Raw genomic sequence first — 227794 nt, forward strand, 5'->3', positions numbered from 1 at the left:
AGTAAACTGCTTCTCGGGACTCGCAGCGAGCCTACGGACGTCCGTGGCGCCCTCGGCGGCCCTGCATGAGCAAGTGTCCCTCGCGCCATGACGCCTTCGGGGCACGGAAGCCGCCTGCTTCGCGCGCATCATTCGCTCCACCTGCGATGAAGTGACGCCTCTTGGAATGGTTCTCCTCCCGCCATCGAGCCAGGAGAGGGAAGCATCGGCCGAGAAGTCCAGTACAAGTCCAGACGACACTGTTGGCTGAATTCTCGGCCGATTTCTTAGTGCATGACGTTCATGTAAATGCCGGCCAGGAACAGCAAGATCGCGGCAGCCGTGACGAGTTTCGACGTCGTCGACGTGCGATAGCTCCCTTCGCGGGCCCCGGCATAAATGCCGCGCATGGTGCTACGCACCGGTGGCCCGGGCGTAAACGCCATGTTCCATGCTAGTAGCAGCATTGACGCCATAAGCAGGAAGTTGGCAGGTGCCGGTCGCCACAACGCGTAACCGACACCCCCCACAGCGAACACAAGGGCCCAAACAACCGTGCTTCGTGATCCGGACATTGTCATGTCGCCTCTTCCGTCACCAACCGCAACCACCGCCGGCATCGTAGTAATCCTGCATCGGCTCCGCGACGTTCCAGTCCGCGTCAAACTGCACCGTCGCGCCTCCCGTGTTCGTGACAGGGTAGCCGAACAAGGCATCGTAGGCGGACTGGTAATGGCCACGCTCGACTTCCGTGATTGCCGCCTGCGCGGCCCCGATACTGCCGGCGATTGTGCCGCCGATCGCGTCACCCAGGCTCGGATCGTAGTTTTCAATCAGATAATTGATGCCCGTTCCGATCGCGGTGCCTGCAGCGGCCGCGGGCAGCACGCGTTGGGAGGCAAAAAGCGTCGTCTCCGACAATGCGCTTGCGGGGCTCAGACTGCCCACGGGCGCGGTGCGGAAATCGAGGTAGATTTCCTCCAGGGTCATGTCGGTGGTCGGCGCGGCAGCCGCGCCACCGCCCGCGCTTCCGCCGCCACCTGACCCGCCACCGCCGCCCTCGCCGGGGCCTCCAGGGAGCAGGGCAGGCCGCACCGTGGATACTTGCGCGGCGAACGACGCACGCACTTCACTGCCCGAGTACTTGGTGACGGCTGCACTCACGGCCGTCTTGTCGAACGCGTCGGCGACACGCAACAGGGCCTTATCACTCAACCGCTTCGCGAAGATCGCCAGCAGTGGGGTGTCCTGGGTGCCGCGTGTGCGCTGATAGTGCTTCGCGATCGCGGCGAGTTCTTTGTCCGAGAGTCGGCTGATCAACTGTTCGGTGGAGGCTGCGGCGAAATTCGCCTCAATGACGTCGCCAAAGTACGGCCCTCTCGTCCGCTCCAATCACCGCCACTGTCGCGCCTGTCGGCGCATGCGTGGTTATGGCTTGCCGGGCGCTCGCCGTGAGATTCAACGACTTCGAGTTCCGGGTTGTGCGAAGGTCCTGCCACGGGTCGCCGCCGCCATCGTCACCACCGCATGTCGGCATTAAGTCGGGTCTTACGGTGACTGGCACGCTTGATCCGGCGAACGCTGGGATGCTTACGACGCTCGTGGCAAGAGTAATGGCGACGGTCAGAGCAATATGACTCTTCATGAATTCACTTCCTTGAAATTCCCCTGCAGCGACGACCGTAGGCCGAGCCTACTTGCGCGCCAAGCCGGCACGAAAATGCGAATTCGTGAGACCGTGCGGTGCTCTGGATTTGTTTGCCAGGCAAGTGCCTGGAAATCGCCGACGTCCAGCGCGTCCGGTAGGAATGCGCCTACAAGAAACCTTGCGATGGGCACCTTTTTGGCCAGCTCTTTCTGAGACGGCGGTCACATCGAGATTGTGGGAGCCGCTATAGCGGCGAGAAGCCCACGGAGCATGGAAGCGGCGAGGCGACTACCCGTTGCCGCGATAGCAGGTTGACGAGAGCACAACCATGCACCCAACTCACCAAGCACGCAGCCACGATGAGAAAAGACGCCCATCCGCCGCCATCGGCTCCGCGGAAGCGGGCCGCGATAGCATCGACGCCAGCGCCTCGGGCACCGGCACCGTGCCGCCGATCAGCGGCTCCACGACGGTATCGAATTTCGCGGGATGCGCGGTCGCGGCGAGGGTCCAGGGCCGGCGATCGCCTGCGAGGCGGCGCCGTTCGAAGACGCGAAGGGCGGTGGCCGTGTGGGGGCACACGATCGTGCCGTCGCTGGCGGCATGGCGGCGAATGGTGTCGCGGATCTCCGCATCGTCCACGCTTTCGGCCTGGCCGTTCCGTCGCGTTTCGTCATCGCTGCCGAAAAGATGGCGCAGGCGTTCGAAGTTGCTCGGCGCGCCCACGTCCATGGCATTGGCGATGGTGGGTACGGCATCGCGCGCGTGATACGGCCGGCCGGCGAAGAATTCGGGCAGCGTGGCATTGGCGTTGCAGGCGAAGATCACCTCACCGATCGGCAGGCCCACTGTGCGGGCCCAGAGGCACGCCACGGCGTTGCCCAGGTTGCCGGTGGGCACGATCGTGTGCATCGGCTCGTCTGCCTGAAGCGAGGCGTGAGCGAAATAGGCCATCTGCGGCAGCAGACGTCCGAGGCTGATGCTGTTCGCCGATGACATCGGCACGTCGGCCTGCAGGGCGACATCGGCCAGCGCGCCTTTGACCAGTCGCTGGCAGTCGTCGAAGCTGCCTTCGATACGCAGCGCGCGCACGTTGCCGCCGAAACTTCCGAGTTGATGCGCCTGGCGCGGGGACACGCGGCGATCCGGATAGAGAATCGCCACGCGGACGCCGGGCAGGCCATGAAAGGCCGCACCCACGGCGGCACCGGTGTCGCCGGAGGTGGCAACGAGGATCGTCAGATGACGGTCGTCGCGTCGAGCGAGCCGGCTCAGGCAGGCCGCAAGAAATCGCGCACCGAAGTCCTTGAAGGCAGCCGTTGGCCCGTGGAAAAGCTCCAGCAGGTGCGCGCCTTCGATCGGCAGCGCAACGCGCGGGGCAGGAAAGGCAAAGGCGTCGGCGCAGATAGCGGGTAGATCGTCCGCGAGCGCATCGCCCTCGAAGAACGGCGCGAGCAGGTGCGTCGCCGTGTCGGCGAGGCTTCCGTCCGCGGCTGGCGTGTCCACGTGGGGCATGCGTTCGGGAACGTACAGCGCTCCGTCAGGGGCCAGCCCCGCGGCGATGGCATCCGACAGACCGACCGGCGGCGCGATGCCGCGCGTACTCACATAGCGCATGTCAGAGCACCCGTGCGGCGGGGCCGTCGATCGGCGCGACCAGTACGTCGCTGTCGTGGCCTGCCGCGGCGAACGCGGCGCGCATATCGCGCGAGGCGGCCTCGGCGGACGCACGATCCTCGAACCAGCCGAACACGCTGGGGCCGGCACCGGAAATGCTGGCGCCCATGGCGCCGTGATCGAGCGCGGCCTGCTTGACCTGCGCAAAGCCTGGAATCAGCGGCGCACGGCGTGGCTCCACCAGTACGTCCGCCAGTCCTTCCCGTACCAGAGCGGCTTCGCCGCGGTAGCAGCCTGCCAGCACCAGGGCGAGGTTGGCGCTTTGCGCGACGAATTCGCCGAGAGCATAGGCGCCGGCCAGCGCGGCGCGCGCGCGGCGGGTCTCCAGCACCACGTGCGGATGCACCAGTGCGCAATGCCATTCACCGGGGACGGGGATGCGCACGAGGCGCGTATCCGTCGCGAGCACCAGGCCGCCGATGAGCATCGGCCCCAGGTTGTCGCCGTGCCGGCTGCCGCTGGCGACCAACTCGCCGTCGAGGGCGAAATCGTAGAGCGCCTCGCGCATTAGCGGTTCATCGAGCAAGGCATTGGCGGCGACGACGGCCGCCACACAGGATGCCGCCGAACCGCCCATGCCCGAGCCAAGCGCGATGCCCTTGTGCAGGACGAGTTCGAATCCGTAGGGCAGGTCCAGCCCGCGCTGCATCGACAGCAATGCGGCGCCAGCCGTGTTGGACGGCGCATCCAGCGGCAGGTCGGTCACCACCCCGTCGATGGACGCGATGCGTACCTCGCGCTCCGGAATGCGGCGCACCTGCGCGCGATCTCCCGCGCCCGCCACGGTGTGGCCGAGGATGTCGAAGCCGATGCCGACATTGCCGACACTGGCGTATGCCTCGGCCTCAGCGATGTCCGCACGGGCCTGTGGCGAGGAGGGGTCTTTCAGCATGCGCATCGTTTTACTCCCATCGCGCCCGCCACGCGCAGCAGATCGGCGAACACCGCTGCCGCCGTGACCTCGGGGCCGGCACCCGGCCCTTGGACGACCAGCGCATTGTCGCAGTAACGGCGCGTCGCGAAGCGGACCACGTTGTCGGTAAGGCGCGCATGCGCAAACGCGTGGCCGGGTTCGACGACCTGGATGCCCACGGAAGCGCGCGCCCCGTCGAGTCGCGCCACGTGGCGGAGCACGCCACCCGCCTGCCGCGCTTCCGCCAGTCGGCTCGCCATCGGGGCGTCCATTTCCCCGAGGCGTTCCATGAACTCGTCGCGCGAGCAGTCCGCAAGGTCGGGCGGAATCAGGCTGGCGACGGAGACGTCGTCCAGCGACAGCGCCAGGCCGGCCTCGCGGGCAAGGATCACCAGCTTGCGCGCCACGTCCATGCCGGACAGATCGTCACGCGGGTCCGGCTCCGTATAGCCCATCGCGTGCGCCTCGCGCACAAGCGCCGAGAACGGCACGGACCCGTCGAAGCGGTTGAACAGCCAGGCCAGCGTGCCGGACAGCATGCCCTCCACGGCGGCGAGTTCGTCACCCGTGTCCACGAGATCGCGCAACGTCTGCACGACGGGCAGCCCGGCGCCGACGGTGCCTTCGTAGCCAAGGTGGGCGCCGCTGGACTGGGCGGCGGCGCCGATGCGCCGCCACCGCTCGAGCGAGCCGCTGGCCGCCCGCTTGTTGGGCGTGACGACGTGGATGCCGGCGGCCAGCCATGCGGCGTACCAGTCGGCGACGACGTCGCTGGCGCTGCAATCGGCGAGTACCGCCATTTCACCGTGATGGCCCGCCACGTGAGCAGCGAACGCGTCCAGAGCCGCCGGCCGCCAGGTCTGCGCCCCGTGGGTGCGGCCGTTCAGCGCTTCATCGTCGCAATCGAGCCACATGTGCCGGCTGTCGCTCACCCCGCGGACGCGAAGTTCGAGCCCGCAATCGCGGAGGAGACGCGGTGCGGCGAGGCGAAGCTGGCTGAGCAGGGCGCTGCCGACCTTACCGGGTCCGACCACGCCGACGTTGACGACGAGAGGCCCCGACACCGCGCGCACGGGTGCCGCCGGCCGCGGTGACAGAGGGGGAACGATGGCGATGGACACGATGAAAGCCTCCGATGAGAGGCCCTTCAAGTCACGTCAGGCGGGAGTGGGGCTGTCGTTCGGCACCGTCCCGTTCTGCGGGAGGTCGGGGCCGGTAGCGACAAGGAACTAGGCGCGCACGGACTCCGATCCTCCGACCGGGGTAGTGGTCGTGGTGGTAGTCGTGGCGACAGTGAGGAACGCAAGCGCGCCGACCGCAGGGGTCGGGGTGGAACGCGGCGCTGGCGAATGAGGATGCATGGGCCGACGTTATGCCGGCCGAAACCGGCTTGTCAATGGGCGCGTACCTCGGCCGTTCGGCCGAGGCACGCATGACACCCGTTATGACGCTGGCTCAGCGCGCCGAAAGATCGATGGCGTACACAGCCGTGCCGTCGCCGTTGTCGCGCACCTGGCGGATGGGCAGGTTGAGGTCTTTCGCCACGTCTTCCTTGCCGCTGGCCGAGGTGAAGGTGATCGCGCCGCGGGTCTTCAACGGTGCGAACGACCACGAGCGCTTTTCCACGTCCTTCTGCGTCAGCGTCTTCTTCGCCTCCAGCCAGTGGATCACGACTTCGCGGTTGCCGTCCGGCGCGCTCAGCACGATGTTGTCGCCGGTCAGGCCGGGGAACTCACCGCCGCCGCTGGCGCGGTAGTTGTTGGTGACCACGATGAACGGCTGCGAGGGCTTGATCGGCTTGCCCTTGTAGCGGAGGTTGGTGATCCGCTCGCCCTCGGGCTTCGACAGGTCGATGACGTAGCTGATGCCGCCCTGCATCTGGTCGAAGTTGTAGCCCGTGAGCTTGCCGATCAGCGGTTGCTCGCCGTCCTTCGAAGGATCGATGCGATTGAAGCGGGTGGCCGTCTTTTCCAGCCAGGCCTTGACGCCCGCACCATCGATCTTCACTGCCGCGAGCGTGTTCGGATAGAAGTACAGGTCCGCTGCGTTGCGGATGGTCATCGGGCCCTTGGGCACATCGGTGAAGTCTTCCGGTCCGCCGAAGCCGGTGCGGAATGCCGACGCGGCCGAGAGCACCGGCACGTCGCGCCATTCGGGATGCGTGCGCGCCAGTTCCTCGCGTGCGTAGTCACGCTGCGCGGCGTTCACCACCGCGATCGCCGACATGTTGCCTTCGTCGGCGAAGTAGCTGGTGAGCGCATGATCGGTGGCACCGATCGGCGTGTTCACGTAGGCCATGGCGGCCTCGTGCGCCTCGCGAACGATTGGCGCGATGCTCGGGTCCGGCGCCACGCATTCGTTCTTCTTCGGGCAGATGGGGCGCACTTCGCTGCGGCTCTCGTCCTTCTGCACGACCCAGCGGCCGCCGTCACGCTTGAGCGCCATGCGGATGACGCCGAGATCCTTGCCGAAGAAGCCGCCCATGACCGCCGGGACGCCACGCACAATGCCGCGCTTCGCATCGACGTCCTTCATGCCGGCGTAGCGAGGGCCAGGGAATTCAGTATGCGAGTGACCAAGGAGCAGGGCGTCGATGCCCGGCACGCCAGCGAGATACCACCCGCCGTTCTCCATCTGCGGCGTGTAGGGCGCGGTATTGAGGCCGCCATGCAGAATCGCGACGACGAGATCCGGCTTCTGCGCCAGCACCTCGGGCATGTAGCGGTTGGCGGCTTCGACCACGCCGTCCACCGTAACCTTGCCGGCGAGATTGCGCTTGTCCCAATCGAGAATCGGCGGCGGTGTAAATCCGATGATGCCGATGCGCAGCGTGGTGGTGACCGGCTTACCGTCAGTGCCGGTGGCCTGCACGGTCTTGGTGACGATGGTCCACGGCTTGAAGATCGGCTTGCCGTCGAGCGCGCTGTAGACGTTGGACAGTACGAGCGGGAAGGCCGGGCCGGCGCACTGCCGCGCTTCGACGCCATCGACGTTCATCGCCGTGTTGGTCACCTGGGCGAGGAACGGCAGGCCATAGTTGAACTCATGGTTGCCGGCGGTGCCGCCGTCGTAGCCGACGGCATCCATCGCTTTGTAGATGGCGAGTTCGCTGTCGCAGCCCAGCGGCTTGACCAGTGCCTGGTAGTCGGCGAGCACGGTGCCCTGGATGGTGTCGCCGCTGTCGAACAGCACCGTGTTGGGGAACTCGTGGCGTGCTTGCCGAATCAGCGTGGCGACGCGCTCGTAGCCGAGCGTCGGGTCGTCCTTCTGCTTGTAGTAGTCGTACGAGAGGATGTTCGAATGAACATCGGTGGTTTCGAGGATCGCAAGATCCAACGTCGCGCCGTCCCGTACGGTGGCGGGCGCGGCCGTCTTACCGGCAGGGGCGCTCGCGCAGGCGGCGAGCAGGGCGGCCGATAAGGTGGCCAGGGCGAGGTGCTTGAGCATCGTGGGATCCGTTGGACGCGGGTTCGGGGCGGAAAACTAGCAGAAATGCGTGCGGCGGCGGGAATTACTCCCGCTCTGCCTTGGCTTCGTCGAAATAGGTGTAGCTCCGGCTTCCGTCCTCAAGGCGCTTGGTCTTGAGCACGAAACGGTAAGTGCTGCCGGTCATGGGCGAACCGTCCACGCGGCGCAGCGTCAGGTCGGTGGCGGCGTCGGTGGTCACGTCGACCGGTTTAACGGTGAGGCCACGATCGTCGTGCCCGGAAAGCGCCTCGCGCAACACACGCCCATCGGCCTCGTGCAGGTCGAGTTTCAGTATCGCCGCCAGTGTCGGCGCCAGGTCGACGTTGCCGCTCGGCAGCTCGTTGCGCCATGCCTGGCGGAAGTCGGGACCGCTCGCAATCAAGGTGTTGTGCACATCGATGGGGCTGAAGCTTCCATGCATGCCACGCTCGTTCGACATGCTGGTGTACACCGTGCCCTTGAAGCCCTGCACCACGGCGTTCGCATCGAAATCGTAGCTGGCGACGATATCCGGCGCACGCTTGTTCGCAAGATGCACCGTCGCCAGCGGCAACGTGCCGGGCACCTTGCCGTAGCGCGCATCGACGAAGATCGCACCGAACGCCTCCTGCGATTGCAGAAAGCGCACGGCTTTCAGCAGCGCGGCCTTGTCGTGCGACGGCAGATACAGATATTCGCTGCCGCCGTTAGGAGCGATGACGAAGGCGTCCTTTGGCAACGTCTCCGGCACCTTGTATGCGGGTGTCGTATAGGGGCCCGGCTTGCCGCACAGCTTTCCGTCATCGTCGTAACGGGTGGGGCGCACCTGTGTGCCATCGCTGCGTATGCCGGACATCACCGGCGCATAGATGCAACCGAAGCCGTCGTAAGCGGTGAAGCCTGCGCGGGTCATTTCATCCGCCAGGCGAATGGCGCCGGAGGTGGCAAAGCCCCATTCTGGATCGACCCGTCCCACGCGCCCGTCGGCAATCGTCCGCAACGGAAACAGATCGGTGGGGCCGGACACGGTGCTGTGCGCGTGATCGGAGACGATGATGAGATCGGTATCGCCGTCCATGCCCAGGGCCGATAGCTTCGCCTGCAGTTTGCCGAGCAGTTCGTCCTGCGCGCGTAGTGCCAGATGGAAGTTCGGTGAGCCCACGCCGTAGGCGTGTTCCGTGGAGTCGGGGTTGCGCAGCCAGACGAAGCTGATGTCCGGCTTCTCCACCGGCAAGACGTATTCGAGGAACACGTGCATGAGATACGCGTTGCCTGCGGTGGACGCCGTGCCGCTGGCGTCGGACGCGTCCGAGGTGTTGCCGTCCTTCAACGTCGCCAGCGGCAGCGCCGCCGTGGGGGTGCCGTTGTCGGGTTCCAGGTGGAAACGGTCGGCGTCGTACGCATGAACGGTATTGGCCGGCAGCGGGAATCCCGCGCCGATCAGCTTCTTGGCGAACGTGAGCGGCAAAGCCACGTTTTCATCGAGGATGGCGCCGCCCTCGTGGAGGTCCTGCAGGAACGCCGGGCCGGACTTGCCGATGACTGCCGTCTTGAGTCCGGCCTTCCGCGCCCGTTGCAACAGGGTCGGGGCCTGGAGAAGGTCATGATTCCAGTGATCGTCCAGTGCGCGCAGTACCGCATAGTCTTCCGTGTAGATCGGCGCGGCGAAGTCGCTAGGCACACCCTTGGCATCGAAGCCCTTGGCGCCCGGCGCCCAGAACCGATTGCCGAAGAACCCGATCGTGCCCGGGAACGAACCCGTGGCGAGACTGGACGCATTGACCATGGTGAAGGTCGGGTAGGTCGCATGATGATCCGCGAAGAACGTGCCGCGCTTCGCCAGCGCCGCAAGATTTGGCGTGTCGTCCTCGCTGATGGCGTCGGGCCGCATGCCGTCCCATACGAAGACGATGACGCGACGGGCATGCGCGCCCGTGGCGACGGTCAGCATCAGCAGGACGGCCAGGCAGGCTATGCGACGCATCGAGTGCTCCATGAAACGATCAAAGGGAAGGCATGGTGGGCGGAGGATGTTTCAGTTCGGGGACGAAGCGTGCCGTGGATCACGGGCTGCAGAGATCGTCCCCTGATCGTAAGAAAACCTAAACATGCGGACGTCACCCTCGTCGTTTCTTTCGATGAGCTTCCCGCCCATGATCCATGCACGCCGCCGCCTGTTCCTCGCCCTTGCCGCCGCGCTTTGCCTCCCGGCCCATGCCGAGGACGCGCCCCCGCCGAAGGCCCAGGATCTGGAAGCGGTTTCCGTGATCGGCCAGGGCGAAACGCGTCAGGTGCAGCGTATCGTGCCGGAAGACCAGAAAGTGCTGCCGCCCGGCACGAGCCCGCAGAAAATCCTCAACCGACTGCCCGGCGTGTCGGTGCAGTCGAACGACGCCTTCGGCGCGAACGAGGAATCGCAGTCGATCACGCTGCGCGGCTTCAATACCACGCGCCTCGGCTACACGCTGGACGGCCTGCCCTTGGGCGACAACGCCTATGGCAATTACAACGGCCTCAACATCTCGCGCGCCCTGATCGCGGAGAACATGGCGACCGTGGAATTGTCAGAGGGCATCGGCGCCCTCGGCACGGCATCCACCAGCAATCTCGGCGGCGCCATCCAGTATTTTTCGGCCGATCCCGCGGCTACCTTCGGTGGCAAGGTCGCGCAGACCTTCGGCAGCGACCACAACCGGCGCACCTATGCACGCATCGATACGGGCGATTACAAGGGTTTCTCGATGTACCTGTCCGGGGTGCATGCGGATGCCGACATGTGGGCACGTCCCAACTCGCCCACCAATACCAAGCAATTCAACGGTAAGGCGGTCTACGAGTTCGGCGACGGCAATCGGATCACCGGCTTCGCCGATACCTCGCGCACCAGCCAGGCCGATTACGCTTATCTGTCCAAGAGCGGTTTGAAGCGTGGCCTTGGCTGGGACTGGAATCTCTACGCGCCGGACTGGAACCGCGCTCTGGCGGCGGCCTACTGCGCGCCCGCGTATACCAAGGGCGGTGTTAGCGATCCGCGCTGCGGCTTCTCCGGTGGCGTGGACAATATCGACGACGCGTACTACCAGAGCCGGGCGCTGCGCCGCGATGACCTGTATTACCTGGCCGGCGATTTCACCGTCGCCGACGCGACCACGCTGCACACGCAGGTCTATCACCACGAGAACGCAGGGCAGGGGCACTGGTGGTCGCCGGGGCAGAAGTCCTATCCAGGCACGCCTGAGGAGCTGCCGATATCGATCCGCAGCACCAACTACACGATCAATCGCAATGGCGCGATCGCGTCGCTGTCGTGGGAGTGGAGCGGCCACCGCATCGAAGGCGGCGTGTGGTACGAAAAGAATGACCACCACGTGGAACGCAATTTCTATTACATCGACGGTCCGGTCAGCGACTACCGTTATCTTTCCGATCCGGACCGCCGCCTGTTCTCGCAGAACTATACGATCACTACCAAGCAGGCCTATCTGCAGGACAGCTTCAAGGCGCTGGACGATCGCCTCAGCGTGGACATCGGCGTGAAGAGCCCGCACACCACCATGACCGCGCGCGAATTGCCTGGCGTCGAGAGCCCCTATGCGAACGGCACGCTCAAGGCGGAGAAGTCGTTGCTGCCGCAAGCTGGCCTCGCTTACCAGCTCGCACCGGGCCAGGAGCTGTTCCTGTCCTACGCGAAGAACATCGCCGCGTTCCAGGGCGGCGGTGCAGGTGGCCCGCTGTCGGTTTCGCAGAGCGCATTCGACGGTACCCGATCGCGTCTGAAACCCGAGGAATCGCGCAGCATCGACGGCGGGTTCCGCAGCGTCGGCGAAGCGTACGAGGCCTCCGTCGCGGTCTACGACGTGACCTTCAACAATCGCCTGCTCTCGCTCAACCCTTGCCCGAGCATCGAGGTCGGCACGCGGCCGGAATGCAATACCGCCTTCGTCAACGTGGGCTCGGTGAGCAGCCACGGTGCGGAAGTCACCTTCATCTGGAAGCCCGTGCGCGGGTTCCAGTGGTACAACTCGGCGTCGTTCAACCGCTCGACCTACGACGACAACTACGTTGCCAGCGGCAAGGTCGTGCCGGTGAAGGGCAAGGCTACCGTGGACACGCCGAAGCGCATGTTTGCCAGCGAAATCAGCTGGACCTCGGGTCCGTGGTCGGCCAGCCTGCGCGGCAAGTACACGGGGCGTCGTTACTACACCTATACCAACGACCAGTCGGTGGCCGGGGCAACGTCTTTCGACGCGGGCGCGAGCTACGACTTTGGTGCGCTGGGTGGCTTGAAGGGTCTCGTGCTCGCGCTCAACGTCACCAACCTCACCGATCATCGCTACGCCACCAACCTCACCGCGTTCGCCGCCACCGACCCGCAGGGCCGCGCCCTCGCCTTCCACGCCAGCGCACCGCGGCAGACCTTCGTGACCCTGACGGCGGACTTCTGAGCATGCGACATGCCCTATCCTCATGCGCCCTGGCCCTGATTCTGGGAGCACTGCCCATGTCCACGCCCGCCTCGCCCGCCAAACCGATCGCTGCCAAAGTCCTGGTGATCGGCCATCGTGGCGCCAGCGCGCTGCGCCCGGAACACACGCTGGCCTCGTATGCGGTGGCGATCGCCGATGGCGCGGACTTCGTGGAACCTGACCTGGTTTCCACGAAAGATGGCGTGCTGGTGATTCGCCACGAGAACGAAATCAGCGGCACCACCGACGTCGCCGCCCACCCTGAATTCGCGGCGCGTCGTACCACGAAGACGGTGGATGGCATCACCCTCACCGGGTGGTTCACGGAAGACTTCACACTCGCCGAGCTGAAGACGCTGCGCGCACGGGAGCGTCTGGCCGACGTGCGCAAGGCGAACACGGCGTACGACGGTCAATTCAGCGTGCCCACCTTCGACGAGATGATCGAGTTCGTCGCCGCCGAGGCCTCGGCGCGGCATCGGGTGATCGGCATCATTCCCGAGATCAAGCACGGTACGTATTTCCGCGGCATTGGCCTGCCGATGGAAGATTCGGTGCTGGCAACGCTCGCGGAGCATGCGTATACGCGCACGGCGCCGGTGGAGATCCAGTCCTTCGAAGTGGGCAACCTGAAATACCTGCACGACAAGCTGGGCAAGAATCATCCGAATGTGCGGCTACTTCAGTTGATGGACGATCCGGAGCAGCACCCGGCGGACGACTCGTCCGTCACGTATCGCCAGATGATGACGCCGGCAGGTCTCAAGGCCATCGCCGCTTACGCTGACGCGATCGGGCCCTCCACGCGCAGCATCATCCCGCTGGGCAAGGACGGCCGGTTGGCGCCCGTGACGCCCCTGGTCCATGACGCGCACGCAGTCGGGCTGGAGGTCCATCCGTATACCTTCCGCCCCGAAAACCGCTTCCTCGCTGCGGACTTTCGTAACGCGAGCGGCGACGACGCGCGGAACGAGGCCGGTTCCGTGGCTGAAATCCGTGCGTATCTCGCCACGGGTATCGATGCGTTCTTCACCGACGATCCGGCGCTCGGACGCCAGGCGCTGGACGGTGGCCTACACGCTCGCTAGGGCGTGACGGGTCCGCGGTGTCGGCCGGTGACGGACGACACCGCCAGTCCTGCCCGCTATGATCCCGGCTCAGCCAGCCCCAGGGATCGCCCATGTCGTTAGCCAAGTTCCTCCGCCACAAGTCCGTGGAGCAGTTGCAGGCCGAGGTCGGCCAGCGCAAGGACTTCCGGCGGGTCCTGGGCCTCTGGCAGCTCACGGCCATCGGTATCGGCGGCATCATCGGGGTGGGCATCTTCGTGCTCGCGGGCCAGCAGGCGGCACTCAATGCCGGCCCTGCCGTGGCACTCAGCTTCATCATCGCTGGCTTCGGCAGCGCCTGCGCCGCGCTTTGCTACGCGGAATTCGCGGGGCTGATTCCAGTGACCGGTAGCGCCTATACCTACGGTTATGCAGTGCTCGGCGAGGGCGCGGCGTGGATCATCGGCTGGGATCTGCTGCTGGAATACGCACTGGTCGTGGCGGTGGTCGCGATCGGTTGGTCGGGATACGTGCAGGTGCTGCTCGCCAGTGCTGGCGTGCATCTGCCGGAGTGGGCGCAGAAGAGCATGAGCGCCGACACCATGAAGTACTACTGGCAGCACGCGCTCGGTTCGCTGGGCATCGGCTTCGCCAACCCGGTGCCTGCGCCGACGGATGCGCATCGCTTCAACGTCATCGCTGCCGCCGTGTCGTTGCTGGTCGCCGTCCTTCTCTCCGTGAAGACGGAGTGGGGGGCACGCCTCAACACGATCATCGTCGCGATCAAGGTGATCGGCGTGGCGCTGGTGATCGGCGTGGGCGCGTTTTTCATCGACACGACGCACTGGCAGCCGTTCATTCCCGCGCGCGTCTTCGATGACAAGGGCGTGGGCCACTTCGGCTGGCAGGGTGTGCTGACCGGCGCGAGCGTCGTCTTCTTCGCGGTGTTCGGCTACGACACGCTCACCACCGCTGCCGAGGAAGCGCGCGATCCGCAACGCGACCTGCCGCGCGCCGTGCTGCTCTCGTTGGCCGTCGCGATGGTGCTCTACATCGCCGTGTCGCTCGTGCTGACGGGCATCGTGCCGTACGCGAGCCTGAGCGGCGAAGCTTCCGTGTCGGACGCTTTCAACGCCATCGGCCTGCCGTGGCTCAGCAACGTGATTGCCGTCGCCGCCGTGATCGGTGTGATCAGCGTCTTGTTCGCCTTCATGCTCGGTGCGGCGCGCATCTGGTTCGCGCTCTCGCGCGACGGGTTGTTGCCGGCGTGGTTCTCCCGCGTGCATCCGCGCTTCGGCACGCCGGCCCGCCCCACCATGATTCTCGGCATCTTTACCGCGGTCGTCGCGGGCTTGCTGCCGATCGGTGAAGTGGCGGAGCTGGTGAACATCGGCACGCTCAGCGCCTTCATTCTGATCTGCGCGTCCGTGCTCGTGCTGCGCGTGCGCAAGCCGGCACTGGAAAGGAAGTTCCGTACCCCCGCCGTGTGGTTCGTGGCGCCGCTGGGCATCCTGTTCTCGCTGGCGCTGATCTGGGGCCTGCCGTGGATCACCTTCGAGCGCTTCGCAATCTGGATGGGTATCGGCCTCATCGTCTACTTCGCCTACGGCGTGCGGCACAGCAAGCTCAACGGTGACAGCCGTCACTGACTGCCGTTCGCTTCCGTTTTTGCGCCTCCCCTGGGAATAATGCGATTGCCGACGCTCGGTCGGCAGGAACACGTCAAGGAGACGGCAGTGGGGAAGTGGATCTATCTGGGGGCAATCATGCTGGCCGCCGCGCCGGCAGCATTCGCAGCCGACGCGGTGACGGTGCAGAAGCCGGCCACCTTCAACGAAGACGCGGATATTCCTAAGGCCGTGCTCGATGAATGCAAGCTGGAAAACGAGCTGCCCGATGCGGTGGCTGCCAAGGCAAAGGAATCCGGTATCGCTATTACCTTCGCCGACAAGGTCAGCGGAAGCGAAGCGGGGAAGACGTTGCAGATGCAGATCAGCGACGTCGTCGCCGACGGCAACGCCTTCATGGGTCATCACAAGGCGATGACTGTCAGAGGCAAGCTCTACGAGAACGGCGCGGTGATCGGCAGCTTCAAGGATCGGCGCACGTCCATGGGCGGCGCCTTCGGCGGATTCAAGGGCAACTGCGCCGTGCTGGTGCGCACGGCCAAGGCCATTGGCGAAGACATCGGTCAGTGGCTGACCGCGCCAAAGGTGGACGCGAAGCTGGGCGACCTCGAGTAACGTGTCTTTCGATTCGTGGACCGCGGGCCGCCGGGCCCGCGGTCCACGGCCAGCGCATTGAATCCTCGCCCTGCGCGCCTTACTTTCGATCCTTTCCGATCCGAACAAGGTGCGTCATGTCCGATCTCTCCGCGTTTCCGATCACCCGGCGTTGGCCGGCTGCCCACCCGGATCGCATTCAGCTTTATTCGCTGCCAACGCCCAATGGGGTGAAGGTCTCGATCATGCTGGAAGAACTGGGCTTGCCCTATGAGCCGCATCTCGTCGACATCACCAAGAACGAAAGCAAGCTGCCCGAGTTCGAATCGCTCAATCCGAACGGCAAGATTCCCGCGCTGATCGACCCGAGTGGCCCCGACGGGAAGCCGATCGGCTTGTTCGAGTCCGGCGCGATCCTTCTCTATCTTGCCGAGAAAACGGGCCGTTTCCTGCCCTCCGATCCGGCGAAGCGCTGGGCGGCGATCCAGTGGCTGTTCTTCCAGATGGGCGGCATTGGCCCGATGTTCGGCCAGGTGGGGTTCTTCCACAAATTCGCTGGCAAGGAATACGAAGACAAGCGCCCGCTGGAACGTTACGTCGCCGAATCGAAGCGCCTGCTCGGCGTACTGGATCGCCAGCTTGATGGGCGTGACTGGATCATTGGCGACGAGTACACCATCGCTGACATCGCCACGCTCGGCTGGGTCAACAACCTCGTGACCTTCTACGGCGCGCGCGAACTCGTCGGCTTCGACGACTTCCCGAACGTCATCGCCTGGCTGGAACGCGGCATGTCGCGGCCCGGTGTGGAGCGCGGGCTCAAGATCCCGGCGCGCTCCTGACACGCATAGCGGACGGGGAGCCATCGCGGCTCCCCGTATCGCTCAATAGAAACGATATTCCGCGGTGAGGCCGAGAACGCCTATTTGAGCGTTGTGCCCCGTATCGCGAGGGCCGTCGGCCTTGAAGCTGTAGCGGTCGTAGCTCAGCGTCAGGCCCATGTTTTCGTCGTAGTCGTAGCCGAAGCCGACCCCGCCATAGAAGCGGTTGCCGCTCCAGTCGTGGTGAACTCGCGTCGTTGACGCAGGAGTGCTGGTCCCGCCGCTGGAGCCCGTGAAGTCGCCCTTGCTGCGCACATGAGCCAATCCTGCGTGTGCCGTGATCGTCAGATCGTAGGGCAGGTCCCACTTGCCATTGATGCCGGCAAGGAAGGCGTCGACCTTGTTCTTGTCGCGGACGTCGTATGGCTCGCTCAGGCCGCCGTCGCGGGCCTTCCATGTCGTGCTACCGAGATGCGCATAGCCGGCTTCCACGCCCAGCGCGAACGGGCGGGCCACCACCCAGCGGTAACCGCCCAAGACGGTGATGCCCGTGCTGTTCCGGTCTTCGCTTCCGGAAAACGTCGTGCCGCTGACGTCTCGATCTACATTGAAGTGCGACTTCCCGCCTGTGATCGAAATGAAAGGGCTGGTCTGCGTCACGGACGCAGAGTCGGCGGAAGCGGCAAGCGGCGTAAGGAGCGCAGCGCCTGTGGCTGCGGTGAGTGCCAGTAGTTTCATTGAAGTATCCCTGTATCCCTTTGTTCCTGGAGTGGCGTACGCCAATGACGGCGATCAAGGCCGGGCGCGATTATAGGGGCGGCGCTCGTCTCCACCCTAACGCAAAGACGTACGGCATCACGCTTTGAAGGCTCGCCATCCGAAAAGTCTTGCGTGGTGTGGCGAGGGTGGGGCAAGCCACCCGTGACCTCTGGCATAGGGCACCCCGGACCCCGGCGTTTAGGATCGAGAGCTTGCGCGGACCAAAGGGGACCGTGCCGAACCGCTCGCAGGGATGGCCGGGCGCCTTACCGCTTCTCGGAGACCCATCAGTGAAATCCACCCTTCTTGCCTCCGCGCTGTTGGCCGCCCTGGCCGGCGTCGGCGCTTCCGCTGCCGTTCGCGCGGACGACACCCCGAGCGTGCCCGCACCGCAGGACGTCGCCTATAACGGCACGTTGAAGATCGCCGTCGACGCCACCGATCTCGATCACCGCATCTTCCGCGTCAAGGAAACCATTCCCGCACAGCCGGGTCCGCTGACCCTGCTGTTCCCCGAATGGATCCCGGGCCACCATTCGCCGAGTGGTCCGATCGACCAGTTCGCGGGCCTCGTGGTCAAGGCGGGCGGCCAGCGCGTCGAGTGGACCCGCGACGAGTACAACGTCTACGCGTTCCACGTGAACGTCCCGGCTGGCGCCTCGTCGGTAGACGTGGAGTTCCAGACGCTCACGCCGCAGGACTCGCGCCAGGGCCGCATCGTGATGACGCCCGACATCGTCAACGTGCAGTGGAACCAGGTGTCGTTGTACCCGGCCGGCTATCGCGCTGACCGCATCCAGGTCGAAGCGTCGGTGAAGCTGCCCACGGGCTTCCAGTTCGGCACTGCGCTCGAGCAGGCGGGCAAGGACGGCGACACGGTGACCTTCAAGGCGATCGACTACAACGACCTCGTGGACTCGCCGATCTTCGCCGGCCGTTATTTCAAGCGCGTGGACCTCGACCCGAACGGCCGCTCGCCGGTGCATCTCAACATCGTGGCCGACAACGCGAAGGCGCTGGAAATCAAGCCGGAGGCGCTGGACATTCACCGCAAGCTCGTCCAGCAGATGGACAAGCTCTACGGTGCGCGTCACTACAATCACTACGACTTCCTGCTCGCGCTGACCGACAAGCTCGGCGGCATCGGCCTCGAGCATCATCGCTCGTCCGAGAACAGCGCGTCGCCCAACTACTTCACCGAGTGGGACAAGAGCTGGCTGGGTCGGGATCTGCTCGCGCACGAGTACAACCACTCCTGGGACGGCAAGTACCGTCGCGGCGCCGATCTCGCCACGCCGAACTTCAACGTACCGATGGGCGACAGCCTGCTGTGGGTTTACGAAGGCCAGACGCAGTTCTGGGGCAACGTCGTCGCCGCGCGCGCCGGGCTGCTCTCGCAGGACCAGGCCCGCGACATGCTCGCGCTGGTTGCAGCCACGTACGACAAGGGCCGTCCGGGCCTGTCCTGGCGCAACATCCAGGACACCACCAACGATCCGACGATCGCGCAGCGTCGCCCGCTCTCGTACCGCAACTACCAGATGAGCGAGGACTACTATTCGGGCGGCCAGATGATCTGGCTCGACGTGGACACCAAGCTGCGTGAGCTGACCAAGAACAAGCGCTCGCTCGACGATTTCGCCAAGGCCTTCTTCGGCATGAAGGACGGCGACTGGAAGGTCAATCCGTATACGTTCGAGGACGTGGCATCCACGCTCAACGGCATTGCGCCGTACGACTGGGCGAAGTACCTGCGCGAACGCGTCGATGGTCACAAGGGCGACCTCGAAGGCATCGAGCGTGGCGGCTGGAAGCTCGTCTACAACGACAAGCCGTCGGACGCGGTGAAGGGTATCGAGTCCCGTCGCCACTACACCGACCTGACCTACTCGGCCGGTTTCGCCGTATCGTCGAAGGGCGACATCGCCGACGTGCGCTGGGACGGTCCCGCGTTCAACGCCGGCCTCTCGCCGGGCATGCACATCGTCGCGGTCAACAACAAGGAATTCGACGGCGATGCGCTGAAGGATGCCGTGACTGCCGCGAAGACCGACAAGGCCCCGATCGAATTGCTGGTGAAGAACTTCGACCAGTACAAGACGATCAAGATCGACTACCACGAAGGCCTCAAGTACCCGCACCTCGAGCGGGTAAGCGGCAAGCCGGATTGGATCGGCGAGCTGTACAAGGCCAAGTAAGATCGCAGTAAACGCCCGTGCGCGGCGGTGGCAGACGAGGCCCTCAGGGGCCGGATCACGCCGCCGCGCGCGGGACGCAGACCACCTGTCGCGACCCGTTCCGGGGCGCCGGCCCCGAGACTAGGCCGCGCCGGGCATTCCCGCTACAATGCCGATCCGCTGTTACGCGCCCGTAGCTCAGCCGGATAGAGTAGTGGCTTCCGAAGCCATTGGTCGGGGGTTCGAATCCCTCCGGGCGCGCCATCTTTTCTATGTCGCGGTCTGCGCGTGTGCGTTAAAACACAACTCTGCCGAAACGGCGCGTTTAGGTTTAGCGTTAAGCCTATGCTTTGTCGGCCTATGGCTAGGGCGGGCCCGCCGGCCCTAGCGAGATGTACTCGGGAGGCGGCGCTGGCAAGAAATAGGTCATCCGCCGCTGCTCGAAAGTGGCCCTTACTCGCTTTTCTTTCTCATTTCTGGTCGCTGACGTACCGAAGTTGGCTTCCGGCCAGGAGCAGACGTTCAACGCTGAAATTTAACGGCGCGCCAAGCGCGTCCAATGCGATGAATGGTTGGGCGTGCCCGCCGAGTGACCGCCACACCACGGATACCGTATTTGTGAAGCGTTGAAGAGAACGGAACGATGTTGTCAGGAGATTGGCTGGAGCCGGAGTGTTCGCTGCGGCTATAGGCAGTTCAGTGCAACATCGTGTTGCAGCAGTGTTCCGATACTTGGATCTTAACGCTGCAGTTAAGCAGCGGCGGAACCGTCCGCGTCAAAAGAGTTGTTAGGCAGCGAGATCATGATGGTTAGTTATCTGAAGCCACCAGTGCAATAGCTTGGAGTACAGCGGCAATCGATGCTGCTAGTGCTGCGCGCTTATTCCTCTTGGTCTGAAGTTCGGCGGTGCGAATTACATCCCAGCGATGGTCCCCGTTGTAGAAGACAACGGCCGATTTGTCGCCCGGACGGTTCGGCTCATAAGGCACTTCAGATGCACTAGCCTTGTACCAAAGAAGTGCAGCTATGACTGCTGACAGCGCAGCAAGAGAAGTCAAAATTGTCTTCATGATCCCGACCATCATTGTGGATGCCTAACGTTGGAGTTAAGCGACCCGCGGTACGCCCGTCCGTTTGGACGAGTAGTTAAGCTACTGCCGAAGCTAAAGTCCGATTTGCGATTTCGGTAGGAACGATCCGGAGAGCTCAGCGCGTGGAGCATCACCAGCTTGTGGCGGCGATGAAACAATGATTACAAAGAGCTCACCCTCCGGTGCAAGTTGCGGCTTCGCCGCGAATTCGTCGCGAACGTGCTGCGGAGCCTCAATGAGCAAGTGTTCCGCGCGCTTGGACACGATGAAGTATGCGCAGTTCGAGCAATGGTAGTACTTGCTATTGCCCATCTTTAGCCAGTAGTACTCGGCCGTTGTGCCACACAAAGGGCAGTTTTGTTTGATGTATTCAGTCATTTTGAGTCGCGCCTCGATGAGCTTTAACTATCGAGTGCAGGAACAAGTTTGCCCGGTTATACATCCTCAGTCGCACAAAGACCTCTTTGGGTAATCCCTTGTTCTTGAGGAGCTTATCTTTGCCGCGTCCGGCTAACAACCGAGTGCAAAGCCGGACGGCGGCGTCCAACTGTAGAACGGCGGCCTCGGGTCGACCTCTACCCGTTGAGCTTACCCCGGGCGAGCCAGCATGGGCCGGGACCGGCCAGAAGCGGACATTCAATGCGCGCGTCAAGGATTTGCGTATCGATTACCTACTGAAGGCGCCAATGCTGTTTGACGAGACATCGCTTTCGTGCGATGACGTTATTGCGAAGATCGCAATCCTTTAAGAGGCGATCGACAGCTTCTCAAGGCAGCTTGCAGGGGAGGGGGATCCATCAACTCGGTTCGATCCATTGACCTACGTTTAATTGACGATCTCGTCGACTTCGTCCGAGGTCCGGGCTTCGTGTTGGATTTTTCCGACAGAAGTTTCTCGGACTTCTTCGCCTCCGAACTCAAGGTCAACATCGACGATCCGAAATACGCGGTCAATGGAGGATCGAAGGGCAAGCGCCTCCGCCACTTCCTTCAGACCTGCGATGACGGGACCGCCATTCGCACACTCGAAGCACTCTGGGAGCATCGCAGCGAGTATCTGGCCCGCTCCGGCAGTGTCGACCCCGTCGCTAATGCCAAGACCCGCTATCAAGGCCTGATCAGCCGCCTAGCGGGCGGCTCCAAGCCGTTGCGTCCGTCAGTAACCCCCCAGTCTGTTCCTATTGACCGCGAGGCCATTGCAAAAATCAAGGCCGATCTGTTGCAGGTAGAGGCATTGGCGCCGCATGCGCGCGGCTATGCATTCGAGGGCTTCCTCAAAGGCTTGTTCGACGCCTTCGGTCTGGCCGCCCAGGAGCCGTTCCGGCTGCGCGGCGAACAGATCGACGGCAGCTTCCAGCTCGCAAGCGAGATTTATCTGCTTGAGGCCAAGTGGCAGGGGCCGCCGATCGGTGCGGCCGAGCTGCACACCTTCCATGGCAAGATCGAGCAAAAGGCTGCCTGGACCCGCGGCCTGTTCGTCAGCAATAGCGGCTTCACCGAAGATGGCCTCGCCGCTTTTGGGCGCGGAAAGCGAGTCATTTGTATGGATGGACTCGACTTATACGACATGCTTAACCGGGAAATTTCACTCACTCAGGTCCTCGAGCACAAAGTCCGCCGCGCCGCGGAAACTGGCGCACCCTTCGTGCGCATACGCGACCTTTTTCCTTACTGACAGGAAGGAACGTAGATTGCGCGGTTCGATGATTGGTGCATTTCTGTCGACGTGCCGATGGGGGAGCCTCCATCGGCGTGTGATGACCGGTCAGGTCGCTAACCTAGGGGTCGGCATCCAGTCGACGGCGGCTATCGTGCCTTCGCATTACGTATCCGAGGAGCATATGGCGCGCGCACTCGCGCGGCTCGGCAAGCCGGCAGCCGCCGCCCTCATCGAGAGCAAATGCGCCTAAGCGCACGGAGCGCCACCTTCTACATCGTCACACCCACTACAATCCCCGCCCCAATCCACTCCGCCAGCAGCGTGCCGGCGCGGGCGATGCCGCGTTCCTCCGCCAGTCGTTCGACCAGTACGTCGCACCACGCGGCGAAGCGACCATCGTTCCGGAGTGCGAGAAGCGCAGCGTAGTCGGTGGCATCGACGCGTTTCAGTTGAGAGCGGAAGCCCTTGCGCCAGACGACGAAGCCGCCCGGCTGATCGAGCATTTCGCCTTCGGGCACCGTAGCCTCGGCGTCGAGCGCGAACCACAGGTCGTCAGCGTTGGTCGTGGCCTCGTGCATTCGCAGGCTGGGTGTGAGCGTTAGCGTCGCTGCATCCCAATTCACATTCGCGAGCGATTCCGTCGTCAACGGCGTCGAATCAGTGGCAACGAAGGCTTCGGCCAGTGCCCATTCAATCCACGCGAGTTCGCGCAGGTCGGGGCTGCGCGGGTAGAGGGCGAACACCGTATCCGGGAAATCGACGCCGTACTGGTCGAGTGTCCAGGAGCGTGGCGGATGGATTCCGATGTGGTGAATGGCGGCCTCGCGGAATGCATCGGCACCGATCCAGCGAGCGACCTGGGGATAGCTCGCCTCCAGGCAACCGATCAACTGCGCGCGGTAGTTGTTGCGGTAGACAGCAAAGCCCGCACTCGCCTGGCTGGCGATGGCAGGCTTGCCGTCTTCCCCCGTTGTATCCGTCAGCCAGTCACTGAAACCACGTTGCACCTCGGCGAGGTTCATGCGACCTCCCGATGATCCGCGGAGCGCGTACCGATCGATCTCGCCGTGTCGAGTTCCGCCAGGAGTTCGGGCAGCGGGGGGATGTCGTCGTCGCGCTCGATCATCGTCGCGACCGGCCCGAGGACGGACATCGCCGTCGCGTACAGTGCCCACACGTCGTCGCATACGGGCTTATCGTGCGTGTCGATGAGCAGGCCGGGACCCTGCGTGTGACCTGCCAGATGGACCTGGCGCACACGATTGGCCGGAATACCTCGAAGGAACGCGTGTGCGTCGAAGCCGTGATTGCTGGCGCTGACGTAGATGTTGTTCACGTCGAGTAGCAAGCCGCAGCCCGTGCGTTGCGACATCTCGGCGAGAAAGTCCCACTCGCTCATCGTCGCGCCGTCGAAAGCCACGTAGCTGGAGGGGTTCTCGAACAACATGGCGCGCCCGAGCACGTCCTGTGCGGTTTCGATGTTGCGGCATACGAGCGCGAGCGCTTCCTCGGTATACGGTAGGGGTAGCAGGTCATGCGAATTGAAGCCGGCAATGCGCGACCAGCTGAGATGATCGGAGACGAACAGCGGTTGTACGTCGTCGGCGAGTGACTTGAGCCGACGCAGGTACGCCATGTCCAGTCCGTCCGATGAGCCAATGGACAGCGACACGCCATGCAGTGCGACAGGATGCTTCTCGCGAATGCGGCGAAGGATGTCGCGTGGCTGGCCGCCATCGACCATGAAGTTCTCCGAGATGACCTCGACGAAATCGACGGGTACGTCGGTGTCGAGGAAGTCGCGGTAATGCTCCTTGCGCAGGCCGAGGCCATAGCCGGAGAACGACGGGGGTGGCGTGCGCATGGTGCGGGTCTCCACTGGGAAAAGGGCCGTCGATGTCGACGGCCCTTGATGAATCACTTCGGCTCGGTCAGCGTGCCGCCGGCAGCCTTGCATTCGCTGGGCGTCTTCACCAGCACGCCCTGGCCCTTGCAGGTGTTGAGGCCCTTGCAATCGTTCTTGGCCGTGGCGCAGAGGCTGGTGCCCTTGCAGGTGTTGATGCCGTAGCAGCGACCGGGTTCTTCCTTCGGTGCGGTACCGTCGGCGGCGCGCACAGGCGAGCCGATCGAGGCGACGGCAAGGGCGACGAGTGCTGCGGCAGCAGCGAAGCGGGGGCGGGACGAGGTGGCGAGTGTGCTCATGGGGTTCTCCTGGGAAGAGGTCCGTCGGGACCGTGGGTTGCAACCGGTTGTCAGTGCGCGTTGCGCGCGGCGTCTTCGATCACGTTCGCCACCGCTTCCGGCTGCGAGATGTAGACGACATGGCTGGCTTTGATTTCGGTGACCTTGGCGTTGGCGCGCTTGTACATCCAACGTTCCAGGTCCGGGCTCAAGGCGCGATCCTGCGTGGCGACGACGGCCCACGTGGGCTTGTCGTGCCATGCGGCGACCTGCATCGTGGCGCCGAACGCCGCGGCAGTCGCTGGCACCTGCGACACCGCCATGAAGGCCGTGCGGTTCGTGGTCAGATCGCCCGCGAAGTCGGCACCGAACTTGTCCTGCGCGAAGAAAAGATGACCGTCACGCGTGGGGGCGACGTCGTTGCTTGGCGCAGGCATCGAGCCGACCAGCTGCGAAACGCTCTCGCCCACGTCCGGGACAAGTGCGGCCACGTAGACCAAGGCTTTTACCTTGTCGCGGTTACCGGCCTGAGTGATCACGGCGCCGCCGTAGCTATGTCCGACGAGTACGACGGGGCCATCCTGCTTGCGGATCTGTTCGCGGGTCTGCTCGATGTCGTTGGCGAGCGTCTCGATCTTCGGTTGCACGACACTCACCGTGTAGCCCTTGTGGACAAGGATGTCGTGCACGACGCGCCAGCCCGAGCCATCGACGAACGCGCCGGGCACGATGACGATGTTCTTCACACCAGGCGGCGCATCGGCGGCGAACCCGGCCGTAGCCGTACCGAGAGCCATCGTGGTGATGGCGAGAGTCAGTAATTTGCGCATGGGATTCCCTGCGTTATTGGTGAATGGAGACATCAGCGGTGAACGAGACGGTCGATCGACCACTTGCCGGCACCGCGAGCGATCAGCGGAAGCAGCAAACCCGCCCAGGTGAGGTGCGTGGGCCAGGCATCGGGGTAGACGAACACCTCGATCACCGTAGTCATCGCCAGCAACGCGAAGGCCGCGCTGCGCGTGAACAGGCCGAGCACCAGGAGTACGGGGAACAGGTGCTCCGCGTAGGTCGCCAGATGCGCGGCTACGTGTGGCGAGAGCAGTGGCAACGCGTATTCCGAGGCGAAGAGGTCATAAGTCGATGGCTTGATGCTCAGGAAGCCTTCCACCTTCGTCCGCCCCGAAAGAAAGAACACGGCGGCGATGCCCAGTCGGGCGACGAGCAGGAGCAGATCGTCAGGCAGCCGCGAACACCATGCCGCGATCGGCGACAGCGTGCGCCGCACCCGCGGCGCAGCGCCCACGGTCACGCCTGCGCTCACGCCTGCGGCTCCAGCGTGCCGTGGCCCTTGGGCGTCTTGATGCTGGTGCAGGTGCCTTTCTCCACCAGTACCCAGGCGTTGCCCTGGTAGTCCTTCTTCGCCGTAGCGGCACAACTCGTGCCCGGGCCAGCAGCGCAGTCGTTCTGCCCAGCCTTTGCCACGCCGTAGCACTTCTCCATCGGCTTCTTGGCATCGTCCGCGTGCGCCACGGAGGCGAGCGAGACGAGGCTCAGGGCGAGGGTGGCGGCGAGTGCGGTGTGCTTGCGGATCATGAGATGAGTCCTTGGTGTGGTAAGTGGTGGGTGTGCAAAGGAGACCGCAGCGGCGTATCCCGCCTGTGTCGAGGCAAGCGTCAAAACGCATCGCAATGTGTCGGATGCGGCGCTCGATACATTTCGATACAAAGCGGACCGGTGTGCCCTTGGACGAGCTGTTTCCGGTTTGTACAAAGCGATACAAAAAGCCGCCCCGGCGGACACGAGCGGGACAAGCGGCGGGCTTTTCATAGGCATCCTGCGCGGTAGCCACCATCGCGCCTCCCTGCTTCCCGAGGTGCCCCATGAAATCCTTTCGTCTTGTCGCCGACGCCCCTGTGCGGGCCGCCATCCATCGCTACGGCCTCACCTGGCCCATCGCGACGGACAACGGGCTGCAGACCTGGGGCGCTTATGGCAATCGCTTCCGGCCCGCGCTCTACCTTATCGACCGCAACGGGCGGGTGGTTTATCGCTGCGTCGGTGAGGGAAACTACGAGGAAGCCGACCAGCGCATCCGCCAACTTCTGGGGAAGGCATGATGTGGGCCGGAAGCGATAACCAAAGTGAGCGCGCGGGCGACGCGGCCAGCGGGGAGGCGACACACATGGACCACATCGATCACATTCTCGTCGTCGACGACGATCACGGCATCCGCACGGGCGTCGTCGACTACCTGCGCAAGAACGGGCTGCGCGCCACGGCAGCCGTCGATGGGCGGGACATGCTGGCGCAGCTCGACGCGTCGGCGTTCGATCTCGTGGTGCTGGACATCATGATGCCGGGGGAAGATGGCCTCGCGCTCTGCCGCAACCTGCGCAGCGGCAAGCATCGCGCGCTGCCCGTACTTTTGCTGACGGCGCGCGACGACGAGACCGACCGCATCGTCGGCCTGGAGATGGGTGCGGACGATTACGTCACCAAGCCCTTCTCACCACGCGAGTTGCTCGCGCGGATCAAGGCAGTGATCCGGCGCACGCGGATGCTGCCGCCGAACCTGCGCATCACGGAAGCCAGCGACACGATCTCGTTCGGTCAATGGAAGCTCGACACGACGGCGCGCCATCTGCTGGATGCCGAGGGCACCGTCGTTGCGCTCAGCGGTGCCGAGTTCCGCTTGCTGCGTGTCTTTCTCGATCATCCGCAGCGCGTGCTGTCGCGCGACCAGTTGCTCAACCTCACCCAGGGTCGCGATGCCGAACTCTTCGATCGGTCCATCGACCTGATGGTGAGCCGGTTGCGCCAACGGCTGCGCGACGACGCGAAAGAGCCGGCATACATCAAGACGGTGCGCAGCGAAGGCTATGTCTTCGCCATGTCGGTGACGGTCCATGGAGACGTGTCGTGACCGAGCCGCCGCGCAGCCGTGGCTGGCGCCTGTGGCCGCGCAGCATGGCCGCGCGGCTCTACCTCATCCTCTTCGCCGGACTGTTGCTTGCCCAAGCCCTGTCCGTTGGGCTGATGTACTACGAGCGCTACACGACGGCCGTCTCGGTCATGCTGGACACCATCGAGCGCGAGGTCGGCACGTCGGTGGCGATTCTCGATCGCCTGCCCGCCACGGAGCGGCCGGCATGGCTGGAGCGCCTGCAACGCGACAACTATCGCTTCATCATTGGCCCGGGACAGCAGGGCGTCCCGCTCGTCTCGAGCCGGTCGCGCGAGCTTACGGCGATGATCGCTAAGGAAGTCGGTGAGGCCTACCGCGTCCATGGCGATACCGTGTCGGTGACTCCGGAGCGCTACCAGATCCATCTGACATTGCACGATGGCAGTCCCATCACGATGGAGGTGACGCCGCAGGGCATACCTGTCGCGGATTGGCTTCCGCTCGTTCTCGTGCTCCAGGTGGCCTTGCTGCTTGCCTGCGGATGGATCGCTGTGCGCCTGGCCACGCGACCGTTGAAGACATTGGCCCAGGCGGTCGAAGCAGTGAATCCTGCCGGGGAGGCGCTGCGTCTGCCTCAGGATGGCCCCATCGAGGTGGCTAACGCGGCCTTGGCTTTCAATGCCATGCAGGAGCGCATTGCGCGGCACCTCAGGGAGCGCCTGCATATTCTGGCTTCGATCTCGCATGATCTGCAGACGCCCATCACGCGCATGCGTCTGCGGGCGGAGTCGTTGGATGACGGCATCGAGCGCGAGCGCTTGCTGGCGGATCTCGGAGAAATGGAGCATCTCGTCCGCGAGGGCGTTGCATACGCGCGCAGTGCTCACGGTGGCGACGAGGCGCCCGTACGTATCGACCCGACGGCCTTCGTCGAAAGCCTTGTCTTCGATTACCAGGACGTGGGTCAGCCGGTGAGCCTGACGGGCATCGTGGAGGGCGTGGCAACGGTACGGCCGCGCGCGCTTCGCCGCGTGCTGGTGAACCTCATCGACAACGCCGTGAAATACGGTGGCGCAGCCGAGGTAGCGGCATGCCGTACCGAGGGTGGTGGTCTGTGCATCACGGTGTCCGATCGCGGTCCGGGTATTCCGGAAACCGAGCTTGAAGAGGTGCTGCAACCGTTCTATCGGATGGAAGCCTCCCGCAGCCGCGATACCGGCGGCGCGGGCCTGGGCCTCGCGATCGCCACGCAGCTGATGCTTTCGATCGGCGGCAATCTCACGCTCGCTAATCGCGATGGGGGCGGGTTGGTCGCGACCGTCGTTCTGCCCTGATGTCTCCTTAGCCGAGGTCAAAAAAAGCCCCGGTCTGGGGCCGGGGCTTTGGTAACGCTCTGACTGCGAGGAACTTATATCCGGGGACCGCGACGCAGACCGCCGAACAGCAGGGAAAGAATGAACAGGATCAGGAAGACCACGAAAAGGATCTTCGCGATGCTGGCGGCGCCGGCAGCGATGCCGGTGAAGCCGAAGACCGCAGCGATAAGCGCGATCACGAAAAAGATGACAGCCCAATGCAGCATGATGTTCTCCTCTGGCGAGTCGATGAGTTGGATTAGTAGTTCCGATCGATGCGGTCGCGGAAATCCTTGACCTGCCGTTCCGCTTCGTCCCTCGCCACGCCATAGCGCTCCTGGACTTTACCTGCGAGGTATTCGCTGTTGCCTTCGGCGACCTTGAAGTCGTCGTCAGTCAGCTTGCCCCACTGTTCCTTGATCTTGCCCTCGAGCTGTTTCCATTTTCCCTTGAGGGTGTCTTCGTTCATGGCGGTACCTCGATCGGTGTGTGATGCCTGGGGACGGCCATCGCCCCCAGGGTCGGACGCTATTCGACCATCGGAAGGTTGAATGCCATGTCTGTGACCGGTGAGGTCTCGACTCACCCCACGTATGCATGTCCTACACGGTCGGGATCGTCCCCGACCGCTCCCGATCAAGGCGCCGGTCAGGGCAATGGCCCGGGACGGCTATACGGCCCATCACCCCTAAGTCTCTAGCCGGGGACGGGCATGGTGGCGTACGCGGGACGTTGATGCGGGAAATCTCACACGCCGTCCGCCGCCAAAATCGCAATCGATAAGTGGTCCACATGGCAAGAGTGAGCTGCGTAGCGGTTCTGCGGCGAGCGCGCAGCTGGACGGTCTACGTAGCGCTTGCGCTCTGGCATGATCGCCGCGCCGCCGGATGGGGCTGACCATGGAGGACGTGCGTGCGTTGGATGAGAACTAAGGAAGAAACTCATGGGTGAGTTCAGCAAAGCGTTTGACTGGATCGATTTCGCGCGTGGGCGAGTCCGGAATGCAGGTGGCCGCCGAGGTAGGGACGAGCCACCGATTCATACGTTCGCTGTCGAAATGGGTGGTGGCATTTACTACGGCCAAGTCGGTAGACGTTACCTCGCGGGCCATCAGAATGCTTACAACCTTGAAGTCGTCTCCTTTGGTTGGGTGAAGCAGGACTGGCTGGGTACCGACCCCAATCCTCGCTTCTGTGCGGCCTTCACTAGCGAGGAGCTTTCCGATGTCCAATCGCTGATTTGCGCGGCGGTGCCCGTGTGGCGGACGCTGACTCACAGGCCGGCGTTCTTGTACGAATCGGATCAGACGCACTTCATGGGTGAGGTCGTCTTTAGAGATGGATGGGCCTTGCTCAAGGATGATGGGGGCGGCGTTAGATGAGTATCGAACGCGACCTTGACCGCATTATCAAAGCACGTACGCTGGAGGAAATCCGGGTTGTGGTGCGTGAATATTCGGCTAAAGCATCCGGAAACGGTGCTGCACTCTACAGTGGTGCGGTGGGTGATCTCTCTGCCAATAGCCACGCGGCCGAGTATGCCCAGATAACGCGGTCATCCATCATCGATACGACGCCACGCGGCCGATTCCTTATGCATGATGATGTCCGGCAAGCGATTGAGAATTCATCGGAACGGATCTTCGAATCCCAAGGCGCAGGCGGCGACCTCGCCGAAAAGCTCCGCGACGACTTCCTCTACGGCGACGCCAAAGCACCTCGCGACAGCCACATCAGCATCTTCAACTGTCTTTGGTGCGAGGCGTCGCACGACTTCGCCTCGTCGCTAAGCGGCGACGTGAAGGTGATTGCCGTGAGCGCGAATCCGCATCGCGTGTTTGCGCAGGTGGAGATTCCCACGGCGTTGCATAACCCGAAGGTACGCAGTCTGGGTGGGGTGCCGGTAGAAAGCTTGCGCGCCACCTACGCGGAGCGTGGGGTCGACGGTGTGCTCGCGCGCGTGCAGGCGGCGTATGCGGAGGAAGCGATCCGCGCGGGCATGCTGCCTGCGCCCGTGGCCGATCCCGTCGCGGCCGTCCGTCGTGCGCCGGGCATGCGTTTCAATGTAGGCCAGGCAGCCGCCAAGGGGCTTGGCGTCGCGAGTGCCGCCGTATCGCTGCATGACGGCGTGACCACGGTCCGTCACGCCGCGCAGCTTCACGACCAGGGCAACGACGCCGGTGCGCAGTCGCGCATCGTCGGTGCCGTTTCGCGCAATGTCGGTGGCTGGGGCGGAGTGGCCTTGGGCGCCAAGATGGGTGCCGCCGTCACAGCGGAGAGCGGACCCGGCGCGCTCGTTGGCGCGGCGCTCGGTGGCATCGCGGGCGCTGTCGTAGGCGACCGGTTGGCTGCCTGGATCGACCACCGCCGTATCCACCAGCAGACCGACAGCGACGGTCGGCGCTGGCAGTTCGACCCCGCGCAACCCGCGCAGGGTTGGACCCGTACGGTGACCGGCGACCTCGATCGACAGGCCACGGTCGAGCGAGGCGTTCCCGTCTATACGAGGCACACCGTGGTCGCCTCACCCGATGTAGCCGACCGGCTCAATTACCTCGCGGCCAGCAAAGCGGCGGAACTGGCCCTCGCAGCGCCACCTGCGATTCGCGATCCCTTCGTGCTGCCGTCCACGCCGGAGACCCATCGGCCCGACAACGTCTATGAAGGCGACTGGCAGCGCGAGCCCGTGAGTGGGCAATGGTCACGACAGGTCACGGACAGTCGCGTCGGTCTCAGCATGCAGCGCTTCGACGTGGAAACCGCGACACACGAGGAAGCCGTCGCGCTGGATCGACAAGCGCAGGCCATCGTGACGGCCAACATCCAAGCGATGCCTGCGAGCACGGCCGCCCACTACAAGGCGGCGTACGACCAGTTCGGCTGGTCGCGCCATGGCGAGATGCCGGCGGCGGTGGACGACGCACTGGCGCACCCCGAGCGCATGGTGGCATCGGACGGCCACGTCTACACGCGCGGCGACGACGCGCGCTGGACCACACCGGATCTGCTGCATGGTCACCGTGTTGCGGAGGGCAATCGTCACGTGGAACTGGAAGCGACCTATCGACGTCACGCGGAGGCGGTGACGGCGGCTGTCGAACCCTTGGCGGCCACACCGCGCACGCAACGGGAAATCTACAGCGATGCGATGATCGAGCAGTTCTGCGAAGCGTCCAGAGCGGGCGATCGCGATGCGATGCGGTCGATCGCCAAGACGTTCGCCACGTCGGACGTCGGCAAGGAAGTGCGCGCCGGGGTTTCTCAAAACATGCTGGATCGACAGCAGGCATTGCCCGGCCGAGACCACCCACTGTTCCAGCAGGCGCTGCATCATCTGGATGCCGTAGACCCGGACGTGGCGAGATATCGCGACGAAGCCGGTAGGGAGCGTCTCGCGGGTGCCATCGCCTTCGAGGCGACCTGCCGTCGCATGCGCAGCATCGACGCCATCGTGCCGAATGCCAACGGCGAACTGGTCGCGACCTGCACGAATCGAGGCGCTGACCCGTTTTCTCCTGCGGCCACGGTCGATCCCACGCTGGCCGCGGTGCAGCCGCTTGACCGAAGCTTCCAGCAACTCGCCGACGAAACCCAGGCGCAGGTCCAAGAGCAGGCATTACAACAGGAGCGCGCGCAGAGCCAAAGCCATGGTATGGCGCGCTGACAGGAGTCAGGACATGAACGACGTAAGGAACGCGAGCGAGCATCTGCTAATGCTCACGGCGCAGGTGGAAGAACTGCTGGTCGATATCAGGAAAGAGACGAAGGAAAGCGAGCGCGTCCTGCGCGCCACGCGCGAGCGCGAGGTGGCGACGTTCCGCGAGCAGATGACGTCGATCCTGGAGCACCATGACACGCGCATCGGTGATGCATTGCGGCCACGCGTCGTACGGGCCTGGCAATTCGTGACGATCGTGAGCGTGCTCGGCATCGTGCTGCTGGGCGCAGCGGTATGGCTTTCCGCTCACTACATGCGTGTGATCGAGCAGAACCAGCTATCGGCTGACCTGCTCAAGGCCTATAACCGCGCCGACGTCACGCTCTGCGACGGTAGCCTGTGCGCCCGTGTCGACACCAAGGGCAAGCGCTGGGGAGCGAAAGGCGAATACATGCCGGTGCAGCCGCGCTGACGCACATCCGCGCAAGGCACGGATGCTTTCGACAGATAAAAAAAGAGCGCGACTCTCGTCGCGCTCTTTGGGGCACCCTTGGAAAGGTGCTTACTTCTTCTTGATCTCGAAGGCTTCGTTGCCCACGGCCTGGCCGTTGAGCGAGACGGTGACCTTGTACTTGCCTTCCGGCCATTCGTTCGGATTCTGGATCTTGAACGTGGTGACCGCCGGACCTTCGGTGCTGATCGACTGGCTGATGTCGCTGACCGTCGTGGTGGTCTCGCCGTCCTGGTAGGTCCACTTGGCGTTGAGCGTGGCGCCTGCCGTGGTGCCGTCCGTTGCGACCGACGCGTAGATGGTCTTGTCGTTCGGTGCGAACGTGTTCTTGGCCTTGGCGACCTTCTTGTCGCTGCCCACGGCATTGCCGAGGGTGACCGAGCTGACCTTCAGCGATTCGGTGACGGCGGGCGCAGCAGGGGCGGGAGCCGGCTGGGCTGCCGGGGCGGGCGCCTGCGCGGCGGTGGTGGCAGCGGCCGGAGCGCTTGCCGACGGGGCCGGGGTCGGCGCAGGCGCCGCCGGGGCGGTAGCGGCCGGAGCTGGCGCGTTCTGCTGCTCTTCCTTCTTGCCGCAAGCGGTGAGGACCAGCAGGCCGGCGACGGTGGCCGTGCCGAGAACGGACGAGCGGAACGAAAGCTTCATGTCTGGATTCCGAGAATGGCTATCAGGTTCGAAAACGAATGGGCGTCAGGGCAGAGCCGTAGCCGCCGCAGGGTACAGGCTACACAACTAAAGGCAAGTCCAATGAAGAGCGCATGAATGATGCGTTCATCATTGGCGGGCACCGCGCGGATTTCCCGGCACGGCAGTCGGATCGGTGCTGCGGAATGGGTTGATGTCGAGCCCGCCGCGGCGCGTGTAACGCGCGTAAACCGACAGCTCGCGCGGCGCGCAACGCGCCTGGATGTCTGTAAAAATCCGCTCCACGCACTGCTCGTGAAACTCGGTGTGGCTGCGGAACGAGACGAGGTAGCGCAGCAGCCCGGCGTGATCGATGGGCGCACCTGCATAGGCGATCTGGACGCTGCCCCAGTCGGGCTGGCCGGTCACCGGGCAGTTCGAGCGCAGCAGGTGCGAGACGAGCGTCTCGCGGACGTCGCCCGCGGTGGCGGTGAGGTAGTCGGGGCGCGGCGGACCGTAACAGTCGAAATCCAGCGCCTGATCGTCGAGCAGCGTGCCCTCCGGCTCGCCCAGCGGCGTGCCGTCGAGTTCGTTCGGCGCGCGCAGCACCACGTTCACCGGGCCGCCCGAGGCCGCCGACAGATCGCGTACCAGGCGCTCGCGCACCTCGGCCGCGTCCGGGAGCCGCTCCTGGGCGAAGCTGTTGAGATACAGCTTGAAGGACTTCGATTCGACGATATTCGGCGTGGTAGCCGGGAACCGGAACTCCGCCACCGCTACCATCGGCTTGCCGCGCGCATCCAGCCACGACAGCTCGTACCCGTTCCAGAGGTCCACGCCATGGAACGGCAGATCGGCGCCGGAGACGCCGATCTCGTCGCGCTTGCCCTGGCGCGGGATGGGAAAGAGCAGGCTGGCGTCGTAGCGGTCGGCGTAGACGGTGGCCTTGCCCAGCGGCGAGTGTTCGGGGGACGACATGGCGGTTTGCTGCGGAAACAAACCGCCATTATAGGGGCTCGGGCCGAGCCCCACCGTTACCGCTCGGCCCGGCGTTCAGGCGTTGATGGAGCCCATCATGTTGGACGCGTAGCGATCGCCGGCTGCCGTGTCCGGCGGGAACACCGCATCGATCTCGGCCACCTCGGCAGTGCTCAGCGTCACCTGTACCGCTCCGGCGTTCTCTTCCAGGTACTTCACGCGCTTGGTGCCCGGGATCGGCACGATGTCGTCGCCCTTGGCGAGCACCCATGCCAGGGCAAGCTGGCCCGGCGTGCAGCCCTTGGTCGCGGCGAACTTGCGCACCCTTTCCACGATTGCCAGGTTTTTGGCGAAGTTGTCGCCCGTGAAACGCGGATTGATGCGGCGGTAGTCGTCCTCGGCGAAATCGTCCGGCTTGGTGATCGCCCCAGTGAGGAAGCCACGACCGAGCGGGCTATACGCCACCAGCGCGATCCCGTGCTCGCGGCAGGCAGCCAGCGTACCGGTGGTCTCCGGATCGCGCGTCCATAGCGAGTATTCGCTCTGCAGCGCCGCGATGGGATGGACCGCTGCTGCCTTGCGGATCGATGCGGCCGAGGCTTCCGACAGGCCCAGGTAACGCACCTTGCCTTCCTCCACCAGCCGCGCCATGGCGCCGACGGTTTCTTCGATCGGTACGTTGCGATCGACGCGGTGCTGGTAATAGAGGTCGATGTGATCCGTCTTCAGGCGGCGCAGGCTACCTTCTACCGACAGCCGCACGTACTCGGGCCGGCCGTCGATGCCGCGCTTGTTCGGGTCGTTCGGGTCGCGGACGATGCCGAACTTGGTGGCGAGAAATACCTTGTCGCGACGTCCGGCAAGCGTGCGACCGATCAGTTCCTCGTTGGTGTGCGGGCCGTAGGCGTCGGAGGTGTCCCAGAAGGTGATGCCGAGGTCCAGGGCGCGTTCCAGGGTGGCGATCGATTCTTTTTCGTCGCCAGCGCCGTAGAACTCGCTCATGCCCATGCAGCCGAGGCCGAGGGTCGAGACGTCGGGGCCGTGCTTGCCGAGCTTGCGGGTGATCATGCGTGTCTCCTTCGATGCGAGGGGATGCCCGGCGTCGCCGCGTCGAGCGGCGGCTCCGTGGGGAGGGCTTCCTGGGGATAAAGCGAGCGATACAGCGCGATCTTCTCGTCGAGGCGCGCGATGGTCTCGGTCAATTCGACCAGTTCGCTGCGCAGCTTTGTGGCATGCCGCGCGAGGAGGTCGCCGCGCTCGCGGATGCTTTCCTCGGTTTCGCCGAGGCGGCGCAGCCGCACGTATTCCTGGATGTCCCGCATGGACATGCCGGTGGAGCGGAGTTTGAGTACGAACTGGATGAAGCGCATCTCGGGCTCGCCGTAGACGCGCTGCCCGTTGCGCCGCGGCACTGGATCGATGAGACCGATCTGCTCGTAGTAGCGCAGCGTGTGGACGGTGAGACCGGTGGCCTGGGCGGCCTCGGCGATGGTCAGGGATTGAGGCATTCGAGAAGCCTACGCCTTCGAGTGCGCTCTAGGTCAAGCCCCGACGGGCCGCCCTTCGGCGGCCGATTGGGTTATGCCGGGCTATCGACCGGCGTGGGCTTCAGGTCGCTGTCGAGCGCGATCATCGTGAAGGTGCCGCGCGTGCACAGCTCGCGTTCGCCGGTGATCAGGTCTTCCGTGTACATAGCCACGTCCACCTTCATCGAGGTGCGGCCGACCGAGACGATGGTGGCGATCAGTTCCACCATCTGGCCCTTGCGCACGGGCACGTGGAAGTCCACCTGCTCCGATCGTGCCGTGACCACCACCTTACGGGCGTAGCGCGAGGCGGCGATGAACGCTGCCTTGTCCATCCAGGCCAGCGCCTGGCCGCCGAACAGCGTGCCCAGGTGGTTGGTGTGATCCGGGAAGACGATCTCCAGGAGGCGAGCCTCCGTGGGTCGGGCGATGGGAATCATGGCGGCACCGTCATTCATGGTGCCGCCATTGTAGGGCCTGTTTACGCTATTCGCGTGGCAGGCTACGCGACTGAGTCGCCAAGCCCCGGCGCTTAGAACGACTGATCGAAGGCCACTTCGCCCTGCACGCCGACCTGGTACGACGACACGCGGCGCTCGAAGAAGTTGGTCAGCTCCTGCACGTCCTGCAGGTCCATGAAGTCGAACGGGTTCTTTGCGCCATACTTCTTCGGCATGTCGAGCTGGGCCAGGCGCTGGTCGGCGCAGTACTCGAGGTACTGACGCATGTCGTTTACCGACAGCCCGGCCACACCGCCGGAGAGCACGTCCTGGGCGAACTGCGTCTCGCAGGCGATGGCGTCTTCCAGCATCGTTTCCACCTGCTCGCGCATCTCGTCGTCGAAAAGGTCCGGTTCCTGCTCGCGTACGGTGCGCACCACTTCGAAGGCGAAAGCCATGTGGCCCGACTCGTCGCGGAAGACCCAGTTGGTACCCGACGCCAGGCCGTGCAGCAGACCGCGCGAACGCAGGTAGTACACGTAGGCGAAAGCGGCAAAGAAGAACAGTCCTTCGATGCAGGCGGCGAAGCAGATCAGGTTGAGCAGGAACTGCCGGCGGTGCTCGCGCGTCTCCAGGCGATTCAGGTTCTGGATCGACTCGATCCACTTGAAGCAGAACTCGCCCTTCTGCCGGATCGACGGGATGCTCTCGATCGCGGCGAACGCCTTGTTCCGTTCCGCAGGTTCGGGGATATAGGTGTCCAGCAACGTGAGATAGAACTGCACGTGCAGCGCTTCCTCGTACAACTGGCGCGACAGGAACATGCGCGCTTCGGGCGAGTTCACGTGCTGGTAGAGGTTCAGCACGAGGTTGTTCGACACGATCGTGTCGCCCGTGGCGAAGAAGGCGACCAGGCGATGGATGAGGTGCCGGTCGGCATCGGACATCTTCGACTTGAGGTCGGTGACGTCGAGCGAGAAATCCACTTCCTCCACGGTCCACGTATTGCGGATGGCGGCGCGGTACATCTCATAGAACTGCGGGTACTTCATCGGCCGCAGGGTGAGCTCGAAGCCGGGGTCGAGGATGTGGGAGTCGCGAGTGATCGGGGTGGCGGACATCAGGTGCCTCAATGTGGACGAGCGGCGCGCCGTGGCGCGCCAGCGTCGAGAAGGGGTGCGGAGCGGCAGGTGCCGCTCCGCGGGCCGGTTACTGGCAGGCTTCGCAGTATTCGGGGTTTTCGAGCGAGCAGAACACGGCAGCCGTTGCCTGTTCCTGCGCATCGATGGCCGGTGCAGCAGGTGCCGTAGCAGTCGCGCTGACAGTGGTCTTGGCAATGCGGGTGGCCGGACGTGAGCGCAGGTAGTAGGTCGTCTTGATGCCCGCCTTCCAGGCGTACATGTACATCGACGAAAGCTGTCCGATGTTCGGGTTCTCCATGAACAGGTTCAATGACTGGCTCTGGTCGATGTAGGCACCGCGCGCGGCGGCGAGATCGATCAGTGCCTTCTGCGGCAGTTCCCAGGTGGTGCGGTAGACCGCGCGCAGTTCGGCCGGAATGGCGGCGATGCCCTGCACCGAACCCTCGGCGAGCTTGATCTGGTCGCGCACTTCGGCGGTCCACAGTCCAAGAGTCTTCAATTCCTCGACGAGGTAGCGATTCACGACGAGGAAATCGCCGGACAGCGTCTCGCGCTTGAAGAGGTTCGACACCTGCGGCTCGATGCACTCGTAGCAACCGGCGATAGAGGCGATGGTTGCCGTCGGTGCGATGGCGATCAGCAGGGAGTTGCGCAGGCCGGTGGCCTTGATCTTCTCGCGCAGTTCCGCCCAGCGCGCATCGCGCCCGGTCGGCGTGGCCGCCGGCCAGTAGTCGAACTGCAGCTCACCGTTGGCGGCACGCGTTTCCGCAAAGCCCGGATGTGCCCCGTCACGCTCGGCGATCTCGTTGGACATCGACAGGGCGTGGAAATAGATCTCTTCCGCGATGCGCGTGGATATCTCGCGCGCGGCGTCGGAGTCGAACGGGAGACGCAGCTTGAAGAAGACGTCCTGCAGACCCATCACGCCCAGGCCCACCGGGCGCCACTTCATGTTGGCCGTCCGGGCCGTGGCGATCGGATAGAAGTTGAGGTCGATGACGCGGTTCAACTGGCGCACGGCCGTGCGTACGGTGGTGGCCAGCTTGTCGAAATCGAACGCACCGTCGACCACGTGCCGCGCGAGGTTGATCGAGCCGAGGTTGCAGACGGCCGTCTCGTTCGCGTTGGTGACCTCGAGGATTTCCGTGCAGAGGTTCGACAGGTGGATGACGTTCTCGGGGCGCGCCGTCTGGTTGCTGGTGGCGTTCGAGCGGTCCTTGAAGGTCATCCAGCCGTTGCCGGTCTGTGCCAGCGAACGCAGCATGCGTGCGTACAGCTCGCGGGCCTTGATCGTCTTCGCGGCCAGGCCGTCGGCCTCGGCTTTTTCATAGGCGGCGTCGAACGCGGCGCCCCAGGTGTCGACGAAGTGCGGCACGATCTTCGGGTCGAACAGCGACCAGTCGCCGTCGGCTTCGACCCGGCGCATGAACAGATCGGGCACCCAGTTGGCGAGGTTGAGGTTGTGTGTGCGGCGTGCGTCGTCGCCGGTGTTCTCGCGCAATTCGAGGAATTCCTCGATGTCCGCGTGCCACGATTCCAGATACACGCAGGCCGCGCCCTTGCGCTTGCCGCCCTGGTTCACGGCGGCGACGGAGGCGTCCAGCGTCTTCAGCCACGGCACAAGGCCGTTCGAGTGGCCGTTGGTGCCGCGGATCAGCGAGCCGCGCGAGCGGATGCGCGAATAGGCGAGGCCGATGCCGCCCGCGAACTTCGACAACTGGGCCACGTCACCGTACTTGGCGTAGATCGACTCGAGCGCGTCCTGCGGCGAATCCAGCAGAAAGCACGACGACAGCTGCTCGTGCGCGGTGCCGGCGTTGAACAGGGTCGGCGAGCTGGCGAGGTACTCCAGCGAGGAGAGCATGCGGTACAGCTCCAGCGTCTCGGCCACGTCGTTGCCGCCGAGCGCGCAGGCGATGCGCATGAAGAAATATTGCGGCGTCTCGATGACGAAGCGCTTCGTCGGATGACGCAGCAGGTAGCGGTCGTAAACCGTGCGCAGGCCGAAGTACTCGAAGCGTCGCGAGGCGCTGGTGTCCACGGCATCGTTGAGCTTGCGCGCGTTCACCTGCACGAAGTCACGGAGGCGCTCGTTGAGAATGCCCAGCTCGAAGCCGGTGGAGATCGACTGCGAGAACGACTGGATGTCCTGCCCGGACACTTCCTTGTCGATGAAGGCGGCGAGCAGGCGCGCGGCGAGCTGGCCGTATTCCGGCTCCTCGGCAGTCAGCGCGGCGGCCGTGCGGATCGACAGCTGGTCGAGTTCCTGTGTGGTGGCGCCGTCATAGAGGCCGCCGATCGTCTTCAGCGCGACGCGCATCGGGTCCACGGCGTAAAGGCCGTCGGCGCTGCGGGTGACCGCGCGCACGATCTTGTTCACGTCGACGACTTCCTGGCCGCCGTTGCGCTTCGTCACGCGCATCTGGCCGGGGTTGTGCGGCGGGGTCAGGGCAAAGGCCGGTGGCGGCTCGTTGCGATAGCCAGCGGCGGGCGCGTTGCCGGTCGCGGGCGGGGTGGTGGTGACGGCGTCGGCCGTCTCGGTGCGCTCGTGCGCGGCGGAATCCATCGTGGTCATGTGTGGCGTGCCCCAGGGCCAGGTTCAAACTCCCGTTCCCTCGGACGGGGCTCGAAGCGGTTCAGGCCAACGGGAAAAAAGCCGGGACGGAGCCTGCCCAGGGCGGCTCCGGTCCGCGACGCGCTTCCCCGCGGAAGCCGTCACCACAATCGGCACCGATGAGGCACCGACCGCTGGCAGGTCTTCGGACTCGTGGACGAGGGCCCGGAGGCCCGCCTACCCATCGCTTCCCAGTCGCTGAGGACCAGTGCATTCAGACGGGGTCGTTTCCACTTACCGCTGCGGGGCAGTTCCGGATTTGCACCGGATTCCCTATTAAGTCCGACGGGCAGTCGCGCCTCTCCGGACACCAGCGGGCACACGATATAGCCGGCGGGGCGAGGGGTCAACACAAGATGTTGGGTCTGGCGCAGGTATCTGATCGGATTCGTAATCGAGCGCGAAGAGGATGTGAAGATCGTCTACACAATCGGATCTTGCGAGCAACGATAAACTCCCGTCTTTCCTCCCTCACGCACCCGCCAGGCTCGATGCCATCTTCCTTTGCGCTGCAGGATCATGCACTGATCTCCCGGTCGTTCGATGCCGTTCCCTACGGCATCGTCGCCCTTTCCACCGCCGGGGAGCTCCTGTACGCGAATGCGTGGGCGGCCGCTCGGTTGCCCTCGGACGATTTCCTCGCCGTATGGGGTGACGAGACCCGGAAACGGATCGTCGATGCCTTTTCGCGATCCGTAGATGAGGGCCTCGCCACGCTGGAGGTCGCCTCGGCCGACGGCACGCCCTGGCGCCTGTCCGTGGAGCCGTGGCGCGGCGGTACGGACGCCGAGCCGGTGCTGATGGTGTCGCTGCTGCCGACCCGGAGCGACGGCGAGCCCGTGGACTTCGCGCTCGGTCTGACCCAGGACCAGCTACGCCAAGCGCAGAAGATGGACGCGATCGGCAAGCTGACCGGTGGCGTGGCGCACGATTTCAATAACCTGCTCCAGGTGATCAGCGGCAACCTGCAGCTGCTGAGCGCCGACGTGGCGGGCAACGCCCGCGCGGAACGCCGCGTGGCGAACGCCATGGCCGGCGTCACCCGCGGCACCAAGCTCGCCGCTCAGTTGCTCGCTTTCGGTCGGCGCCAGCCGCTGGCCCCGAAGGTGGTGAACATCGGCCGCTTCGTCCGCGACATGGACGAACTCCTTCGCCGCGCGCTGGGTGAGGCGATCGAGGTGGAGACCGTGGTGGCCGGCGGCCTGTGGAACACGCTGGTCGATCCGGGCAACGTCGAGAACGCGCTGCTCAATCTCGCGCTCAATGCACGCGACGCGATGGAAGGGCGCGGCAAGCTGACCATCGAGGCCGGCAACGCGCTGCTCGACGCTACCTACGCCGCGGCACACGGCGACCTGCGTCCGGGCCAGTACGTCATGATCGCGGTCACCGATACCGGCACCGGCATTCCCGCCGAGATCATCGACCAGGTATTCGAGCCGTTCTTCACGACCAAGCCGGAAGGCCGCGGCACCGGCCTTGGCCTGTCGATGGTCTATGGCTTCGTGAAGCAGTCCGGCGGCCACGTGAAGATCTACAGCGAGCCGGGTCATGGCACGACGGTGAAGATCTACCTGCCGCGCTCGACGCAGAGCGAGGACCGGGTGGTCGACATTGAGGAGGAAGGCGTGCGCGGTGGCGACGAGACCATCCTGGTGGTGGAGGACGACGACGCCGTGCGCGAGACCGTCGTCGCCATGCTGGGCGACCTCGGCTATCGCGTGCTCAAGGCACGTGACGCGGAAAGTGCATTGTCGATCATCGAGAGCGGCATCGCGATCGATCTGCTGTTCACCGACGTGGTGATGCCCGGTCCGTTGCGCAGCCCCGAGCTGGCGCGCAAGGCCGCCGAACGGCAGCCAGGTATCGGCGTCCTGTTCACCTCGGGCTACACGGAAAACGCCATCGTGCATGGCGGCCGCCTCGATGAGGGCGTGGAGCTGCTGAGCAAGCCTTACACCCGCGACCAACTCGCGCGACGCGTGCGCAACGTGCTGGCGACGCGCCTGCGGCGTACGCAGGATGCGCTGCCGATGGCGTCGGCTACCGCGACGCCGGTGCCGCCGCCGATGCGAGTGCTGGTGGTCGAAGACGATGCGCTGATCCGCATGTCGATCTGCGAAATGCTGGAAAGTCGCGGACACATGGCCTTCGAAGCTGGCGACGGCCATGAAGCGCTGCGTGTGTATAACGCGCAGCCAATCGACGTGCTACTGGCCGACGTCGGCTTGCCAGGCATGAACGGCGTGGAAGTCGCGGATCGGTTGCGGGAGCAACAGCCTGAGCTTCCGGTGCTGTATGCCACCGGCGATCACACCGCCAATGGCATACAGCGCGACGAACGCACCGCGATCCTGGTGAAGCCCTACGGTGTCGCCGACCTGATGGATGCGATCGGGCGGATTACGCGGGCCACCTAGCCCTTCGTCTGGCGCGGGTCAGGGAAGCATGTTGCCGCCGGTGACGCCGTAGGTTTCACCGGTGATGAAGCTCGCTTCCTGGCTCGCCAGCAGCACGTAGAGCGGTGCGCACTCCACCGGCTGGCCCGGCCGGCCGAGCGGTACGTTCTTGCCGAACTCCACCACCTTCTCCTGCGGCTGGCCGCCGCTCGGCTGCAGTGGCGTCCATACCGGACCCGGTGCCACCGCGTTCACACGAATGCCCTTGTCGGCGGCCTGCTTCGCCAACGCCTTGGTGAAGGCGACGATAGCCGCCTTGGTCGGCGCGTAGTCGAGCAGGATGTCCGACGGCTGATAGGCCTGGATCGACGCCGTGTTGACGATGGCGGCGCCCGGCGGCATGTGCGGCATGGCGGCCTTGGTCAGCCAGAACAACGCGAAGACGTTGGTGCGGAAGGTGGCCTGGAACGATTCGCTGTCCAGTTCGTCGATCGACTTCGAATACTGCTGGCGTCCCGCGACATTGGCGAGGATGTCGAGGCCGCCCAACTCCTTCACGGTCTTGGCGACCAGCTCGTTGCAGAACGCCTCGTTCTGGAGATCGCCCGGTATGCCGACGATCTTGCTGCCTTCGGCGCGGAGGAGCGCGATGACTTCGTCGGCGTCCTTCTGCTCCGAGGGCAGATAGTTGATGACCACCTCGGCACCTTCGCGCGCGAACGCGATCGCGGCAGCACGTCCGATGCCGGAGTCACCGCCGGTCACCAGCGCCTTGCGGCCATGCAGGCGGCCGTTGCCGTGATAGCTGGTCTCGCCGTGATCTGGCCTCGGTACCATCTCCTTCGCCAGGCCGGGTGCCGGCTGCGGCTGCTTCGAGAAGTCCGGTTGCGGATACTGCGTGCGGGGATCTTGCATGGCGTACGGATCGTGGTTGGCGGCGTGAGCCATGGGGGCGGTCTCTCGTGGGAAGGGTCTCTCCTGTTTACGCAGCGAAACGTCCATGTCCCGTCCACGCGATGTCATGCCCCGTACGCATGACAGTCAGATTTCATGCGTGTCATGCCGGCGTTCTTGCGCGCTATGCTCGGCTATCTGGCTCGCACCGAGGTCGTCACGTTGCTCCTGCGTCTCTTTGCCGCCTGCGCTTGGCTCGCCGTCGTCCCTGTTGCGAACGCCGCGATAACGCTCGCCACGCCACGGGTGGAGCGCGCCGAATCACCCACGTATGTGGATGTGAAGCAGCCGCGATTTTCGTGGGTGGTCCGGAGCGATGCGCCGGGTACCGTGCAGATCGGTTACCGCCTGGTCGTGTCACGTAACGGAAGCACGGTGTGGGACAGCGGCGAGGTGAACGACCCGCGTCCATTCGACATCGCCTACGCCGGGGCACCCCTGTCGCCTGGCGAACGTTACGACTGGCGCGTCGACGTTCGCACCTCGGACGGAAGCGCCGAGGTCTCCTCGCACTTCGATACGGCGCTCGATGAGGCCGCGTGGCACGACGTCCGCTGGATCGGCAAGCGTGACGACACGCTTCCTGCGCCGCTGTTGCGCAAGACGTTCCGGATCGACGGGCCCGTGAAACGCGCGACGCTCTACGTTGCCGCAGGCGGCTACGCGGACATGGCGATCGATGGGCGCCCGGTGAGCGACGCCGTGCTCTCGCCGGGCTTCACCGACTACGACAAACGTGTCGAGGTCGTGGCGACGGATGTCTCGTTGTCGCCTGGCACGCACGTGCTCGGTGCCGAACTCGGCCGCGGCTTCTACGGCCTGACCAATCCGAACGTCTGGCATTGGGAACGTGCACCGTGGCACGGCAAGCCGCGCCTGCGTGCGTTGCTGCGCATCCGCTACGCCGATGGCCGTGTGTCCGACATGGTCAGCGACGCGAGCTGGCAGGTGGCCGACGGGCCGACGCGGCTCGACGATCTCTATGGTGGCGAAATCTACGACGCACGCTTTGTGCGTCCGGATGCGTGGGCACCGGCCAGCGAACTGCCCGCGCCGCGCGGCAAACTCGTCGCGCAGACAGAACAGCCAGTCCGCGTTATCGATACGCTCGCGGCCACGGAAGTGACCGAGCCCGTACCGGGCACCTATGTGTTCGCCTTCCCACGCGTGATCGCCGGCTGGGCCACGTTCGATGTGAGTGGGCCGTCGGGGACGACCGTCGTTGCACGCTATGGCGAAAAGCTGCTTGCCGACGGTACCGTCGATGCGCGCGATGAACACCATTACTTCAAGAACGGCTTCCAGACCGATCGAATGATCCTCGCGGGGGAGCGCATTCGCTGGCATCCGCGCTTCTCGTACAAAGGCTTTCGCTACGTGCAGGTGGATGGATGGCCGGGAGGCAAGCCCCGCCTCGATGCGGTGACCGCGCAAGTGGTGCATACGGACATCGCCATCACCGGCCAGTTCGACAGCGACCAGCCCTTGCTCAACTGGATTCACCACGCCACGGTCGACACCATCCTCAACAACCTGCACAGCATTCCCACCGATACGCCGATGTACGAGAAGAACGGTTGGACGGGCGACGGCATGCTGGGCACGGAAATGTTCCTGCGCAATCTGGACGCGGATCGCCTGCTCGCGAAATGGCTGCGCGACATCGCCGATACGCGCGGTACCGACGGTGCACCCTTGCTCATTGCGCCGAACCCTGGCTGGGGTCATGTGCGCGCACCTACCTGGCATGCCGCCTACGTCTTCATTCCATGGTGGTTGTGGTTGTACGAAGGCGATCGACGTCCCATGGAAGAACATATCGAAGGGATCGCTCGTTACGTTGCGATGGAAGACGCGCGTTCGCCCGCCGGTATCGCGGACACGGAGCTTGGCGATTGGGTGAGCCCGGAGACCGACCCGGCTGGTGAGAATGCACCCGAGGACAAGCGCGTGGCGGCGACCGCGTATCTCTATGGCATGCAGCGGCGCACCGCGGACATGCTGCGCGTGCTCGGCGACGACGCCAGGGCGACGACGTTCGATGCACGCGCGGAGGTCGTCAAGAAGGCTTTCAATGCACGCTTTCTCGATCGAAGCCAGGCCCGCTACCGGGGCGAAGGCGACCGAGGGTATCGCCAGGCGCACAACCTGCTGGCGCTGTCATTCGGTCTGGTGCCGGATGATCTCATCACGCGTGTAGCGGCAGGCGTCGCGGCAGATGCGAGGGGGCGCGGCGATCACCTGGACACCGGCGCGCTGGCGACCAAGGTGCTCCTGCCCTTCCTCACGGCGACCGGCCACGCCGACGAAGCCTGGGCGATTGCCACGCAGACTACGTTTCCCAGTTGGGGATTCTGGCGTGCGAACGGCGCCACCAGCCTTTGGGAGCACTGGAAGCTTGCCTCGCGCTCGCGAGGGCACTACTTCCTCGGCACGATCGACGACTGGCTTTATGCCGACGTGGCCGGATTGCGCCCGCTGGCGCCGGGCTGGCAGCGCTTCGAAGTGCGGCCGAAGCTCACTGCCTTTCTGGGGCGCGCGTCGGCGTCGGTCGTGACGCCCTACGGCGAGGCATCCGTGGCCTGGCGCAAAGTGGCCGGCAGGATCGAGGCGGACGTCGTCGTGCCGGTGGGTGCGGAAGCGGTGGTCGGCTTGCCTGGCGGTCCGGACACCGTGATGGGCTCCGGTCGCCACCACCTAAGCCTTCACTAAGAAAGATCAAGGTAAGTCCCCGGTTCACAAGGCTTTCGTAAAGTCCTGCGTGTCACGGCCGTTACAACGCCTACGGGGTACTCACGGGGTAGCGGCAATGTCGGCGATAGAAAACTGGTTCGGGCGCACGCGGCTGAATACGCGGGTGTGGATGGTCATGGCGGTCGTCGTGCTGGGGCTCTTGTCGCAGACGATCATGTCGGCCGTCGACAGCCGTAAGGTGCAGATGCGCGAACTGCAGGACACACTCGAACAGCACGTGACGAGCGCCATCTCGATCGCCGATGCCTATCGAGTTCGGGCAGAGAAGGGCGAAATGAGCGATCTGGAAGCGCGGCTCGAAGCGCTGAAGATGATCGACGCCATGCGCTGGTCGGATAACTCCGGCTATATCTTCGCCTTCGATTCGTCGCTGACGATGCGCCTGCATCCGCTGCGTCATGGCGATATCGGCAAGGTCATTCGCGACGATACCGACGGCAAGGGCTTCCGGCATTACGAGGCCATGCTCAATGCGGATACGAAGGATGGCCACGGCCTGACGCGTTACACGCAGATCATGCCCAAGACGAAGGAGCTGCGGGACAAGATCAGCTATTCATCCTGGTACAAGCCCTGGGATCTGCATTTCATCACGGGCGCCTATTTCAACGACATCGATGCCGCTTTTACGGCGCAGCTCACGAGCGGCCTCATCAAGTCGGGCCTGATCGCGTTGCTGGCGCTGACGATCGTGTGGTTTTCGATGAGCAGCATCCGCGCCAGCGTGGGTGGCGAACCGCGTGACGCGGTAGACATCGCTGGCCGCATCGCAGGCGGCGATTTGCGCACGTCCTCGGCCGCGGACTATGCACCGGCCAGCCTGCTGGGTGCATTGGAGCGCATGCGCGGCACGCTCGCGTCCATCGTCACGCAGGTGCAGGACAGCGCGCACGTCGTGTCCACCACATCGGGACAGATTGCGCGTGGCAACGACGACCTGTCGCAGCGCACGCAGGAGCAGGCATCGAGCCTCGAAGAAACCGCGGCGTCGATGGAAGAAATGACCGCCACGGTCAAGCAGAACGCGGAGAACGCCGTAGCCGCCGATCGCCTCTCGCGACATGCGCGTGGCGAAGCGGAGAAGGGCGGCGCCGTGGTGAACGAGGCCATGAGCGCCATGCAACAGATCGGCGATTCCAGCCGTCGCATTGGCGACATCGTCGGCCTGATCGACGACATCGCGTTCCAGACCAACCTTCTCGCACTCAACGCCGCGGTGGAAGCGGCGCGGGCCGGCGAACAGGGCCGTGGCTTCGCGGTCGTGGCAGCGGAAGTGCGTCGCCTGGCGCAGTCCAGCGCGGCCGCGTCGCGCGACATCAAGCACCTCATCGCGGAAAGCAGCGAGCGGGTGGACGCAGGTACGACACTGGTCGAACAGTCGTCGGCCGCCCTGCGCGGTATCGTCGACAGCGTAAAGAAGGTGACGGACATCGTCGCCGAGATCGCTGCGGCGAGTGCCGAACAGTCCTCGGGCGTGGATCAGGTGAACCTCGCGATTGCGCAGATCGACCAGGTGACTCAGGAAAACGCCGCGCTGGTGGAAGAGGCCGCCGCGGCCGCCAAGTCCATGCAGGACCAGGCGAAGGCGTTGCACGAGCAGGTGGCGTTCTTCACCGTTGACGGCGGTCAGCGTCACGCGCCCGAACGCGCGCCGTCGCCGGACCGTGCCGCGCACGATCTTCGCTTCGGCCAGCGCACCGGTAGCACCGCGGATGCCGACGCCTGGGCCGAGTTCGCCTAAGGCGTCGTCCCTGGTTCAAAACGTGCGCGGCGCATTTTCTTGCGCCGCGCACGTCGCCTGAGTGGCGCCCCTCCACCTGCGATTCACGCCTGAACGGTCACCCTAAGAGGTACGGGGGAGGCCTTATGTCAGGAGAGTGGCCGCAGTGAAACGAGTCAGGAGATTCCACCCAGCGACGCTGATAACAGCGATCGTCTTCGCGCTGTTCGGCGGCGCTACCTTGCTGGGAGGCATATGGCTGGTCCATTTGGGCGGCTCTCCCTATTACCTCGCCGCCGGTGTGATCACGCTGCTGGTGGCGTTTTTGCTGCTGTTCCATTCGCGCGCCGCGGTACCGCTCTACGCCTTGCTGCTGATCGGCACGGCGGCGTGGTCGGTGTGGGAAGTGCATCTCGACTGGTGGCAACTGCTACCGCGCCTCGACATCTGGTTCGCCCTCGGTCTTTGGCTGTTGCTGCCGTGGCCGCGGCGTGGCTTGAACCGCCGCTACCTCCACGAGACCGCGCGCGGTACAGGCGGCGGCTTCCTGTTCGTGGCGTTGTTGATCGTCGCTGCGGTCGGTGTCGCCGGCGCCTTGCACAAGGACCATGACGTCCGAGGCGATCTGCCGATGGACGAAGTGGCGGGCCCGCAGGGCGATCGCGCGCTTCGCCCCGATGCCGACTGGACCGACTACGGCGGTTCGCCCTATGGGCAGCGCTACTCGCCGCTCAAGCAGATCACGCCCGACAACGTGGGCCAGTTGAAGGTCGCGTGGAAGATTCAGACAGGCGACCTGCCCGGACCGGACGATCCGACCGAGACGACTGACGAGAACACGCCGCTCAAGATCGGCGACACCGTGTACCTGTGCACGCCGCACAGCCGTGTGATCGCCGTGGATGCGGCGACCGGACAGAAGCGCTGGGAGTTCGATCCGAAGCTGCAGAGCCCGGTCGGTTTCAAGCATTGGGAACACATGACCTGCCGTGGCGTGTCGTATCACGACGATGCGAAATACGCAGCCGCCACGCCTGCCGCGGCAGCGACGACTGCTCTGCCGGCAGCATCCGCCACCGTCGCGCCGACGCCCACCGCGATCGCCGCCACGACATGCCCGCGGCGCCTGTTCCTGCCCACGGCGGATGCGCGCCTGATCGCCCTCGACGCCGATACGGGCAAGCCGTGCGATGACTTCGGCGATCACGGCACGGTCAACCTGCGGACGAACATCGGTCCGTTCACGCCGGGTGGCTACTACTCCACCTCGCCTCCGGCGGTGACGAAGGATCTCGTCATCATCGGCGGCCACGTCACCGACAACGAATCGACGAACGAGCCGTCCGGCGTCATCCGAGCCTACGACGTGCACGACGGTCACCTCGTGTGGAACTGGGACCCCGGCAAGCCGGATGACACCGCACCGATCGGACCGGATGGCGTGTACACGCGCAACTCGCCCAACGTGTGGTCGGTCTTCAGCGTGGACGAGAACCTCGGCATCCTCTACCTGCCGATGGGCAACCAGACGCCCGATCAGTTCGGTGGCGGACGCACGCCCACGTCGGAGAAATATGGCGCGGGCATCGTGGCGCTCGATATCGCCACCGGCAAGGTGAAGTGGAACTACCAGTTCACCCACCACGATCTGTGGGACATGGACGTGGGTGGCCAGCCGACGCTCATGGATCTGCAGACTGCCGACGGCATGAAGCCCGCGGTCATCGCTTCCACCAAGCAGGGCAGCATCTACGTGCTCGATCGCCGCGATGGCACACCGATCGTGCCGATCCGCGAGGTGCCGCGTCCGCAGGGTGCCGTGCCGGGCGACCACACCGCGCCGACTCAGCCGCTGTCCGATCTCAATTTCGCGCCGCCGGACGTGCGCGAAAAGGACATGTGGGGCACCACACCGCTCGACCAGCTCTGGTGCCGCGTGCGCTTCCGCTCGCTGCGCTACGACGGCATGTTCACCCCGCCGTCGGAGCAGGGCTCGCTGGTGTTCCCGGGCAATTTCGGCGTGTTCGACTGGGGCGGTGTGTCGGTGGACCCGAGTCGCCAGTTGATGCTCATCAACCCGAGCTACATGGCGTTCCAGTCGCGGCTGATTCCGAAGGACGTGCTTGCGAAGATGGAAGTCGGGCCCGCGAAGAGCGAGACCGAAGGCGTGAAGAAGGCCGAAGGTATTCCTTACGGCATCGAGCTTTCGCCGTTCCTCTCGCCGCTGGGCATTCCCTGCCAGGCGCCACCGTGGGGCTATGTGGCCGGTGTGGACCTGCGCACCGGCAAGATGATGTGGCGGCACAAGAACGGCACGATCGTGGATAGTGCGCCGTTGCCGATCCCGATGCCGCTGGGCGTACCCAGCCTCGGCGGCATGCTCACCACGGCAGGCGGTGTCACCTTCCTCTCGGGCACCCTGGACTACTACCTGCGTGGCTACGACGTGCGCACCGGCAAGAAGCTGTTCGAAGCGCGTCTTCCGGCGGGTGGTCAGGCGACGCCGATGAGTTACGCCGACAGCACCGGTCGTCAGTACATCCTGGTGACAGCTGGCGGCCACGGTTCGCTGGGCACGAAGCAAGGCGACTGGGTTATCGCCTACACGCTGCCCTAGGGCAGGGTCACGACGCGGCGCCTACGAGCGCCGCGTCGTGTTCGGAAGCAAGGCGGCCAGCAGGCCGATCAATGGCAGGAAGGCGCATATCTGGTAGACCGCCTCGATACCGATGTGATCGGCCAGTTCACCGAGCACGGCGGCGCCAAGGCCGCCCATACCGAACGAAAAGCCAAAGAACAGACCGGAGATCATGCCAACCTTGCCCGGTACCAGTTCCTGCGCGAACACGACGATCGCGGGAAACGCGGAGGCCAGGATCAAGCCGATGGCGATGGTGAGGGGCGCGGTCCAGAACAGACTCGCGTGCGGCAGCATCAGGGTGAACGGCAGCGTGCCGAGAATCGAGAACCAGATGACGCGCTTGCGACCGAAGCGGTCGCCGACCGGCCCGCCGAGTACCGTGCCCACGGCAACGGCGCCGAGAAACAGGAACAAGTGGTACTGCGCGTTCTCCACCGACACGCCGAAGCGGTGGATGAGATAGAAAGTGAAGTAACTCGTCAGACTGGCGAGATAGACGTACTTCGAGAAGATCAGGGCCAGCAGTACGGCGATGCCGCGACGTGCCTCGGCACTCGCGGGTGGGGTGTCGCGCTGCTTTGCCCCGGACTGGGCGAGACGCGGTAGCCCATAGTGCCGATACCACTGACCGACCTGCCACAGAATTGCGCACGAGAGCAGCGCGAGCAGCGCGAAGAACGCGAGGCTCGACTGGCCCCAACGCACGACGACGAGTGCCGCGGCAAGCGGACCCAGCGCCTGCCCTGCGTTGCCGCCGACCTGGAACAGCGACTGGGCGAGACCATGCCGGCCGCCCGATGCCATGCGCGCCACGCGCGATGATTCCGGGTGAAAAACCGACGAACCCATGCCCAACAAAGCCGCACCGGCAAGCAGAACGGGATAGGCGTGCGCTCGCGACAGCACGAGCAGCCCGGCGAGCGAGAACAGCGTGCCGCCCGGCAAGGCCAGCGGTGTGGGGCGGCGGTCCGCGTAAAGACCGACCAGTGGTTGCAGAATCGAGGCGGTGATCTGGTAGGTGAGGGTGATGAGACCCACCTGACCGAAGTCGAGCTGGAAGTCCGCCTTGAGCCCCGGATAGATCGCCGGAAGCAGCGACTGCATCATGTCGTTGAGCAGGTGGCAAAAGCTGATCGCGAAGAGCACGCTGAACACGGTCGTGTCCGCGCGACGGCCGTCCAACGCCGCGTCGACGGGGGCTTGCATGGGCGTTCCTGAAAGCTCGGGGGAGCGAATATGAGAACACGGTGTGAGCGGCGGGGCCACCCACACCGCTCACCGTGGCCTCAGGCCGAGCAGTTCGCGCGAATGATCGATGCCACCGCTTCAGCCGGCGGCAGTGCCACGTCGACCCGCAGGGCTTCGTCCTCGGTAGGTTCCTCGAGGGTCGCCAACTGGCTGTCGAGGAGACGCGGGTCGAAGAAGTGGCCACTACGATGGCCTAGGCGTTCGGCCAGGAGTTCGCGTGGCGCACGCAGATAGACGAAACGTACGTCGTCGTGCCCGCTCCGCAAGAAATCGCGATAACGCCGCTTCAACGCCGAGCAGGCCAGCACCAACGAGTCACCGGCTTCGCGATGGCGATCCATTTCCGCCACGATGGCTTCAAGCCACGGCTGTCGGTCTGCGTCATCCAACGGCACGCCCGCGGCCATCTTCGCGCGGTTGGCTTCCGGATGCAGGCTGTCGCCGTCGACGAACGGGATGCCGAGGCGCGTGGCCAGACCTTCGCCGATCGTGCTTTTGCCGCTGCCGGAGACGCCCATGACGATGGTAATCATGCGGGAGAGCATGCCGCGAAAAAGGGCATGGAATCGTGAACGGCGTAGCGGCATCGCGAGCGGGCGGGCGTGTCGCGTACCATGCCTCGTCCTCTTTCAAGCGATGCGATGCGACCATGCAGACGATCGACCTGCGCAGCGATACCGTGACCCGGCCCACCGATGCCATGCGCGAAGCGATGCTGCGTGCGCCGGTAGGCGATGACGTGTACGGCGAAGACCCGACGGTCAATGCCTTGCAGGAACGCCTGGCCGCCGACCTCGGTTTCGCGGCGGCGCTGTTCGTCCCCACGGGCACGCAGAGCAACCTGCTGGCGCTGATGAGTCACTGCGAGCGCGGCGACGAATACATCGTAGGTGCCGACGCACACACGTACCGCTTCGAGGGCGGTGGCGCGGCGGTGCTCGGTTCCATCCAGCCGCAGCCGATTCCGCAGGAGGCGGACGGTACGCTGCCGTTGGACAAGGTCGAAGCCGCGATCAAGCCGATCGATCCGCATTTCGCGCGATCCCGCCTGCTCGCCCTGGAGAACACCTGGCACGGTCGTCCCTTGCCGTTCGATTACCTGGGTAAGGCGCGCGAACTCGCGAGCCGCCGTGGTCTCGGGTTCCATCTGGATGGCGCGCGCCTGTTCAACGCCGCGGTGGCCTATGGACGGCCGGCACGCGACGTCGTGGCCGGGTTCGACAGCGTGTCGGTCTGCTTCTCCAAGGGCCTTGGCGCACCGGTGGGCTCCGTCCTGTTGGGCAGCACGGACCTGATCGAGCGGGCCAAGCGCTGGCGCAAGGTGGCCGGCGGCGGCTGGCGTCAGGCGGGCATGCTCGCCGCGGCAGCGCTGCATGCGCTGGATCACCACGTGGCGCGCCTCGCCGAAGACCATGCGCGTGCGGCCCGTCTCGCGGAGGGGCTGGGCACCATCGACGGTCTCACCGTGAAGGGCTGCCATACGAACATGGTGTTCGTGGACGTACCGGCGGCGCGGCTGGCCGATCTTGCCACGCACACGGCGGCGCACGGCGTGCGCCTGAGCATCGGTTACCTGCCGTCGATCCGGCTGGTGACGCACCTCGACGTGGACGATGCGGCGATCGAGCGCACGATCGCCGCGTTCGCGTCGTTTGCCTACTGACGCGGCGCCATCAGCTTGCGCTGCAGCGAATAGAGGATCGCGGCGTCGGTGTTGTCGAGCGTGTCGGTTTCCATGGCCCGGTAATGGCGATGGAAGGCGATGATGGCGCTGCGCGGATTGGAGACGTCATAGCCCACCAGGCGCATCGCCGCGAGGCTGTCGAAACCGGGCGGGGCGGGGATCAGCGTGGCGTCGGGCCAGAGGCCGAAACCGTAGCGAGCGAGGGTGGCCCAAGGAAACTTGACGCTCGGGTCGTTCTTGCGACCCGGCGCAATGTCGCCATGACCGACCACCGCTTCGCGGGGTATGCCAAGTCGTGAGGTCAGATCGGCGAGCAGCCGCACCAGCGCCTGGATCTGCGGCTCGGTGAAAGGCGACTCGCCATCGTTATCGATCTCGATGCCGATCGACGACGAGTTGAGATCCGAGATGCCGGCCCAGTGCGACGCGCCTGCGTGCCACGCGCGATCGCCGTCGTCCACGAGCTGATCGATGCGGCCATCGGCTTCCACGAGATAGTGCGCGCTCACCTGGCCTTCGCTGTTGCGTGTGCGCAGCACGTGCAGCGCCTCTGCCGCATTGCCGATGGACGTGTGGTGCAACACGATGATCTGCGCCTTGCGCGCGTTGTAGTTCGGCGAGGGCGTCCAGTGCGCGAGCGAGCTGCGTTGCGGCGGCACGCGCGGTGCAGTGGCGCATGCCGCCAGCAGAACCATGGCAACCGCGCCGGTCACGATGCCGGCGCGGCGGGCAGCCCTGCCGAGGTGCGTGATCATTCGACGCGGAAGTCGCTGCTGGTGCTGACCCATGCGATCTCGTTCCCGACTTCGCCGATATCGTCCTGCGATGCCACCACGATCTGCAGATCGACGCAATCGTGGCCTTCGGAGAGCCATTCGGTTTTTTCCAGCGCCATGCCCTTGCGCGTCAGTTCGGCACGCAAGGTATCCATGTCGGTGTCGCGCAGTTCGATGCCGTCGTGGACCAGCTTGCCCCTCAACACTTCGATGTCGCAGAGCTTGTCGTCTAGAAAGCGCAGGCGCAGCCACTCGGCACCTTCGGCATCGGCGTATTCGTCTTCGTCGTCCCACATCGAATCGCCGCCGGGCTTCCAGTCGAGCTGGTTGCGCAGCTTGGCGCGTGGCATGCCGAAGAAGATGTCGGTATGACCGCGGCGGATGCCGCGACCCGGGACCAGCTCGAATTGTTCCATGGCGTAACCTCGTCTGATGGCGCGGGAAGCCCGCTCGATTAGCTTGCGGGGCGGCGGAAAAAGCGGCAGCCGGCTCCCTCCACCGTCTGTTCAGGGTTTATGGTCACGGCCGAGGTAGTCCTCGCTCTGCATCTCGATGAGTCGCGACTCGGTGCGACCGAACTCGGCGCGTACCTTGGCGCCGTCGTAAAGCTCGGTGATCGGCGCGGCGGCCGATATCACGAGCTTCACCTGGCGATCGTAGAACTCGTCCACGAGGAGCACGAAGCGCTTGGCCTCGTTCTCGGAGTAGACAGTGAATTGGGGCACGTTGGACAGGATGACCGCCGGATAGGCCTTGGCCAGTTCGATGTAGTCGGCGACAGCGCGCGGCCCTTCGCACAGGGCCGGGAAATCGAACCAGACAATGTTCTCTGCCCGCTTGCGCACCGCGACCTCGCGGCCGCTGAGATCCATGGTGCCGCCTTCCACGACGTCGCCCTGCGCTTGCGCGACGAAGATCTTCGCCAGCGAGCGCTCCGCTTCCGCGCCGGGTGGTACGAGGTATACCGAAGCCTGGCTCAGCGCGCGCAGGCGCCAATCGCGCGGCGAGATCATTTCGTGAACCACGCAGTGCTTCTCGATCGCGGCGATCGCGGGCAGGAAGCGGGCGCGCTGGAGGCCGTCCTTGTAGAGGCCCTGCGGCGGCGTGTTGGAGGTGGTCACGAGGGTGACGCCGCGTGCGAACAGCCCGTCGAGCAAGCCGGCGAGAATCATTGCGTCGCCGATGTCCGAGACCAGAAATTCGTCCAGGCAGAGCACGCGGCACTTCGCCGCCAGTCGTTCCGCCACTTCGTCCAGGGGGTTCTGACGCTCGCCCAGTTCGCGCAGCATCGCGTGCACTTCGAGCATGAAGCGGTGGAAGTGACGGCGCAGCGCGAGGCCGGGCGCCAGGCTCGAGACGAACAGGTCCATCAGGAAGGTCTTGCCGCGGCCGACGCTACCCCACAGGTAGAGGCCGGGTACTGCGGTGCGCGGCTCGTTGCCGAGCATGCTGCGCAGGCGACCGAACAGGCCACCGACCTGGGCTGGTTGTGGTGCGCACAATGCGGCGTGCAGGCGGTCGAACTCTGCGATTACCGGCAACTGGGCCGGGTCGGACTCCCAGCGGTGGCCCGCGATGCCGTCCCGGTAGCGTTCGCCGGGCGTCGATTCCGAACAGTTCATGCCGTGCGCGGTCCCGGCAGCCAATCCTTGACGGCGTTCTTGATCGCCCCGCGCAGATCCATGAGCCGGCGATGGAAGAAATGGCTGGTGTCTTCCATCCGGACCAGTTGCGGCTTGCGGCCTTCCGGAAGGCCATCGATCCAGTCGTAGACGGCCTGCGGCTCTACGATCTCGTCCGCGTCGCCCATCACGACGAGCCAGTGGCACGACGGCAGCTCGATCGGTCCGAAATCCCAGCCGCGACCGGCCGCTGGCGGCGCAATGCTGATGAGCGCGGCGGCATCCAGGCGCACGGCGTTGCGCAGGGTGACGTAGCTGCCGAAGGAGAAGCCGGCCAGCCACAGTGCGGCGGTGGGGCTTGTCTTGCGTGCCCAGGCCACCACGGCGGCGAGGTCGTCGCTTTCACCCTGCCCGTGGTCGAAGGTGCCTTCAGAGTGGCCAACGCCGCGGAAGTTGAAGATGACCGTGTCGACGCCCGACTCGCGCAGCGAGCGCTCGATCATCGTCACCACCTTGTTGCGCATGCTGCCGCCGTCGGTGGAGAGTGGGTGGCAGATCACGGCGATGGCGTTGCGGGCCACGTCAGGCGCGGCGGCGTGCGCTTCGCATTCGAGCTTGCCCGCGGGGCCGTCGAGCGCGAAGCTCATGCTCTCGTCCGGAAAGCTTTCCGGCGCTGTAGGTAGAAGATCGTTCATGTCCGTCATGATACCCGCTGGCCGTATGCCTCGCGGCGGGGCCGCGCGATGAACGTCCTCGCGCATGCCTTGCTGGCCGGCCACGATCCGGCGTTGCGCCTGGGTGGTGTGATGGGCGATTTCGTCAGGGGAACGCCCGATCCCTCGTTGCCGTCGCGGGTGCGCGACGGCATCCGCCTGCATCGCGCCATCGACGTTTTCACTGACGCGCATCCGGAGGTGGCTGCGGCGCGAGAGCGGCTGCCAGCCCCGTTCCGCCGCTATGCCGGCATCCTGCTCGACGTTTGGTTCGATCATCTGCTGGCGCGCGATTTTCCGGCATGGAGCGACGTGCCGCTGGCGACCTTCTCCAACGGACTGCGCGGCGAGATGCACTCGGCAGCGCCCTTGTTGCCCGACGGCCTGAAGCGTTTTCTTGCCTACATGGAGAGGCACGACCTGCCGGCGGGCTATGCCCGGATCGAGCGCGTGGAAGGGGCATTCGCGGGGATATCGCAGCGGTTGTCGCGAGCGAACCCCGTCGCGGACGGGGTACCGGTGCTGGTCGCGCAGGCCAGCGCGCTCGAAGATGCCTTTGCCCGATTCTTTCCCGACCTGCGCGCGTTCGCGGCAGGCTGGGTGGCGGAGCGCGACGCGCTTACTTGACCTGATCGGCCATCCACTTGACGGTGTTGCTCACCTGCTCGTCGGTCAGGGCAGGATTGCCGCCCTTGGCCGGCATGTGGTTGCCGTCCGGACCGTTATAGCCTTCGATCGCGTGCTTGGTCAGGGTGGCAATGCCCTGAGCGATGCGCGCCGACCATGCTGCCTTGTCGCCCAGCTTGGGCGCCCCGGCCACGCCTGCCGTGTGGCAGCTATGGCAGAGGTTGTCGTAGATCGTCTTGCCGTCGGTGCTGCCGCCGTAGGCGACCTGCGAGGCGGCGGCCTTGGCGGCGGCTTCCTGGGCGGCCAGCATGGCTGCGCGGCCGGTGTCGCCGGCATAGACGCCGCCCACCGGCGCGATGCGCGCCTCGGTCCGCTTGGCTACGGCCGGGTCCTGCTCCTTCGGAATGTGGCTGTAGATGGTGTATGCGATCACCATCAACATCACGGCCAACACGCTCAGGCCGGCGGTCAGCCACGAGAACTGACGCATGAAGTTCTGGTCGGACTTGCTCGGAGAACCGCTCACGCATTGACTCCACTGATTTTGGGTGGGCCGTCCCCCTCCCCGGGTTCCGGCTGCCTGCCGGCCGTCAGGGAGTCTCCCCAAGCGGCGTCGAACTTCAGGAGTATAACGGAACCTCCGCGCGAGTCAGCGGTCTGCCGTCCGCTCCAAAACGGGCGGTCCGCAGGCGGGAGACATGCCGTCAGTCATGCTGTACCCCTGTCAACCGGCATTGTTCAATGCCGTTCCCCTACACCTATATTGGCGCCGTCCTAAGGTTCATGTCGGCGAGGTATAACCCCTCGCGGCGCAAGGCGCATCGGTCGGACCCGGTCTCCGGCCGTTATTCATCTGGGAGTGTTGCATGTCGCGTTTTTGGAAGATCGCGCTGGCCGTCATCGTTGTTGTGGTGATCGCGGGCATTTTCATCGTTCCCCGTCTGGGCGGCCATGGCGGCGCCAACGGGCAGGCCGGCAAGGCCAATGGCGATGGGCAGGGTACGGACCAGCCACCGGTGCCCGTCACGGTCGTGCCTGTGGTCGCCCAGGATGTCCCCGTCTACCTCACGGCCACCGGTACCGCGCAGGCGCGTAATTCGGTGGTCGTACGACCCCAGGTCGGCGGCCAGCTCATGAAGCTCAACTTCCAGGAAGGCCAGGAAGTGAAGGCCGGTGACGTGATCGCGGAGATCGACCCGCGCACGATCCAGTCGCAGTACGACCAGGCCGTGGCGAAGCTGCGCCAGGACCAGGCGGCTGTCGCCACGGCGAAGAACAACCTCGAGCGTTCGCAGAACCTGGTCAGCAAGGGCGGCCAGCAGTATGTGTCCAAGCAGGATCTGGACAACCTCAAGAACACGCTCGATCAGGCTAACGCCGCAGTGGCCGCGGACCAGGGTTCGATCCGCGCCTCGCAGGTGCAGTTGGGCTTTACCAAGGTGATCGCACCGATCACCGGTCTTGCCGGCATCCGCGCCGTCGACGTCGGCAACATCGTGGCCACGGGCGACACGATCGTGACGTTGACCGAGGTCCACCCGATCTACGTGACGTTCAACCTGCCCGAGAAGAACCTCGATCTCGTCCGCACCTCCATCCGCGAGCAGGGCGACACGCCCCTGCTGGTCGATGCGCTGGACCGCATCGATGCGCATGTGGTGTCCACCGGCCACCTCGACGTCATCGACAACACGATCGACACCACCACGGGCACGTTCCGCCTGCGTGCGCTGTTCGACAACCAGAACACCGAGCTGTGGCCCGGCCAGTTCGTCAATGCGCGCCTCAAGGTCCGTACCGTGAAGAACGGCCTCGTGGTTCCCGCGCAGGCGGTGCAACGTGGCCCGGATGGCGACTACGTGTACCTCGTGCAGGGCGACAACACGGTCAAGATGCAGCCCGTGGAAACCGCGACCGAAGTCGGCGACAGCCACGTGCTGATCGGCAAGGGCCTCAAGCTGGGCGAAAAGGTCGTCACCGAAGGCCAGTTCCGCCTGAAGCCGGGTTCCAAGGTGCAGCCGCTGGCCCCGGGCCAGGTACCGGCCGCGCCGACGGCGGAAGAATTGCAGAAGGCCAAGCAGGGCCAGCAGGGCAAGGGCGGACGCCGGGGCGGCTGACGATGCACGGCGCGCCCACGACGGGCGCGCCGGCCACGGACCGCAAGGTCCCGACACCAGGACTAGAACGTGGGTTTCTCGACACTCTTCATTCGCCGACCGATCGCAACCTCGCTGCTGATGGTGGCAGTGCTGTTGCTCGGCATTCTCGGCTACCGCCAGTTGCCGGTGTCGGCGCTGCCGGAGATCGACGCGCCGAGCCTGGTCGTCACTACCCAGTATCCGGGCGCCAGTGCGAGCACCATGGCGGCGCTGGTGACCACGCCACTCGAACGCAATTTCGGTCAGATCTCCGGCCTCAACATGATGAGCTCGGACTCGTCGGCGGGTCTGTCGACGATCATCCTGCAGTTCAACATGGACCGCGACATCGACATTGCGGCCCAGGACGTGCAGGCGGCCATCAACCAGGCCCGCGGCACGCTGCCGAACAATCTGCCGTATCCGCCGGTGTACAACCGCGTGAATCCGGCGGATGCCCCGATCATGACGCTGATGCTCACCTCGGACTCGCGTCCGCTGCGTGACGTCAACAACTACGCCGACTCCATCCTCGCGCAGAAGCTCGCGCAGGTGCAGGGCGTGGGTCTCGTGTCCATCGCCGGCAACGTGCGCCCGGCCGTGCGCATCCAGGTGAATCCGGCGCAGCTCGCGAACCTCGGGCTCACGATGGAGGACGTGCGCGCCTCGCTCACCCAGGCCAACGTCAACGCGCCCAAGGGCACGCTCAACGGCAAGACGCAGTCGTACAGCATCGGCACAAACGATCAGCTCGTGGATGCGGCCGACTATCAGAGCACGATCATCAGCTACAAGAACGGCGCGCCGGTGCGGCTCTCCGACGTGGCGAACGTGGTCGACGGCGTGGAGAACGACCAGCTCGCCGCGTGGGCCAACGGCAAGCCCGCAGTGCTGCTCGATATCCGTCGTCAGCCCGGCGCGAACATCGTGCAGACGGTGCAGCAGATCCGCCAGACGATCCCGGATCTGCAGAAGGTGCTGCCCGCGGACGTGCACCTCAAGGTGTTCTCCGATCGCACCATCACCATCCGCGCCTCGGTGGAGGACGTGCAGTTCACGCTCATCCTCACCATCTGCCTCGTGGTGGCGGTGATCTTCGTCTTCCTGCGCCGCTTGTGGGCAACGATCATTCCGTCGGTAGCGGTACCGCTGTCGCTGATGGGCACCTTCGGCGTGATGGCGTTCGCCGGGATGTCGCTGGACAACCTATCGCTCATGGCGCTCGCCGTCGCGACGGGCTTCGTGGTGGACGATGCGATCGTGATGATCGAGAACATCGTCCGTTACATCGAGCAGGGGCAGGACGCCAAGACGGCGGCCGAGGTCGGCGCAAAGGAAATCGGCTTCACGGTGCTCTCGCTGACCGTCTCGCTGATCGCCGTGTTCCTGCCGCTGTTGTTGATGCCGGGCGTCACCGGTCGCCTGTTCCACGAGTTCGCCTGGGTGCTGACGATCGCGGTGGCGATCTCCATGCTGGTGTCGCTGACGCTCACACCGATGATGTGCGCCTACCTGCTCAAGGCGGACCAGCTTCCGGACGCCGAAGACGCGCACGAGCACGCTGCGGCATCGGGCAAGCACAACGCGTGGTCGCGCATCGTCGATGGCTACGGTCGCAGTCTCGACTGGGTACTTGCCCATCGCCCGCTGACCATGATCGTGGCGGCGTTGACCGTGGCACTGACCGTGGTGCTGTACATCGTGATCCCGAAGGGACTGCTGCCCGAGCAGGACACCGGCCTGATCACGGCCGTGGTGCAGGCCGATCAGAACGTCGCCTTCCCGCAGATGGAGCGGCGCACGAAGGCCGTGGCGGACGCGCTGGCGAAGGACCCGGCCGTCGCGGGCGTCGCGGCGTTCATCGGTGCCGGCTCGGTCAATCCGACGCTCAACCAGGGTCAGATCTCGCTGGTGCTGAAGGAGCGCGGCGAACGCGGCGGTCTCGACGAGGTGCTGCCGCGCCTGCAACGCGCGGCGTCGCAGATCGCTGGCGTGGCGCTCTATCTGAAACCCGTGCAGGACGTGACGCTGGACAGCCAGGTCTCCGCGACGGAGTACCAGTACTCGCTGTCCGACGTGAACTCGACCGAGTTGGCCGGCTACGCGCAGCAGATGACGTCGGCGTTGCGCAAGCGGCCCGAACTGGCTGACGTGGACAACAATCTCGCCGACCAGGGCAACGCCTTGAAGCTCACCATCGACCGCGACAGCGCCAGCCGCCTCGGTGTGCCGGTGCAGACGATCGACGACACGCTGTACGACGCGTACGGGCAGCGGCAGATCTCCACGATCTTCACGCAGTTGAACCAGTACCGTGTGGTGCTGGAGGTCTCGCCGGAGTACCGCACCAGCACGGACCTGCTCAACAAGCTGACCGTGCGCGGCAACGGCAACGGTGCGCTGACCGGCTCGAATGCCACCAGCTTCGGCCAGTTGGCGTCCAGCAATTCGGCCACGCCGGCAGGCATTGGCAACACCGGCAACGTGGGCTTCCAGGTGGGCGCGGGCGGCACCATTCCGCTCGCGGCGCTCGCCAGTGCGCAGGTCACCAGCGCACCGCTCGTGGTCAGCCATCTGCAGCAGCTGCCCGCCGTCACCGTCTCGTTCAACCTCGCGCCGGGGTATTCGCTGTCCTCCGCCGTGGACGCCATTCACGAAGTGGAGAAGGAACTGAACTTCCCGCCGCAGGTGCGCGGACAGTTCATCGGCAAGGCTGCCGAGTTCTCGTCCTCGGTAGGCGACGAAGTGCTTCTGCTGCTGGCGTCGATCATCGTCATCTACATCGTGCTGGGCGTGCTCTACGAGAGCTACATCCATCCGCTGACGATCATCTCGACCTTGCCGCCCGCAGGCGTCGGCGCGCTGCTCGCCTTGTTGCTGTGTGGCATGAGCCTTTCCGTCGATGGCATCGTCGGTATCGTGCTACTGATCGGTATCGTGAAGAAGAACGCGATCATGATGATCGACTTCGCGATCGAGGCGAAGCGCACGGGCATGAATGCGGCAGACGCCATCCGCCGTGCCTGTCTGCTGCGTTTCCGCCCGATCATGATGACCACGGCGGCGGCGCTGCTCGGTGCGTTGCCGCTGGCACTCGGCAACGGCATCGGCTCGGAGCTGCGCAAGCCGCTCGGCGTGTCGATTGTCGGCGGTCTGCTGCTCTCGCAGCTGGTCACGCTGTACACCACGCCGGTGATCTACCTGTACATGGAACGCTTCTCCGAATGGTTGGCCGAGCGCAAGCGACGACGCGCACTGGCTCACGGCGGCGAGCCCCACGTCGCGAGCTGATGGCGCAGCCAGGCATCCAAGCCACCCCCTTCTTCGCCGGACGGTTCACCGTCCGGCGAAACCTTTTTCCGGCTGGCGCGTTAGGCATGGGATGCCCTGCGCTGCCGCGCTCACCTTAAGTCACTGCGCACCATGAATATCTCCGGTCCGTTCATCCGTCGCCCCATCGGTACGTCGCTGTTGGCGATCGGCGTGTTCGTGATTGGCATCATCTGCTACGCGTTGCTCGGCGTGTCGGCGCTGCCGAACATTCAGTTCCCGGCGATCTTCGTGCAGGCGCAGCAGTCGGGTGCGGACGCCAGCACCATGGCCTCCACCGTGGCCGCACCGCTGGAACGCCATCTCGGCCAGGTGCCTGGCGTCGAGTCCATGCGCTCGAACAGTTCGGAAGGCAGCACCTTCGTGCTGCTGTTCTTCCAGAACGGCACGAACATCGACGCCGCGGCGCGCGACGTGCAGTCGGCCATCAATGCGGCGCAGCCTGACCTGCCGTCCGGCCTGCTCAATGCACCTTCGTATACCAAGGCCAATCCCAACGACGATCCGGTGATCGTGCTGGCGCTGACGTCGGACACCGTCGCGCCCACCGCGCTCTACAACCTCGCGGATTCCATCCTTGCCCAGCGCCTGCGCCAGCAGGAAGGCATTGCCACGGTGGACATCGCCGGCAGCGCCACGCCGGCCATCCGCGTGGATGTGAACCTGCGCGCGCTCAACTCGATGGGGCTGTCGCCCGACCAGTTGCGCAATGCGCTCACCGCCGCCAACGTCACCTCGCCGCAGGGTTTCCTGAGCGACGGGCAGACGACCATGGCGGTGACGGCGACCGACTCTCTGCACACGGCCGAGGAGTTCGCCAAACTCATCATCGGCGTGAAGGACGGCGTGCCGATTCGCCTGTCCGACATCGCCAAGGTGTACGACGGCCAGCAGGATGCCTTCCAGGCGGCCTGGTTCAACGGTCGCCCCGGCATCCTGATGTACGTCTACAAGAAGTCCGACGCCAACGTCATCGAGACGGTGGATCGGGTGAAGGCGCAGATTCCGGTCATGCAGACCTGGCTGCCTGCGGGTGTGAAGCTGCACTCGTTCTTCGACGGCACGCCGACCATTCGTGCCTCGTTGCACGAAGTGCAGGCGACGCTGTTGATCAGCCTCGCCATGGTCATCATGACGATGGCGCTGTTCCTTCGTCGCCTGGCACCCACCGTGATCGCCGGCCTCGCCGTTCCGCTGTCACTCGCCGGCGCGTTCGTGGTCATGTATGCCTTCGGCTATACGCTCAATAACCTGACGCTGCTTGCGCTGGTGATCGCGATCGGCTTCGTGGTCGACGATGCCATCGTCGTCATCGAGAACGTCATCCGCCACATGGACGAGGGTGTGCCTCGATTCGAGGCGGCCTTGCTCGGCGCTCGCGAGATCGGCTTCACCATCGTCTCGATCACCGGCTCGCTGGTGGCGGTGTTCATTCCGTTGCTGCTCGCGCCTGGCATCTTCGGCATGTTCTTCAAGGAATTCACCGTCACGCTGGTGGCGGCGATCATCGTTTCCGCGCTGGTCTCGCTCACGTTGACGCCTTCGCTGTGCGCGCATTTCCTCACGGCGCACAAGGACGACACACCGGAGTCGCGCCTCGGGCGCGCTCTGGAGCGGATGCACGAACGCATGCTGGGCATGTACCGCCGTGCGCTCGACTGGACCTTGCGCCACGCCTTGCTCATGGCGCTCACGCCCTTGGTCCTGGTCGGCATCACCATCGCACTCGCAGGCATGGTGAAGAGCGGCTTCTTCCCGCCGCAGGACACCGGCCTGATCGGCGCGCGAGCCACCTCCAGTTCCACGGTGTCGTTCGGTGAGATGAAGGTGCGCCAGGCCCGACTGACGCAGATGCTGCTTGACGATCCCGACGTGAAAGCAGTGGGTTCGCGCCTTGGCACGAGCCGTACCGGATCGAGCGGCTTCTTCAACATCGAACTCAAGACGATGGCGGAAGGCCGCAAGGACAGCACCTTCGTCGCGCTGGATCGACTGTCCGCCAAGGCGAACAAATATCCCGACCTCAATCTGCGCCTGCGCCCGATCCAGGACCTGCCGACCGGTGGCGGTGGTGGCAACACGCAGGGCGGACAGTATTCGGTCTCGCTGAAGGGCAACGACAGCGGCGAGTTGCAGACCTGGCTGCCCAAGCTGGTCGATGCGTTGAAGAAGAATCCGATGTTGAAGGACGTCGGCAGCGACATCGATGCCGCGGGCTTGCGCCAGAACATCGTGATCGACCGCGACACTGCAGCGCGTCTCGGCGTTGCCATCGGCGATATCGACGGTGCGCTCTACAACGCCTTCGGTCAGCGCGCGGTGTCCACGATCTATTCCGACATCAACCAGTACCGCGTCATCGTGAATTCATTGCCGCAGATGGCGGCGACGCCGGAATCGTTGAATCAGATCTACATACGTTCCAGTTCCGGCGCCATGGTGCCCATCACCGCCGTGACCCGACAGGAGCCCGGGTTGGCGCCGACCCAGATCGTGCACGAGGACCAGTACACGAGCATGAGCGTCAGCTTCAATCTCGCCCCGGGCGTCAGCATGGGTGAGGCGATGGAGATCATTCAGAAGACCAAGGACGGCATGCGCATGCCCGGCGACATCCGCCTCGAAGCCGGCAGCGACTTCCGTCGTTTCCAGCAGTCTCAGAGCGACATGCCGCTGCTGATCCTCGCCTCGATCGTCACCGTATACCTGCTGATGGGTATGCTCTACGAGAGCCTGATCCACCCGGTGACCATTCTTTCCACGCTGCCGGCAGCCGGCGTGGGCGCGCTCGCCGCGCTCGTCATTACCGATACCGAGCTGTCCGTCATCGCCATGATTGCACTGGTGTTGCTGATTGGCATCGTGAAAAAGAACGCAATCATGATGATCGACTTCGCCCTGGTGGCGGAGCGCGAGCACGGGCTGTCGTACAAGGAGGCGATCCGCGAGGCGTGTCTCGTCCGCTTCCGGCCGATCATGATGACGACGATGGTGGCGATCCTCGCCGCGACGCCGTTGGCGATCGGTCTCGGCGAGGGTTCCGAACTGCGTCGGCCGCTGGGTATCGCCATGATCGGCGGCCTGGTGATCTCACAGAGCCTTACCCTGCTGTCGACGCCCGCGCTGTACGTGATCTTTGCCTGCCTGTCGGAGCGCTGGAAGACCCGCAAGGCACGGCGGCGGGAGCGCCGCGCGCTCGCCCGCGCCTCTTGAGCCGCCTGAGCCGCCAGCCTACTGAGGTGGGAGCCTACTGAGGTGGGAGCCTACTGCGGCGGCGCCTACTGAGGTGGGAGCCAGCCTGCTGGCGATGGGTGCTTGCCGCGAGCACCCATCGCCAGCAGGCTGCCTCCCACCAAGGCTTGCTCTCTCCCGGGGCTGGCTCCCACCGAGGCAAGCTAGCCCCACCACAGCAAGCTAGCCTCACCGAAGCAAGCTGGCCCACCACAGCAAGCTAGCCCCACCGAAGCAAGCTAGCCCCACACTCGGCCCCCAAGGCTGGCTCCCAGCGGCTGCCCTGCGCCACAATGGGAGGGTTTCCGTCCGACACGAGCCCCGCCGGGGATCGCACCACGGACGTCCCGACAGGCCAAACTCACGTACGAGGCACGCGACATGTCCAGCTCGCCCAAGATCATCTACACGCTCACCGACGAAGCGCCGTTCCTCGCCACTGCCTCGTTCCTGCCGATTGTCGAGGCCTTCGCAGGCACCGCGGGGGTGTCCGTCGAAACGCGTGACATCTCGCTCGCGGGTCGCATCCTGGCGCAGTTCCCGGATCGCCTCACCGACGCGCAGAAGATCGGTGACGACCTCGCCGAACTCGGCGAGCTGGCGACCAAGCCCGAAGCCAACATCATCAAGCTGCCGAACATCAGCGCCTCCGTGCCGCAGATGAAGGCCGCCATCCGCGAACTGCAGGCGCAGGGCTATGCCTTGCCCGACTACGTAGACGTGCCCGCCACGGATGAGGAGAAGGACACCAACGCGCGCTATGGCAAGGCGATGGGCAGCGCCGTGAACCCGGTGCTGCGCGAAGGCAATTCCGATCGACGCGCGCCGCTCTCGGTCAAGAACTACGCACGCAAGCATCCGCATCGCATGGGCAAGTGGTCGCCCGAGTCGAAGTCGCACGTCGCGCACATGGCGGATGGCGATTTCTACGGCAGCGAGCGTTCCGCCACGCTCGACAGCGCGGGCAGCCTGCGCATCGAGTTCGTCGGCAAGGATGGCGCGACCAAGGTGCTCAAGGAAAAGGTCGCCGTGAAGGCGGGTGAGATCGTCGACGCCGCCGTGATGAGCCGCAAGGCGCTTGCCGCGTTTATCGCCGAGCAGATCGCCGATGCCAAGATCAAGGGCGTGCTGTTCTCGCTCCACCTCAAGGCCACGATGATGAAGGTCTCCGACCCGATCATGTTCGGCATCGCCGTACGCGAGTTCTATAAGGACGTGCTCGCGAAGCACGCCGATACGCTCAAGCAGGTCGGTTTCGATGCCAACAACGGCATCGGCGACCTGTACGCACGTCTCGATCGTCTCGACGCCGCGAAGCGCGCCGAGATCGAAGCCGATCTCAAGGCCGAGTACGCGCAGCGTCCCGCGCTCGCCATGGTGAACTCCGACAAGGGCATCACCAACCTGCACGTGCCCAGCGACGTGATCGTCGATGCATCGATGCCGGCCATGATCCGCGACTCGGGTGGCATGTGGAACGCTGAAGGCAAGCTGCAGGACGCCAAGGCCGTGATCCCCGATCGTTCCTATGCCGGCGTGTATCAGGCCGTGATCGAGGATTGCATTGCCCACGGCGCGTTCGATCCCGCCACCATGGGTAGCGTGCCGAACGTCGGCCTCATGGCGCAGAAAGCCGAGGAATACGGCTCGCACGACAAGACCTTCCAGATGACCGCGGACGGCACGGTGCGCGTGGTGGCCGACAACGGTGCCTTGGTGTTCGAGCACGCCGTGGAGCAGGGCGACATCTGGCGCATGTGCCAGACCAAGGATGCGCCGATTCAGGATTGGGTGAAGCTCGCCGTGCAGCGCGCGCGCCTCTCGGCCACGCCGGCCGTGTTCTGGCTCGACCGGAATCGCGCGCACGATGCGCAGGTGATTGCCAAGGTGGAGCGCTACCTCAAGGATCACGACACGTCGGGTCTCGACATCCGCGTGCTGTCGCCGGTGGAAGCCACGACGTTCTCGCTGGAGCGCATCCGCAAGGGTCAGGACACCATCTCGGTGACCGGCAACGTGCTGCGCGACTACCTCACTGACCTGTTCCCCATCATGGAACTGGGTACCTCGGCGAAGATGCTTTCCATCGTGCCATTGATGGCCGGTGGCGGCCTGTTCGAGACGGGTGCGGGCGGTTCGGCACCCAAGCACGTGCAGCAGTTCGTGGAAGAGGGCTACCTGCGCTGGGATTCGCTCGGCGAATTCCTCGCACTGGCTGCGTCGCTGGAACATCTGGCCGAGCGCTACGACAACGCCCATGCGCGCGTGCTGGCGAAGACGCTCGACCAGGCCAACGGCCGCTTCCTCGACAGCAACAAGTCGCCCGCTCGCAAGGTCGGCGAGATCGACAACCGCGGCAGCCACTTCTACCTCGCCATGTACTGGGCGGAGGCGTTGGCCGCACAGAACGACGATGCCGATCTGAAGGCGAAGTTCGCCAACGTGGCGAAGGCTCTCGCCGAGAACGAAGCGACGATCAACGCCGAGCTGATCGGTGCGCAGGGCAAGCCGGTAGATATCGGCGGTTACTACCACCCGGACATGCGCCGCGTGAGCGCCGCCATGCGTCCGAGCGCGACGCTCAACGCGGCGATCGACACACTCCGCGCCGCGCACTAAGCGCAAACCCACGCAGGTACACACGCGGCGCGTGTGTACCTGCGTGCGGTTCTCAGATGTCGCTGGCGGCCTTGAGTTTCGCCACGTCGTCCGCCCTCAGCACGAGCGTCGCCGCCTTCGCGATCTCGCCCAATTGTTCCACCGTCGTCGCGCTCGCAATGGCAGCGGCAATCGCCGGCTGTGCCATCACCCAGGCCAGCGCGACTTGGGCTGGCGTGGCGCCATACGCCTGCGCGACCTCGTCGAGCGCTCCGAGCACGCGATAACCGCGTTCGTTGAGGTAGGTCTTTACCCGGCCACCGCGTGCCTTACTCTTGTCCAGGTCGGCTTCGCTGCGGTACTTGCCGCTCAGGAATCCGCTGGCGAGCGAGTAGTAGCTGATGACACTGACTTGTTCGCGCTCGCAGAGCGGTTGCAGACCGTTCTCGAAGCCCGCGCGGTCCATCAGGTTGTATTCGGGCTGCAGCGATTCGTAACGGGCGAGGCCTTTGTCGCGGCTGGTGTGCAGTGCATCTTCCAATCGCGAGGCGTCGTAGTTCGACGCGCCGATGACGCGCACCTTGCCGGCCTGCACCAGGTCGTCGAACGCGCGCAGCGTTTCTTCCAGCGGCACCTTCGGATCGTCCTCGTGCGACTGGTAGAGATCGATGCGATCGGTCTGCAGGCGACGCAGCGAATCGTCCACCGCTTCGCGGATGTTGGTGGGCGACAGACCGGGGTAGCGCGCCCACTTGCCGACCTTGGTGGCAATGAGGACGCTGTCGCGCTTGCCCGAGGCCTTCAGCCATTTGCCGATGATCGTTTCCGATTCGCCGCCTTCGTTGCCCGGCACCCAGGCCTCGTAGACGTCGGCGGTGTCGATCAGGTTGAACCCATGGTCGACGAAGGCGTCGAGCAGTTCGAACGAGCGTCGCTCATCGACGCTCCATCCGAACACGTTGCCGCCGAAGGCGAGTGGGGCCACCTGCAAGGGTGAGCGGCCAAGTGGACGAAGCTTCATGCGTCATCTCCGTGAGGCGGGAAACCCCCATGATGGCGCACGCAAAGTTCAGGCAGTGTGTCGATCAGCAGGTGGCGCAGGCCGGCGCCGCTATCGGCGGCAGGGCGCGTTGGCGGTCGTCCGGGCGGATGGTCGTCGCGGGTGCCCCGGCGCCCTGCGCAGGGTTCTCTTGGCGTCCCAGGCGCAACACGAGTTCGCGATCGACGATGTGGCCGTGCATGAAGGCAAGGCCGGTGAAGATCGATGCCATGACACCCTCCCGAATGATGGATCGCAATGTCTTGCGACTACAGGTGGATTAAAGGGTGCCTGTTCCTCAGGCCCGTAAAAAGCGATATGTTTGCAACCCGGCCTTGAGGTCAATTCACATGTCCCGCCTCCCGCTCGGTCTTCTTCAGGGGTTCGTCCTGGTCGCGCGCACCGGCAAGCTGTCGCGTGCGGCGGAACAGTTGAACCTCACCGTCAGTGCGCTGAGTCATCAGGTGCGCAACCTGGAAGAGCGCCTTGGCCGATCGCTGTTCGATCGCGGTCCCCGCGGCGTGACCCTGACCGCCGACGGCGCCAATCTCCTCGAGGCCATCGGCCACCATTTCGAAGGTATCGAGCACGCGCTGGGTCGCTACCAGGGGCGTCACCACGACACGGTGACGCTGAGCGTCCTGCCCTCGGTGGCGTCGAGCTGGCTCGTGCCGCGCCTGCCGCGCCTGGTCGGCAAGCATCCCGAGCTGGAACTGAGTCTGCATTCCTCCGTCTCGGTGGTCGATTTCGACCGCGAGCCGACCGTGGACGTGGCGTTCCGTTATGGCCTGGGTGCCTGGCCGCGCACGAAGGCGGAACGTCTCTTCGACGAATACATAGTCCCCATCGCCAGCCCGTCGCTGGTCCGGCGGATGGGCGGCCTGCCCGATACGTCCCTGGCCGGCTGGCCCTTGCTGGGCGACCCGTCGGGCCGCTGGAACGACTGGGCGGAAGCGTTCGGGATGCCCTTGCCCTCGCGCTACGTCGCGCGATTCGACAACACCGAACACCTCCAGCGTGCGGTCCTGGAAGGCATGGGCGTGGCCCTCGGCCGCCTGGTCATGGCGCGCTCGCTGATCGAATGCGGCGCGCTCACCGTACTGTGCAAGGAGCGCCTGCGCGTCACCGAGGCCTATTACCTCGTCTATCCCAAGCGTTCGGAAACCCACCACGGCGTGGCCCGCTTCCGCGAATGGCTGCTGGGTGAGGCGAAGGAATACGAGGCGGGCATCGCCGCCGGCCTGCCGCTGTCGGCCTGATTCCATTTTGATACACGCCGTGCTTGACCCTGCCACGCTGCGGCGCGACAATCCTCAGGCTGCACCGCAACGTCTCGCGGGGCGGCACCCTCCTTCGCTTATTCAGGCATATGGACGTCTACCCTAGTCGACGCGCCGGCTCCCGCACGCATCGGGTCCCGGCGCTGGCAAAACTCAACGCCTGCGGCGACCGCACCCGGTCGGCCGGCGCTTTCCTCCGCTAGGGAAAGTCCGGCTCACCTCGTCGGAAGCCGTGAGCTTCCGTTATTCGAGGATTGAGCCATGAACCTTCAGCTCGAAAAGACCGGCCCGCGCATGTTCGGTCGCCGTCTCGCCTTTGCTCTCGCCCGTCGTCGCGCTACCGGCTCCGTACCGGCCAAGCGCACGATCACCGTGCCGCGCTCGCTCGACACCACCGAAAGCTCGATGAAACCGGCGGAAGGCAAGCTTTCGCAGTCATGAACTGCGACATAGACACTACGGCGCGGCCTACGCCGTCCGCCGTCCATCTCCATAGCGACACCGAACGTCGACTCTGCGTCGGCGCGCCTGCCATCGGCTGATCGCCGTAGGCCGCTCGCGCCCGTCCGGACGATGTCCGGAAAGGTAGCGGGCCATGAAGATCCAGACCTCGCAGGCCGGTACGGCCGCCAAGACCCTCAACCACATCACTGCGGAAGCCTATCGCCCCGCGGCCGATCTCCTGCGCTCGCTGGACTCCCGCCCCGACGGTCTCGACGAAACCGCGATCGCGGAGCGTCTCGACCGCGACGGTATCAACGAAGTCGGCCACGAGAAGCCGCCGCACTGGTCGATCCAGTTGCTGCACGCGTTCCGCAACCCTTTCATCATCGTGCTGCTCGTGTTGTCCGTCGTGCAGCTGGTGACCGAGCCCGACGACTACACCGGACCGACGATCATCGCGGTGATGGTCGGCATCAGCGTGCTGCTGTCGTTCACCCAGGAATTCCGTTCGTCGCGCGCGGCGGAGAAGCTGAAGGCGATGGTCCGCAATACGGCCACCGTCACGCGCCGCGCAGAGGATGGTCACGCCGAGCGCATCGAGGTGCCGGTCGAGGAACTGGTGGTAGGCGACATCGTTCACCTCGGCGCGGGCGACATGGTGCCCGCCGACCTGCGTCTGATGGCGGCGAAGGATCTCTTCATCAGCCAGGCGATCCTCACGGGTGAGTCGCTCCCCGTGGAGAAGGCGGCGCCCAGCGGCTCGGCCGTAGGCGATACGAGCAGCGGCCCGCTGGACCTTCCGACGGTCTGCTACATGGGCACCAACGTCGTGTCCGGTACCGCCACCGCCGTGGTACTCGCCACGGGCGCGCGCACCTATCTGGGCTCGCTCGCGCACACGCTGTCCGGCGAACGCGTGCAGACGAGCTTCGACCGCGGCATCGCCTCGGTGAGCTGGCTGCTGATCCGCTTCATGGCGGTGATGGTGCCGATCGTTTTCTTCATCAACGGTTTCGACAAGCACGACTGGCTCGAAGCCTTCATGTTCGGGCTGTCGGTCGCGGTCGGTCTCACGCCCGAGATGTTGCCGCTGATCGTCACGGCCAATCTCGGCAAGGGCGCCATCGCCATGTCGAAGCGCAAGGTCGTGGTGAAGCGCCTCAACGCGATCCAGAACTTCGGCGCGATGGACGTGCTCTGCACCGACAAGACGGGCACGCTCACCCTGGACAAGATCGTGCTGGAACGGCACGTGGATCTGGCGGGCGGCGATTCCGACGAAGCGCTCGAATTCGGTTACCTCAACAGCCGTTTCCAGACGGGCCTGCGCAACCTCATGGACAAGGCGGTGCTGGAGCATCGCGACCTCGAACCCGTCGCGCGACGCTTCCGCATCGTCGACGAGATCCCGTTCGACTTCCAGCGTCGGCGCATGTCGGTCGTGGTGAGCGACGGGCAGGGCGAGCAACTGCTGGTATGCAAGGGCGCAGTGGAGGAAATGCTCGCGATCTGCACGCAGGCGCGCACAGGCGACGTGATCGAGGACATGACCGACGAGAAACGCGCCGAGATCCGCGCGATGACGCGGCGGCTCAACGAGGACGGTCTGCGCGTGCTGATCGTGGCCATGCGCCGCGATCCATCGGCGGAGCGTGCCTATGGCGTGGCCGACGAGGCAGGCCTCACCGCCGTGGGTTGCCTTGCCTTCCTCGATCCTCCGAAGGATTCCGCGGCCACGGCGATCCGCGCGCTGCACCACCATGGCGTCGCGGTGAAGGTCATCACCGGCGATAACGAGGCGGTCACGCGGAAGATCTGTGCGGAGGTCGGACTCGACGTGAGCGCTTCGGCGCAGGGGCGCGACATCGAACAGCTCGACGACGAAGCGCTGGACGCGATGGTCGAGAGGACCACCGTGTTCGCGAAGATGTCGCCCGTGCAGAAGGCGCGCGTGGTGAAGGCCTTGCAGCGCCGCGGACACACCGTGGGCTTCCTGGGCGACGGCATCAACGACGCCCCGGCGCTGCGCGAGGCCGACGTCGGCATTTCGGTGGATACCGCCACCGACATTGCCAAAGAGTCCGCCGACATCATCCTGCTCGAAAAGAACCTGATGGTGCTTGAGGAAGGTGTGGTCGAAGGCCGCGTCACCTTCGGCAACATCATGAAGTACATCAAGATGACGGCCAGCTCGAACTTCGGCAACGTGTTCAGCGTGCTGGTGGCGAGCGCGTTCCTTCCGTTCTTGCCGATGCTGCCCTTGCAGATCCTCGTGCAGAACCTGCTTTACGATCTGTCGCAGCTCTCGATTCCATTCGACCGCATGGACGACGAATATCTGCGCCAGCCGCGCAAGTGGGACGCGGGCGACATCGGTCGCTTCATGGTGTGGATCGGCCCGGTCAGTTCGGTGTTCGACATCACCACGTTCTGGCTGATGTGGCACGTGTTCGGCGCCAACGGCCCTGAGCACCAGTCGCTGTTCCAATCGGGCTGGTTCATCGAAGGCCTGCTCTCGCAGACCCTCGTGGTGCACATGATCCGCACGCGGCGCATTCCGTTCCTGCGCAGCATGGCGTCGGCGCCGGTGCTGGCGCTCACGGGCGCGATCATGGTGGTGGGCATGCTCATTCCGTTCAGCACGCTGGGTGCGCGCATCGGCATGCAGCCGTTGCCGGGCATCTATTTCGCCTGGCTGGCGCTGACGCTGGTGAGCTACTGCATCCTGACCCAGGTAATGAAGACGATCTACATCCGGCGTTACGGCCGCTGGCTGTAACGCGGGAAGGTGCGACATTCGGGCAGGGACGGCGACGACGCGTTGCCGTTCCTACCCCTCGCCAGGCGCGATCGCCACAGGCCCGAACGGGCAGCGCGGGACATACGCGCTGAGGCCACGAGCGTTTCATAGGTGCTCCCCAACCACGGAGTCACCACGATGCTTCGATCCACCTTGGCCGCTGCGCTTTTCGTTCTCCCGGCCGCTGCTTTCGCACAACCGACCACCACCACCGATCCGGCCCCGGCGCCCGTGCGCTACGTGGATGCCCTCGACTGGCCGACCCGTGACGCCGGCACGGCGTCGTTCGGCGAGGCCGAAGACCGTCTCAACATGGCCTTCGATCGCCTCTGCGGCGACACATTCTGCGAAGGCGATTACTCCAACCTGACGCCGCTGCAGCTCAGCTGCTCGGTGGACGCTACCAAGGCCACGCTGAAGCAGTGCCTGTGGGTGTTTGCCGGCAGCCATGCCTCCGTGAACCCGAAGTCGGGCGCCGTGCAGGCCACGGCCAAGCTGTTCAAGTGCAAGCTGCTGCTGGCGAAGGACACGCCGGTGGATGCGTTCTATGAGGTCATGACCGGCGGCGATCCGCTCAACGACAAGCTGCCCATGACCAATCACTCGGTCTACGACGGTCTGCTCGGCTGCCTGTGGTGATGTGAGTAAGGTGGCTTCCGCATTGCGCGGGAGCCACCATTTCACGGGGATCAGGGGCTCGCCATCCGGACAGGTGTCGCATGGTCCACGGCATCGATCTGTTCCGCTTCCTGCGGTCGTTCCTGCGGCGCTTCCTCGGGCATGGCGATCACGACGCGATCGCGACCGTTGGCCTTGCCCCGATAAAGCGCTTCGTCCGCCACGATCAACAGGCGGTCCAGGTCCGCGCCGTGCCGCAACGTGCAGGCGACGCCGAAGCTCGCCGTGACACGTGCTGTCGAAGGACCGCCGGCCGGTGGTGCAGCGATGGCCGAACGGATCATCTCGGCGCGCTTGGCACCGCTCGCCTCATCGGTGAAGGGCAGCAGGATCGCGAATTCCTCACCGCCGAGGCGGCCGAAGACGTCGTGCTGGAGCAGGTGATCGCGGCATTCCGCCACCACACGAAGAAGGACCCAGTCGCCTTCCGAATGCCCGTAGGTGTCGTTGACGAGCTTGAAGTGGTCGAGGTCGAACAGGATGAGGCACGAGGGTGTCCCGTTCCTTCCCGCCGCCTGCAAGGCTTGCGTGGCTTCATCGACGAAGTGCTGGCGGTTGCAGATGCCGGTGAGGCTGTCGCGCCGGGCCATGCGCATGAATCGAAGCTGCGCGCGCTTGGTACGAACCAGCCATAGCGCAATGGCGGCAAGAACGGTGAGCAGCAGTGCGATATACAGGCGACTGGTCTCCATGGCGCGCCGATCGACTTCGCGCTGCAGGTGCAGGATCTGGTTCTGCCGGTCCAGTGCATCGGCTTCCATGCGGCTGGACGCCACCTGTTGCTTCACCACCTGGTAGGCGATGGCGCGTGCGGTCACGTCATTCAGATAGCCCTTGTCGACCTGCATGTAGCGTTCGAGCCACTGCGTGGCCATCTGGAAGTCGCCGTGGCGTCGCGCCACGAGGTACAGCGTATGCAGGGCACTTGCGAGAGGCTCGGAGTACTCGCCCGGCACCGCGCTGTCGACAGCCGCATGCGCGTACTTCTCTGCGGCTTCCACCTCGCCCAGTTCCCAGTGTCCGCGCGCGAGTAGCGACTCGACCTGCGACGTCAGACTTGGATATTGATCGTGCAATACCGACGCGTAGTGCTTCTCCAGCAGCGACACCGCGTCCTGTGGTCGGCCGTCGGCGATCGCGCTCTCTGCCACGTCGGTGCGCAAGGCATTGGCGATGAGCTTCTCGCCAGCCGCCTCGCAGTCGGCGACGCCCTGCACGTAGCGCGGATCGCTGCCGACGATACGCTTGCCACGATACAGCGCATGCAACTTGATATACGTGCCCTTGCACGCACTCGCGTTGGCGGGCGTGTTCTGGATCATCCGTTCGGCATAGTCGGCGGCCAGGTCGTACTGGCCGGCCGTGGTCAACATCTGCGCCGCCTCGCCAAGCCCTTGCAGCAACGCCTGCGGGTCATTCACGTCCGGCAGTGTGTCCGTCAGTTCGCTGAGGCGCGAGAACGCATCCTGATAGCGATGGCCGATGCCCAGGATGTTGATCAGCGTGGCCGTGGCGCGGAAACGCAGGGTCTTGTCCGACGAACTGCCGACGACGGATTCCAGCAAGGGAATGGCCGCCTCGTAATCGCCGGCATAGGCCACCTGCCACGCTTCGAGATAGTGCAGATGCTCCCGTTGCTTTTCCGTCAGCGACGCCGCGTCCTGGCTCAACCGTGCCAGTGTCGTGACAAAAGCCGAATGGTCCGAGGTCTTGGTCGCATCCGCCTGGGCGAGGGTGGTCGTCGCATCCTCGCCCGGCTTCAACTGGGCCACAGCCATGCTGGCGTACGACGCCAGCAACAACGCCACCGCACACAGCGAGAGCCGGTGGCGAATGTGGCCCACGAACCTCATCTCACGCCTAGGCGCTGTGCGCGAGCGCGGACTTTTCCGCACCGTCGTTGTCCGGCGCTTCTTTCTTCTCCTTCTCCTGCTCCTGGTTCGGATCTTCCTTCTCACGGTCGAGCTGGATGCTGTAGTAAGTGCCCGGCGCCACGCGTTCGCGCAGCGTGTCTTCGTCAGCCGCGAGAATGGCGGCGGCGAGTTCACCGTCGACGTTCGCCTCGGCAAGTTCGCGTGCCAGTGCTTCGGTCCCCGCGTCGCGGAGGTCGGCCTCGGCGCCCATGCGCGCCAGGAAATCGATTACGTTCGACATGTCTTCCCCTATTGGATGACGCCGGAACACCTCCCCAGGTGACCATGCGCGCGCCGATCATAGCGCGCCCGCGGGCTCGGTCCGTTAAGGCGCTTCCGATGCTGCAAATTCGGCCAGACGCGCGCGTATGGCGAGGTCGGGTTCCAGCGGCGTGCAGGGGGGGATCGCCAGCGTATCCGGCATGCCGAGCGAGGCGTCCTGCACACTGCCGAGTGGCATGCGTTCGATCCGCGGCGTCTGGAAGGGCAGGGTGGCGGCGCGGTAGATCACCACCTCGTGGGTGGGCGGGTAATGGCGACTCAGGACCTCGACCAGCACGGCGAGACGACGGGGCTCGGTGTCGAAGCGTCCGCCGCTCAGGTCGCCGGCAATGCCGACCTGCCAGAGCACCAGCCATGCGGAGGTATCGACCGAGCGCCGATACAACATGAACTGGGTGGCTTCGAAGTGCTGGCAGCCCGTTCGGCCGGGGTCCAGGCCAAGGTCCGCGTAGAGGCAGTCCTCGGACGAGATGCCCGGCTCCATCCGCGCCACATAGCCCTCCGCGCGTGCTCGCGCTACCGCCTCGTGCGGTGCCTGCGCGAAGACGCCGGGATGACCATAGAACACGCCGCACACGCGTCGTCCTGCACGCACCTCGGTCAGCATCGCCTCGACCATGTCCCGGTATGTCGCCTGCCGTGGCTTCGCCTCGGCGTAGAACGGCTGAAGACTGCGAACGTCGGGGTGCAGACGGCGTACCCACTGCTCCACGACGCCATCGGATACTCCGGCGAAGACCACGTCTGCCGCCGTGATCTGGCTCCGCGCGATCGGCGTCAGGTGCGAGCCGAGCATCATGCCCAGGCCCACGCATGTCAGCGTGCCGGCGGTCGCTGCCGTCATGGTGTTCTCCCCCTTGGTTCTCAGCCGCGATGGTAGCGCTCGCCGGAGGCCGCCGCCCGGAAAACGCCATGCCTCGGTCACGGATGGCGCAGGGGATGAGCGCAGCATGGCCCGACCGTTCACAGGGGAGCAGGTTCGATCATGCAGCGTACGCCCGGTCTCGATACCTTGCGCGCCATCGCCATCGTCTGGGTGATGCTATTCCACAGCTATCTGCTCGGCGGCCTGGGTACCGGCTTTGCGACGCTCGAACACGCCGGGTGGATGGGCGTCGATCTCTTCTTCGTGCTCAGCGGTTACCTGATCGGCTCGCAGGTGCTGCGTTCGCTGCATGCCACCGGCACGCTGGACCTTGGCGACTTCTATCGGCGTCGCGCCGTACGCATTCTACCGGCGTTCTTTGTCGTACTCGCCATCTATGTGGCCTTGCCGGGATGGCGCGAGACGCCGGGCATGCAACCGCTGTGGCAGTTCCCGACCTTCACCTTCAACCTGCTGTTCGACAACCCGGAAAACTACGCCTTCTCGCACGTGTGGTCGCTGTGCGTGGAAGAGCATTTCTACCTCGTGTTCCCTCTGCTTGCCCTGGCGCTCGCACGCCGTGCGTCGGTCGGCGCGTTCGTGGCGATCTGTCTCGCCGTTGTGGTGGGTGGCATGCTCCTGCGTGCCTGGCTCTGGTCGAGCCAACTGGCCCCCGCGCTGGTGGGTGACGGCGACGGTGCCGGCCTGCCTTACCTGCGTTATCTCTACTACCCGACATGGTCGCGCCTCGATGGGCTCGTGGCCGGTGTGGCACTCGCAGCGACGGGTGTCTTCCGGCCCGCCATGATCGCGCGCCTTCGCGCGCACGCGACGGCGCTGCTTGCGTGCGGTCTGCTGGTGCTCGGCGCCATGCTCGTTCTGTTCGACGGCGCGCGCATGGACTTCTGGCCGTGCGTGGTCGGCTATCCCGCACTCGCCCTTGGCATGGCGTTGCTTGTGGCAGCGGCCAGTGGCGATACGTGGCTGGCGCGCCTGGAGGTGCCGGGTGCCGGGTGGCTTGCACGCGCCTCGTACAGCCTCTACCTGTGCCACAAGCTTGTCTTCACGCTCGTCCAGACGGCTTTGGACGGCCATCTGGCGGACTATCGCTTCCTGCGTTTCGCCATCTATGCCGTCGCGACACTCGCCGGAGGCGCCTTGCTGCACTACGCGATAGAGCGCCCGTTCCTGCGCTGGCGTGACCGTTTCGCGAAACGTTCCGCTACACTGTCGCCGCCCAAGGTGATCCGAGGCGGCAGCGCCGCGGATTGAAACGGGAATCCGGTGACGCGCGGTTCGACACATCGCGCCATTCCGGAGCTGCCCCCGCAACGGTAGGCGAGTAAACGGTCGGCATCGAAGCCACTGTGCCCTTGAGGCATGGGAAGGCGCCGCCCCGCAGGCATGGCCTGCGCTCGTGAGCCCGGAGACCGGCCTCGTGGTACACCGGACAGGCGGAGGGCCATGTCGTGGGTGGCCGTCGAGTTCTGCCGCCGGCAATCCCCACCTATCCCTGCACTTGTCCCCGCCATCATGCCGCGCGGGTTGGCGCGGTTCGCAGGGAGTCATCACGTGTCGTTTCGTTTCCGCCGCCTCGCGCTTGCCATCGCGGTAGCTTTCGTCGTGCCTGCCGTCGCCGTTGCCGACGAGGCCTCCACCGATCTCGACCAGGTCGTCGTCACCGCCAGCCGCACCGATCAGGGACTCACCCAGGTGCTTGCTGCGTCGACCGTCATCGACCGTGCGGAGATCGAGCAGCGCCAGCCGCGCTCGCTCGCCGATCTGTTGCGCGGCACGCCCGGCGTCTCCATCGCCAACAACGGCGGTCCCGGCAAGGCCACATCGGTGTTCATGCGCGGCACCGAAGCCGATCACGTGCTCGTGCTGGTGGATGGCGTGCGGGTGGGCTCGGTCACGTCCGGCACGGCTGCCTTCCAGGACATTCCCGTCGATCAGATCGAGCGGATCGAAATCGTGCGCGGCCCTTACTCCAGTCTCTACGGCTCCGATGCGCTCGGTGGCGTCATCCAGATCTTCACCCGTCACCCGCAAGGCAGCTTCGTACCGCAGGCATCGATTGGCGTGGGCAGCGACAACACGTTGCGTGGCGCGGTCGGCTTTGCCGGTCGCGGTGCCAACGGCTGGTATGCAGTCGAGGCCAATCACGACCAGACCGATGGCATCAATGCATGCCGCGGCAGGCCCAGCCCCGGCGGTGGCGGTTGCTTCACCTACGAGCCGGATCGCGACGGTTATCGCAACAATGCGCTGTCGCTCAAGGGCGGCTGGCGCTTCGACGAACAATGGGATGCGGACGCCAATGCCACGCGCAGTGAAGGCCGCAATCACTACGACGGCACCAACAGCAACTTCGCCGCGTCGGCCACGCAGGTGCTCGGCAGCCGCGTGCGCTACAAGCCCGCGCAGGACGTGCTGTTGACGGCAAGCCTCGGGCGCAGCGAAGACCTTTCCACCGACGAGAAGGACGGTGTCTACGCCGATACCTTCAACACGCACCGCGATCTCGCCTCGATCCAGGCCGATCTCGGCCGCATCGGCGGTGCCATGGGCCTTACGACGGTGGGCTTCGACTGGCAGCGCGACCGCGTCGTTGGCAGCACCGACTATCTCGTCGATGCGCGGCGCAACCATGCTCTGTTCGCGCAGTGGCAACAGGAGTTCGGCGCAAACTCGATCCAGGCGAGCCTCCGCCGCGACGAGAACAGCCAGTTCGGCGGCAAGACCACGGGCAGTTTGCAATACGGCTACGCGCTGACGAACACCTTGCAGGTGACCGGCAGCTACGGCACGGCATTCAAGGCCCCCACGTTCAACGATCTCTACTATCCCGACTACGGCAACCCCGATCTGCGTCCCGAAACCTCGCGCAACGTCGAATTGGGCCTGCGCGGCACGCCGGGCTGGGGGCATTGGTCGATCAACGCGTTCCAGAACCGCATCGATCACCTCATCGTGTTCGACGCGAGCCTTACGGGGCCGCTGTTCCCCTTCGGTGGTGCGAACAACGTCGATCGCTCGCGCATCCGTGGCGTGGAACTCGCTGGCGACACGACGCTGGGCGACTGGCGGCTCGCGGGCAATGCCACGTGGTTGCAGCCCGAGGACGATAGCGATGATGCGAATCACGGCAACCTTCTGCCGCGTCGCGCGCGCCGCACGGCACGGGTGGACGTCGATCGCTCGGTCGGTGCGCTGAGCGTCGGGGCGAGCGTGTTCACCTCCGGGTATCGCTACGACGACACGAGCAACCTGCACCGGCTCGGCGGCTACACGCTCACCGATCTTCGCCTGGCGTATGCGTTTGCGACGGCCTGGAAGGTCGAGCTGTCCGCAAACAACGTGTTCGATCGCCATTACGAGACCGCCCGCTACTTCAACCAGCCTGGCCGTAACTGGCTGCTCACGCTGCGCTACCAACCCCGTTCGTAATCCTCCATGCCACTGCGAGGTTCCACCATGAAACCGCTGTCCCGCCCGATGTTCGCGGCCGTTGCCGCTCTGTTCGCCGTGGTCATGATCGGCACGCGCTTCCATCACTTCGGCGATGCGTTGCACTTGCCCGACGCATCGATGGCACTGTTCTTTCTCGGTGGCATCTATCTGCGCAAGCACCTGGCCTTCGTCGCCTTCGTCGTGCTTTCCGTTTTGGTGGACTGGTATTCGGTGAGCTATGCAGGTGTCAGCGACTTCTGCATTACCGTGGCCTATGCATTCATGCCGCTGGCCTACGCGGTGCTCTGGTACGCAGGCCGCCTGCTGGCGCCTCGCTACGACGGTTCGCTGCGCTCGCACGCGCTGGTGTTCGCTGGGCTGCTGGTGAGTGCAACGCTGTCTTATGCAGTCTCCAACGGTGCCTTCTACTGGCTCGGTGGGCGCTATACGGCACCGCACATGGCGGAGTACGTCCAGCGCTTCGCTCAGTGGGCACCGCTGTTCGTGCGTGCGGCAGCCGGGTACGTGCTGGTGGCCCAGGTGATCCAGGCACTCGTGTTCCGCTTCGTGCCCGGTCAGCGTGGGCAGCGTACGGCGCAGGCATGAACGAGACGACGCCCTGGGCCGCCATGGACGACGAGGCGCGCCACCGCGACCGCATGCGCCGCAAGAAGGAGCTGATCGATCGCCGCATCGCACGTGCGACGATCGATCGCGGCGTCCTTGTGGTGAACACCGGCAATGGCAAAGGCAAGAGCTCGTCGGGCTTCGGCATGCTGGCGCGATCGCTCGGGCACGGGTTCCGCTGCGGCGTGGTGCAATTCATCAAGGGCAGTTTTTCGACGGGCGAGGAAGCCTTCTTCCGCGTGTTCGAAGATGGCCCCTTGAGCTATCACGTGATGGGCGAGGGCTATACGTGGGAGACCCAGGACAAGGCGCGCGACATCGCCGCCGCTATGGCGGCCTGGGAAGTCGCGGAGGGCATGTTGAGCGATGCGAGCATGGATTTCGTGCTGCTGGACGAGTTGAACATCGCCTTGGTGAAGGGCTATGTCCCGCTCGATCGCGTGCTGGCGGTACTCCTCGCGAGACCGTCGCAGCAGCACGTGGTCATCACGGGGCGCGGTGCGCCGGATGAACTGATCGCGCTGGCCGATACCGTGACGGAGATGCGCGTGATCAAGCACGCGTATCAAGCGGGTATCCGTGCGCAGAAGGGGATCGAGCTATGAGTCGCCACTGCCCCGCGCTGTTCGTGTCCGCGCCGGCCTCCGGGCAGGGCAAGACCAGCGTCACTGCTGCCCTGGCACGCGCGCATGCACGTCAGGGCAAGCGGGTGCGGGTGTTCAAGACGGGCCCCGACTTCCTCGATCCCACCATCCTGGCGCGCGCCAGTGGCGAGCCCGTGTATCAATTGGACCCCTGGATGGGCGGGGACGATGACGTGCGTGCGCGCCTGTACGAGGCCGCCGGTGATGCCGACCTGATTCTGGTCGAAGGCGTGATGGGTCTCTTCGACGGTTCGCCGTCGAGCGCGGATCTCGCCATCGCGTTCGGTCTGCCAGTTCTCGCGGTGATCGACGGTAGCGCCATGGCGCAGACCTTCGGGGCGCTGGCACACGGACTGGCGACGTATCGACCGTCACTTCGCCTGAGCGGCGTGCTCGCCAATCGCGTCGGCAGTCCGTATCACGCCGGCTTGCTGCGGGACAGCTTGCCTGCCGATATCGACTGGTACGGCGCGTTGCCGCGTGATGCCGCGTTGACCTTGCCGGAACGTCACCTCGGCCTCGTGGCTGCCGCGGAGCTGGACGACCTCGACGCCCGGCTGGATGCGTTGGCCGATGTCTGGGAGGCGCAGGATCGTGTCGCGCTTCCGCCACCCGTGACCTTCGATGACGTCGCGCTGCCGGCATCGCGCGTGCGTCTCGATGGGGTGCGCATCGCGGTCGCGCAGGATGCGGCGTTTGCCTTTCTGTATCCGGCGAACATCGATTTGCTCCGCGAGGCCGGTGCGGAGCTGCTCTTCTTCTCGCCGCTCGCGGGCGATCCGTTGCCGGCGTGCGACGCGGTCTGGTTGCCGGGCGGCTACCCGGAACTGCACATCGACACATTGGCGGCACGCGACGATCTTCGACGCGATCTTCGCGCACACGTGGACGCCGGCCGGCCACTGCTCGCCGAATGCGGCGGTCTGCTCTACGCGTTGGATCGGCTTGCGGATCGCGAGGGGCATACCGGCACGATGGCCGGACTGCTCGAAGGACACGCGACGATGCAGCCCCGGCTCGCCGCACTGGGCATGCAGGAGGCAGCGCTTCCGGAGGGAGTTCTGCGCGGACACTCGTTCCACTATGCGCAGGCGAGCATCGGCAGCGATGCGTTGGCAACCGCACACAACCCGCATGGTGGGCCCACGGCGGAGCGCATTTATCGACGCGGCCGCATGACCGCGAGTTTCGTGCATTTCTGTTTCCCGTCGCAGCCGGACGCGGCGGTGCGCCTGTTCCTGCCATGACGTTCGCGCTCACGCTGTTCGCGGCCTGCCTGCTGGATGCGTCGCTCGGCGAGCCGCGGCGCTATCACCCGTTGGTTGGGTTCGGTCGGTGGGCGAGTGCCGTGGAACGGTGGCTGCATGCGGACAACCGCTGGGCCGGCATCGTCGCCTGGGCGGTGGCGGTACTTCCGGCGGTCGTGCTGTTGTGGAGCGTTCGCCGAGTTGTTCCGTTCCCGGTGACGTGTGCCATCGACGTCCTCGTGCTCTACTTCGCGCTCGGCCGCCGCAGCCTCGGCGAGCATGCGCGACCCGTTGCCGATGCCCTGGACGAGGGCGATCTCACGACGGCGCGCCTCGCCGTCGGGCGGATGGTCAGTCGCGATACCGAGGTGCTCGACGCGTCACAAGTCGCCGCGGCAGCCACGGAATCGGTGCTCGAAAACGGGCATGACGCCGTGTTCGGTGCCTTGTTCTGGTTCGTGCTGCTCGGTGCGCCCGGCGCCTTGTTGTTTCGTCTCGCGAATACGCTCGATGCCATGTGGGGCTACCGCACGCCGCGCTACGGGCGTTTTGGCAGCGCGGCGGCACGCATCGACGACGTGCTCGGGTTTGTCCCCGCGCGGCTGACCGCATTCACTTATGCCTCCCTTGGCCATTTCGTCACGGCATGGCGTTGCTGGCGCACGCAGGCCCCCATCTGGGACAGCCCGAATGCGGGCCCCGTGATGGCGGCGGGGGCGGGCGCCTTGCGCACGCAGCTTGGCGGCGCGGCGCCCTATCACGGCCAGTGGGAAGAGCGCCCGATCCTTGGCGAGGGCGATGCACCGGATGCGCAGACGATTCGCCGCGCATTGCGCCTCGTGGATCGCGGCACGATCGCCTGGCTCGTGGTCGCGTCGCTGGGCGGGATGGCTGCGCATGCTTGAGCACGGTGGTCGACTCGAACGCGCCGCGCGCGACTACGGCATCGCTCGCGACGCGTGGCTCGACCTCTCCACGGGCGTGAGTCCCTACGGTTGGCCCGTACCGCCGATCCCTCCGCGTGTCTGGCAGCGTCTTCCCGAAGATGACGATGGGCTGCTTGATGCTGCACGCGCGTACTACGGTGTTCACGACCTGCTGCCCGTGGCGGGATCGCAAGCGGCCATCGCCGCGTTGCCGCGGCTGCGTGCGCGATCGCGCGTCGCCGTGATCGAACCCACCTACGCCGAGCATGCCCATGCCTGGCGGCAGGCCGGGCACGAGGTGACATCGCTGACGCTGGCCGATCTGCTCGCTCGCGTCGCTGACTTCGATGTCGTGATCGTCGTTCGTCCGAACAATCCGACCGGTGAGTGCGCATCGCGCGAGCAGTTGGTCGATGCGATGAGACGTCGCTCGGCAGATACCGGAGCGTCGATGTGTGACATGCCCTGGCTCATCGTGGATGAGGCATTCGTCGATACGCGTCCGCAGGAGAGTCTTCTTGCGGATCGGTGCGAAGGGCTCGTCGTGCTTCGCTCGGTCGGCAAGTTTTTCGGCCTCGCCGGTGCACGTGCGGGCTTCGTTGCGGCATGGCCCGCCTTGCTCGATGCGCTGGCGGAGGCATTGGGGCCCTGGACGTTGAGCGGACCGACGCGGTACGCGCTGACCCATGCGCTTGCCGATACGGCATGGCAGGCCACGGCGCGTGACTGGCTGCAGCGTACGTCGTCGCGCCTCGCCACGTTGTTGAGCGGTCACGGCTTGCCGCCCTCCGGTGGCTGCGAGTTCTTCCAGTACGTTCGGCACGACCGCGCGGGGGCGTTGCACGACGCGCTGGCGCGACGCGCTGTGCTGGTCCGTCACTTCGCGACTCCGCAGGCACTCCGATTCGGCCTTCCCGCTGACGACGCGGCGTTCGCGCAACTCGATCGAGCGCTGGCCGAGGTGCTGGCATGAGCGCGAAGGTGCTCATGGTGCAGGGCTGCACGTCGGACGCCGGCAAAAGCACCGTCGTGGCCGCCCTGTGCCGCTGGTTGCATCGTCGTGGTGTCGCCGTCGCGCCGTTCAAACCGCAGAACATGGCGTTGAATTCGGCGGTCACGGTGGACGGAGGCGAAATCGGCCGTGCCCAAGCCGTGCAGGCGCAGGCAGCCGGCGTCGCCCCGCATACGGATTTCAATCCAGTGCTGCTCAAGCCGAACAGCGATACGGGCGCCCAGGTGATCGTGCACGGACATCCGGTGGGCAACATGGATGCCGTCGGTTACCACGCCTATAAGCAGGTGGCGATGGACGCCGTGCTCGCGTCGCACGCGCGGCTCGTCGATACCTACGAGGCCGTGGTGGTGGAGGGCGCGGGCAGTCCCGCGGAGATTAACCTGCGCGATCGCGATATCGCGAACATGGGCTACGCCGAAGCCGTCGATTGCCCGGTGCTGCTCGTCGCCGACATCGATCGCGGCGGCGTCTTCGCGCACCTGGTTGGTACGCTTGCGCTGCTGTCGGAAAGCGAACGCGCGCGCGTGGTCGGCTTCGCCATCAACCGTTTCCGCGGCGACCCGGCGTTGCTCCAGTCCGGGCTCGAGTGGCTTGAACAACATACCGGCAAACCTGTGCTCGGCGTGCTGCCCTATCTGCACGGGCTGGTGCTGGAAGCGGAAGACGCGCTCCCTCGCGAGAGCGAGCCGCGAAGTGGCGCACGCCTGCGCGTCGTCGTACCGGTGTTGCCACGGATCAGCAACCATACCGATCTCGACGCGTTGCGCCTGCATCCGGACGTTGCCGTGACGTTCATCGGCCCGGGCCACGCCTTTCCGCCCTGCGATCTCGTCGTGCTGCCGGGCTCCAAATCCACGCGCGCCGACCTGGCCTGGTTGCGTGCGCAGGGCTGGGACGAGGCGATCCTGCGCCATGTTCGCTACGGTGGCCGCGTGCTCGGCATCTGCGGTGGCATGCAGATCCTTGGGCGTACCGTGCACGATCCCGAGGGCATTGAAGGTCCGCCGGGGTCGAGCGACGGTCTTGGCCTGCTCGACCTCGAAACCACGCTGGCGCCAACCAAACAACTTCGCCTCGTGACCGGAAGGCTCGTATCCGGCGACGCCGCAGTAAGCGGTTACGAGATCCACTGCGGGGTAAGCGTCGGGCCGGCCATGGCGCGGCCTGCCTTGTGGCGAGACGACGGTCTGCCGGAAGGTGCTCGCTCGGATGATGGACGCGTCGTCGGTACCTACCTCCACGGCGTGTTCGATCATCCCGAAGCGCTGGCCTACTGGCTCGGCGAAGCGGGACTGACGGCGAGCGCGCCTCTCGACGTGATGGCACTGCGCGAAGCCAGCCTGGATCGCCTCGCCGATACCATCGATGCACATATGGATGTCTCCATGCTCGTGCGCTTGTTCGGCCTTGGCTCATGCTGACGCTCATTCTCGGCGGCGCGCGTTCCGGCAAGAGTGCGCTGGCGGAACGCCTCGCGATCGACAGTGGACAGGAGGTCGTCTACATCGCCACAGCGCAGGCGCTCGACGACGAAATGTCCGAGCGGATCGCGCATCACCGCGCTCGCCGTCCTGCCGAATGGATATCGATCGAACAGCCGCTCGCACTCGGTGCGACCCTGCGCGAGCACGCGCGTGACCATCGGCTGTTGCTCGTCGATTGCCTCACGCTGTGGCTGTCGAACCTGCTTGGCACAGGCGACACGCAGCGCTTCGTCACGGAGCGCGACGCGCTGCTCGATGCGCTGGTTGCCGTACCCGGCGACGTCGTTTTCGTAAGTAACGAGGTCGGACTCGGCATTACGCCGCTGGGCGAACTCACCCGCCGCTTCGTCGACGAAGCCGGCCGTCTCCACCAGGCGCTTGCGCAACGTTGTGACCGCGTGGTCTTCGTCGCCGCGGGCCTGCCCCTCACTTTGAAAGGACCGTCGCCATGACCGACTGGCTCACCGTGCCCTGTCGCATTCCGGATCGTGCCGCCGTCGCCGCCGCCACGGCGCGGCAGGGCACGCTGACGAAACCTCCAGGCTCGCTCGGCGCGCTCGAAGCTCTGGCCGTGCGGCTCGCGGGATTGCAGAGAAACGAGCGCCCCCGCGCCGACCGCGTTTGGATCGCCGTCTTCGCGGGCGATCACGGCGTGGCTGCAGAAGGCGTCTCCGCGTTTCCGCAGGCCGTCACGGGCGAGATGCTGCGCAACTTCGCGGGTGGCGGCGCGGCCATCGCCGTCCTCGCACGCGAACTCGGCGCCACCTTGGAAGTGGTGAATCTCGGTACGGTGAACGATCCCGGCGAGATCGATGGGGTTACCCGGCAGGTGATCGCGCCATCCACGGCGAATCTGCGTATCGAACCCGCCATGACCGACGCGCAACTCGATGCGGCGCTCGATGCAGGGCTTGCCAGCGTCCGCCATGCGGTCGCTGCCGGTGCCGAGATCTACATCGGCGGCGATATGGGCATCGGCAATACCACGGTGGCGAGTGCGCTTGCGTGCGCGCTGCTGGACGAACGACCGGAACGACTCGCTGGCGCGGGTACCGGACTCGATGCCGATGGCATCGCGCGCAAGGTTGCGGTCATAACGCAGGCGCTTCAGGGGCATGCGCTGGCGACCTCGCCACGCGAACGGTTGCGCCGCCTGGGTGGCTTCGAGATCGCAGCGCTGTCCGGCGCCTATGTGGCGGCCGCGCAACATGGCGTGCCCGTGCTGGTGGACGGATTCATCAGCAGCGTGGCGGCGCTTGCTGCGACGGCGCTGCATCCCGGCGTACGTCCATGGCTTATCTTCGGCCACCGTTCGCATGAGCAAGGCCACGCGCGGGTGCTCGCTGCGCTGGATGCCGAACCATTGCTCGATCTTGGCCTGCGTCTGGGCGAAGCCAGTGGCGCGGCACTGGCCGTGCCATTGCTGCGCCTGGCCTGCGCATTGCACGGTTCGATGGCGACATTTGCCGAAGCCGGAGTGTCGGAAGGATGAGCATCGATCTGCTTCGACACGGCGACACGGGTCAGCGCAGTTATCGCGGACAACTCGACGATCCGCTGTCCGAGCTTGGCTGGCAGCAACTGAGGGCGGCGGTGCGCGAACGGACCTGGGATCGCATCGTCTCCTCATCGCTGTCGCGTTGCGCCGCGTTTGCCGGGGAGCTTGCTGCGGAGCGCGGCGTGCCGCTGCGTATCGATGCGCGACTGGCCGAGTATCACTTTGGTGCATGGCAGGGCGTGCCCATCGAGACGCTCGCCGAACGCGATGGCGATGCGCTGGGGCGCTTCTGGGCGGATCCCGTTGCGTGTCCGCCACCGGAGGCGGAGACCTTCGATACGTTTCGTGCGCGCCTCGTTGCCGCACTCGATGAGGTGGCGGCCGAAGCGACCGATGCGCGCGTGCTGGTAGTGACGCATGGGGGCGCGATTCGTCTCCTCCGCTGCATCGCCGAGGGAAGAGGCTTCGGCGACATGGCGGGCATCGACGTTCCGCACGCGTCGTTGCATCCGCTCACCTGGGGGTGCTGATGCGCGGGCTGGCCGTCGCGTTTGCCTTTCTCACCCGATTGCCCGTGCCCGTGCAACGCGTCGATCCTGCGGCACAGGCGGCTTCGTTGAAGTGGTATCCGCTGGTCGGCGGCATCGTCGGTTTGCTGCTGGCCGGGCTCGTGGCGGTCATGCACGCGTGGCCGATGCTGCCGTTGGCCGCGGTGGTCGTGATCGCGTGGGTGGCTTTGACCGGGGCGCTGCATCTGGACGGCCTGGCGGACAGCGCCGACGCATGGATTGGCGGCATGGGCGACCGGGAGCGCACGCTGGCCATCATGAAAGACCCTTGCAGCGGCCCGGCGGGTGTCGTCGCGCTGGTGTCGGTGTTGCTGCTGAAGTTCTCGGCGCTGGCCACGCTGGGCGATACGTGGTTGCTCGTGTTGCCGCCTTTGCTGGCGCGCGGAGCGGTCGTGGCGTGGTTTCTCACCACTCCTTACGTGCGCAGCGGCGGGCTCGGCGAACCGCTGCGCGGCGCGCCCGCGAACGGGTGCTGGATCGCGCTCGCACTGAGCGCGGCGGTGTCGCTGGCGTTCGGTACGGCGGGCGTCTGGGCCCTCATCGCCGCCGTGACGACGGGCGCCCTATGGCGGCGTGCGGTCGTGCATCGGCTAGGCGGGTTCACCGGCGATACGGCCGGCGCGCTCGTCGAAATGATCGAGGGTGTGACGGTCGTCGTGCTGGTCGTCGCACGCTAGGTGATCGCGGCCGTGTCGACACTGTCATGGGTACTTCCAGGTTGTAGTCGACCAGCCTTCACTCGAACCTCGCTAGGGAATGCTGGGTGATTCAGGCCCGCGCCTGGAGGAAACTAAAAAGGCAGTTACCGTAACTGTTAAGCCAATCAAAACAGAATTTGCTATTAGTAATGCGAGGAGCGTTTCTCCACTCGACCGCGAGCCATCGTGCTCAAAAAGGCGAAGAAAATCGAAAACCGGAAAGCCCACGATGAAGTCCGCCCAGTTAATCCAGTCATCGCACGTATTCGAAGCCCCACAACCAATAGCTCCGGAAAGCCAATATAGAGAGAGGCCGAAATGTATGGTCGTGGACACGAGGAAAATCGACAATCTACGTTTTCTAACCATCACCTCAGCAATAAGCCTTTCAACGTGTCCTGATTCCAATCAGACGGCCTCCGTATATCGCTTGCCATAAATTATGGCTCCATTTGGTCTATAAATCTTTGAGCGGTACAGGATAGATGTTGACGTCTACTGCATCGCAAGTTTTGAGGTATGGCTTTTGCCGAATGGTGGTCGCGTGCGGTGTCGTCAGGGCAGTCCAAGCGGGTCTGGACATGGAACATTGACCGGTGCCGCGCCGATACGGTCGAGGGCAACACGCATCGCATCGGCCGATGCACCCGGCTGCTTCGTGCACGGTCGCTCACGAAGCGCCTGAAGCAGTGCTGGGGCCGCCGATATCGCCCGGGGTCCAACAAAACCAATCGCTCCCGCTGCCTCCCCGCGAATGACATCATCGTCGTCCCGCAAGAGCGCGATGAGGATGGCTATATCGGATTCGCTGACTTGCGTTGGGTTGCGCCTAACCCATTGGGTCAGGCGCACGGCTTCCTTTGCCCTGATATCCCGTGTCTTGCCGTGTTGGATGATGGCCGCTGCATCCTCAACCTGGGAGCTGCTGGCGCCCATTGCATCCGTAGGTGGCGGCGTCATCTGGCGCTCTGCCCTGCATGCTATGGAAAATAGCCCCCCTGTAATCAGGGCGCCGAGAAACAAGGTAGTACGGAGCATCACGCGTGACCTCTATTCATATCAGGGCTTGACGTTTGAAGGTGGTACAAATTCCCTTTGTACGGTATTTGAGCCGCGGCATCCTGTGATGTCCGCGCCGCCTGGCTTACTGAGGAGATCGTAAGCGTACTTTCCGCCACCGTACGTGTACGAGTCAGGCAATGTGAGTCCGTCGTAGTAGGTCGCTTCAGCACGAAGTGACTTCCACCCAGCAAAAGTATCGTCGACCTGACGTGTCTGCGAGATCATTGTGTTGACGTCGCCTGTCCCAACTTCCCACGCTTCCGAGTAAACCACGGTTTGCCCGTCCGGCGTGACGCCTGTAACGGTCTGGACAACATAGCCAGGGTTCTGGGACGGCTCAGAGAGTTGCCACTGGATTTGCCAGATCGCTGACCTGCTTCCGCCCTTGATCGTGCGATATCCGAGACGTTGATCAAGTCCCAGCACATCAGCCCAGGTCAAGGGCCTTCCACTGACGTATGCATAAGTGCTTATTCCGCCAGCTAGACCAATAGGGTCACTCTGGATATACCGCCCCGTTGCTGCATCAAAGGTGCGGTTGACGTTGTACTTCAACCCAGCCTCATTGTCCTGATACTGACCCGGAAACCTCAGGTTCAGCACATACCCCGTCGCCGACACCGGCTCGGCCTCACCGAACGGATTGGCTGCATAGTGCCACGTCCAAAGCACATCGCGGGCCGCTGACGTGACAACGCGGGGCGATCCCAAGCCATCGGCCGTGATGAAGCCAAGGGATGCACCATCCGCGACCGCCATCGGCACGCCGCCCACCGCAATGTAGTCGCGGGCATGGGTACCGCCAAGTTCTGAAAGCAGTTGGCTGCCCTCATCGTAGACGAAGCGCGTCGACGCAGAGCCGACGGTCTTCAGCACCCGCTCGCCGTTCGCGTTGTAGACGTAGCTGCCGACTGTGGCGCCGTTCTGCTGGACCACCGTCATCCGGTTGCGGCCGTTGTAGCCATAGCCCCACACTTGCCCTGCCGCCGCATTGCCGGTGGTGTTGCCATTGGCGTCGTAGGTCCGCGAGGCCGTGTCGATCGACGTCAGCCAGTGGGTGCCGGACTGGTAGCCGTACGTGCCAGTTGCGAGACCCGGGGCAGATTTACTGAGACGATCGCCGGTTGGGTTATAGGTGTATACCTCCAGTGGTGTGCCGCTCGCATCCAGGACGGCAGTCAGACGACCAAACGTGTCGTAAAGGTACTTTGCCGTGCTGCCGCCCGACTCGCTGACACCCGTGATATTGCCCATTTCGTCGAGTGAAAAGTGCAGTTCCAGCGCAGGAGCGACAATGTCAGTGACTCGGTAGGGTTTTTCAGCTAGCGCAATAGCTTATCGTTGAAGTGACGATGGGGCGTTTGCGTCTGGGCTATATGTCGCGCAGTTACGAATTTGCGAGACCGGTCACAGTCGTATGTGTCTCGGGCCGCTCTGTCTACATTCGATAAGCGCGGGGGATTCGCAAGGCTTGGCCGAAAAAGTGTAGGTCATGAAACGACAAAGGTCGCAACTTTCCTGACGCATTGACCGGCAGGTGCCGAGCTGCGTCCAGCATCGAAGGCTCGAAGATATCAAGGTCTGCGGCCCATGCCCTCGCAGCCTCCCTCTTTCCGTGCCTACTTTTTGACGTCCCGTAGGTGGACGGGTTCGTGGGCTTCAAGGACACACGAATCTGACGGGCATGGTTGCTCACCGCGCCCGGTGCCCTCCCCATCTCGCGGCAGGGTTGCCCCTGCCGCGGATTGCCGCTACAGCGGCTGTTACAAGGATGCGGCAGGCTTAGCCGCCGATCTCACGCATCCAGGCGTCCATGCCGCCTTCGACATTGAACACCTGCGTGAAGCCGTGCGCGGCGAAGCGCTCGGCGGCGGCGCGGCTGGAAACGCCGACGTTGCAGATGAAGGCGATCGGCGTGTCCTTCGGGAGCTGGCCCAGTGCCTCGTAGCCTTCGTTTTCGAGAATGCGCGCGCCCGCGATCGGTTCGACCATCGCGCGGTTGTGCGCCGGGCGCGTATCGACCAGCACCACGTCGCCCGCGTCGAGCTTCGCCTTCAGCTCCTGCACGCCGATCGATGTGATCTCGGCGGCGCCCGGGAACTTGAGGCTCAGGCCTTCGCCCTGCACGGTGGAAACCCAGTCGATCACGATGCCGTTGGCGCGTGCAGCGCTGCCCGGATCGAAGTGGACTTCGATGCCGCTGGCGACCGTCACGATGTCGTGGTCGCCTGCCGGCGCCAACTGGAATCCGGCGCTATGGTCCGGGCCGATCTCCAGGTGCAGCGCCATGCCTTGTGCGTTGGCCATGCCGCCGCGAATGGCTTCCGCTGCCTTCTCGGTGATGGTGATTTCCGGCGGCGTGCGGTCCGGTGCGGCCTGGCCGAACAGCGTGTGCAGTTCGCCGCTCGTGTACATCTGACGAATGATGTCCGATCCGCCGACCAGTTCGCCCTTCACATAGAGCTGCGGAATCGTGGGCCACTGGCCGAATTCCTTGATGCCCTCGCGGATCTCCGGGTCTTCGAGCACGTTCACCGTGTGGTAGCTCGGGATCACGTCGTTGAGGGTATTGATTGCCGCGGCGGAGAAACCGCACATCGGCTGCTGGCGCGTGCCCTTCATGAACAGCACGACGTCGTGCTGGCCGAGCAGGGTTTCGATGCGCTCGCGGGTGGGAGTATCAAGGGCCATGGGGGTCACCGCGGAGGAAAGGGGGCCATTTTACCGGCATCCACCGCACATGGGCCCGTTCCGCCCCGTTTCAACCGGCCAGGCGCCTGGGCGCCCGGCCTCAGCGCACCAGCGACGCCAGATCGTCCAGGGCGGGAGCCGCCCCGCGCAGGGCCGAGAGGTTGGCCCGGCAGTCGGCCAGCGGAGCGAAACCCAGCACGGCTTCCGGCGAAGGCAGCACGGTTTCCCGGCTGACCCGGCCCAGCGGCGTGACCTGTTCGGTCCAGTGGATGAGTTCCATGGCGCCGGTGAAGTCCTCCACGAGCGCGGTGCAGTGCTCGACCCAGTCGCCGTCGTTCAGGTAGAGCACGCCGTCCATCGGGCGGACGTGACCGAAGTGGATGTGTCCGCAGATGTGCCCGTCGAAGCCGCGCTCGCGCGCGTCGTTCGCCACGCGTTGTTCGTAGCCGCGGATGTATTCCAGCGCCGCGCCGACATGCGACTTCAGGATGATCGACAGCGGCAGATAGGGCAGTTCGAGGCGCGAGCGCACCGCATGCACGCGACGGTTTGCCCAGCAGATGAAGCGGTGCAGCGTGTCGCCGAGCCACGAGATCCAGCGCCGGCCGACGTGCTCGGGATCGAATTCGTCGCCGTGGCTCACACGATAGCGCCGACCGTCCGCGCCCTCGTGGATGGCGTCCAGTTCCACTCGGATGCCCGCGAGGCTGGAGCCGGCCAGGCCGCGTAACTGGTAGTCGTGGTTGCCGGGCAGGTAGATCACCTCCACCCCACGCGCGGCGATGGCGACCAGTTCGGCGATCACTGCGGTGTGATCCGCATGCCACCAGTGGCGCTTACCGAGCGCTTCCAGATCGACGATGTCGCCGACGAGGTAGAGGCGCTCGCAGTCGAGGCTGCGAAGGAAATCGAGCAGATAGGCCGCCTTGCAGTCAGGCGTACCGAGGTGCACGTCGGAGATGAAGGCGCTGCGGCAGGTGAGCTTCGCCATGGAAGGTTCCCGGGAGTGGTCCCGGGTCCCCAGTCTCGGGCCATGAGGTAACCGCCGCGTGGCGAAGGTGTTGCAGCGAGGTTGCGGTGATCGCTACGCCGCGTTCGGTGTACCGCGTTCGCGCAGTGCCGCCTCGGCCGCGGGAGCGATCAGCGTGACCCACCTGGCGTACTGCGCAGCGGACGGATGCAGCCCGTCATCCACGAGCATGCCGGGGTTTGCCGCGGCGTCGCGCGAGGTCGGCGTGACGTCCACCCAGCGCGCATGCGCCCGCAGCGTTTCGTCGCGGGCGATGGCGTTGAAGGTGTCGATCTCGTTCGCGATGGCGGTGCGGTCGCGCCCTTCGGCGAACGACGTGACGCCCCAGTCGGGAATGGAAACGACCACGACACGGCGCACATCGCCGGCCAGATCGACGGCACGTCGGAGCAAACCAAGGAACCGCTCCCGGTAGCCCGCCGCGGGGCGTCCGCGATACTGGTCGTTCACGCCGATCAGCAGCGTGACCAGGGCCCAGCCGGGTTTCAGTGCGGCATCATCCATGGCGGCCGACAACTCGTCGGTGGTCCAGCCGGTGGTTGCGACGATGCGTGGCGCGTCGACCGCGATGCCGTGTTCGCGCAGGCGAGCGACCAGTTGCACAGGCCAACGGCCGGCTTCCGTTACGCCTTCACCGATCGTGTAGGAATCGCCGAGGGCGAGAAAACGAACTGGCGCCACCTCAGGCCACCGCGCTCGCCGCAGGTTGCGCCTCGTCCGCCATGCGCGCCAGCACGCGCCCCATTCGCACGAAGACTTCGGCCAGTTGTGCCGGCTCCGGAAGAAGCGTGAGGCGCAGGTGCCGGCTTGCGGCGAGATTGAAGCTGGTGCCGGGCACTACGAGCACCCCTTCGTCTTCCAGCAGGCGCAGCGCGAAGGCCGTGTCGTCGAATGGGGGCAGGGCGTCGGCGCGAATCCGCGGGAACGCGTAGATCGCGCCACCCGGTGCGACGACGTCGAGGAACGGACTGGCTGCCACGCTTTCCAGCACGACCCGGCGGGCCTCGTGCAGGCGGCCACCCGGCGAGGTCAAGGCACCGATGGTGGGGGCGTCGAGCAGTGCCGGGCGGACGGCCCACTGTGCCGTGACGTTAGCGCAGAGGCGCAGTGCCGCGAGCAGTTGCAAGGCATCGCGATAGGCGGCGGTGCGCTTCGGATCGCCCGACAGGCTCATCCAGCCGACCCGATAGCCGCAGGCGCGATGCACCTTGGACAGGCCGCCGAAGCTGACACAGGGGTGGTCGCCCGCGACCGCCGCGAGGGGCTGAAATGGCGTGCCGTCGTACAGAATCTCGTCGTAGATCTCGTCGCAGAGCAGCAGCAGGCCGTGTCGCCGCGCCACCTCCACGATGCGCTCCAGCAGCGCCTTCGGATAGACGGCACCCGTGGGATTGTTCGGATTGATCAGCACGAGCGCACGCGTGCGCGGCCCGATCAGCGCGTCGATCTCGTCTGGATCGGGCAGGTGGCCGTTCTCGGCGAGGCAGCGGTAATAGCGCGGGTTGCCATCGTTGAGGATGGTGGCCGCGCTCCACAGCGGGTAGTCGGGGCTCGGCAGCAACACTTCATCGCCCGGCTGGAGCAGGGCACGCAGCGAAATGTCGATGAGTTCGCTGACGCCATTGCCGATGAACACGCGTTCCATTTCGACACCGATCGCACCGCGCGCACGCTGCTGGTCGACGATGGCCTCGCGTGCCTCTTCGAGACCCTGCTCGTGCCCGTAGGCCTCGCTGTCCACGAGGTGCGCGCCGATGGCCTCGCGCAGGTGTGGCGGCACGGAAAAGCCGTAGCGACCGGGGTTGCCGATGTTGAGCTTGATGATCGGCAGTCCTGCCGCTTCCATCTCGCGCGCGCGCCGGGTCAGGGCGCCACGGATCTCGTAACGCACTTCCGCCAGGTGCGCGCTGGGCTTGATCGAGGACACGTAGACGTCTTCCGAAGGTGCGGCCGGGCCCTTTCCCGGCCGCCGTCACCGGATCGTAACAGCGTCCTTGCGCGCCCGCGAGGCGGAAAACGGGCGCCGAGAGGGCATAATCGCGCCCATGGAACACTTCTCGGACCTGGCGCGCCTGCGCCATATCGGCTGGCGCGATCCCGCCCTGCCTGACGATCCACGCCGCCTCGCGCGCGTGGTCGCGCAGCATCGGGCCGGTTACGAACTGCACGACGGCTCGTCCGCCTTCAATGCGCAGCCCGCGGGGCCCTTCCTGAAACGCGGTCTCGATCCGTCGCTGCGCCCGGCCGTGGGGGACTTCGTTTTCCTCGACCACGCGAGCCATCCAGTGATCGAAGCGGTGCTGCCGCGACGCTCGGTGCTCACGCGTGCCGCGGCCGGCGAACGCTACGAACGGCAGATCATCGCCACCAACATCGACTACGTGCTGGTGCTGACCGGCCTCGACGGCGACTTCAACCCCGCCCGCATCGAACGCTACCTCACGCTCGTCGAAGGGTCGGGTGCACGGCCTGTCGTGCTGTTGAGCAAGGCCGACACGGCGGTGGACGTCGAAGGTGCGGTGGCCGCGCTTACCGAACGCTTGCCCGCCGAAGCGGCTGTGCATGCCATCAATGCCAAGGACCCGGCGACGGTGGGCCTCCTGGCGGCCTATCTTGGACCGGGCATGAGTGCGGTGCTCGTCGGTTCCTCCGGTGCCGGCAAGTCCACGCTCACGAACACGCTGCTGGGTGAGGAGCGCATGGCCACCGGCGCCGTGCGCTCGCACGACAGCCGCGGTCGGCATACCACGACGCATCGCGCGCTGCTTCGTCTGCCGACCGGCGGTTGCCTCATCGACACGCCCGGCATGCGCGAGCTGAAACTCACGGGCGAGGAAAACCTCGATCTCTTCGCGGACATCGAGGCTCTTGCCGCGCAGTGCCGCTTCGCCGATTGCAGCCACGGCAACGAACCGGGTTGCGCGATCCAGGCGGCGCTTGCCTCGGGCGAACTGTCGCCCCAGCGCTGGCGCAACTACCTCAAGCTGCACGACGAGCGCGAAGAGCAGGCGGCCACGCTCGAAGCGCGCCTGAAGCGCAAGGCCGGGCCGCGGCATACCGGTCGGCCACGCCGCGGGGATTGGTCGCGCGACCCCGATTGAACGTTTTCATCGTGGAGCGGTCGCTGGGCATTCCTACGCCCAAAGCGTCGTGCGCCGACATACACGGTGAGCGATGGTGACTAGTTTTCCTGCCTCATTCGTAGAGCAGGGAAATCGTCATGGACATGAAGTCGTATGGGCGCCGCGCGTTGGCCGTCGCGCTTGCGGGGGCACTTGCCGCACCAGCGGTCGCCGCGCCGAGAGCACAGGAGCTGCTCGTCGAAAACGGCATGGCGCTACTGCTCGACAGCGGTGACGTGGTGCGTACCTCCGGACCACGCACGACGGCGGTGACCGTGGGAGAGCGCGCAACGCTGGACGCGGAAGGTGTCAGGATCGCCAACGATGGCGCTGGCGTGCGTGGACATCGAAATTACGGCGTGCTTGCGTCGCACGGGGCTGATGTATCGCTGCTGGACAGCGATGTCGATCTGCCCGGCACGTGGGGTGTAGGGCTTCAGGCGCAGCGCAACGCGATGTTGAACCTGCGCCGCACCCGCGTGAACCTCTCGGCCGACAACGGTCTGGGCGTCGCCACGACGTCGGGAAGCTTCGCGCTGCTCGACGAGGTACGGATTCACTCGGCAAGTGGCGGAACGGGCTTGTTGGTCAGCGACGACGCGTCGCGTCTCATCGCGCAGCGGAGCCGTGTGACGATGCAGGGCGCCGAGGCCATGGCCCTGTCGATCTCCGGTGGCGAGGCGCAGGTTCGCGAGACGGTGCTGGATGCGCGTGATGGTCGTGCCATCGATACGCGTGCGGGCACGGGCGGTACAGCGCGTGTCGTGCTCGATCGCTCGACGGTGCGTGGTCGCGTCCAAAGCGGCGATACCGGTCTCTCGTTGGACGCCCGCCGAGGCACGCTCGAAGGCGACATCGTGCGCAGCGGTCCGGCGCCGCTGGACGTCGCGTTGGCCGAGGGCACGTGGCGAGGCGCCGCAAGTCGCGTGAGTTCGCTGTCCGTCGTGGACGGCACCTGGACGCTCACCCGCGACAGCGACGTCGAGGCGGTGCGCCTGGAGCAGGCCGGCCAGATCGTTTTCGATCGCTCGGGGGCCGAGTTCCACACCTTGCGCGTGGGTTCGTGGCAGGCCTCGCCGGATGCTGTCGGCGTCACGCTCGGCGTGCGGCTCGATGCCGGTGGCCCGCTGCAGCGGCAGGCCACCGATCGTCTGCTGGTCCATGGCGATGCCTCAGGTCAGACGCTTCTTCACGTCACCAACGTCGGCGGCACGGGTGCTTCGACGGCAGGCTGGAATGGCCGCAACGGACCCAAGGACGGCATCAGTCTGGCTCAGGTCTCGGGCAGCGCGCGCGCCGATACGTTCCGCCTCGCGGGTGGCTATGTCGCGGTCGGTCCGTGGCAGTACCGTCTGCAGGCCTATGAACCGGGGCGCAGCGACGCGGCGCAGCGTGTGGTCGAGGGCGAGGGGAAGGGTTACTGGGATTACCGCCTGCAGAGTGCGCATGTCGAAGCACGTAGCCGAAGTGGCGGCTCGCGTGCGGCGCTCGCGCCGCAGGTGCCGACGTATCTGGTACTCCCGCATGCACTGTTCGGTTACGGCCAGGCGTCGCTTGACGCAGTGCAGGCGGAACGGACGAATGGATCGCGCGATCCCGCATGGCATGTTCGCGCATTCGGCGGCGACGTCGCCTACCGCAGCAATCTGCCGTTCGCATCGTATGGCTTCGATTACGAGCGTCGTGATAGCGGCTTGCAGGTCGGCGGCGATCTTCTGGTGCTTGGCTCTGCCGACGCGACGCTACGCATGGGTATGACGGCCTCGCTCGGCAACACGCACGTATCGCCCCGTGCGCAAGACGGCACGAGCACCGCTCACGCCAATGCACGCGGCCTGGCTTGGCATTCGGTGCTGGCGACGGAAAGCGGCTGGTCGTTCGCATCGAGCTACGCGCTTACCCACTACCGCATCGACGTACGTACGCCATCGCGGGGCGAGGTGTTGCCGCGCCTGCGCGCGAACGCCAGCGATGCGAGCCTCGCCATGGCCTATGGCTGGCAACCGACCAAGCGAATGCGCGTCGAACCCGGGGCTGCGTTGCTCTGGCAGCGTCTGCGTTTCACGCGCGCCATGGATCACGACGGCATCGACGTGATGGCGGGTTCGCCGGAGCGTCTGACGGCACGCTTCGGTGCGCGGGTGTCCCTGGCATTCGAACCGAAGGGAAACACGTTGCACGCGTGGTCGCCGTATGCGGACCTGCGCTACGCGACCACGCACGATGCACGACGCACGCTGCGGCTTTCGGACGAGCCCCTTAGCACCGGGCGCTCGGGGCGCAGCATCGACCTCGCCGTCGGCGCTCACTTCGAACTCGGGGCGCGAGTCACGGCGACCGTGGACACGACGGCCCGCATGCGCCGAACCCGCGGCGGGGAGTCCGGGAGCACGGCTCGGCTTGGCGTGACCGTCGCGCTGTGACATCGCTGGCACAGGAGACCGGTACAAGCCGCTTGTAAAGGGTGCTTGACATGACCCCGCGAACGGCCTCAGGATGTGTCAAGCGTACTTGACTCCACCCTCCTGAGGTCGTTCGCATGCGTGCTGTCCACAAGCGTTATCTGCGTGAGTTCTTTCCCGCGATGTTCGCCTACGTGATCCTGCTGTTGGTTTCCGTCACCTGGCTGAAGACGCTGGAAGGTACCTGGGCCCGAGCCCTCGTCACGATGTTGCCCGTCGTGCCGATTGCCTTCGTCATTCGCGCCATGGTGCGCGTGATCCGCGATCAGGACGAATTCGAACGGCGTATCGATCTGGAAGCCATCGCGATCGGCGGTGGTATCGGCGGCTTCGGCTTTTTCACCTACGGCATGCTGCTGAACGCAAAGGTGCTCCCGCCCCCCTCCGCGGAGTCCGTGGCAATCTGGGTGTTGCCGGTGCTGATGGGTTGCTTCGGCGTGGCGAAGTGCGCGGTGCGCCGGCATTACCACGCGCAATGAACAACCGGCTACGCGAATTGCGCACGATGCGTGGCTGGTCGCAAGCGGACCTCGGCGAACAGCTCGACGTGTCACGACAAACGGTCAACGCGGTGGAAACGGGCAAGTACGATCCCAGCCTGCCGCTTGCCTTCAAGATCGCCAGGCTCTTCGACCTGCCTATCGAAGCCATCTTCATCCCAGGGGAATGACGGCATGAAATCAGCGCCACGGTTCGCCATCGTAGTGGCGATCGCCGTAGCCGTCCTGGCTGGACGGCACGCCATGCAATCGCGCGACGGCGGTTCACCCGAGCCACCCACAACGCCCGCCGCGACAAAGCCGGCGCCGCCGCGCGTCTGGCAGGTCGGTTCCTTGGAACTGAAGCCCTGCGAGTTGGCGCAGCCGCACACGGGTCTGTCCACCGCGGCGTGGTGTACACGGTTCAACGTGCCTGAGGATCGTGCGCACCCCGAGGGTCGCAAGATCGCGCTCCGCCTCGCCATCGTGCGCAGCAGCGCGCAGGTACCCGCGGCGGACATGGTGGCGTTCATTGCCGGCGGTCCGGGTCAATCCGCGGCCGAAAGCTATCCGGTGATCGCACCGGCCATGGCACCGTTGCTGGCGCATCGCAACCTGCTTCTGCTCGACCAGCGCGGCACGGGCGATTCGCATCCGTTGAGCTGCCGCAACGACGAGCCGGGCGTTCCCGGTGGCGCGGAGGACACGAGCAACTTTGACGCGGCGGCTGTGCGCAAGGAAACGCGCGCGTGTCTCGATCAGCTTTCGCGCGATGCAGACGTGCGCTTCTACACCACGACGGATGCCGTCGCTGACCTGGAAGACGTGCGCCGTGCGCTGGGCTCCCCGCAGTTCGACCTGTTCGGTGTCTCCTACGGCACCCGCGTCGCCCAGCAGTACGCCATGCGCCATCCCGAGGGTCTGCGCACGTTGATCCTGGACGGCATCGCGCCGAACAGTCTCGTGCTCGGCGAGGACTTCGCGGTGAACCTCGATGCGGCACTCAAGGCGCAGTTCGCACGCTGTTCGGCCAACGCCGCATGTCGCGAGCGTTTCGGGGATCCCTACCAGACGCTTTACCAGCTGCGCGACGCGCTACGCGCCAATCCGCACAAGGTGAGTTTCCGCGATCCGCAGAACTACGCGTCGGTGCAGCGCGTGCTCAGCGAATACTCGCTTGCCACGGTGGTGCGCATGTTTGCCTATTCGCCGGAAACGGCGGCGCTGCTCCCGCTGTCGATCGATGCCGCCGCGCGCGGCGACGTCGGTCCGCTGCTCGGCCAGGCCAAGCTGCTCACCGGCGACCTCGGCGACACGATGGACGGCGGCATGCAGTACTCGGTGATCTGTTCGGAGGATGCCGACCTGCTGAGCCCGCGACCGCAGGACAAGGACACGATTCTCGGTGAGGGCATGATCGAGGCATTTCGCGCCGCCTGCTCGGTCTGGCCGCATGGCGTGCGGCCGGCCAACTTCCACGAGCCGCTCAAAAGCAACGTGCCCGCTCTGCTGATGTCCGGCGAATTCGATCCTGTCACCCCACCGCGCTATGGCGACGAGGTGCTCAAGGGTCTGCCCAATGGCCGTCATCTCGTCCTGAAGGGGCAGGGCCACAGCGTCGTCACGCGCGGCTGCATGCCGCGGTTGCTCGATCGCTTCATCGACAAGGCCGACGCCAAGACACTCGATGCGAGTTGCCTGGATCGCCTTGCCCCGCTGCCCGTCTTCGTCGGTTTCAACGGAGCCACGCCATGATCGAAGTAAAGGATCTGCACAAGGCCTTTGGTGATGTGCGCGCCGTGAACGGTGTGAGCTTCACCGCGCGCGATGGCGAAATCACCGGTTTGCTCGGTCCCAACGGCGCCGGCAAGACGACCACGCTGCGCATGCTCTATACGTTGATGACGCCAGATTCCGGGCAAGTGCTCGTCGACGGCATCGATGCCTCGACCGACCCGCTCGCGGTGCGGCGCCAGCTCGGCGTGCTTCCCGATGCGCGGGGCTTGTACAAGCGCCTTACGGCCGTCGAGAACATCGATTACTTCGGTCGCCTGCACGGCATGCCCGCCGCTCTGCTCGCACAGCGTCGCGAAGCGCTGATCGACGCGCTGGAAATGCGCGACATCGCGGCGCGACGCACCGAAGGCTTTTCGCAGGGACAGCGCGTCAAGACCGCCATCGCTCGTGCGCTGGTGCACGACCCACGCAACGTCCTGCTCGACGAACCCACCAACGGCCTCGACGTCATGGCTACCCGCGCCATGCGCCGGTTCATGCGCCAGCTTCGTGATGAGGGGCGTTGCGTGCTGTTCTCCAGCCACATCATGCAGGAGGTGGCTGCGCTGTGCGATCGCATCGTGGTGATCGCGCACGGCCGGGTCGTTGCCGACGAATCACCTGATGCGCTGCTGGCGCAGACGGGCGAGACCAGCCTCGAGGATGCCTTCGTGAAGATCATTGGTACCGACGAGGGGCTTGCCGCATGAGCGCATTCACCGCCGTCTACTGGAAAGAAGTTCGCGAGAACCTGCGCGATCGTCGCACGTTGATCAATGCCTTGATCACGGGCCCACTGTTGGGGCCGGTCATGTTCATCATGCTGATGAACGTCATGGTCAATCGCGAGCTGGCGAAGACCGATCGACCGCTGGCCGTCCCCATCGTCGGCGCGGATCTCGCGCCCAATCTCGTCGCGGCGCTGAAAAGCGCCGGGATCGACGCCGCCGCGCCGCTCTCCGACCCCGAGAACGCCGTGCGCGAGCAGCGGACGGATATCGTGGTGCGCATTTCGCCGAGCTATCCCGCGGCCTGGAAAAACGGGCAACCGGTGCAGGTGGAGCTCATCTACGATTCCTCGCGACGCGACGCTTCAACGCCGGTGATGCGCGTGCGCAGCGTGGTGGAAGGCTACGGAAAGCGCGAAGGCGCGATGCGCTTGATCGCCCGTGGACTGTCACCGACGACGGCCTGGCCGGTACAGGTAGCCGATCGCGACCAGGCGACGTCGCAGTCGCGCTCCGCGCTGATGTTTTCTTTCCTTCCGTACTTCTTCGTGCTGACGGTGTTCCTTGGCGGCATGTACCTCGCCATCGATCTCACCGCGGGCGAACGCGAGCGTCAGTCGCTGGAGCCGCTGTTCGTCAATCCGGTTGCGCGCTGGAAGATCCTCGCCGGCAAACTCGGGGCGATCTGCAGCTTTTCCGTCGTGAGCCTGCTGCTGAGCGTGGCCGCGTTCGCCACGGCGCCGTGGTTCATTCCCACCGAGAAGCTGGGTATTGCGCTGGATCTCGGGTGGCGTTTCGGATCGCAGGTCGTCTTGCTGATGCTGCCCCTGATCCTGCTGCTCGCCGCACTGCAATCGCTGGTCTCGGCGTTCGCAAAGAGCTATCGCGAGGCGCAGACGTACCTGTCGATCCTCATGATCATCCCCGTGCTGCCGAGCGCCTTGCTTTCGGTGATCCCGGTGCGCGCGGAGCCATGGATGTATGCGGTGCCGCTGCTCGGTCAGAACCTCGGCATCGTGCAACTGCTGCGCGGCGACGGCATGCCTGCGTGGCAGATGGGCCTTTGCCTTGCCGGTGGTTTCGTCACCGCGGCGCTGGCGGTATGGGGGACCGCACAGCTTTACCGTTCGGACCGCCTCGCCATCTCGGGCTGACGCCTCAGCGCCAGCGCACGTCCACGCCGACCAGGAAGGTTCTACCCGGCGCCGGCTCGTCGTAGCGTCCGTTGCCGTCGTTGACGATGACCGAGCCGACCACATACCGATCGGCGAGGTTGTCTACGCGGGCGAAGGTGTTTACGCGCCAGGGTCCGTTGTCGAATACGTAGCCGCCGGACAGGCCGAACAAGGCGTAGCCCGCCGCGGAGGCGGTGCCGAGATCGTTGGCCGACGTGGCGCCCATCGCATTCATGTCGAGCCCCGCCTGCCAGCCCACCTCGCCTCCGAGTTTCAGCGCGGCGTAACCTGTCGCGCGCGGCACGCCAGGAATGCGCGTGCCCGCCTGCACCGGGGTGTCGGGCGCCGCGCAGCCGGCGGAGACACAGGTCAGGAAGGGCGTGCGGAAGCTCGCCTGCAACCGCGTGTACGCAGCGACGAGATGCACGTCGTGAGCAAGCTCGGCGTTGAACGACGCCTCGATGCCTTGCCGTCGCGACCGCGCAATGTTCTGGTACGTGGTACGACCACCGAGATTGGTGGCGACCGCCAACTCGTCGTCGCTGTCGGCACGGAAGAGCGCCAGGCCTGCCTCCACGCGCACGGACGGCCGCAGTTTCAGACCCACTTCCGCATTGCGCGAGCGCGAGGGTTTAAGGTCGAAGGCGAGACCGGCACCCCGATCGGCGCGATAACCCAGTTCGGAAAACGTCGGCGTCTCGAATCCGCGGCCCCAGTTCGCATAGGCGTGCAGCCATGGCGTCGCGCGCCAAAGCACCCCGAACACCGGCGTGGTCGCGGCATAGCGCACCGTACCGCTGTCGTCCGGGTTCCCCGGCGCGATGTATCGATCGCTCGAACGGAAGCGGACTTCGCTGTGGCGTACGCCGCCCATCAACGTCCAATCGTCCGCCACCCGCCACGTCGCCTGAGCATACTGATCGAAGTCGAATACGCGGTCGATCTCGTCGCGCCGCTTTGCGCCGCGCACGCCGAGTTGATTGCCCACGAAGTTCTCGTAGCCCTGGCGATGCTGTTCCTGGTTGTCGTAGGCCACGCCGGCCGCCAGTTCGAACGGCCGACCGGCGAGCGTGTCGCGCCAGGTCCAACGCACGTCGCCACCTCCGTATTCGTTGTCGAGGTCCACCACGCCGCCCGAGTTACCCCGCTGGGCGACCTGCGTGGCGACCGGAATGGAAAGGTATTGCGTCACGCCGCGCTGGCCGTAGTAGCTCATCACGCGCAGGCTGTTCGATGCGTCGATCCGCTGGTCGTAGATGAGGCCGACCTGCTGCTGGTCCACCGACTTGCGCGTGTCGTACGTGTCCGCCACGGCAGCAACCTGGCGCGGATCGGCCTTGAACTGCGCATGCGTCAGACCGAGCGGGTCTTGCGCGTCGGGAACGTCGAGTGCGTTGAGCACGAGCGTGAGCTTCGCGTCCTCGTTGAGCTTCCAGCCGATCTTCGCGTTACCCGACTCGCGCCGCGCCGCGCTGTGATCGCGGTAGCCGCTGGTGCGGAAGTGGGTGAAATCGATGTTGTAGTCGACGGGTCCGTCCACGCCGCGGGCGTTCACCGAAGTGCGCAGATTGCCGTTACTGCCCCCGGCCACGCCGAAGCGGAGTTCCGGCGGATCGCTACCGTCGGCAGTGAAGACCTGCACCACGCCGCCGGACGCATTGCCGTACAGCGCCGAGAACGGGCCTCGCAATACTTCGATGCGTTCGGCCGAATCGAGATTGAAATGCGAGACCTGCCCCTGGCCGTCGGGCATGCTCGCGGGGATGCCATCGGTATAGAGCCTGACGCCGCGAATGCCGAACGTGGATCGCGCGCCGAAGCCGCGAATGGAGACCTGTGCATCCTGCGCGTAGTTCTGGCGGTCGCGTACGACGAGCCCGGGAATAGTCTGCACGCGCTCGGACAGGTTGACGTCCAGCGAGCCATCTTCCGGCGTCGTGACGACGTCGATGGCGGCAGGAATGTCGTACGGCGATTGCGCGCTCCGCGTGGCGGTCACGACGATCGGTGCCAGCCGGGCATCCTGCGCGGTCGCCACCGTAGACAGCGCGATGAGGATGCCGCCGGCCAAGGGGCGGAGAGTGGGCAAGGGCATGGGTATTCCGACGCGGTAGGACCGTCATGATGGGCGAGAAAGTGTATGCGTTATCTCAAAACCCACCGCGAGTCCCGTCCGGGGTGGCTTCGCCGATTCGCGGCTCCCTGTCTTATGGCTTGCGCCGCGGCGGACCCGGGCGTCCGGTCGGGGGCTCGCAGCGCTACAGTCTGCGGCTCTCCCAACACGCGACCTCAGTCATCGTGGGAGTCTTCGGTGTCCCCCCTCGAGGCGAGTTCCGCACAAGAGAGCGGCCGAAGGCCACTAGGTACATGGGCCGCGCCAGCGGCCATCCTTTTCGAACGCGGAGGACCTGTTTGAAGCAGCGAGGGGGGGCACCGAAGGCTCTGGCCTCACCGCACGAGCCAGCGGTAGCTCCAGCCGCTGGACACATGCCGCCACGCGGCAATGAACCGAAGTATCCAGACAGCGCCCCGGACTCGCACGATGAACCTTATCTTGCCGCCTGGTGTCGTCGTGCTAGCCTTCCCGCCTCCATCCCTGCCTGCGGTGCCGACATGACGAAGTTCACTAAGAGGTTCCTCATTGCCAACGGAATCGCCCTTGCTGCGTCCTTCGGCGCCCAGGCCTTCCAGAACGACCAGCCGGCCAATGCCACCCCGCCCGCCAGCGCCGGGCAGGTGAGCGCGGCACAACTGGATCAGGCCATCGCCGGCAGCTGGCGCTCGCCGCAGAACAAGGCGCGCGACGTGTATCGCCATCCTCGCGAGATGCTGACGTTCTTCGGCATTCGCCCGGACATGACCGTGATCGAGATCTGGCCGTCGGGCGGCTGGTTCACGGAGATCCTCGCGCCGTTCCTGCACGACAACGGCCATTACATCGGTGCTGTCGAAGCCGGCTCGAAGAGCACCGACGCGCTGCGCAAGAAGTTCTCGTTCGCACCGGCTCAGTACGGCAAGGCCACCTTGCTGGAGTTCAACCACAAGGCGCCGGTGCTGGGCGCGCCCGGTTCGGCGGACATGGTGCTGACCTTCCGCAACGTGCACAACTGGGCTGCCGACGGCAGTGCGGAAGCGATGTTCAAAGCGTTCTATGCGGTGCTCAAGCCCGGCGGCGTGCTGGGTGTCGAGGATCACCGTGCCGATGCGGGCAAGAAGCTCGACGAGGTCGTCAATTCCGGCTATCTGCCGACCGACTACGTGATCAAGCTCGCCACCGACGCCGGCTTCAAGCTGGATGGGCAGAGCGAGATCAACGCGAATCCGAAGGACGACCACCAGCATCCGAAGGGCGTGTGGACGCTTCCGCCCACGTTCGAACTCGGCGACAAGGACAAGGCGAAATATCAGGCGATCGGTGAGTCCGACCGCATGACGCTGCGCTTCGTGAAGCCCGCTACCTCGAAGTAAGTGCTGCTGGCGCTCAACAAGCCCTTCGGGGTGCTCTGCCAGTTCACAGGCGAAGCCGGCCGACGCACGCTGGCCGACTTCGTGCCGCAGAAGGGCGTGTATGCCGCAGGAAGGCTCGACCAGGACAGCGAAGGGCTGCTACTCCTGACCGACGACGGACGGCTGCAACACCGGCTGGCCGATCCGAGGCACAAGCAACCGAAGACGTATTTGGTACAGGTCGAAGGCGTGCCGACGGAAGACGCGCTCGACCGCCTGCGCCATGGCGTGACCTTGAACGACGGACCGACGCTGCCGGCCGGCGCCGAAGCAATCGATGCGCCCGACTGGCTATGGCCTCGCGATCCGCCCGTGCGCTTTCGCAAGACGGTGCCCGATGCGTGGCTGCGCATCGTGTTGCGCGAAGGTCGTAACCGCCAGGTGCGCCGCATGACGGCAGCCGTGGGACTGCCCACGCTGCGCCTGATTCGCGAAGCCGTGGGGTCTTATCGTCTGGACGGGCTCAAGCCCGGCGAGCTGCGCGTCATCGATCCCTAGCGCGACGCCCTTACCACTCGGCCACCGAGCCGTCCGGGTGGCGCCACAGCGGATTGCGCCAGTCGGGGGCTTCGCGGCTGCGCTCCACGATCAGTTCTTCGTTGACGTCGATGCCGAGACCGGGGCCGGTAAACGGGCGCGCATAGCCGCCTTCGTCGAGCGCCAGGGCCTCCGTGTTGCGCACGTAGTCGAGCACTTCGCCGCCGCGGTTGTAGTGGATGCCCATGCTCTGTTCCTGCAACGTGGCGTTCCAACTCACGAAGTCCACGTGCAGACACGCCGCCAGGGCGATCGGACCCAATGGGCAGTGCGGCGCAAGCGCCACGTCGTACGCCTCGGCCATGGCCGCGATCTTGACGCATTCGGTAATGCCACCGGCATGAGAGAGATCGGGTTGGAGAATGGCGATGCCGCCGCGTTCCAGCACGTGCTTGAACTCGAAGCGCGAGTACATGCGCTCCCCCGCCGCGATCGGAATCGCGGTCTGTGCCGCGATGCGCGGATAGTATTCGGCTTGTTCGGCCAGCACGGGTTCTTCAATGAAGAGCGGGCGGAACGGCTCCAGTTCTTTCACCAGAACCTTTGCCATCGGCGCGGAAACGCGGCCATGGAAGTCGAGACCGAACTCGATCGTGTTGCCGAAGGCTTCGCGGATTTCCGCCACTCGCGCGACGGCAGCATCCACGGCCTTGCTCGAACCGATCATGCCCATTTCCTCGCACCCGTTCATCTTGAACGTGTCGAAGCCGTGCGCCATGCGTTCGCGAATCTGCGCGATGATGTCAGCCGGTCGATCGCCGCCCACCCAGCAATAGGTTTTCATGCGGTCGCGCACGCGGCCGCCCAGCAGTTCGAAGACCGGCGCGCCGAGTACCTTGCCCTTGATGTCCCACAGGGCCTGGTCGATCCCCGCGATGGCGCTCATGAACACCGCGCCGCCTCGATAGAACCCACCGCGGTACATCGCCTGCCAGAGATCGTTGATGCGCGAGGGGTCCTTGCCGATGACGAACTCGGAGAGTTCATGCACCGCCGCTTCCACCGTGCGTGCGCGACCTTCCACGACGGGTTCGCCCCAGCCGACGACGCCGTCGTCGGTTTCCATCTTGAGGAACATCCAGCGTGGCGGCACGCGGTAGGTAGTGATGCGGGTGATCTTCATGCTTATACCGCGCGATAGGCTTTGACGAAGGCTTGCGCACGTTCGCGTGTGCGCGAGATGGGCTGGCCTGCTTTGTACAGATCGCTGCCGAGGCCCGCACCGATGCAACCGGCATCGAGGAACTGCCCGATGTTTTCGGGCGTGACGCCGCCCACGGCCAGCAAGGGGATGTCCGGCGGCAGTACCGCGCGGATCGCCTTGACGTAGCCAGGCCCCCATTGCGCTGCGGGAAAAAGCTTCAACGACTGCGCGCCCGCTGCGAGGGCAGCGAACGCCTCGCTGGGCGTGCTGAACCCGATGGACGTGTACATGTCGCGTTCGCGCCCGCGCCGGATCACCGCAGGATCGGTGTTCGGCGTGACCAGCAGATGGCCACCGAGGTCGGCCACGGCATCTACGGCGTCCGGCGTGAGCACGGTGCCGGCACCGACCAGCGCACGATCGTCCGCGGCATCCAGCGCCAGAGGAATGCTGCGTTGCCAGTCCGGCGAATTGAGAGGTATCTCGATGGCGTCGAAGCCTGCCGCGAGCAGCACCGCGACGTGGGCGACGACCTCGTCGGGCGTGATGCCGCGCAGGATGGCGATGAGCGGAAGAGCGGTAGGCCAGGCCATGGGCGTCACTCGTGATAGAGCTGGGAACGGCCGCCGTCGATGCGAATGTCGGCGGCGTTGATGTAGCGTGCTTCGTCGGAGGCGAGGAACAGCGCGGTATAAGCGATTTCCTCCGGCTCGCCGATGCGCTTGTTCGGAAGGATCGCCTCCTGCCGGCGACGCTCCGCCTCGGGGTCGGGCGCGGCGGCGAAGCCCGCCTCGGCGATAGCCGTCAGCACCAGGCCCGGCGAAATCGAATTCACACGTATGCCCCGCGCGGCGTACTCGATGCCCAGCGCCTTGGTCAGGCCGATCAGCCCGTGCTTGGCGACCGGGTACGGGAAGCAGTGCGGAATGATCTTGTGGCCGTGGACCGAAGCGATGTTGACGATGCTGCCGCGTCCCAGTTCGAGCATGCCGGGCAGCACCGCCTTCGCGCAGTTCCAGGCGCCTTTCAGGTCCACCTCGAAGCAGCGCGTCCATTCGTCGTCGCTCAGCGACAGGGGATCGTTGAAGACGTTGATGCCGGCGTTGTTCACCAGCACGTCGGGTGCGCCGAAGCGCTCCGTTGCGGCGGCCACCATGCGTGTCACCGCGTCGGGATGGGTGACGTCGGCCTCGAACAGCATGGCATCCTGGGTGTCGAGGCTCGCTAGCGTCTCGCGGGCCTGCGCATTGTCTTCCAGCACGTTGAGGACGACCTTCGCGCCGTGCATGGCAAACAGGTGCGCGGTGGCGGCGCCGATGCCCTGCGTGGCGCCCGTGACAATGGCGACCTTTCCCGCAAGGCGCGGCAGCGGCGTGATGCGCGGATCGGGGCGGCGGTTCATGCGCGCGTCCCCTGACCGTATCGGGCCTCCGGCAGGCCGCGACCCCGTGGCGGCGTGCCGATGAAGATCGCGCCGTTGTCCGGCTCGCGCGTGTGCACGGCGGCGTCGAGCCCCTTGTGCGCCGAGGTGATGACCATGCGGTCGAGCGCGCTGCCGGCGAAGCTGACGCAGCTTGGCTGGCGTGCGGGGAGATCGATCACGGCATCCGCGCTACCGTCGGGCGCATAGCGCACCACGCGCGAGGCGCCCCACTGGGCATTCCAGAGGAACCCATCGGCGTCCACGGTGGAGCCGTCCGGCTCATGCCCCGCTTCCAGTTCCGCGAACACGCGGATGCGATCGATCTCGCCGCTCGTGGCATCGTAGTCGCAGGCCATGATCTGCGCGGTGGGCGAATCGGTGAAGTACATCGTGCCGCCATCGGGGCTGAAGCAGATGCTGTTGGTGATCGCGGCCTTGGGCAGCGCGAGGCGGGTGAGCTTGCCATCGGCGCTGTAGCGCCAGAACGAGGCGGTCTTTTCCGGGCCGCGCTCGTTGAGCGTACCGAAGATGAAGTGGCCGGCACGGTCGCAGCGGCCGTCGTTGGCGCGCATGCCGACAAGGTCGGGCTCGATGTCCTCGAGCACGCTGAGGTTGCCGTCGCGGGTGTCGTAGCGGGCGAGTTGCTTTTCCAGCGCCAGCAGCAGCACGCCCGGTTCGCTGGTGAGTGCAAAACAGCACAGGCGCGCCGGCATCGCCGTCTCGGTGATGTGGCCCGTGGTGGGGTCGTATGCGTAGAGCCGCGAGGCGGCAATGTCTGTCCAGCGTACGAGTTGCAGGTGGTCGTCCCAGATCACGCCTTCGGCGTGGGCCTGGCGGTGGGCGGATATCGGTTTGAAGGCGTCGGTCATCAGCGTGATTGCCTGCGGTTCTTGAGCTGATCCACGAGCACGGCGACGAGCAGGATGCCGCCGCGGACGAGGTACTGGTAGAAAGTATCGATGTTCATGAGGCTCATGGCATTTTGCACGGTCCCCATGATGAGAACGCCAACGAGCACGCCGCTGATGCTCGCGCGGCCGCCCATCAACGACACGCCGCCGAGCACACAGGCCGAAATGACGTTGAGTTCGAAGCCTTCGCCGGAATTGGGCTGGCCGCTGGTGATGCGCGAAGCGAGGATGACGCCCGCCAGTGCGGCGATGAGGCCCTGGATCAGGAAAATGGCGATGCGGACGCGGTCTACGGCGACGCCGGCCAGGCGTGCGGCATCGGGGTTGCCGCCAATGGCGAGCGTGTTGCGCCCATAGGCGGTCTTGTTGAGCAGCACGCCGAAGACCACGAAGCAGGCCAAGGTGACCCATACCGGCACGGGCAGGCCGATGAATTCGGCGCTGCCGAGCGCGAAGAAGGACTCGTTGGTCACGCCGACGGCTTGCCCGTGCGACGCGATGAAGGCGAGGCCGCGAACGATTTCCATGGTCGCCAGCGTCGTGATGAGCGCATTGATCTTCAGCTTCGCGATCACGGCGCCATTGACGAAGCCCACCAGCGCGCCGGCGGCGAGACTCACCGCGACGCCTATCGCCACACTGCCTGTCGCGTTGGAGACGATCGCGCAGAGCACGCCAGCGAAGGCCACGGTCGATCCGACCGAAAGGTCGAAGTCGCGCGAGGCGAGGCAGAACATCATGGTGCATGCCACCATGCCGATCTGCGAGACCGACAGCGCAAGGCCTACGACGTTATCCCAGGAGAAGAAATAGCGCACCGTCGCGCTGAGCACGACGAACAGCACCACGAAGATGCCGATCAGGCTGTAGTCGTCGACGATCTGCCAGAGCAGGGCGCGGCGACGCTCTTCGCGCGTGTCGCGTTGGGGCACGATGGCGGCGGCGTTGGGCTCGGTCATGGGTCAGGCGTTCCTTATCGCGGTGGATCCCGCGCCTTCGGGCAGGGCGGCGGCGAGGACGTTTTCCTCAGTCGCCGAGGCGCGGTCGAACTGTGCGGTGATACGGCCGCGGCACATGGTGACGATGCGGTCGGATACGCCCAGCACTTCGGGTAATTCGCTGGAGATCATCACCACGGCGACGCCGCGCGCGGCGAGTTCGTAGAGCACGTTGTAGATCTCGTTCTTCGCGCCGACGTCGATGCCGCGGGTGGGCTCGTCGACGATCAGCACACGCAGGTCTTTTTCCGCCAGCCAGCGCGAGAGCACGGCTTTCTGCTGGTTGCCGCCGGAAAGAAGACGGATTTCCTGGCGACGATGCGGGGTGCGGATGCGCAGGCGATCGATATACGTATCGGCAGTGCGTGCCTCGTTGCGGTCGTTCACGAACAGGCCGGCGACGAGATGGTTGCGCCGTGCGCTGATGTTGATGTTCTCCGACACCGAGCGCACCCCGATGATGCCTTCTTCCTTGCGGTCCTCCGGGCAGAACACCAGGCCGTGGCGGATCGCGTCGCGCACGTGCGAGGGTCGGATGGGCTTGCCGTCTACGAGCACCTCGCCTGATGTGCGGCGGTCGGCACCGTAGATCACCCGCATGATCTCGGAGCGCCCGGCACCCACCAGGCCAAAGAAGCCGACGATCTCGCCGGCCCGGACGTCGAAGCTCACCGGCAACGGTACGGCGCGCCCTGCCACGCCTTTCACCGAGAGCCGCACGTCGCCTTGCGCGCGCGGCGTGTAACCGAAGATGTCGTCGATCTCGCGGCCGACCATGCGTTGCACGAGTGTGTCGCGGGTGACGCCTTCGAGCGTGTCGAAGTCCGCCACCTTGCGCCCGTCACGGAAGATCGTGGCGGCATCGCACAGCTCGAAGATCTCGTCGAGGCGATGCGAGATGTAGATCATGGCCTTGCCCTGCGCGCGCAGATCGCGAACGAGGCGGAACAGCACGTCCGTTTCCCGGTGCGAGAGCGAACTGGTGGGTTCGTCCAGGGCGAGGATGGTGGCATCGCGCAGGATGGCTTTAACGATCTCCACCATCTGGCGCTGCCCGATCGACAGTTGCTTGAGCCTCGCGCGGGGATCGAGGTCGACGCCCAGAGCGTCCAGGCGCTCGCGCGTCCACGCCAGGGCCCGACGGCGATCGACGAAGCCGAAGCGCGTCGGCAGCCGGCCGAGCAGGAGATTCTCCATGACGGAGAGTTCCGGCACGTACTGGAGCTCCTGGTGGATCACGGCGACGCCGGCCGCAATGGCGTCGGCGGCGCTGCGGAAATGCTGCACCTGTCCGTCGATCGCGACCTCGCCCTCGTCGGGTATGTACTCCCCGCCGAGGATCTTCATCATCGTGGACTTGCCGGCGCCGTTCTCGCCGAGCAGGCCGTGCACGCTACCGGCGCGCACCTGGAAGCCCACGTCACCGAGCGCGCGCACACCGGGAAACGTCTTCCCGATGTGGCGGAACTCGAGGCGTGGGCTGCCGCTCGTCGTCAAAGCCCCATCTCCTTGCGCACCTCGGCAGCGTTGTCGCGAGTGATGAGCTTGCCCGTGGTCAGGGTGAGCTGCGGCGGTGCTTTGCCGTTCTTGATCCACTCGTACATGTTCACCGAGGTTTCATAGCCGTGGCGCTTCGGGCTGATCAACACGCTGCCGAAGAAGCCGGTCGGTTGGGCCTTCTCGAACTCGTTGAGGGCAGACTGACTGCCACCGATGCCGACGCCGATCATGTCGTCGGCGCGGAAGTTGCGACCTTCTGCTGCGCGCACCGCGCCGAGCACGGCTTCGTCGTTCAGGCCGAAGGCAACCCAGTGCTTGTACTTCGGATTCTGCGTGATCGCGATGTTGGCGGCGTTGAAGGCGTTTTCCGTATCCGTCTTGGCCTGCGGCGCGTTGACCACGTTGTCCTTTGGGAAGCCCGCGGCGGTCAGCGCGGCAATGGCGCCGTCCGTGCGTTCCTTCGCGGTGGGCAACTGGTCGTAGGAAATGCGCAGGGCGCCGGTTTCTTCCGGCTTCCATCCGCGCTTCTTCATCTCGTCGGCGATGGCCTGGCCGACCTGCTCGCCGATCTTCGTGGCGGAGATGCCCATGTGCGGTACGGACTCGATGGGATTGCCGGAGCCATCGACGAGGCGGTCGTCCACGGTCATTAGTTTCAGGCCATCGGCCTTGGCCTTGGCGACGATCGAAGGACCCAGCTTCACGTCGGGCGTGCAGATGATGAAGCCCTGGGCATGCTGAGCCTTCAGGTTGTCGATAGTGGTCAGCACCTGACCGCCGTCGGGCGCACCGATCTTCACCAGGGTGAAGCCTTTCTCCTTGGCCGCCTGCTCGGCGTACTTCCATTCGTCCTGGAACCAGGGTTCCTCGGGCTGCTTCACGACGAAGCCGATCTTCACGTCCTCGTTGGAACCGGAGGAGCAGGCGGAAAGAGCCAGCGCCAGGGCAAGCGCCTTGAGGCCAAGGGCGATCTTCATCTTCATGCGGTGCTCCTCGTGAGACTCATGCAGGGGTTAATCGACCAGCCCGCGGCGGCGGGCGACGGCGATGGCGCCGTACCCCGCGAGATCGCGTTGCTCGTCGTCGCCCAGCACCGTGACGGTGCCGGAGAAGAAGTCGTCGCCTTCCACCAGCCTGCCGATGGCCTCGCGCAGGATGGGCTTGCCGCTGACGACGAAGCGCGTGCCGGGATTCATCCGGATCGCGCTGGAATTCTTGAGGGTGAGCAGGTCGGAACCGAGCACGGCGCCAAGCAGGAAGTTGGCGCGTGCGTTCGCGTCGTAGACGGCGAACTGATCGAGGATGCGCACGCTGAAACAGGCGCGACCCAGGCCGATCTTCTTCGCCGATGCGGCACCCGCTAGCAGCATTTCCGCATCGATGCGCGAGGCGAAGCCGTCCTTCAGCGAGCCGGCGAGAATGGTGTCGTGCGAGATCACATGCAGCAGTTCGCCTGCGAGCGTGGTGACGCAACCGTCGATGCGGCGCTGCGCATCGATGCTGACGAACTTCGAGTGCGAACCGGGAAGCACGATGACGGTAGGTTCGTCGAGGCCCAGGCGTTCGACGAGGGCGAACGATTCCACTTCCTCGCCGCGCATCATGTCCATGGCCTCGCAGTTGTGCAGGCCGATGTGCTCGACGTTGTTGCGCACGCCCGGCACGAACCAGATCGGTGCGTGCCAGACGTTGGCGATCAGACTCTCCCGCATCGCGCCAGCGAGATCGTCGATGCCGGCGGCGGCTACGACGTGGGGAATCTCGCACAGCCCCATGTTCGACGTGATCATGCCCGAGGCCAGCGCGCGGTCGATCTGGGTCGGTTCCAGGCGTGCCACGGCCAAAGCCTCCGCGATCGTCTCGCGTACGCCCTCTTCGAGCTTTGCCTTGCTTCCCGTGATCGCCGTATCGCGCACGCCGACCTGACGGGCGGCCCGGCCGATCACGTGGCCGTCCTGCCAGACGGTGACACGCGTGTTGGTGGTGCCGGTGTCGACGGTGAGGATGTTCATCGCAGGTCCGTTCGTAAAACGCCCTGGATTCTTGGCGTCGCCTGCCAAGGCAGGCAAACTAGAAATTCTTCGGGCCTTCCTCAAATTTTTCTTGATGACCTTGCAATGAAGCGCTCGTTACCCCTCAACGCCGTGCGCGTGTTCGAGCTTGCAGCGCAGCATTCAAGCTTTACCAAGGCAGCCGAAGAGTTGTCGCTCACCCCCGCCGCAGTGAGCGCGCAAGTCAAATTATTGGAAGGCTATCTCGGTACGCCGCTGTTTGTGCGTAGCAACAATCGCTTGAAGCTCACGGCGGCCGGGGAGAATTACTTTCCGCGCATTCGCGACGCTTTTCGTGCATTGCAGCAGGCTACCGACCAGGTCATGGGGCAGCGCAGCGCGTCGCTTCGCGTATCCGTGCCGCCGACCTTCGGCACAAAGTGGCTCGTGCCGCGCCTTTTTCGATTCTTCGCAAAGCACCCCGACATTGCGGTGGAAGTGGTCACGGACGGCGGCGAGGGCTTGTGGGATCTCGCGGTGGACGACCGTCCGATCGACGGTGCGGAGCAGGCGATCCTCGCCGTGAGTCGCTATACCCCGGTGTGCTCGCCAGGCGTGGCGGCGCAACTGCAAGGCCCAGAGGATCTCGCCGCGCAGATGCTGCTGCACGAACGGCCGGGCCGTCGCGCTGCGCCTGCTGTCGGCTGGGATCAGTGGCTCGAAAGCGCCGGGGTAAGTCCGGGTTCCGTCTCGCGCGACATGGGTTTCGGCGACGGCACGATGATGTTGCAGGCGGCCATCGAAGGGCAGGGCGTGGCCTTGGCCCAGGAACTGCTGGTGGCGTATGACCTGGCGGCCGGGCGGCTCGCCGAACCGTTCCGCCTGGACGTGCCGCTGCAGCACACCTATTACCTCGCCGTATCGCGCGAGGCCGGTACGCGTGACGAGACGGGGTTGTTCAAGCAGTGGCTTTTCGGCGAACTGGGTACGGTGCCGTAAGTCGCACGGATGCCTTGACACCCGCGCGATGCGTTCAATCCATCTTGCCGATCGATATGCGGATGCGGCGGACAACCAAGCATCGGGCCAAAACAAAAGGATAAACCCGGTTGGCGGCACTCTGGAGCTTCCGTCGCCCGTGCTCTAACGTCGCTACTGTCGAACGTTAGCGCTGGTTTTCGACGGTGTCATGGAGATTTTCTTTCAAGGAGAGGAGTGTGATGAAACGACAGCTCAATCCCTGCCCGGAGAGGATGGTCTACAGCTACCCGTGGGGTCTTTCTTTCACGGCGTATTCGACCAATCCGTTTTCGTTTGCCCGGACCAGCGCGGTTCGGATGTGGATAGAGTTCGAATACAGGTATCCCGAGGCGACCACGCTCTCGCCGCCGCAAGTCTGGCTGAACACCTCCGCGCCCGAAAATGACGACGGGTATGAGAGTGTGTCGGCGGTCCACGACCTGGTTTACTCGCGGACCGAAGTGGCGCAGGGGATGCGCTTCGTCCTCTCGGGCCGCGTTTATTTGGATGGGGCACTCCCGGCACATGACGCGATCACCATCAGGCCACAGGCATCGGGCGGTTGGTTTTCAGACGTGCAGTTGTACGCGCCGTTGTATAGGTATTCTCTCGAATGCGTCGGCGGTGTGGATGCCCGGCGCACAGAGGAGGCCTCATGCGATTTGATTCGCCTTGCTCCCGGCAAAACGGCTTAACCCCTCACTGACCGGCGAGTGGGTGCCGCCTGCCGGCGCCTCCTCGCTCAACAGTCGCGCTCGGCCTTCTTCCGCCGCCACCAGATGAATCCTACGATCGCGATGGCAGCAACGATGGCGAGCCACAGCCCCGTCTGCCCGCGGTGGATCCACATGGCCAGCCACTCGTGATTGTGCGCGCCGAAGTAACCGAGATAGACCCAGATCGGTACGCTGATCGCCGCGGCGAGGCCGTCCAACAGCAGGAAACGGAAGAAGCCCACGCGGTGGGTGGCGCCGGCGGTGATGAACACGGCAGTGCGCATGCCCGGAAGGAAGCGGGCCACGAACATCATGCGGTTGCCGTAGCGCTCGAACTTCTCCTGGACCTTGGCGTAGCGCTCGGGGGTCAACAGACGCGCGACGAGCCGCCAACTCATGATCCGTCCGCCGAAGTGGCGCCCCAGCAGGAACATCGTGGAATCGCCGACCAGCACGCCCGCCATGCCGACGCCAACCATCGTGTGGACGTCGCCATAGCCCAGGCCCGTGATGATGCCGCCGGCGACCAGCGTGATGTCTTCGGGAAGCGGGATGCCCGCCCCGCAAAGCATCAGTGCGAAGAAGACGGCGAGGTAGCCGTTCCTTCCAAAGAAATCGACGAGGTCGTTGAGCAGGTCCATCAGCAGCGCACGAATCCGGCTTCGGCCGGTCCCTTGGAGAAACGGAAAGGGGATGATCCCATGGATCGCGTTAGGTTCGCGGTGCGCCGCATCATTCGCCGTCCACTTGGGCGGGCGCGGCGCGGGCCGCCAGCAGGACGCGCAGCTCGGCTTTCTCGGTGTCGTCGAGCACGCCTTCACGTGATTTGGCGATGAGGTATTCGCGACGCTGGGTGGTGACCTGGCGCTGCATCTGCGCCAGGGCGTCCAGGAACTCGGTGCGCTGCATGTCCACCTCGCCGATGATTTCGGCTTGCATCAGCTTCTGCAGCGACGCGTATTCGGGGCGGTCGAGAAAGTGCTCGACGAGCACGGCGGGGTTGATGCCCGGTCGCGCACGCGCCACGTCGATCAACTCCGCAAGCAGTTCCACCCCAGGACGCTCGAGGCGCAGGAAGGCGTAGGGTGGCTCGACCTCTTCTGCCAGCGACGGCTGCGCAAGCAACAAGGTGATTGCGCTGCGTACGAGGCTGCGCTGCACGTTCGCTGGACGAGTCGGGCCTTGCCGGGTCGGTGCGGGTTCGGTGTCGAGTACCGCGCGAGCGCCGGTGCGGCGTTGCAGCTCCTGCGCCATAAGGTCGCGGAACGCGCCATCCGGCAGCTTCGCGATGAGCGGACGGGCCCGTTCGGCGAGTCGTGCCTTGCCGTCGATGCGGCTGGTATCCACGTCCCGGCCGAGTTCCTCGAAGAAATACTCGGACATCGGCATGGACGCCTTCATGCGCTGCTCGAAGCCTTCCTTGCCTTCCTTGCGGACGAGCGTATCCGGGTCCTCGCCATCGGGCAGGAACAGGAAGTGAGCCTGACGGCCATCGCGCATGCGCGGGAGGATCGATTCCAGGGCGCGCCAGGCCGCCTGGCGGCCGGCGCGGTCGCCGTCGAAGCAGAAATAGACGTCCGGCGCGGCGCGGAACAAGACCTCCGCGTGTTCCGGCGTGGTCGCGGTACCGAGCGTGGCGACGGCGATGGGCAGGCCCGCCTGATGCAGGGCGATCACGTCCATGTAGCCCTCCACCACCATGATCCGGGTGAGGTGCTGGTGGGCCTGCTTCACCTGCCACAACGCGAACAGTTCGCGGCCCTTGTGGAACAGGGGCGTCTCCGGAGAGTTGAGGTATTTCGGGCTCTGCTCGGACGACAGCACGCGGCCGCCGAACGCGATGACGCGGCCGCGGCGGTCGAGGATGGGGAACATCACCCGCTCGCGAAAGCGGTCGTAGCGGTTGCCGCGTTCGTTGCTCGCGACCATGCCCGCCTCGTTGAGCAACTGGCGTCGCCGGTCCGTGGTGCCCAGGGCCTTCAACACGCCATCGAAGCCTGCCGGTGCCCAGCCGATGCGGAAGCGCTTGACGATCTCGTCGTCGAGGCCGCGGCGGTCCACATAGGCACGGGCCTCGGGGCTGTTGCCCAGTTCGCGCTGGTAGAAGCTGGCTGCCTCGTCGAGCAGCGTATAGAGGTCGCTGCGGTCTTCGCGCGGCTTATCGTCGCGGGCACCTTCGTAAGGCACCTTGAGACCCGCGGACTGGGCCAATTCCTCGATGGCATCGGGGAACTCCAGGCGGTCGTAATCCATGATGAACTTGATCGCGCTGCCATGCGCGCCGCAACCGAAGCAGTGGAAGAACTGCTTCTGCGGGCTGACATAGAAGGACGGGGACCGCTCGTTATGAAACGGGCAACACGCAGTCCATTCCCGCCCCGCCTTCTTCAGCGGCACGCGCCGCTCGATCACGTCGACGATGTCGACGCGAGTCAGCAGTTCATCGATGAAGCTGTCGGGAATACGGCCACGCATCAGTCCCCTAGGATGCCATGCATCCGCGTCCGTATGGCGACTGGCGTGGGTTTAGAACGCCAGTTTGAAGACGCCGATGACGGCGAGGATCGCGATCACGAACAGGATCAGGAAGATCGCGAAGCACACCTTGGCGATGGTGGCGGCCACGCCGGAGACGCGGCTGAAGCCGAGCGCGCCGGTAACCAGGGCGATCAGACCGAAAATGATGGCGTACTTGAGCATGGAATTGATCCGTCAGATGCCGGAGGTACCCACCCCCGGTCGCGAGCGGAGGATGCGGTGGTGTGCGTGGGGACCTTGTGAAGCCGCACTAGCGGTGAAACCCCAACGAAGCGAGGGTAGGAGCCACCCTGGTGGCGAAAAGCCAACGGAGGGGTGTAGCGGTGAGGCAGGTTCCCATCGCCAGCAGGCTGGCTCCCACCGGCGGATCCCCATCCCCACATCGCCAGCAGGCTGGCTCCCACCGGCGGGTCCCCATCGCCACCAGCAGGTTCATACCCGCGGTGGCGGTAGGTGGATCAGCCCAGCTTTGCCTTGATGCGGCCCGCCGCGGCGGCCATGTCGGCTCGGCCGGCGGCCTTTTCCTTGACCAGGGCGACGACCTTGCCCATGTCGCGGGCGCTGGTGGCCCCGGACTCGGCAATGGCGGCCGTAATGATCGCGTCGAGTTCGGCGTCGTCGAGCTTCGCCGGCAGGTAGCCGTCGATGACGCCCATCTCGTAGCGTTCGATGTCGGCCAGGTCGGTGCGGCCGGCCTTGTCGTACTGCTCGATCGAGTCGCGGCGCTGCTTCTGCATCTTTTCGAGCACGGCCAGGACCTGGGTGTCGTCCAGTTCGATGCGCTCGTCCACCTCGCGCTGCTTAATCTGAGCCTGGACCAAGCGAATGACGGCCAGCCGGTCCTTTTCCCCGCCCTTCATGGCGGCCTTCATGTCTTCGGTGATCTTTGCCTTGAGACTCATCGCTTTTCTCCGGGACGACGAAAAGCCGGCCTTACCTTTCGGCAAAGCCGGCTCGGGATGTTCCGCCTGACTGCGGTGGCTGCGGGATCGCGCCAGCCGCGATACCATGCCGGCCAAGAGGCCGGATGGTGGATCAGTACATGCGGGTCCGGCGCGTCGTGTCGCGGGACAGACGGCGCAGGTGACGCTTCACCGCGGCAGCGCGCTTACGCTTACGCTCCTGGGTCGGCTTTTCGTAAAATTCGCGCTTGCGCGTTTCGGCCAGCACGCCAGCCTTCTCGCACGTACGCTTGAAGCGGCGAAGGGCAAGCTCAAACGGCTCGTTCTCGCGGACTTTAACGCTCGGCATGGAAACTCCACTTGTTTAAACTGACCCGTGAAGCCGGGTGAGCCGTGGATTATAACGTGATCGAGATGAGAAATTCAAAGCCTGTTCTGGGCGTGGAAACGTCCTGCGATGAAACGGGCGTCGCGCTGCTCCGCTGGGACCCGGAAAACCCGGGCCGCGGCCTGCTGTCCCATGCGCTTTTCAGCCAGATTGCCCTGCATGCCGAATACGGCGGCGTGGTGCCGGAATTGGCCAGCCGCGACCATGTGCGCAAGCTGCTGCCGCTGGTCCGCGAGGCGCTGAAGACGGCCGGGCTGACCCCGGCCGACCTGGGCGGCGTGGCCTATACCGCGGGCCCGGGCCTGGTCGGTGCGCTGCTGGTGGGGGCTTCCGCGGCGCGAGCCATGGCCTGGGCACTTGGCGTGCCGGCCATCGGCGTACATCACATGGAAGGCCACCTGCTGGCTCCGTTGCTGGAGGACGACCCGCCGGAGCCGCCGTTCGTGGCGCTGCTGGTCTCGGGCGGCCATTCCATGCTGGTGGAGGTGAAGGCCATCGGCCAATACCGCATCCTCGGCGACACACTGGATGACGCGGCGGGCGAGGCCTTCGACAAGACCGCCAAACTCATGGGTTTGCCGTATCCGGGCGGCCCGGCGCTGGCGAAGCTGGCCGAGCAGGGCGTGCCGGGGCGCTTTCGTTTCTCGCGGCCCATGGTCGACCGCCCTGGCCTCGATTTCAGCTTCTCGGGTCTGAAGACCCAGGTGCTGCTGGCCTGGCAGGCGTCGGATAAGAGCGAGCAGACCCGCGCCGACATCGCTCGCGGGTTCGAGGAAGCCATCGTGGACACGCTGGCGATCAAGTGCCGTCGCGCGCTGGACGCTACGGGCGCGAAGCGGCTGGTGATTGCCGGCGGCGTGGGCGCGAATCGCCGCTTGCGGGAACAGTTGGCTCAGGCAGGCGAGGCCGATGGCTTCCGCGTCTACTTTCCGCGTTTGGCGTTCTGCACGGATAACGGGGCCATGATCGCGTTGGCCGGCGCCATCCGCCTGGCCGCCGGCCAGCATCAGGACGAGACGATCCAGGTCTACCCGCGCTGGAACCTGGAAACGCTGCCCTCGGCCGTCTGATCGCGGGCGATGGTGCGAGATCGCGCCATCACCCGCTTGCGCGACACCGCCTTCGTCGCCGACCCTGTAACACTTCCTCCAGGCATTACGACCCCCATGGATATCGTCTTTATCGAGGACCTGCGCATCGACGCGGTCATCGGCATCTACGACTGGGAGCGCCGCATCCGGCAAACCCTGTCGTTCGATCTTGAGATGGCGTTCGACAATCGACGCCCGGCCGGGAGCGACGACATCGCCCACACCCTCAACTACAAGTCGGTCGCGAAGCGCTTGCAGGCATATGTCGAAGCTTCCAGCTTCGGCCTCGTCGAAACCCTGGCCGAACGTTGCGCCGAGATCGTGCGCGAGGAATTCGGGGTGAGCTGGGTCCGCCTGAAGCTGTCGAAGCCCGGCGCGGTGCGTGGTGCGCGTGCGGTCGGTGTGCGGATCGAGCGAGGCACGCGGCCGGCATGATCGAGCCGGCACGCATCGAAGGGCTGCTCAAGGACACCATCGCGTCGCCGGAACTCCGGCAGTTCGTCCTCGTGGCGGGTCTGCTCGCCATCGCCTGGATCGTCGGACTGCTCGGCCGGCTGTTCCTGCATCGTGTGGTGCGCGTGGCGACGCGGCACACCGCCTGGCGCTGGGACGATGCCCTCTACGAGTACGGCACGTTCCGCTGGCTGGCGCGCATGCTTCCTGCCATCGTCGTGTACTACGGCATCGCGTTGTTGATGCCCGTTGCGGAAGACAGCATCGGAGCGCTCGTGCGCAACGTGGCCGTGTGCTGGATGATCGTCTGCGTGATCGCGGCGATGGCCCGTGCGCTGCTCGCCTTCGAATCGCTCTACAGCGCCACGCCTGCCGGCAAGCGTTCGATCAAGGGCGTGGTGCAGTTGCTGCAACTCGCGTTGTGGATCGTGGCGCTGGTGCTGGTCGTCACCAAGCTCACCCATCAGAGCATCGGCCTGCTGCTTTCGGGTATCGGCGCGATGTCCGCCGTGCTGCTGCTGGTGTTCAAAGACACCATCCTCGGCTTCGTCGCGGGCATCCAGCTCAGCACCAACGACATGCTTCGGGTGGGCGACTGGATCACGATGGCCTCGGCGGGCGTCGATGGCGACGTGATCGACATCACCCTGCACACGGTCAAGGTGCGCAATTTCGATCGCACCATCGTCACCGTGCCCACTTGGAAGCTCATCGGCGAATCGTTCCAGAACTGGCGCGGCATGACCGAGTCCGGCGGTCGTCGGATCAAACGCGAGCTTTTCGTGGATGCTGCCTGCGTGCGCTTCCTGGACGAGGCGGAACTGGAACGCTTCGGCAAGGTGCACCTGCTCAAGGCGTACCTCGAGCGCAAGCGGGAAGACATCCGTAGATGGAACGAGGCCCTGGGTGAGCCGGGCAAGCTGCCGGTGAACCGGCGTCGGCAGACCAACATCGGGGCATTCCGCGCCTATGCGGAGGCCTATCTCGCCGCGCACCCCGACGTCCACGACCGGATGACTCGTATGGTCCGCATGCGCGATCCGGGGGCCCAGGGCATTCCGCTCGAGATCTACTGCTTCACCAACACGGTCGTCTGGCTCGATTACGAGCGCATTCAGGCCGACATCTTCGATCACCTCATCGCGATCCTTCCCGAGTTCGGCCTGCGCCCGTTCCAGCAGCCTTCCGGTGGGGACGTGCGCGAAGGCGTCGCGGCGCTGCACACCTCGCTGGCGACGGAGGGCTGACGTGGGCCGCGCCTATCTGAGCCTGGGTTCCAACCTCGACGCCGAGCACTGGCTCGGCCTGGCGGTCGCGGAGCTGCGCGCGCGCTTCGGTCCCCTGGACGTGTCGCCGGTCTATCGTAGTGCCGCAGTCGGTTTCGACGGGCCCGATTTTCTCAACCTCGCCGTCGCGATGGAAAGCGACCTCGCGCCGGAAGCCCTCAACGACTGGCTGCACGCGCTGGAAGACCGCCATGGGCGTGTTCGCGGCGGCGATCGCTACGCGAGCCGCACGCTCGACGTCGACATCGTTCTATACGACGACCTGGTGTTGAGCGGCGCGGGTCATTTGCAAATACCGCGTGCCGAGCTGCGCCATGCCTTCGTGCTCAAGCCCCTCGCAGACATTGCTCCCGACCTTCGCCACCCGGTCGACGGCCGGACGATGGCGCAGCTCTGGGAGGCATTCCCCAAGGAAAGCGAACCCCTTGTGGTGGACGAGCCCTGCACCCTGGCACTCGCGGGCCGCGCCTCGTCGCCGGGGGCCTGACGACGCGGTGGCGGCAGTCACCGCAAGATGCTACAACGCCTCCCACATCGGACAAGGGGGTTCAAGGAAATGGGTAAGTTCGCACGTAGTTGGGCGCTGATGAAATCCAGCGCCAACATTCTTCGCCAGGACAAGGAGCTGATGCTCTTTCCGCTGCTGGCAGGTCTGGCCTCGCTGGTGGTGATCGCGACCTTCGCATGGCCCGTCTTCGCACTGGCGTCGAGCCACCACGCGGAGTTTGAAGGCCAGCGCGAGCATGTCTCGCCGATCTTCATGCTGGTCAGCTTCCTGTTCTATTTCGTGCAGTACAGCGTGGTGATCTTCTTCAACGTCGCCCTCGCGTCGGCTGCGATGATCCGTCTCGATGGCGGCAATCCCACCCTGGGCGACGGCATTCGTGTCGCCATGAGCAAGCTGCCCAACATCATCGGCTATGCGCTGATCTCGGCCACCGTCGGCATGATTCTCCGTGCCCTGCAGGAGCGTCTTGGCCTGATCGGGCGGATCGTGGTGGGCTTTCTCGGCTTCGGCTGGACGGTTGCGACCTTCCTCGTCGTGCCGGTGCTCGCGGCGCAGGACGTGGGTCCGGTGGATGCGGTGAAGCGCAGCGCGTCGCTGCTCAAGGACACCTGGGGGGAGAACCTCATCGGCAACGCGGGCATCGGCGTGGCGGGTGGCATCCTCACCTTCTGCCTGATCTTCGTCAGTGGCGTTCTGTTCTTCGCGGCGGCGAGCACGCATTCGGTGGCCCTGATGGTGGCCGTCGGTGTCGTCGCCATCATCGCGCTGGTCGCGCTGAGCCTGTTCCAGACGGCCATGCACGGTGTGTATTCGGCGGCGTTGTACCGCTTTGCGCACGACGGCGATCCGGGCCAGGGCTTCGATCGCGCCCTTCTCGAATCGGCGTTCCGCCAGAAGAAGTAAGCACAACGGGCCGCCTCAGGGCGGCCCGTTCTTTCAGGGGATCAGATGGCGAGCGCTCGTCCGCCATCCACACGCACGACCTGTCCGGTCGTGTAGTGCGCGTCCAGCAGCAACCAGCGCACCGCTTCCGCCACGTCCTCCGGTTCGCCCTTGCGACCGAGCGGCGTTTTCGCGATCAAGGCCTCCGCCGCCTCTTCGGGCTTGCCCGAGGTGGGCCACAGGATCGCGCCGGGAGCCACGGCATTTACCCGGACCTCGGGGGCCAGTTCTTTCGCGAGTGCCTGGGTGAGCATGGCCAGCGCGGCTTTCGCCATCGAATACACCGGATGGCCGGCGAGCGGCCGTTCCGCATAGATATCGACGATGTTGACGATGGCACCCCTGGCGTCACGCAGCGCGGGCGCGGCAGCCTGGGCGAGGAAGAAGGGCGCGCGCGCGTTGGCGGCAAACAGGTCGTCCCATTGCGCGGGCGTGGTCTGGCCGACCGGCGTGGGGTAGAAGGCCGACGCGTTATTGACCAGGCCGTCGAGACGTCCGTACCGATCCAGCACGGTGTCGATGAGCTGCGCCGGTGTCGCATCGTCCGAAAGCGAACCGGAACAGGTCATGGCGCTGTCTGCGCGTGCCTCGTTGAGCGCGCGTGCCAGAGCAGTGGCCTCGTCCGCGGAGTCGCGGTAGTGAATGGCGACATCGCATCCGGCGACATGCAGGCGGCGCACGATGGCAGCGCCAACGCGGCGCGCGCCTCCGGTGACCAGGACGACGGGGGGCTTGTTCATTGGAACTCCAATTCAGCGCCCACGGAGCTTGCCGCAATGGGCGCTCGTCGTCACCTCGGTCGGGAGCGCCGGCCACCGCGGCGCGAGTGGTCGGCCTTGCGCGGAATGGCTTTGCGCTTACGCGTCCGCGTGCCGCGAGAGCGTCTCGTCGGTGGGGACCAGATCGCCGCCCTCGACGTGCACATCGCCACTGAAGAGGTCCATGGCAGTCTTGGCGACCTGATTCGTGTCGTAATAGGCGTAGGCGCCGACGCCGAGCGCGCCCACGACCGGCAGCCAGCGAGAGATGCCCTTGCCGACTGCGCGCTTTGACACGCTCATGCCGATGCGACCGGCCAGCTTCTGCAACACGCCCGTGGCCGCGGTGCGGAACACCAGACGGTCGCCGACGCGAATGGCAACGTCACGAAAGGCCTGCGCGGCCGTGTGACGGAACAGGCACCACAACATCTGCTCGCGGCCCAGCGTGGCCGTCTTGCCGTAGGCCGCGGCAATGTCGCTCACGAGTTGCCCCTGGATGCGCCAGATGGCGACCAGCTCAGGCAGCACGGTCAGCCAGCCGAGCGGCCCCGGCGGCAGGGCGAGCGAGCCCGCCGTGAGCGCCGCCTTGTTGGCGGCGGCCTTGGTCAGGCGATGGCACGCTTCTTCCGCACTGCCCACGCTGGCGCGCGGTACGTCGCTTGCCGGGATCTGGCTCACGAAGTCGAGGATGGCCCGGGTGACGGGGCTCTCGTCGCGTCCGACGACGACCGGAACGATTTCCTTGGACGTCGAGGTCTGGGATGCGTCGCGCTTCGCCATCGTTTTCTCCGGGTGACTGGCCTGACATGGTGGCGGCGGCCACGTGAGTCGCCCATGAAGCGAAAGTCGGCAGAAAGGTTGCACCCGCATAGTCGCGTCGCCGAATTCCCCGTTGGCACGTCCGCATATAGTTACGTTATAACATTCTCTTAGAAGAAGGCCCTCATGCCCCGTCTCCGCCTCGCGTTCTGCATCGCCCTCGCCCTGTCCGCCCCCGTCATGGCCGACGACGCCCCGCCGCAAAAGGCCACGAACCTCGGTGAGGTGGACGTCACCGCGCGTCTCGACGAAGCGCGTAACAGCTTGTCGCCCGATACCGGCAGCAGCCAGTACGTCATGGACCGGCAGACGATCCAGGCGCTGCCTTTGGGCGATTCGACGCCGCTCAACCAGGTGGTCTTGCAGGCGCCGGGCGTGGTGCAGGATTCCTATGGCCAGCTCCACGTGCGCGGCGACCACGCCAACCTCCAGTACCGCATCAACGGCGTGCTCATTCCGGAGAGCATCGGCGGGTTCGGCCAGACGCTGGATGCGCGAATGATCCAGAACGTGAAGCTGCTGACCGGCGCGCTGCCCGCGCAGTACGGCGAGCGCACGGCGGCGGTCGTCGACATCACCACGCGGAACGCTACCCAGGACGGCGTCGGCGGAAGCGTCGGCATCACGGGCGGCCAGTTCGGAACGTTCAATCCGAATGCCACCCTGTTCGGGCGCAGCGGCAACTGGAGCGGTTTCTTCACCGCCAACTATCTCGAGAACGACGTGGGTATCGAGAACCCCACGTCCAGCCGCAAGCCGATCCACGACCACACCAACCAGGTGAAGGCGTTCGGCGATATCTCCTACCTCATCAACAACGACACGCGCCTCAGCTTTATGTTCGGCGCGACCAACAACCGGTTCGAGATTCCGAACAACCCCAACCAGACGCCGTCGTTCGGTTATCTCGACGTGACCAACTTCGACTCCGCCCAGCTCAACGAGCGCCAGCAGGAAAAGACCCGCTTCGGCGTGCTCAGCCTGCAGGGCAAGCTCGGCGAGACCGCGTATCAGGTATCGGCGGGGCAGCGCTACAGCAGCCTGGCGTTCACCCCGGACGACATCGGCGACCTCATGTTCAACGGCGTGGCGTCCGACGTGCAGCGCACGAACCGCGCAAGCACGCTGCAAGCCGACTTCTCGACGCCGTTGGGCGACAACCACACGCTGCGCTACGGCATCTATGGTGCGTTCGAACGTGCCAGCGCAAACAACAACGCCCTCGTGTTCCCCGCCGATGCCGATGGCAATCAGACCTCGACCACGCCGATCAACGTCGTCGATGCCAGCCGGATCATCGCGCGCACCTATGCCCTGTACCTGCAGGACGAGTGGAGCATTGGCGAGAAGTGGACGGTGAACTACGGCGTGCGCGCCGATCGCTATGACGCCTTCCGCCCTGAAAGCCAGCTCAGCCCGCGCGTCGGCCTGGTGTACCAGCCGACCGACAGCACCACGATCCACGCCGGCTTCTCCCGCTACTTCACGCCGCCGGCCACGGAAATGATCTCGCCGACGTCGATCGCGAAGTTCGCCGGCACGACCAATGCGTTGCCGGGTGCCGGTAACGACACCCCGCTGGCGGAACGATCGAGCTACTACGACGTGGGCATCTCGCAGAAGTTCGGCGATGCGTGGACCGTCGGTCTCGACAGTTACTCGCGTCACGTCTCGCGCATTCAGGACGAAGGTCAGTTCGGTGCCGCGCTGGTCTACTCGACGTTCAACTACGACCAGGGCAAGGTGAAGGGCGACGAGCTCACGGTGAACTACGACGGCGGCGCGTTGACCGCGTATTTCAACTTCGCCTACAACCGTTCCGTCGGCAAGCGCATCATCACGGGTCAGTACAACTTCAATCCCGACGACCTCGCGTACATCCAGGATCATTTCATCCACCTGGATCACGACCAGAAGTACACCTCGTCGGGCGGGATCAGCTACGCGTTCGCAGACTCCACGCGTATCGGCGCCGATTACCTGTTCGGCTCGGGCCTGCGTCGCGACGGCATCGTGCCGAACGGCGACACCATGCCCGCGTACTTCCAGCTCAACCTGAGCGTGTCGCGCGACTTCCACCTGACCTCCGCAGGTGCCACCCACGCGCAACTGGCGCTGGTGAACGCCCTGGATCGTACCTACGAGCTTCGCGACGGCTCGGGCATCGGCGTGGGGGCGCCGCAGTTCGGTCCGCGGCGTGGCGTGTTCCTTTCGCTCCAGCAGGACTTCTGACGCGACGGAGGGCGGCTGCCTAAGGCGGCCGCCCTCCGGGTGCGGGAGCCCTGCACCCCCCGGCGACGGCCATCCGTTATCCTGCGCGTTCGACCCCGAACGTGTACGGCATGAACGCACAGCTTCCCGAACCCGGCGCCGACGAGCGCGCCCACTCCGATCACCTTGCCGCGCTGCTGCGTGAGGAGATCGCCTCGCACGGTCCGATGCCTTTCTCGCGCTTCATGGAGCGCTGCCTGTACACGCCCGGCCTCGGCTACTACAGCGCGGGCAAGGCGAAGTTCGGCGCCGAGGGCGATTTCATCACCGCACCGGAGCTGGGGACGTTGTTCGCCCGCTGCGTCGTGCGCGCCAGCGAACCGGTGCTGGCGTCGCTTGGTGCCGAGGCGGATTTCCTCGAAATCGGCGGCGGTAGCGGCGCTTTTGCCGAGGCGGCACTCATGGCGATGGACGCCGCGCAGCGCTTGCCGCGCCGGTTCATGATCCTGGAACCGAGTGCGGATCTTCGCGAGCGGCAACGCGAACGCCTGCATGCGGCGCTGCCCCCTGAACTGTTCGAGCGTGTCGTGTGGCTGGACGGCCCTCCGGAGACCGACTGGGAGGGCGTGCTGTTTGCCAACGAAGTCATCGACGCCCTGCCGACGACGCGCTTCACCACGCGCGATGGCGAAGTGTACGAGGAGCACGTGGTACTGGATGGCGACGGGCGCTTCGTCCGTATCGATCGCCCGGCCGACGTCCTTGTCGGCGGCGCGGTGCGCCACGTGGAGCGCGATCTCGGACGCGAATTCGAGGCCGGCTACCGCAGCGAGATTCTTCCGCAATTGCCGTACTGGGTACAGGCGGTGGCAGGCAGCCTGCGACGCGGCACGATGATCTTCGCCGACTACGGTTACACGCGGGGCGAGTTCTATCTGCCCGAACGTAACGACGGCACGCTGCGCGCGTTCTACCGGCATCGCACGCACGCGGATGCCTTCTATCTTCCAGGCCTGCAGGATCTCACCGCCTCGGTGGATTTCACAGCCTTGGCTGAGGCTGGCAACAGTGCCGGCTTTGGCGTCGCGGCGTACATGCCGCAGGCGCAGTTCCTGCTGGCCGCGGGCATGCAGGAATTCTTCGAGAACGACTATCTCGCGCTTACCGACGAGGCGGCGCGTTATCGCCTGGCACAGGAAGTGAAGAAGCTGACGTTGCCCGACCAGATGGGAGAGCGTTTCCAGGTGATGTTGTTTGCCCGCGACATCGAGGCGACCGCGCTGCCGGCCGAGGTCATGGCGGCCGATCAGGGTTCGCGGCTGTAACAACGGCGGCGGCGCATCAGGCGCCGCCCAGCGATAGACGCACTACGGCGCGCTGTCCGGCACGGTGCGAGCGAGCGACGCAATCGCCTGCACCTGCGCCTTCTTCATGGCCTCGCCGATGGCGGGCCCTTGCAATCCCTGCGCGACGAACGGCTGCGACGTCACGGCGGCAGCGGCATCGCGACACGCACGCAGGTAGTCGGCCTGAGGATACGGCGCCGTCTCGCTGCCGAGCCGTCCGCGCTTGTCGGCCATGCACGCGAGCAGGAAGGTCTCCAGTCGCTCGGAGCGACGCAACGCGCCGAGTGCGTCGAGCAGACGCAGGACGGTGGTGGGCTTGAGTTCAAACGCCATGTGCGCGTTGAGATGGTGCTTGCAGACCATCTCCGCCATGAACGCATACTCGGTCGGCACCTTCAGTCGCGCGGAAAGCTCGCGCACCGGCGCGATGCCGCGTTGCTCATGCATGATGTGCCGCGGCAGGACATCGGCGGGGGTCAATGCCTTGCCCAGGTCGTGCGTGAGCGCACACCAGCCCACCAGTGCATCGCCCGGCGCGAGCTTTGCTGCGGCATCCAGTACCAGTTCGAGATGGATGCCCGTGTCGACCTCGGGATGGAATTCCGGTCGCTGGGGTACGCCGTAAAGCGCATCCACTTCGGGAAACAGCACGCGCAGCGCGCCGCATTCGCGCAGCACGCGAACGAATGCCGAAGGCATGGGCTCGGACAAGGCCTTGCGCGTTTCCGCCCAGACGCGTTCCGGCACGAGGTGGTCCACTTCGCCGTCTTCCACGATTTGCCGCATCAGGCCCATGGTTTCGTCCGCCACGGTAAAGCCGAGCGGCGCGTACCGTGCGGCGAAACGTGCCACGCGCAGCAGGCGCACGGGGTCTTCGGCGAAAGCGGGAGACACGTGCCGCAGCGTTCGGGTTTCGATGTCGCGCACGCCGCCGAACGGATCGACGAGCGTCCCGTCGTCGCGCTCGGCGATGGCGTTGATGGTGAGGTCGCGACGTTCGAGATCCTGCTCCACGGTGACCGTGGGATCCGCATGGAAGGCGAAGCCGTGATACCCGCGTCCCGTCTTGCGTTCCGTGCGGGCGAGGGCGTACTCCTCCTTCGTCTCGCCGTGGAGGAACACGGGGAAGTCCTTGCCTACCGCCTTGTAACCCGCCTCGAGCATCGCCTCCGGCGTGGCGCCGACGACGACCCAGTCGCGGTCCACGACGGGTCGGCCCAGCAATTTGTCGCGGACGGCGCCGCCAACGAGGTAGATGTCCATGCGTCCTCAGGGGCGCCGACGTTCGCGCGCCGCATCGAGCCGGCGATGGCGCGCCGGTGCAGCGAGCAGGCGGGGTAGCCAGTCGGAAAAACGCTGCGGCACGATGCCGAGTTGCGCGAGCCCGTCCTGTTGGCCGACCGAATCGATCAGCAGCGAGCGGAAGTTGTCCGGCGTGAAGGGCTTGCCGGGCACGAATTGCGCGAACGCTGCCTGGAGGCGACCGAGTGCATCGGGCATCGGCAACACCAGTCGATGACGACCACGCGCATCGCGGATGGCGCGCACGATCTCGATGAGCGACAACGCCTCGGGGCCGTACAGCTGGTAGGTCTGCAGCATGGTGCTGCGGTCCACGACGGCGCGCGCGATGGCTTCCGCCACATCGCCCACGTAGACCGGCGCCATCTTCGCGTGCGGACGCGGCAACGGCATCACGGGAGCCACGCGCAGCAGCGCGTCGAAGCGGCTGACCAGACCGTCGCCGGGGCCGAAGATCGTGCTGGCCTCGTAGATCGTCCAGTCCAGCGTCGAGGCCTTCACCAGGGCTTCGGCTTCGCCACGCGAACGCAGATAGCCGGACTCGCCCCTGCCTGCGTTGAGCGAACTCATGAGATGCAGGCGGTCTACGCCAGTGTCTCGGCAGGCCTCGACCACGGCCCTGACCAACCCCACGTGCACGCGTTCGAACGTGTTCTTGCCGCTTTCGTTGAGGATGCCTACGAAGTGGATGACGGTGTCGGCACCGGCGATATGCCGGCGCAGGGTCGGCACGTCGTGGACGTCTGCGGTGACGAGGGTGACGTTGCGCCCGACGGCGCTTTGCCGATGCGCTTCGCGGTTGCGCGAGAGCACGACGAGCTGATGGCCGTCCGCGGCCAGGCGCGGCACGAGCGCACTACCGAGGAATCCCGTGCCGCCGAGCACGACGATGCGTTGGGGTGTCATGGGTGGTTCTCCTCAGGCGAGGTCGCCAGCGTAGGCATCATGGCAACCCTCGCCAAGCCGTTCACCGCTGCGGTTCCTGCGGTGTCGGCGCCGACGATGCGGTGGCGGGTGGTGACTCCATGACAGCGGGAGCCGTCGGCGGCGTCGGCTTGACCGCGGCCGGTGCCGGGCACGACACCGGCTTGCGAACAGCGCCCGGGCCGGGCAACGCGTAGGTGCTGCCGATGCGCGTCATCCGGGTGGCGATTGGCAAGGCGTTGCCATTGAGACGCCAGTCGTAGATCACCGCGAAAGCCATCACGCGAGCGACGTATTCGCGGGTTTCCTTATACGGGATGGTGGCGACGAACACGTCGGGATCGAGCGTCCCGCGTGCTTCCACCCATTGATCCACCTTGTTCGGGCCGGCGTTGTAGGCGGCGCTGGCGAGCCAGGGCGCGCCGTTGTAGCGCGCGGCCATCTGCGCGAGATAGCGCGTGCCGAGTTCGATATTGGTCGTGGGTTCGTAGAGGCTGTCGCCACCGGCCCAGGCGAGCCCGTTGCGCTTCGCCACCAGCGCGGCTGTGCCCGGCAGGAGCTGCATGAGGCCGCGCGCGTCGGCGCCGGAGCGCGCATCGCTCATCCACGCGCTTTCCGCGCGGATGATGGCGTAGGCCCATGGCGCCTCGATGCCGGCCTGGTTCGCCTGCTCGACCACGCCATCCTGGCGAGCCAGCGGGAAGCGCTGTTCGTAGAGACGCAACGCATCGCCGGAGGACAGGCCGAATACCGCGCGGTCGTACCAGCCGTTGCGGAAGGCGAGATCGGCAGCGAGGCGCTGGGTGTCCGCATCGCGTCCGGCCAGTGCCGCAGTCCACTCGCGTCGCGCGAACTTCTGCAAGCCCACGGCGTACAGCTCGAAGGCCCGGTTGAGGCCGGGGTCGGAGAGCAGCGCCGCCTCGCGCGTCTCGTCGGTCGCCATGCGGGCGGGGCAGATTGCGTACGACGTATCGCTGCGATCGGCGGCGAGGAAACCGAAGTACGTCGCTTCCTGCGCGACCGAACGATAGAGCGCCTTCGCATCGCTCTGGCGGCCCAGCTTCTCCAGCACGAATGCCCGGAAGTAACGCCACTCGCCGTCGTCCTTCTGCGACTCGCCCAGTGCATCGAGCGCGGCCAGCGCGGCGCTCCAGTCCTGTCGCGCCAGGGCCACGCGCACGCGCCATTCGCGCGTGGCGTCGCTCTGCGCGCCGGGTGCCAGCGATGCCAGGCGGTCGAGCGCCGATTCGTCGAAATCCGTGGCGTGGAACAGCGCCAACGTGTTTTCGATCGCGTCTTTTTGCTGCTCGCTGAGCTTGAACCGTGGCCCGAGCGTGCTCCATGCGCTATCGGCGAGGGTGGACTGTTTGCGCGCCATGCGTTGCAAAGCGAGCGTCACCGCCTGGCGATGGCGCGGCGTATCGGGCCACGTGTTCGCATCGCGCAGCGCGGACGCGGGATCGTTCAAGGCCTGGCCGATGCGCTTCGCCGCTTCGGCGTCTTCGGGCGGAAGCCACGGTGCGAGCGAGGCGACGGTGCCGCCCTTGCCGGCATCGGCGGCGACCTGGATGCGCGACCACAGGCGATCCGTCGTGAGCAGGCCCTGATCGTGTGCCGCCGCGATCACGGGATCGCAGGCATTGGGCAGGCTCGCTTTTTTCCAGAGGTCGGCAAGATCGGTCTCGAAGACCAGCGGCTCGTTGCGCGAAAGCTTCGCCTGCAGGGCGAAACAGCTCAGCGCGTCGCCGAGGCCCGGCTGGTACATCGCGCTGAAAGTGACCCAATCCTTGCGCCGCGCCAGTTCCCCGAGAAAGTCGCGGCGCAGGTCGCCGGCGGGAATGAGCCCCGGATAGCGCGCGAGATACGCGTCCACGTGGGCACGGTCGAGCGTGCGCAGATCGTGTTCGAGCGCGGCAGCCTCCAGGTACGGAAAGAGCACGTAGCTTTCGAGACCGGCCGCCTGGGCGCGCCATGCGTCGCCGCCCTGCTGCGCGACCGCGTAGGCCTGGCGAAAGCGGGCGCGCTGGGTCTCCGTCGTATCCGCCGATGCGGACGAGGCCACGAGGAGGCCGCAAGCGGCGAGGGCGAGGCTGGCCATGACACGGAGTGAGCGGGCGGCGCGTCGCGATGCCGGTGGAGCGATCATCGGGATTCCTTCACGGGTACGTCCGGCACGATTGTAAGGGAACGACGCGCGCAGGCTGGATGAACACCCTGAACGGCGGGAATCGCCCTGATGAGCGCGGCCCGCTAAGCTTGTACCGCTTACATCCGTTTTCGACCTGGAACGTCATGTCCCTTTCTCGCTACGCGCGGTTCGCCCGGCCGCTCGCTTGGATCGTCCTCATGGCTGCAGCCGTCTTTGGCGCGGCCTACTGGTGGCTTCTGGGCCGTCCGGTGACGCTTCCCGATTCACCGACGGCGAAGATCGGCTGCGTGTCCTATGCGCCCTTCCGTTTCGCGGGCGAGACGCCGTTCGATCCGAATGCGTTCATTTCACCGCAGCGTATTGAGGAAGACCTCAAGGCCTTGTCCACGCGCTTCGACTGTGTGCGCACGTATTCGATGGGGCAGGGCTTGGGCGCGGTGCCGGACATCGCTGGCCGCTACGGCATGAAGGTGCTGATGGGCATCTGGCTGGGCCGCGACCCGATCGCCAACGAGCGCGAGATCGCCCTCGGTATCGCTGCGGCGAAACGCGATCGCAATACCTTGCGCGGCATCATCGTCGGCAACGAGGTGCTCCTGCGCAACGAGTTGTCCGAGAAGGCGCTGGCCGCCGACATCGCGCGCGTCAACGAGGCCACCGATGTCCCCGTGACCTACGCAGACGTCTGGGAGTTCTGGCAGGCGCATCCGGCGCTGGCGAAGGTCACCGACTACATCACCATCCACATCCTGCCGTACTGGGAAGACGAGCCGGTTTCGCCGGAGAAGGCCGTGCGCCACGTCGCCGACGTGTACCAGCGCATGAAGGCGGAGTTTCCTGGCAAGCAGATCATGATCGGCGAGACCGGTTGGCCCAGCCAGGGACGCACGCGGCGGGATGCGAGCGCCAGTCTCGTCAACGAGGCGCGCTACCTGCGCGAGTTCCTCAACTACGCCGCCACGGTGGACATGCCGTACAACGTGATCGAGGCGTTCGATCAGCCATGGAAACGCGATCTCGAAGGCACCGTGGGTGGCTTCTGGGGCATCTTCGATGCAAAGGGCGAGCCGAAGTTCGCCATGACCGGACCGGTGGTCGAAGAATCGCGCTGGTCTTGGGGGCTTGCCGCAGGCGGCGTCGTGGCCGTGCTGTTCGTCCTCGCAGGGGCCTTCCGTCGGCGCTGGCACGGCGTGCCGGGGTGGGCGGCGCTTGCGCTGTCGGGCTTCGCGACGGGTACTGCGCTCGCTGCGCATGCGCGCCTGTTGTGGTTCGCTTGCCGCAACCCGCTTGAGTGGACCGTCGGTGTCGCGGCCGGTGTGGCCGGTGCGTTCACGGCGCTCTGGCTCGCGCGCGCCATCGCCGCGCGTCTCGCGGCGCCGGTGAATCCCGCCGAGGTCGCGCCACGCCCCGTCGAGCGGCGGATGTGGGGTATGGCGTGGACCGACGCCTTCACGCCACAGCGCTTCGTCTGGATGTTCATCCTGACGCTTTACGGGATTCTGATGGCCTTCAACGGCCGTTACCGCGATTTCCCCATCGGCCTGTTCGCCATGCCGTGCATCGGGTTTCTCACGCTCGCGCTGTTGCGCACGCGCGAAGACGCACTGATGCCGCTGGTGGAGGAACGCTTTCTGGCGATCTGGCTCGTGCTGCTGGGGATCGCGGTGGTCGTGCAGGAGCTTGGCGCCAACGTGGTCGCCTGGGGCTGGCTGCTGTTGAACCTCGCGCTGGCGTTCCCCGTGCTGGCGGCGTGGGCCCGTGCCGCACGGCGTCCAAAGGACACAAGGCCAGCGTGATCTGAAGGCACCGCGAGCGACGCATCGCTCGCGGTGTCGATGACTGATGCGCTAAGCGCGGACCGGCTGATCCAGCGCCGGCCTTGCGCGGTCGTATTGAATGCGCACCAGCCGCAGCGTGCCGATCAGCAGCGCGAGTGCACCGCCTTCGTAGCAGTACAACTGCAAGGCGATGGCGCCGAGCGAGACGGCGAGCACCGCGGCAAACGTATGCCGCCAGCACACGGCGAGCAGCGCCGCGAGCACCGCGGCATAGCCGTAGCCATAGCTCAGGAATCCGCGCACGACGGCCTCGCGCAGGTCACACCACCACGGTCCCGTGGCGGCTTCGCACGCATGCGCCATGTGCGGCGGCTCGACGAACTCATAACGCACGAGCGTGGCGGCGAGGGCAACGATGACGATCACGGCCCAGGGGAGGGCGGTACGCAGGGAGGAATTCATGCTGGCCTAGTCCTTGGTGGCTGCGCCGGCCGCGGTTGCCAGCGGAAGCGGCAGGCGGATCTCGGCGGCGAGCGGCAGATGATCCGAGAAAGCGCGGGGCAATGTCCACGTGCGTTCGAGGGCGATGTCTGCCGACGTGAGGATGTGATCGAGTGCGCGCCGCGGCTTCCAACTGGGAAACGTGGGCGTCGCCACGGTGGGCGGCTGCAGCGCCGTGCGCTCGAATAGATGGCGCATTTCCGGGCTCGTCGGCTCGGTGTTGAGGTCGCCCATGAGCACGGCGTGCGGATACGGCGCCAGCAGCTCGGCGATAAAGGCGAGTTGCCCGAGACGCGCGGCGGCGCCGAGCGAGAGGTGGGCGATCACCACCACCAGGGCCTCGGGACCGTGACCGAAGCGGACGAAAAGTGCGCCGCGGCCCTTGATTCGTCCCGGCAGTGGATAGTCGATGACTTCGCTCGGTTCGATCCGGCTCAGCAGCCCATTGGCGGAATGCGCCACGCGTGCCATCGGCCGATTCGGCTGGTGGCTCCAGAACGGCATGCCCGCCGCCTCGGCGATGTACCGGGTCTGATTGAGGAAACCGGAACGCAGGCTGCCGGCGTCGGCTTCCTGCAGACCTACCACGTCGAAGTCGTGGAGCAGTTCCGCCAGTGCATCGAGGTTGGCGAGCTTGGATCGCCCCGGCAACACGGCGTTGACGCTGCGGGTCACGTAGTCGCTGTAGCGCTGCACGCTCGCGCCGGCAAGGATATTGCAGCTCAACAGGCGCAAGGTGCCCTGCGGAGCGAGCGATGGATTCGGCGTGGCGCGGGTCATGGATGCTGCGTCGGTCTCGACTAGCCGGGGAGGCCAGAGGATGCCCCCCGTCGCGTGAACGGAGGGCATCGGTGGGGGCGGATTACTTGCCGCCCTTCAGTTCCCGGTCCACCAGGTATTTCGCGACGCCGTTGAGCTCGTCGAAATCCTTGATGCTGGCGCTGCGGTACTTGCCATCGACGACGATGGTGGGCGTACCGTCGACGCCCCAGCCCTGGATCAGCTTGGTGTCGCGGTCGATCTGCTGCTTGGTCGCATCGCTGTTGGCCGCGGCCAGGAAAGCGTTCTTGTCGACGCCATAGCCCTTGGCGTACCAGTCGGCCAGCTCGTCGATGGTGCGCAGCGGGTAGTGGTCTTCGTGAATCGCCTTGAACAGCGCGGCATGGGACTTGTCGAGCACGTTGAGCTTCTTGGCAGCGTAGTAAGCCTGCGCGTACGGCAGCCACGCATCGTTGAACGCAGCCGGCAGGAGGCGGAACGCCACGCCCTTGGGCAGCTCTTTCTGCAACTGCTCGGCCTTCGGTTCGTAATGCGCGCAATGGATGCAGCCGTACGAGAACACCTCGACCACCTCCACCTTGCCATCCTTGGGATCGAGGCGCTGCGGCGTGCTGGTGGCGACGTACTGCTGGCCGTCGGTGTATGGCGCGGCGGCGGTATCGGCGGGCCGCGCGCTGCAGGCGGCGGTCAGCGCAAGGCCGACGAAGAGAAGCGAAAGGCGCTTGAACATGGAAATCTCCGGAAGGGGTCGAATCGCGATCACTTGCCCGCGGCTTCCTTGCTGACGAGCCATTGGGTCAGCTCGACCGATTGCGGATAGCCGCCAGCAGAAATCGGGGTGAGGCGGTACTTGCCGTTGACGACGATCGTGGGCGTGCTATCGACCTCGTACGCACGGATCAGTTCATCGGCCCGCTTCATCTTCGTGTTGATGGTGAAGGAGTTGGCCGTGGCAACGAATTCTTCGGGCTTCACGCCGAACTTCGCATAGAACTTCGCGACGTCCTCGATCGTCGGCCAGGCCGACTGCGGCTTCGGCTTGCCGGTCTTCTGGTCCATCATGCCGAGTTCGCCGCTCTTGAACACCGCATCGAACATGGCGTCGTGGCTCTGCTTGTCCACGCCGAAGGCCTGCGCGGTGACGTAGGCGCGCTGCAGCAGCGGCCAGTTCTCGTCGGGGCGGAACGAGGCGGGCGTATAGGTCATCACCGCGCCCTTCGGCAGGCTCTTCGCCAGCTCATCCACGATGCCGTGGTACTGGAAGCACGCCGGGCAGCCGTACGAGAACACCTCGGTCACTTCGATCTTGCCGGGCGTGCTGGTCGGCTGCGCCGGATCGATGCGGAAGTAGTTCTTGCCTTCCACCCACTTGCCATCGTCGACGAAGGGCTTCGGCGCCGGGCGATTGGCGTCCTCGGCGTCCGCGCTTGCGGTGGCGGCAGGGGTGGGCGAGGCGGCGCTAGCGGCAGCAGCGGTGGAGGCGGTAGCCGGCGCGCTTGCCGTGGTGGACGGCTGGGCGGGCGCCGTCGCTACAGGCGCCGGTGCAGCGGTCGAAGCGGCGGGCGGCGTGGCGGCGGAGCCGTCGGTATTGCCCGAACTGCAGGCGGCGAGGCCGATCAAGGCGGCGCAGAGGAGGGGAAGGCGCATACGCATGGGGGGTCCTTTTCTTACCTTCTTAAAAAGGAACGGGCCCGAAGGCCCGTTCGATCTCGCAACTTTAACGCCATCAGGGCGTCGCGGGCGCGGCAGACGTCGGATCGTTGGTATGCAGACCCTCGATGTAGCTGGCGACGGCGGCGATGTCCTTATCGTCGAGCTTCTGCGCAATGCTCGACATGATCTTGCCGTGCGGGGTGCCAGTCGTCTCGCCGTTGTCGTGCCATGCCTTCAGGCGCGCTTCGACGTACTTGGCATGCTGGCTGGTGAGCTGCGGGTAGTGCGCACCCGGATTGCCGCGGCCGTCCGGGCCATGGCAGGCCATGCAGGCGGGAATGCCGCGATCCACGTCGCCCTGGCGGTACAGCGTCTGACCCTGCGCGACCAGCGCCTGGTCCGCCACGCCCGGCAACGAGGCCTTGCTGGCGAAGTACGCGCCGATGTCGTGCATGTCCTGCTCGGACAGCGGCTGCGCGAAACCCATCATGATCGGGTTCATGCGCTTGCCCGACTTGAAGGCTTCGAGCTGCGCGGCGATGTACTGCTCGCTCTGGCCGGCGAGGCGCGGGTATTGCGGATCGCTGGAATTGCCGTCGATGCCGTGGCAGGCGCCGCACGCCGCAGCCTTGCCCTGGCCGGCCGTCGCGTCGCCCGGCTTCACCGGACCGCTGGCGACCGTGGGCGTTTCGGCCTTCGGCATGCCTGCCGTGGCGGGATCGGTCGTGGGATTGCCGCCGGGCTTGGCCTCGGCGCTTGCCGGGGCCGGCGTGGACGCCGGCTTGGCGGGAACGGCGGTCTGGGCCGCGGCTGCATGCATGACGAGCAACGCGGTAATGGCAGCGGCGGCGTGCCGAAACTTCATAAGTCTCTCCAAAGGGGAACCTTCCGGACCGGGGCGCGTTCCCTGCCGCGCCTCATCCAAAAGATTATGGGGGGCGCGGGAGAGCCCGGTCAAACCGCGTCAGCGCGCGGCGGGGTGCCCGATCGCATACACTGCCGGGCCTCCGTTTCTTCGTGCCCTGCGGGCCATCCTTCCATGTCTTCCAATCCCCTGAACGGCGCCCGCTTCGTCCTCGCCGCGCATGAAATCACCCAGCTGCCCTTCGACCAGGGCGCCGAGGTGGCCTTTGCCGGCCGCTCCAACGCGGGCAAGTCGAGTGCGCTGAACGCCCTCACCGGGCACAACGGCCTGGCGCGCACGTCGAAGACGCCGGGCCGGACGCAGTTGATGGTCGTGTTCGACCTGCCACCGTTGAAGATGGAAGGCGCGGCACCCGTCGATGCACGCCTGGTCGACCTGCCGGGTTATGGCTACGCCAAGGTGCCCGAAGCGATGCGCCAGCATTGGCGAGCCGAGATCGACGCCTATCTGAAGATGCGCCGCAGCCTGCGCGGCATCGTGCTCATCGTCGACATCCGCCATGAGCTGAAGGACTTCGATCGGACGATGCTTTCTTTCTGCGCGGCGACCGATCTGCCCTGCCACGTGCTGATGACCAAGGCGGACAAGGTCTCGCGTGGTCAGGCGAGCAAGGCGCTGGATGTGCTGCGCAAGGATTTCCGCCAGAACGGCGTGCAGGGCACGGCCCAGGTGTTCTCCTCCACCGCGAAGACCGGTATCGAGGAAGCGCGTGCGCGGATCATGGAGCTGCTGGCGACGCCAAGGCCTCACGAACTGTAAGGCCGCCATCTGTGGGAGCCGGCCCGCTGGCGATGGGGACTTGCCGGTGGGAGCCAGCCTGCTGGCGATGGGAGCTTGCCTCGCTGCCACACCGCCTCGTTGGCTTCTCGCCGCTATAGCGGCTCCCACAGTCGATAGCGACTAGCCGGTGGGAGCCAGCCTGTGCTGGCGATGGGAGCTTGCCTCGCTGCTACACCGCTTCGTTGGCTTTTCGCCAGCAGGCTGGCTCCCACCGGCACCTTTTGGCTCATCGCTACCAGGGTGGCACCTACCTTTGCTTCGTAGGTATCGCGCCGCTACATGGCGCGCTCCCACAGTCGGTAGCGATGGTTTTCGCGAGTTCTACCGGGTCAGCCCAGCGTGGTCATGAAGACCTGGCACAGCGCTTCCATGCCCTTGCGGTCTTCGTCGTCGAAGCGTGCCACCGAGGGGCTGTCCACGTCCCACACACCGAACAAGCTGCCGTCGGCCTTCACCAGCGGCACCACGATCTCCGAGTTGGAGGCTGCATCGCAGGCGATGTGCCCATCGAAGTCGTGCACGTCGCGGACGACCTGGGTCTGGCGCGTCTGTGCCGCCGTACCACACACGCCGCGACCGAGCGCGATGCGAATGCAGGCTGGCTTGCCCTGGAATGGCCCCACGACCAGCTCGGTGCCGTCGAACAGGTAGAAGCCGGCCCAGTTGAGATCGGGTACGGCGTCGTAGACGAGTGCGGCGAAATTGGCCGCATTGGCGATGACGTTGGTCTCGCCGTGCATGAGGCCCTTGGCCTGCTCGACCAGCTCGGCGTACAGCGTGGCCTTGTCGTCGGTGGCGATCGCCTTGGCTTCGAACATGGCAGGTTCCGGATGCAATTCAGGGACAGAAGCCGTGTATGGTGCCACGTCCGTTCTTCCGCAAGGCCACCGCACGATGTCCCGACACTTCTTCGTCGCCGGTACCGATACCGGCGTGGGCAAGACGCACGGCACCCAGGCGCTGATCCATGCTTTTCGCCGCGCAGGCGATCGGGTGGCCGGCATGAAGCCGGTCGCCAGCGGCTCGGCGCGCACGCGCGACGGCCTGCGCAATCAGGACGCCCTGGACCTGCAGGCCGCAAGTACACCGCCACCACCCTATGAACGCGTCAACCCGATTGCCCTGGAAGATGCGGTGGCGCCGCATCTCGCCGCGCGTCTGACCGGCACGCCCATCGCGTGGGAACCGCTCGACGCCGCCTTCGAGACGCTGACCCGCGATTACGAGCGCGTCGTGGTCGAGGGCGTCGGCGGCTGGCTGGTGCCCCTGGCCGAAGGCATGTCCGCCGAAGACATACCGAGGCGCTGGAACCTGCCCGTGGTCCTGGTGGTGGGTGTGCGCCTCGGTTGCATCAGCCACGCGCGCCTGACGGCGCGGGCGATCGAGGCCGATGGATGCCGTCTTGTCGGGTGGATCGGCAACCTCATCGAGCCGACCATGCCGTTGCTGGAGGAGAATGTGGCGACATTGCGCGAGTACCTGCCGGCGCCTTGCCTTGGCGTGCTGCCGCATCGTGTGGCACCGGCGGACGCTGCCGTGCTGATCGATCTCTCTTCACTTGGCTGACGGTGCCTTCACGGCCGCAGCCTTAACTAGTGATGTCATGACCACCTACTACCTTTCCGTACAGGACATGAGCAAGGCGAAGGGTCCGGACCCCGAGCTTTCCTTCGAGGGCATCGGCCCGGAAAAACTCGCCGCCGACATCGCCGAAGCGATGCGCAGCGACAGCCTCTTCCAGCGTTGGCGCGCCAAGCAGCCGGACCCTGACGAGGTCGATCCGAGTCTGGGCGTCACCGACGCCTCGGCGTCGGCCAAGGGCGAGTTGTCCAACGACCGCAACGACGTCCAGCTCACCACCTCGCTGCCTATGCGGATCGTGAAGCATCGCCTGAATCTCCTGATCGGATCGAGCTGGCAGCTCCGCGACACCCGCTGACGTGCACGGCACGGTCGGTCACGGTCGCCCGTGCAGGTGCCCGTGACCGATGGTGGTTGTCCCCGCCGCATCGCCGCGGCTAGAGTCGGTGCCTTTCACCGCCAGGGGACAACCTGCTCATGCCGAAGGTCCATACGCTCGCGATCGCCATGTCGATCGCTTTCGCCGCCCACGCGTCAGCCAGCGACGCCAGCGCCGCGACGACGGCCGCGTCCTCTGGCGCACCGGCCGCCCAGGCCAAGACTGCCAAGGCTTCCCGCATGCACACCAACCCGTTGCTCACGCGCAGCACGCTGCCGTTCCAGGCACCTCCGTTCGACAAGATCGTCGATGCGGACTTCCAGCCCGCGCTGGAAGAGGGCATGCGTCAGCAGCTCAAGGAAATCGAGGCCATCGCCAATGCGTCGGCCGAACCCACGTTCGACAACACCATCGTGGCGATGGAGAAGTCCGGCGAGTTACTCAAGCGCACGCAGAACGTCTTCGGTGCGCTGACGGGCGCCAACACCAACGACACGCTGCAGAAGGTCGATGAAGACGAATCGCCCAAGCTGGCGGCGCACAGCGATGCGATCTACCTCAACGACAAGCTGTTCAAGCGTGTGGAGACGCTCTACCAGAAGCGCGATGCGCTGAAACTCGATCCGGAATCGGCGCGCCTGCTCGAGGTGGTCTACCAGGACTTCGTGCATGCGGGCGCGAAGTTGTCGCCGGCCGACAAGCAGCGGCTCAAGGCGATCAACAAGGAAGAATCGACGCTCAGCACACGATTCTCGAACCAGCTTCTCGCGGCGACGAAGGCCGGCGCGCTGGTCGTAGACGACAAGAAGGCGCTCGATGGTCTCTCCGACGCCGAGATCGAAGCCGCGGCGCTCGCTGCCAAGGACCGCAAGCTCGATGGGAAGTACGTGATCCCGCTGCAGAACACCACGCAGCAGCCGGACCTGCAGGCCATGAACGACCGCGCCACGCGCGAGAAGCTGTTCAAGGCGTCGTGGGAGCGTGCCGAGCACGGTGACGCCAACGACACGCGCGAGATCATCACGCGCATCGCGCTGCTGCGCGCCGAGCGCGCGAAGTTGCTCGGCTTCCCCAACTACGCCGCGTGGAAACTCGACGACCAGATGGCGAAGACGCCGGAGGCTGCCGAGGCCTTCATGGAACGGCTGGCCCCCGCGGCCGTGGCTCGCGCCACCGCCGAATCGAAAGACATCCAGCAGGTGATCGACCAGGAGAAGGGCGGTTTCCAGGTGCAGGCCTGGGACTGGGATCACTACGCCGAGAAGGTGCGCAAGGCGAAGTACGACCTCGACGAGGCGCAGATCCGCCCCTATTTCGAACTCGACAACGTGCTTCAGAATGGCGTGTTCTACGCCGCGAACCAGCTTTACGGCATCACCTTCAAGGAGCGCAAGGACATCCCGGTGTGGCAGCCGGACATGCGCGTGTTCGAGGTGTTCGACAAGGACGGCACCTCTATGGCGTTGTTCTATTGCGACTACTTCAAGCGCGACAACAAGAACGGCGGCGCATGGATGAGCAACCTGGTGGACCAGTCCACGTTGCTCGGCACGAAGCCGGTCGTCTACAACGTCACCAATTTCACCAAGCCCGCGGCGGGCCAGCCGGCGCTGCTGTCGTTCGATGACGTAACGACGATGTTCCACGAGTTCGGCCATGCCCTGCACGGCATGTTCGCGGCATCGCGCTACCCCACGCTGTCGGGAACCAACACGGCACGCGACTTCGTCGAGTTTCCCTCGCAGTTCAACGAACAGTGGGCGACCGATCCGAAGGTCTTTGCCAACTATGCCAAGCACTACCAGACCGGTGCGCCGATGCCGGCCGCCCTGGTGGAGAAAATCAAGAAGGCGAAGAGCTTCAATCAGGGCTACGCGATGAGTGAGCTGATTTCCGCCGCCCTGCTCGACATGCGCTGGCACATGCTGCCGCCGAATTCGCCCAAGCCCGATGTGGATGCGTTCGAAGCCAATGCGTTGAAGCAGGCCGGCTTCACGTTACCGCAGGTGCCGCCGCGCTACCGCTCCAGCTACTTTGCGCACATCTGGGGCAGCGGTTACGCCGCAGGTTACTACGCGTACCTGTGGACGCAGATGCTCGACTCCGATGCGTTCGAGTGGTTCCAGGAGCACGGCGGGCTCACGCGCGAGAACGGCCAGATCTTCCGCGACAAGATCCTCTCTCGCGGCAACACCGAGGAACTTGGCAAGCTCTACCGCGACTTCCGCGGCAGGGATCCGAGCATCGAGCCGATGCTGAAGGATCGCGGCTTGAAGTGATTCTGCCGGGGGCCTCCGAGAGGGGGCCCCATCCGTTCAGTCGACTGTACGTTGTCCCTGCCGCCTGATTCAGGTTCCGGAAGCTCCCTCGCCGGCATGTTTCGCCGTGGCCGGGTCGCCAGCTTTGCCGGGAATGTAGGGATTGCACCCTGCATTGTCCGTCGCGTCGTCTCCTACCCACGGTCGATAGGGCTCCAGGTTCCATTCGTCTTTGTCGCGGGCAATGCGCAGGTGGCAAGTCAATTGATTGATCATGCCTTTCACGTTCTTCCAACGGTCGCTGGGGCGAGGTCCGCTGCCGAACTGCTCCGGATCGCCATAGAGCTTCACTATCTCGTAGAACATGTGGGGCGTGTCGCTGGGGCCGATCCGGCGTCCGCATGCAGTGGGGACGATGCGCAGGCTGGTTTCCCCCCATTGGTCGACAAACCAGCGCGACTCCGCCGTATTGACGTAAGAAGAGCAGGAGCCTTCCCTCGGCGCTGCCGCGGCGAGTCGTTCGCCGCGCGCGAAGAGAAGCTCGTTCAGAAGTGCCCCGCCTGCCAGCCCCGCGACGAGGACAAGCAGGCCAACGACCACGCGCCGCATTCTTGTGTCCATGTTCCCATCCTTGGTTTGAAGCGATGTTCGTTCGTACTGCGCGCATGGACGAGGTCTCGGCCGCAGCCCTTGCGGCTACCAGCGTATAGCGCCTCCGCGCCACACTATGCCTTGCACTTCCTCCAGCGGCGGCGCGCAATAATCGATCGTGTGGCGCAGGAGGCTGCTCTTCTGCGTACGCAGGGGACTTGACCGGGTTCGTCACTCGCCTACCCACGTCAAAAGCCCCCAGTTTGCCTGGAGAGCCATTTGTTTCTTAATAGAGCTCCTCCTCACAATTTGTCTTCAAAACTAAATCGGATGTGGGATACGCAACGCATGTCAATACATATCCTTTCTTTATTTGCTCATCGTCGAGGAATGATTGGTCGCTCTGATCGACCGTGCCACTGATCAGTTTTGCGGCGCAAGTACTGCAAGCGCCCGCTCTGCATGAATAGGGCAAATCTACGCCCGCTTCTTCGGCCACATCCAAAATATATTCATCACCGGCTACTTCCAATTTCGCCTCTTCCCCTTCCGGCATTTTCAGCGTCACTTTGTATTTGGCCATGTCTTTTGCTCCCGTCCTTGATAGCTGCGGTTCTTCAGCGGGGTGCCCGTGAAGTCATCGATAGGCCCGCTTACGGATCGAGCTGAATTCGGCTGATCCGCATGTTGCCTCCACGCCAGACGATGCCCTGCACTTCCTCCAGCGGCGGTGCGCAGTAATCGATCGTGTGGCGCAGGAGGCTGCCGTCGTGGGCGCGCGCCACGCGCGGCTTGTGCACGGTCAGTGCCTGCACTTCCGTCAACGTCGTATGCCGCAGCAGGCCAACGTGGACGTCCACTGCGCGGCTTTCCAGTTCGATGTGGAAGGCCACATGACTGTACGCGTGACGAAACAGGATCTGGCAGGCGTTGCGTAGGCGCAGATTGCCTTCGCTGACGGCGGTTAACGCAAAGCCGTCCTCCGCCTCCACGATGACGAGCGCCTCGTCGCCCGTGACGACGAGCAGTTCGCCCAGGTCGTGCGTCTGGTTCGCGGCGAGCGTGTGATAAGACACATGCTCGAAACGTTCGAGATGAGGCTTCACGGCCGGCGCGCCTTTGCCTTCAGGCAGCAGGGCCAGCGCACGTTGTGCTTCGTTCGGCGGCTGGCGCGGGTGGTGCCGCCCTGCTGTTGATATCGGAAAGGGCGGCAGGTGTGCCGCGCCCTGCGTGGGAGCCGTCATGTGAAACCCTCCTTGGCATGGACCGGCATCCTGCCGGCAATGAACGTGCTCAAGCTAAGCAGTGGTGGGGATCCTGCCGCAATAGACCGGATGACGTAGGCGGTCCGGTTGCGTCATGCGCGGTGCGCGCGACGCCTATTCGAAAGGCGTGTCCGGACGACCGACGCTGGGGTTGCACTCTGCCGCCCAGGTATCGGCGTACCCGACGTAGGGCCGGTCGGGCTCCAGGTTCCAGGTGGGCTTCTGCGGAAAATTGATCACGTGACAATCGAGCTGGTTGATCATGCCGCGCGTGTTCCGCCAGTTGATATTGCCGCTGAATTTCTCGATGACTTCCATATCCAGGCTGTCCCGCTTGGTGAGATCGTCGCTGACCCCTCGCCCGCAGGGCGTGGGCGTGACCTCCAGCACCGGCCCGTATTCGTCGATATGCCATTTTCCTGAGGCGACGAAGCCTTCGCCGGTCTGTGCGTCGCACGGTGCCGTTCGACCAAGCCGCGTGCTGTGCCGGGCGTCATCCATGACGCGCACGGGCTGGGGGCGAAGCGTGTGTGCGATCCACACGACGAGACCGGCCAGCAACAAGAGAACGATACCCGCGACAGCGATGCCTGATGCTTTCATGACGTTTCATCCTTGAGGTCATGGTGACGTGGCGCTTCCAGCGCACGTGACGAGCATAGCGACTTGCGCGTCGTTGGCGGCGGCGCAAAAAAAAGCCCCTTCCCATCGCCGGGAAGGGGCTTCGTTCCGGCGTGCCGGAAACGCTTTGCGATTACTCGCCGATCGTAAGCAGCGAGGCGTTGCCGCCCGCCGCCGTCGTGTTGATCGTGAGGGTGCGCTCGCCCGCGAAGCGGAGCAGGTAGTGCGGACCGCCCGCCTTCGGGCCGGTGCCCGACAGGCCTTCGCCGCCGAACGGTTGCACGCCCACCACAGCACCGATCTGGTTGCGGTTGACGTAGCAGTTACCCACGCGTGCGCGGCTCTGGATGAACTCGATGGTGTCGTCGATGCGGCTGTGGATGCCCAGCGTCAGGCCGAAGCCGGTGCCATTGATCTGATCGACCACCTTCTCCAGCTCCGAGCCCTTCCAGCGGATCACGTGCAGCACCGGGCCGAAGATTTCGCGGGTGAGCGTCTGCAACGACGGGATCTCGTAGGCGCGCGGCGCGAAGAACGTGCCGTTGGCCGTCGATTCCGGCAGCGGAACCTCGGCGATCTTCTTCGCCTCGCGATCCATGCGTGCCACGTGATCGACGAGGATCTTGCGCGCATCCTCATCGATAACGGGACCGACATCCGTCGACAGCAGGCCCGGATCGCCGACCTTCAATTCAGCCATGGCGCCGGCAAGCATGTCGATCACCTTGTCGGCGATGTCTTCCTGCACGAACAGCACGCGCGCGGCCGAGCAACGCTGACCGGCCGACTGGAATGCCGAGGAAATCACATCCTTGACGATCTGTTCCGGCAGCGCGGACGAGTCGGCGATCATGGCGTTCTGACCGCCGGTTTCGGCGACCAGCGCTGCGATCGGTGCGTTGCGCGCGGCGAGCGCGCGGTTGATCGCCCACGCGGTTTCCGTCGAACCGGTGAAAGCCACGCCGGCCACGCGCGGATCGCGGGTCAGCGCCGCGCCCACGGTGCTGCCATCGCCCGGCAGGAACTGCAGCACGTCGGTGGGGATGCCCGCGGCATGCAGAAGCTTCACCGCCAGGTAGCCGATGAGCGAGGTCTGCTCGGCCGGCTTCGCGATCACGGCATTGCCCGCCGCGAGTGCGGCGGCGACCTGGCCGAGGAAGATGGCGAGCGGGAAGTTCCACGGGCTGATGCAGACGAACACGCCGCGGCCATTGAGGAACAGCTGATTGCTTTCGCCGGTGGGGCCGGGCAACTGCTCGGGCTGGCCGAACAGGCGACGCGCCATCGTGGCGTAGTAGCGCAGGAAGTCCGCGGCCTCGCGGATCTCGGCGATGGCATCCGGCAGGCTCTTGCCCGCTTCGCGCACGCATAGCGCGATGAACTCGGCGCGGTTGTGTTCGAGCTGCTCGGCCGCGTGCTCGAGGATGGCCGCACGGCTCGCCGCCGGCAGGCGATCCCAGCCCGGCTGCGCCTTCACGGCAGCGGCGAGGGCGTGGTCGACGAGCGCGGCGTCGGCATTCTCGACGGTGCCGATGATGCGGCGACGGTCGGACGGATCGGTAACCTCGACCTTGGCGCCGGACGTGGCATGGCCCGCGACGAGCGGTGCAGCGTTCCAGGGGCCGCTGTGGCGGTTGATGGCGTCGGCGAGTTCGTTGAGCTCGTTGTCGTTAGCGAAGTTCATGCCCATGGAGTTCTTCCGAAGTTCACCGTAGAGATTGACCGGCAGGGGAATGCGCGGGTGGGGAATGGAGGCGAAGCCGCGCACGATCTCGCACGGATCGGCGACCAGCTCGCGCACCGGCACGCTCTCGTCCACCACGCGGTTGACGAAGCTCGTGTTGGCGCCGTTCTCCAGCAGGCGACGGACGAGATACGGCAGCAGGTCCTCGTGGCTGCCCACCGGCGCGTAGACGCGGCAGGGCACGTTGAGCTTGTCCTTGCCGATCACCTCGGCGTAGAGATCGGCGCCCATGCCGTGCAGGCGCTGGTTCTCGTACGGCCGACCCTTCGCGATGTGATGAATGGCTGCGATGGTATGCGCGTTGTGCGTGGCGAACTGCGGGTAGATGAGGTCGCTGCCTGCGGCGAACAGGCGCTGGGCGCAGGCGAGGTAGCTGACGTCGGTATTCGGCTTGCGCGTGTAGACCGGGTAGCCCGACAGGCCGTTCTCCTGCGCGCGCTTCACCTCGGCGTCCCAGTAGGCGCCCTTCACCAGGCGCACGAACCAGCGGCGGCCGGTGGCACGCGCCTTCTCGGTCACCCAGTCGATGACGAACGGTGCGCGCTTCTGGTACGCCTGGATGACAATGCCCAGGCCGTTCCAGCCTTCCAGCGACGGGTGTTCGAAGACGTCGCCGATAATGTCGAGCGACAGCTCCAGGCGATCGGCTTCCTCGGCGTCCACCGAAAGCGCGATGCCGTTCTTGTAGGCGAGCTGCGAGAGTTCGAGAAGCTTCGCGCCGAGTTCCGCGCGGGCACGGGCACGGTTCGCCACTTCGTAGCGCGGGTGCAGGGCGGACAGCTTCACCGAGATCGACGGCGCTTCCAGATTGTTCGGGAAGGGGCCGCGGGCGCCCAGGGCGTTGATGGCGTCGCGGTAGTCCTGCTGGTAGCGCTCCGCGGTGGCCTGGGTGAGCGCCGACTCGCCGAGCATGTCGTACGAGTAGCGATAGACCGCATGCTCCTTCTCGGCGGAACGGTCGAGCGCTTCCTTGATGGTGCGGCCCATGACGAACTGGTGACCCATAATTCGCATGGCCTGGCGCACGGCGAGACGAACCACCGGCTCGCCGGCACGGCCCACGAGGCGACGCAACGCGGAGGTGAAGTCGTGGCGGGTTTCCTCGGCCAGATTCACCAGGTGGCCGGTGAGCATCAGGCCCCAGGTGGAGGCGTTGACGAACAACGACTCGCTCTGGCCCAGGTGCTTCTTCCAGTCCGCCTCGCCGAGCTTGTCGCGGATGAGCTTGTCGGCGGTGGCCTTGTCCGGAATGCGCAGCAGCGCCTCGGCCACGCACATCAACAGCACGCCTTCCTCGGACGAGAGGTCGTACTGACGCATGAACGACTCGACGGCGCTCTGGTCCTTGGCGCGTGCGCGGACGCGGGTGACCAGGCCGGCGGCCACGTCGATCACGTGCTCGCGCTCGGTCGGGGGCAGGGTGGCCTGGGCCAGGAGGTCGTTGACGGCCTCGGTTTCGTCGCGCAGCCAGGCGGCCGTGATGCGCGCACGCGCCGGCTCGACGCCGGTCGGGAGTTCGGGACGGAGGATGGTCGGGTTCACTTGGGTGTGTGGGCACGGGGGAGACCGCCCATTGTAAGGGTGCGGGGCCCTTCGTGTGTTGTTGCGATGCGGTGCGGCCCGCGCGGGGCCTGGGTGCGACAACGCGCCGTCTTCCAACCTTGCTGCTTGCTGACTAGCGCCCTATCATCCCAACGTTCCAGGCACGCCAGGCTCCCATGATCGTGCTTCGACCGACCGCCGCGGGTCAGCCGCGCGTGTTGTGGCTTCGGCCCAACCGTGCGTTGGACAAGCGCGGTCTGCGTCGGCTGATCATCGGGCTTGCGGCGATGGCCCTGGCGACGGCGTCATGGGGTGCGTGGCAGGGCAATGTATTCGCCCCGGTCTTCGCCCTTCTGGAGGCCTTCGTCGTGGGATTCGCGCTTGGCGCGGCCTGGCGGGCCGGCGGCAGGGGTGAACGTATCGCGATTGGCCCGGATACGCTGGAGGTTCGTGCCGTACCGGGTCGCCGGACGGTCCGCTTCCAGACGTATTGGGTACGGATCGGACTGGCGCAGGGGAACGGGCGGCAGCGTCTGTTGCTCACGTCGCACGGCAACGAGCTCGAAATCGGTGCCTTCCTTGGGGAAGAGGAAAGGACCGAGGTGTCAAGGAAACTCATGGTGCTGCTGTCCGAAGTCTCAGGCCAGACGCGCAGGTAGGTTCAATAAAGGTGCAAGACATGACATCTGGCGGCATCGGACGATCGGTATCGGCGTGGGCGGCAGGCGCCCTCGCGCTGTTCGGAGGGGCGGCGTGGGCCAACCCGGAACCGAACCAGTTGAACATGACCAAGGGCGCGGCGGAGTGGTCGCCCTACGCGATGCACATGGTCGCCCTGTGGGTCTGCGTGGTCATCGGCGTGATCGTCTTCGGCGCGATGTTCGTGGCCATGTTCCGCTTCCGCAAGTCGCGCGGCGCCGTCGCCGAGAAGTGGTCGCACAGCACCAAACTCGAAGTGATCTGGACCGTGATCCCGGTCATCATCCTGATCTTCCTGGCCCATCTGGCCACCGGTGGCCTCACCAGCTTCGCCGACACCACGAACTCCGAGATGACCATCAAGGTCACCGGCTACCAGTGGAAGTGGCGCTACGACTACGTCGACTACAAGGGCAAGGGCGTCGATCGGGTCGGCTTCATGTCGAAGCTGGAAGAAACCTCCGACCGCACCCGCCAGCTCGGCTCCAACCTCGATCCGGCGAAGATCCAGGTCGATGGCTATCAGACCTATCTGCTCGACGTCGACAAGCCGCTCGTCGTGCCCACCGATACCAAGATCCGCTTCGTGATCGTCGGTGGCGACGTCATCCACTCCTGGTGGGTTCCGGCGCTGGGCTGGAAGATGGACGCCATCCCGGGTATCGCCAACTCGGCCTGGACCAAGATCAAGGAGCCGGGCGTGTACCGCGGCCAGTGCGCCGAACTCTGTGGGCAGGACCACGGCTTCATGCCGATCGTGGTCAAGGCCGTGCCCAAGGCCGAATTCGAACAATGGCTGGCGACGCAGGAAGACGAGGCCAAGGTTCAGAAGGCCGCGCAGACTGCCCAGACCGCTCCCGCCCCGGCCCCCCAGGGTTAACCCGATTCAAGCTTAGGTAGAGGTGCAAGGCCATGGCGCACGCAGCCACCCACGACCACCACGATCACCACGGAGCCCCCAAGGGGTTCTTCCAGCGATGGGTGATGTCCACGAACCACAAGGACATCGGCACGCTGTACCTGATCTTCTCGCTGACGATGTTCTTCATCGGCGGCGCCTTCGCGATGGTCATCCGCGCGGAGTTGTTCAAGCCGGGCTTGCAGCTCGTGCAGCCGTATTTCTTCAATGAAATGACGACGATGCACGCGCTGGTGATGATCTTCGGCGCGATCATGCCCTCCTTCGTGGGCCTCGCGAACTGGATGATCCCGCTTATGGTCGGCGCGCCGGACATGGCGCTGCCGCGCATGAACAACCTGTCGTTCTGGATCATGCCGTTCGCATTCATCCTGCTGCTCTCGACGCTGTTCATGCCGGGCGGCGGTCCTGCCGGTGGCTGGACGATGTACCCGCCGCTGTCGCTGCAGGGCGAATCGATCGCGTACACGATCTTCGCGGTGCATTTGATGGGTATCAGCTCGATCATGGGCGCGATCAACATCATCGCCACGATCCTGAACATGCGCGCGCCTGGCATGGACCTGCTGAAGATGCCGGTGTTCGTGTGGAGCTGGCTGATTACCGCGTTCCTGCTGATCGCGGTGATGCCGGTGCTGGCCGGTGCGGTCACCATGCTGCTGACCGACAAGTATTTCCACACCAATTTCTTCAATGCCGCGGGTGGCGGCGACCCGGTGCTGTTCCAGCACATCTTCTGGTTCTTCGGGCATCCCGAGGTCTATATCATGATCCTGCCGGCGTTCGGGATCATCTCGGAGATCATCCCCACCTTCGCTCGCAAGCCGATCTTCGGCTACCGCGCGATGGTGTTCGCCATCGCGTCCATCGCGTTCCTCTCGTTCATCGTCTGGGCCCACCACATGTTCGCCGTGGGCCTGCCGATGGGCGCCGAGATCTTCTTCATGTACGCGACGATGCTGATCGCGGTGCCGACCGGCGTGAAGGTGTTCAACTGGGTGTCCACGATGTGGGGCGGCTCGATGACCTTCGAGACCCCGATGCTGTTCTCGATCGCCTTCGTGATCCTGTTCACCATCGGCGGCTTCTCGGGCCTGATGCTCGCCCTCGCACCGGCCGACTTCCAGTATCACGACACCTACTTCGTGGTGGCGCACTTCCACTACGTGCTGGTGACCGGTGCCGCGTTCTCGATCATGGCCGCCGCGTACTACTGGCTGCCGAAGTGGTCGGGCAACATGTACAGCGAGACGTGGGGCAAGATCCATTTCTGGTCGAGCGTGATCTCGGTGAACGTGCTGTTCTTCCCGCAGCACTTCCTGGGCCTCGCCGGCATGCCGCGCCGCATCCCCGACTACAACGTGGCCTTCGCCAACTTCAACATGATCAGCTCGATCGGCGGCTTCTGGTTCGGCGCCTCGCAGTTGATCTTCCTCGGCGTGATCATCCACTGCGTGTTCTTCTCGAAGAAGAAGGCCGCCGATCGCTCGTGGGAAGGGGCCAAGGGTCTGGAATGGACCGTGCCGTCCCCGGCGCCGTTCCATACCTTCGACGTGCCGCCGGTCATTCATGACGACGAGCTCGCCCACGGCAACACGGAACACTGATCGATGCAGCAGATCACCGACGCCGGAACCGAGGCGCGCCGCAAGCGCGCCCGCCGCACCGCCTACATCCTGGGCGGTTTCGCGGTTGGGGTGTTCCTGTTGTCGATCGTGCAGATGTTGAAGGTCTGACCGGCCAAACAAGAAATCCACGGGAAACCACCATGGGTCACCAGCAACAAGACGTCTACTTCGTACCGAGCAAGAGCTACTGGCCCATCGTGGCGGCGGTCTCCATGTTCGTCACCGTGTTCGGTGCCGCGCACTGGCTGAACGCGCAACCGGGTCAGGGTGGCTTCGGCAAGCCGCTGTTCTGGGTCGGCATCGCCATGATCCTGGGCATGTTCTTCGGCTGGTTCCGCTCGGTGATCAACGAGTCGCTGGCGGGCAACTACAACGGCCAGGTGGACCGCTCGTTCCGCATGGGCATGATGTGGTTCATCTTCTCCGAGGTCATGTTCTTCGGCGCGTTCTTCGGCGCACTGTTTTACGCGCGTCTGTTCGCGGTGCCCTGGCTCGGTGGCGAAGGCCACGGCGTGCTGACCCACCAGTTCATCTGGCAGGGATACGAAGCGGCATGGGGTGCCAGCGGTGGTGGCGGTCCCGAGAAGATCGGCGGCTCGTTCCAGACCATCCCGGCGTGGGGCCTCCCGCTGCTTAACACGCTGATCCTGCTGTCGTCCGGCGTCACCATCACCATCGCGCACCACGCGCTCAAGGCCGGCAACCGCAAGACGCTGCTGATCGGTCTCGGCGCCACGGTGCTGCTGGGCTGCCTGTTCCTGTGGTTCCAGGCGCACGAGTACGCTGAAGCGTACGAGCACTTCAACCTTACCCTCGGCAGCGGCGTGTACGGCGCCACGTTCTTCATGCTGACCGGCTTCCACGGCATGCACGTGACGCTCGGCACGATCATGCTCGCGATCATCTGGGTGCGCTGCGCGAAGGGCCACTTCTCCAAGGACGATCACTTCGGCTTCGAAGCGGTCGCGTGGTACTGGCACTTCGTCGACGTGGTCTGGCTGGCGCTGTTCCTGTTCGTCTACGTGCTCTGACCGATATCCACGGCGCGGTCGATCTGGCGACGCTCGTTCGATACATACGAAGTTGCCTTTTGGAGAGCCCGCCGCAAGCGGGCTCTCTGGCTATCTAGACTCCCAACTTACTTCGCTACTTTTTCTCGTGCCAGTTTCGGGCGTCCTTGGTCGGGGATGCCGCGTATCGTTGGTCCTCGACGCGGCCCCATGTCCAAGCGGCTTCGAACTACGGGATCGGGCGTGCTCGGTTTCGCCATCGCGTTCGTCTCGCCGGAGGCGCCGGGGTGGGCTTCTCTGCGCTCAAACAGCGTTTGCAGAGCGAACGAACTCCCTCAGAGAGGCCCACCCCGACACCTCTCCCATTGCTGAGGTGCCGTGAGGGGCGAGCAAAGCCATGCGCCGCGATAGTCTTGGTAGGAGCCGCTACAGCGGCGAGAAAACCTGGCGACACGGTTCACTTCTTACACGACGGCGCCATGTAGCAAGAGTCAGTACGGCTACATGAAGGCGTAGCAGGGAAGGTGGCCTTGCTCCAGGACGCCAGCAATTAACGGTTATCTTTCGCGACAACGGTCGACCATCCGGAATAGATACCAGCCGAGTGGCCCAGCGATCAGGCCAGTCGATTCGGCGACTAGAAAAAAGCGAAGGAGCCGATCCGGCGTCAGCGGATCTCCATTCACTGCCGCTGAAATGCAGTGAGATGCGAACATTATGGTTCCGAACCACACAATGCCGACGCGCCAGGTATACATCCACAACGACTGTGTCACGGAAAGCCATCCGCTCAGCTTTGCGGCGCGCGGCCCAATCACCGGTTCGCTGCTCGCAGTTCGATGCCACAATTTACCGCCGCACCGAGCATTCCGAGGCTGCCTCCAAATACCGCGCCTGCGAGCCCGCCGATCGGTCCGCATTTGATTTCTCCTTTGCTGTTTGGAAGGACTAATGTGCTTCGCGGAGAGCCGGTTCGAACGGTCGACCGCTATGCCGAGTCTGCACTGCCAGAATTCGCCACTGGCAGGCTTGTCCTCCTCTATTTTGTGTAAGGACCGGTCGCTTCCCGATCGTCCGAGGACGAAGACCTGACCCGTTTAAATCGATCCCATGCTAGGTTCGGGCGTCCTTGGTAGGGGAGGCTCCGCATGACGATGTTTCGCCTGATCGCGCTCGCGATGTTCGCGTGCGCCATCACCGCACCGGTGCATGCCGCCGATGCGCCTGTGGTCAGCGGGCAGGTCCGCTTCACGGTGCTGACGCCACGCGTGATCCGCATGGAGTATTCGCCGCGCGCGCAATTCGAAGATGCACCATCACTGGTCTTCGCCACACGCACCGCGGCGCCGGAGACGAAAGCCCAGGTCACGCATGAAAAGGGCTGGCTCGTCATTCGCACCGACGTGCTCACGCTGCGCTACAAGGAAGGCTCGGGCGCCTTCACGGCGGACAACCTCAGCATCGCGTCGAAGACGACGAAGCCTGCCATCGACTGGCATCCTGGTCTCAAGGAAACCACCAACCTAGGCGGCACCGCGCGCACGCTCGATCAGGTGGATGGCGATCGCCACGCCTCGGACAACTCGCTGCTCGACCTTGGCGATGGCCTGCTCTCGCGCGATGGTTGGCATGTCGTCGACGACACCGGCAGCTATGTTCTCGGCAACGAGACATTGCCGTGGGTACATCGCCGAACCCGTCAGGACTGCACCGATCAGACCTTCTTCGGTTACGGCCATGACTATGCGGCCGCGCTGAGCGATTTTGCTCAGGTGGCTGGCCGCGAGCCGCTGCCGCCGCGTTATGCCTTCGGGTACTGGTGGTCGCGCTATTGGAACTACAGCGACGACGAACTGCGCGATCTCGTCGCGCATTTCAACCGCTACGGCATTCCGCTCGATGTCCTGGTGATCGATATGGACTGGCACCGTACCGACGGCCTTTCATGGGTTCACCCCAAGAAAGACGTCAACGGCCAGAGCATGGGGTGGACGGGTTATACGTGGAATCGCAGCCTGTTTCCCGAGCCGGGGCGCCTGCTGCACTGGCTCGGCGAACAAGGCTTGAAGACCACGCTGAACCTGCACCCGGCCTCAGGCATCCTGCCGCATGAGGATGCGTACAAGGATTTCATGGCGGCGCTGAAGGCCGATCCGGCGAAGCCGCTGCCGTTCGAAGCCGCCGATGCCAACTATATGGCTGCGTATTTCCGCACCGTACTCGATCCGTTGAACGCGCTGGGCGTGACCTTCTGGTGGCTCGACTGGCAGCAGTGGAAGGAATCGAAGGCCATGCCCGGGCTGTCCAATACGTGGTGGCTCAACCACGTGTTCTTTACCCACATGCGGGAAGAGGGCAAGCGGCGCGCGTTGATTTACCACCGCTGGGGCGGGCTCGGTAATCACCGCTATCAGGTCGGTTTCTCGGGCGACTCGATCATTTCGTGGGCATCGCTGGCATTCCAGCCGCGTTTCACGGCCACTGCATCCAATGTGCTCTACGGCTATTGGAGCCATGACCTTGGCGGACATACGTTCCGCGACGAAAGCGATCCCGCCACGCGTCGCATCGATCCGGAGCTTTACATTCGCTGGATGCAGTTCGGTGCATGGAGCCCGATCATGCGCACCCATACCACCAAGAATCCCGACCTCACGAAGGAGCCGTGGCGCTTCGCACCCGCCGAGTTCGATGCGCTGCGCGATACGGTGCTCACGCGCTACACCTTCCTGCCCTATGCCTACACCATGGGCAGGAAGGCATACGACACCGGCATCTCGCTCGTGCGTCCCATGTACTACGCGTGGCCGGACAATGACGAGGCGTACAAGGCCAGCGGTGAATACATGTTTGGCGACGACCTGCTCGTCTCACCCGTGACGTCGGCCGGCGATGCCAACGGCTTCGCCACACACGCCACCTGGCTGCCGATGGGCGACTGGTTCGACACCAACGACGGTAGCGTCGTGAAGGGCGGTCGCACGATCCAGGCCCGCTATCGACTCGACGAAGTGCCCGTGTTCGCGCGTGCCGGAGCGATCGTTCCCACCAACACCGATCCGACGGTGAGCGTCTCGCACGATGGTGGTGGACGCACGTTACGCGTCTATCCCGGCGGCAACGGAAAGGCCGAACTGTATGAGGACGCGGGCGACGACGAAGGCTATCGCGGCAACGCGTTCGCACGCACGGCGCTCACGTCGGAGTGGTCGAAGCACGCGCTGCGCGTGCACGTCGCGCCGCGTGTCGGTGGCTACCCCGGCATGCCGACCTCACGCCAGTGGTCCGTGGACGTGCCCGCCGTCGCGATGCCGACCCGCGTGACGGTGGACGGCGTGACACTCACCCGTTCCGATGAAACGAAGCCCGGCACGTGGCGTCTCTCCGGCAAGGACCTCACGCTGCATGTCACGCTCCCCGCGCACGGCTACGACCAGGCGCAGACGGTCGAAGTGACATGGCCCGCCAACGCACCCGACGTCAACGGTCTGGTTGGGCAGATGCGTGACGTGCGCGCCGCGGTGGCCTGGCTCAAGGCGCACTGGCAAGACGTGAACGGCGTCTCCGACGAGGTCTCGCTCGCCGCACAAGCCGACTTGCTGATCGACTACCACCCCGACCAGTTCGCCGAGGAGGTCGCCGCATTCCGCAAGCGCTACGCCGCGCTGGACACGTCGCTGGAACAAGGCGGCGTACCGGCCGACATGCGCACGACGTTCAAGGCGAAGCTGGGTCGTTGAGTCAGTCCTGTCGCTTCCAGTTGCGCGCAACGATCGATCGTCTGAGATAGCCTCCACTTCCATGTAGGTCGATTTAGCATCATCGATCGCGTGGGTCTCGCTACCGGCGGTGCGTCGGATGAGGCGAAGCTCTTTCAGGGAGAGATAGATGACAAGCATCCAAGGATTCGATTTGCCGCGCTCGCGAACAGTTGCACGACGCCTGATAGCGACGCTCCTAGGGGCGGCATTGGTGTTCCATATCACCGGTGCGATCGCTGGCGCCAAGGCCCCGGAGACATTGAGCGAGGCTGAACGTGTTCAGATGGAGCAACTGCTTACGGCACAGACAGCCTCCGTTGTACAGAGACAGGAGCGAATGGATGGTCAGGGCATGCTTATGCCGCCGACGGTCCGGTTCACCGCTGATGGAACCAAGCTCATGGTCGAGCTGGGATCAGGTTACGTGCCGAAAATAAACGGAGGAGAGTTTGAAGATCACCTTATGGAGATCGCCAATCCGCTCCTTTTCCAGCTTGAGTCCGTGGCCCCCTTGAACGGTGTCGACTTTCTTTTTGGTGGATACGACGTCTTCCATTACTTCCCGGAAGATTGGAAACCGACGCCTCCACAGCGTGCGCCGAGGCTCGATATGACGGTCAATCACGATTAGCAAAGGTCTCATCTCGGCAGGACATCGACTTCGTTACCGCCTACAAATATTGGCCCATCGATTGACACCCCGCGAAGCGGTTTGCCATAAGTGCGGAGCACGCTCCGCACCGTCTTTGCGAAAGGTGAACCTATGAGGCGTACCGCTGCTTTTCTCTTCCTCACCTGTCTCGCGGCGAGCGCCGCAGCGGCGGACACTTATCGCTTCGGTTCCCGCGTGATTTCCACCGGGGACAGCGAAGGTCGGTTGCGCGAGGTGGCTGGCAAGCCGGATCGTGAAACGCCGATCGAGACCGATCGCGGTGGCCTGGCAGGGTATCGGCTGGAGTACTACCGGGGCGGCAAGTCGGTGCTGATCGAGGTGATCGGCGGCAAGGTGGCCCGGATCACCCAGATCGATTCGTGAGCGCCGCCTCTATCGGCGGCGCCAATTGCCGCACCGCGCCTTGGCTCCTCGCGGGGCCGCGCTAGAATTGGCCCACCCCGTGGGGGTGCAGCCAACCCATGAAGATGCCCAGCGCCACCATGGCGATGAGCAGCAGCGATAATCCGATACGGCGGGTGAGGGCCCAGACGGTGCGCTTGCTCTGGCCCTTGTCGGTCATCATGAAGAAAAGCGCCTGCCCGAGGTTGAACAACACCACCAGCAGCAGGATCACCAGCGCATATTTGTAGATGGTTTCCACGTGACCGTTCCGCCCCATTGCGACAATCCGAGTATAGCGGCGGCTGCGCGGGGTCTTGCATGACCTTTCTGCGCCGTCCGACGTGGTTCGCTGTCGCACTCACGGTGGCAGGCATCCTGGTCTTCGTGCGACTGGGCATGTGGCAACTGGACCGCGCCTCGGAAAAGGACGAACTGCTGCGGCGGTTCGCCGCAGGTGCCGCGGCCGGCGTCGAGGAATTCGGCATGGTGGCGGAGACGCCGCCCGACGATCGCTATCCGCGGCTCGACGTACAGGGCAGTTTCGTGCGCGATCGCTACTACCTTCTGGATGACCAGACCCACGCGGGTCAGCTCGGCGTGCATGTCTACGCGCCGTTCGCGCCACGCGGCCACGACCGCTACCTGCTGGTGGACCTGGGGTTCCTGCCCAAGGAGGGTGGGGCGAATCCGCGCCTGCCGCCGCTGCCGACGGGAGACATTGATGTCCATGGCCTTTACGTGCCGCCGCCGGGCGTCGGCATCCGCATGGGCGGCGATCGCCTGCCCGAGCAGCGGGGCGCCGAGAAGACCGTGATCTACGTGGACCTCAAGGACATCGCTGCCGATCTGGGCCACTCGCTGTATCCTCGCGTGCTGCTCATGGACGCCGACTCCGCGAGCATCTATGCGCGTGACTGGACGCCCGGCTTCATGCCGCCGGCGCGCCACCGCGCCTACGCCTTCCAGTGGTTCACCTTCGCCCTTGCGGCGGTGGTGATCTTTGTCCTCCTGCACCGCAAGCGACGTTGAGCAGCGGCCCGAGAACCCATGACCGATTCGAACGCCAAGTCCACCACACCGCGCAGCGGGCGCTTCAAGCTCGTGCTGATCATGCTGGTCTTCCTGGCTCCCATCGTCGCTGCCGGGATACTGACCCTGTCCGGCTGGCAGCCGCAGGGCAAGGGCAACGGCCAGCCGATCGTGCCGCAGCGCAGCGTAGCCGACGTGCGCGTGGATGCGGGCGGCAAGCCGTGGGCGTGGCGCGACAGTGAGCCTCGCCTCACCCTGGTGGCGTTGCCTGGCCCGGGCTGCGCCGAGCGCTGCGTGCAGACCCTGGCGCTGATGCGCAATGCGCGCATCGTGCTCAATCGCAATGCCGACCGCCTGCGGTTGCTGTACATCGGCGCGCCGCCCGTCGCGGCAGGTTCCGATGCTGTGATGACCGATTACGTCGTCGGCACTGACCCGGCAGATGCCTTCGCCGAATTCCGTCCGCGCGAGGCGGACAGCGTTGCGGCCGTGCTGGTCGAGTCGAACGCCACGGCGCTGGCCTGGTATCCGGCGGGCTTCGACCCTAACGGCTTGCGCAAGGACCTGCAGAAGGTGATCCGCTGATGTCGCCCCGCACCGTGAAGATTCTCCGCACGCTTGCCTTGCTGGCAGCGTTGTTCGCCTTCGGCGTCGTGATGTTCGGCGCGTTCGTGCGCCTGTCCAATGCCGGTCTGTCGTGCCCGGATTGGCCGACCTGCTACGGCAAGGCCACATGGCCCGGGCATGCACAGGACATCGCACAGGCGAACCAGGCCTTCCCCGATCGCCCGTTCGAAACGCACAAGGCGTGGCGCGAACAGGTGCATCGTTTCCTCGCCGGCAGCCTCGGCGTGATGGTGCTGGCGATTGCCGTGGTTGCGGCGTGGCGTCGCCGGTTCGCGGTGTCTGCCGTGCTCGTGGCGGCGGTGTTCGCCGCGGTGGGCGTGGTGATGTACATGCGCGGCGAACACGTCGTGTCGTCGTGCCTGTCGGCGCTGGCGATCGCCTTGCCGCTGGTGGCCGCAGCCACGCTGCCGCGACCGGGTGCATGGAAGGTCGGCGTGGCTGTGCTGGCCGTGATCATCTTCCAGGCCATGCTCGGCATGTGGACGGTCACGCTGCTGCTGAAACCCATCGTGGTGATGGGTCACCTGCTGGGCGGCCTCGCCACCTTCGCGCTGCTTGCCTGGGCTGCATTGCGCTGGTGGCGCGTCGGTTCGCCGGACGATCGCTACGCGGCGTTGCGTGCGCCGGTCGCGCTCGGCATCGCGGTGCTGGTCTGCCAGATCGCTCTCGGCGGCTGGACCAGCTCCAACTACGCCGCGCTTGCCTGCGGCACCGATTTCCCGAAGTGCCTGGGCGAATGGTGGCCACAGACGGATTTCCACGAAGGTTTCGTGCTCTGGCGCGGCATTGGCGTGAACTACGAAGGCGGCGTGCTCGACATGGCCGCGCGCAGCGCGATCCAGATCGCCCACCGCATCGGTGCGCTGGTGACCTTCTGCTATCTCGGCTGGCTCTCGCATCGGCTCGCGCGTGCCGGCTTGCGCAAGGCGGGTATCGCTGTCGCCGTCGTGCTGGTGGCCCAGGTGCTGCTCGGCATCGGTAACGTCCATCTCGGCCTGCCGCTGCCGGTTGCCACAGCGCACAATGGCGTCGCTGCGCTGCTGCTGTTTACCCTGCTGGTCGCGCTTGCCAGCACGCAGCGCCTTCCGGCGCCGGAGTCTCCGTGAGCATCCTCGGTCAATACCTGGAACTGACCAAGCCGCGCGTCGTCGCGCTGCTGGTGTTCTGCGCGGTCATCGGCATGTTTCTCGCCGTGGACGCGAATGGGCAGCGGGTGCTCCCCACCTGGCACGCCGTCGTCTTCGGCACGCTCGGCATATGGTTAGCGTCTGCGTCGGCTGCCGCGTTCAATCACCTGATCGATCAGCGCATCGATAAGCTGATGGCGCGCACCTCGCATCGTCCGCTCGCGACGGGACAGCTCACGCCGATGCAGGTGTTCGTGTTCGCCATGGCGCTTGGCATCGTCTCGATGCTGGTGCTGGTGTTCCTGGTCAACATGCTTACCGCGGTGCTGACCTTCTTCTCGCTGATCGGTTACGCCGTGATCTACACCGCGTACCTCAAACGTGCGACGCCGCAGAACATCGTGATCGGCGGCATCGCCGGTGCGGCGCCGCCCATGCTGGGCTGGACCGCGGTCACCGATTCGCTCCACCCGTACGCCCTGCAGTTGCTGCTGATCATCTTTGTGTGGACGCCGCCGCATTTCTGGGCGCTGGCCATCTTCCGCGTGGACGACTACTCACGCGCACAGGTGCCGATGTTGCCGGTGACGCATGGCGTGACCTATACGCGTTGGCACATTCTTTTCTACACGATCCTGCTCTTTGTCGTGACGCTGCTGCCGTTCTTTACCGGCATGAGCGGCCTGATCTACCTGTTCGGCGCCGTCGTGCTCGGCGCGGGCTTCCTCTGGTATGCGGTGCGCCTGCTCAACCCGCCGGACGAAATGTTCGCCATGCGTACGTTCAACTACTCCATCATCTACCTGATGGTGTTGTTCGCGTTCCTGCTGGCCGATCACTGGCTGGTGGACCCGGTGATCCAGACGGGCTTGCGCTTCGAGCCGGTGGCCTGAGCGCGTTAGCGATCCAGAGCGTCGCGTAGCCAGTCGGTGACGCGCTCGGGATGTTCCAGATGAAGATGGTGGCCGCCGTCCATGTGGGTGACGTGGATGTCGTCCACGCAGTCGATGCGTACCTGCAGCGCCTCGGGCTCAAGGTAGGGCGGATGCGGCCGGGCGAGCAGCAGTGACGTCGGCGCAGCCAGGCCAAGCAGCAGCGCCATGATCTGCGTTTCCGCCAGGCGGATGGCCGTGGGGCGCGACAGGCGCGGGTCGCTGCGCCAGCTGTAGCCCCCCTCGACCTCGCGCAGGCCGCGCTCGACGATGGGGCGCGCCAGATCCGCGTCCAGGCCGCTCGCCATCGCGCGGGCGCGGGCCGCATCCTCGATGCTCGGAAACACGCGCAGCGGGCGGGTCGCGCCGGGTGTCACGACCATGGCTTCGCGAAAACGATCGAGCGTGCGCGAACCGTCGTCGCCCAGCGGACCCAGGCCTTCGATCAGGGCCAGACCACGGATGCGTTCCGGTGCCGCAATGGCCACCATCGTCGCCACGCCCGCGCCGAGCGAGTGCCCGAGCAGGTGGAAGCGGGGCAGTGCGAGCGCATCGGCCGCCGCGAGCACGGCGCGCGCGTAGTCGAGGTACTGGTAGATCGTGCTGTCGGGCAGGTGATCGGATCGACCGTGGCCCGGCAGATCGAGCGCGATCACATGGAAGCGATTGGCGAGTCGCGGGGCGATCAACGCAAAACTGGCAGCGTTGTCGAGCCAGCCATGCACCATCAGCAGCGGCGGCGCATCCGGTTGCCCCCAGGCCAGGGCCGACAGCTCCAGCCCCGGCACCGAAACGGTCAACTCACGCATGTGCGCCGGCCTTGCGCGCCCTCTCGCGCGCTTCTGCGAGGCGCACCGCTGCCGCTGCGGCGTCATAGTCCTCCGCGAACTCCGGCCAGCCCTGCGTGTGGCGCAGCACCAGATCGGCGATGGCGTCGACATGCGTGGACGTGGCGTTCAGGCAGGGGATGTAGCTCAGTGTGTCGCCGCCGGCCTCGCGGAAGAACTCGCCGTTCTGCATGGCGATTTCCTCCAGCGTTTCGAGGCAATCGACCGCGAATCCAGGGCTGATGACGTCGATACGCTTGATGCCCTGCGCGCCGAAGGCCTTCACCGTCTCGTCGGTATAGGGGTGCAGCCAGCGTTCCCGGCCGACGCGCGATTGGAAACTCATGGGCGCTTCGTCTGCGCTCAGGCCCAGCGCCTCTCGCAGCAGGCGCGCCGTCGCGTGGCACTGGCAGAAGTAGGGATCGCCATTGCGCAGGTAGCGCTCGGGGATGCCATGGAAGCTCATGAGCAGCTTTTCGCCGCGTCCGTTCCGTTCCCAATGCGCCCGCACGCTGTCGGCAAGCGCGGCGATATACGCCGGCTCGGCGTGGTAGTCGTTGATCTGCCGCAGTTCCGGTGGCCAGCGCAGGCCCTTGATCGTGTCGGCCACGGCATCGAAGACACTGCCGGTGGAGGTGGCGGAATACTGCGGATACAGCGGAAGCACCAGCAGACGCCGCACGCCTTCGCGCTGCAACTGCGCGATGGTATCCGCCACGGCGGGCTTGCCGTAGCGCATGGCGAGCGCCACACGGATCGGGCCGGGCCGGCGTCGCCCGAGTTCCGTCTGCAGCGCGGCTGCCAGCGCTTCGCTGCCGACGCGCAACGGCGAACCCTGCTCGGTCCAGATGCGTGCATAAGCGTGCGCGGAGCGTTTCGGCCGCACACGCAGGATCACGCCGTGCAGGATGGCCATCCAGAGCAGGCGGGGGTATTCGATCACGCGTGGATCGCCCAGGAACTGCGCCAGATAAGGCCGCACGGCCGCGGCCGTGGGCGCATCAGGTGTACCGAGATTAACCAGCAGCACACCGGCCTGGGGGAGAGTGTCGTGGGAATGACCGGCAAGGCCGGTATAGTTTGGCGTACCTGGCATCGGCGTTCAGCGCTCGCGGGGATCGTTGCAGTCTGCCATAGGGCGGTGCAGCGACGCTCGTCGGGTCGCCGCCATCGATGCCCATCCGCGCCAGAAGGAGTCACCGATGTCCCCACGCCTGTTCAACCTGCTTGCCCTGGGATTCCTCACGCTGCTGCCCTCGATGGCGGCGCAGGCGGCAGACCCGCCGCGGACGCAAGCCGTCGAGGCCGTGCGGGTGCTGCGAGACATGGTCGAGGACGCGCCGGACAAGTCCCTGCCCACGGACATGTTGAAGAATGCCCACGCCATTGCCGTCATCCCGAAAATGGTCACGGGCGGCTTCGTGTTCTCGGGCACCAAGGGCGAGGGCCTCATTTCCATCAAGCGCGACGGCGTCTGGTCGAACCCGAACTTCATTTCCCTCGGCGGTGCCGGCGTCGGCTTCCTGGCGGGCATCCAATCCGCCGATGTGATCCTCGTCTTCATGACCGATCGCGGCGTCAACGAGATCATCGACGGCAAGTGGACCATGGGCGCCAATGCCGGCGCCGCCGCCGGACCGGTCGGTCGCTCGGCCACCGCAGCTACCGACGGCCGGATGAACGCCGAGATCTACACGTATGCCCGCGCCAAGGGCCTGTACGCCGGTATTGCCCTGAATGGCGCCCATTTCAGCATCGACGACGACTCGAACCGGGAAATCTACGGTCCGGGCATCACGCCGCGCCGGATTTTCGAGGGCGGTGTGACGAATGTTCCAAGCGAGGTGGTGAATTTCAGGGATAAACTGGAGGAGTACACTAGCCGCTGACCCCCGTCCCACTGGCCGCCGCAAGGCGCCCCCGAGGTTCTCATGAGCATTACCCATATCGTCCTTCTGCTGCTCGTCGTCGTGCTGATCTTCGGCACGAAGAAGCTGCGCAACATCGGCTCGGACCTGGGCGGCGCCATGCGCGACTTCAAGAAGGGTCTGGACGGCGACGAAGAAGCACGTCAGGCGCGCGAGCGGGACGACAAGCTCCGCGCCGACCCGCCGCCGTCGACCCAGGTGCCGCCTGCCCACAGCGAGACGAGCGAGCCGCGCGACCGCGCTCCGTGATCCTGGCGTCGCCATGATCGACATCAGCCTGACCAAGCTGCTGCTCCTCGCAGTGGTGGCGCTCATCGTCCTGGGGCCGGAGCGCCTGCCCCATGCCGCACGCACCGCCGGTGCCCTGCTGCGCCGCATGCGCAACGGCTGGGACAGCGTGCGCGCGGAGGTGGAACGCGAGATCCAGGCCGAGGAAATCAAGCGCACGCTGCGCGAGACGGCCGAGAATGCGCGGGCTACGCACGAAAGCGTGCGGGACGACGTCCGTGCCGCGGGGGCCGAGATACGCGGCGCCAGCGAGCGCATCCGCGATACCTTTACCGAAACCCAGACGGCCCGCGCCGCGGGCCGCGAGCCCGACCCGGCGCTCGACATGCTCCCGTTGAAGCGCGGCGAGCCGGTGCCGCCCGAGAACGAAACGCATGACCGCACGTGAGCCCGATCCGTCGTCCGACGACGTGGTCGAAGAGGGGCTGTTCTCCCACCTGATCGAACTGCGCTCGCGTCTGCTCCGCGCCATCGTCGTGTTGCTGCTCGTGCTGCTGGCGCTGGTGCCGGTGGCGAATCATCTTTATGCCGAGCTGGCAAAGCCGCTCGTGGAGCGCATGCCGCAGGGCGCGCACCTCATCGCGACGGAAGTGGCCAGCCCGTTCGTGACGCCGCTGAAGCTCGCGTTCTTCGTCGCGCTGTTCATCAGCATGCCGATGATCCTCTACCAGCTCTGGGCCTTCGTGAGTCCGGGCCTCTACCGGCACGAGAAGCGCCTTGCGCGCCCGTTGCTGGTGGCGTCTCTGGTGCTGTTCTATTCCGGCTGCGCCTTCGCCTATTTCATCGTGCTGCCGGCCGCGTTCAAGTTCCTCAACGCCGTGACCCCCGACGGCGTGGCGATGATGACGGACATCACGCATTACCTCGATTTCGTGATGCTGATGTTCTTCGCTTTCGGGCTCTGCTTCGAAGTGCCCGTGGCGGTGGTGATCCTGGCCGCCATCGGCATCGTCGATGCGGAGAAACTGAGCAAGGGCCGCGGCTACGCCATCGTCGGTGCCTTTGCGATCGCCGCCTTCATCACCCCCCCCGATCTCCTTTCGATGATCATGCTCGCGGTGCCGATGTGCCTGCTCTACGAGTTGGGTCTGCTGGCCGTGCGTTTCCTGTTGAAGCCGCCCGAGAGGGAATGAGCGATGGGGGCTTCGGTCGGCTGGTTCGCGGTAAAGGGCAAGGGGCGCGACGAGGTGTTCGCGGCGCTTGATCTGGTGCGTAACGAACGCACCGCGAGTCACCCCGGCACGGGCTACTCCCTCGCCCTGCCGAACGGCTGGTTCGCCGTGGTGACCCGCTTCGAAAGCCCGCTGATCGCCGATGCCGACATGCGCCGCCTGTCGCATGGCTGCGTGGTGATCACGTGCGAGTACGACGATCACGTGATGGTCAGTTCATCGACCTGCTACGTGAATGGCCTGCGTAACTGGCGCGCCGAGCACGACGGCCAGCAGGACGACAACCGCCACCTCGCCACCAGCGGTAGCCTGCCCGCCGCGTTCGATGCCATACACGCGCGCATCGAAACGATGCAGGATGCCGCCGATATCGACGGCGACGACGTCGATCACTATTACTCGTTGCCGATCGAGCTGGCGCAGAGCGTGACCACCTTCCACGCGGACCTGCCTGCCTCGGCCTACGGGGCCACGTTGTGCGAGGGCTGGACGCTGGTCGAGGCGACCGCGGTGCCGGCCCCCGATCCCGATCTTTCGCGCAAGGTGCGTAAGGCAGTGGCCAAGGCCACCCGCCCCTGGTGGAAGCTCTGGTAGTTACTTCCGGCCCAGCGCCAGACCCTTCAGCACATTGAGTGCCTGCGACAGAGCATAGTCGTCGATCGCCAGCTTGCCGTCGTCGTCGCTCGTGCTCTTCTCGTCCGCCGCGGCTTTTTCATTGACGAGATGATTCGGCAGGTCTGCTTCCGAGCCGATGAGCTGCGGTGGCGTATCCGCCTTGCTTACGGCGAGATCGGCGAGCGGAATGTCCGGCTTGATGCCTTCGGCCTGGATCGAGGTCCCGTTCGGCGTGTAGTAGCGCGCGGTGGTGATCTTCACCGCGTGTTCCTGATCGAGCGGCAGCACCGTCTGCACCACGCCCTTGCCGAAGGTGCGGCGCCCCATGATGAGCGCGCGGTGGTTGTCTTTCAGCGCACCGGAGACGATTTCCGCCGCCGACGCCGTGCCGTTGTCGGTGAGGATCACGATCGGCGCGCCCTTGAGCAAGTCGCCTGGGTGTGCGTCGAAATGCAGGTTCGCGTCCGGCAGTCGTCCCTTCGTGGTCACGATGGTGCCGCTGTCGAGGAAGGTGTCCGCCACGCCCACCGCCGTGGTGAGCAGGCCGCCCGGGTTGGAGCGCAGGTCCAGCACCGCGCCCTTGGGCGCACCGTGCTTCTTGATGTAGTCGGAGAGCTTGGTGTCCAGATCCGTCGCGGTGTCTTCCTGGAACTGGCTCAGACGGATGTACACGTAGCCCGGATCGAGCTGGCGCAACTTCACGCTGGTGACGTTGATCCTTTCGCGAACGAGCGGCAGGTCGATCGGCTTGTCCGACTTCTCATGGAGAATGGTGAGGGTGATCTTGCTGCCGGGATCGCCGCGCAGCTTCTTGAACGCCTCGTCGATGTTCTGGCTGTCGACCACCATGCCGTCCACCTTGAGGATCGTGTCGCCCGGCTTGATGCCTGCGCGCGATGCCGGCGTGTCGTCGATCGGCGAGACGATCTTCAGCATGCCGTCGACCTGCAGTACCTCGATACCCAGGCCACCGTACTGGCCGGTGGTGTCCTCGTCGAGTTCGTCGAGGCCTTCCTTGTCGAGGTATTCGCTGTGCGGATCGAGATTCTGCAGCATGCCGCTGATGGCGGCATTCATGATGGTCTTGTTGTCGAGCTTCTCGACGTATGCCTGCTGGATGATGTGATACACCCGCGTGAAATTGCGGATGTCGTCGAGGCTGACCGCATCGTCGGCCTGTTGGACCACCGCTGCGGCACTGGTCGACGAGGCGGCCGGCGCGTCGGGCTGCTTGATCGGTTTCTGCGGAACTTGCGCCTCGACCTGGGTGACGGCCAATGCGCCGAGAGCCAGCGCGAGGGCGAGGCGAAGAGGGTGCGGGTGGCTGCGAAGAGTCATGCGAATGTCCTTAATGCCGTTTGCCGAGCCAACCGCGCGCATCGATGGGCTTGCCGCCCTGGCGCAGTTCGAAATAAACGCCGTTGTCGCCGGCGGGCGCCGCTGCGGTGCCGACGGCTTCGCCAGCTTCCACGGTGTCGCCTACGCCATGCAACAGGGTTTCATTGTTGCCGTACATGCTCATGAACCCGTTGCCGTGATTCACGATGATCATCATGCCGTAGCCGCGCAGGAAGCTCGCGAACACCACGCGACCGCGCGATACCGCCTTCACCTCGCTGCCGCGCGGCGCCACGATGATCACGCCGTTGCCATAGGCGTGAACGGGGCCGTTGGCGGGCCAGGGCAGGTTGCCGCGCAGGTTGCCCATGGGCGCGGACGCCGGTGCGCCCTTCGGCGCCGGTGCCGGCTCCGCGGCCTTGGCAGCCTCGTCGATCACCTTCTGCAGGCGGGCGACCAGGGCATTCATGTCCTGCTCGTTCTGTTTGAGGGCGGCCATGCGCTGGGCCTGGTCCTTGTACTTCGAGTCGGTTTCCGCCACCAGTTTCTGTTGCTCGGCGCGCTGCTTCTCCAGATCCTTCGCGCGCGTCTCGCGCTCGGTCCGGGAGGCTTCCAGCTTCTGCTGCTCGGCCGTGATGGCGGCTTCGACCTCCTGCAGGCGGGAAAGATCCGCAAGCAGGCTGCGAATGCGCTCCACGCGGTTCTCCTGGAAGTAGCGGGAGTAGGCGAGGGCACGGGAAATCCGGTTCACGTCCTCGTCGCCGAGCAGGAGCTGGAGGTCCGAGCCACGGCCAAGGGTATAAGTGGCGCGCAGCAGATCGCCCAGCGCGTCCTTCTGCTTGTCCAGGCCGGCCTGCATCTCGGCGCGCTGCGCGTTCAGTTGGTCGAGGTCGTGGCGGCGCTGCTCCAGTTCGGCCTCGGTTTCGCGAACGGCGCGTGCGGCCGCCGACACCTGTTCAGCCTGCCGCGCCAGGGCCGCGTTGGCGCTGTCCCGGGCGTTGGCGGTCTCCCGCTGCTCGCGGGTCAGCGTCTCGATGTCCTTGCGCACGCCCTCCAGCTTCTGTCGGGCGTCCTGCTGCTCCGCCCGCGCCTTGGCGTCCTGCGCTGAGCGAGCCGGCAGGGCGGTGGCGCATGTGAAGGTGGCGAGGATCAGGGTGGCAGGCAGACGGAGGATTGGGCGCATTCGGAGATTATTACCTATCCGGCGACGTCGGCCACGCGCCGCCGGTCACCTCGCTGGTATGCCCGCATGGCCTTGTGCTGCCCCGTCCGGCCGCACTGGTCTCGCCCGGCGGTCGTAAGAATTTCGTTTGCGCGACGTTTGGACGTCCGAATGGCTTTGACGCAACGCGGCAATTGTGCCTAAAGTGGGCTGAGCCCTTCGCGCGTATGTGATGGTCGGCCCGTCCAGGCCGCGGGGCCACATGCGCGTCACACCCAGCAAAACCAAAGCCACGAGGAGGCGGATGGTGAAGCAAGGCACTCCGCGCCTCTATGACGAGGCGTTCGAACACGACAGTTGCGGCTTTGGCATTGTCGCGCAAATAGATGGTCACGCCAGTGCAGCGCTGGTCGATACGGCGTTCGCTGCGCTCGCGAAGCTTTCGCATCGCGGCGGCGTCAACGCCGATGGCGTGAGCGGCGACGGCTGCGGCGTGCTGTTGCGCCGGCCGGTGGAATGGCTTCGCGCGCTCGCCGCAGAAAGCGGCATCGTGCTCGCGACGCACTTCGCCAGCGGCGTGGTATTTCTCGATCCGGACGGAGACGCCGCCGCCGCGCGCGTGCTCGATGCCGAGCTGGAACGCGTAGGTCTGCGTGTTGCCGGGTGGCGCGACGTCGCCGTCGAGCCGTCCGCCTGCGGTCCGCTCGCCGCGGCCTCCATGCCGCGCGTGCGCCAGGTGTTCGTCGATGCCCCGGGCGATCGTTCGCCCGCCGCGTTCGAGGCGGCGCTGTTCCATGCGCGTCGCCGCGCCGAACTGGCACTGGCCGGCGACAAACATTTCTACGTCGTCTCGTTGTCGGGCGAAGTCGTGGGCTACAAGGCCATGGCCGCACCGGGTCATCTGCGCGACGTGTATCCCGACCTCAAGCATCCGGCGCTGGTCGCCGATGCCGTCGTCTTCCATCAGCGCTTCTCCACCAACACGTCGCCGCAGTGGCGTCTTGCCCAGCCGTTCCGCTTCCTGGCCCACAACGGCGAAATCAACACGATTCGCGCCAACCGCCGCTGGATGCAGGCACGCACGTCGGTGATGCGCTCGGAGCACGTGGACCTGTCCGACATCGGGCCGCTGGTGCGCCAGGAAGGCTCGGACTCCGAAAGCCTCGACAACGCACTCGAAGTGCTGCTGATGGGCGGCATGGATCTCCTGGCGGCCATGCGCGTCCTCGTGCCACCGGCTTACGCTGCGCGCGAAGACATCGATGAGGATCTCGCGGCGTTCTACGAGTACTACGCGTTGCACAGCGAGCCATGGGATGGTCCGGCTGGCCTGGTGATGTGCGACGGCCGCTACGCCGCATGCACGCTGGATCGCAATGGCCTTCGCCCGGCACGCTGGGCGCTGTCGGACGACAATCACCTCATTGTCGCTTCCGAGGCGGGCCTCTGGGATGTGCCTTCCTCGCGCGTCGTCGCGAAGGGGCGCCTCGCGCCGGGCGAGATGATCGCCGTGGACTTCCGTGAGCATCGCCTGCTGCGCGATGCCGACATCGATGCCATCAATCGTTCGCGTGCGCCGTTCCGCGACTGGCTGCGTGCTGGTGTGACCTACCTCGAATCCGACCTGATCGATCCGAGCCTCGCCGCCGAGCCGCTGCCCGCCGAGGAGCTGCGTCGTTACCAGAAGCTCTACGGTCTCTCGCGCGAGGAATGCGAGTCGGTGTTGAAGGTGCTCGCCGAGACGGAGGCCGAAGCCACCGGATCGATGGGTGACGACACACCGATGGCTGTGCTGTCACGGCAGATACGTCCGTTGTTCGATCGCTTCCGCCAGGGCTTCGCGCAGGTCACCAATCCACCGATCGATCCACTGCGCGAGCGGCTGGTCATGTCGCTGGTGACGCAGATCGGGCAGGAGAAGAACATCTTCGATCTCGGTCACGAGAACGCGAAGCAGATCCTGCTCAACTCGCCGATTCTTTCGCAGCGCAAGCTGCGGCAGATCCTCGCGCATCCGGATTACGCGGACACGCCGCGCTTCGATCTCATGATTGGCGCGGACGAAACGCTCGAACAGGCGCTGATGCGGATCTGCGACGCCGCCGAGGCAGCGGTGCGAGCGGGGGTGAGAATCGTTTTCCTGAGCGATCGTTATCCGCGTCGCGATCTGTTGCCGATCCATTCGCTGCTCGCCACGGGCGCCGTGCACGCGCGGCTCGTCGACAAGGGGTTGCGCTGCCAGTGCAACATCATGGTCGAGACGGCCACGCCGCGCGATCCGCACCACTTCGCCTGCCTGATCGGCTTCGGTGCGACCGCGATCTATCCCTGGCTGGCCTACCAGAGTCTCTTCGACATGGGCCGTGCAGGACACATCCGCAACGGCGAAGGCGCGCCACGCGAGATCGGCCGCAACTATCGTCGCGGTATCCGCAAGGGTCTTTTGAAGATCCTGTCGAAGATGGGCATCTCCACGGTCGCCGGCTACCGCGGGGCGCAGTTGTTCGAAATCGTCGGCCTCGCGCCCGAGGTCGTGGCGCTGTGCTTCCCGGGTACGCCTTCGCGTATCGGTGGCGCCGGTTTCGCCGATCTGGAGCACGAGCAACGCCTGCTTGCTGCCGAGGCCTGGGACGAAGCGCAGTCGCTTCGTGCAGGCGGCCTGTTCAAGTACGTGCATGGCGGCGAGTTCCACATGTACAACCCCGACGTCATCGCGAGCTTGCAGGTCGCGGTGCGCACGGGTCAGTGGTCCGACTACGAGACCTATGCCCATCACGTGGATGCGCGACCACCGTCGGCACTCCGCGATCTCCTCGTGCCGCGCGGCACAACACCCATTCCGCTCGACGAGGTCGAGCCGGTCGAGGACATCCTCCGTCGATTCGATTCCGCGGGCATGTCGCTGGGCGCGTTGTCGCCTGAGGCGCACGAGGCGCTGGCGATCGCCATGAACCGCCTGGGCGCACGAAGCAACTCGGGCGAAGGTGGCGAAGATCCTGCGCGCTACGGCACCGAGCGGGCATCGAAGATCAAGCAGGTGGCTTCAGGCCGCTTCGGTGTCACGCCCGCCTATCTCGTCAACGCCGAGGTATTGCAGATCAAGATCGCGCAGGGCGCCAAGCCCGGCGAGGGCGGTCAGCTTCCGGGTCACAAGGTCGATGCCACGATTGCACGCCTGCGCTACGCGAAGCCGGGCATCGGTTTGATCTCACCGCCGCCGCACCACGACATCTATTCCATCGAAGACCTCGCGCAGTTGATCCACGACCTCAAGGAAGTGAATCCGCAGGCGCTCGTCTCGGTGAAGCTGGTGTCGCATGCGGGCGTGGGTACCGTGGCCGCGGGTGTCGTGAAGGCCGGCGCGGATCTCATCACCGTGTCCGGTCACGATGGCGGCACGGGCGCGAGCCCACTCACGTCGATCAAGTACGCCGGCACGCCCTGGGAACTCGGTCTGGCGGAGACGCAACAGACACTGCGACTCAACGATCTGCGCGGACGTGTGCGCCTCCAGACGGACGGTGGCCTGAAGACCGGCCTGGATGTCATCAAGGCGGCGATGCTCGGTGCGGAGAGCTTCGGTTTCGGTACCGGGCCGATGGTGGCGCTGGGCTGCAAGTACCTGCGCATCTGCCACCTCAACAATTGCGCTACCGGCGTTGCCACGCAGCATCCGGTGCTGCGACAGAAGCATTTCCTCGGTCTGCCCGAGATGGTGATGAACTATTTCCGCTTCGTCGCGGAAGATGTGCGTCGCCAACTGGCTCGCCTGGGCGTGCGCTCGCTCGCCGACATCATCGGTCGCAGCGACCGTCTCGAGCAGATCGACGGCGTGACGGCGGTGCAGGAGCGCCTCGATCTCTCGCCGCTTATCAGTTCGGATGGCCTCGGTGCAAAGGTGGACTTCGCCTGCACCTTCGCACGCAATCCCATGCGCGATCCCGCTGCGCTGGCGAACCGCATCGAAGCCGATACCCGCGCCGCCGTGGCGGACGGTCTCGGCGGCACCTTCGATTACGCCATCGCGAATACGGATCGCGCGATCGGTGCACGTCTGTCCGGTGACGTGGCGCGTCGCTGGGGCGACGCCGGCATGGTCGAGCATCCGATCCATCTGCGTCTTTCCGGCGCAGCAGGGCAGAGCCTCGGCGCGTGGAATGCAGGCGGCGTGCACATCGATCTCGTCGGCGAAGCCAACGACGGCGTCGGCAAGGGCATGGCTGGTGGTCGTCTCGTCATCCGTCCGCCGGAGGATTCGCCGTTCCAGAGCCACGAAGCGTCGATCATCGGCAATACCTGCCTCTACGGCGCTACGGGTGGCGAGTTGTTTGCGGCCGGCCAGGCTGGCGAACGTTTTGCCGTGCGCAATTCCGGCGCGTTGGCGGTGGTGGAGGGTGCCGGCGATCACTGCTGCGAATACATGACCGGTGGTGTCGTGGCCGTGCTCGGTCGCACGGGCCTCAACTTCGGCGCGGGCATGACGGGTGGCTTTGCCTACGTACTCGATCTGGAGCGTAGCTTCGTCGATTGCTACAACCACGAACTCGTGGACATCGTGCGTATCTCCCCCGAAGGCATGGAGCACTACATGCAGCATCTTCGCCAGCTTGTCGCGCGGCATGCCGAGCTTACGGGCAGTGCGTGGGGCGGCCGCGTGCTTGCCGACTTCCGCGGGCTGTTGCAGCGTTTCTGGCTGGTGAAACCCAAGGCAGCGAGTCTCGACGCGCTGGCCGAAGAACTGCGGAGTGCCGCATGAGCACGAAGGATTTCCGTTTCCTCGACCTGCCGCGCCAGGTGCCACGTACGGTGCCGGTCGCCGTGCGCGTGCTCGGCTATGGCGAAATCTCCGGCGACTTCGCGTCGTCGGAAGCCGCGGCGCAATCGGAGCGCTGCATCGACTGCGGCAATCCCTATTGCGAGCACGCCTGCCCGGTACACAACTACATTCCCAACTGGTTGAAGCTGGTGCAGGACGGTCGCTTGTTCGAGGCGGCCACGCTGATGCACGAGACCAATCCGCTGCCGGAAATCTGTGGCCGCGTTTGCCCGCAGGATCGTCTCTGCGAAGGTGCCTGCACGTTGGAGCAAGGCGACTTCGGCGCGGTAACCATTGGCAGCGTCGAGCGTTGGGTCACGGACGAAGCCATCCGCCAAGGCTGGCGTCCGGATCTGTCGCGCGTGCGCGAAACGGGTGCGCGCGTGGCGATCGTTGGCGCTGGCCCGGCTGGGCTCGCCTGCGCGGATCGCCTGCGTCGTGCCGGCATCGCCGCGCACGTATTCGATCGTCAGCACGAGATCGGTGGCCTGCTCACCTTCGGCATCCCGCCGTTCAAGCTCGACAAGAACGTGGTGCGCACACGACGCATGGTGCTCGAAGGCATGGGTGTGGTCTTCCACCTCGGCGTGGAGATCGGGCGCGACATCACCTTCGATGAACTGCTGGCCGACTACGACGCTGTCTTCGTCGGCACGGGCGCGTACACCTATGTGGATGGACAGCTCGAGGGACGTCACCTGCGTGGCGTACACGATGCACTGCCTTTCCTCATCGCCAACACGGAGCGTCTGCTTCGCGACGAACCGCCCGCCCCGGAGTACGACCTCGCGGGCAAGCACGTCGTGGTGCTCGGCGGCGGCGATACCGGCATGGATTGCAATCGCACGGCCATTCGCCTCGGTGCGGCGTCGGTCACCTGCGTGTACCGCCGCGACGAGCCCAGCATGCCGGGGTCACGTCGCGAGGTGGGTTACAGCCGCGACGAAGGCGTGCGCTTCCTCTTCCAGCGCCAGCCCATCGCGCTCGTGGGTGACGATGGTGCGGTGAAGGCCGTACGCGTGGTGGATACGGAACTGTTCGATGCGGGCGACGGCCGCCTTCGCCCGCGTAACGTCGAAGGTAGCGAGACCGACCTGCGCGCGGACGTGGTCATTCAGGCCTTCGGCTTCCAGCCGAGTCCGCCCGATTGGTGCGATGCCTTCGGTATCGAGCGGGACCGCAGTGGCCGGATCGTCGTGGGTGCGGAAGGGCGCCTGCCGTTGCAGACGAGTCATCCGCGCATCTTCGCGGGCGGCGACAACGTGCGCGGTGCCGATCTCGTCGTGCGCGCGGTGTACGACGGTCGCGAAGCCGCGGCTTCGATCGCCCGTCTGCTGGTAACGAGCACGGTGGCTGCGACCGTTACCGCCTGAAGCAAGAGGGCGTCGGGGTCATCCCCGGCGCCCTTGGCTTCGTCCCTCGTCGCGCCCACAATGGCCGGATGGTCCCCAAGGGCTTCACGTCCCCATGTGTCTGATTGCCTTTGCCTGGCGCGCGCATCCGCGCTGGCGTCTCGTCCTCGTGGGTAACCGCGACGAGTTTCATGCCCGGCCGACGGCCCCGCTCGCATCCTGGGACGAGGCGCCGCAGATCGTCGCCGGTCGCGATCTCGAGGCCAGCGGTACCTGGGTCGGTGTTGGTCCGCGTGGCCGGGTGAGTGCGATCACCAACGTGCGCGATCCGAGCGCCAGTCACGACGGACTGTCCCGCGGGTTGCTGGTCGCCGATTATCTCGGTGCCAGTCTTCCGGCGCGCGAACATGCCATCGAACTCATGGCCAGCGCGCGCGATTACCGTCCCTTCAACCTGCTGACTTTCGACCACGAAGACGCGTACTACCTCGGCAATCACCCGAGTGCGCGCGCACAGCCTGTCGATGCGGGCGTGCATGGCTTGAGCAATGCCGACTTCAACGCACCCTGGCCGAAGACGCAGGCGATCGTACAGCGTCTGGAAGCATGGATCGCGGCGGGGCGTGACGACGACACCGATGCCCTGTTCGCCATGCTTTCCGACCGGGGCGGCTGGCCCGACGACCTGCTTCCCGATACGGGCGTCGGTATCGAGCGCGAGCGCTTTCTGTCGAGCGCCTTCATCGTTGGCGAGCACTACGGCACCCGAGCCAGCACGGTGATCCTGGTCGATCATGAGGACCGCACCACCATCATCGAGCGCCGCTTCGGGCCGCATGGCGCTTATCTGGGCGAGAGCCGCGCCGACGGCTGAACCTGTCCGCGAGGCGGTGTTCTTGCGCGTGGAATGGAAAGTGTTTTGCGCCCGGCGCAATTGATTCGCCCGGCCTTCGCCCCGAGCATGAAGGAGTCCGCCAAGCGGCCACTCTTTCCTTCCTCCTGGAGCTTTCCATGAACATCGATCTCACCAAGCGCAGCGCCATCGTCACGGGTTCCACGGCCGGTATCGGTCTGGCCATTGCCACCGGGCTCGCCGCTGCCGGCGCGTCGGTCGTCGTGACCGGGCGTACCCAGGCCCGCGTCGACGAAGCCATCGCGGCGGTCAAGAAAGTCGCGCCCGAGGCAAAGGTCACCGGTGTTGCCGCCGATCTCGGCACGGCCGAAGGTGCGGCCACGCTCATCAAGGCCGTGCCCGAGACCGACATCCTTGTGAACAACCTCGGCATCTTCGAGCCGAAGGACTTCTTCGAGATCGACGATGCCGAGTGGACCCGGTTCTTCGAGGTGAACGTGAACTCCGGCGTGCGCCTCTCGCGTCACTATGCGAAGGGCATGGCGCAGCGTGGGTGGGGCCGCGTGCAGTTCATCTCCAGCGAGTCGGGCATCCAGGTGCCGGCGGAGATGGTGCATTACGGCGTGACCAAGACCGCGCAACTGGGTGTATCGCGCGGCTTGGCTGAGGTACTTGCTGGCACCGGCGTAACGGTCAACGCGATTCTCCCGGGCCCTACCTTGTCCGAAGGTGTGAGTGAGTTCTTCGGCAAGATCGCGAAGAACCAGGGTGTGTCGATGGAGCAGGTGGAGCGCGACTTCATCCAGACGCATCGCCCGACGTCGCTCATCAAGCGTCTGCTGAGCGTGGAAGAAGTCGCCAATGTGTCGGTCTATCTTGCTTCCGAGCAGGCGTCCGGCACCACCGGCGCGTCGATCCGTGTCGACGGCGGCGTCACCCGCTCGATCATCTAGCCCTCATCCGCCGATCTGGCAAATGATCCGCGAGAAGGCGCCATCGTTCCGCTGGAACTCCGGCCGCGGCGCATGGAAGCGCCGGTCGCTCAGGGTGAGGGATTTCACCTTTTCTATGCGAAAGGATTTCCACCCGGTGGCAGCGCCCGACGCGCTGCCACCGGCGACTTGATAGGCACTGAGCAGCCGCTCACCCGCCGCGTCGTCGCCGTAGACGTGCGGCTGCACCAGACGCTCCGCACCACCGTACTCCACGACCAACAGATGCATCGTCGCGATGGCCTCGCAGATGACGTCATCGAAGTGCGTCACGACACATCGCCGTCCACGTAATACCAACGCCCATCCTCGCGCACGAAGCGACTGACCTCGTGCATGCGCTCAGCGCTGCCACCACCCATGCGCAACCGCGCAACGAACTCGACGATAGCCGTGTCCGCCGTGGGATTCTCGTGACGCTTCACCGAAAGCCCCAACCACGTTGGCTTAGGCGATTGTGTCGCGAGCCCCAGCGATGCCGGGCGCGTGCTCGGGTGCCAGGTTGCGAGCAGATAGTCCTCCAAGCCCAGCACGTAGGCGCTGTAGCGCGATCGCATGAGAGCTTCGGCAGAGGGGGCTGGCGTACCGGCATGCCAACGCCCGCAGCAGGCGCTATAGGTTGCGCCGCTTCCGCATGTGCATGGATGGGCGGTGGTTCCTGCCATGGCGATCGCTCCTGTCACAACGGGGTTCGGTCGCCGATGCTACACGGCTTGCCTGTTCAGGAAGGTTCCGCTTTTCGGCAGTGGGATCGGGTTTCGTGCTGCGGGACGTCATCTATGGCCCGCCTGGCGAGGCCTCCGGCCGCCCGATTCAAAGGAGGTTCACTCCAAATCCGCATCGTAGTGGGGTCGTTTTCAAGGGATTTATCACCATGCGCAGCATCCTCACGGCGATTGCCGCTTCCATGGCCATCGGTAGTGCCATCGCCAGTACGCCGGTGACGGCGGTCAGCCATCTCGATCTCGACCGCTATGCCGGTACGTGGCACGAAATGGCCCGGCTGCCTATGTATTTCCAGCGGAAGTGCACCGGGGCGGTGACGGCGACCTATGCCGTCCAGCCGGACGGTACGGTTTCCGTGCACAACGCCTGCGTCACCGCGGACGGGAGCACCATCGCCAGTGACGGCGTGGCGCGTCGTCCCGAGCCGTTCTCGCAAGGCAAGCTCCAGGTACGCTTCGCACCGAAGTGGCTTTCGTGGGTGCCGTTCGTCTGGGCCGACTATTGGGTCATCGCCCTGGACGAGAACTACCAATGGGCCATGGTGGGACAACCCGGTCGTAAGTATCTCTGGATCCTTTCGCGGACTCCGACCATGGATAAGGCAACGTTCGAGGCATTGAAGGCGCGCGCGACTGCCATGGGGTACGACCTCTCGGCACTCGTGGTATCGGGGAAGATCGAGTAACCAGCGTTCCGGAACCTATGTCGTCGCTCATCCAAACGGCGATTGGTGCGCGTGCCTTTCGTTCGAAGGGTACGCAGGCGCTTTGGCTATTCGGTGAAACGATCGTCGCGAGGGCGGACGATCTTGACAACAAGCGCAACGGCGCCGCGATCGAGTTCGACCGAAAGCGGTGCGATGACCGTATCGCCGATGCCGAAGGCAGTGTCGCCCGTACGGGCCGTACCCTGGGCAAGATGAAGCAGAGCGACGTCCTTGGTGTCGACGCGCCCGGGACCGCGCATGACATTGATCGCCCCGCGAATGTCGCCGCGTCGAACCATCAGATTGAAATCGCGCGTCGCGCCGCCCGCCAGCGCGACCTCGACGTGTGCCTCGCCGGGAAACGCGAATGGCACGCACGGTGTCGTCAGCGCGTGGGTGCGCTCGCCGTCGAGCGTCATCGTGAAGCCGTCGCCTTGGAGCAGCACGATGGTTCGATCGATACCGGGGAAGCGCGAGAACGGCGACGCCGTATCGACGTCGGCGATGCTGACGCGCCACAGGAAATGATCCATGGAGGCGCCGGGTGGCTCGACGGCGATTTCCCGCGTGATGCCGAGACCGTTCTTCCACGGCACAGCTTTCAATGCATCGAAGCGGATGATGGTCATGCGACGCGCTCGATATCGCGGGCGAAAGGCGGCAGAGCACGCAACATGCCCGTGCCGTAGCGCTTGGTGATGACGCGCCGATCCAGCAGGACGATGCGCCCCGTATCGGTTTCGGTACGAATCAGGCGGCCGCAGTACTGCGTGAGCAGGCGTGTCGCATCCGGCACGCTGACTTCGATGAAGGGATTGCGTCCGCGCGATTCCAGCCATTCCGCATAGGTAGCGCCGACCGGATCGGTGGGTACGGCGAAGGGGAGCTGCGTGACCACCACGGTTTCGCAGAGCTTGCCTGGCAGGTCGAGACCTTCGCCGAACGACGCGAGCCCGAACAGCGTGCTGCCCTTGCCGGCTTCGATGTCCGCGCAATGTTCCGCGATCAACTGCGCCTTGGACAGCGAGCCCTGTGCGCGTACCTTGCGCACGAACTCGATGGGCAGCACTTGCAGCACACGATCGAGCTTGGCGCGTGAGGTGAACAGCACGAGATTGCCGGCGTTCCAGTCGAGATGTTTCGCCAGCCACTCCGAGACTTCGCGGGCGTGACCTTCGCGATCGTCGGGCAGCGTTTTCAGAGCCGGCACCGAAAGGGTGGCCTGACGTTCGAGATCGAAGGGCGAGGGCAGGCTGATCGTCACGGCCTCGTTCGGCAGCCCGACCGAATCGGCGAAGCCGCGGAAGTTGCCACCTGCGCTCAGCGTCGCGGAGGTCATCACCACCGCCGAGGCGTTGTCCCACAGCACGTTACGCAGCAAGCCGCCGGCCGAGACCGCCGAGGCATGGCAAACCAACTGTTGCTCGGGCGTCATGCTGACCCAGCGTGCGAGCGGCGGGCTGTTCTCGCGATCCTCCGTGGACCACGCGTACCAGGTGCGTACCTGGCGATCCAGTCGTTCCAACGCCACGCCGAGTTCGCGCGAAAGCGCTTCCTGCGTGGGGCCGCCGGCCTCCATTTCCACGACGGTCCGGCGGACCATGCGCAGCCAGCGCTGGATATCCTTGGTCAGGAGATGCAGATGCTCGGCGTGCATCTTCCAGTTCTCCGGAAGCTGGCCGAGCGAGGCGCGGAACACCGGCTCGGTTTCGCTGGCCGAAGGCGTCCACGAAAGACGGATCTCGCGCTCGATCTCCTCCAACGCATTCGAGAGTTCCAGCAGCTTCTCGTCACCGGCTTCGAGCGTGAGGTTGCCGATGCTTTCCTTGTCGGTCAGCGAATAGGCGCCGTGGATCTGGTTCTGCAATCGTCCGATGCGGCGCACGGCCGTCGCAAGATGCACGTCGGCCGCACCGCGGTCGATCGCCTTGCTCGGCACGTGATGCGCCTCGTCGAAGATGTAGAGCGTTTCTTCCGGCTTTGGGAGGATGACGCCGCCGAAGGTGTCTTCATCGCGCGGCATGGTGAGGTCGGCAAGCACCAGGTCCTGGTTCGCAACGACGATGTCGGCTTCGCCGATGGCACGGCGTGCTATGAAAAAAGGACAGACCGCGAAGGCGCCACACTTGCGCCCCGTGCAGCCACCTGCGCTGGTGGTGATCATGCCGCGCACCAGATCCGACAACGGTTCGGGGCTGGTGTCGATATCGCCGTTCCACTCTCGCGACTCGAAGGCCTTGCCGAGCTTTTCGATGGCCTTGGTATCGCGCTCCGCGGGCGGCCGCGACCACAGGGCCAGTTCCGCGTCGAATTCGAAGCCACTCTGCGCAGAGGGTTCGGCGCCGGCCATGCGCAGATTGCGCGGGCACAGGTAACGCGCACGGCCCTTGGCGAGCGCCACCTTGGCCTCGACGCCGCACAGCGTCAGGTACTGCGGAATGTCGCGCTGGACGAGCTGCTCCTGCAGCGCCACGGTCGCCGTGGCAATCACCAGTTTCTTTTTCTGCGCGCGCGCCACTTCCAGGCCTGCAATGAGATAGGCCATGGATTTACCGGTACCCGTAGGGGCTTCGATCACCGCGGCACCCGCCGGCTCGGCCAGCGCCTTCGCCACTTCGGCAATCATCTTCAACTGCGCGGCACGGCCACGGAACCCGGGAAGTCCGTCTTTCAGGCGCGCATAGGCGGCGCGGACCGCGGCTTTGGTGTCGTCGGTGAGCATCGATGGGATGAACGGCGGGGAGGGCAACCCTGCAAGGTTACCTTATCGCCGTCTCAGCCCACGGATCAGGCGTGCCGGCTCCACGCGGAGGACGAGTAGCCGCTACCGGCAACCAGCCCAGCCACAACGAAGTTGTGCTCTTCCCAGGTGCCGTCGGCGTGCTGCACGTGGATTTCCACGGGGCGGCCAAGGCTGTCGGATAGGCCGGGTGCGAGGGCCTCGGCGGCAGCGATGGCGGCGGACTGGGAGTCGTAGCGACCGAGCGGAAGCGATGCACGGCGGACGATCCACGGTCCCTGTGTCGATTCACTGTACGGAATGAACAACTGGGCTGAACTCGAAGCCATGGGACCCTCGCTAAGGCAGGTGTACCAGACGGGCGAGGCCGCTGTTGCGGCCTCGGAATCCACGCTACCGCAGGGGTGCTAAAAAACCCGTTAAGTCTTGTTTTTCAATGTATTGCCGAATGTGTCGGCGCGTCGGAAGCACGCGGGAGCGTGGCTGTTGATGAGTCCGCAAGCCTCCATCCAGGCGAAGACGATCGTGGGGCCGACGAATGTGAAGCCGCGCTGGCGCAAGGCCTTGGACGCCTGCTCGGACAGGGGGCTGTTCGGCGGCACCGGGCCTTCCCAGAGAAGCGGCTGCCCCTCCACGAAGCCCCAGGCGAATCCGGCAAAATCCTCGTCCGCGTTGCGCATGGACAGGAAGGCGCGCGCATTGCGGATCGTGGCTTCGATCTTCGCGCGTGAACGGATGATCCCGACGTCGGCGAGCAATCGTTGTACGTCGCCTTCGTCGTAGCGCGCCACTCGCTCCGGATCGAAACCGTCGAACGCGCGACGAAAACCGTCACGCCGGGCGAGGATCGTGCGCCACGACAACCCCGCCTGGAAGCCGTCGAGCACCAGCTTTTCCCACAGCTTGCGGCTGTCGCGCTCCGGCACGCCCCACTCCCGATCGTGGTAGTCGCGCATGAGCTCGTCCGCCGTCGCCCAGGCGCAACGGACGAGCCCGTCGGTCATGCACTGAAACCGAGGTAATCGAGCTTGCCGATGGCGACACCGTTGTGGCGCAGGATGTCGTATGCGGTGGTCACGTGAAAGAAGAAGTTCGGCAGTGCGAAGGTCAGCAGGTAAGTCGCCCCCGTGAACTCGTGTTCCTTCTCCCTGAACTTGCGCGCGATCGTCCGCGACTCACCGGCTTCGAGCGCGGCGCGATCGACCGACTCGATCCAGGCCACGGTGGCATCGATGCGCTTGCGCAGGTCGGCGATGGTGGTCTCGTTGTCCTCGAACGACGGCGGTTGCACATCGGCGAGCCGTGCCACGGCGAACTTGGCCGTGTCGCTGGCGCGCTGGATCTGCCCTGCCAGGTTGAGCATGTCCGGGGCAAGGCGCGCCGTGACGAGATCGTTGCCTGCATGGGCCTCGGCCTTGGCGAGAAGGTCGCCGAGCACGCGGAAACCGCGGATGAAAACGGGGGCGGAGGCTTCGTAAGTGGAGAGGCTCATGCGGGTTCCTGGTGGCGGGCGGATCGGTTGGACGTGGGGATGCTTCCATGGAAGCACAAGCGCCTCGCACGCGCTGCCGTTCGGGTCTACCATCGTCCGAATCCCACCGAATCCGCGGGTCCCCATGCCGCCACTCGATGCAACGACTTCCGCGCCCGACGCCATCGTCGCCGTGCGCGGGCTCTCCAAGACCTACAAGTCCGGGTTCCAGGCGCTCAAGCGCGTAGACCTGGAAATCAAACGCGGCGAGATCTTCGCCTTGCTGGGCCCCAACGGTGCAGGCAAGACCACGCTCATCAGCATCGTCTGCGGCATCGTCAACGGCAGCGAAGGCACGGTGACTGTCGACGGTCATGACATCGTGCGCGACTATCGCGCGGCGCGTGGCCTCATCGGTCTGGTGCCGCAGGAGCTTTCCACCGACGCCTTTGAAAGTGTGTGGGCGACGGTGAAGTTCAGTCGCGGCCTGTTCGGCAAGGCGCCAGACCCGGCGTACCTGGAGAAGATCCTGCGCGAGTTGTCGCTGTGGGAGAAGAAGGATTCCAAGATCATGACGCTGTCCGGCGGCATGAAGCGTCGTGTGCTCATCGCCAAGGCACTCGCCCACGAACCGCGCGTGCTCTTCCTCGATGAACCCACGGCCGGTGTCGACGTCGAGCTGCGCCACGACATGTGGCAGATGGTCCACCGCCTGCGGGAATCGGGCGTCACCATCATCCTCACCACGCACTACATCGAGGAAGCCGAGCAGATGGCCGATCGCATCGGCGTCATCAATCGCGGCGAGCTGGTGCTGGTGGAGGAAAAGCACACGCTGATGCAGAAGCTGGGGAAGAAGCAGTTGTCCCTGCAACTGCAGGCGCCGCTGCAGGCCGTGCCGGAAGGTCTGGCCGATTGGCCGCTGGAACTGTCGGCGGACGGCAGTTGCCTCACCTATACGTTCGACGCACAAGGCGACGACACCGGCATCGCAGAACTGCTGCGCAAGCTCAATGCGCTTGGCATCGACTTCAAGGATCTGCATTCCAGCGAGAGTTCGCTGGAAGACATCTTCGTCAGCCTGGTGAGGAGCCGCGCATGAATCTCTACGCGATCCGCGCCATCTACCGCTTCGAGATGGCCCGCACGTTCCGCACGTTGATGCAGAGCATCGCGTCGCCGGTGCTGTCCACGTCGCTGTACTTCGTCGTCTTCGGTGCGGCCATCGGTTCGCGCATGGGCGACGTGGATGGCGTCAGCTACGGGGCGTTCATCATCCCCGGCTTGATCATGCTTTCGCTGCTCAACGAGAGCATCTCCAACGCATCGTTCGGCATCTACATGCCCAAATGGGCCGGGACGATCTACGAACTGCTGTCCGCGCCGGTGTCGTACGCGGAAGTGGTCGTCGGTTACGTCGGTGCGGCGGCAACGAAGTCGGTGGTGCTCGGCCTGCTCATTCTGGTGACGGCACGCCTGTTCGTCGACTACGAGATCCTGCATCCATTCTGGATGGTGGGTTTCCTGGTGCTCACCGCGGTGACCTTCAGCCTGTTCGGTTTCATCATCGGCCTGTGGGCGGACGACTTCCAGAAACTGCAGGTGGTGCCGCTGATGGTGATCACGCCGCTGACCTTCCTGGGCGGCAGCTTCTACTCGATCTCCATGCTCCCGCCGGTATGGCAGAAGATCACGTTGTTCAATCCGGTGGTCTACCTGGTCAACGGGTTCCGCTGGAGCTTCTACGGCAAGGCCGACGTCGACGTGGTGGTGAGTGCGGGGGCCACGGTGGCCTTCCTGCTGCTGTGCCTCGGCGTGGTGTGGTGGATCTTCCGCACCGGGTGGAAGCTCAAATCGTAGACGCCGATGCCGGGGCCTGAGTCAGGCCCCGGCCGGTCGTGCGTCACGCCTTGCCGAGGAAGTCCGCCTTGCCCAGCACCACGCCCACGCCGCGCAGGATGGCGTACGCCGTGGTGGTGTGGAAATACACGTTCGGCAGCACGTAACCCAGCAGGTAATCCTGGCCGTGGAAGTGCTGCTCGCCGCTGCGCATCTTCAGCACGATCTCGCGGTCTTCGCTGCCGTCGATCTGTTCGGGTTTGAACGATTTGAGCATGTCGACCACGGCCGCGATACGCTTCTGCAATTCGTCGAAGCTGGTCTCGTTGTCGTCCATCTTCGGCGGCTCCATGCCTGCCAGCCGATAAGCGGCACCCTTGGACATGTCCGTGGCGATCTGCACCTGGCGGATCAGCGGGAACATGTCGGGCGTGATGCGCGTATTGAGCAGCACTTCCGGCGCGATGTTGCGCTCGGCAGCATGTGCGGCGCCCTTGGCGAGCACGCCGGAGAGGTTGGTCAGCGCGCGGACGAGGACCGGTACGCAGGTCTGGTACATGGTGATGGACATGGGATCGCACTTCTCGTGGTGGAGCGGCCGGGCGGCCGCGGCGAGCTATTGTGGGGGCTGCTTGGCGACGCGTCGACGGGCGCAGCGGTTACGATGGGCCATGACCCCGCCCAACGCTCCCGCGCCACGTACCGACGCTACCGTTCGCGCCACCCGCCTGCGCCTCGCCCAGCGGGCGCTCGATCGTCTCTTCCGGTCGATGCCGCTCCGTGGACGTGCGCGGCTGGGCCTGTTCATGGCGTTCAAGGTGGGACTGTCGGCCTCGGTGGCCTTCGCCATCGGTCATGCGATGCACACGGAGCAGGCGTTCTGGGCCGCGATCAGCGCCGTCGCCGTCACCCAAACGCATTATGCGGATACCCGCGGGGCTGGCCGTGACCGCTTTCTCGGCACGGTCATCGGAGGTGTGGGAGGGTTGCTCGGCCTCTGCGTCGGACAGAGCGGCAGCCTGCTGCTCTTTGCCGCCGCATTGGTGCTCGTGACCCTGGCTTGCTGGCTTGCCAACGTGGGCTCGGCGGCCCGCATCGCCGGCATCACCACGGCCATCGTGCTGCTGGTGCCGAGTGACGGGCCGCGCTGGGAACTGCCAGTCATGCGCCTGGCCGAGGTCGCGCTTGGTACGCTGTGCGCGCTTGTCATCGGCTGGCTCGTGACGCGGCTGGAAAATCGTGTGGAACACAAAGCGAAGGACACCACTGCATGAGCATGCGACACCGCCACGGCGAGTTCCATCGGCTCAGCCGCATCGGCTGGTTGCGCGCCGCCGTCCTGGGCGCCAATGACGGCATCGTCTCCACCGCGAGCCTCCTCGTCGGCGTCGCCTCGGCGGCACGTGCGGAGCCGGGCGACATCATGATTGCCGGTGTGGCCGGCCTCGTGGCGGGCGCCATGTCCATGGCGGCCGGCGAGTACGTGTCGGTCCGCTCGCAGGCCGACAGCGAGGAGGCCGAACTGGCCATGGAATCGCGCGAGCTGCAAGACGATCCCGACGGCGAACACCGTGAGCTGGCCGAGATCTACGTGCGCCGCGGTCTCGACCGCGAACTTGCTCAGCGCGTCGCGACGGAACTCATGGCGCACGACGCGCTGGAAGCCCATGCGCGCGACGAACTCGGCTTGTCGGTCACGTTGGCGGCGCGCCCGCTCCAGGCGGCTGCGGCCTCGGCAATCAGCTTTGCGAGCGGTGCCATCTTGCCGATCATCGCTGCCGGGCTGTCGTCGCGCTCGCTGGTCACGCCGATCACGATCGGCGTTTCGCTGCTGGCTCTCGGCATCCTCGGCGCCATCTCCGCGCGCATGGCGGGAGCGCCGATCGGCCGGAGCGTTGCGCGCGTGCTGTTCTGGGGCGCGCTGGCGATGGGCATCACCGCCGGGGTGGGCCGCCTCTTCGGTGTGGCTGCGTAACCCGGTTCAGCCCATCACGCAGCGATTGCGGCCGCCGTTCTTCGCCGTGTACAGCGCGAGGTCGGCGCGGTTGAACACCGCTTGCGGCGTATCGCCCGCCTGGAAGTACGCCAGCCCGATGGACGCCGTGACGCGTACGGGCTGACGGCTCGCGTGGAAGGCGAGGTGCTGGATCTTCCCGCGCAGGCGTTCGCAGACCTGCAAGGCCTCGGCTTCTTCCGCGCCTTCGAAGATCACGATGAATTCTTCGCCACCGTAGCGCGCAACGAAGTCACATGGACGCACATGCTTCATCAGCGCCTGGCCGATGATGCGCAGTACGGCATCGCCAGCGGTGTGGCCGTAGGTATCGTTGATGCTCTTGAAGTGGTCGATGTCGATGGCTGCGATGCCGAGCGGCTTGCCGTCGGTCCGCCAGTTTTCAAACGCAGCCTCGATACGCTTTTCGTAGGCGAGGCGATTGGGCATGCCGATCATCGTGTCGGTCTGCGCCAGTTCGTGCTCACGCTCGAGCGAACGCTGCAACGTGTTGCGCTCGGTCTCCAATTGTTCGATGCGCTGGCGCATCTTTTCCGCGCGCTCGCGATACGCCGTGAGACGCGCACTTTCGCGGTCGCGGAAGTCGCGGAAGCAGAAAGCGATGGTTTCCAGGCTGTGATTCACCTGCTCGCGCAATTCGTGTATGTCGTCGATCTCCAGCGCCGCCTCGCCCAGCAGGCGCATCTCGTGCGCCACCGATGCATCCAGGGCTTGCCCGTTGGCTTCGCCCACGGACTGGTCGGCCAGTTCGCGCGACATGTAGCCGCTCATCTCGTCGAGGCGGTTGGTCACATGGCGGAGCACCGCCTGCAAGGCGTCGATCTCGCGCTGCAAGCCGATCCGCTGTTCGTTGACGAGGTCGGCGAGGCGATCGCCGCAGGCCGCCAGGGCCACGAGGTCACCGGCATCGGCCACGTCGTGGCGCAATTCGTTGGCGCGATCGGCCAGGCGCGGCAGCACGACGATGCGCTCCACGAGCCGGCTCAGCGACGACTGTACGGACGAACCATGCTCGTTGCGGTGCGGGCGCGTGATGGCGATCGAGCGATCTTCGTGATTTCCTGCGGATCGCTCGCCGAGCGCCGATATGGCCGTCGCCAGCTCGTTTACCAGTGGCTCGAGCGCCAACGGCTCCATGGGGCCGGCCAGCGCCACCGAGAGGCGCTCAATGTGGGGATCGACCTGGTCGTGCGCACCGTGCGCGATGTGACCGAGGCAAGCGACCAATTGACGAAGCAGTGATTCCGCGGTGCGCCACTGGGCCTCTTCGCGGGTCAACCGCTCCACGGCTTCGTGATACTTGCTTTCCCAAACCTGGTTTTCCAAACGCACGTCCCCGACCGTCGCGTCATGTGCCGATTCCGCGCCATCATACGATGAAGCCTGCGCCTTGGCTCATGTCTCCGACGCGGGTGCGATCTTGGGCTCGCCCCGGGTCGCCCGGAAGGCGACCACGGTGCCCAACGTGAGCAGCGCGGCGGCCACGAGGAACGGCATGCCGGCGATATGAAGCGTCCGGGCGGGGGCGATCCAGAACGCGAAGATCTGCGCAAACAGGTACGGGCCGAAGATGCCCGCGAAGCTGCCCAGGCTGGTCACGCCGCCTTGCAGGCGGCCCTGCTCGTCGGGGTGCACCTGCCGGGTCATGATCGACTGGATGGGCGGCCCGGAGAGTCCCCAGAGCGACATGAGCGGGATGCCGATGAGGAAGACCCAGCCGATGGAGGAAAGACCCATCACCGCAAACGCCGCCGCGCCGAAGGCAAGGCCGGCCAGCATCACCCGGCGCTCGCCGAAGCGGGCCGTGAGGCGACCGGTAAGAAAGGCCTGCACCGTGCCGTCGCACGCGCCCACCAGGGCGAGCACGTAGCCCACGGCCTGTGGGCCCCAGTCATAGCGGTAGTCCGCATAGAGCACGAAGACCGTCTGCAGCACGTAGTGGGCGAGATAGAACAGGAACATGACCGTGGCCAGGCCGAACAACGTGCTGTTGCGGCGAAGCAGCTTGAGCGCACCGATCGGATTCGCCGTACGCAGTTCGAAGCGCGCTGCACGCCGTTCCGGCGGGAGCGATTCCGGCAGGATGAAGTAGCCGTACATGAAATTGGTCAGCGCCAGCGCGGCCGCCACCCAAAACGGCAGGCGCAGGTCGATGCCGCCGAGAAAACCGCCGAGCGCGGGCCCGATGATGAAGCCGATGCCGAAGGCACCGCCGAGCAGGCCGAATGCCGCGGCGCGTTTCTCCGGAGGCGTGACGTCGGCGATGTACGCATTGGCGGTGGTGAAGCTGGCGGCCGTCATGCCCGAAACGATGCGTCCCGCAAAAAGCAGCCAGAGCGACGGCGCGATCGCCATGAAGACGAAGTCCAGCCCGAGGCCCAGGTTGGACAGGAGAATCACGGGCCGCCGACCGAAGCGATCGGACAGCGCACCCTGGATCGGCGAGCAGATGAACTGCACGGTGGCGAACACCGTACCGAAGATGCCGACCCACCATGCCGCGTTCGACACGGTGCCGCCCGTCATCTGTTCAATCAGGTGCGGAAGCACGGGAATGATGATGCCGAACGCCAGGATGTCGATCAGCACCGTGACGAAGATGAAGATCACCGCGGCGCGGCGAACAGGCGTGTGAGTCTGCGGTTCCATGAAAATCCGTGAGGTCGACTGAGAACGTCAGACGAGTCGCTTCAACCGGGGCGCCACGATGGGTACGGTGAGCATCGTGCTTGCCACCGCCATCAGCAGCAACGCGGTGAACGTTTCGCTGGTGATGACGTGACGATCGAGCAGGATGTTGACGAAGATGATCATGATCAGCGCCTTGGTCTGCAACAGCCAGCCGATCGTCCATGCATCGCCGCGCGCCCATCCGAGCAGTTTGCCGGCCAGACCTACGCCGGCAAGCTTGCCCGCCACCGAGGCCACCAGCAGCAGCGCAGCCGCGACGAACACGGCGGTACCGCCCACCGACCAGTTGGTGCGAAGCCCGGTCGAAAGGAAGAACACCGGCATCACCACGAGCAACACGTGCTCGCGCAGCTTGTCGAGGTGCTCCAGCGTGAACCAGTCGCGATCCATCACCGCGCCGGCGAGAAAGGCGCCCACCATGTAGTGCAGCCCGGACCAGTCCGCACCGTAGCCGCAGGCAGCGAGCCAGATCAGCCCGACGTACCAGCGATCACTTTCCTTGAGTCGCGCCATCCATCGCCGGAACAGCCAGGCGACCGCGGCGAACACGGCGAGAAACGCGGCCTGATGACCCACGCGCTGCCAGTCGAGCAGGATGATCGCGAGCACGCCCCAGATGGCGAGATCGTCGAGGCTCGCGTAACGCAGCACGCGCATGCCCAACGGTTCGCGAAGGACATTCATCTTTTCCAGCAACAGGATCAGGATGGGCAGCGCGGTCACCGAACACGCCATGCCCACGCCGAGCACGAACTGCCACGTGGCGGCGGCTTCACCCATCCAGCCGTCGCGCCACGCGAGCATGCCGAGCGCGGCGAGACAGCCCGCCACCAGCGGACCGGCCAGTGCGAGACCCGCGGTCGTGCCGCACTCGCGGCGACGACGCCAGACCTCGCGCAGGTCCAGCTCGATGCCGGCGATCCAGACGAATACCATCACCGCCCACCAGGCGATGCCGTTGAGCGCGCCGATGACCGGCGGTGCGAAGACGGTGGCGTAATAGTCGGGGAAGATCTTGCCCAGCACCCCGGGCCCGAGCACGATGCCCGTCACGATCTGCACAACAACCAGCGGCGCCCAGTAATCGGTGCGAAACACGCGCCAGATCAGGTACGGCACGCCAAGAATGATCGTCATCGCGATCAGGAAAAGTTCGGTGATATTCATTAGCCCTCCCCGGGGTCGGCAGAGGGTAACTGAATTGGTGCGCGCTGGTTCACCGGCGCTTGTGCGTCCGGCACTTATTGCGGCGGTTGTGACAGTTCCCTGGCATCCAGCACGCCGTCATGGTTGCGGTCCAGCTTGTGGAACTGGTGGATGAGGTTCCGCTGGAATTCGTCGAGGTGGATGGGCCGCGCGCCGGGGCGCATCGGGCCGTCGTTGGCGTCCAGCACGCCGTCGCCGTTGACGTCCATGCGCAGGAAGCCCTGGCTCATGTAGCGCACGTATTCCGCTTCGTCGATGCGGCCATCGCCGTTCTCGTCCATTCGGCGGAGGTACTCGGCCGGGGTGCGCGGCACATCCTGCGCAAATGAGGAGCCGGCAAGGGCGAAAGCGGCAAGGAGGGCGTAGGCAGGTCGGCTCATGGGCGGGCAGTCTGGGCGATCGGAAGGCGTTTGTCGCGCCGCACCGCGTCGGAGTACCTTTGGTCACTGGCAGGCCCGCTCAGGAACCCTCTCAATGATCTACGACAGCATCCTCGACACCATTGGCCGCACGCCCATCGTTCGTCTGCACCGCGTGGCGCCGGCACACGTCACGCTTTATGCCAAGGTGGAATCGTTCAATCCCGGCGGATCGGTCAAGGACCGCCTCGCCATCGCCGTCATTCTCGATGCCGAGCAGAAAGGCTTGCTGAAGCCGGGTGACACGGTGGTCGAAGCGACCTCCGGCAATACGGGCGTCGCGCTCGCGATGGTCTGCGCGGCGAAGGGTTACAAGTTTGTGGCGACGATGGCTGACAGCTTCTCCGTGGAGCGCCGCAAGCTGATGCGCGCCTACGGTGCCAAGGTCATCCTCACGCCCGCCGCCGAACGTGGCAGTGGCATGGTGCGCCGTGCGGAGGAACTGGCCGCCAAGCACGGCTGGTTCCTGCCGCGGCAGTTCCAGAACCCGGCCAATCCCGGCTATCACCGCAGCACCACGGCGTCTGAAATCCTTCAGGACTTTGCCGGCCGTCGGCTCGATGCCTTCGTGACCGGCTGGGGTACGGGCGGCACGCTGACCGGCGTCGGCGAGATGCTCAAGCTGGCGCGACCCGAGGTGAAGATCGTGGTCTCGGAGCCGGCGCAGGCGCCCTTGCTGCAGGACAAGCCGTGGTCGCCGCACAAGATCCAGGGCTGGACGCCTGATTTCGTACCGGATGTCCTGAACCGCAAGGTCTTCGACGTGAACGTGCCCGTGGACGAAGTGGTCGCACGCGACACGGCACGCCGCCTCGCTGCCGAGGAAGGCCTGTTCGTGGGTGTCTCCGCGGGCGCCACCGCGGCCGCAGCGCTGCAATACGCAGAAAGTGCCGAGAAGGGCAGCGTCATCCTGGCGATGCTGCCCGATACCGGCGAGCGCTACCTCTCCACCTTCCTTTTCGAAGGCGTGGAAGAAGGCACCGACGAGGCCTGGCTGAACAGCCTGGGCTGAGCTTCGCGCGCTTCGCAATGACGCAGGGCTCGCCCCCTCGTCATCGCGAAGCAACGTCGGCACTGCGTTCCCATCACGCGTCGACCGTCACGGTAGGGGCCTCGAACGTCAGGAGGTCAACGTCATGGCATGGTTTCGCAGCAAGAGCATGGGTGAGGAGTGGCTGGGCCGCGCGCAGCGCCTCGCGGGCGCGACGGTGGGTAACCATCCGCGTGAAGCCTTCGGTGCCGCGCGCGAGTACGCCGGGCGTGCCGGATCGCTGGCGAGCCAGGCGTTCGACGGCGCAAGTCGCGGCGTCCGCCGTCACCCTGGCATGACCCTCGCTATCGGCGCGGGCATCGGCGCTGTTATCGCGGCGTGCCTGCTGGCCAATCGTTACGCGCGTCTGCAGGAAGACGAGTACGACGCGCACGATCCGACCCGGCAGCGCCCAACCGACAGCAGCGGCGATGCCCTGGACGGTTCGGGTGAGGACAATCCCGTGCCGGGAGAAACCGGGCTTTACTGAGTCCTAGGTCACAGGGGCGTTGACCGCGCCCCTGTGACGCGTGCGATCACGCGGCGTTGGACCGCCGCCGCAACACCGCCAGCGGTTGCGCCCAGGTCGCACCCGGTCGCCGCTTGCTCGTGACGAGCGTGAGTTCGGATGGCTGGAACACATTGATGTTGTGCGTGGCTGGCGTCGTCAGGATGTACTGCGCGCGCGTGCTCTTCAGGAACGCGCCGACCTTGTCGATGTTGAAGATGTCCAGGTGCGCGAACGGTTCGTCGATGAAGACGAAGCCGCCCGGCCGGTCCTCGTCGCGCATGAGCGCCACGAGCAGCAACAGCGATTTCATCACCTGCTGGCCGCCCGATGCCTCGCCGTCGTCCATGCCGATCCAACCCTTCTTGTCGAACTCGAAGCGCACATGCAACGCGGCGGACGACAACGCGAGGTCGTCGTTGCTGAGTTCGGGAAGATCGACCTCCACGCCGATGCCCGCCAGCTCCGCGAGCACCTTGAGGTTCTTGGCATAACGACGAACGGTGTTGCGCAGCACCTGGATATAGGCACCGCGCGCCTCGTGGGTGATACGCGACGCGCGCTCGAGATGGATGCGGCGCTTTTCCAGATCGAGTTTCAGTCCATCGTGGTCGGATAGCAGCTTTTCGCGGAGCGCGAGCACGCTGGGATCCTGTTCCCAGTGGCCTTCTTCTAAGCGGCGTTCCACGCGATCGATCTCGCGGCGTACCGCTGCGGGCGACTCGAAGCGTTCCCGCAGCGCGGCCATGGCGGTGCGTCCACGCAACGCCAGGGGCACGTGGCGCCGCTTGGCGCGGAATGCCTTGAGGCGGTCGACCTGCTCACCACGCAACTGATGATGCTGGCGCACGGCATCCGCCAACTGGCGCTGCACGTCGCGCTGTTCGCGCGCGCCGTTATCGCGGGCATTGGAGGTCTTGAGGCGCTTCTCGCGGACAGCCTCGTAATGTTGTTCGGCGGCCGCATGACTGTCGGCGGTGCGCTGCACGTCCTCGCGCAGGCGGGCCTGCTGCTCGTGTGCTTCTGCGAATTCATCGGCGCGGTCAGCGAGCTGGCTGCTGGCGCTGGCGCCGCGCAGTACGGCTTCGGCGTCGCTGGCACGTGCCAGGGCGTCCTTGCGTTCGCTCGCGATCTCGCGGAGACGTGCCTCGATGCCGCGCAACGCGGCTTCGCCGTCGCGCAATTGGCGTTCGCGAGCCCCGGAACCGAAGTACATGTCGTCGACGCCGAGATGGCGTCCGCCGCGTCGCTCCTTGAAATAGCCCTGCGGGGTGATCCAGTCCTGATCGCGGCTGCAGGCTGCGCCTTCGGTCACGTTCTCCACGCGGCGGATGCGATCGAGATTGCGCAGCAACCATTCGGGCGCCGCAGCGGAGAACGATACGACCTCAAGCAGCGAGCCGCGCGTCGCCGATTCGGCGGGCGCGCGGTCTGCGACCACGAAATGCTTGTAGCGATGCTGCTCGCCGAGCTTCCACGCCGCCTCGCGATCGCGTGGATCGTCCAGCAGCACGACGTGGCGATAACCGGCGAGTACCGCTTCGACCGCCGGCTGCCAGCGGGGCTCGGCGATCTCCACGATTTCGCTGAGCATGCTGTGGCGGATGCCCGCTTCGTCGAGCGCACGACGGAACGAGGCTTCGAAGTCGGGTGTGTAGCGACGTCCGCTGCGCCAGGCCGAAAGCTGGCTGGTGACGGTGGTCAGTTCCTGGCGCAGCCGGGTTTCCTCGGCTTGCAGATGATTTGCCAGGGCGCGCGCATCGCGCGCCACGTTGGCGAGACGTTCGTGATCCGCGCCGCCCTGCGCCGCCACCATCTCGCGCAGCCTCGCCTCCTGCTTGATCAGCAGGTCGTTCTGCGCGAGCTCGGCGCGTGCGGCGTCGAGGCTCTTCTGGGTCTGCTGGCGTGCGAGGTCCGCCTCGTGCTGTTCCGCACGAAGCGTTTCGCCCTGGGCGTCCAGTTCGCCGAGTTGTCGGGCGAGTTCCACATCGCGGCGTTCCAGTTCCGTCACGCGGCGCTTGATGCCGGTGAGCTGAGGACGCGCGCCGCGGATGCCGGCGAGCAGTTCGGCGAGTTCGGTGCGCGGGAGAATCTCGGAGACGAGATCCACACGCTCGGTCTTCAGCGCATTCCATTCCTGGAAGGAGCGCGCACGCGCTTCGGCTTCCTGCAGGCTCACGCCAATGAGCGACAACTGGTGTTCGAGGCCGTGCTGCTCGCGATCGGCTTCACCCTGTTCGTTGCGTGCGCGCTGGTAGTCGTCGAGCACGGCCTTGTCGCCGAAGACGTCGAAGACGAGATCGAGCAGGGCCTTGGGCGGAAGCTGGCATAGCTTGTCCGTCGCACCTTGTTCGAGCGTGAGCACGCGGCGGATCGCCTGCGACAGGCCGGCACCTTCCAGGCGCACGCGGTATTCGCGCAGGCCGAGAAACTCGCCGCGCGCCTCGATCTCCTCAACGCTGACATCGCCGCCCAGCACGGCGTATTGCCGGGTCCACTCGCCGCCCTTCTTCTGGATGCGGCAGGCGAGCGTTACTTCGCGGTCCATCAAGGGGAAGAACGGACGCTCGCCGCTCGGCCCCGGCGTGTTGCCAACGCGGGCGCGCAACCAGGCGAACGGTTTGCCGTTGTGGCGCAGGTAGCTCTTGTAGTCGCGGTTGCCCGCGCAGTCGATGGTGAGCAGCGTGCGCAATGCATCGAGCAGCGTGGTCTTGCCTGAGCCGTTCGGGCCCACGACGGTGACGATGTTGGTATCCAGCGGCAGGCTGAAACGCTGCCAGTAATCCCAATGCACCACTTCGAGGCTGCGGAAATCAAACATCGGCAGGCTCCTCGCCAGCATCGAGGGAGAGGTCGTCGTCTTCGGCGTCGTCCACGACAGGCGCAGGCCGCGCCGCCGCTTCCGCGAGCAGGTCGCCCAGCGCGCCATCGAGGATGCGTCGTGCCGTGCGTTCGTAATCGAATGCAAGATCGAGCAGCGGCCCCTCGGCGACTTCGCCCTTGCGTCGGATGATGAAACCCAGGCGGTTCAACGTGCCGAGATTGAAGCCGACGCGCGTCTTGCCGCCGAGCTTGTCGCCGAAATCGGCGAGCAGGGTGCGCTCCGCAATCACGGGCGAGATCGTGGGATCGCGCGGTATGGGTTTTTCTTCCGCAAACATCTGGCCTTGTGACGCGGCGGCTTCGGCGCTCTGGCGTTCAACTTGGCGTTGTCGCTTGGGTAGCACGATGAGCGCCCAGATCACCACCAGCAACGCGACGCCGTCGCGGTCGAGTTGCAAGGTGTTGGAGATCCAGCTGTCGCTGCCGCCGAATACGGCGCGCTCGCTCTTGCGGGCAACGGCGAGGCCAATGTATGCCGCGTAGGGGTGTTCGCGCAGTTCCAGGCCGACCGCTTCGAGGCGGCGGTCCAGTTCCTCGCGGAAGCCTTCGTCGAGCAGCGCCTTGCGTGCCTGCGCGTCGTCGCGCGGCAACCAGCGTTGCGCAAGCAGGCGGGTGACCAGGCTGGCGGTATCGTCATGCATCGGTGGCGGTGTCCTTCGTGGTGGTGCGCGGACGCAGGCGTCCGGCGCTCACCAGGGCGATCTGGGGCAGGTCGATGTCGATCAGGCGCGGCTCGATGTCCAGCGCGAGGGGCAGGCGCGCGAGGTCGGCGGTGCCGCCTTCCAGCGCGGCGGATTCCGGGTCGCCGAGGAGGCCGAGCAGGGAAAGCCGGTACGCTGAAAGCGCATAGTCGTCGCCCACCAGCGTATCCGCGAGTTCGCGTGGTGCATCGATGGCGGCGAGTTCGGCATGCCAGGCTTCGAGGAAGCGCAGGTCTTCCTCGTCGATCGGCAGGTCGGCCGTATCCGGTGGTTGCTCAGCGCCGGGCAATGCCGTGCTTTCTGCCGCCAGACGCTCGCGTTCGAGCAGTTCGAATTCGGCGACGTCCAGCGCGATCTGATCGTGGATGAATGGTGCGGGCAGCGGCAGCAGCAGTTGCCCGTCTTCGAAGGCGGCCAGCGTGTCGATGTCCTGTGCGCGCAGCCAGCCGACGAGGTCGGACGAGGAGAGTCCCGTGCGTCCGAGATGCACGCGATGCTGGTCGATCTTGTTGAGTTCGCGCTGGAAGGTGCCGGCCTGACGCAGCAGCGCGCTCTGTGCGCGACCGACGGCCTGGGCAAGGCGGTGCGCGGCCGGTTCGAGCTCGTCCTTCTCCGTGATGGCGGCGACCACCTCGGTGCCTTTCTCCACCCAGGTCCACACCGCGTCGAGCCGCTCCGCTGCGCGACGGATGCGATGCTCCGAACCGGAGAGCACGGCGCGGTCGAAGTCTTCCTTCAATTCGCTGAGGCGGGAGAGCAGGTGGCCGAGTTCGTCCACGGAAACGCGACCGACCGCGTGCCCCGCGGCCAACTGCGCGGTGAGGTAGCCGAGACCGTCGTCGTCGTGGTCCTCGAATTCGAGCATGGCGGCGAGTGCCGCGAGCGCCTTGCGCCCTAACGGACCCACACGGTAGCGCAGCGTTTCGCCGTCATAGACGAGCAGGTCGTGGTCCTTGAGGCGCTGGACCACCGTTTCCAGCTTCACCGGATCGACGAAGGCCAGATGATCGCGGATCTCCTGCGGCGTCCACTCCGTGGCGTGCGCGCGGCCGCCGAGCGTGCGCAGCACGAGCAGGCGCAGCAGCACCTGCGCCTCGCTGCCGTGGAACAGCGCGGAGAACGCGCGCAACAGACTGCGTCCGCGCAGCAGCGGAAACAGGGACGGGATGTCCTCGGCGACGACGCCGTCGCGGAAGAGATCCTGCAGGCGTTCGTCGTGGACGGTGGTGTCGGTCGGGCCGCTCAAGATGACGTCAGCGGCGATCGACGCCCACGAAGCGAAGGAACTCGCTGCGCGTGCGTGGATCTTCGCGGAAGCTGCCGAGCATCTGGCTGGTGACCATGGACACGCCGCGCTTGTGCACGCCGCGGGTGGTCATGCACTCATGGCTGGCATCGATTACCACGCCCACGCCGCGCGGACGCAACGTGTCTTCGATGCAGTGAGCGATCTGCGCGGTGAGTTTTTCCTGCACCTGGAAACGCCGGGCGAAACCATCCACCACGCGGGCGAGCTTGCTGATGCCAACGACGCGGTCGGTGGGGACGTAGCCTACGTGCGCGCGGCCGATGATCGGTGCCATGTGATGTTCGCAATGGCTCTCGAACTCGATGTCGCGCAGCACGATCATCTCGTCGTAGCCGGCCACTTCTTCGAAGGTGCGGCGGAGGTATTCGGCGGGGTCCTGGTCGTAGCCGCTGAACCAGTCGGCGTATGCCTTGACCACGCGCTTGGGCGTATCGAGGAGACCCTCGCGCGTCGGGTCTTCGCCCGCCCACAGCAGCAGCGTGCGTACGGCCTCCTCGGCCTGTTCGCGGCTGACCGGACGGGACTTGGCGTCGTCGCTCATCGAGGTGATTCCTTGGACGGTGGCAAACGCGCATTGTACCGTTGTTGGCGCCCGCGAGCCCCTGGCTGTGGGAGCCGCTATAGCGGCGAGCGAAAGCTTGCGGTGGGAGCCATCCTGATGGCGATTGCAACCTGCCTCGCCGCTACACCGCTCCGTCGGCTTTTCGCCAGCAGGCTGGCTCCCACCTTTGCTCCGTTTGGCTTCTCGCCGCCATGGCGGCTCCCACAGAGTGGTCAGTCGCCGGATGGCTCCGTCTCATCCCCATCGTCCAGGCCCGGGACGATGTCGAGCAGGGCCTGGGATTCGTCGGACCCCAGGGATTCGACCCCGCGCAGCTTGCGCTCGATGGCGCGGGTGCGCACACCGGCCGTATCGATGCTGTTGCGCACGGTGTCCAGTTGCTTGCGGGTCTTTTCCAGCACGGTGGCGAACTTGCCGAACTCGTTCTTGACTGCCGCCAGCACGTGCCAGACCTCGGACGAGCGCTTTTCAATGGCCAGCGTGCGGAAGCCCATCTGCAGGCTGTTGAGCAGGGCCGTGAGCGTCGTGGGGCCCGCGACCGTCACCCGCCACTCGCGCTGCAACTGGTCGGACAGCCCCGGGCGGCGGATCACCTCCGCGTAGAGGCCTTCCGTCGGCAGGAACAGGATCGCGAAGTCGGTGGTGTGCGGCGGGGCAACGTACTTGGCGCGGATGCGCTTGGCTTCCTCGCGTACGCGGAGCTCCAGGGCCTTGCCGGCCGCCTGTGCGCCTTCGACGTCTGCAGCGTCCTGCGCGTCCAGCAGACGCTGGTAATCCTCGACCGGATACTTGGCGTCGATGGGAAGCCAGACCGGGGCGCCCTCGTCGGCACCGGGAAGGCGGATGGCGTACTCCACGCGCTCGCTGGAACCGGGCACGGTAGCGACGTTGGCCGCGTACTGCTCGGCAATGAGTATCTGTTCCAGCAGGGCACCCAACTGCACTTCACCGAAGGTGCCGCGGGTCTTTACGTTGGTCAGCACGCGCTTGAGATCGCCCACGCCTGCCGCCAGCGCCTGCATCTCGCCCAGGCCGCGCTGCACGGCTTCCAGACGTTCGGACACGAGCTGGAACGACTGGCCGAGCCGGGTTTCCAGCGTGGCCTGGAGTTTCTCGTCCACCGTCGCCCGCATCTGTTCCAGCTTCGCCGCGTTGTCCTGCTGGATCGCGCCGAGGCGCGTTTCCAGCGTGGTCCGGACCTCCGCAAGCCGCTTTTCGTTGTCGGCGGTGAGGGCGGTGAAGCGCTGGTCGAGCAGTTCGCCGAAGTGCTTCAAGGTCAGTGCCGATTCCTCGCGGGTCTTGCGCGAGTCGTCGGCGAGGCCCTGGCGCAGCGATTGCAGGCCGGTGTCGGTGCGCTCGGTGAGCTGATCGAGACGGCGTCCGAAGCCTTCGATGCGCTCGTGCTGGCGGTCCGCCGCGAGCTGCAGTTGCTCCTGCACGTGCCCGCGGAACTGGCCCAGACTGTCGCCCAGCTCGCTGCGGCCAGCGCGTTGTTCGTCGCGGATCAGTGCTTCGAGGCGTCGGCTGTCCTCACGGAGGGCATCGAGGCGCGCGGCCTGGCCGTCGTCCTGGCGGCCCCTGCCGAGCAGGGCGAACAGCAGACCGAGGCAGGCGAGGGCCACCACCAGAAGAACAAGGATGAGGATGGTTTCAAGCGTCATGAAGATCGAGGATATCCATTCGTCAGAGAGCGAAGCGCGTCGCCCTGTGGGAGCCGCTATAGCGGAGAAGCCCACGAAGCGGTGTAGCCGTGACGCGATTTACTCGCCGCTATAGCGGCCTCCTGCACGCAGGAAGCCTGCGTCCCCGCCGTCTCAGACTTCGCGATTGCCGACGATCACGACGTCGGCCGGACGCTTCGCAAAGAGACCGACGGTGACGACGCCGACGATCTGGTTGAGATCGGCTTCGAGTTCCACCGGGTTGGTGATGCGCCAGCCATGGACGTCGATGATCCAGTTGCCGTTGTCCGTGACCACGCCATCGCGCCATACGGGCTGGCCGCCGCGGGCCACGATCTCGCGCGCCACGTAGCTGCGTGCCATCGGGATCACCTCGATCGGCAGCGGGAACGTGCCGAGCACGTCGACCTGCTTGCTGGCGTCGATGATGCAGACGAAACGATCGGATGCCGCGGCGACGATCTTCTCGCGCGTGAGCGCTGCGCCACCGCCTTTGATAAGACGCTTCTGCGGATCGCATTCGTCGGCACCGTCGACGTAGAGATCGAGGCGGCCGGCGGCGTTGAGGTCGATGACGTCGATGCCGAGCTTGCGCAGGCGAGCGCTGGAGGCTTCGGAGCTGGAGACTGCGGCCTTGATCCGGTCGCGATACTGCGAGAGTTCGTCGATGAAGAAGTTGACCGTGGAACCGGTGCCCACGCCCAGGATGCCGTTCTTGAACGTGCCGTTGCCCACGTAGCGGAAGGCGGCAGTTTCGGCAGCGAGGCGCTTCTCGTTGTCCTGGCTCATGACTTTTCCAGCTTCAGGATGAAATCCCAGTCCGCCTTGGCTACCGGCATCACCGACAGGCGATTGCCCTTGCGCACGAGCGGCATGTCGGCGAGTTCGTCGCGGGCCTTCAGTTCGTCGAGCGAAATGGTGCGGGCAAGCTTGCGCTCGAACTTCACGTCCACGAGCATCCAGCGCGGTTCTTCGCGCGTGCTCTTCTCGTCGTAGTACTTGGACTTGCGGTTGAACTGGCTCTCGTCCGGATAGGCGGGCGAGGCCACCGTGGCGATGCCGACGATGCCGGGCACGTCGGTATTCGAGTGATAGAAGAAGATCTTGTCACCCACCTTCATGCCGTCGCGCATGAAGTTCCGCGCCTGGTAGTTGCGCACGCCGTCCCACGGTTCGACGCCTTTGCGTTCGAGGTCGTCGATGGAGAAGGTGTCTGGCTCGGATTTCATGAGCCAGTACTTCACGCGCCGCCGCCCGTGCAGTCGATCAGTTCCTTGTCGGTGGCGACGTAGTCGAGCGCGATGTCCCACTCGGCCGTCTCGATCGCGTCCAGTTCCTGGAAGTCGTAGGCGACGCCGACCAGCAGCGGCTTCGCGGGACGCTCGCGGTCGCGGAGGAACTCGAAGCTGCGATCGTAGTAGCCGCCACCGAAGCCGAGGCGGTTGCCGCGGCGGTCGAAACCGAGGAGCGGCACCAGCACGAGGTCGAGCTTGTCGGCTTCCACGATGCGCTCCGAGGCGCGCGGCTCGGGGATGCCCATCTCGTTGGTTTCGACGTCTTCGCCGGTGGTCCACGGCGCGAACTTGAGGCGCCGCTTGCCACCGGACTTGGTCACGACGGGCAGGTAGAAGGTCTGCCCGCGCTCGGCCATGGGGGCGATGGCGAGATTCAGAGGCAACTCGCCGCCGGTGGCCCAATAACCGGCCACATGGGTATCGGTAAGGAATTCCGGCAACTGTTCGAGGGATTGACGCAATCCCTGGGCCGCAGCAACGCGCTCAGCCGGTTTCAACTGGCGGCGGCGCTGCACGAGGTCGGCTCGCAGTTCACGTCTCTCGGGTAGCTTTGGCATGGTCGTTCAGGTGAACGGCACAGGCAAGGTCGCCGTCGAGCCGCCGCATCCGGTGCCGCGGATGCGACGCTGACCGGCCCTGAGGGCCGATCGGCTGGAAATGAAGAGACGTTCTCCGCGATGCCGCTGCGCACCAAACGACCTTGATCCAAAGGATCAGGTGGGAGGGCTACGCGGCTTCAAGGCTTTCCGTACGAAGGCGGACATGCACAACAGTCGCGAAAAGCCGACCCGGGGTCGTATGTAGGAACAAGGCAAATGTAAAGTGCGCTGGCGCACACCGCAGGGAACGTCCGGGGGCTATTTTACCGACGCGTCGAGCAGACCATCAAGCTTTCTGCGCAGAGCGGCCAGGCCGTCGGTCAGCGCCTGTTCCTGCGAGTCGTGTTCCTTGCGCAGCGTGAGCAGTTCGTGAGCGATGCTCACGGCGGTCAGCACCGCGATGCGGTCGAAGCCCGGCACCTTGGTATTGGCCTTGAGTTCGCGCATCTTGCCGTCCAGAAACTGGGCGGCGGCGACCAGCCCTGCGCGCTCTTCCGGGGCGCAGGCAATGTGAAACTCGCGATCGAGCAGGCGGAGAGAAACCGGTTCGCTGGCGGTGGCGTTCATATCGATCAGCCCGTGTTCTCCAGCGCCTTGAGGCGCTGGATCATTGCTTCCACACGGCTGCGCGCTTGTTCGTTGCGTGCCATGAGTCCTGCGCGTTCGTTCGCCAACTGCTCCTGGCTATGGCGCAGGCTGCGGTTTTCCTCGGTGAGGCGGCGAACGGTATCGACGAGCCGGTCGAGCGTCGCGCTCAGGGCTTCCAGTTCGGTCTTGAAGGCATCCGGGTTCGTCATGCGCGGACTATAACAGGAGGTCCGGGCTTGTCGGCAGTCCGTGCAGCCAAGGCATCGGCTATGTGAAATCGGCGACCGGACGGCGCCTGCATTAGACTTCCGCCTTAGCCCGAGGAATACACCATGCCGGCCAATCAGACCGTCGACCCCGAAGACATCGCCGAACTCATCGAGCGCTGCAAGCTGTCCACCTCGGTGAGCGAATTCCACGGCTCGTTGGTGGGCTATATCAGTGCGGGCGGGCGATTCCCGCATGGCTCCGTGCTGGAGGCGCTGCAACTGGAACCTGACCCGACGCCCGGTGCCGACGATCAGGCGATGCTCGGCCGGCTTCGGCACCAGACGGAAATGTGGCTCGCCGACACGGACCTCACCTTCGGGCCCTGGCTGCCGGAAGAGGACGCGCCGCTTGCGGCGCGCGCCGAAGGTCTCACCGACTGGACGCGCGGGTTTCTCGGCGGCTTCGGCCTCGGTGGCACCCCCGAAACGGCGCGGAGTCTCAGCGAGGACGCGCGCGAGGTGCTGAAGGACATGGCCACGATCGCCTCCTCCGAGTTCGAACTCGGCGAGGACGTGGAGGGCGACGAGGATTCGCTCACCGAAATCGAGGAATTCGTGCGGGTCGGCGCGCTGTTGCTTCACGCCGAGGTGGGCAGCAGGCACGAACCGGCGAGCGATACGCGGCATTGATCGGCGCAGCAGAGTACGCCCGGCGCCGCCGGGAACTGATGCGCATGGCGGGCGAGGATGCCGTACTGATCCTCGCCGCCGCCCCGGAGCGCATGCGCAATGCCGATGCGCCGTGGCCATACCGGCAGGATTCCGACTTTCACTACCTCACCGGCTTCGACGAGCCCGAGGCCGTGCTGGCCTTGCTGCCGGGACGTGCGCACGGCGAGAGCGTGCTGTTCTGCCGTGAACGCGACGCGGAACGCGAGCGCTGGGACGGCGAGCGCATGGGCACCGATCGGGCGGCTCGCGAGTTGAAGCTCGACGACGCCTTTCCCATCGACGATATCGACGACATTCTGCCCGGCATGATTGAGGGCAGGGCGCGGGTGTACTGCCATTTCGGCCAGGAGCCCGATTTCGACGCCCGCCTGCTCGGATGGATGCGCCGGCTACGTACGGCGCGCGGCGGTGGCGTGGTGCCCAAGGATCTCGTCGCGCTCGGTCATCTTTTGCACGACCTGCGTCTGTTCAAATCGCGCGACGAACTGGCGCTGATGCGGCGCTCGGCCGAGGTCGCCGCCGCGGCCCACCTCTCGGCGATGGCGGTGGCCCGTCCTGGCGTGGCCGAGTACGAGGTCGAAGGCGAGATCCTGCGCACCATCCGTGGCCGCGGCGCGGTGCCGGCCTTCCCGCCCACGGTGGCGGGTGGCGTGAACGCATGCATCATGCATTACCAGGCCAACCGCGCCATCTTGAACGATGGCGAGCTGCTGCTCGTGGACGCCGGTGCGGAGGTGAACTATTACGCCTCCGACATCACGCGCAGCTTTCCGATCGGCGGGCGCTTCACGAAGGAACAGCGTGCCCTTTACGAGATCGTGTACGAGGCCCAGCTTGCGGCCATCGACGCGGTACGTCCCGGCCGCTCGTTCGGCGATGCCCACGACGCCGCGGTGCGCGTGATCGCCGAGGGTCTGTGCGCTGTGGGCATTCTGCGCGGCGGAGCCGATCGCGTGATCGCCGAAGGCAGCTACAAGACGTATTTCCCGAGCAAGACCGGCCACTGGCTTGGCCTGGACGTGCATGACGTGGGCGATTACCGCATCGACGGCCAACCGCGCGTCCTCGAAGAAGGCATGGTGGTCACCGTCGAGCCGGGCATCTACGTGCCGCCCGACGACAAGCGCGTGCATGAGCGCTGGCGTGGCATCGGCATCCGCATTGAGGACGACGTGGCCGTGACCAAGGGCGCGCCGGACGTCATGACGGCGATGGTTCCGAAGGCGCCCGACGCGCTGGAGCGCTAGACGTCGGCGTCGCTTTTTGCCGCGACTGAGCGGCTCATCGTGCGCGAGATGAATCGCCCAGGGACCGACCTCACGCGGTGAGGCCGATCCCTGGGCTTTTGCGTTACAGCTGCGCGAACGCGTCGCGCGTGAGGTTTTCCGGTTCGCCCGCGGTGCAGACCACGTCATCCTCGATGCGGATGCCGCCGTACTTGCGGAACGCATCCACCTTGGTCCAGTTGATGTCCGCCGCGAACGGCTTGTGCTTCAACTCGGCCAGCAGCATGTCGATGAAGTAGATGCCGGGTTCGATGGTGACCACCATGCCCGTTTCGACGGGGCGGGTGAGACGCAGGTAAGGATGGCCTTCCGGCTTTGCGATGGTGCCGCCAGTCTCGGCCGCCTGGAAACCGGCGACGTCATGCACCTGCAGGCCGATACCGTGGCCCAGGCCATGTGGGAAGAACGCGGACGAGACACCGGATTCCACGGCGCTTTCCGGCGTCATGCGAATGAAGTCGTGCTCGCGAAGCACGCCAGCGAGCACGTGGTGCGCATGAATGTGGAGATCGGCGTAGCTCTGGCCGTGACGCACCTTGGCGGCGAACGAACGCTCGGCGGCATCCACCGAGTCGATGAGGGCCTGGAACTCGGCCGCACCATCGCCCGCATACGTGCGCGTGATGTCGCTGGCATAGCCCGCTGCGCTGGCGCCGGCATCGATCAGGAACGAGTGGCTTTCCTTCGGTGCGTGCCGATCGAAGTTCGTGTAATGCAGCACGGCGCCATGTTCGTTGAGGCCGACGATGCTGGCGTACGGCAGTTCCGCGTCGAGCTGTCGTGCCGCCGCAAGATACGCGAGGTGGATGCCGAACTCGCTCTCACCCTCGCGGAACGCACGCTCGGCGGCGCGGTGGCCGCGCGCGCCGCGGCGGCTGGCTTCGCGCATGAGTTCGAGTTCGTACGGCGTCTTGTACGCGCGGTGGTAATGCAGGTGGTCGACCACCGCGGGCGGGTTGTTCGCGCAGACGTCCTGCAGGTTGCAGAACTGGTCGCCGATGATCGCGCAGCGCGACAGCGTGGCCGGCAGTTCGGCAATGGCGTCGGCAGGCTTGCGGACAACGACGATGTCGAAGTGATCCACCCAGTAGCCCGACGGCGCTTCGGGTACCACGTGCCAGTAATCGCGGGGCTGGAGGAACACCAGCTTCGGCTTTTCGCCGGGCGTGTACACGAGCCAGCTTCCCGGCGCGTCGACGAGTGGCAGCCAGTGCTTGAAATGCGGGTTGACGATGAACGGGTAGTCCTGGTCGTCGAGGAATTTCGTGATCGGGCGACCGGCCGGAACGACGAGGTGTTCGAAACCGCCGCGGGCGAGGGCGGTGTCGGTGCGCTCGCGCAGGGTGGCGAGGTGCTGCGGGTAGAGCGCGGCCAGCGCGTCGTTCATGGAGCTCTCCGGGACGAGGGGCAAACCGCAATGGTGCGCCTCCGGGCTGTCGTAGCCAAGTCCGCGATGGCGCCGCGTCGGCGGATCAGGCGTTGGCGAACACCACGGCGTAGTCGCCAGCCAGGTCGCCAAGCCGGTGGCGCAGGGCCGTGGCGGCGTGCTCGTGGCCACCGAGCAGGCCTTTCAGATGCGAGCCGTACAAGGTGATGGCGAAATGCCCCACGGCGAAGTCGTGCGCGGGCGAGCGCCACAGTTGCAATGCGCTCCAGGTGGCGCAGGTGGGGCAGGCGACATAGGCGGAATCCGGCGCGTCGCACCACACCGCCAGGGCCTCTTCCAGCGCCTCGCTGCCTTCGTCGCCGAGGGCGAGCGTGGCGCGGCACTCGGGGCAACGGATGCTGAAACCGGCGTCGTAGCGGCAGAAGATGCCGTTTTCGGGGCCGCCATCGACGAGGTGTGCGCCGTTGGCGGCGTCCAACTGCCAGCGGTGACCGCTGGCGTGAAGCGAGATGGCGCGAACGCCCGTCTCCTCGATGAAACGCGGGTCGAGCACGCGAAAGCGCGTGTCGCCGTCACGCTCGGGAAGCGCCGCCATGACGCCGTCGCCGACCAGATGCAGATACAGGTCGGTCGCCGCCGCCGCCGCGTCGTCGCGTTCGATTTCGGTGTCGACCAGGATGGTGGTGGCTTCGCTCATCACCTGCGATGGTGAGCCCCGACGTGGCGCCTCGTAAAGCATGGATTCTCCAGGGATGCCGCGATGGCGGCGTCGCTCAGTCGGTAGGTGGTCCGATCCATTCGTCGATGGCACGCACGTCGTCGTCGCTCGCCGCGACGATGCGGTAGCCGGACCAGAACTGCCTGGCGGTGGCTGCCGGTTCGTGCCATTGCTCCTGGATCCCTATTTCAACCCGATGTTCGCGGTGCTGGGCATCGCGCAGCGTGAAGGCCACCTGGTGGACCGCGCCGGCCCTCGGCGGTGGCGCCCCGAGCAACATCAGCCCGGTCGCCGAAAGATTGCCGAGCTGGCCGAGCACCCTCTCGGTCATTACGTCCACGATCGGCATGGGCGATGTGGCCTGCTTGCGCGGCGCGCGGCGCTGTTCGAAGTCGCGACTCATGCGTGGCCCGCCCAGCGTTCGTCGTGCGCGGTCTGGCGGCGGAGATTGCGCGCCACCGCCTGCCATGCGCGATCCACGATCGACAGGCGCTGCTCCTTGTGCTCGCGGGCCTTACCCGTGGCGATGAGGCGCGCGAGCCGTGTGAGGTCGATGTCCTCGCAGCGGCTGCCGCGCTGGTTGACGAACAGGCAGCGGCCGGTCGTCGGCGAGAACCAGGCCAGCTTGCGCAACGCGAGCGACCCGTCCGCCTGCACGAACTCGAACCACGTGCCGAAGCGCAGGCTGGCAAACCCGTCGTGGATCGCCTGGGCGGCCGGATCGAGCGGTGTCGGCTCGACCGGCGGCACCGTTTCGCCGTGCGCCGTGCCTTCGCCAAGACGCGGCCGCCGTTTGAGCCGCAGGGCGACGTCGGTGGGCGTCGGTATTTCGTCCGCCGTGCCGGGCGGTTCGAATACGCCCGCCGCCACCTGCGAAGCTTCCGACGAGTGCATGCCGAGATGTTCGAGGCCGCGTTCCACGTCCTGGCGCAGCTTGCGTCGGTCGAGGATCGGGCGCCGCCCGAGCAACTGATCGGTGACGCCGAGGCAATAGAGAAAGGCCTCGCCGTTTTCGCCGCCACGGAGGATGTGCAGCGCGAGCACGTCGGCCCAGGTCCGCTCGAGCAGGATGCGCAGTACACCGCGTGGCGTGGCACCGCGCACCATGCGTTCGGCCATGATCTCCGTGGCGCGCTGGCGCGCTCGTTCCAGCCGGTCGCGTCCTTCCATCGCTTCGATCTGGCGACGCTCGGCCACGTGCGCCTTGCGCGAGAGAAGCGCGATCTGTTGCTCGATGTCGGCGCGCCAGGCGGGATCGATCACTTGTGCGTGGCTGGCGTCGATGACGAGCCTTTCCAGGCGATCCACCAGGGCGGCGTCCGGCTCGCCTTCGGAAGGATCGAGCCAATGCCGTGCAGCCTCGCCCACGGTGTCCAGCAATTGCCGGGCGGGATGCTCAGGCTGGTCGAAAAAGCCGCGGTCGTTCACGGCGGCGCGCAGCATGGGCCATTGCAGGCCGCCGAGCACGGGTCGGCCGGGGCTCGCTTCCGCGATCTGCTGGCCCAGACTCTGGAACAGCATGGCCGTGAGTTCGACGGTGTCGTCTTGCTCGGCGGTCAGTTCGGCGGGCGGCGATCCGGCCGGGCGGCTGCGGTTCAACTGCACAAGCAGTTCGTCGCGCAGCGCCTGGGCACTGCGGATCTCGCGCTGTGCCGCGCCGGCAACGTCGGCGACGTGACCCTGCAGGGCGAGTAGAGCGGTCTGCAGCTCGTCGTCCGAGGCCAGACGTCCCGGCGCAAAACCCGCGCCACGCCCCGCTTCGACACGCTGCGCCAGCAGCTGGCGCAAGCCGTCCAGCACGCCGATGTGATCCTGGGTCGCTTCCGTCGTGCCCGCGGGCGCCTCGGCGGGCCTCGCGCGCCGTTCCGACATAGGCGGCGTGGCGACGCGCACGTTCGGATAGACGCGGAAGCCGGGCAGGATGCCGCGCGTACGGTAATGCTCGTTGAGCGCGCCATAGAAGGCTTCGCCATGGCCGAGCACCTTCGCATCCACGGCCTGGAAAAGAATCAGGCGATGCGCGGAACTGAGCGGCATGGGCGCCACTGCTGCTTCCAGCGCCGCGGCGAGCACGCGCGGTCCCGCGGGCAATGCGTCCCCTTCGAGCGGCGGACTGCCCGCGAGTACGGCCAGGCGATAGCCCAGCTCGAACAGGCTGCTTGCGCTGCGCGCCTCGGCGCGCGCGGCCATGCTGGCAAGCGCATCGGCCTGCTCCTGTTCCTCCGGGTCCACGAGGCTGAGCGTGGCGTGTTCGGGGGACGCGGCCGGCTTGGTCTCCGGTATGTCGCCCAGGTGCCGGAAGCGCGACGACAGGTGCGCGGCGAACCGGTTGCGGAACCCTGCGCCGTCACGTTCGACGATGCCCCGGCTTTCGAAGCAGGCTTGTTGTTCGAGGTGGTTGCGGCTGCTTTCGGCGATGGCGAACAGGCGATGGTCAAAATCGCGCAAGGCGTCGCGCAGCGGCGTGTCGAGCCAGGTCAGGCACAACGACAGCCCCTGCTGCGCCTCGCGTTCCGCGCGCGGCGACAAGGCAACGGGAGTCGGCCCCGTGCGGCCGGAAGTCGGCGGCGTACCAGCGTTCATGTGGAAAGGTCCTCCACGACCTTGCCCCGGAGTTTAGGTGCCCGCGGCGCACCGGCGCCAGGGTGGCGACGGCGTGCTTACGGCTTAGGGCGATCGGCATAGGCGTCGGGACGACGTGATCCAGCCGTCCCTAGACCATGAACGCCTCGATCACGTCGTTGAGGAAGCGCTGCCCCAGCAGTGTGGTCCTCAGCACAGCGGGATCGTCCACCAGCCAGCCGCGCGCCACGCACGTCGCGAGGGCCGGGGCGATGGTGTCGCGCGGCAGGCCCGTCCGTGCGGCGAAGTCTGCCGAGGGCACGCCGTCGATCAGGCGCAGCGCATTGAGCATGTATTCGAACGGCAGGTCGGCGGCGCTCACCAGACTGTCGCCGCCGATGCGCGCCGGCTGGCCCTCGCTGGCGAGGTAGGCGGCAGGCAAGCGAGTCTTCCAACGGCGCCGGACGCCGTGCGCGTCGCTGATCTTGCCGTGCGCCCCAGCGCCGATGCCGAGGTAATCGCCGAAACGCCAGTAATTGAGGTTGTGCGCGCAGCGGCGTCCGGGCAACGCATAGGCCGATACTTCGTACTGCCCGTAGCCTGCCTCGGCCAGCCGCGCCTCGCACGCCTCCTGGATCGCCCAGGCCGCGTCATCGTCCGGCAACGGGGGCGGGTTCGCAGCGAAGGCCGTGTTCGGTTCGAGGGTGAGTTGGTAGTGCGACACGTGCGTGGGTTGCAACGCGACCGCGCGGTCCACGTCGTCGATCGCTCCGGCGAGGGTCTGTTCCGGCAGCGCGTACATCAGGTCGATGTTGATGTTGCCGATGCCGGCATCCTGGGCCTGGCGCACGGCGTCCGCGGCTTCGCCAGCCGAGTGGATGCGACCTAGACGGTGCAGCGCCTTGTCGTCGAAGCTCTGTACACCGAAGGAAATGCGGTTCACGCCGGCAGTGAGGTAACCGTCGAAGCGCCCGTGTTCCACGGTGCCTGGGTTGGTTTCAAGCGTGATCTCGGCATCCGCGGCGAACGGCAGCCGTTCGCGCGCACCGTCGAGAAACCGGCCCACCAACTCGGGGGAAAACAGGCTCGGCGTGCCGCCGCCGAAGAACACGGTCTCGATGCGCCGCCCGTCGAGCGCGCCGGCCAGATCGCGCAGGTCCGCATCCAGGTCGGCGAGCAGGACACGCACGTAGCCCGCATAGTCGGGCGTGCCGCGCAGGCCATGCGAGTTGAAATCGCAGTACGGGCATTTGCGCACGCACCACGGCATGTGCACGTAAAGCGACAGCGGCGGCGGAACGAGGCTCATGCCAGCTCTGCGAAGCGTTGCTGCAAGATCGCGAGCGCCTGTCCGCGATGGCTGAGACGGTTCTTCAAGGCCGGATCGAGTTCAGCGGCGGAGACGTCGTAACCGTCAGGCAGGAACAGCGGGTCGTAGCCGAAGCCGCCGTTGCCGCGCGGGGCGTCGAGAATGCGCCCATGCCAGCGGCCTTCGGCGATCAACGGCGCCGGATCGTCAGCATGACGCAGCACCACCAGTACGGCGATGAAATACGCCTGTCGCCGTTCGGAAGGGATGCCATCCAGTTCGCGCAGCAGCTTCGCGTTATTGGCGGCACTGTCGCCGTGCGTGCCGGCGTAACGGGCTGCGTACAACCCGGGTGCGCCGCCCAGCGCATCTACGCAGATGCCGGAATCGTCGGCGAGCGCGGGCATGCCGGTAGCACGTGCCGCATGCCGCGCCTTGATCAAGGCGTTCTCGACGAAGGTCAGGCCGGTTTCCTCGGCGTCGCTGACGCCAAGCTGCGTCTGCGCGACGAGGTGCACGTCGCTGTCGGCGAGCAGTTGTTCCAGTTCGATCACCTTGCCGGCGTTGCCGGAGGCCAGGACGAGACGCATGGTTACAGCCCCACCGCGAACTCGGGCGCGTAAGTCACGCGCCCCTGATAACCCGCGAGACCGTCGATGGTCAGCGACAACACCTGGAAGGCGTTGCCACCTTCGAACGCGTCATGCAGACCATGCGCGGAGGCCTTCGCGAAACCGAAGCCTGCGTAGTACGCAGGCGAGCCGAGCACGAAGATGGCTCGCGCGTCGCGCACGAAGCAGGCGCCAATGCCTTCCTCGATGAGTTCACGGCCGATGCCCTGGCGCTGGTGTTCCGGCAGGACCGCGATCGGGGCGAGCCCCAGTGCCTTGCCATCGTCGCCTTGTTCGACCGTGACCGGCGAGAACAGCACGTGCCCCAACACGCCGTCGTTCTCGTCGACCGCCACGAGCGAGATCGCATCGCGACCGGCTTCCACGAGTCGGCGCACGAGGTCGCCCTCGTTGTTCCGGCCGAAGGCGGCGCGGTGTACGGCGACGATGGCGTCCAGGTCGTCGCGCGTGGCCGGACGGATGTCGCTCACGGCGCAATCTCCAGCGCGGCGCGCTGTGCCTCGACCAGTTCGCCGATGCCCTTGGCTGCGAGGTCGAGCAGTGCGTTCATTTCGTCGCGGCGGAAGGCGTGGCCCTCGGCCGTGCCTTGCACTTCGATGAAGCCGCCGCCGTCGTTCATCACGACGTTCATGTCCGTGTCGCAGTTGGAGTCTTCGGCGTAGTCGAGATCGAGTACGGGCACACCGTTATAGATGCCGACCGAGACCGCGGCGATGGCGCCGATGATCGGATTGCGCTTGATCGCCTGGCGCTTGGTGAGCGTCGCCACGGCATCCACGAGCGCCACATAGGCGCCGGTGATGGCCGCGGTGCGCGTGCCGCCGTCGGCCTGGATCACGTCGCAGTCCAGGGTGATGACGCGCTCGCCCAGCGCGGCACGATCCACGCAGGCACGCAGCGAGCGGCCGATGAGACGCTGGATTTCCATGGTGCGACCACCCTGGCCGCCGCGCGCGGCTTCGCGCTGCGTGCGATCGGTGGTGGCGCGGGGCAGCATGCCGTACTCGGCGGTGACCCAGCCCTCGCCCTTGCCGCGCAGCCACGGCGGCACGCGTTCCTCGACGGAGGCGGTGCAGAGCACCTTGGTATCGCCGAAGGACACCAGGACGGAGCCTTCTGCATGGCGGGTGTAGTGGCGTTCGATGCTGACGGCGCGCAACTGGTCGGCAGCGCGGCCGCTCGGGCGGGAGAAGGTCATGAGGGGCCTGATTTGGGCGCGGACGGTGGGTCAGTTTACCATTGCGCCCTTTCCCGACGCGCGTGACGTGAGGCAACCGATGATCCGCAGCATGACCGCCTACGCTTCCGCCGAGCGGGCAGCACCTTTCGGCACGCTGACCTGCGAACTGCGCACGGTCAATCACCGCTATCTGGAAATCAGCCCCCGCCTTCCCGATGAACTGCGCAGCTTCGAGAGCGCCCTGCGCGAGCGCATTGCCACACGGCTGTCACGCGGCAAGGTGGACATCACCGTGCGGCTGCGCGCCGAGGCCGGTTCGGGCGAGGGGTTGCGGGTGAACGGCGCGGTGTTGTCGCGCCTCTCCGAGCTGGCGCTGGACATGGAGCAGCGCTTTCCGCGCATGAGCATCCAGTTCACCGAACTGCTGCGCTTCCCCGGCGTGCTCCAGCAGGCGGAGACCGATGCCGACGCCATGCAGGCCGCCTTGCTCGACGTGCTCGATCAAGCCCTCACGGCGCTCGGCGACACGCGCGCCCGCGAAGGCGCCAAGCTGGGGGAGATGCTGAGCGAGCGCCTCGACGGCATCGAACGCATCGTCGCCGATGTCCGCAGCTGGATGCCCGAGATCCGCACGGCCCTGCGCGCCCGCCTCGAAACGCGCCTCGCGGACATCCGCCAGCCCGCCGACCCGGGTCGCCTCGAACAGGAACTCGTCCTGCAGATCACCCGCATGGACGTGGACGAAGAACTCGACCGCCTCAGCACCCACATCACCGAAGCCCGCCGCGTGTTGGCGCTCAAGGAACCCATCGGCCGCCGACTCGACTTCCTCATGCAGGAATTCAACCGCGAGGCCAACACCCTGGGTTCGAAATCCGTGGACTCACGCAGCACCAACGCCGCCGTCGAACTCAAGGTCCTGATCGAGCAGATGCGCGAGCAGGTGCAGAACATCGAATAACGGAGCTTCCCCATGCAGACCACCACCGCGCAGGCGGCCTATCCCATCGGTACGCCCGGCAAGCCCTGGGACGAGGCGGAAATCGCTGCCTGGCGCGCGCGGCAGGTGAAGCAGCGCGATTACGCACAGGACGTGCTGTCCGCCATCAATGCTTTGCGCGATACGTTCGATGTGACGAGCTACGGTGCGCTGGACTACGCGGCTGAGCATTACCCGTTGTTTGCGGTGCGCACGCGTTCTTGGGATGACGCGTTGCCGACCATGTTGGTGACGGGTGGCGTGCATGGCTACGAGACCAGTGGCGTGCATGGCGCGTTGCAGTTCCTGCGCGAGCATGGCGGTGACTATCAGGGTCGCGCCAACCTGCTGGTGGTGCCGTGCGTGAGTCCCTGGGCGTACGAGCGCATCCACCGTTGGAACCCGGATGCGATCGATCCCAACCGGAATTTTCGCGAGGGTAGTGCGTCGGGCGAAGCGGCGGCGCTGGTGGCGCTGCTCGCGCCGCTGCGCGGTCGCGTCCTTATGCACATCGATCTGCACGAGACCACCGACACGGACGAGTCCGAGTTTCGTCCCGCCCTTGCGGCGCGCGATGGCAAGGTCTACGAACCGGGCGAGGTGCCCGACGGTTTCTATCTCGTCGACGACACCGAAAACCTGCAGCCTGCGTTTCAGCAGGCCGTGATCGAGGCCGTCGCCAAGGTGACGCATATCGCGCCGCCGGATGCCAAGGGCGAGATCATCGGTTCGGCGCAGATCGCGCCGGGTGTGATTGCCTATTCGCTGCGTCAACTCGGTCTTTGTGCCGGCATCACGCAGGCGCGCTACACGACCACGACCGAGGTCTATCCGGATAGCCCGCGCGCCACGCCGCAGCAGTGCAACGATGCGCAGGTGGCTGCCGTGCGTGCCGCGATCGATTACGCGCTGGCGCACGGCTGACGCATCGCCCTGGGTTCCGTGTGCCCAGGGCGGCATCGGACGCTCCCGATCAGGCGTTCGCTTCGCGCACCGCCTGGGGCGTGTTGCGGAACGCGATGGCGAGGCGGTTGTACATGTTCATGAGGCCGATGGCGATGGTGAGGTCCACCAGTTCCTTTTCGCTGAAGACCGCCGACGCTGCGTCGTAAGCGGCATCGGGGACATTCGTCTGCGCGACCTGGGTCACCGTTTCCGCCCAGGCCAGTGCCGCCTTTTCTCGCTCGGTGAACAGCGGACCGCCTTCCTGCCAGGCCTGCACCAGCGCGATCTTTTCGATACGCACGCCGCGCTTGACGAGGTCGCGCGTATGCATGTCGAGGCAGTAGGCGCAGCCGTTGATCTGGCTGGTTCGTAGATAGACCAGATCGACCAACTCGGCTTCGAGCCCGGATTGCATGACATGGCCGTAGACGCCGCCGAGCGCCTTGACGCCGGCGGGGGAAACCTTCGTGTAATCGAGACGGGGGGACATGGTGGGTACCTATGCGTCGGGGGTGGTGAGGTGGGTGTCGTCGCTGTCGACGACGAAGACGGCGAGCAGCTTCGCGGGCTGGGTGGCGCTGGCGTTGCGGCTGACGCGGTGGTGGGCGCCGGGTTCTTCGTGGAACGATTCGCCGGCCTTGTAGATACGTTCGGGTCCGTCGTCGACCTGGCTGGCGATCTCGCCGGACACGACATAGGCGTAGATGAAGGCCGACTTGGCATGCGTGTGCGGCGTCGAGGCGGCACCCGGGGCGTAGGTGACTTCGACCGCGATGAGCGACTTGCCGGGGACGTTGGGAAGCGCCTGTGAGAAATTCGGTTTGACCGTTTCGCCTGGCGCGTGAGCGGAGGCGATCTCGGCAGAGGCGGCCGTGCCGAGGGCCAGCAGGAGGGCGAGGGAACGCGCGATCTTCATGGGTGGCTCCTTGGGAATGCCCGCATCTTCCGCCGTCCTCGGTCCAGCTAAAAGAACCGGAAATCAATTTTTTGGCTGTACCATGACGCCATGACTTCCCTGCTGGATCTCAAGCTCGATCGTTCGGCAAAGATCTCCCTTGCCGAGCAGATACGTCTTGGCGTTCTCGCCGCCATCGGCAGCGGCGCGCTTGCGCCGGGCGCGCGCCTGCCGTCGTGGCTGGCGCTGGCAGCGCAACTCGGCGTGGCGCGAGGAACGGTGAAAGCAGCCTACGAGCGGCTCGCGGACGACCAGATGATCGTCTCGTCCTCGCCAGGAGGCACACGTGTGGCCGCCCGCCCTCCGCTGACCGGTCCTTCCGCACGCGACGGGAAAAGCGACACCGCGCCAGAGGCATTCAGGCATCTGCTCACCGCGCCGGCCATGTTTCAGATGGGCGTGCCGGCATCCGATTGCTTTCCGACGACGCTGTTCGCGCGATTGCGCGCGCACGCGGCGCGCATGGAAGTCGCCGCGCCGGCGACGTATCCCGACCCGCGCGGCGAAGCCGCCTTGAAGCGCGAGATCGCAGCCCATCTCGCCCTCGCCCGCGGTCTCGAATGTCGTCCGTCCCAGGTGTTCATCACGGCGGGTTTCACCGGGGCGCTGGCCCTGGTCGTGCGCGTGCTCGGCGTGGAAGGCCGCAGTGCCTGGATGGAAAACCCCGGCTTCTTCCAGAGCCGTCGCGCGCTCGAACTCGCCGGCTTGGCTCCGGTGCCGGTGCCCGTGGACGCCGAGGGCATGGACGTCGCGCACGCGATCGCGCAGGCACCCGACGCGGCGCTGGCACTGGTCACCCCGGGGCAACAGGCGCCGCTGGGCGCGACCTTGTCGCTGGAGCGGCGCATCGCACTCATTGAATGGGCCGCGCGCACGAACGCGTGGATCGTCGAGGACGATTACCTGGGTGAGTTGCAGCTACGGCGACGCGCGGCACCCGCGCTGGCGGCGCGCGACAGGCACGGCCGGGTCATCCACATCGGATCCTTCAGCAAGACGCTGAGTCCGACGCTGCGCCTCGGCTTCATCGTGGCACCGCCGGCCCTGGTGGATCGCTTCAACGACATGGTGATGTGCCTGGGTTCCTCGCCTGGCCCCGCCGTGCAGCACGCGGTGGCGCGTTTCATGCGCGAAGGCCATTACATGCGCCATCTGCGTCGCATGAAGCGCATCTACGCCGCGCGAGGCGAAGCGCTGCGGGCCGCGTGGGAAGCGAGGGGCTATGACGTGCAGCTCGGCGGTCTGGCGGCGATTCTCCGGCTCCCTGATCACACGCCCGACGCGGCGATCGCCGAAGAAGCGCGACGCCATGGCATCGCGCCGGAGCCGCTCTCGCGCTGGTTCGCGGAGGGCACCCCAGCCGCGCGCGGGCTGTTGCTCGGCGTCGCGACCGCGGACGAGGCTCAGCTTGCCGAGGCCTGCGAGCGTCTGCACGCGTTGATCCGACGCGCCATGTGAATCCTTCGCCACTTGACCCGCCACGCATGAAGCGGGCTAGCATCGCGTTCGACTCTCAGGGGGGTGGTATCGCGATGACGTCTCGCCGACCGATGTTGTTCGCTGCATGTCTTCTTGCCATTGCCCTGGCGCCATCCGCGAGGGCGAGCGACCCCGATGCGCAGCGCTGGAAACGAGAGGCTGCCGCCGTCACCATCGTGCGCGACGACTGGGGCATCGCCCACGTGCGTGGCAAGCGTGACGCCGACGCGGTGTTCGGCATGGCGTATGCGCAGGCCGAGGACGATTTCAATCGCATCGAGACGAACTACCTCACGTCGCTGGGGCGCCTGGCGGAAGCGGAAGGGGAGTCAGCGCTGTGGCAAGACCTGCGGCAAAGGCTCTTCATCGATCCCGCGATCCTGAAAGCCGACTACGCGCGCAGCCCGTCGTGGCTCAAGGCGCTGATGGATGCGTGGGCCGACGGTCTGAACGCCTATCTCGCGGCGCATCCCGAAGTGCATCCGCGGGTCATCACGCACTTCGAGCCGTGGATGGCGTTGAGCTTCAGCGAAGGCAGTATCGGCGGTGACATCGAGCGCGTGTCGACCAAGGATCTGCAGGCGTTCTATGGCAACGATCCTGCCGGTGCGCTGGCGCAGTTCGTGCCGCCGTCGAGCTGGGCCGAGCCCAGTGGGTCGAACGGCATCGCCATTGCGCCGAAACTGACGGCCAACGGGCACGCGCTGCTGCTGATCAATCCGCACACCTCGTTCTTCTTCCGCTCAGAACTGCAGATGTCGAGCGACGAAGGGCTGGATGCCTATGGTGCCGTGACCTGGGGTCAATTCTTCATCTACCAGGGCTTCAACAAGCACATCGGCTGGATGCATACGTCCACAGGGGCGGACGTCGTCGACGAATTTGCAGAAACCATCCAGCGCAAGGGCGGCAAACTGTTCTATCGCTACGGCGATGCGTTGCGACCGGTGACGACGCGAGAGATTTCTCTCGCCGTTCGCCAGGCGGACGGATCGCGGGTCGAACGCCGCTTCACGGTCTACGCCACACATCATGGTCCGGTGGTTCGCAACGAAGGCGGCAAGTGGATCGCCGTGGCGCTGATGAACACGCCGCTGCCAGCGCTGCAACAGAGCTGGCTGCGTACGAAAGCAAACGATCTTGCGGCGTACATGAAAGTCGCCGAATTCAAGGCCAACTCGTCGAACAATACGATCTACGCCGACGACAAGGGCAACATCGCGTATCTGCATCCGCAGTTCATTCCCAAGAGGAATGATCGTTTCGACTATACGAAACCCGTGGACGGCGGCGATCCCGCGACCGACTGGCAAGGTCTGTTACCGCTGGACAAGGCGCCGCATCTGCTCAATCCGCCGACGGGATGGATCTTCAACACGAACGACTGGCCGTATTCGGCGGCGGGACCGGACAGCCCGAAACAGGCGGATTACCCGCGTTACATGGATACCGTGGGGGAAAATCCGCGCGGCCTGCATGCCACGCGGGTGCTTACGGGGCGTCGCGATTTCACGCTCGCGTCGCTCATCGATGCCGCATTCGATCCGTATCTTCCTGCGTTCGCGCGCCAACTGCCGATCCTCATCGCGGATTACGACGCGCTGCCAGCGAGCGATTCGCGAAAGCGTCGCCTCGCCGGCCCCATCGCGCTGCTTCGAGGGTGGGACTACCGCTGGGGTATCACCTCGATGCCGACTTCGCTGGCCGTGTTCTGGGGCGACATCCTCTGGGATAAGGCCAGCAAGCTCGACACGGCGGAAGGGCTCTCGATCTACGACGTGATGGCGGAGAAGGCCGGCCCGACCGCGCGTCTCGACGCGCTGGCCGAAGCCGCCGATCGCCTAGAGCAGGACTTCGGCAGTTGGGGCGTGCCATGGGGCGAGGTGAATCGTTTCCAGCGCGTGGACGGCGCCATCAAGCAAGCGTTCGACGACGCGAAGCCCAGCATCCCGGTGCCCTTTACCTCGTCACGCTGGGGCTCTTTGGCGTCGTTCGGCGCGCACCGCTGGCCAGGCACGAAACGCTACTACGGCACGAGCGGCAACAGCTTCGTAGCGGTGGTGGAGTTCGGTGACAAGGTGCATGCGCGCGCCATCACCGCCGGTGGCGAAAGCGGTGATCCCGCCTCGAAGCACTTCAACGACGAAGCCGAGCGCTATACCACCGGTAATCTGCGCGAGGTGTACTTCTGGCCCGAGGAGTTGAAGGGGCACGTGGAGCGCAGCTATCACCCGGACGTGCCGTGACGTTGTCCGCGGGGGCGATCGAAGCCGTCACTCGGCCTGCGTGTTGAATTCGCGTGGCCCTTGCGGTCATATGGCGCTTTCCGCCCAGGGGAGCTTCGCCGTGACTCGACGTGCCATGCGCTGGGCTGTGCTCGCCTTGCTTCTCGTGTCCTTGCATAGTCTCGCCGCCGTCGCGCCGCAGGCAAGCGCGCCGGTACTGCTCAAGCCCGACCGTGTCTTCGATGCGCGCGATGAGCACACGCACGAAGGATGGGTGGTGCTCGTGCGAGGCGACAAGATCGCCGACGTGGGGCCTGCGTCGAGCGTGTCCGTTCCCGCCGATGCACAGACGATCGCGTTGCCCGGCACGACTTTGCTGCCCGGTCTCATCGACGCGCATTCGCATATTTTTTTGCATCCGTACAATGAGACGCCTTGGAACGACCAGGTGTTGAAGGAGACGCTCGCGTTCCGCACCGTGGAAGCGGTGAAGCATGCGCGCGACACGCTGATGAGCGGCTTCACCGCGCTGCGCGATCTTGGCACCGAAGGCGCCGGCTACGCCGACGTGGACGTGCAGCGTGCGATCGACCAGGGCGTGATCCCGGGGCCGCATCTCTTTGTCGCCACACGCGCCACCATTGCCGCGCATTGCTATGGGCCGGGGCCACTGGGATTTCGCGAGGATCTCGATCTGCCGCAGGGCGGCATCCCCGTCAGCGGTACCGCGCAGATGATCGACGCCGTGCGCGACCAGGCGGCGCATGGCGCGGACTGGATCAAGATCTACGCCGATTACCACTGCGGCAAGAGCAAGGGTTCGGTGCCGACCTTCACCGAGGAGGAGCTGAAAGCGGGCGTCGACATGGCGCATTCGCTCGGTCTGCCGGTGGCCGTGCATTCGAGTACGGCGGAAGGCATGCGCCGCTCCGTGCTCGCTGGCGTCGACACGATTGAGCACGGCTACGGCGGTACGCCCGAGGTCTTTGCGCTGATGAAGAAGCACGGTGTCGCCTACATGCCCACGCTGGAGGCGAGTGCCGCGTATGCCGAATATTTCGGTGGCTGGAAGCCTGGTCAACCGCCCACCGAGGCGATTCAGAAGTCTGCGCAGGCGTTCAAGCGCGCGCTCGATGCGGGTGTGACGATCGGCAACGGCAGCGACGTGGGCGTGTTCGCCCATGGCAGCAACTACAAGGAACTGGAGTGGATGGTGCGTGACGGCATGCGCCCCGCCCAAGCCCTGCTCGCCGCCACCGCGGTGGACGCGAAGGTGCTCCGTCAGCAGGACCGCATCGGCCAGCTCCGCCCCGGCCTCGATGCCGACATCATCGCCGTGCCGGGCAACCCGACCGAGGACATCGGCACGCTTGCTCGCGTGAGCTTCGTCATGAAAGGTGGCGTGGTCTACAAGCGGCCGGAGTAGCGGCCGCACGGCCTTAGTCGACCCTAGGTATGAGCCACCCCATAGGTGGCAGCAAGCCTGCTGGCGAAATCAGGGCACCGGTGGGAGCCAGCCTGCTGGCGAAAAGCCAACGAAGCGGCGTGGCCATGAGGCAAGCACCCATCACCGGCAAGCACCCATCGCCAGCAGGCTGGCTCCCACTGGCGAGCTCGCATTGCCCAGGCATGCGAATGGTCTGGGGCCTCTTGCCGGTCTCGGGCTGTCGCCGATATATCCGCGCGGCAGCCAGGAACGGCACCCTCCTACAGCGTGCCTCGGTACCGCGAAAGGTGGCCGACGGCTGAAAACCGTTACAATCCCCTTTTGCACAACAGGATACGTGCCGATGCCGACCCGTTCGGCGCCCGGTGCCACTGGAAGCGAGCCATGAACCCTCACGCAGAGACCCGCGGATGATCGAAGGCACCCTGTTCGTGGTGGCCGCACCGTCCGGCGCCGGCAAGTCCACGCTGGTCAACGCCCTGCTGGAATGCGAGCCGGATATCTCGCTCTCGATCTCACACACCACGCGACCGCCACGCGTGGGCGAGCAGTACGGCCGGCACTATTTCTTCGTGGAACGTCCCGACTTCGAGCGGGAAATTGCGGATGGCATCTTCCTCGAGCACGCCGAGGTCCACGGCAACCTGTACGGCACCTCCCGCACCGTGGTCGAGGGCAAGCTGGCCGAGGGGCGCGATGTGCTCCTGGAGATCGACTGGCAGGGCGCGCGCCAGGTGCGCAAGGGCAAGCCCGATTGCGTCAGCGTGTTCATCCTGCCGCCTTCGCGCGTGGAACTGGAGCGCCGCCTGCGTGGCCGCGGTTCCGACGCACCGGAAGTGATCGAGCGCCGCCTGTTCAATTCGCGCGAGGAAATCGCCCACGCGCATGAGTTCGACTACATCATCGTCAACGACCGGTTCGAGGACGCGTTGAGCGACCTCCGGTCGATCGTCCGCGCGGTACGCCAGCGGGCGCCGCTCGCGGCCCGTCGCCACGAATCGCTGATCGAGGAGTTGCTTGCACCATGACCGACGACGCCATCGTCCGCGTGCGCGGACTGACCACGGTCCTCAACGGCAAGACCATCTTCGACAACCTCGACATGGACATCCCGCGCGGCAAGATCACCGCGATCATGGGCCCCAGCGGCACCGGCAAGACCACGCTGCTGAAGCACATCACCGGGCAGATGCGCGGCGATGCCGGCAGCATCGAGGTCGACGGCGAGAACGTGCCCGCGCTGTCGCGCGAGCGCCTTTTCGTGCTGCGCGAACGGATCGGTTACCTGTTCCAGAATTCCGCGCTGCTTACCGATTTCGACGTGTTCGAGAACGTGGCCTTCCCGCTACGCCAGCACACCCGGCTGCCCGAAGAGCTCATTCGCAATATCGTGCTGAACAAGCTGCAGGCCGTAGGCCTGCGCGGTGCGGCGCGACTGATGGCCACCGAGCTGTCGGGTGGCATGGCGCGACGCGTGGCGTTGGCCCGGGCGATCGTGTTCGATCCGGCGCTCATTCTTTACGACGAACCGTTCGTCGGGCTCGACCCCATTGCACTGAATCAGGTGCTGCTGCTGATCCGCACCTTGAACGAGACACTGGGCATCACCAGCGTGCTCGTCGCTCACGAGCTGGCGGCCGTGCAAAAGGTGGCCGACCACGTCTACCTGATCGCCAATGGCAAGGTCGTGGCGCAGGGCGATCCGGCCACGCTCGCCAGCGACGGCTCACCTTGGACGGCGCAATTCTTCGGTGGCGAGGCCGACGGTCCCGTTCCGTTCCAGTACCCCGCTGGCGATTACGCCAGCGCGCTCGGTTTTTCCGGAGGCAAGGCATGAGCACCAGGAACGACAACGTCGTCGTTCGCAGCCTGGCGCAGATCGGCGCATGCGGAATCTTTCTGCTCACGATCCTCGCCGCGATTCCGCGGAGCCTGCGCTACGGCCGCGAGACGCTACGGCAGATATGGTTCGTCGGTGCGATGAGCCTCACCATCGTGATGACCTGCGGCCTGTTCGTCGGCATGGTGCTCGGGTTGCAGTTGTACGACGTGCTGTCGATCTTCGGCGGCACGTCCGCCACTGGCACGGTCGTCGCGATTGCGATCTATCGCGAACTGGGGCCCGTGGTCACCGCACTGCTTTTCGCCGGCCGCGCCGGCACTTCGGTCACGGCAGAGATCGGCCTGATGCGTGCGACGGATCAGCTCGACGCCATGGAAATGATGGCCGTCGATCCGATCGCCTACGTTGCCGCGCCGCGTTTTCTTGCGGGTGTCATTGCCCTTCCGTTGCTTGGAGTCGTGTTCTGCGCCATGGGCGTGTTCGGCGGCCATCTGGTCGGCGTGACCTGGCTTGGCATCGACAACGGCACCTTCTGGTCGAACATGACCGCCTCGGTCGACGTCCACAAGGACATCGTCAACGGCGTGCTGCTCAAGTCCTTCGCCTTCGGCATCGTGGTCTCGTTGATCGCGGTGTTCCAGGGCTATACCACGCCGCCCACCAGCGAAGGCGTCGCGTATGCGACGACGCGCACGGTGGTGGCCTCCTCCATCGCCATCCTGGCGCTGGACTTCGTCCTCACCTCGTTCCTGATCTGAGGAGCCCGAGACCGCCATGACTCTTCTTTCCCCCATCGCCCATTCGAGGATCGTGCCGTGACCCAGAGACGCTCCTACGCCGTCGGCACCGGCCTGTTCATCGTGCTCGGTTTCGCTGCCCTGGCGTACCTCGCCACCCAGACCACCTCGGTCGCCAACACGACACAGGGGTCCACCTACGAGGTGGAAACGCATTTCGCGAACGTCGGCCAGTTGAAGACGCGCGCCCCGGTGAAGGTCGCCGGTGTCCGCATCGGTTCGGTCCAGGCGATCGACCTCGTGCCCGGCAAGGAAGAGGCCAAGGTCACTCTTGCCATCGACGATCGGCACAAGGACATTCCGGACGACTCCGTCGCCACGATCTATACCAGTGGCCTGCTGGGCGACCAGTACGTGGGCATCCAGTTCGGCCGCTCGAAGACCCCGGTGAAAGAAGGCGGAGAGATCGGCCTGACCCGCCCGGCCCAGCAGTTGGAAGAAATGCTCGGCAAGTTCTTCGGTGGCGGCAGCGCCCCGGACCGCCTGGGCGGCACCTTTCACGTGACGGCCGACTTCACCAACATCGGCGGCCTGCAGCCTGGCGCGGCGGTGAAGATGGCCGGCGTGCCGATCGGCAGCGTCGAGTCCGTGCTCATCAAGCCGGGCAGTTCCCAAGCTACGGTCACCCTTGCGATCGACAAGCGCTACTCCCAGATACCGGATGACTCGTCCGCTGCCGTATTCACAAGCGGTTTGATCGGTAGCCAGTATGTTGCGGTCCAGCCCGGCGGGTCGCCGGAATACCTGGCGGACGGCGACAGCTTCGTGCTGACGCAATCCGCGCTGCAACTGGAAGACCTGATCGGCAAGTTCCTGGTGAACGGTTCGCCGAGCGACAACAAGTCCGGTGGTGCCCAGGGCGCTACCCAACCCGACAACGCCGGCAAGAAGTAAGCCGGTCCTGGAGACATGAGCATGTTGCGTCAGCTTTCACTCGCCATCGCCTTTGCCGTGACCGCCGCGGTGGCCATCCCCGCGGTTGCGCAGGACGCCGCTGCACCGGCCGCGGCCGCCAACACGCAGGGTCCGCAGCAGATCGTCACCACGATTTCCGACGATCTCGCCAAGGCCATCGAAGGCCATCAGGCCGAACTGAAGAACGACAAGGAAAAACTGATCGCCGTTATCGACGACGTTTTCCTCCCGCACTTCGACATCGATTACGCCTCGATCCTGGTGCTCGGCCAGAACGCAAACAACGCCTCGCCGCAGCAGCGCGAGCGCTTCGCCAAGGCGTTCTACAACTCGATCACCCATCGCTATGCGGAAGGCCTGCTCAACTACACGCGCGGCCGCGTCAAGGTGCTGCCGTTCACCGGCGACCTCAACAACAAGCGCACCGTGGTGCGTACGCAGGTCATGCTCGACGACGGCAAGTCGGTGTCGGTCGACTATGCGTTCCGCAAGTCGAAGAGCGGCGACTGGAAGGCCTACGACGTGATCATCGAAGGCATCTCGTACATCACCAATTATCGCAACCAGGTGGATGCCGAGATCAAGAAGGAAGGCCTGGACAAGCTCACGGCCGACCTGGAGCAGAAGGGCTCCGCCGCCATCGACGACATGGCCAAGGACACGAAAAAGCCGGGCGGCGCGAACCAGTGAGTGCGGCTTCGTTCCAGTTGAGTCACCCGACGCCGGAGACCCTCGCGGTCTCCGGCGCGCTTACGTTTGCCACCGCCGGGGATGCCCTGAGCGCGGCACGTACCGAACTGGATAGCCATCGTGATGTGGCGCGGCTCGATCTGTCCGGACTGGGTCCGGTCGACAGTGCCGGGCTGGCTACCGTGCTCGCTCTGCTGGCGCACGTGCGCAGCCAGGGACGGGCGCTCGCGGTGACTCAGCCTCCCGCGGGCCTGTTGGCGCTTGCCCGCGTGTCGGGCGTCGAAGCGCTGCTCTAACGCTCCCGCGCCTGCGGGCGCGGCATGCGCGGCGACATCCCTGTCGCCCCTTCTTCCCTATCAGTCGTGCGCGCCGTCTT

213 protein-coding genes, 1 tRNA gene, 1 other RNA gene, 1 pseudogene and 2 riboswitches (1 of these 218 only partly in view) are annotated in these 227794 nt (G+C 65.5%); of the genes and pseudogenes, 104 read left to right on the forward strand and 112 right to left on the reverse strand.

Annotation, left to right across the window (positions count from 1 at the left end; translation table 11 throughout):
* Positions 1-266 precede the first annotated feature (266 nt).
* The 7 genes from IM816_RS18660 to IM816_RS01205 all read right to left on the reverse strand — a co-directional run bounded on the left by IM816_RS18660 (position 267) and on the right by IM816_RS01205 (position 9648).
* Positions 267-389 (reverse strand): hypothetical protein, encoded by a 123-nt coding sequence (locus IM816_RS18660; RefSeq protein ID WP_256470211.1) that lies wholly within the window; start codon positions 387-389, stop codon positions 267-269.
* A gap of 184 nt (positions 390-573) precedes the next feature.
* Positions 574-1371 (reverse strand): hypothetical protein, encoded by a 798-nt coding sequence (locus IM816_RS01180; RefSeq protein WP_250339454.1) that lies wholly within the window; start codon positions 1369-1371, stop codon positions 574-576.
* Positions 1372-1966: 595 nt separating this feature from the next.
* A complete protein-coding gene (gene thrC, locus IM816_RS01185) occupies positions 1967-3244 on the reverse strand; it encodes a threonine synthase (protein ID WP_250339455.1) in 1278 nt (425 codons plus the stop codon).
* A gap of 1 nt (position 3245) precedes the next feature.
* The gene (locus IM816_RS01190) at positions 3246-4196 is read right to left on the reverse strand and encodes a homoserine kinase (protein WP_425602625.1); all 951 of its coding nucleotides are present in this window, start codon (positions 4194-4196) and stop codon (positions 3246-3248) included.
* Positions 4190-5338: a homoserine dehydrogenase family protein gene (locus tag IM816_RS01195; RefSeq protein WP_425602600.1), complete on the reverse strand. Its 1149-nt coding sequence runs from the start codon at positions 5336-5338 to the stop codon at positions 4190-4192. The genes IM816_RS01190 and IM816_RS01195 overlap by 7 nt, the downstream gene beginning before the upstream one ends.
* Before the next feature lie 334 nt (positions 5339-5672).
* Positions 5673-7664 carry a bifunctional 2',3'-cyclic-nucleotide 2'-phosphodiesterase/3'-nucleotidase gene (locus tag IM816_RS01200; protein ID WP_250339457.1) on the reverse strand — a complete coding sequence of 664 codons (1992 nt, stop codon included), beginning with the start codon at positions 7662-7664 and terminating at the stop codon, positions 5673-5675.
* A 64-nt stretch (positions 7665-7728) separates the two neighbouring features.
* Positions 7729-9648: an alkaline phosphatase family protein gene (locus IM816_RS01205; RefSeq protein WP_250339458.1), complete on the reverse strand. Its 1920-nt coding sequence runs from the start codon at positions 9646-9648 to the stop codon at positions 7729-7731.
* A gap of 169 nt (positions 9649-9817) precedes the next feature.
* On the opposite strand from IM816_RS01205, the gene IM816_RS01210 reads away from it, so the two are divergent.
* The 5 genes from IM816_RS01210 (at position 9818) to IM816_RS01230 (ending at position 16240) form a co-directional block, all read left to right on the forward strand.
* Positions 9818-12109 carry a TonB-dependent receptor gene (locus tag IM816_RS01210; RefSeq protein ID WP_250340668.1) on the forward strand — a complete coding sequence of 764 codons (2292 nt, stop codon included), beginning with the start codon at positions 9818-9820 and terminating at the stop codon, positions 12107-12109.
* A 56-nt stretch (positions 12110-12165) separates the two neighbouring features.
* Positions 12166-13218, forward strand: coding sequence for a glycerophosphodiester phosphodiesterase (locus IM816_RS01215; protein ID WP_250339459.1), 1053 nt, complete (start codon positions 12166-12168; stop codon positions 13216-13218).
* Positions 13219-13310: 92 nt separating this feature from the next.
* Positions 13311-14825, forward strand: coding sequence for an amino acid permease (locus IM816_RS01220; protein ID WP_250339460.1), 1515 nt, complete (start codon positions 13311-13313; stop codon positions 14823-14825).
* Positions 14826-14912: 87 nt separating this feature from the next.
* Positions 14913-15419: a hypothetical protein gene (locus IM816_RS01225; RefSeq protein WP_143144623.1), complete on the forward strand. Its 507-nt coding sequence runs from the start codon at positions 14913-14915 to the stop codon at positions 15417-15419.
* Between the two features lie 116 nt (positions 15420-15535).
* Positions 15536-16240, forward strand: coding sequence for a glutathione S-transferase N-terminal domain-containing protein (locus tag IM816_RS01230; protein ID WP_250339461.1), 705 nt, complete (start codon positions 15536-15538; stop codon positions 16238-16240).
* A 42-nt stretch (positions 16241-16282) separates the two neighbouring features.
* On the opposite strand, the gene IM816_RS01235 is transcribed toward IM816_RS01230, so the two are convergent.
* A complete protein-coding gene (locus IM816_RS01235; RefSeq protein ID WP_250339462.1) occupies positions 16283-16957 on the reverse strand; it encodes an outer membrane beta-barrel protein in 675 nt (224 codons plus the stop codon).
* 311 nt (positions 16958-17268) lie between these two features.
* Between IM816_RS01235 and IM816_RS01240 the strand changes: the two genes are divergently transcribed.
* Positions 17269-19176 carry a M61 family metallopeptidase gene (locus IM816_RS01240; RefSeq protein ID WP_425602601.1) on the forward strand — a complete coding sequence of 636 codons (1908 nt, stop codon included), beginning with the start codon at positions 17269-17271 and terminating at the stop codon, positions 19174-19176.
* 166 nt (positions 19177-19342) lie between these two features.
* Positions 19343-19419 (forward strand) — tRNA-Arg (locus IM816_RS01245).
* Positions 19420-19965: 546 nt separating this feature from the next.
* Here the strand turns inward: IM816_RS01245 and IM816_RS01250 are convergent.
* The gene (locus tag IM816_RS01250) at positions 19966-20226 is read right to left on the reverse strand and encodes a hypothetical protein (RefSeq protein ID WP_250339463.1); all 261 of its coding nucleotides are present in this window, start codon (positions 20224-20226) and stop codon (positions 19966-19968) included.
* A 93-nt stretch (positions 20227-20319) separates the two neighbouring features.
* A complete protein-coding gene (locus tag IM816_RS01255) occupies positions 20320-20625 on the reverse strand; it encodes a hypothetical protein (protein WP_250339464.1) in 306 nt (101 codons plus the stop codon).
* A 490-nt stretch (positions 20626-21115) separates the two neighbouring features.
* Between IM816_RS01255 and IM816_RS01260 the strand changes: the two genes are divergently transcribed.
* Entirely contained in the window at positions 21116-21922 is an 807-nt protein-coding gene (locus IM816_RS01260; RefSeq protein WP_250339465.1) for a restriction endonuclease, read from the forward strand.
* Between the two features lie 254 nt (positions 21923-22176).
* Here IM816_RS01260 and IM816_RS01265 read toward each other — a convergent pair whose 3' ends face one another.
* From IM816_RS01265 to IM816_RS01290, 6 genes are read right to left on the reverse strand one after another with little or no spacing between them, the layout of a single operon-like run.
* Positions 22177-22929: an HvfC/BufC N-terminal domain-containing protein gene (locus IM816_RS01265; RefSeq protein WP_250339466.1), complete on the reverse strand. Its 753-nt coding sequence runs from the start codon at positions 22927-22929 to the stop codon at positions 22177-22179.
* The gene (bufB, locus tag IM816_RS01270) at positions 22926-23771 is read right to left on the reverse strand and encodes an MNIO family bufferin maturase (RefSeq protein WP_250339467.1); all 846 of its coding nucleotides are present in this window, start codon (positions 23769-23771) and stop codon (positions 22926-22928) included. Before bufB ends, IM816_RS01265 begins: the two co-directional genes overlap by 4 nt.
* A 53-nt stretch (positions 23772-23824) precedes the next feature.
* On the reverse strand, positions 23825-24109 hold the full coding sequence (gene bufA2 / locus IM816_RS01275) for a BufA2 family periplasmic bufferin-type metallophore (RefSeq protein WP_250339468.1): 285 nt from the start codon (positions 24107-24109) through the stop codon (positions 23825-23827).
* A 50-nt stretch (positions 24110-24159) separates the two neighbouring features.
* Positions 24160-24918: an alpha/beta fold hydrolase gene (locus IM816_RS01280; protein WP_250339469.1), complete on the reverse strand. Its 759-nt coding sequence runs from the start codon at positions 24916-24918 to the stop codon at positions 24160-24162.
* A 32-nt stretch (positions 24919-24950) separates the two neighbouring features.
* Positions 24951-25412, reverse strand: a complete 462-nt coding sequence (locus tag IM816_RS01285; protein WP_250339470.1) for a DoxX family protein — start codon at positions 25410-25412, stop codon at positions 24951-24953.
* Positions 25409-25684: a BufA1 family periplasmic bufferin-type metallophore gene (locus IM816_RS01290; RefSeq protein ID WP_250339471.1), complete on the reverse strand. Its 276-nt coding sequence runs from the start codon at positions 25682-25684 to the stop codon at positions 25409-25411. The genes IM816_RS01285 and IM816_RS01290 overlap by 4 nt, the downstream gene beginning before the upstream one ends.
* Before the next feature lie 287 nt (positions 25685-25971).
* Between IM816_RS01290 and IM816_RS01295 the strand changes: the two genes are divergently transcribed.
* The 3 genes from IM816_RS01295 (at position 25972) to IM816_RS01305 (ending at position 28330) form a co-directional block, all read left to right on the forward strand.
* The gene (locus tag IM816_RS01295) at positions 25972-26208 is read left to right on the forward strand and encodes a redoxin family protein (protein ID WP_250339472.1); all 237 of its coding nucleotides are present in this window, start codon (positions 25972-25974) and stop codon (positions 26206-26208) included.
* 65 nt (positions 26209-26273) lie between these two features.
* Positions 26274-27014: a response regulator gene (locus IM816_RS01300; protein WP_250339473.1), complete on the forward strand. Its 741-nt coding sequence runs from the start codon at positions 26274-26276 to the stop codon at positions 27012-27014.
* Entirely contained in the window at positions 27011-28330 is a 1320-nt protein-coding gene (locus IM816_RS01305) for a sensor histidine kinase (protein ID WP_250339474.1), read from the forward strand. Before IM816_RS01300 ends, IM816_RS01305 begins: the two co-directional genes overlap by 4 nt.
* Positions 28331-28404: 74 nt before the next feature.
* Here the strand turns inward: IM816_RS01305 and IM816_RS01310 are convergent, their stop codons facing one another.
* Together IM816_RS01310 and IM816_RS01315 are read right to left on the reverse strand one after the other, a co-directional pair.
* Entirely contained in the window at positions 28405-28578 is a 174-nt protein-coding gene (locus IM816_RS01310; protein ID WP_072323948.1) for a DUF1328 domain-containing protein, read from the reverse strand.
* Positions 28579-28610: 32 nt separating this feature from the next.
* Positions 28611-28820 carry a CsbD family protein gene (locus tag IM816_RS01315; RefSeq protein WP_072323947.1) on the reverse strand — a complete coding sequence of 70 codons (210 nt, stop codon included), beginning with the start codon at positions 28818-28820 and terminating at the stop codon, positions 28611-28613.
* 474 nt (positions 28821-29294) lie between these two features.
* On the opposite strand from IM816_RS01315, the gene IM816_RS01320 reads away from it, so the two are divergent.
* The 3 genes from IM816_RS01320 (at position 29295) to IM816_RS18815 (ending at position 32480) form a co-directional block, all read left to right on the forward strand.
* Complete coding sequence (locus tag IM816_RS01320) at positions 29295-29732, forward strand: hypothetical protein (protein ID WP_250339475.1); 438 nt, start codon at positions 29295-29297, stop codon at positions 29730-29732.
* 212 nt (positions 29733-29944) lie between these two features.
* The gene (locus IM816_RS01325) at positions 29945-32014 is read left to right on the forward strand and encodes an XVIPCD domain-containing protein (RefSeq protein WP_250339476.1); all 2070 of its coding nucleotides are present in this window, start codon (positions 29945-29947) and stop codon (positions 32012-32014) included.
* 13 nt (positions 32015-32027) lie between these two features.
* Positions 32028-32480 (forward strand): hypothetical protein, encoded by a 453-nt coding sequence (locus tag IM816_RS18815; protein WP_250339477.1) that lies wholly within the window; start codon positions 32028-32030, stop codon positions 32478-32480.
* Between the two features lie 90 nt (positions 32481-32570).
* Here the strand turns inward: IM816_RS18815 and IM816_RS01335 are convergent, their stop codons facing one another.
* From IM816_RS01335 to IM816_RS01365, 7 genes are all read right to left on the reverse strand, one after another.
* Positions 32571-33161, reverse strand: coding sequence for a hypothetical protein (locus tag IM816_RS01335; protein WP_250339478.1), 591 nt, complete (start codon positions 33159-33161; stop codon positions 32571-32573).
* A 129-nt stretch (positions 33162-33290) separates the two neighbouring features.
* Entirely contained in the window at positions 33291-34118 is an 828-nt protein-coding gene (queF, locus tag IM816_RS01340) for an NADPH-dependent 7-cyano-7-deazaguanine reductase QueF (protein ID WP_250339479.1), read from the reverse strand.
* A 75-nt stretch (positions 34119-34193) separates the two neighbouring features.
* Positions 34194-35186: an aldo/keto reductase gene (locus IM816_RS01345; RefSeq protein ID WP_250339480.1), complete on the reverse strand. Its 993-nt coding sequence runs from the start codon at positions 35184-35186 to the stop codon at positions 34194-34196.
* Positions 35183-35626, reverse strand: coding sequence for a MerR family transcriptional regulator (locus IM816_RS01350; protein WP_072323941.1), 444 nt, complete (start codon positions 35624-35626; stop codon positions 35183-35185). Before IM816_RS01350 ends, IM816_RS01345 begins: the two co-directional genes overlap by 4 nt.
* A gap of 71 nt (positions 35627-35697) precedes the next feature.
* Entirely contained in the window at positions 35698-36102 is a 405-nt protein-coding gene (locus tag IM816_RS01355; RefSeq protein ID WP_072323940.1) for an acyl-CoA thioesterase, read from the reverse strand.
* 74 nt (positions 36103-36176) lie between these two features.
* Positions 36177-37205 (reverse strand): ribonucleotide-diphosphate reductase subunit beta, encoded by a 1029-nt coding sequence (locus IM816_RS01360; RefSeq protein WP_250339481.1) that lies wholly within the window; start codon positions 37203-37205, stop codon positions 36177-36179.
* Positions 37206-37293: 88 nt separating this feature from the next.
* A complete protein-coding gene (locus tag IM816_RS01365; protein ID WP_425602626.1) occupies positions 37294-39792 on the reverse strand; it encodes a ribonucleoside-diphosphate reductase subunit alpha in 2499 nt (832 codons plus the stop codon).
* A 167-nt stretch (positions 39793-39959) separates the two neighbouring features.
* Positions 39960-40170, reverse strand: a riboswitch (cobalamin riboswitch).
* A gap of 161 nt (positions 40171-40331) precedes the next feature.
* Between IM816_RS01365 and IM816_RS01370 the strand changes: the two genes are divergently transcribed.
* The gene (locus tag IM816_RS01370) at positions 40332-42260 is read left to right on the forward strand and encodes a response regulator (RefSeq protein ID WP_250339483.1); all 1929 of its coding nucleotides are present in this window, start codon (positions 40332-40334) and stop codon (positions 42258-42260) included.
* Positions 42261-42278: 18 nt separating this feature from the next.
* On the opposite strand, the gene IM816_RS01375 is transcribed toward IM816_RS01370, so the two are convergent.
* Positions 42279-43187, reverse strand: coding sequence for an SDR family oxidoreductase (locus IM816_RS01375; RefSeq protein WP_250339484.1), 909 nt, complete (start codon positions 43185-43187; stop codon positions 42279-42281).
* A gap of 102 nt (positions 43188-43289) precedes the next feature.
* On the opposite strand from IM816_RS01375, the gene IM816_RS01380 reads away from it, so the two are divergent.
* The 3 genes from IM816_RS01380 (at position 43290) to IM816_RS01390 (ending at position 50284) form a co-directional block, all read left to right on the forward strand.
* The gene (locus tag IM816_RS01380) at positions 43290-45905 is read left to right on the forward strand and encodes an alpha-L-rhamnosidase (protein ID WP_250339485.1); all 2616 of its coding nucleotides are present in this window, start codon (positions 43290-43292) and stop codon (positions 45903-45905) included.
* Positions 45906-46002: 97 nt separating this feature from the next.
* On the forward strand, positions 46003-47688 hold the full coding sequence (locus IM816_RS01385; protein ID WP_250339486.1) for a methyl-accepting chemotaxis protein: 1686 nt from the start codon (positions 46003-46005) through the stop codon (positions 47686-47688).
* Between the two features lie 145 nt (positions 47689-47833).
* Positions 47834-50284, forward strand: a complete 2451-nt coding sequence (locus IM816_RS01390; RefSeq protein ID WP_250339487.1) for a glucose/quinate/shikimate family membrane-bound PQQ-dependent dehydrogenase — start codon at positions 47834-47836, stop codon at positions 50282-50284.
* Between the two features lie 21 nt (positions 50285-50305).
* On the opposite strand, the gene IM816_RS01395 is transcribed toward IM816_RS01390, so the two are convergent.
* Both IM816_RS01395 and IM816_RS01400 read right to left on the reverse strand, forming a co-directional pair.
* Positions 50306-51514, reverse strand: a complete 1209-nt coding sequence (locus IM816_RS01395; protein ID WP_250339488.1) for an MFS transporter — start codon at positions 51512-51514, stop codon at positions 50306-50308.
* Positions 51515-51594: 80 nt separating this feature from the next.
* Positions 51595-52089, reverse strand: a complete 495-nt coding sequence (locus IM816_RS01400) for a gluconokinase (protein WP_250339489.1) — start codon at positions 52087-52089, stop codon at positions 51595-51597.
* 116 nt (positions 52090-52205) lie between these two features.
* Between IM816_RS01400 and ltaE the strand changes: the two genes are divergently transcribed.
* Positions 52206-53219: a low-specificity L-threonine aldolase gene (gene ltaE, locus IM816_RS01405; RefSeq protein WP_250339490.1), complete on the forward strand. Its 1014-nt coding sequence runs from the start codon at positions 52206-52208 to the stop codon at positions 53217-53219.
* Here the strand turns inward: ltaE and IM816_RS01410 are convergent.
* From IM816_RS01410 to IM816_RS01425, 4 genes are all read right to left on the reverse strand, one after another.
* A complete protein-coding gene (locus IM816_RS01410) occupies positions 53213-54028 on the reverse strand; it encodes an N-acetylmuramoyl-L-alanine amidase (RefSeq protein WP_250339491.1) in 816 nt (271 codons plus the stop codon). The two genes, ltaE and IM816_RS01410, sit on opposite strands and share 7 nt — an antisense overlap.
* Positions 53992-54432 carry a hypothetical protein gene (locus tag IM816_RS01415; protein WP_250339492.1) on the reverse strand — a complete coding sequence of 147 codons (441 nt, stop codon included), beginning with the start codon at positions 54430-54432 and terminating at the stop codon, positions 53992-53994. The genes IM816_RS01410 and IM816_RS01415 overlap by 37 nt, the downstream gene beginning before the upstream one ends.
* 90 nt (positions 54433-54522) lie before the next feature.
* The gene (zapE, locus tag IM816_RS01420) at positions 54523-55638 is read right to left on the reverse strand and encodes a cell division protein ZapE (RefSeq protein WP_250339493.1); all 1116 of its coding nucleotides are present in this window, start codon (positions 55636-55638) and stop codon (positions 54523-54525) included.
* Positions 55635-56285 (reverse strand): alpha/beta hydrolase, encoded by a 651-nt coding sequence (locus tag IM816_RS01425; RefSeq protein ID WP_425602602.1) that lies wholly within the window; start codon positions 56283-56285, stop codon positions 55635-55637. Before IM816_RS01425 ends, zapE begins: the two co-directional genes overlap by 4 nt.
* Positions 56286-56381: 96 nt before the next feature.
* Here IM816_RS01425 and IM816_RS01430 point away from each other — a divergent pair, with 96 nt between their 5' ends.
* The gene (locus IM816_RS01430; RefSeq protein ID WP_250339495.1) at positions 56382-56978 is read left to right on the forward strand and encodes an acyl carrier protein phosphodiesterase; all 597 of its coding nucleotides are present in this window, start codon (positions 56382-56384) and stop codon (positions 56976-56978) included.
* Here the strand turns inward: IM816_RS01430 and IM816_RS01435 are convergent.
* Positions 56971-57468, reverse strand: coding sequence for a c-type cytochrome (locus IM816_RS01435; RefSeq protein ID WP_072324034.1), 498 nt, complete (start codon positions 57466-57468; stop codon positions 56971-56973). The two genes, IM816_RS01430 and IM816_RS01435, sit on opposite strands and share 8 nt — an antisense overlap.
* 376 nt (positions 57469-57844) lie before the next feature.
* On the opposite strand from IM816_RS01435, the gene IM816_RS01440 reads away from it, so the two are divergent.
* The 4 genes from IM816_RS01440 to IM816_RS01455 all read left to right on the forward strand — a co-directional run bounded on the left by IM816_RS01440 (position 57845) and on the right by IM816_RS01455 (position 68296).
* Positions 57845-59095, forward strand: a complete 1251-nt coding sequence (locus tag IM816_RS01440; RefSeq protein WP_072323927.1) for an efflux RND transporter periplasmic adaptor subunit — start codon at positions 57845-57847, stop codon at positions 59093-59095.
* 69 nt (positions 59096-59164) lie between these two features.
* Positions 59165-62407: an efflux RND transporter permease subunit gene (locus tag IM816_RS01445; RefSeq protein ID WP_250339496.1), complete on the forward strand. Its 3243-nt coding sequence runs from the start codon at positions 59165-59167 to the stop codon at positions 62405-62407.
* 132 nt (positions 62408-62539) lie between these two features.
* Positions 62540-65659, forward strand: a complete 3120-nt coding sequence (locus IM816_RS01450) for an efflux RND transporter permease subunit (protein WP_250339497.1) — start codon at positions 62540-62542, stop codon at positions 65657-65659.
* Between the two features lie 399 nt (positions 65660-66058).
* Entirely contained in the window at positions 66059-68296 is a 2238-nt protein-coding gene (locus IM816_RS01455) for an NADP-dependent isocitrate dehydrogenase (RefSeq protein ID WP_250339498.1), read from the forward strand.
* A gap of 52 nt (positions 68297-68348) precedes the next feature.
* On the opposite strand, the gene IM816_RS01460 is transcribed toward IM816_RS01455, so the two are convergent.
* Complete coding sequence (locus IM816_RS01460; protein WP_250339499.1) at positions 68349-69296, reverse strand: aldo/keto reductase; 948 nt, start codon at positions 69294-69296, stop codon at positions 68349-68351.
* A gap of 64 nt (positions 69297-69360) precedes the next feature.
* Complete coding sequence (locus IM816_RS01465) at positions 69361-69546, reverse strand: hypothetical protein (protein ID WP_250339500.1); 186 nt, start codon at positions 69544-69546, stop codon at positions 69361-69363.
* Positions 69547-69664: 118 nt separating this feature from the next.
* On the opposite strand from IM816_RS01465, the gene IM816_RS01470 reads away from it, so the two are divergent.
* The 4 genes from IM816_RS01470 (at position 69665) to IM816_RS01485 (ending at position 74477) form a co-directional block, all read left to right on the forward strand.
* Positions 69665-70573: a LysR substrate-binding domain-containing protein gene (locus IM816_RS01470; protein WP_250339501.1), complete on the forward strand. Its 909-nt coding sequence runs from the start codon at positions 69665-69667 to the stop codon at positions 70571-70573.
* A gap of 282 nt (positions 70574-70855) precedes the next feature.
* Entirely contained in the window at positions 70856-71035 is a 180-nt protein-coding gene (locus IM816_RS01475) for a hypothetical protein (protein WP_072323918.1), read from the forward strand.
* A gap of 154 nt (positions 71036-71189) precedes the next feature.
* The gene (mgtA, locus tag IM816_RS01480; protein ID WP_250339502.1) at positions 71190-73817 is read left to right on the forward strand and encodes a magnesium-translocating P-type ATPase; all 2628 of its coding nucleotides are present in this window, start codon (positions 71190-71192) and stop codon (positions 73815-73817) included.
* A 159-nt stretch (positions 73818-73976) separates the two neighbouring features.
* Positions 73977-74477: a hypothetical protein gene (locus tag IM816_RS01485; RefSeq protein WP_250339503.1), complete on the forward strand. Its 501-nt coding sequence runs from the start codon at positions 73977-73979 to the stop codon at positions 74475-74477.
* A 50-nt stretch (positions 74478-74527) separates the two neighbouring features.
* On the opposite strand, the gene IM816_RS01490 is transcribed toward IM816_RS01485, so the two are convergent.
* The 3 genes from IM816_RS01490 to IM816_RS01500 form a co-directional block, all read right to left on the reverse strand.
* The gene (locus tag IM816_RS01490) at positions 74528-76360 is read right to left on the reverse strand and encodes a diguanylate cyclase (RefSeq protein ID WP_250339504.1); all 1833 of its coding nucleotides are present in this window, start codon (positions 76358-76360) and stop codon (positions 74528-74530) included.
* Positions 76361-76376: 16 nt separating this feature from the next.
* Entirely contained in the window at positions 76377-76670 is a 294-nt protein-coding gene (locus tag IM816_RS01495; protein ID WP_250339505.1) for a hypothetical protein, read from the reverse strand.
* Between the two features lie 84 nt (positions 76671-76754).
* Positions 76755-77555 (reverse strand): SAM-dependent methyltransferase, encoded by an 801-nt coding sequence (locus tag IM816_RS01500; RefSeq protein WP_250339506.1) that lies wholly within the window; start codon positions 77553-77555, stop codon positions 76755-76757.
* Between the two features lie 141 nt (positions 77556-77696).
* On the opposite strand from IM816_RS01500, the pseudogene IM816_RS01505 reads away from it, so the two are divergent.
* From IM816_RS01505 to IM816_RS01560, 12 genes and pseudogenes are all read left to right on the forward strand, one after another.
* Positions 77697-78806: pseudogene (locus tag IM816_RS01505) on the forward strand (acyltransferase family protein); the annotation flags it as partial.
* Positions 78800-79029: riboswitch (cobalamin riboswitch) on the forward strand. (Overlaps the previous pseudogene by 7 nt.)
* 80 nt (positions 79030-79109) lie before the next feature.
* On the forward strand, positions 79110-81026 hold the full coding sequence (gene btuB, locus IM816_RS01510; protein ID WP_250340670.1) for a TonB-dependent vitamin B12 receptor: 1917 nt from the start codon (positions 79110-79112) through the stop codon (positions 81024-81026).
* A 27-nt stretch (positions 81027-81053) separates the two neighbouring features.
* Complete coding sequence (locus tag IM816_RS01515) at positions 81054-81635, forward strand: hypothetical protein (RefSeq protein ID WP_250339507.1); 582 nt, start codon at positions 81054-81056, stop codon at positions 81633-81635.
* Positions 81636-81658: 23 nt separating this feature from the next.
* Positions 81659-82261: a cob(I)yrinic acid a,c-diamide adenosyltransferase gene (gene cobO, locus IM816_RS01520; RefSeq protein ID WP_250340671.1), complete on the forward strand. Its 603-nt coding sequence runs from the start codon at positions 81659-81661 to the stop codon at positions 82259-82261.
* Positions 82258-83547, forward strand: a complete 1290-nt coding sequence (locus tag IM816_RS01525) for a cobyrinic acid a,c-diamide synthase CobB (protein WP_250339508.1) — start codon at positions 82258-82260, stop codon at positions 83545-83547. The genes cobO and IM816_RS01525 overlap by 4 nt, the downstream gene beginning before the upstream one ends.
* Positions 83544-84452 (forward strand): adenosylcobinamide-phosphate synthase CbiB, encoded by a 909-nt coding sequence (gene cbiB / locus IM816_RS01530; protein ID WP_250339509.1) that lies wholly within the window; start codon positions 83544-83546, stop codon positions 84450-84452. The genes IM816_RS01525 and cbiB overlap by 4 nt, the downstream gene beginning before the upstream one ends.
* Positions 84445-85446, forward strand: a complete 1002-nt coding sequence (gene cobD, locus IM816_RS01535; RefSeq protein WP_250339510.1) for a threonine-phosphate decarboxylase CobD — start codon at positions 84445-84447, stop codon at positions 85444-85446. The genes cbiB and cobD overlap by 8 nt, the downstream gene beginning before the upstream one ends.
* Positions 85443-86909 carry a cobyric acid synthase gene (locus IM816_RS01540; protein WP_250339511.1) on the forward strand — a complete coding sequence of 489 codons (1467 nt, stop codon included), beginning with the start codon at positions 85443-85445 and terminating at the stop codon, positions 86907-86909. Before cobD ends, IM816_RS01540 begins: the two co-directional genes overlap by 4 nt.
* A complete protein-coding gene (gene cobU, locus IM816_RS01545; RefSeq protein ID WP_250339512.1) occupies positions 86903-87424 on the forward strand; it encodes a bifunctional adenosylcobinamide kinase/adenosylcobinamide-phosphate guanylyltransferase in 522 nt (173 codons plus the stop codon). The genes IM816_RS01540 and cobU overlap by 7 nt, the downstream gene beginning before the upstream one ends.
* Complete coding sequence (gene cobT / locus IM816_RS01550; RefSeq protein WP_250339513.1) at positions 87421-88464, forward strand: nicotinate-nucleotide--dimethylbenzimidazole phosphoribosyltransferase; 1044 nt, start codon at positions 87421-87423, stop codon at positions 88462-88464. The genes cobU and cobT overlap by 4 nt, the downstream gene beginning before the upstream one ends.
* The gene (locus IM816_RS01555; protein ID WP_250339514.1) at positions 88461-89000 is read left to right on the forward strand and encodes a histidine phosphatase family protein; all 540 of its coding nucleotides are present in this window, start codon (positions 88461-88463) and stop codon (positions 88998-89000) included. The genes cobT and IM816_RS01555 overlap by 4 nt, the downstream gene beginning before the upstream one ends.
* Positions 88997-89716 (forward strand): adenosylcobinamide-GDP ribazoletransferase, encoded by a 720-nt coding sequence (locus IM816_RS01560; protein ID WP_250340672.1) that lies wholly within the window; start codon positions 88997-88999, stop codon positions 89714-89716. The genes IM816_RS01555 and IM816_RS01560 overlap by 4 nt, the downstream gene beginning before the upstream one ends.
* Positions 89717-90796: 1080 nt before the next feature.
* Here the strand turns inward: IM816_RS01560 and IM816_RS01565 are convergent.
* The 5 genes from IM816_RS01565 to IM816_RS01585 form a co-directional block, all read right to left on the reverse strand.
* Positions 90797-92131 (reverse strand): RHS repeat-associated core domain-containing protein, encoded by a 1335-nt coding sequence (locus tag IM816_RS01565; protein WP_486624463.1) that lies wholly within the window; start codon positions 92129-92131, stop codon positions 90797-90799.
* A 450-nt stretch (positions 92132-92581) separates the two neighbouring features.
* Positions 92582-93490 carry a Grx4 family monothiol glutaredoxin gene (gene grxD / locus IM816_RS01570; RefSeq protein ID WP_250339516.1) on the reverse strand — a complete coding sequence of 303 codons (909 nt, stop codon included), beginning with the start codon at positions 93488-93490 and terminating at the stop codon, positions 92582-92584.
* Between the two features lie 100 nt (positions 93491-93590).
* Entirely contained in the window at positions 93591-94481 is an 891-nt protein-coding gene (locus IM816_RS01575) for a UDP-2,3-diacylglucosamine diphosphatase (RefSeq protein ID WP_250339517.1), read from the reverse strand.
* Between the two features lie 93 nt (positions 94482-94574).
* On the reverse strand, positions 94575-95201 hold the full coding sequence (locus IM816_RS01580; RefSeq protein ID WP_250339518.1) for an SGNH/GDSL hydrolase family protein: 627 nt from the start codon (positions 95199-95201) through the stop codon (positions 94575-94577).
* Between the two features lies 1 nt (position 95202).
* Complete coding sequence (locus tag IM816_RS01585; protein WP_250339519.1) at positions 95203-96447, reverse strand: aminotransferase class I/II-fold pyridoxal phosphate-dependent enzyme; 1245 nt, start codon at positions 96445-96447, stop codon at positions 95203-95205.
* Positions 96448-96565: 118 nt separating this feature from the next.
* On the opposite strand from IM816_RS01585, the gene rsgA reads away from it, so the two are divergent.
* The 7 genes from rsgA (at position 96566) to IM816_RS01620 (ending at position 104241) form a co-directional block, all read left to right on the forward strand.
* Positions 96566-97621: a ribosome small subunit-dependent GTPase A gene (gene rsgA, locus IM816_RS01590; protein ID WP_250339520.1), complete on the forward strand. Its 1056-nt coding sequence runs from the start codon at positions 96566-96568 to the stop codon at positions 97619-97621.
* Between the two features lie 119 nt (positions 97622-97740).
* On the forward strand, positions 97741-100065 hold the full coding sequence (locus IM816_RS01595) for an autotransporter outer membrane beta-barrel domain-containing protein (protein ID WP_250339521.1): 2325 nt from the start codon (positions 97741-97743) through the stop codon (positions 100063-100065).
* A 116-nt stretch (positions 100066-100181) separates the two neighbouring features.
* On the forward strand, positions 100182-100583 hold the full coding sequence (locus IM816_RS01600; protein WP_250339522.1) for a hypothetical protein: 402 nt from the start codon (positions 100182-100184) through the stop codon (positions 100581-100583).
* Positions 100580-100774 (forward strand): helix-turn-helix transcriptional regulator, encoded by a 195-nt coding sequence (locus tag IM816_RS01605; RefSeq protein WP_072323897.1) that lies wholly within the window; start codon positions 100580-100582, stop codon positions 100772-100774. Before IM816_RS01600 ends, IM816_RS01605 begins: the two co-directional genes overlap by 4 nt.
* A gap of 4 nt (positions 100775-100778) precedes the next feature.
* The gene (locus tag IM816_RS01610; protein ID WP_250339523.1) at positions 100779-102338 is read left to right on the forward strand and encodes an alpha/beta hydrolase; all 1560 of its coding nucleotides are present in this window, start codon (positions 100779-100781) and stop codon (positions 102336-102338) included.
* Entirely contained in the window at positions 102335-103069 is a 735-nt protein-coding gene (locus IM816_RS01615) for an ABC transporter ATP-binding protein (RefSeq protein WP_250339524.1), read from the forward strand. Before IM816_RS01610 ends, IM816_RS01615 begins: the two co-directional genes overlap by 4 nt.
* The gene (locus IM816_RS01620; RefSeq protein WP_250339525.1) at positions 103066-104241 is read left to right on the forward strand and encodes an ABC transporter permease; all 1176 of its coding nucleotides are present in this window, start codon (positions 103066-103068) and stop codon (positions 104239-104241) included. Before IM816_RS01615 ends, IM816_RS01620 begins: the two co-directional genes overlap by 4 nt.
* Before the next feature lie 4 nt (positions 104242-104245).
* Here the strand turns inward: IM816_RS01620 and IM816_RS01625 are convergent, their stop codons facing one another.
* Positions 104246-106357: a TonB-dependent receptor family protein gene (locus IM816_RS01625; RefSeq protein WP_250339526.1), complete on the reverse strand. Its 2112-nt coding sequence runs from the start codon at positions 106355-106357 to the stop codon at positions 104246-104248.
* A gap of 518 nt (positions 106358-106875) precedes the next feature.
* On the opposite strand from IM816_RS01625, the gene IM816_RS01630 reads away from it, so the two are divergent.
* Positions 106876-107730: a class I SAM-dependent methyltransferase gene (locus IM816_RS01630; protein WP_250339527.1), complete on the forward strand. Its 855-nt coding sequence runs from the start codon at positions 106876-106878 to the stop codon at positions 107728-107730.
* Positions 107731-108267, forward strand: a complete 537-nt coding sequence (locus tag IM816_RS01635) for a pseudouridine synthase (RefSeq protein ID WP_250339528.1) — start codon at positions 107731-107733, stop codon at positions 108265-108267.
* A 10-nt stretch (positions 108268-108277) separates the two neighbouring features.
* Here IM816_RS01635 and dgoD read toward each other — a convergent pair whose 3' ends face one another.
* The 8 genes from dgoD to IM816_RS01675 are packed head-to-tail and all read right to left on the reverse strand — an operon-like array spanning position 108278 to position 116294.
* Positions 108278-109429, reverse strand: a complete 1152-nt coding sequence (dgoD, locus tag IM816_RS01640) for a galactonate dehydratase (protein WP_250339529.1) — start codon at positions 109427-109429, stop codon at positions 108278-108280.
* A 2-nt stretch (positions 109430-109431) separates the two neighbouring features.
* The gene (locus IM816_RS01645) at positions 109432-110043 is read right to left on the reverse strand and encodes a 2-dehydro-3-deoxy-6-phosphogalactonate aldolase (RefSeq protein WP_250339530.1); all 612 of its coding nucleotides are present in this window, start codon (positions 110041-110043) and stop codon (positions 109432-109434) included.
* A 5-nt stretch (positions 110044-110048) separates the two neighbouring features.
* Complete coding sequence (locus IM816_RS01650) at positions 110049-110852, reverse strand: SDR family oxidoreductase (protein ID WP_250339531.1); 804 nt, start codon at positions 110850-110852, stop codon at positions 110049-110051.
* On the reverse strand, positions 110849-111742 hold the full coding sequence (locus IM816_RS01655) for an SMP-30/gluconolactonase/LRE family protein (protein WP_250339532.1): 894 nt from the start codon (positions 111740-111742) through the stop codon (positions 110849-110851). The genes IM816_RS01650 and IM816_RS01655 overlap by 4 nt, the downstream gene beginning before the upstream one ends.
* On the reverse strand, positions 111742-112743 hold the full coding sequence (gene araH, locus IM816_RS01660) for an L-arabinose ABC transporter permease AraH (protein WP_250339533.1): 1002 nt from the start codon (positions 112741-112743) through the stop codon (positions 111742-111744). The genes IM816_RS01655 and araH overlap by 1 nt, the downstream gene beginning before the upstream one ends.
* 3 nt (positions 112744-112746) lie before the next feature.
* Positions 112747-114279, reverse strand: a complete 1533-nt coding sequence (araG, locus tag IM816_RS01665) for an L-arabinose ABC transporter ATP-binding protein AraG (RefSeq protein WP_250339534.1) — start codon at positions 114277-114279, stop codon at positions 112747-112749.
* A complete protein-coding gene (locus tag IM816_RS01670; RefSeq protein WP_250339535.1) occupies positions 114276-115265 on the reverse strand; it encodes an arabinose ABC transporter substrate-binding protein in 990 nt (329 codons plus the stop codon). Before IM816_RS01670 ends, araG begins: the two co-directional genes overlap by 4 nt.
* A 30-nt stretch (positions 115266-115295) precedes the next feature.
* Positions 115296-116294 (reverse strand): 2-dehydro-3-deoxygalactonokinase, encoded by a 999-nt coding sequence (locus tag IM816_RS01675; RefSeq protein WP_250339536.1) that lies wholly within the window; start codon positions 116292-116294, stop codon positions 115296-115298.
* Positions 116295-116399: 105 nt separating this feature from the next.
* Between IM816_RS01675 and IM816_RS01680 the strand changes: the two genes are divergently transcribed.
* Both IM816_RS01680 and IM816_RS01685 read left to right on the forward strand, forming a co-directional pair.
* Positions 116400-117272 carry a LysR substrate-binding domain-containing protein gene (locus IM816_RS01680; protein WP_250339537.1) on the forward strand — a complete coding sequence of 291 codons (873 nt, stop codon included), beginning with the start codon at positions 116400-116402 and terminating at the stop codon, positions 117270-117272.
* A gap of 221 nt (positions 117273-117493) precedes the next feature.
* Complete coding sequence (locus tag IM816_RS01685; protein WP_250339538.1) at positions 117494-117988, forward strand: hypothetical protein; 495 nt, start codon at positions 117494-117496, stop codon at positions 117986-117988.
* Between the two features lie 47 nt (positions 117989-118035).
* On the opposite strand, the gene IM816_RS01690 is transcribed toward IM816_RS01685, so the two are convergent.
* From IM816_RS01690 to rpsU, 5 genes are all read right to left on the reverse strand, one after another.
* On the reverse strand, positions 118036-118650 hold the full coding sequence (locus tag IM816_RS01690; RefSeq protein WP_072322407.1) for a DedA family protein: 615 nt from the start codon (positions 118648-118650) through the stop codon (positions 118036-118038).
* Between the two features lie 91 nt (positions 118651-118741).
* Complete coding sequence (gene dnaG / locus IM816_RS01695; protein ID WP_250339539.1) at positions 118742-120484, reverse strand: DNA primase; 1743 nt, start codon at positions 120482-120484, stop codon at positions 118742-118744.
* Between the two features lie 51 nt (positions 120485-120535).
* On the reverse strand, positions 120536-120709 hold the full coding sequence (locus IM816_RS01700; RefSeq protein WP_072322409.1) for a DUF1328 domain-containing protein: 174 nt from the start codon (positions 120707-120709) through the stop codon (positions 120536-120538).
* A 296-nt stretch (positions 120710-121005) separates the two neighbouring features.
* The gene (locus tag IM816_RS01705) at positions 121006-121449 is read right to left on the reverse strand and encodes a GatB/YqeY domain-containing protein (RefSeq protein WP_250340673.1); all 444 of its coding nucleotides are present in this window, start codon (positions 121447-121449) and stop codon (positions 121006-121008) included.
* Positions 121450-121582: 133 nt separating this feature from the next.
* Complete coding sequence (gene rpsU, locus IM816_RS01710) at positions 121583-121798, reverse strand: 30S ribosomal protein S21 (RefSeq protein WP_029213735.1); 216 nt, start codon at positions 121796-121798, stop codon at positions 121583-121585.
* Between the two features lie 65 nt (positions 121799-121863).
* Between rpsU and tsaD the strand changes: the two genes are divergently transcribed.
* From tsaD to IM816_RS01735, 5 genes are all read left to right on the forward strand, one after another.
* On the forward strand, positions 121864-122907 hold the full coding sequence (tsaD, locus tag IM816_RS01715) for a tRNA (adenosine(37)-N6)-threonylcarbamoyltransferase complex transferase subunit TsaD (protein WP_250340674.1): 1044 nt from the start codon (positions 121864-121866) through the stop codon (positions 122905-122907).
* 96 nt (positions 122908-123003) lie between these two features.
* Positions 123004-123363 carry a dihydroneopterin aldolase gene (gene folB, locus IM816_RS01720; protein ID WP_250340675.1) on the forward strand — a complete coding sequence of 120 codons (360 nt, stop codon included), beginning with the start codon at positions 123004-123006 and terminating at the stop codon, positions 123361-123363.
* The gene (locus IM816_RS01725; protein ID WP_250339540.1) at positions 123360-124628 is read left to right on the forward strand and encodes a mechanosensitive ion channel family protein; all 1269 of its coding nucleotides are present in this window, start codon (positions 123360-123362) and stop codon (positions 124626-124628) included. The genes folB and IM816_RS01725 overlap by 4 nt, the downstream gene beginning before the upstream one ends.
* A 1-nt stretch (position 124629) precedes the next feature.
* Positions 124630-125154 (forward strand): 2-amino-4-hydroxy-6-hydroxymethyldihydropteridine diphosphokinase, encoded by a 525-nt coding sequence (folK, locus tag IM816_RS01730; protein ID WP_250339541.1) that lies wholly within the window; start codon positions 124630-124632, stop codon positions 125152-125154.
* A 69-nt stretch (positions 125155-125223) separates the two neighbouring features.
* Positions 125224-126078 carry a DUF6159 family protein gene (locus IM816_RS01735; protein ID WP_250339542.1) on the forward strand — a complete coding sequence of 285 codons (855 nt, stop codon included), beginning with the start codon at positions 125224-125226 and terminating at the stop codon, positions 126076-126078.
* 41 nt (positions 126079-126119) lie between these two features.
* On the opposite strand, the gene IM816_RS01740 is transcribed toward IM816_RS01735, so the two are convergent.
* Both IM816_RS01740 and IM816_RS01745 read right to left on the reverse strand, forming a co-directional pair.
* The gene (locus IM816_RS01740; RefSeq protein ID WP_250339543.1) at positions 126120-126857 is read right to left on the reverse strand and encodes a pteridine reductase; all 738 of its coding nucleotides are present in this window, start codon (positions 126855-126857) and stop codon (positions 126120-126122) included.
* Positions 126858-126974: 117 nt separating this feature from the next.
* A complete protein-coding gene (locus tag IM816_RS01745) occupies positions 126975-127658 on the reverse strand; it encodes an EcsC family protein (protein WP_250339544.1) in 684 nt (227 codons plus the stop codon).
* Positions 127659-127823: 165 nt separating this feature from the next.
* Here IM816_RS01745 and IM816_RS01750 point away from each other — a divergent pair, with 165 nt between their 5' ends.
* Both IM816_RS01750 and IM816_RS01755 read left to right on the forward strand, forming a co-directional pair.
* Positions 127824-129929, forward strand: a complete 2106-nt coding sequence (locus IM816_RS01750) for a TonB-dependent receptor (protein WP_250339545.1) — start codon at positions 127824-127826, stop codon at positions 129927-129929.
* Between the two features lie 110 nt (positions 129930-130039).
* Positions 130040-131233, forward strand: a complete 1194-nt coding sequence (locus IM816_RS01755) for a class I SAM-dependent methyltransferase (protein WP_250339546.1) — start codon at positions 130040-130042, stop codon at positions 131231-131233.
* 42 nt (positions 131234-131275) lie between these two features.
* On the opposite strand, the gene IM816_RS01760 is transcribed toward IM816_RS01755, so the two are convergent.
* The 3 genes from IM816_RS01760 to IM816_RS01770 all read right to left on the reverse strand — a co-directional run bounded on the left by IM816_RS01760 (position 131276) and on the right by IM816_RS01770 (position 135626).
* Positions 131276-132517, reverse strand: coding sequence for a multifunctional CCA addition/repair protein (locus tag IM816_RS01760; protein WP_250339547.1), 1242 nt, complete (start codon positions 132515-132517; stop codon positions 131276-131278).
* A 6-nt stretch (positions 132518-132523) separates the two neighbouring features.
* The gene (locus IM816_RS01765) at positions 132524-133462 is read right to left on the reverse strand and encodes a complex I NDUFA9 subunit family protein (RefSeq protein ID WP_250339548.1); all 939 of its coding nucleotides are present in this window, start codon (positions 133460-133462) and stop codon (positions 132524-132526) included.
* Between the two features lie 61 nt (positions 133463-133523).
* Complete coding sequence (locus IM816_RS01770) at positions 133524-135626, reverse strand: transglycosylase SLT domain-containing protein (protein WP_250339549.1); 2103 nt, start codon at positions 135624-135626, stop codon at positions 133524-133526.
* A 200-nt stretch (positions 135627-135826) separates the two neighbouring features.
* Here IM816_RS01770 and IM816_RS01775 point away from each other — a divergent pair, with 200 nt between their 5' ends.
* Positions 135827-137425: a glycoside hydrolase family 17 protein gene (locus IM816_RS01775; protein WP_250339550.1), complete on the forward strand. Its 1599-nt coding sequence runs from the start codon at positions 135827-135829 to the stop codon at positions 137423-137425.
* Between the two features lie 51 nt (positions 137426-137476).
* On the opposite strand, the gene IM816_RS01780 is transcribed toward IM816_RS01775, so the two are convergent.
* From IM816_RS01780 to IM816_RS01800, 5 genes are all read right to left on the reverse strand, one after another.
* Positions 137477-137869 carry a hypothetical protein gene (locus IM816_RS01780; protein WP_250339551.1) on the reverse strand — a complete coding sequence of 131 codons (393 nt, stop codon included), beginning with the start codon at positions 137867-137869 and terminating at the stop codon, positions 137477-137479.
* A 6-nt stretch (positions 137870-137875) separates the two neighbouring features.
* Entirely contained in the window at positions 137876-138688 is an 813-nt protein-coding gene (locus IM816_RS01785) for an endonuclease/exonuclease/phosphatase family protein (RefSeq protein ID WP_250339552.1), read from the reverse strand.
* Between the two features lie 82 nt (positions 138689-138770).
* On the reverse strand, positions 138771-139418 hold the full coding sequence (locus tag IM816_RS01790) for a thiol:disulfide interchange protein DsbA/DsbL (RefSeq protein ID WP_072323144.1): 648 nt from the start codon (positions 139416-139418) through the stop codon (positions 138771-138773).
* Positions 139419-139447: 29 nt separating this feature from the next.
* Positions 139448-140335 carry a thiol:disulfide interchange protein DsbA/DsbL gene (locus IM816_RS01795; protein WP_250339553.1) on the reverse strand — a complete coding sequence of 296 codons (888 nt, stop codon included), beginning with the start codon at positions 140333-140335 and terminating at the stop codon, positions 139448-139450.
* Positions 140336-140414: 79 nt separating this feature from the next.
* Positions 140415-141206: a c-type cytochrome gene (locus tag IM816_RS01800; protein WP_250339554.1), complete on the reverse strand. Its 792-nt coding sequence runs from the start codon at positions 141204-141206 to the stop codon at positions 140415-140417.
* A 174-nt stretch (positions 141207-141380) separates the two neighbouring features.
* Here IM816_RS01800 and yihA point away from each other — a divergent pair, with 174 nt between their 5' ends.
* The gene (gene yihA / locus IM816_RS01805; protein WP_250339555.1) at positions 141381-142025 is read left to right on the forward strand and encodes a ribosome biogenesis GTP-binding protein YihA/YsxC; all 645 of its coding nucleotides are present in this window, start codon (positions 141381-141383) and stop codon (positions 142023-142025) included.
* Between the two features lie 350 nt (positions 142026-142375).
* Here yihA and IM816_RS01810 read toward each other — a convergent pair whose 3' ends face one another.
* Complete coding sequence (locus IM816_RS01810; RefSeq protein WP_250339556.1) at positions 142376-142864, reverse strand: GAF domain-containing protein; 489 nt, start codon at positions 142862-142864, stop codon at positions 142376-142378.
* Positions 142865-142940: 76 nt separating this feature from the next.
* Here IM816_RS01810 and bioD point away from each other — a divergent pair, with 76 nt between their 5' ends.
* From bioD to dcp, 3 genes are all read left to right on the forward strand, one after another.
* Positions 142941-143612, forward strand: a complete 672-nt coding sequence (bioD, locus tag IM816_RS01815; RefSeq protein ID WP_072323145.1) for a dethiobiotin synthase — start codon at positions 142941-142943, stop codon at positions 143610-143612.
* A 37-nt stretch (positions 143613-143649) separates the two neighbouring features.
* Positions 143650-143985 (forward strand): hypothetical protein, encoded by a 336-nt coding sequence (locus IM816_RS01820; protein ID WP_250339557.1) that lies wholly within the window; start codon positions 143650-143652, stop codon positions 143983-143985.
* A gap of 119 nt (positions 143986-144104) precedes the next feature.
* Positions 144105-146285, forward strand: a complete 2181-nt coding sequence (dcp, locus tag IM816_RS01825; protein WP_250339558.1) for a peptidyl-dipeptidase Dcp — start codon at positions 144105-144107, stop codon at positions 146283-146285.
* A gap of 69 nt (positions 146286-146354) precedes the next feature.
* On the opposite strand, the gene IM816_RS01830 is transcribed toward dcp, so the two are convergent.
* The 5 genes from IM816_RS01830 to putA form a co-directional block, all read right to left on the reverse strand.
* Positions 146355-146885, reverse strand: a complete 531-nt coding sequence (locus tag IM816_RS01830) for a DUF2599 domain-containing protein (protein WP_250339559.1) — start codon at positions 146883-146885, stop codon at positions 146355-146357.
* A 256-nt stretch (positions 146886-147141) separates the two neighbouring features.
* A complete protein-coding gene (locus IM816_RS01835) occupies positions 147142-147438 on the reverse strand; it encodes a 2Fe-2S iron-sulfur cluster-binding protein (protein ID WP_250339560.1) in 297 nt (98 codons plus the stop codon).
* A 70-nt stretch (positions 147439-147508) separates the two neighbouring features.
* Positions 147509-148099, reverse strand: a complete 591-nt coding sequence (locus IM816_RS01840) for a hypothetical protein (protein ID WP_250339561.1) — start codon at positions 148097-148099, stop codon at positions 147509-147511.
* 135 nt (positions 148100-148234) lie between these two features.
* Positions 148235-148723: a DUF2599 domain-containing protein gene (locus IM816_RS01845; RefSeq protein WP_250339562.1), complete on the reverse strand. Its 489-nt coding sequence runs from the start codon at positions 148721-148723 to the stop codon at positions 148235-148237.
* Positions 148724-148874: 151 nt separating this feature from the next.
* Positions 148875-152027 (reverse strand): bifunctional proline dehydrogenase/L-glutamate gamma-semialdehyde dehydrogenase PutA, encoded by a 3153-nt coding sequence (putA, locus tag IM816_RS01850; RefSeq protein WP_250339563.1) that lies wholly within the window; start codon positions 152025-152027, stop codon positions 148875-148877.
* Positions 152028-152203: 176 nt separating this feature from the next.
* Between putA and IM816_RS01855 the strand changes: the two genes are divergently transcribed.
* The 8 genes from IM816_RS01855 to IM816_RS01885 all read left to right on the forward strand — a co-directional run bounded on the left by IM816_RS01855 (position 152204) and on the right by IM816_RS01885 (position 161080).
* Complete coding sequence (locus IM816_RS01855; RefSeq protein WP_177257398.1) at positions 152204-152686, forward strand: DUF2244 domain-containing protein; 483 nt, start codon at positions 152204-152206, stop codon at positions 152684-152686.
* A gap of 20 nt (positions 152687-152706) precedes the next feature.
* A complete protein-coding gene (coxB, locus tag IM816_RS01860; protein WP_072322434.1) occupies positions 152707-153606 on the forward strand; it encodes a cytochrome c oxidase subunit II in 900 nt (299 codons plus the stop codon).
* A 32-nt stretch (positions 153607-153638) separates the two neighbouring features.
* A complete protein-coding gene (gene ctaD / locus IM816_RS01865; protein ID WP_072322435.1) occupies positions 153639-155252 on the forward strand; it encodes a cytochrome c oxidase subunit I in 1614 nt (537 codons plus the stop codon).
* 3 nt (positions 155253-155255) lie between these two features.
* Positions 155256-155381 (forward strand): hypothetical protein, encoded by a 126-nt coding sequence (locus IM816_RS18665; RefSeq protein ID WP_256470217.1) that lies wholly within the window; start codon positions 155256-155258, stop codon positions 155379-155381.
* 32 nt (positions 155382-155413) lie between these two features.
* Positions 155414-156304 (forward strand): cytochrome c oxidase subunit 3, encoded by an 891-nt coding sequence (locus IM816_RS01870; protein WP_072322436.1) that lies wholly within the window; start codon positions 155414-155416, stop codon positions 156302-156304.
* A gap of 1127 nt (positions 156305-157431) precedes the next feature.
* On the forward strand, positions 157432-160023 hold the full coding sequence (locus IM816_RS01875; protein WP_250339564.1) for a glycoside hydrolase family 31 protein: 2592 nt from the start codon (positions 157432-157434) through the stop codon (positions 160021-160023).
* 148 nt (positions 160024-160171) lie between these two features.
* Positions 160172-160675: a hypothetical protein gene (locus tag IM816_RS01880; protein WP_250339565.1), complete on the forward strand. Its 504-nt coding sequence runs from the start codon at positions 160172-160174 to the stop codon at positions 160673-160675.
* Positions 160676-160807: 132 nt separating this feature from the next.
* Positions 160808-161080 carry a DUF2845 domain-containing protein gene (locus IM816_RS01885; protein ID WP_250339566.1) on the forward strand — a complete coding sequence of 91 codons (273 nt, stop codon included), beginning with the start codon at positions 160808-160810 and terminating at the stop codon, positions 161078-161080.
* Between the two features lie 61 nt (positions 161081-161141).
* Here the strand turns inward: IM816_RS01885 and IM816_RS01890 are convergent, their stop codons facing one another.
* Complete coding sequence (locus IM816_RS01890; RefSeq protein WP_072322441.1) at positions 161142-161378, reverse strand: twin transmembrane helix small protein; 237 nt, start codon at positions 161376-161378, stop codon at positions 161142-161144.
* A 41-nt stretch (positions 161379-161419) separates the two neighbouring features.
* On the opposite strand from IM816_RS01890, the gene IM816_RS01895 reads away from it, so the two are divergent.
* Genes IM816_RS01895 through cyoE form a run of 4 tightly spaced genes read left to right on the forward strand, consistent with a single transcriptional unit; the run spans position 161420 to position 164777 of the window.
* Positions 161420-162130: an SURF1 family protein gene (locus IM816_RS01895; protein WP_250339567.1), complete on the forward strand. Its 711-nt coding sequence runs from the start codon at positions 161420-161422 to the stop codon at positions 162128-162130.
* 18 nt (positions 162131-162148) lie between these two features.
* Entirely contained in the window at positions 162149-162715 is a 567-nt protein-coding gene (locus tag IM816_RS01900; RefSeq protein WP_250339568.1) for a hypothetical protein, read from the forward strand.
* Positions 162715-163863 (forward strand): COX15/CtaA family protein, encoded by a 1149-nt coding sequence (locus IM816_RS01905; protein WP_250339569.1) that lies wholly within the window; start codon positions 162715-162717, stop codon positions 163861-163863. Before IM816_RS01900 ends, IM816_RS01905 begins: the two co-directional genes overlap by 1 nt.
* Entirely contained in the window at positions 163860-164777 is a 918-nt protein-coding gene (cyoE, locus tag IM816_RS01910; protein ID WP_250339570.1) for a heme o synthase, read from the forward strand. The genes IM816_RS01905 and cyoE overlap by 4 nt, the downstream gene beginning before the upstream one ends.
* A 5-nt stretch (positions 164778-164782) precedes the next feature.
* Here cyoE and IM816_RS01915 read toward each other — a convergent pair whose 3' ends face one another.
* Entirely contained in the window at positions 164783-165625 is an 843-nt protein-coding gene (locus IM816_RS01915; protein WP_250339571.1) for an alpha/beta fold hydrolase, read from the reverse strand.
* On the reverse strand, positions 165618-166739 hold the full coding sequence (gene hemH, locus IM816_RS01920) for a ferrochelatase (protein ID WP_250339572.1): 1122 nt from the start codon (positions 166737-166739) through the stop codon (positions 165618-165620). The genes IM816_RS01915 and hemH overlap by 8 nt, the downstream gene beginning before the upstream one ends.
* Positions 166740-166845: 106 nt before the next feature.
* Between hemH and IM816_RS01925 the strand changes: the two genes are divergently transcribed.
* From IM816_RS01925 to IM816_RS01945, 5 genes are read left to right on the forward strand one after another with little or no spacing between them, the layout of a single operon-like run.
* Entirely contained in the window at positions 166846-167532 is a 687-nt protein-coding gene (locus IM816_RS01925; RefSeq protein WP_250339573.1) for a lipid-binding SYLF domain-containing protein, read from the forward strand.
* Positions 167533-167574: 42 nt separating this feature from the next.
* Positions 167575-167820 carry a twin-arginine translocase TatA/TatE family subunit gene (gene tatA / locus IM816_RS01930; protein ID WP_072322449.1) on the forward strand — a complete coding sequence of 82 codons (246 nt, stop codon included), beginning with the start codon at positions 167575-167577 and terminating at the stop codon, positions 167818-167820.
* A gap of 13 nt (positions 167821-167833) precedes the next feature.
* Entirely contained in the window at positions 167834-168247 is a 414-nt protein-coding gene (gene tatB / locus IM816_RS01935) for a Sec-independent protein translocase protein TatB (protein ID WP_250339574.1), read from the forward strand.
* Complete coding sequence (tatC, locus tag IM816_RS01940) at positions 168234-168992, forward strand: twin-arginine translocase subunit TatC (RefSeq protein WP_072322451.1); 759 nt, start codon at positions 168234-168236, stop codon at positions 168990-168992. The genes tatB and tatC overlap by 14 nt, the downstream gene beginning before the upstream one ends.
* Positions 168993-168995: 3 nt before the next feature.
* Complete coding sequence (locus tag IM816_RS01945) at positions 168996-169625, forward strand: hypothetical protein (RefSeq protein ID WP_250339575.1); 630 nt, start codon at positions 168996-168998, stop codon at positions 169623-169625.
* Here IM816_RS01945 and IM816_RS01950 read toward each other — a convergent pair whose 3' ends face one another.
* On the reverse strand, positions 169626-170984 hold the full coding sequence (locus tag IM816_RS01950; RefSeq protein ID WP_250339576.1) for a S41 family peptidase: 1359 nt from the start codon (positions 170982-170984) through the stop codon (positions 169626-169628). It abuts the gene before it with no gap.
* A gap of 10 nt (positions 170985-170994) precedes the next feature.
* Entirely contained in the window at positions 170995-172167 is a 1173-nt protein-coding gene (locus IM816_RS01955; RefSeq protein WP_250339577.1) for a murein hydrolase activator EnvC family protein, read from the reverse strand.
* Positions 172168-172450: 283 nt separating this feature from the next.
* Between IM816_RS01955 and gltB the strand changes: the two genes are divergently transcribed.
* From gltB to IM816_RS01975, 4 genes are all read left to right on the forward strand, one after another.
* Positions 172451-176902, forward strand: a complete 4452-nt coding sequence (gltB, locus tag IM816_RS01960) for a glutamate synthase large subunit (protein WP_250339578.1) — start codon at positions 172451-172453, stop codon at positions 176900-176902.
* Positions 176899-178335, forward strand: coding sequence for a glutamate synthase subunit beta (locus IM816_RS01965; RefSeq protein ID WP_250339579.1), 1437 nt, complete (start codon positions 176899-176901; stop codon positions 178333-178335). The genes gltB and IM816_RS01965 overlap by 4 nt, the downstream gene beginning before the upstream one ends.
* Before the next feature lie 94 nt (positions 178336-178429).
* Positions 178430-179188 (forward strand): NRDE family protein, encoded by a 759-nt coding sequence (locus tag IM816_RS01970; RefSeq protein WP_250339580.1) that lies wholly within the window; start codon positions 178430-178432, stop codon positions 179186-179188.
* Between the two features lie 137 nt (positions 179189-179325).
* Positions 179326-180120 (forward strand): SDR family NAD(P)-dependent oxidoreductase, encoded by a 795-nt coding sequence (locus IM816_RS01975; protein ID WP_250339581.1) that lies wholly within the window; start codon positions 179326-179328, stop codon positions 180118-180120.
* Between the two features lie 3 nt (positions 180121-180123).
* On the opposite strand, the gene IM816_RS01980 is transcribed toward IM816_RS01975, so the two are convergent.
* Both IM816_RS01980 and IM816_RS01985 read right to left on the reverse strand, forming a co-directional pair.
* Positions 180124-180432 carry a hypothetical protein gene (locus tag IM816_RS01980; protein ID WP_250339582.1) on the reverse strand — a complete coding sequence of 103 codons (309 nt, stop codon included), beginning with the start codon at positions 180430-180432 and terminating at the stop codon, positions 180124-180126.
* Complete coding sequence (locus tag IM816_RS01985; protein WP_250339583.1) at positions 180429-180824, reverse strand: YchJ family protein; 396 nt, start codon at positions 180822-180824, stop codon at positions 180429-180431. Before IM816_RS01985 ends, IM816_RS01980 begins: the two co-directional genes overlap by 4 nt.
* A gap of 209 nt (positions 180825-181033) precedes the next feature.
* Here IM816_RS01985 and IM816_RS01990 point away from each other — a divergent pair, with 209 nt between their 5' ends.
* A complete protein-coding gene (locus IM816_RS01990; protein ID WP_425602603.1) occupies positions 181034-181570 on the forward strand; it encodes a lipocalin family protein in 537 nt (178 codons plus the stop codon).
* A gap of 86 nt (positions 181571-181656) precedes the next feature.
* Here IM816_RS01990 and IM816_RS01995 read toward each other — a convergent pair whose 3' ends face one another.
* From IM816_RS01995 to IM816_RS02015, 5 genes are all read right to left on the reverse strand, one after another.
* Positions 181657-182220 (reverse strand): HutD/Ves family protein, encoded by a 564-nt coding sequence (locus IM816_RS01995; RefSeq protein ID WP_250339584.1) that lies wholly within the window; start codon positions 182218-182220, stop codon positions 181657-181659.
* Positions 182217-184313, reverse strand: a complete 2097-nt coding sequence (gene dinG, locus IM816_RS02000; RefSeq protein ID WP_250340677.1) for an ATP-dependent DNA helicase DinG — start codon at positions 184311-184313, stop codon at positions 182217-182219. Before dinG ends, IM816_RS01995 begins: the two co-directional genes overlap by 4 nt.
* Before the next feature lie 65 nt (positions 184314-184378).
* Positions 184379-184660, reverse strand: coding sequence for a DUF2188 domain-containing protein (locus tag IM816_RS02005; protein WP_250339585.1), 282 nt, complete (start codon positions 184658-184660; stop codon positions 184379-184381).
* A 90-nt stretch (positions 184661-184750) separates the two neighbouring features.
* Positions 184751-185335: a DNA-3-methyladenine glycosylase I gene (locus tag IM816_RS02010; protein WP_250339586.1), complete on the reverse strand. Its 585-nt coding sequence runs from the start codon at positions 185333-185335 to the stop codon at positions 184751-184753.
* Positions 185332-185823 (reverse strand): DUF1993 domain-containing protein, encoded by a 492-nt coding sequence (locus IM816_RS02015; protein ID WP_250339587.1) that lies wholly within the window; start codon positions 185821-185823, stop codon positions 185332-185334. The genes IM816_RS02010 and IM816_RS02015 overlap by 4 nt, the downstream gene beginning before the upstream one ends.
* Positions 185824-185947: 124 nt before the next feature.
* Between IM816_RS02015 and IM816_RS02020 the strand changes: the two genes are divergently transcribed.
* Both IM816_RS02020 and IM816_RS02025 read left to right on the forward strand, forming a co-directional pair.
* Positions 185948-186904: an ABC transporter ATP-binding protein gene (locus IM816_RS02020; protein WP_250339588.1), complete on the forward strand. Its 957-nt coding sequence runs from the start codon at positions 185948-185950 to the stop codon at positions 186902-186904.
* Entirely contained in the window at positions 186901-187662 is a 762-nt protein-coding gene (locus IM816_RS02025) for an ABC transporter permease (RefSeq protein WP_072322468.1), read from the forward strand. Before IM816_RS02020 ends, IM816_RS02025 begins: the two co-directional genes overlap by 4 nt.
* A 43-nt stretch (positions 187663-187705) precedes the next feature.
* On the opposite strand, the gene IM816_RS02030 is transcribed toward IM816_RS02025, so the two are convergent.
* Entirely contained in the window at positions 187706-188212 is a 507-nt protein-coding gene (locus tag IM816_RS02030) for a DUF1993 domain-containing protein (RefSeq protein ID WP_072322469.1), read from the reverse strand.
* 100 nt (positions 188213-188312) lie between these two features.
* Here IM816_RS02030 and IM816_RS02035 point away from each other — a divergent pair, with 100 nt between their 5' ends.
* Positions 188313-188915 (forward strand): FUSC family protein, encoded by a 603-nt coding sequence (locus IM816_RS02035; protein ID WP_072322470.1) that lies wholly within the window; start codon positions 188313-188315, stop codon positions 188913-188915.
* Positions 188912-189616, forward strand: a complete 705-nt coding sequence (locus tag IM816_RS02040; RefSeq protein ID WP_250339589.1) for a VIT1/CCC1 transporter family protein — start codon at positions 188912-188914, stop codon at positions 189614-189616. The genes IM816_RS02035 and IM816_RS02040 overlap by 4 nt, the downstream gene beginning before the upstream one ends.
* Positions 189617-189622: 6 nt before the next feature.
* Here the strand turns inward: IM816_RS02040 and IM816_RS02045 are convergent, their stop codons facing one another.
* The 4 genes from IM816_RS02045 to IM816_RS02060 all read right to left on the reverse strand — a co-directional run bounded on the left by IM816_RS02045 (position 189623) and on the right by IM816_RS02060 (position 193932).
* The gene (locus tag IM816_RS02045) at positions 189623-190987 is read right to left on the reverse strand and encodes a GGDEF domain-containing protein (protein ID WP_072322471.1); all 1365 of its coding nucleotides are present in this window, start codon (positions 190985-190987) and stop codon (positions 189623-189625) included.
* Between the two features lie 63 nt (positions 190988-191050).
* Positions 191051-192304 (reverse strand): TCR/Tet family MFS transporter, encoded by a 1254-nt coding sequence (locus IM816_RS02050; protein WP_250339590.1) that lies wholly within the window; start codon positions 192302-192304, stop codon positions 191051-191053.
* 27 nt (positions 192305-192331) lie between these two features.
* Complete coding sequence (locus IM816_RS02055; RefSeq protein WP_250339591.1) at positions 192332-193513, reverse strand: cation:proton antiporter; 1182 nt, start codon at positions 193511-193513, stop codon at positions 192332-192334.
* A gap of 74 nt (positions 193514-193587) precedes the next feature.
* Entirely contained in the window at positions 193588-193932 is a 345-nt protein-coding gene (locus IM816_RS02060; RefSeq protein ID WP_250339592.1) for an EF-hand domain-containing protein, read from the reverse strand.
* Positions 193933-194026: 94 nt separating this feature from the next.
* Between IM816_RS02060 and cysK the strand changes: the two genes are divergently transcribed.
* Positions 194027-194983 carry a cysteine synthase A gene (cysK, locus tag IM816_RS02065; protein WP_250339593.1) on the forward strand — a complete coding sequence of 319 codons (957 nt, stop codon included), beginning with the start codon at positions 194027-194029 and terminating at the stop codon, positions 194981-194983.
* 124 nt (positions 194984-195107) lie between these two features.
* Positions 195108-195491, forward strand: a complete 384-nt coding sequence (locus tag IM816_RS02070) for a hypothetical protein (RefSeq protein ID WP_250339594.1) — start codon at positions 195108-195110, stop codon at positions 195489-195491.
* A 46-nt stretch (positions 195492-195537) separates the two neighbouring features.
* On the opposite strand, the gene IM816_RS02075 is transcribed toward IM816_RS02070, so the two are convergent.
* The 11 genes from IM816_RS02075 to IM816_RS02125 form a co-directional block, all read right to left on the reverse strand.
* The gene (locus tag IM816_RS02075; RefSeq protein WP_250339595.1) at positions 195538-198330 is read right to left on the reverse strand and encodes an AAA family ATPase; all 2793 of its coding nucleotides are present in this window, start codon (positions 198328-198330) and stop codon (positions 195538-195540) included.
* Positions 198323-199033, reverse strand: a complete 711-nt coding sequence (locus IM816_RS02080; protein ID WP_250339596.1) for a hypothetical protein — start codon at positions 199031-199033, stop codon at positions 198323-198325. Before IM816_RS02080 ends, IM816_RS02075 begins: the two co-directional genes overlap by 8 nt.
* Entirely contained in the window at positions 199026-200339 is a 1314-nt protein-coding gene (locus IM816_RS02085) for a hypothetical protein (protein ID WP_250339597.1), read from the reverse strand. The genes IM816_RS02080 and IM816_RS02085 overlap by 8 nt, the downstream gene beginning before the upstream one ends.
* Positions 200340-200346: 7 nt before the next feature.
* The gene (gene folE, locus IM816_RS02090) at positions 200347-200943 is read right to left on the reverse strand and encodes a GTP cyclohydrolase I FolE (protein WP_250339598.1); all 597 of its coding nucleotides are present in this window, start codon (positions 200941-200943) and stop codon (positions 200347-200349) included.
* A 233-nt stretch (positions 200944-201176) separates the two neighbouring features.
* Positions 201177-202625 (reverse strand): DNA recombination protein RmuC, encoded by a 1449-nt coding sequence (locus IM816_RS02095; RefSeq protein ID WP_250339599.1) that lies wholly within the window; start codon positions 202623-202625, stop codon positions 201177-201179.
* Between the two features lie 153 nt (positions 202626-202778).
* Positions 202779-203435: a ribose-5-phosphate isomerase RpiA gene (gene rpiA / locus IM816_RS02100; protein WP_250339600.1), complete on the reverse strand. Its 657-nt coding sequence runs from the start codon at positions 203433-203435 to the stop codon at positions 202779-202781.
* The gene (locus IM816_RS02105) at positions 203432-203875 is read right to left on the reverse strand and encodes an EVE domain-containing protein (protein WP_177257399.1); all 444 of its coding nucleotides are present in this window, start codon (positions 203873-203875) and stop codon (positions 203432-203434) included. Before IM816_RS02105 ends, rpiA begins: the two co-directional genes overlap by 4 nt.
* A gap of 11 nt (positions 203876-203886) precedes the next feature.
* Positions 203887-204498: a 5-formyltetrahydrofolate cyclo-ligase gene (locus IM816_RS02110; protein ID WP_072322484.1), complete on the reverse strand. Its 612-nt coding sequence runs from the start codon at positions 204496-204498 to the stop codon at positions 203887-203889.
* Between the two features lie 108 nt (positions 204499-204606).
* Positions 204607-204790: non-coding RNA, 6S RNA (gene ssrS, locus IM816_RS02115), on the reverse strand.
* 8 nt (positions 204791-204798) lie between these two features.
* Positions 204799-205107 (reverse strand): cell division protein ZapA, encoded by a 309-nt coding sequence (locus IM816_RS02120; RefSeq protein ID WP_072322485.1) that lies wholly within the window; start codon positions 205105-205107, stop codon positions 204799-204801.
* Between the two features lie 5 nt (positions 205108-205112).
* Positions 205113-205337, reverse strand: a complete 225-nt coding sequence (locus IM816_RS02125) for a TIGR02449 family protein (protein WP_036116258.1) — start codon at positions 205335-205337, stop codon at positions 205113-205115.
* A gap of 123 nt (positions 205338-205460) precedes the next feature.
* Between IM816_RS02125 and IM816_RS02130 the strand changes: the two genes are divergently transcribed.
* On the forward strand, positions 205461-206027 hold the full coding sequence (locus IM816_RS02130; RefSeq protein ID WP_250339601.1) for a UPF0149 family protein: 567 nt from the start codon (positions 205461-205463) through the stop codon (positions 206025-206027).
* Entirely contained in the window at positions 206024-207316 is a 1293-nt protein-coding gene (locus IM816_RS02135; protein ID WP_256470219.1) for an aminopeptidase P N-terminal domain-containing protein, read from the forward strand. Before IM816_RS02130 ends, IM816_RS02135 begins: the two co-directional genes overlap by 4 nt.
* Before the next feature lie 103 nt (positions 207317-207419).
* Here the strand turns inward: IM816_RS02135 and pepQ are convergent, their stop codons facing one another.
* The 8 genes from pepQ to rph form a co-directional block, all read right to left on the reverse strand.
* Positions 207420-208742: a Xaa-Pro dipeptidase gene (pepQ, locus tag IM816_RS02140; RefSeq protein ID WP_250339602.1), complete on the reverse strand. Its 1323-nt coding sequence runs from the start codon at positions 208740-208742 to the stop codon at positions 207420-207422.
* 85 nt (positions 208743-208827) lie between these two features.
* Positions 208828-209439 (reverse strand): hypothetical protein, encoded by a 612-nt coding sequence (locus tag IM816_RS02145; protein WP_143144524.1) that lies wholly within the window; start codon positions 209437-209439, stop codon positions 208828-208830.
* 76 nt (positions 209440-209515) lie between these two features.
* Entirely contained in the window at positions 209516-209863 is a 348-nt protein-coding gene (locus IM816_RS02150; RefSeq protein ID WP_250339603.1) for a PilZ domain-containing protein, read from the reverse strand.
* Positions 209860-212043 (reverse strand): DUF1631 family protein, encoded by a 2184-nt coding sequence (locus tag IM816_RS02155; RefSeq protein ID WP_250339604.1) that lies wholly within the window; start codon positions 212041-212043, stop codon positions 209860-209862. The genes IM816_RS02150 and IM816_RS02155 overlap by 4 nt, the downstream gene beginning before the upstream one ends.
* Before the next feature lie 130 nt (positions 212044-212173).
* On the reverse strand, positions 212174-213331 hold the full coding sequence (gene hemW / locus IM816_RS02160) for a radical SAM family heme chaperone HemW (RefSeq protein WP_250339605.1): 1158 nt from the start codon (positions 213329-213331) through the stop codon (positions 212174-212176).
* Positions 213328-213921 (reverse strand): RdgB/HAM1 family non-canonical purine NTP pyrophosphatase, encoded by a 594-nt coding sequence (gene rdgB / locus IM816_RS02165; RefSeq protein ID WP_250339606.1) that lies wholly within the window; start codon positions 213919-213921, stop codon positions 213328-213330. The genes hemW and rdgB overlap by 4 nt, the downstream gene beginning before the upstream one ends.
* Before the next feature lie 2 nt (positions 213922-213923).
* Complete coding sequence (locus IM816_RS02170; protein ID WP_250339607.1) at positions 213924-214433, reverse strand: GNAT family N-acetyltransferase; 510 nt, start codon at positions 214431-214433, stop codon at positions 213924-213926.
* Positions 214430-215161 (reverse strand): ribonuclease PH, encoded by a 732-nt coding sequence (gene rph / locus IM816_RS02175; RefSeq protein ID WP_250339608.1) that lies wholly within the window; start codon positions 215159-215161, stop codon positions 214430-214432. The genes IM816_RS02170 and rph overlap by 4 nt, the downstream gene beginning before the upstream one ends.
* A gap of 79 nt (positions 215162-215240) precedes the next feature.
* Between rph and IM816_RS02180 the strand changes: the two genes are divergently transcribed.
* Positions 215241-216104 carry a YicC/YloC family endoribonuclease gene (locus tag IM816_RS02180; protein WP_250340679.1) on the forward strand — a complete coding sequence of 288 codons (864 nt, stop codon included), beginning with the start codon at positions 215241-215243 and terminating at the stop codon, positions 216102-216104.
* Between the two features lie 12 nt (positions 216105-216116).
* A complete protein-coding gene (locus IM816_RS02185) occupies positions 216117-217046 on the forward strand; it encodes a M14 family metallopeptidase (protein ID WP_250339609.1) in 930 nt (309 codons plus the stop codon).
* Positions 217047-217095: 49 nt separating this feature from the next.
* On the opposite strand, the gene IM816_RS02190 is transcribed toward IM816_RS02185, so the two are convergent.
* Positions 217096-217557, reverse strand: a complete 462-nt coding sequence (locus IM816_RS02190) for a carboxymuconolactone decarboxylase family protein (protein ID WP_250339610.1) — start codon at positions 217555-217557, stop codon at positions 217096-217098.
* A gap of 9 nt (positions 217558-217566) precedes the next feature.
* Entirely contained in the window at positions 217567-217983 is a 417-nt protein-coding gene (locus tag IM816_RS02195) for a cupin domain-containing protein (RefSeq protein ID WP_250339611.1), read from the reverse strand.
* Positions 217984-218073: 90 nt separating this feature from the next.
* Here IM816_RS02195 and pdxR point away from each other — a divergent pair, with 90 nt between their 5' ends.
* The 9 genes from pdxR (at position 218074) to IM816_RS02240 (ending at position 227714) form a co-directional block, all read left to right on the forward strand.
* Entirely contained in the window at positions 218074-219480 is a 1407-nt protein-coding gene (gene pdxR / locus IM816_RS02200) for a MocR-like pyridoxine biosynthesis transcription factor PdxR (protein ID WP_250339612.1), read from the forward strand.
* Positions 219481-219554: 74 nt separating this feature from the next.
* Positions 219555-221747, forward strand: coding sequence for a penicillin acylase family protein (locus IM816_RS02205; protein WP_250339613.1), 2193 nt, complete (start codon positions 219555-219557; stop codon positions 221745-221747).
* 100 nt (positions 221748-221847) lie between these two features.
* Positions 221848-223152: an amidohydrolase family protein gene (locus IM816_RS02210; RefSeq protein WP_250339614.1), complete on the forward strand. Its 1305-nt coding sequence runs from the start codon at positions 221848-221850 to the stop codon at positions 223150-223152.
* A gap of 431 nt (positions 223153-223583) precedes the next feature.
* The gene (gene gmk / locus IM816_RS02215; RefSeq protein WP_250339615.1) at positions 223584-224201 is read left to right on the forward strand and encodes a guanylate kinase; all 618 of its coding nucleotides are present in this window, start codon (positions 223584-223586) and stop codon (positions 224199-224201) included.
* Positions 224198-225010: an ABC transporter ATP-binding protein gene (locus IM816_RS02220; RefSeq protein WP_072322498.1), complete on the forward strand. Its 813-nt coding sequence runs from the start codon at positions 224198-224200 to the stop codon at positions 225008-225010. Before gmk ends, IM816_RS02220 begins: the two co-directional genes overlap by 4 nt.
* A complete protein-coding gene (gene mlaE / locus IM816_RS02225) occupies positions 225007-225774 on the forward strand; it encodes a lipid asymmetry maintenance ABC transporter permease subunit MlaE (protein ID WP_250339616.1) in 768 nt (255 codons plus the stop codon). The genes IM816_RS02220 and mlaE overlap by 4 nt, the downstream gene beginning before the upstream one ends.
* 57 nt (positions 225775-225831) lie before the next feature.
* On the forward strand, positions 225832-226707 hold the full coding sequence (gene mlaD / locus IM816_RS02230; RefSeq protein WP_250339617.1) for an outer membrane lipid asymmetry maintenance protein MlaD: 876 nt from the start codon (positions 225832-225834) through the stop codon (positions 226705-226707).
* Between the two features lie 21 nt (positions 226708-226728).
* A complete protein-coding gene (locus IM816_RS02235) occupies positions 226729-227418 on the forward strand; it encodes an MlaC/ttg2D family ABC transporter substrate-binding protein (RefSeq protein WP_250339618.1) in 690 nt (229 codons plus the stop codon).
* The gene (locus IM816_RS02240) at positions 227415-227714 is read left to right on the forward strand and encodes an STAS domain-containing protein (protein ID WP_250339619.1); all 300 of its coding nucleotides are present in this window, start codon (positions 227415-227417) and stop codon (positions 227712-227714) included. Before IM816_RS02235 ends, IM816_RS02240 begins: the two co-directional genes overlap by 4 nt.
* A gap of 60 nt (positions 227715-227774) precedes the next feature.
* Here IM816_RS02240 and IM816_RS02245 read toward each other — a convergent pair whose 3' ends face one another.
* A protein-coding gene (locus IM816_RS02245; RefSeq protein ID WP_250339620.1) for a M20/M25/M40 family metallo-hydrolase crosses the window boundary here: on the reverse strand, positions 227775-227794 show its end. It continues 1423 nt past the right edge of the window; 20 of the gene's 1443 nt are visible here — the last part of the coding sequence; its start codon lies beyond the right edge, outside the window; the stop codon is at positions 227775-227777.

Source organism: Luteibacter flocculans (assembly GCF_023612255.1).
Taxonomy (GTDB): Bacteria; Pseudomonadota; Gammaproteobacteria; order Xanthomonadales; family Rhodanobacteraceae; genus Luteibacter; species Luteibacter flocculans.

Bases quoted from the DNA above. Each gene is read 5' to 3' on its own strand.
- IM816_RS01655 (WP_250339532.1), bottom strand. From the start codon at position 111,742: ATGACCGACGCCTTCAAACCGATATCCGCCCACCGCCAGGCCCACGCC.
- IM816_RS01675 (WP_250339536.1), bottom strand. From the start codon at position 116,294: ATGAACATCCTCACCGTCGACACCGGCACCACCAACACGCGTGTCACC.
- IM816_RS01625 (WP_250339526.1), bottom strand. From the start codon at position 106,357: ATGCCCTTGCCCACTCTCCGCCCCTTGGCCGGCGGCATCCTCATCGCG.
- IM816_RS01400 (WP_250339489.1), bottom strand. From the start codon at position 52,089: ATGATTACCATCGTCATGGGCGTCTCCGGCAGCGGCAAAAGCACGATC.
- IM816_RS01360 (WP_250339481.1), bottom strand. From the start codon at position 37,205: ATGTCCGCCACCCCGATCACTCGCGACTCCCACATCCTCGACCCCGGC.
- IM816_RS01880 (WP_250339565.1), top strand. From the start codon at position 160,172: ATGACAAGCATCCAAGGATTCGATTTGCCGCGCTCGCGAACAGTTGCA.
- IM816_RS01750 (WP_250339545.1), top strand. From the start codon at position 127,824: ATGCCCCGTCTCCGCCTCGCGTTCTGCATCGCCCTCGCCCTGTCCGCC.
- queF (WP_250339479.1), bottom strand. From the start codon at position 34,118: ATGTCGTCCCCCGAACACTCGCCGCTGGGCAAGGCCACCGTCTACGCC.
- IM816_RS02105 (WP_177257399.1), bottom strand. From the start codon at position 203,875: ATGAAATCCGAGCCAGACACCTTCTCCATCGACGACCTCGAACGCAAA.
- IM816_RS01465 (WP_250339500.1), bottom strand. From the start codon at position 69,546: ATGGCATCGATCTTCACCGGCCTTGCCTTCATGCACGGCCACATCGTC.
- IM816_RS01435 (WP_072324034.1), bottom strand. From the start codon at position 57,468: ATGCGTCAGTTCTCGTGGCTGACCGCCGGCCTGAGCGTGTTGGCCGTG.
- IM816_RS01620 (WP_250339525.1), top strand. From the start codon at position 103,066: ATGAGCGCATTCACCGCCGTCTACTGGAAAGAAGTTCGCGAGAACCTG.
- IM816_RS02005 (WP_250339585.1), bottom strand. From the start codon at position 184,660: ATGGCTTCGAGTTCAGCCCAGTTGTTCATTCCGTACAGTGAATCGACA.
- IM816_RS18815 (WP_250339477.1), top strand. From the start codon at position 32,028: ATGAACGACGTAAGGAACGCGAGCGAGCATCTGCTAATGCTCACGGCG.
- IM816_RS01680 (WP_250339537.1), top strand. From the start codon at position 116,400: ATGAAGCGCTCGTTACCCCTCAACGCCGTGCGCGTGTTCGAGCTTGCA.
- cysK (WP_250339593.1), top strand. From the start codon at position 194,027: ATGATCTACGACAGCATCCTCGACACCATTGGCCGCACGCCCATCGTT.
- IM816_RS01645 (WP_250339530.1), bottom strand. From the start codon at position 110,043: ATGGCCTGGCCTACCGCTCTTCCGCTCATCGCCATCCTGCGCGGCATC.
- IM816_RS01470 (WP_250339501.1), top strand. From the start codon at position 69,665: ATGTCCCGCCTCCCGCTCGGTCTTCTTCAGGGGTTCGTCCTGGTCGCG.
- IM816_RS02055 (WP_250339591.1), bottom strand. From the start codon at position 193,513: ATGAATATCACCGAACTTTTCCTGATCGCGATGACGATCATTCTTGGC.
- IM816_RS01350 (WP_072323941.1), bottom strand. From the start codon at position 35,626: ATGCCTCAATCCCTGACCATCGCCGAGGCCGCCCAGGCCACCGGTCTC.
- bufB (WP_250339467.1), bottom strand. From the start codon at position 23,771: ATGCGCACGCCACCCCCGTCGTTCTCCGGCTATGGCCTCGGCCTGCGC.
- IM816_RS01670 (WP_250339535.1), bottom strand. From the start codon at position 115,265: ATGAAGATGAAGATCGCCCTTGGCCTCAAGGCGCTTGCCCTGGCGCTG.
- IM816_RS02195 (WP_250339611.1), bottom strand. From the start codon at position 217,983: ATGAAGATCGCGCGTTCCCTCGCCCTCCTGCTGGCCCTCGGCACGGCC.
- IM816_RS01835 (WP_250339560.1), bottom strand. From the start codon at position 147,438: ATGGCCAAATACAAAGTGACGCTGAAAATGCCGGAAGGGGAAGAGGCG.
- IM816_RS01210 (WP_250340668.1), top strand. From the start codon at position 9,818: ATGATCCATGCACGCCGCCGCCTGTTCCTCGCCCTTGCCGCCGCGCTT.
- pepQ (WP_250339602.1), bottom strand. From the start codon at position 208,742: ATGAACGACGCGCTGGCCGCGCTCTACCCGCAGCACCTCGCCACCCTG.
- IM816_RS02070 (WP_250339594.1), top strand. From the start codon at position 195,108: ATGGCATGGTTTCGCAGCAAGAGCATGGGTGAGGAGTGGCTGGGCCGC.
- IM816_RS01205 (WP_250339458.1), bottom strand. From the start codon at position 9,648: ATGCGTCGCATAGCCTGCCTGGCCGTCCTGCTGATGCTGACCGTCGCC.
- IM816_RS01845 (WP_250339562.1), bottom strand. From the start codon at position 148,723: ATGAAAGCATCAGGCATCGCTGTCGCGGGTATCGTTCTCTTGTTGCTG.
- IM816_RS01600 (WP_250339522.1), top strand. From the start codon at position 100,182: ATGCGTGCTGTCCACAAGCGTTATCTGCGTGAGTTCTTTCCCGCGATG.
- IM816_RS01740 (WP_250339543.1), bottom strand. From the start codon at position 126,857: ATGAACAAGCCCCCCGTCGTCCTGGTCACCGGAGGCGCGCGCCGCGTT.
- hemW (WP_250339605.1), bottom strand. From the start codon at position 213,331: ATGAGCCTCGTTCCGCCGCCGCTGTCGCTTTACGTGCACATGCCGTGG.
- IM816_RS02095 (WP_250339599.1), bottom strand. From the start codon at position 202,625: ATGACGCTTGAAACCATCCTCATCCTTGTTCTTCTGGTGGTGGCCCTC.
- IM816_RS01760 (WP_250339547.1), bottom strand. From the start codon at position 132,517: ATGGACATCTACCTCGTTGGCGGCGCCGTCCGCGACAAATTGCTGGGC.
- IM816_RS02205 (WP_250339613.1), top strand. From the start codon at position 219,555: ATGACGTCTCGCCGACCGATGTTGTTCGCTGCATGTCTTCTTGCCATT.
- IM816_RS01385 (WP_250339486.1), top strand. From the start codon at position 46,003: ATGTCGGCGATAGAAAACTGGTTCGGGCGCACGCGGCTGAATACGCGG.
- ctaD (WP_072322435.1), top strand. From the start codon at position 153,639: ATGGCGCACGCAGCCACCCACGACCACCACGATCACCACGGAGCCCCC.
- IM816_RS01220 (WP_250339460.1), top strand. From the start codon at position 13,311: ATGTCGTTAGCCAAGTTCCTCCGCCACAAGTCCGTGGAGCAGTTGCAG.
- cobU (WP_250339512.1), top strand. From the start codon at position 86,903: ATGCTGACGCTCATTCTCGGCGGCGCGCGTTCCGGCAAGAGTGCGCTG.
- pdxR (WP_250339612.1), top strand. From the start codon at position 218,074: ATGACTTCCCTGCTGGATCTCAAGCTCGATCGTTCGGCAAAGATCTCC.
- IM816_RS01215 (WP_250339459.1), top strand. From the start codon at position 12,166: ATGTCCACGCCCGCCTCGCCCGCCAAACCGATCGCTGCCAAAGTCCTG.
- IM816_RS01800 (WP_250339554.1), bottom strand. From the start codon at position 141,206: ATGAAGTTTCGGCACGCCGCCGCTGCCATTACCGCGTTGCTCGTCATG.
- IM816_RS01890 (WP_072322441.1), bottom strand. From the start codon at position 161,378: ATGGGGCGGAACGGTCACGTGGAAACCATCTACAAATATGCGCTGGTG.
- IM816_RS01690 (WP_072322407.1), bottom strand. From the start codon at position 118,650: ATGGACCTGCTCAACGACCTCGTCGATTTCTTTGGAAGGAACGGCTAC.
- IM816_RS01950 (WP_250339576.1), bottom strand. From the start codon at position 170,984: ATGACTCTTCGCAGCCACCCGCACCCTCTTCGCCTCGCCCTCGCGCTG.
- IM816_RS01610 (WP_250339523.1), top strand. From the start codon at position 100,779: ATGAAATCAGCGCCACGGTTCGCCATCGTAGTGGCGATCGCCGTAGCC.
- IM816_RS01335 (WP_250339478.1), bottom strand. From the start codon at position 33,161: ATGAAGCTTTCGTTCCGCTCGTCCGTTCTCGGCACGGCCACCGTCGCC.
- IM816_RS01705 (WP_250340673.1), bottom strand. From the start codon at position 121,449: ATGAGTCTCAAGGCAAAGATCACCGAAGACATGAAGGCCGCCATGAAG.
- IM816_RS01200 (WP_250339457.1), bottom strand. From the start codon at position 7,664: ATGCTCAAGCACCTCGCCCTGGCCACCTTATCGGCCGCCCTGCTCGCC.
- IM816_RS01895 (WP_250339567.1), top strand. From the start codon at position 161,420: ATGACCTTTCTGCGCCGTCCGACGTGGTTCGCTGTCGCACTCACGGTG.
- yihA (WP_250339555.1), top strand. From the start codon at position 141,381: ATGTCTTCCAATCCCCTGAACGGCGCCCGCTTCGTCCTCGCCGCGCAT.
- IM816_RS01775 (WP_250339550.1), top strand. From the start codon at position 135,827: ATGGCTGCAGCCGTCTTTGGCGCGGCCTACTGGTGGCTTCTGGGCCGT.
- IM816_RS01345 (WP_250339480.1), bottom strand. From the start codon at position 35,186: ATGATCACCCGCAAGCTCGGCAAGCACGGCCCCGACGTCTCGACCCTC.
- IM816_RS02220 (WP_072322498.1), top strand. From the start codon at position 224,198: ATGACCGACGACGCCATCGTCCGCGTGCGCGGACTGACCACGGTCCTC.
- IM816_RS02075 (WP_250339595.1), bottom strand. From the start codon at position 198,330: ATGTTTGATTTCCGCAGCCTCGAAGTGGTGCATTGGGATTACTGGCAG.
- IM816_RS01870 (WP_072322436.1), top strand. From the start codon at position 155,414: ATGGGTCACCAGCAACAAGACGTCTACTTCGTACCGAGCAAGAGCTAC.
- IM816_RS01615 (WP_250339524.1), top strand. From the start codon at position 102,335: ATGATCGAAGTAAAGGATCTGCACAAGGCCTTTGGTGATGTGCGCGCC.
- dinG (WP_250340677.1), bottom strand. From the start codon at position 184,313: ATGCTCACCGACGACACCAAAGCCGCGGTCCGCGCCGCCTATGCGCGC.
- IM816_RS01395 (WP_250339488.1), bottom strand. From the start codon at position 51,514: ATGCAAGCCCCCGTCGACGCGGCGTTGGACGGCCGTCGCGCGGACACG.
- gltB (WP_250339578.1), top strand. From the start codon at position 172,451: ATGGTGAAGCAAGGCACTCCGCGCCTCTATGACGAGGCGTTCGAACAC.
- tatA (WP_072322449.1), top strand. From the start codon at position 167,575: ATGAGCATTACCCATATCGTCCTTCTGCTGCTCGTCGTCGTGCTGATC.
- IM816_RS01365 (WP_425602626.1), bottom strand. From the start codon at position 39,792: ATGGATTCCGCCGCGCACGAGCGCACCGAGACGGCCGACGCCGTCACC.
- IM816_RS01900 (WP_250339568.1), top strand. From the start codon at position 162,149: ATGACCGATTCGAACGCCAAGTCCACCACACCGCGCAGCGGGCGCTTC.
- IM816_RS01855 (WP_177257398.1), top strand. From the start codon at position 152,204: ATGATCGTGCTTCGACCGACCGCCGCGGGTCAGCCGCGCGTGTTGTGG.
- rdgB (WP_250339606.1), bottom strand. From the start codon at position 213,921: ATGCGTCTCGTCCTGGCCTCCGGCAACGCCGGCAAGGTGATCGAACTG.
- IM816_RS02080 (WP_250339596.1), bottom strand. From the start codon at position 199,033: ATGCATGACGATACCGCCAGCCTGGTCACCCGCCTGCTTGCGCAACGC.
- IM816_RS02185 (WP_250339609.1), top strand. From the start codon at position 216,117: ATGCAGACCACCACCGCGCAGGCGGCCTATCCCATCGGTACGCCCGGC.
- coxB (WP_072322434.1), top strand. From the start codon at position 152,707: ATGACATCTGGCGGCATCGGACGATCGGTATCGGCGTGGGCGGCAGGC.
- rsgA (WP_250339520.1), top strand. From the start codon at position 96,566: ATGGAACACTTCTCGGACCTGGCGCGCCTGCGCCATATCGGCTGGCGC.
- IM816_RS01840 (WP_250339561.1), bottom strand. From the start codon at position 148,099: ATGACGGCTCCCACGCAGGGCGCGGCACACCTGCCGCCCTTTCCGATA.
- IM816_RS01700 (WP_072322409.1), bottom strand. From the start codon at position 120,709: ATGCTCAAGTACGCCATCATTTTCGGTCTGATCGCCCTGGTTACCGGC.
- IM816_RS01295 (WP_250339472.1), top strand. From the start codon at position 25,972: ATGAAATCCTTTCGTCTTGTCGCCGACGCCCCTGTGCGGGCCGCCATC.
- IM816_RS01770 (WP_250339549.1), bottom strand. From the start codon at position 135,626: ATGATCGCTCCACCGGCATCGCGACGCGCCGCCCGCTCACTCCGTGTC.
- thrC (WP_250339455.1), bottom strand. From the start codon at position 3,244: ATGCGCTATGTGAGTACGCGCGGCATCGCGCCGCCGGTCGGTCTGTCG.
- IM816_RS01315 (WP_072323947.1), bottom strand. From the start codon at position 28,820: ATGAACGAAGACACCCTCAAGGGAAAATGGAAACAGCTCGAGGGCAAG.
- IM816_RS01190 (WP_425602625.1), bottom strand. From the start codon at position 4,196: ATGCTGAAAGACCCCTCCTCGCCACAGGCCCGTGCGGACATCGCTGAG.
- IM816_RS01575 (WP_250339517.1), bottom strand. From the start codon at position 94,481: ATGGCGAAGCTCACCTGCCGCAGCGCCTTCATCTCCGACGTGCACCTC.
- IM816_RS01780 (WP_250339551.1), bottom strand. From the start codon at position 137,869: ATGAATTCCTCCCTGCGTACCGCCCTCCCCTGGGCCGTGATCGTCATC.
- IM816_RS01415 (WP_250339492.1), bottom strand. From the start codon at position 54,432: ATGGAACAATTCGAGCTGGTCCCGGGTCGCGGCATCCGCCGCGGTCAT.
- btuB (WP_250340670.1), top strand. From the start codon at position 79,110: ATGCCGCGCGGGTTGGCGCGGTTCGCAGGGAGTCATCACGTGTCGTTT.
- mlaE (WP_250339616.1), top strand. From the start codon at position 225,007: ATGAGCACCAGGAACGACAACGTCGTCGTTCGCAGCCTGGCGCAGATC.
- IM816_RS01885 (WP_250339566.1), top strand. From the start codon at position 160,808: ATGAGGCGTACCGCTGCTTTTCTCTTCCTCACCTGTCTCGCGGCGAGC.
- IM816_RS01300 (WP_250339473.1), top strand. From the start codon at position 26,274: ATGGACCACATCGATCACATTCTCGTCGTCGACGACGATCACGGCATC.
- IM816_RS01925 (WP_250339573.1), top strand. From the start codon at position 166,846: ATGTCCCCACGCCTGTTCAACCTGCTTGCCCTGGGATTCCTCACGCTG.
- IM816_RS02050 (WP_250339590.1), bottom strand. From the start codon at position 192,304: ATGGAACCGCAGACTCACACGCCTGTTCGCCGCGCCGCGGTGATCTTC.
- gmk (WP_250339615.1), top strand. From the start codon at position 223,584: ATGATCGAAGGCACCCTGTTCGTGGTGGCCGCACCGTCCGGCGCCGGC.
- IM816_RS02120 (WP_072322485.1), bottom strand. From the start codon at position 205,107: ATGAACGCCACCGCCAGCGAACCGGTTTCTCTCCGCCTGCTCGATCGC.
- IM816_RS01965 (WP_250339579.1), top strand. From the start codon at position 176,899: ATGAGCACGAAGGATTTCCGTTTCCTCGACCTGCCGCGCCAGGTGCCA.
- rpsU (WP_029213735.1), bottom strand. From the start codon at position 121,798: ATGCCGAGCGTTAAAGTCCGCGAGAACGAGCCGTTTGAGCTTGCCCTT.
- IM816_RS01595 (WP_250339521.1), top strand. From the start codon at position 97,741: ATGGACATGAAGTCGTATGGGCGCCGCGCGTTGGCCGTCGCGCTTGCG.
- bioD (WP_072323145.1), top strand. From the start codon at position 142,941: ATGTCCCGACACTTCTTCGTCGCCGGTACCGATACCGGCGTGGGCAAG.
- IM816_RS01820 (WP_250339557.1), top strand. From the start codon at position 143,650: ATGACCACCTACTACCTTTCCGTACAGGACATGAGCAAGGCGAAGGGT.
- folB (WP_250340675.1), top strand. From the start codon at position 123,004: ATGGATATCGTCTTTATCGAGGACCTGCGCATCGACGCGGTCATCGGC.
- IM816_RS01525 (WP_250339508.1), top strand. From the start codon at position 82,258: ATGAGTCGCCACTGCCCCGCGCTGTTCGTGTCCGCGCCGGCCTCCGGG.
- dgoD (WP_250339529.1), bottom strand. From the start codon at position 109,429: ATGAAGATCACCCGCATCACTACCTACCGCGTGCCGCCACGCTGGATG.
- IM816_RS01990 (WP_425602603.1), top strand. From the start codon at position 181,034: ATGCGCAGCATCCTCACGGCGATTGCCGCTTCCATGGCCATCGGTAGT.
- IM816_RS01945 (WP_250339575.1), top strand. From the start codon at position 168,996: ATGGGGGCTTCGGTCGGCTGGTTCGCGGTAAAGGGCAAGGGGCGCGAC.
- IM816_RS02110 (WP_072322484.1), bottom strand. From the start codon at position 204,498: ATGCCAAAGCTACCCGAGAGACGTGAACTGCGAGCCGACCTCGTGCAG.
- IM816_RS02035 (WP_072322470.1), top strand. From the start codon at position 188,313: ATGACCCCGCCCAACGCTCCCGCGCCACGTACCGACGCTACCGTTCGC.
- IM816_RS01230 (WP_250339461.1), top strand. From the start codon at position 15,536: ATGTCCGATCTCTCCGCGTTTCCGATCACCCGGCGTTGGCCGGCTGCC.
- IM816_RS01380 (WP_250339485.1), top strand. From the start codon at position 43,290: ATGCGTGTCATGCCGGCGTTCTTGCGCGCTATGCTCGGCTATCTGGCT.
- IM816_RS18665 (WP_256470217.1), top strand. From the start codon at position 155,256: ATGCAGCAGATCACCGACGCCGGAACCGAGGCGCGCCGCAAGCGCGCC.
- IM816_RS01460 (WP_250339499.1), bottom strand. From the start codon at position 69,296: ATGAAGCTTCGTCCACTTGGCCGCTCACCCTTGCAGGTGGCCCCACTC.
- IM816_RS01425 (WP_425602602.1), bottom strand. From the start codon at position 56,285: ATGAGCTTCGCGCTCGACGGCCCCGCGGGCAAGCTCGAATGCGAAGCG.
- araH (WP_250339533.1), bottom strand. From the start codon at position 112,743: ATGACCGAGCCCAACGCCGCCGCCATCGTGCCCCAACGCGACACGCGC.
- IM816_RS01475 (WP_072323918.1), top strand. From the start codon at position 70,856: ATGAACCTTCAGCTCGAAAAGACCGGCCCGCGCATGTTCGGTCGCCGT.
- dnaG (WP_250339539.1), bottom strand. From the start codon at position 120,484: ATGCGTGGCCGTATTCCCGACAGCTTCATCGATGAACTGCTGACTCGC.
- IM816_RS01280 (WP_250339469.1), bottom strand. From the start codon at position 24,918: ATGCGCAAATTACTGACTCTCGCCATCACCACGATGGCTCTCGGTACG.
- IM816_RS01755 (WP_250339546.1), top strand. From the start codon at position 130,040: ATGAACGCACAGCTTCCCGAACCCGGCGCCGACGAGCGCGCCCACTCC.
- IM816_RS01325 (WP_250339476.1), top strand. From the start codon at position 29,945: ATGCATGATGATGTCCGGCAAGCGATTGAGAATTCATCGGAACGGATC.
- IM816_RS01795 (WP_250339553.1), bottom strand. From the start codon at position 140,335: ATGCGCCTTCCCCTCCTCTGCGCCGCCTTGATCGGCCTCGCCGCCTGC.
- IM816_RS01450 (WP_250339497.1), top strand. From the start codon at position 62,540: ATGAATATCTCCGGTCCGTTCATCCGTCGCCCCATCGGTACGTCGCTG.
- IM816_RS02025 (WP_072322468.1), top strand. From the start codon at position 186,901: ATGAATCTCTACGCGATCCGCGCCATCTACCGCTTCGAGATGGCCCGC.
- cobO (WP_250340671.1), top strand. From the start codon at position 81,659: ATGGACGACGAGGCGCGCCACCGCGACCGCATGCGCCGCAAGAAGGAG.
- IM816_RS01410 (WP_250339491.1), bottom strand. From the start codon at position 54,028: ATGGGTCAGCACCAGCAGCGACTTCCGCGTCGAATGATCACGCACCTC.
- IM816_RS01975 (WP_250339581.1), top strand. From the start codon at position 179,326: ATGAACATCGATCTCACCAAGCGCAGCGCCATCGTCACGGGTTCCACG.
- IM816_RS02010 (WP_250339586.1), bottom strand. From the start codon at position 185,335: ATGACCGACGGGCTCGTCCGTTGCGCCTGGGCGACGGCGGACGAGCTC.
- IM816_RS02155 (WP_250339604.1), bottom strand. From the start codon at position 212,043: ATGAACGCTGGTACGCCGCCGACTTCCGGCCGCACGGGGCCGACTCCC.
- cbiB (WP_250339509.1), top strand. From the start codon at position 83,544: ATGACGTTCGCGCTCACGCTGTTCGCGGCCTGCCTGCTGGATGCGTCG.
- grxD (WP_250339516.1), bottom strand. From the start codon at position 93,490: ATGGCCCTTGATACTCCCACCCGCGAGCGCATCGAAACCCTGCTCGGC.
- IM816_RS01455 (WP_250339498.1), top strand. From the start codon at position 66,059: ATGTCCAGCTCGCCCAAGATCATCTACACGCTCACCGACGAAGCGCCG.
- IM816_RS01875 (WP_250339564.1), top strand. From the start codon at position 157,432: ATGACGATGTTTCGCCTGATCGCGCTCGCGATGTTCGCGTGCGCCATC.
- IM816_RS01250 (WP_250339463.1), bottom strand. From the start codon at position 20,226: ATGAAGACAATTTTGACTTCTCTTGCTGCGCTGTCAGCAGTCATAGCT.
- IM816_RS01320 (WP_250339475.1), top strand. From the start codon at position 29,295: ATGGGTGAGTTCAGCAAAGCGTTTGACTGGATCGATTTCGCGCGTGGG.
- IM816_RS02030 (WP_072322469.1), bottom strand. From the start codon at position 188,212: ATGTCCATCACCATGTACCAGACCTGCGTACCGGTCCTCGTCCGCGCG.
- IM816_RS01765 (WP_250339548.1), bottom strand. From the start codon at position 133,462: ATGACACCCCAACGCATCGTCGTGCTCGGCGGCACGGGATTCCTCGGT.
- IM816_RS01430 (WP_250339495.1), top strand. From the start codon at position 56,382: ATGAACGTCCTCGCGCATGCCTTGCTGGCCGGCCACGATCCGGCGTTG.
- IM816_RS01810 (WP_250339556.1), bottom strand. From the start codon at position 142,864: ATGTTCGAAGCCAAGGCGATCGCCACCGACGACAAGGCCACGCTGTAC.
- mgtA (WP_250339502.1), top strand. From the start codon at position 71,190: ATGAAGATCCAGACCTCGCAGGCCGGTACGGCCGCCAAGACCCTCAAC.
- ltaE (WP_250339490.1), top strand. From the start codon at position 52,206: ATGCAGACGATCGACCTGCGCAGCGATACCGTGACCCGGCCCACCGAT.
- IM816_RS01725 (WP_250339540.1), top strand. From the start codon at position 123,360: ATGATCGAGCCGGCACGCATCGAAGGGCTGCTCAAGGACACCATCGCG.
- IM816_RS01370 (WP_250339483.1), top strand. From the start codon at position 40,332: ATGCCATCTTCCTTTGCGCTGCAGGATCATGCACTGATCTCCCGGTCG.
- IM816_RS01310 (WP_072323948.1), bottom strand. From the start codon at position 28,578: ATGCTGCATTGGGCTGTCATCTTTTTCGTGATCGCGCTTATCGCTGCG.
- bufA2 (WP_250339468.1), bottom strand. From the start codon at position 24,109: ATGAGCACACTCGCCACCTCGTCCCGCCCCCGCTTCGCTGCTGCCGCA.
- IM816_RS01605 (WP_072323897.1), top strand. From the start codon at position 100,580: ATGAACAACCGGCTACGCGAATTGCGCACGATGCGTGGCTGGTCGCAA.
- IM816_RS02130 (WP_250339601.1), top strand. From the start codon at position 205,461: ATGCCGGCCAATCAGACCGTCGACCCCGAAGACATCGCCGAACTCATC.
- IM816_RS01235 (WP_250339462.1), bottom strand. From the start codon at position 16,957: ATGAAACTACTGGCACTCACCGCAGCCACAGGCGCTGCGCTCCTTACG.
- IM816_RS02180 (WP_250340679.1), top strand. From the start codon at position 215,241: ATGATCCGCAGCATGACCGCCTACGCTTCCGCCGAGCGGGCAGCACCT.
- IM816_RS02145 (WP_143144524.1), bottom strand. From the start codon at position 209,439: ATGAGCGAAGCCACCACCATCCTGGTCGACACCGAAATCGAACGCGAC.
- IM816_RS01955 (WP_250339577.1), bottom strand. From the start codon at position 172,167: ATGCGCCCAATCCTCCGTCTGCCTGCCACCCTGATCCTCGCCACCTTC.
- hemH (WP_250339572.1), bottom strand. From the start codon at position 166,739: ATGCCAGGTACGCCAAACTATACCGGCCTTGCCGGTCATTCCCACGAC.
- IM816_RS01785 (WP_250339552.1), bottom strand. From the start codon at position 138,688: ATGACCCGCGCCACGCCGAATCCATCGCTCGCTCCGCAGGGCACCTTG.
- IM816_RS02040 (WP_250339589.1), top strand. From the start codon at position 188,912: ATGAGCATGCGACACCGCCACGGCGAGTTCCATCGGCTCAGCCGCATC.
- IM816_RS01905 (WP_250339569.1), top strand. From the start codon at position 162,715: ATGTCGCCCCGCACCGTGAAGATTCTCCGCACGCTTGCCTTGCTGGCA.
- IM816_RS01255 (WP_250339464.1), bottom strand. From the start codon at position 20,625: ATGACTGAATACATCAAACAAAACTGCCCTTTGTGTGGCACAACGGCC.
- IM816_RS02235 (WP_250339618.1), top strand. From the start codon at position 226,729: ATGTTGCGTCAGCTTTCACTCGCCATCGCCTTTGCCGTGACCGCCGCG.
- IM816_RS01375 (WP_250339484.1), bottom strand. From the start codon at position 43,187: ATGGCTCACGCCGCCAACCACGATCCGTACGCCATGCAAGATCCCCGC.
- IM816_RS01290 (WP_250339471.1), bottom strand. From the start codon at position 25,684: ATGATCCGCAAGCACACCGCACTCGCCGCCACCCTCGCCCTGAGCCTC.
- IM816_RS02125 (WP_036116258.1), bottom strand. From the start codon at position 205,337: ATGACGAACCCGGATGCCTTCAAGACCGAACTGGAAGCCCTGAGCGCG.
- IM816_RS01630 (WP_250339527.1), top strand. From the start codon at position 106,876: ATGACGAAGTTCACTAAGAGGTTCCTCATTGCCAACGGAATCGCCCTT.
- zapE (WP_250339493.1), bottom strand. From the start codon at position 55,638: ATGAACTGTTCGGAATCGACGCCCGGCGAACGCTACCGGGACGGCATC.
- IM816_RS02015 (WP_250339587.1), bottom strand. From the start codon at position 185,823: ATGAGCCTCTCCACTTACGAAGCCTCCGCCCCCGTTTTCATCCGCGGT.
- cobT (WP_250339513.1), top strand. From the start codon at position 87,421: ATGACCGACTGGCTCACCGTGCCCTGTCGCATTCCGGATCGTGCCGCC.
- IM816_RS01515 (WP_250339507.1), top strand. From the start codon at position 81,054: ATGAAACCGCTGTCCCGCCCGATGTTCGCGGCCGTTGCCGCTCTGTTC.
- IM816_RS01970 (WP_250339580.1), top strand. From the start codon at position 178,430: ATGTGTCTGATTGCCTTTGCCTGGCGCGCGCATCCGCGCTGGCGTCTC.
- IM816_RS01790 (WP_072323144.1), bottom strand. From the start codon at position 139,418: ATGTTCAAGCGCCTTTCGCTTCTCTTCGTCGGCCTTGCGCTGACCGCC.
- IM816_RS01685 (WP_250339538.1), top strand. From the start codon at position 117,494: ATGAAACGACAGCTCAATCCCTGCCCGGAGAGGATGGTCTACAGCTAC.
- IM816_RS01555 (WP_250339514.1), top strand. From the start codon at position 88,461: ATGAGCATCGATCTGCTTCGACACGGCGACACGGGTCAGCGCAGTTAT.
- IM816_RS01495 (WP_250339505.1), bottom strand. From the start codon at position 76,670: ATGTCGAACGTAATCGATTTCCTGGCGCGCATGGGCGCCGAGGCCGAC.
- folE (WP_250339598.1), bottom strand. From the start codon at position 200,943: ATGAGCGACGACGCCAAGTCCCGTCCGGTCAGCCGCGAACAGGCCGAG.
- IM816_RS01995 (WP_250339584.1), bottom strand. From the start codon at position 182,220: ATGACCATCATCCGCTTCGATGCATTGAAAGCTGTGCCGTGGAAGAAC.
- IM816_RS01745 (WP_250339544.1), bottom strand. From the start codon at position 127,658: ATGGCGAAGCGCGACGCATCCCAGACCTCGACGTCCAAGGAAATCGTT.
- IM816_RS01985 (WP_250339583.1), bottom strand. From the start codon at position 180,824: ATGGCAGGAACCACCGCCCATCCATGCACATGCGGAAGCGGCGCAACC.
- IM816_RS01440 (WP_072323927.1), top strand. From the start codon at position 57,845: ATGTCGCGTTTTTGGAAGATCGCGCTGGCCGTCATCGTTGTTGTGGTG.
- IM816_RS01540 (WP_250339511.1), top strand. From the start codon at position 85,443: ATGAGCGCGAAGGTGCTCATGGTGCAGGGCTGCACGTCGGACGCCGGC.
- dcp (WP_250339558.1), top strand. From the start codon at position 144,105: ATGCCGAAGGTCCATACGCTCGCGATCGCCATGTCGATCGCTTTCGCC.
- IM816_RS01485 (WP_250339503.1), top strand. From the start codon at position 73,977: ATGCTTCGATCCACCTTGGCCGCTGCGCTTTTCGTTCTCCCGGCCGCT.
- IM816_RS01500 (WP_250339506.1), bottom strand. From the start codon at position 77,555: ATGACGGCAGCGACCGCCGGCACGCTGACATGCGTGGGCCTGGGCATG.
- rph (WP_250339608.1), bottom strand. From the start codon at position 215,161: ATGACCTTCTCCCGCCCGAGCGGCCGCGCTGCCGACCAGTTGCGCGCC.
- IM816_RS02020 (WP_250339588.1), top strand. From the start codon at position 185,948: ATGCCGCCACTCGATGCAACGACTTCCGCGCCCGACGCCATCGTCGCC.
- IM816_RS01355 (WP_072323940.1), bottom strand. From the start codon at position 36,102: ATGAATGACGGTGCCGCCATGATTCCCATCGCCCGACCCACGGAGGCT.
- IM816_RS02190 (WP_250339610.1), bottom strand. From the start codon at position 217,557: ATGTCCCCCCGTCTCGATTACACGAAGGTTTCCCCCGCCGGCGTCAAG.
- IM816_RS01265 (WP_250339466.1), bottom strand. From the start codon at position 22,929: ATGAACCTCGCCGAGGTGCAACGTGGTTTCAGTGACTGGCTGACGGAT.
- IM816_RS01830 (WP_250339559.1), bottom strand. From the start codon at position 146,885: ATGGACACAAGAATGCGGCGCGTGGTCGTTGGCCTGCTTGTCCTCGTC.
- tsaD (WP_250340674.1), top strand. From the start codon at position 121,864: ATGAGAAATTCAAAGCCTGTTCTGGGCGTGGAAACGTCCTGCGATGAA.
- IM816_RS01735 (WP_250339542.1), top strand. From the start codon at position 125,224: ATGGGTAAGTTCGCACGTAGTTGGGCGCTGATGAAATCCAGCGCCAAC.
- IM816_RS02150 (WP_250339603.1), bottom strand. From the start codon at position 209,863: ATGAGTCGCGACTTCGAACAGCGCCGCGCGCCGCGCAAGCAGGCCACA.
- IM816_RS01915 (WP_250339571.1), bottom strand. From the start codon at position 165,625: ATGCGTGAGTTGACCGTTTCGGTGCCGGGGCTGGAGCTGTCGGCCCTG.
- tatB (WP_250339574.1), top strand. From the start codon at position 167,834: ATGATCGACATCAGCCTGACCAAGCTGCTGCTCCTCGCAGTGGTGGCG.
- IM816_RS01650 (WP_250339531.1), bottom strand. From the start codon at position 110,852: ATGAACCGCCGCCCCGATCCGCGCATCACGCCGCTGCCGCGCCTTGCG.
- IM816_RS02060 (WP_250339592.1), bottom strand. From the start codon at position 193,932: ATGAGCCGACCTGCCTACGCCCTCCTTGCCGCTTTCGCCCTTGCCGGC.
- IM816_RS18660 (WP_256470211.1), bottom strand. From the start codon at position 389: ATGCGCGGCATTTATGCCGGGGCCCGCGAAGGGAGCTATCGCACGTCG.
- rpiA (WP_250339600.1), bottom strand. From the start codon at position 203,435: ATGAGCCAGGACAACGAGAAGCGCCTCGCTGCCGAAACTGCCGCCTTC.
- tatC (WP_072322451.1), top strand. From the start codon at position 168,234: ATGACCGCACGTGAGCCCGATCCGTCGTCCGACGACGTGGTCGAAGAG.
- cobD (WP_250339510.1), top strand. From the start codon at position 84,445: ATGCTTGAGCACGGTGGTCGACTCGAACGCGCCGCGCGCGACTACGGC.